The organism is Bacillus sp. FSL H8-0516 (genome assembly GCF_038635285.1).
Lineage (GTDB): Bacteria > Bacillota > Bacilli > Bacillales > Bacillaceae > Bacillus > Bacillus safensis.
Window position 1 is genome coordinate 2,815,476 of record NZ_CP152051.1, and the last position, 230,686, is coordinate 3,046,161.

The window sequence follows — 230,686 nt, forward strand, 5'->3', positions numbered from 1 at the left end:
AGATTTGATATCAGCTTTTGAACATGGATGGCTCTCTTATCACCGCTTTCGATCAGCTGGTTGATTTTAGAGCCTCTAATTTTCACAATCGCAAATTCAGTGACAACAAAAAATGCTGTCGCAGCAATGAGTAATATGACTAAAAATACGTTTAAAATATACAAAAAAACCCTTACCTAACACTGGTAAGGGCTCACCTCCTCTGGCATCAATTAATCATTACGGCCATTTAGGAAGATCATTACAAAACGGAGCAATTCAAACAGGGAGACAAGGGCCGCTGCTACGTACGTCAGAGCTGCAGCATTTAACACCTTGTTCACGCCTCTTTCTTCACTGCTTCTAATGATTCCTTCTGAAACAATGATATCTTTTGCACGAGAACTTGCATTAAACTCGACAGGCAATGTCACAAGCTGAAAGAATACAGCTGCTGAGAACAAAATGATCCCAAGCCCGATTAAGTTAAGGCTGCTGAGCAAAATTCCACCAAGGAAAAGAAGCGGAGCAACACCAGATGCAAAGTTCACGACAGGAAAGATCTTATGTCTCAAAACAAGCGCACCATAGGATTCCTGATGCTGCAAGGCATGTCCAACCTCGTGTGATGCGACTGAAATGGCCGAAATGGAATGGCCGTAGTACACAGGTTCAGATAAACGAACCACACGCTGCGTCGGATCGTAATGATCAGTCAAAGTTCCTCTTACCGGTTCAACAGGCACGTCGTATAACCCGTTGCGATCTAAAATATATCGAGCGGTTTCAGCACCTGTTTTCATACTGGATGCTTCCACCTTTGAATACTTTTCAAAATTATTCTTCACTTTAAATTGTGCCCAAAATGATAATCCCAATGCGGCAAATGTTAAAAAATAAAAAAACAGCATGCTCATCAGCTTCCTTTTATTTTATATATTTATTTACAATTTTAATGACTTTTATGTACCATGTACAGCAAAAAGCACTAGGTCTTTTTCAGGGGGATAACCGCACCAATGAAAAAGAAGAACACACCTAAGCAAGCTGTATAAAAGGTTCCCGTACCATAAAGGTCTTGAAAAAAGTGCAGCCATGAAAAATCATTCATAAAATGATTCACAGCATTTAAATCAAACACGAGTAAGATGACAGCTGATGATAAAAAGTGCACACCAATAAAAAGAAGTACGGTCTTTTGAACAAACGACATTCGAATTCCCTCCTTCTTCTCCCTATTTTAAGATATGGGTTCTATTTCAATACATGACAAAGATGAAAAAATGTGTTCCCAATCGGGCATACTGACATTAGCAGTCTCCTGAAAGGAAGAGTCCGATGAAATCAAACCGTATCTTTATTGCTTGGCTAAGGTGGCCGCTTTATCTTCGAATTGCCATCATCATCTGTTTCTTGCTTCTCTTTTTTGGACAATTAATCGTTTTACTTGAACCGAAGCAGTATCATACGATCTTTGATGGAATCTGGTGGGCGCTCATTACAGTCTCTACGGTTGGTTACGGAGATTTTGTGCCGCAAACCATGCCAGGACAGGTGGCTGGTATGGCGCTCATCTTTATCGGAGCCAGCTTTGTCACCGCTTATTTTGCCACACTTGCCGCCGCTGTGTTCAGTAAGCAGCACCATTATGTTGAGGGCAAGGTAGCCTTTAAGGGAAAAGGACATCTCATTATCGTCGGCTGGAATGAGAAGACGAACAAACTTCTTCAGTCATTTCAAACGATTGATCCAGCTATGCCGATTGTGCTGATTGATGACTCCTTGAAAGAGGGGCCTCTTTTAGAGAATGTTCATTTTATTAAAGGACACGGAACCGAAGACGTCACACTGCGCAAAGCCAACATTACCAGTGCAGATGCACTCATGATTACCGCAGATCAGCATGAAAATGAAGTGACAGCCGATATGCAGAGTGTTTTAACCTTGCTTGCAGCAAAAGGATTAAATCCTTCGCTATATTGTTTAATTGAAATCTTAACAGATCGTTACGTGAAAAATGCCGAGCGTGCTGGTGCCAATCAAGTCATTCATACCTCTGATGCTGTCAATCATTTAATGGTTGAACATTTTCTGATAAAGGAACAACTCACAGCATTAACAAAAAAACGACAAATGACCTTGCATAAAAACGTTACCATCATACCTGTACCGGCTTCATTGGCTGGAGAAACCTTTTTAACAGCGCTGCATCATTTTTTAGAGCATCATGTGATCATCGTCGGCGTACAAAAAAAAGAAGGACCCATGATGAATCCTCCCTTTGGCTATGAGCTTCATCCAGAGGATGAACTGATCAGCCTTTAAAGCAGTGCGTCTTCTAATTCCTTGACGAGCGAAAAGCCAATCTCAGCATAAGCCTTTGATACATCCCCATCTTTCTCTTTTGGTTCTTGGAATTGGTTAAAGGATGCGCCCACATTTCCAACCATCGCATGATCATCTAACTTGTCTTGATATACATGCTTTAAGAGAAATGGATGTCCCATTTTCACCACAACACCAGGCTGATCGAGCTGGCCTTTCTCGGCTGTAAAAGGAACTCTGAGAAAGGTATAGCCATCACGGTTATCAATTTTATAATCAAAATACCCGTGATCATAATCCCAGTTCCCATTAATGACATAACCGAGCGGCTTCATCGTTTCTTCTAAATGGTAAAGTGAAAAGCTTTCACCAGGCAGCCTAGATGGTACATGAATCATACGAACCCCTCCTTTTTTTATTAGGGTTCGTTAAAGAGAGGAATTCATACATTTGCCTCTCGTGATTTGTACATTGTTTGTAAACGCGGCATCAAATAAGCTTTGATTGGTTGATTGATTCGTCTCGTTATCACTGCCGGAACCTGCTGTTTCCTTCGTAGCACTTTTAGAACAAATGCGTCCGACATTGCCAAAGTTCACGATTGCCTGGCCAGAAATATCATGAATATAAATATGATTCGTCCTCATTTTTCACCCTCCTCCATTCATTATTCTATGTACAGAACATAGGAAAGCTTGCACAGGAACATGAAGAAAATAAAAAAGGCACACCCTTATGAAAAGGTGTGCTTTTTCATTCTTATGATTGTTTCAGGCGGCTTTCAAGCTCTGCTTTTTTCTCTTCGAAGCCTGGTTTTCCTAGTAAAGCAAACATATTTACTTTATAAGCTTCTACTCCAGGCTGATCGAATGGGTTGACGCCTAGTAAATATCCAGACATCGCACATGCTTTCTCAAAGAAGTAAACAAGGTATCCGAATGTATAAGCATCCATCTCAGGAATTGTCACGATGAGATTCGGTACTTTTCCATCTGTATGGGCAAGCATCGTTCCTTCAAATGCTTTTTTATTGACGAAATCAACCGTTTTTCCTGCTAGGTAGTTCAAGCCATCAAGGTCTTGTTCTTCTGCTTCAATCACAAGCTCATGTCGAGGCTTGTCTACATTCACGATTGTTTCAAACAAGTCTCTTCTTCCTTCTTGAACATATTGACCAAGTGAATGAAGATCTGTTGAGAAGTTAGCAGATGAAGGATAGATTCCTTTTTCATCTTTCCCTTCACTTTCACCAAATAATTGCTTCCACCATTCTGCGAAATATTGCAGGCCTGGCTCATAGTTAATCAGCATTTCAATCGTTCTGCCTTTATTGTAAAGGACATTGCGGACGACAGCATATTGATAAGCCGCATTTTCAGAAAGCTCAGATGAAGCGAAGTCTTCGCTTGCTTTTGCCGCACCTTCCATCATCTGATCAATGTCTGCACCGCTCACAGCGATTGGCAAAAGACCGACTGCTGTTAATACAGAATAGCGTCCACCAACATCATCAGGGATGATAAATGATTCGTAGCCTTCTTCAGTTGCTAATGTTTTTAATGCACCGCGTGCCTTGTCAGTTGTCGCATAAATACGTTTTTTCGCTTCTTCAGCACCGTATTTTTCAATGAGGAGCTTTTTAAAGATGCGGAACGCAATGGCTGGCTCTGTTGTTGTACCAGATTTTGAAATCACATTAATGGAGAAATCTGCATCTTCCAATAGATCCATCACATCTGTTAAATAAGAAGAACTGATGTTGTTTCCAATAAAAATGATTTGCGGTGTCTTGCGCTTGCCTTTTGGCAAAGTGTTATAGAAAGAATGGTTCAAAAATTCAATCGCCGCACGTGCACCTAGATATGACCCGCCGATTCCCACGACGAGCAGGACGTCAGAGTCAGACTTAATTTTGTCTGCACTTTTTTTAATGCGGGCAAACTCTTCGCGGTCATATTGCTTCGGCAAGTCCACCCAGCCTAAATAGTCACTGCCTGCACCCGTTTGTTCATGAATATTATGATGGGCTACCTTCACAAAATCTTTTAAATATGTAAGCTCATGTTCTTGAAAGAAAGGTAACGCTTTCGAGTAGTCAAATTGAATATGTGTCATCGCTTGTAAGCCCTCCATTACGTTAGTTCTGTCCCTTTCACTTTAGCGGAACTAGCTATTGAAATCAAGTGATCGTCACTGGCATAGCAAAAAGCCGCTTCTCTGGATGAAAAGCGGCAATCTGGATTATAAAGAAGCTTTCAAAATCGCTAGAATATCATCACGGTTAAGTTTCATAAAGTTTCCAAAACCACCGTATTCCATTTCTTTTGCTGCAATGTCGGCAATTTTGTCCAGCTGATCCTCACCAATGTCATAATCAGCTAAACGGCTTGGTGCACCAAGGCTAGTCCAGAAAGCTGACAGTTTGTCGATTCCTTCTAATGCGATGTCACGATCTGATTTTCCTTCTGTTTCGATGTCAAACATGTTCAGCATAAGGTTTTTAAAGCGTTCCACATTATGATCGAGCGTGTGGCGCATCCAGTTTGGGAAGAGAATAGCAAGCCCACCTGCATGCGGAATGTCATAGACAGCCGATACAGCATGCTCAATCGTATGGGACGCCCAGTCGCCAAAGTAACCCATTTGCAGCGTGCCATTTAAAGCAATCGTTCCTGCATAGAGAATCGTTTCACGATGCTCATAGTTTTGTAAGTCTTCCAGTAGTTTTGGTGCTGTCTCGATGACCGTTTGAAGAACAGCAAAACACATCCGGTCCTGTAAAGGCGTGTTTTTCACATTATGGAAGTATTGCTCAAAAACGTGGCTCATCATATCGACCATACCATACACCGTCTGGTTTTCTGGCACAGAATACGTATGCTCAGGGTCTAGAATTGAAAAAGCAGGGTGAGTGACAGAGCTGCCCCACACATATTTTTCATTCGTTTCCCAGTTTGTGATGACTGAATCCGGGTTCATTTCTGAACCAGTTGCTGCAAGTGTCAGCACTGTGCCAAACGGCAGCGCTTTTTGAGCGGTTGTTTTCTTTGAAATAATATCCCACACATCACCGTCATACTCTGCTCCGGCTGCTATCGCTTTTGTACAGTCGATCACACTGCCGCCGCCAACGGCTAATAAGAAATCAATGTTCTCCTTTTGGCAGATATCAATTCCCTTTTTCACTGTTGTGAGGCGCGGGTTTGGTTCAACGCCAGACAGCTCAAATACTTCAGCATCTGCTTCTTTTAACGCACTGATGACTTTGTCATAAAGACCATTTTTCTTAATGCTGCCGCCACCATATACAAGTAACACTCGTTTTCCATAACGAGCGAGTTCGCTTTTGAGTCCTTCTAACTGTCCTTTTCCAAACATCAATTTTGTTGGATTATAGTAAATAAAATTCTCCATCTGTTGAAACATCTCCTTACAACGAATATATCCAAAAACATGAAAGACTACTGTAACATATGTACACGATGAACTCAAAAAAAGATAACTGCCCGCAAGCAGCTATCCCTTTGTTGTTCAATTATAAAGAAGCGTTCAAAATGGCTAAAACATCTTCTTTGTTCAGCTTTTTAAATTGACCAAATTCACCGCGTGCCATTGCACGGTCTGCAATTAAATCAATTTTCTCATCGTTGATGTCATAATCCGCCAAACGGCTTGGTGCACCAAGACTTGTCCAGAAAGCTGACAGCTTGTCGATTCCTTCTAAGCCAACTTCTTCGTCTGTTTTGCCCGCAGGATCTACATCGAATACACGCACCGCTAATTGTTTAAAACGGCCTGGGTTTTCTTGAATCACATGTTTCATCCAGTTCGGGAACAAGATCGCAAGACCGCCTGCATGAGGAATATCATAGACAGCAGATACTGCATGCTCAATGTTATGAGATGCCCAGTCACCACGTGCCCCCATTGAAAGCATGCCATTAAGTGCAATTGTGCCAGTGAATAAAATCGTTTCACGCAGCTCGTAGTTCTCTAGATCGTTGATCAACTTCGGTGCCGTTTCAATGACAGTGCGAAGAAGTCCTTCACACATACGATCTTGATAAGGTGTATTTTCTGTGTGATGGAAATATTGTTCGAACACATGTGACATCATGTCAACCATGCCATAAATCGTATGGTTTTTAGGCACAGTGAATGTGTTAACTGGATCAAGAATAGAGAATTTCGGGAAAACTGCTGGACTTCCCCAGCCATACTTCTCATTTGTTTCCCAGTTTGTGATAACTGATCCTGAGTTCATTTCAGAGCCTGTTGCCGCAAGTGTTAACACTGTACCGAACGGAATAGCTTCCATTGGGACGTGTTTGCGTGTCACGATATCCCAAGCATCTCCATCGTACTTCGCACCAGCTGCGATTGCTTTTGTGGCATCAATGACACTGCCGCCGCCAACTGCCAAAATAAAATCAATGTTGTTCTCTTTGCAAAGCTCTACCCCTTTTCTTACTGTTGTTAAGCGCGGGTTAGGCTCTACACCAGCAAGTTCAGTGATTGCAGCTCCTGATTCTTTTAGGATGCTGACAACTTGGTCATAAAGGCCGTTTCGTTTAATACTGCCTCCACCATATACAAGTAATACGTTTTTTCCGTAGTGTTTGAGTTCATCTGAAAGGGCTGATACTTCTCCCTTTCCAAAAATTAATTTCGTTGGGTTCCAATAAGTAAATCGATCCATGTGATCTCCTCCTCGCGCTACATTATGCGCCTCATTCATTCCAAAAGTAAAGTAATTTGCTTTCATCCATTTTCTTACGCATAGTTTGGCTAAAAATCTGCAAAATATAAATGTATTGATGCTGTAGCGAAAGGAGGAATCACGATGAGTGCTATTCAGCGTATTGCCCTCGTGCTCACGATTATCGGTGCTATTAACTGGGGACTAATCGGCTTTTTTCAATTTGACTTAGTAGCAGCGATCTTTGGCGGACAAGGTTCTGCATTATCACGTATTATTTATGGTCTTGTTGGAATTGCAGGTCTTGTCAACCTTGGTCTGTTGTTCAAACCAAGCGAAGAAGCTGTTCGCCGTGACGAGCCGAACCCAGAAGTTCGTTAAATAAAAGGACATAAAAAAGGCTGCCTACATGAGGCAGCCTCAGCGTGTAGACAAACCCTCGCATTCTTTGTCAGGTCTGCGCGCTGGTGCTCACGAATTCTAAATTCGCTCCAGTGCCCGCCATTCCTAGACTTCAAAGGTTTTCTATCACGCTGAAAAAAAAGACAAAGGGCTAAAATCAAGATCATTTTAGCCCTTTGTCTACAATCTAAGGCACCGTTTGAAGCGGTGCTTTTTTATTATTTCTTGATAAGGTCTTTACGGTTTGATTGCTCAATCCACTCTTCAAGTTTATCTTTAAGCGTATTGAAACCTTGTGGTGCAGCAGCTTCTTCTTTCACTTGCTGTGGTCTTTGTTTCTTTGGTTTGCTTTCTTTTCTTTCAGGTGCTTCTTGTGTCGCACGGATAGAAAGGCTGATTTTACCTGCATTTTCATCAACAGAAAGAACTTTTACTTGTACTTCGTCACCAATTGAAAGGTGCTCGTTGATGTCTTTTACAAAGCCATGTGTTACTTCAGAAATATGCACAAGTCCTTGAGTTTCTTCATCTAATGCAACAAACGCACCATACGCTTGTAATCCTGTTACTTTACCAGTGTAAACACTGCCTACTTCAAACTTTGTCGCCATGATAACAACTCCTAAATAAATGTTTTAATATTCGTTTATACGCAATTAAAAACTATATCACAGAACGGGCAGTTACGCAAAATATTTTTTAAATGGGTTTAGATGAGAACAAAAGGGGGAATACCTGAAAACAAGAATGCTTTCTAGTATTCCCCCCTAATTTGTGAGGCATGAGTCCATTTGGATTGATGCCTTTTTTTATTTTAATATGGCTGATGCTTCTTCCTTCACTTGTCGAGCCTGCAAAAAGCGCTGAATTCTTGAAAGTGATTCCTGAAGATGATCAAGTGACGAAGCATATGAACAGCGGATATGACCCTCACCGCTCGGTCCGAATACATTCCCAGGAACAACAGCGACTTTTTCACTTAGGAGCAGCTCCTCAGCAAATTGTTCTGATGTCATGCCTGTGCTTTTAATCGATGGGAACGCGTAAAACGCTCCGTTTGGCTGATGGCATGTGAGTCCTAGTTCATTCAGGGACCCGACAAACAAATTACGGCGTCTTCTGTAGCTTTTCTTCATTTTCTCTACATCTTCAAGCCCATTTTTTAATGCTTCTTCTGCCGCATATTGTGCCATCGCCGGTGCGCACATCATAGAATATTGATGTATTTTCAGCATGGCATCCCGCAGTACAGGTGGTGCGGCCACATATCCTAAACGCCAGCCCGTCATGGCAAACCCTTTGGAAAAGCCTGAAATCAAGATCGTTCTTTCCTTCATATCTTGAATAGCTGCGACGCTTGTAAAAGCTTCATCGTACGTCAGCTCTGCATAAATCTCATCCGTAATAATGAGCAGGTCATGCTCTTTCGCAAATTGAGCAATATCTTCAAGCTCTTCCTTTGAATAAACAGACCCAGTCGGATTTGATGGCGAGCAAAGCAAAATGGCTTTTGTCTTCGGCGTCAGCTTTGTGCGAAGATCAGCAGAATCTGCTTTGAAATCTTTTTCAGCGGTTGTACTTAAATAGACAGGCACTCCGCCTGCTAGTGTCGTAAGGGCCCCGTATGCTACGAAACAAGGCTCTGGAATGATCACTTCATCCCCGCTGTTTAAAATCGCACGAAAGGCCAAATCAAGTGCCTGGCTTCCGCCAACTGTAATAATGAGTTCTTCTTCTGGACTGTAATCAATGTGAAACCGCTTATATAAATAGTGGCTCAGTTCTTTTCGCAAAGAAATTAAGCCTGCATTCGCCGTATAAGAGGTCAGCCCTTGTTCTAATGACATAATACTTGCTTCTCTGACATTCCAAGCTGTCACGAAATCCGGCTCGCCGACACCAAGGGAGATAACCCCTTCCATTGTGGCAGCCAAATCAAAGAATTTCCGAATACCTGACGGCTGAATGCTTTGTACCGTTTCAGATAAATAAGACTTTTTCATTTAAGGAGACACCACGATTCTTTTGTCATCGTCTCCTGTTTCAAACACTTTCCCATCATGTTTATATCTTTTCAAAATAAAGTGGGTAGTTGTTGAAACAACGGAATCAAGTGTCGATAATTTTTCAGATACGAAGCGGGCAATATCAGACATTGATCTTCCGCGGATCACAACGGAAAGATCGTAAACACCTGACATGAGATAGACAGACTCCACTTCCTGAAACCGATAAATCCGTTCAGCAATTTCATCAAATCCGACGCCTCTTTTTGGTGTCACTTTTACATCAATCATTGCTGTAACGCCTTCATGACCATCCACTTTTCGCCAGTCAATCATGGTTGAATAATCAATAATAACTTTTTGATCTTCAAGTTTTTGAATGATGGCTTCGGCTTCTTCTGTTGTCACGCCTGCCATTTTTGCAATTGTATTTAAATCGGCGCGGCTGTTTTCATCTAAAATCTCTAATATTTCAGTTTCTTTTTCTGTTAGTTTCATTTGATTTCACACCTCAGATTATAAAAGCTAGTTTTAAAAAATCTTCTGAACATTATAGCACGTTTTTCCCATTATGCTAAGCAGGGAAAAGATTCTAATGATAGCTTAAAATCCACTTTTTAGGGTACAATACAGTCACCTAACAGAGAGAGTATCAAGTATCGGAGTGAAGAATGTGGACATTGTTCAGCCAGCTTATATGAAAAGTGCATTCGGTTTAGATATCTATTACGAGCACTATCCAAATGAAGGCAAGAAGACATTGATCTTAATTCACGGTCTCTTCTCTTCTACCTTCAGCTATCGAAAGCTCATCCCGCTTCTGAAACAGGACTTCAATTTAATTGCGATTGATCTGCCGCCATTTGGACAGTCCGAGAAGTCGAATACGTTTATTTACAGCTATCGCAACATGGGGAAAATTATTATAGAGCTAGCTGGTTATTTACAGATTCAGCATGCAATTCTAGTGGGCCATTCAATGGGCGGACAAATCGCCTTATACGCTGCTACTGAACGGCCGGATCTATTTGAAAAGGCGGTTCTATTGTGCAGCTCAGGCTATTTGAATAAGTCAAAAAGATCACTTGTTTACAGCACATATATTCCTTATTTTTATCTGTATCTAAAAAGAAAGCTTTTAAAGCAGGGCATTATGAAAAATTTAACGGCTGTTGTGCATGATCATTCCATCATTGATCAAGAGATGGTCGACGGATATTTAAAGCCATTTTCAGATGATCAAATCTTTCGGGGGATATTTCGTTTGATTCGGCACCGGGAAGGAGATTTAACCTCGGACGTTTTAAAGAAAATGGAAACACCCGTGCTGCTCATTTGGGGCGAGGAAGATCGAATCGTTCCCATTCAAATAGGCGAAAGACTGCACAAAGATCTGCCAAATTCGACCTTACATGCATTAAAAAAAACCGGGCACCTCATTCCTGAGGAAAATCCGGTCTTTGTGTCTGATCAAATCGGACATTTCAGCCTGTCTTAGCGTGAACAGGAGCTGCTGTCTCGTATGACAAAAAGCTGATTTGCTATATGCTGACAGCTCTCTATCGGAAGAAGCTGTTCAAATGAGTGATGGTAGATGGCTTGAATCTCTTTTGCTAAAGATAACGGGTCTTCTGCGTCGTATAATGCACTGATGACGTCAGCAGGCTCCGTTTCATAAAAATCCTCTCCATAATGAAAAGGGTCCCATGCCTTAATGAATTGAATCATCTCTTCTACAGCTTGACTATCTTTCATCGGTATCACCGCTTATAATAAATTTTGTGATGTTTATTTTAGCACAACCAAGAATGGTTGAAAAACAGCTAGAGGTGGGTTTCATGAATTTCGACGAACAGATCATACGTAAAGGTTCAAAATCAGTGAAATGGGATCAGGCAGAGTCTTTGTTCCTGACAACAGATGCCCTTCCGATGTGGGTGGCCGATATGGATTTTAAAGCACCGCAGGTCGTCCTTGATGCATTGAAAGAGCGATTAGATCACGGTGTGTTTGGCTATGCATTTCAGGATCAGGATACGCAGCAGGCAGTCGCTGGCTGGCTCAAAAGAAGACATGGATGGACAATCCAGACAGATGCCGTCACCTTCACACCAGGAATCGTAACGGCACTTAGTTTTGCTGTTCAAGCCTTTACAGCACCGCACGACGAAGTAGTTATACAGTCACCAGTGTATACACCTTTTTATCAAATGATTGAGCGAAATGGACGTACAGTCTCAACCAATCCTTTAAAAATAGAAAACAACCGCTATATGATGGATTTTGATGATTTAGAGAAAAAACTGAGCAGACCACAAGCAAAGCTCATGTTCCTTTGCCATCCGCATAATCCGTCCGGAAGAGCATGGTCAAAAGAAGAATTAAAGCGAGTCGGAGACCTATGTGTAAAACATGGAGTCACAGTCGTTTCAGATGAGATTCACTCGGATTTGATGCTTTACGGAAAGCAGCATGTGCCCTTCGCCAGCCTTTCTGACGACATTGCACATATCACGGTAACGTGTATTGCGCCGAGTAAAACCTTTAATCTAGCGGGGCTCCAGGCCTCTGCTATTATCATTTCAGATGAAGAAAAAAGAACCCTTTTCAACAATGAAGTGCAAAGAAACGGACTGTCCAAACTGAATGCCTTTGCGATTCCAGCGATGGAAGCTGCATACCGACACGGGGATGAGTGGCTTGATGCCCTTGTTCTTTATCTCGAAGGCAATATGAAGACGGCGATGGACTATATCGACGAAAATCTTCCAAATATGCGTTATATGAAACCAGATGCTTCTTATTTATTGTGGCTGGACATTCGGGATTATCAATTCAGTCAAGCGGAATTGAAACGGAATCTGCTGAAAAAAGGGAAAGTGATCCTAGAGCTTGGCCACGTGTACGGACACGAAGGAGACGGCTTTATTCGGATGAATCTCGGCTGTCCTGCTGCAACAGTCAGAGATGGACTGCAACGTCTCCACCAAGCGTTCACGCTATCAGCTGAATAAGACCTATACGATAGAAAGAACATCCTAACGGGTGTTCTCAGCGTGTAGACAAACCCTCGCATTCTTTGTCAGTCCTGCGTGCTGGTGCTCACGAATGTCAAATTCGCTCTGCAAAAGTAACTGTCCTTCCTAGATTTCAAAGGTTTTCTAACACGCTGAAAAAAAGAAGACAAAGGGCTAAAATCAAGATCATTTTAGCCCTTTGTCAACAATCTGAGAACATCCTAACGGGTGTTCTTTTTAAAGAAAAAAACCCTCCTTTTATCATATCTACTTTGTACATGAAATGATATAATGAGAGGAATTACAATTATTTACGAGGAGAGCATTTAAATGGAAATGTTCAAGGATTTTCTGCTCCATGTATCTTTTATTCTATTTCCAATCTTTTTATATCATGCGCTATGGTTAAGCCGGACCCCTGCTCATTTCCCAAAAACGAATAAACTGCTCATCACAGTATTCGCATCCATCTCTTCAGCACTATGTATTATGTATCCAGTTGGTTCGATTTTAGATTTGCAGACTGGGCTTCAATCCATTCCCCTTGTGCTTGCTATTTTATACGGAGGATACATGGCGGGGATCGTTGCCATCTTGATAAGCATCATTGTCAAATTCGTGATGTACGGCTCTTTCTTATGGATTGGACTCATCGTTGTCCCAATTTACTTTTTTATCCCATTCCTGTTCTACCGAAAATGGCATCAATATTCGAAGCCAAATAAGCTGTTTTACGGAGTGCTTATCGGTTTATCCAAAGGATTCTTTATTTACATTGGACTGCTTGCGGTCAGCTTAATGGCATACAGCCCAGCTTTTATTATGCAGCAAAAGCTCCTTGAGTTATTTTTCTCAACTCTTTACTACATATTCTTTCTTGTGCTCAGTATCTATTCCATTGAATTCGTTAAGGAAAATGCGGAAATGAGATCGCAGCTTGTCCAGTCAGAAAAACTGACCATTGTAAGTGAACTTGCTGCAAGCGTTGCCCATGAAGTACGCAATCCGCTGACAGTTGTGAGAGGCTTTATTCAATTGCTCTTTTCGAGTGATCATACAAAAGAGCCACCTGCCAATAAAGATTATAAAAATCTCGTTCTGTCCGAGTTAGACCGGGCGCAGGACATTATCACGAGTTATCTTGACATTGCAAAACAAAACTATTATCAAATTGAATCTCTTAATCTCTCTAAATTACTTGAGGAATGTGCATCACTGATGACATCCTATGCGAATTTTAAATCGGTCACGATTCATCAATCCATTGAACCTGACTTATACATTCAAGGTGACGTAACGAAGATCAAGCAAGTCATGATTAATTTAATCAAAAATGCAATTGAAGCAGCTCCTGAACATGAAGGGAAAATTGAACTTTTTGCTTCAAAAGAAAATCATAAAATCTGCCTTTATTTCGTTGATAACGGTGTAGGTATGACAGAAAGTCAGATGAAAAAACTCGGCGAACCCTATTACACACTTAAAAATAAAGGGACTGGACTTGGGCTGACAGTGACTTTTTCAATTATTGAAAATCACCATGGAACGATTCGTTTCAAAAGCTCGCTGCAGTCTGGAACAACCGTCACCGTGAAATTTCCTGAAGATACAAGAAGAAAATGATTAATCCATTTTTTTTGTTCTTTTTTCATCTATCCGCTCCTGCTTCTTAGACGCACGAACGATGAGACGAAAACAAATAAACGCAGCAATAAAGAAAATCACCGTGGTGATAGCCGCTGGGATGTACTCCCTTTTATCTTCAGGAAAATATAGTAGAAAAAGTACGATGAATGACATCTCGCCATTCCCCCTTTTGCTCGTTTACTTCACTATATTGGCTAAAAGAAATGAAATACCTTCCTATGAGAAGGAAATGGAGGAATTTCACATGACAGACATTCAAATTGGACAAGTTGTGAAAGGTTTTTATAAAACAGGTGTATACGTTGGGGAAGTGACAGCAGTGAAACCATCGACCTATCTCGTTCAAGTAAAAGCCGTTCTGACACATCCCACTCAAGGCGACCTGCATCATCCGAAAGAAGCAGACGTGCCTTTTTTCCAAGAAAGGCGGGCTTTGGCCTATAAAGAACAGACAAATATCCCTCATCATATGGTGAAGCCTTATGATGGCGATATCCCTGATTATGAAGAGACACTGAAAGAAGCTGTAGATAAATTGAAACAAGCACTCCGTGCGGATGATTCCAAATGGGCTGAAAAATCAAGAGCATGCCTATCTTCTCTTGAGAAAGATTATTTTCCAGAAGACGTCCGCCGCTAATCAGCCGAATCAAAAAAATGTGAGAAATCGATCAGCTCACCAATTTTGGTTGTTTGCGGATTTTCCACATAGGCTCTATCTTTTTCAAAAAGGGTGAACAGCTGATAAGTCGTCATGGCATCATCGAGTGCTTTATGATGCTTACCAGCTCCTTCACTGCCGTATTCCTTTGCTGCTTTTCGAAGCCCTGTCAGTGTGCGGTCACCAAAAAAGGTTTTATATTCAAAGGCCAGGTCCCTCAGCTTCCCCTTAAAAGGAAAGGCAATGTGATTGAGCATACAATTTTGCTTCAATACCTTCATGTCCATGTTGCCCCACGTAATAATTTCACAATTCTCTCCCCCATCAAGTGACACGAGCTTCTCGATAAATTCCTCAAATGAAATTCCGCTCTCTACATCCTCCTGCGTAATTCCGAGGAAAGATTTACAGCGCTTCGTCAGCTTCGGGAACTTTTTCGGTTTGACGTAGCTAGAGAATGTGTCTATGATCGTTTCATCTGCTGCTTTCACTACCCCAGCTTCAATAATTTCAGGAAAAAAATTTTGCGGATGATATTTTCCATCAGGCATCGTAAATTCAAAATCGACCACAAGCACCGTCTTCTGTTCCACCAGTTTTCACCTCACTTTTTCGTCAGCTTTTCATTCTCATACCATTATATTAAGACGGACCTTGAAATCACTTCATTTTTGTGAAAATAATGCAGATTCACTATGCCCAACCTATTCATCTGATGAAAGATCGTTTATTTTCCTTTATAATTATTAAGGAACACGAAATAAATAAAGAAGGTGATCTCTATCACAAACAGGAAGAAAAACTTGTACATCATGTGGTTTGTGAACTTTTTTGTATCTGCGAGCATTACAATGATCGTCCCTTTTTTATCACTTTACATAGAATCTCTTGATAGCAGCTATTCAAATGAATTTGTTCAAAGATGGAGCGGCTATGTCTTTGGGGTCACGTTTTTAACGGCCTTCCTGATCTCTCCGATTTGGGGGCGGATTGGCGACCGGCATGGCTATAAAAAGATTTTATTAATTAACGGAATTGGCATCGCCACAAGTATTCTACTAATGGGGCTTGTGCACACTGTGTATCAGCTATTCGCACTAAGGCTCTTCATGGGGCTTGTCACAGGCTTTATCTCGACTTCAATGGCACTGATTTCTGCACAGACCGAAAAGGCAACTGCCGGTAAAACCCTTGGAACGATGCAGATGAGTAATGTTGCCGGAGGATTGTTTGGTCCATTAATGGGTGGATTCATGGCAGACAGCGTCGGATTTATTTATACGTTTTTCCTGACAGCGGCTGTCATTTATGTGTCAGCTATTGTGATTATCTTCGGAGTGAAAGAACAGCCGATCCGGTCAAAAGAAGCAAAGCGTGTTTCTTACTCACGGAAGGATGTACTCTTTCACATTTTCAAACAGCCTTTGCTTGTCGTCACGATGCTTTTAACATTTATTACACAAGTAGGGAACTTTAGCATTCAGCCGCTTTTGGCTTTATACATTCATGATTTACATGGTCCTGTCAATCTCGCTTTTTATGCGGGGCTTGCTTTTTCTGCAACTGGACTTGGCAATTTGCTGTTTACGCGAAAATGGGGAGATCTCGGAGATCGAATTGGTCATGACAAGGTGCTGCTTGCCCTTCTCATCCTCTCCTCTATTTTATTCATCCCGCAAGCGATGGCGGATTCGTACGTCATGTTAGTCATTTTCCGTTTCCTATACGGGATGGCACTTGGCGGAATTATTCCGTGTACGACGGCGTATATCCGGATTAAAGCACCTGCTTCTATGCAAGGAGAAGTGCTCGGATACAATGTCAGCTTCCGCTTTCTTGGGAATGTCGTCGGTCCGGTAATCGGCGGCATTGTGGCGAGTCATTACGGGATTCCAGCTGTCTTTTATGTCACTGCCGGCATTTTTCTGTTTGGCGCGTTATTTTTATGGGCGGTCCGCTCACATGCGAAAACAAAGGAAAGGAGTGTCTGATCATCTTCAGATACTCTTTTTTCTTGCGGAAAAGCCTGATTCACTAGACTTCACGCCCTTTCTTTTCTAAAAATAACCTTCTCGTATCCGCAAAAGAATGGTACGATATGGCTAGAAAATTGAAGAAAGTGAGTGACCTCATGTTTCGTGCAATCATTGGTTGGTTATTACTTGCTGCCCTCATCCCATTATTTGCTCTGACTTTTTATCTATCAAAGGAAGAAGCTGCAAGTGTAAAGCCTGTTAACGAAGTGCTTGATCAAAAAATCAAGCTGGAAAAGATAGATTTTTCCCAAAACAGTTATATGTATGACCGGGATGGTTCTCTTATCTCCGAGATCGTCTCAAACGATGAGAACCGAGTGTTCGTGAAATACGATAACATTCCTGAACCTGTGAAGGAGCTGTTCCTTCGTTCAGAGGACCGCAACTTCTATGACCATAAGGGAATTGACTTTATGGGAGTTGTTCGTGCCCTTGCTGCAAATGTCAAAAACCATGGCATCAGCCAAGGAGCGAGTACGATCACACAGCAGCTGTCCCGCAACTTATATTTAAGCCATGAACGTTCGTTCAGCCGAAAGTTTACGGAGCTGCTCTATTCCTATGAACTTGAGCGAAAATTCTCGAAGGATGAAATTCTCGAAAGCTATTTAAATACGATTTATTTCAGTAATGGTGTTTACGGTGTCGGTTCTGCGGCTAATTACTATTTTGATAAGCCACTTAGTTCTTTAACACTTGCCCAAATGGCATTTATCTCTGCTATTCCAAACAACCCAACACTGTATGACCCATTAAAACAGTTCAAGCACACAAAGAAACGCCAAGAACGACTGCTTGGTATTTTGAAGAAAGATGGCGTCATCACCAAAAAACAATACAAAAAAGCCGTCAAAGAAAAAATCAGCCTTTCTTTAAGTGAAAAGAAAAACCTATACCCTGACTATGTGACATATGCCAATGAAGAGTTTACCGATCTTGTGTCTGATCAGGAGGGCTTTACAAAACGATTGAAGAAAGCCAAAACAGCTGAAGCGAAAAAGGCGATTCAAAAGGAATTATCTGAAAAGGTCAGTGCCCTGCTCCAGGATGGTGTGAAAATTTATACGGCGCTTGATCCTTCCTTACAGCAAAGAGCCGTCTATCAGCTCAATGCTCAATTGCCTTATCAAGGTGTGGAAGGCGGATCAGCCGTCATTAATCATGAAACGCATCAAATTGTTGCACTTGCTGGCGGGAAAAACTATAAGAAATTTGATTTTAACTACGCTTATCAAGCGCAAAGACAGCCTGGTTCTGCGATTAAGCCGCTTTTAGACTATGCGCCTTATATTGATCAAACCGGTGCAACGGCTTCAAGCACCATCAGTGCCGGCAAGTTTTGCAGCAGTGGATACTGTCCGCAGAACTATAATCATAAAACGTATGGAACAGTCACACTTGAAACAGCCTTTAAAAATTCTTACAATACCCCTGCGATCCGAATGCTGGATACAGTAGGTGTCAAAAAAGGCTTCAGCTATTTAGAGAAGTTCTCATTCCAGCATATCGTAGCGGATGATTACCGCCTTCCTTCTGCACTTGGCGGATTTACGAAAGGCTTCTCACCGCTAGAAATAACAGATGCATATACCGTCTTTGGCAACCAAGGAGCCTACACACAAAGTCATTCGATCACAAAAGTGACAGACTTAAACGGTAAGACCCTTTACAAGTGGAAAGAGTCGCCAAAGCAAGTATATTCTCAGCGAACAAATGAAACGATGCGTAAGCTGCTTACCTCTGTTGTGAAGAGTGGGACAGGGAAAAAAGCGAATTTCAACGCCCCTTACATCGGTGGTAAAACAGGGACATCCAATGACTACAAAGATATTTGGTTTGTGGGACTGACAGATCAGTACACAATGGGTGTCTGGGTTGGAAGAGATAGAGGAACGGTGGAATCGATTTATCATTCAAGCCCGCACTTACGTATTTGGAAAAATACGATGCAATACGCCAGATAAACAGGAGGTTTGATTGCGATGCATTCAACACATCCACCCCATTTAATCTTATTTGACGGTGTCTGCAACGTGTGCAGCGGCGCTGTTCAGTTTGTGATTAAGCGCGATCCGAATGAACGGATGATGTTCGCTTCCTTACAATCAGATACAGGGCAGCGTATTTTAAAGGAAAACGGTTTGCCTTTAGATGAGTTCAATTCATTTATTTATATTGAAAAAGGGACCCTTTATACGAAGTCGACAGGCATCTTAAAAGCCGCGCGGCATTTAAAAGGGATATACAGATGGAGCTTTTTACTCCTTGCCATACCTCGCCCAATCCGTGATTGGTTTTATCAGTTGATAGCAAAAAATCGCTACAAATGGTTTGGTCAAAAAACATCTTGTATGATGCCTACACCCGATATTCAAAAACGGTTTCTTTCATAAAAAAAGCATCCTCCATCATTGGAGGATGCTCAGATTGTTGAAAAAGAGCTAAAATGATCTTTATTTTAGCTCTTTTTCTTCTTTTCAGCGTGACCTGAAAACCTTTGCAGTCTAGGAAGGACGAGCACCGAAGCGGAGCAAATTTAACATTCGTGAGCATCGGCGCGCAGAACTGACAACGAATGCAAGGGTTTGTCTAAACGCTGAAAGCATCCTCCATTATTGGAGGATGCTTTCTTTGTCTGCTTATGAAGGCAGACTTGCCATCACACTGTTATAAAGCTTAATAAATAAATACAAAATACCGATCAAAAACGTCGCCCAAAACAGCAGAATAAACATCATAAATCCAATCAAATTCAGCATAGAAAGCGATTGATAAATGCGAACCACAACCCAGATAAAATAGACAAGACTTGCTAATGCAAAAAGTCCGACTAGCAGAATGAGCTGCTGCGTCAACAGAAAAGCTAGCAAGCTGGCAAATAAATAAACAACGGATGCAATCCGAATTTTCTTTAAGTTCTCCCCTTCAGGATCCTTAGCGAAAAAGAGTAACGCCAGCTCTAATACCGTATCTGCAATCAGTTTTAAGGCAGATAAGATCATAAAATAAACAAGTGCAAAAGCAGCAAAGAGAGCAAGACGAATGCCCTGTTCTGAGAAAAATTCCAGCATTCCTTTTAAAATGCCTGCTTGAGTCAAGAAATCAGTCGTGATACCTACTGTGAAAATCGAAAAAGCAGAGCTGAATAGTAAAATTGAAATCAGCGGAAAATATCCAGTCAAATATGTATTTTTCATAAATAGATCCTTTCTCATAAGCTCACATTTATTATGGCTCACTTAAAACGGATTGACAAGATGCTTTCAAAGTAAACTGACAGCAAAATCAAATTTATGATTTTGCACGTACATTCCTTCACAAACTTACATTTTCCCGTTAAAGTATTACTGTTACGAAAAAATCGTGCGTTAGGGGTATACTCGTGAAAAAAACTTTAAGACTGCAAACACGGCTGACGATCTTTGTGTGCATCGTTGTCCTGATCTCCCTTTGTATCACATTCTTTACGATATGGTCGGAAACAGCCAAGAACATCCATCAGCAGGAACGTGACATTGCTCTCTCTACTGCCAAAATGGTCGCAGAGGCACCGATTACAGCAAAATCATTAGAAGATCATTCATATTCCGCATTACGAAAATATACAACAAGTGTTCAGCAAATCACCAAAACCGAATTCGTTGTCGTCATGGATATGAACGGTATCCGCAAAACACACCCGAATCCGCAGAAAATTGGTAAGCGGTTTGCCGGCGGTGATGAAAAAGCAGCATTACAGGGAAAAGAACATATTAGTACGGCTTCTGGAACACTCGGCAGATCCATGCGTGCTTTTGTTCCTGTTTATGATCAAAATGGTAAGCAGCTCGGGGCTGTAGCCGTAGGAATTACGTTAAAGGAAATTGACTTGATTATTCATCAAAGCTTACTTCCACTCTACTTCGTCACATCACTCAGCCTTCTATCTGGCATCATCGGAGCACTCATTGTGGCAAGAAAAGTGAAGAAGATTATGTTTGGACTTGAGCCGGATGAGATCGCCACATTGTTAAAAGAACGAAGTGCCATGCTAGAATCAACAAAAGAAGGAATTTTGGCCGTCGATCAGCACGGTAAAATCAAACTGGCTAATGCAGAGGCCAAACGGCTCTTTCATAATATGGGCATTATGGTTGATCCTAGAGAACAAGATGTGCAAACTCTCCTCCCTTCAAGCGGCTTAAAACAGGTCATTGAAACACGCAAGCCGCTGCTTGATCGTGACGTGAGAATGAATGGACTGGAGCTCGTCTTTAATGAAGTGCCAATTACGGTAAAAGGTGAAATTGTCGGAGCCATCGCCACCTTCCGTGACAAAACAGAAGTGAAACATCTGGCTGAGCAGCTTAGCGGGGTCAAAATGTATGCGAATGCGCTCCGTGCCCAGTCCCATGAATTTATGAACAAGCTGCATGTCATTTTAGGTTTGGTCCAGCTCAAAAACTACGATGATCTTGGCACCTACATCAAAGATATTGCAATTTATCAGCAAACGGAAACAAATGAAATCATCAACCATGTGAAAAACTCTGTTTTAGCAGGATTTTTACTAGGAAAACAAAGCTATATCAGGGAACAAGGCGCTGCCTTAGAGGTTATTTGCAGCACACAAGTGCCAAATACGGAGGACCCGGCAGTGACGCATGATCTCATTACCGTGATTGGCAACTTGTTAAATAACGCACTCGATGCTGTTTCACATACTGACACGAAAAACATCTCGATCTCCTTCAGATACGTCCATGAGCAGCTTCACATTGAAATCACGGACACAGGTGTTGGTCTAACGAAAGAAGAACAAGACATCATGTTTGATCAAGGCTTTTCAACTAAAGGAGAAGACCGAGGATTCGGACTCTACTTCGTTGACCAAAGCATCAAGAAATTGAACGGACATATGATTGTCACGAGTGAAAAAGGAGAAGGAACGACCTTTAGTCTCCGCATTCCGTATAAACAAAAGGAGGATTCACATGATTAATGTGTTAATAGTAGAAGATGATCCAATGGTTGGGGAGCTGAACAAACGCTACCTGACCCAAATCGACGGCTTTGAGTTAAAGGGGATTGCCACCTCGTTTCAGCAGGCACTTGAAATGTTAAAAACAGAAGTCATTCACCTCGTACTGCTCGATATTTATATGCCTGGACAAAATGGACTGGCACTACTAACAGAAATTCGCCAGCAGAATCATGCCGTTGATGTCATTGTCATTTCGGCTGCAAATGAAGTCGATGTTGTACAGCAAACGATGCGAAACGGAGCAGTTGATTATTTAATTAAGCCGTTTGAGTTCGAACGATTCCAATCAGCACTTGCAGAGTATAAACGGAAACACGCCCTGTATCAATCCATGAACAGCATTTCGCAAAATGATTTAGATGCGAAGCTTTTTCATAAAAAAGCAGAGGCGGAAAAAGTCCTCTTGCCAAAAGGACTGACCAAAAGCACACTTAAACTCATCTGGACAAGCATTCAATCATTTGGCCAGCAGGCTTTCACAACCGAAGACCTAGCCAATCATACAGAAATCTCTCAAGTCTCCATTAGAAAATACTTGAAATTCCTTGAGGATATCGAAGTGGTGGATGTTGAAATGGCATATGGGACAATAGGACGTCCTGTTTTCCAATATAAACTGAACACGAGCAATATGAATTTGATTCAGCAATATCTTTAAAATACTACATCTGACCTTTCACAAAGGCCAGATGTTTTTTTATGGCATACGATGTAACAAACCCCTTGATATCAGTGGTTCTGCTGTAGCGGAGCACATCACAAAAGCGGCATTATATCATATTTCAGCAGATAAAAAGACATCAAATAAAGCCATTTAACATTTTTTTAAAAATAAAACAAATTTCTATTTATTTATTCGATCGGAAATGATAAATTATGATTGATTAGTTCAACGAGATATAAGTCTGATGTCTTACATCTTCTCTCCTGCCCTCCATAAGCTTCATGAGAAAGCAGGATAAAATACCCTCTTCAGGAGGGTGAGAAGAGATAGATCGGTCTTTTTTCGCGAGACTTTTCTGAAACTTTTAAATTTTATAGGGGGTTATGTTTTGAAGAAGCGCAAAATTGGACTAGCATTGTCCTTAGTCGTAGCAGCAGGAACCATCCTTGGAGCATGCGGCAACTCTGGCTCAAACAGCGGTGAAAGCAAAAAAGATAAAGATCAATTCACTGTTGCAATGGTAACTGATGTCGGTGGTGTCGATGACAAATCGTTTAACCAATCAGCTTGGGAAGGTTTACAAGCATTTGGGAAAGACAACAATCTAAAAAAAGGTAAAAACGGCTTTGATTACTTACAATCTAAATCAGATGCTGACTATACAACAAACTTAAATACACTTGCTCGTGAGAAATTCGACCTGATTTACGGAATTGGTTTCTTAATGGAAGATGCAATTTCTGAAATTGCGGATCAACGTAAGAAAAACCACTTTGCGATCGTTGATGCAGTCGTGAAAAAAGACAACGTAGCCAGCATTGTATTTAACGAAAACGAAGGATCATTCCTTGTGGGTGTTGCGGCTGCTCTTTCTACAAAATCAAACAAAATTGGATTCGTCGGCGGCGTTGATTCTGAATTAGTCAGAAAATTCGAAGTTGGCTTCCGCGCAGGTGTTGAAGCAGCTAACCCGAAAGCAAAAGTTGAAGTGAAATATGCCGGTGCATTCGATAAGGCTGACATCGGGAAAGCAACAGCTGAAAGCATGTACAAATCTGGCGTCGACATCATCTATCATGCTGCTGGCGGCACTGGAACTGGTGTCTTCACAGAAGCGAAAAACCTGAAAAAAGCGGATCCTAACCGTAAAGTTTGGGTTATCGGTGTAGATAAAGACCAGTATGACGAAGGAAAAGTACCTGGAACAAAACAAAGTGTCACCCTTACTTCTATGGTTAAGAAAGTAGACACAGCGGTACAAGACTTAACAACGAAAGCAAAAGATGGTAAGTTCCCTGGCGGCGAAGTGATCACATACGGTCTGAAAGAAGGCGCTCTTGACATTTCTCCATCTAAGGAAAACCTTGATAAAGATGTATTAAAGAAAGTTGAAGAATGGAAACAAAAAATCATCAAGGGTGAAGTGAAAATCCCTGCAACACGTGATGAACTAAAAGATTTTAAAGCTTAATTTGAGCAGCGGGATAAGCGCGCCTTATCCCCTTGCCTCTCCTTTACCTCCTCTTTATTCGTAAAAGGTGGTAAAAGAAAAGCTGCAGCCTCGTTTTGCAGCTTTTCTTTTGCTAGTTTTTATCTTCATCAGCACCCTAAAAAAGGAGCGGTTAAACCTGTGGATTATGTCATTGAAATGTTGAATATACGCAAAGAATTCCCTGGCATTGTAGCAAACGACAACATTACGCTGCAGCTAAAAAAGGGCGAAATTCATGCGCTGCTTGGTGAAAACGGCGCTGGAAAATCAACGCTCATGAACGTGCTTTTCGGACTGTACCAGCCTGAAAAAGGTGAAATCAAGGTACACGGAAAACCTGTGACCATCTCTAGTCCAAATGATGCTAGTGATTTAGGCATCGGAATGGTGCATCAGCACTTTATGCTTGTCGATACCTTCACTGTCGCTGAAAACATCATTTTAGGTAAAGAGCCCAAGAAGTTTGGAAAGATTGACAAAGAACAAGCCATACAGCAAGTACAAGAGCTTTCTGACCGCTATGGTTTGAAAATAGATCCTGCCGCAAAAGTATCTGACATCTCTGTCGGCATGCAGCAGCGTGCAGAAATCTTAAAAACACTTTACCGCGGCGCTGACATTTTGATCTTCGACGAACCAACGGCCGTTTTAACACCTCAAGAAATCAAAGAACTCATACAAATTATGAAAAACTTAATCAATGAAGGCAAATCCATTATTTTAATCACCCATAAGCTGAAAGAAATTATGGATGCCTGTCATCGCGTGACCATTATCCGAAAAGGCCAAGGCATTCGTACACTTGATGTGGAAAGCACAAATAAAGACGAACTTGCAAGCCTCATGGTTGGCCGTGAAGTGTCATTTAAAACAGACAAAAAAGCTGCTTCTCCTGCTGAGGAGGTTCTTCAAATTCAAGACCTCACAGTAAAAGACGCCAGAGGAATTGAAGCGGTCCAACAGTTGAACCTCTCAGTGAAGGCTGGCGAAATTGTCGGAATTGCTGGGGTAGATGGCAATGGCCAGTCTGAATTAATTGAAGCCATTACCGGTCTAAAAAAATCAGAATCTGGCACAATCATGCTAAACGGGAAAGCCATTCAAAATCTCCCGCCTCGCAAAGTGACCGAATCTGGGATTGGACATATTCCTCAGGATCGTCATAAACATGGACTTGTACTCGATTTTTCAATTGGAGAAAACATTTCCTTACAATCGTATTATCAGCGTCCTTATTCAAAATTCGGCTTATTGAATATGAAAAATATTTATCAAAAAGCAAAACGAATCATTGCGGAATATGACGTCAGAACACCGAGTGAATATACAGAAGCGCGCGCGCTGTCAGGCGGTAACCAGCAAAAAGCCATTATCGGCCGTGAAGTTGACCGCAATCCTGATTTATTAATTGCCGCTCAGCCGACACGAGGACTTGATGTTGGTGCGATTGAATTTGTTCATAAACGTCTAATCGAGCAAAGAGACGCAGGCAAAGCTGTTTTGCTCATCTCCTTTGAGCTTGATGAAATTATCAATGTCAGTGATAAGATCGCTGTTATTTTCGAAGGCAGCATTGTCGCCATTGTTGATCCAAAAGAAACAACAGAGCAAGAGCTTGGTCTATTAATGGCTGGAAGTACGCAACAGGAAGTGGGGAAAGAAGCAAATGTCTAATCGCTTAACAAATCTGCTGATTCCGCTTATAGCCATTGTACTTGGTCTTTTGGTTGGGGCCATTATTATGCTGGCAAGCGGTTATAGTGTCATCGAAGGCTATAGCGCCCTTTGGAATGGCGTTTTCGGTGAAACCTATTATATGGGAGAAACCATCAGGCAAGTGACACCTTATATATTATCAGGTCTTGCTGTTGCCTTTGCATTTCGGACAGGCCTGTTTAATATCGGTGTAGAAGGTCAAATGCTTGTTGGCTGGGTAGCTGCTGTATGGATTGGAACAACTGTCCATGCACCTATGTATATTCATCTGCCGCTTGCACTCATCACCGCTGCTGCTGCAGGTGCTTTATGGGGCTTTATTCCTGGTTTTTTAAAAGCTCGTTTTTATGTGCATGAGGTCATCGTTACTATCATGATGAACTACATTGCCCTTCATGTCACAAACTATTTAATCTCAAATGTCTTAACAGATAATAAAGATAAAACAGATAAAATCGATGCCACTGCCTCGCTCCGCTCTGGATTTTTTGAGCAGATCACTGATTTTTCCCGAATGCATAACGGTATTTTTGTTGCCATTATTGCTGCGGTCGTGATGTGGATCATTATTCAAAAAACGTCTAAAGGGTTTGAATTACGAGCAGTTGGAATGAACCAGCAGGCATCACAGTATGCTGGCATGAACGTTCGCCGCAATATCATTTATGCGATGCTTATTTCAGGTGCTTTTGCAGGTCTTGCAGGCGCTATGGAAGGTCTTGGTACATTTGAATATGCCTCTATTAAAGGCTCATTTACAGGCGTAGGTTTTGATGGAATTGCCGTCGCTTTATTAGGTGGAAATACGGCTGTTGGTGTTGTCCTTGCTGCATTATTGCTTGGTGGATTGAAGGTCGGTGCATTAAATATGCCGCTTGAATCAGGCGTACCGACTGAGGTTGTTGATATTGTCATTGCGATCATCATTCTTTTCGTCGCCTCAAGCTATATTATCCGTCTTGTGATTCAACAAATGAAGAAAAAGGGGGGAAAATAAGTGGGATTTCTGCAAATACTTGAAATCATCGTCCCAGCTACACTTGTTTATGCTGCACCACTTATTTTAACCGCTCTTGGAGGCGTCTTTTCAGAAAGATCAGGTGTTGTCAATATCGGTCTTGAAGGGTTGATGGTCGTCGGAGCATTTTCCAGTATTATCTTTAACTTATTTTTTGCTGATACGTTTGGAGCCTTGACCCCGTGGCTTGGGCTTCTCGTCGGAATGGCCGTTGGCGGATTGTTCTCACTGATTCATGCAGTGGCGACCATTACCTTCCGAGCTGATCAAACGGTCAGTGGTGTGGCGATTAACATGCTGGCACTTGGCGCTACATTGTTTGTCGTCAAACTGATTTATGGGAAAGCACAAACTGATAAAATTACAGAGCCTTTCTATAAAGGAGATATCCCCCTTTTAAGTGACATTCCGATCATTGGTGATATTTTCTTTAAAGATGTTTATTATACGTCTATACTCGCCTTAGCTCTTGCGGTTGTTGCTTGGTTTGTTTTATTTAAAATGCCGTTTGGTCTTCGTCTTCGTGCAGTCGGAGAGCATCCAATGGCAGCTGATACAATGGGTATCAAAGTGTATCGGATGCGTTACATCGCTGTTTTCATTAGTGGACTGTTTGGCGGTCTTGGCGGAGCTGTTTATGCCTCAACGATCGCGCTAGATTTCTCACATGCCACCATTACTGGACAAGGCTTCATCGCACTAGCTGCGCTTGTATTTGGTAAATGGCATCCATTTGGCGCAATGGGCGCTGCTTTATTCTTTGGATTTGCTCAAAGTTTAAGCATCATTGGCTCTCTCCTGCCGCTGTTCCAAGATATACCGAATGTGTATATGCTCATAGCACCATATGTGCTCACCATTTTAGCACTTACTGGCTTCATCGGACGTGCCGATGCACCGAAAGCACTTGGTACGCCTTATCTAAAAGGAAAACGATAAATACGATGTATGATCAATCCCCTGAAGGACAAACTACCTTCAGGGGATTTTTGTATGATAAAAAACTCAAAAACTCCTGTTTATTTTACTTTTATTACACTTATTTTAGTTTAATAAATAGATGAGTGTCACAGAATCTTCTACAATTGAGACAAATAGCATTTGGGGGTGTTTATGTGGCTAATGCACAACAATTGAAATCGATTACAGACGATTCTGACAATAATAAAAGCGTTTTCCGTAAGATCATGTCTTGGAAAATTGGTGTTATTGATCTACCTGTGTATTTAGTACTTGCAGCGATTATTTTAACTGCCGCTTATTTTAATAAAATTCCAGCAAATATGCTTGGTGGTTTCGCTGTTATTATGATTTTGGGGATTTTCCTTGGAGATGTAGGACAACGTATTCCAATCTTAAAAGATATTGGTGGACCGGCGATTCTTTCTTTATTCGTACCATCGTTCCTGGTCTTTTTTAATGTTCTGAATCCGAACTCATTGGAAGCGGTTACGTCTCTTATGAAAACGTCGAACTTCCTTTACTTCTATATCTCTGCTCTTGTAGTAGGTAGTATTCTTGGGATGCAGCGAACTATTTTAGTACAAGGCCTTATTCGTATGTTTGTTCCTCTCGTTGCAGGTACAATTGCAGCTGTGAGTGCTGGTATCCTTGTTGGCCTTTTAGTTGGTTACACACCGCATCATTCATTCTTCTTTATTATTGTACCGATTATTGCCGGTGGTGTTGGAGAAGGGATTTTGCCATTATCTATCGCTTATTCACAAATTCTTGATGTATCAGCAGAGTCATTAATTTCTCAATTAATTCCTGCGGCTGTCATTGGGAACGTCATTGCCATTATCTGTGCTGGCGCATTGAAGAAGCTTGGTGAAAAACGTCCTGAACTAAACGGAAATGGCCGTCTTGTGAAATCTAAAGAAGCAAACGAAATTTTCGAGCAGCCAGATTTGGATGCAAAAGTTGATTTCGGGTTAATGGGTGCTGGTGTACTTGTTGCTTGTACAACCTTCATCTTTGGTGGTTTGTTAGAAAGCTTTGTTCATATTCCAGGTCCAATCTTAATGATTGTTCTTGCCGCTTTAATCAAATACTTAAACGTGATGCCTCAACATCTTCAAAACGGCTCACAACAGTTCTACAAGTTTGTATCAAAAAGCTTTACATGGCCGCTGATGGTTGGTCTTGGTATTCTATACATTCCACTTGATGATGTAGCAACTGTCATCTCGATTCCATTCGTATGCGTATGTATCGCTGTTGTACTCGCAATGGTTGGTTCTGGTTACTTCGTTGGAAAACTAATGAACATGTATCCAGTAGAATCTGCTATTGTCACTGGCTGTCACAGCGGACTTGGCGGTACTGGTGACGTTGCAATTCTTTCAGCTTCTGGAAGAATGGGTCTTATGCCTTTCGCACAAGTATCTACACGACTTGGCGGAGCAGCAACTGTTATCTGTGCAACGATCTTACTCAGAGTGTTTAGTTAAACTACCACACATAAAAAGCATGGGCTCTCACATGGGCCCATGCTTTTTTTATATTTCTTTTCTCCTATAGGATCTTATTCATCAGCTAATACAATTCGTAAATATTCCCTGGGCTGAAAAGGATACAGCTTGGTTTCTTGATAGCTCATGTGAAGAAGATGCTCAGAAAACAGCGGCCATTCACTCCCGGCCTGCCACCTTTTTTGATCATTTCGGTCAATCAAGAATGCTCCTCCTAAAATCGTGCAGAATAGGCTTAAGCTGATGGCGATCTTTCGTTTCATTTGATCAGCTCCTTTAAGAAAAGCATGTACGAAAAACAAAACAATATACAATGAGTATCATTTTTGATAAAATTATTTTTGTGGTCAAAAGAACCTAAAACAAATACAGTTTGCTTGAAATCGTTTCAAACCAATGCACTATGGCTGTATTTACGCTATAATTTTAATTACCAGTTCTTTAGAACGTGAATTTATATTGATCAAAGGAGGTTCATTTTCTTGCAGCTTATTCACTTCGCCATCCTATCACCTTTTTTACTCGCTTTTGTTGTACCTTTCCTTTACAAATATGTGAGGCGTATACATACAGGATGGTTTGTTCTCATCTTGCCGATTCTTTTATTTACCTATTTCATCCAAATGTTACACATCACTTCGAATGGACGAACGCTTTTCTCACAGGCTGAATGGATTCCATCTTTAGGGATGAATTTCACTGTGTATGTCGATGGTCTCAGCCTGTTATTTGCTTTATTAATTACAGGTATCGGCTCACTAGTGGTGCTGTACAGTATTTTCTACTTATCAAAGGAAAAAGAACAGCTTGGCTCTTTCTACACGTATTTGCTCATGTTTATGACCGCGATGCTGGGTGTCGTTCTTTCTGACAACATGGTGGTTTTATACTTGTTTTGGGAGTTAACAAGTATCTCTTCCTTCCTCTTAATTGGGTATTGGTATAAGCGGGAGCGCTCTAGATATGGAGCAACGAAATCACTGCTTATTACTGTTTTTGGCGGATTAGCTATGCTTGGTGGCTTCATCCTCATTTACCTGATTACTGATTCATTCAGTATTCGTGAAGCAGTCAATCAGCTTCAGCTCATTATGGCATCACCTTACTTTATCCCTGCCATGATCCTAATCTTACTAGGTGCCTTTACGAAATCAGCGCAGTTCCCATTCTATATCTGGCTGCCTGATGCAATGGAAGCACCGACCCCTGTGAGCAGTTATCTGCATTCTGCTACGATGGTGAAAGCCGGTATTTATCTTGTTGCGCGCTTCAGTCCAATCTTTGCTATATCAGAGGTATGGTTCTGGACCATTTCCATCGTTGGGCTTGTCACATTATTCTGGGGATCATTCCACGCCGTCCGGCAAAACGATTTGAAAGCCATTCTGGCCTATTCGACAGTGAGCCAGCTCGGCATGATTATGCTCATGCTTGGCGTCGGTGCAGCTGCAATTCATGAAAACAATCCTGCCTTTTTTGGTGCAGCCGTTCTTGCAGCTATTTTTCACCTCATTAACCATGCTACGTTTAAAGGCAGTCTCTTTATGGCAGCTGGTATTATCGATCATGAAACAGGGACTCGTGACATTCGGAAATTAGGCGGATTAATGACGATCATGCCGATTACCTTCACAATTACGTTAATCGGTACATTTTCAATGGCCGGATTACCGCCATTTAACGGTTTCTTAAGTAAAGAGCTATTTTTCACAAGTATGATACGGATTTCTGATATCAGCTTTACAGACGTTTCAACATGGGGTGCCATCTTCCCAGCACTCGCTTGGCTCGCTAGTGTCTTTACGTTCATTTATAGTATGATGCTCCTCTTTAAAACGTTTAGAGGCCGTCTGAATATAGACCAATTGGAGAAAAAACCGCATGAAGCACCGATCGGCATGCTCATTCCGCCCATCATTCTAGCTGCACTTGTGGTCACCTTCTTCTTTTTCCCTAATATTCTTGCCTATTCTGTCATTGAACCTGCGATTGCGGCGATCATTCCTGAAGCGATTGAAACAGGAAGCCGTTTTTCTGTGAAAATTGAAGCATGGCATGGCTTCCAGCCAGAGCTCTATATGACAATAGGTGTTGTTGTACTCGGCACAATCGGCTACTTGACGCTTTCAAAATGGCGTCCAATGTACAACATCTTTAAGGAAAAGTGGTCATTTAACGCTTTATACGACCGCTCTCTTATCGGTTTAGAAAAAGGTTCATACCGCCTGACAAACAGTTATATGACTGGTTTTCTTCGTGACTATCTTGTCTATGTGTTTGGGTTCATGATTATCGTCATTGGCGGCGTGATGTTTTATCAGCAGGCCTTTTCATTTCAAACTGATCAGGCTGCCTCAATTGGCACGTATGAGGTGATTCTTTCACTTGTGATGGTGGCGGCGACGATTGCCACAGTATTCGCAAGTTCACGATTAACAGCTATTATTGCACTAGGTGTCATGGGCTACACGCTGTCATTATTCTTCGTGATTTTCAGAGCACCTGACCTTGCGCTAACGCAGCTGATTATTGAAACGATTTCTGTCGCACTGTTTTTGCTTTGCTTCTATCATTTGCCAAAGCTGAGCTTAAAGCAAAAAACAAGAAGATTCAAAATGACCAATTTCATCATTTCATTAGGCGTTGGGGTTGTTGTCACTTGTCTAGCTTTCGCTTCCACAAGTCAGCAGTCACTTGACACCATCTCAACTTACTTTATTGAAAACAGCTACAAACTTGCTGGCGGTGACAATATTGTCAATGTCATTCTTGTAGATTTCAGGGGCTTTGATACCCTTTTTGAAATTACCGTGCTCGCCATTGCGGCACTTGGTATTTATGGGTTATTAAAAACCCAAGCAAAACGGAAGAGAGGTGTGCGGCGATGAGAAAGATTGATACGAATGATATGCTTTTGCAAGTCACAACAAAAATCACAGCATTCATCATCTTGCTTTTCTCCCTTCACCTATTTCTTGCGGGGCATAACAATCCTGGCGGCGGATTCATTGGCGGGCTGATGAGTGCTGCGGCTGTCGTTCTTCTGCTTTTAGCCTATGATCTGAAGACAGTAAGACGCATTTTGCCATTTGATTTTATTTATGTAACTGGAGCCGGTTTGCTTGTTGCAATCCTAACCGGTATGGGATCCTTTCTATTCGGTGCACCTTTTCTATCCCATGCATTTGATTATTTCCAATTACCGTTTTTAGGGAAAACAGAACTGGCGACAGCCGTCCTGTTTGATATCGGTGTATATTTGGTTGTTGTCGGTGTCACCATGACCATTATTCAAATGATTGGAGAGAAGGAATAATGGAATTTCTAATGTCTATTATCGTCGGAATTATTTTTATGGCGGCGACCTATTTGATGCTGTCAAAGAGCCTTCTGCGGGTCATCGTCGGTACTGCTGTTTTGAGCCACGGCGTCCACTTGCTTCTTTTAACAATGGGCGGTTTAAAAAAAGGAGCGCCTCCAGTGCTAAAAGAGGGGCTCACATCCTATGTGGATCCATTGCCACAAGCATTAATTTTAACAGCCATTGTCATTGCTTTTGGTGTGACATCCTTATTACTTGTCATGGCCTTCCGTGCCTTCCAAGAGCTGCGAACAGATGACATGGATCAAATGAGAGGAAATGATCAGCATGAATAATCTCGTGATCCTGCCTATATTAATTCCATTACTAGCTGCTACACTATTGATCTTTATGAATAAAAACATCATGCTGTCAAGAGTCTTTAGTGTCTTGGCATCTCTTTCAGCCATTATATGTAATGCATATTTGGTTCAAACGATTTTCACAAATGGGATACAAACCCTTTATTTGGGCGGCTGGAAAGCGCCATTTGGGATTGCCCTTGTGGCCGATCAATTTGCTGCACTCCTTGTGCTGACCGCTTCCGTTGTCGGGCTTGTGACAGTCCTCTTCTCCTTTCAAACGATTGGGGAAGAAAGAGAGCGGCTCTTCTATTATTCTGGCGTACAGTTTTTGTTAGCTGGCGTGAGCGGAGCCTTTTTAACGGGAGATATTTTCAACCTGTTTGTATTCTTTGAGTTACTGCTGATGGCATCTTATATGCTTATTGTATTAGGCGGATCAAAGCCTCAGCTTCGTGAATCACTCAAATATATTGTGTTTAATATCATCTCGTCGGCCTTATTTATTGTCGGAGTCGCCTGTTTATATGCAGTGACGGGTACGCTCAATATGGCTGATTTAAGTGTGAAAATAGCTGAATCAGGACAAACAGGGCTAATCACTGTTATTTCCATCCTGTTCCTCATTGTATTCGGCTTAAAAGCTGGGATTTTCCCGCTTTATTTCTGGCTGCCAGGATCGTATCACGCGCCTCCAGCAGCGATTTCAGCTCTATTTGGGGCTTTGCTCACTAAGGTTGGCTTATATGCGATCGCAAGAGTCTTTACATTAATTTTTATACACGATACAGGCTTCACCCATACACTCATGGCGTGGCTTGCCGCACTGACGGTGATATTCGGTGTGATAGGCTCGATCGCCTATTCTGATGTGCAAAAGATCGTGATTTATAACATTGTCACAGCTGTTGGGGTCATTTTGTTTGGATTTGCAGCCAACACACCTGCATCACTCCAAGGTGCCATTTATTATCTCATTCACGACATGGTGATCAAAGGGGCTTTATTTATGCTGGCAGGTGCCCTCTTTGTGTATGCTGGTACAAATCAACTGAAAAAAATGGGCGGACTGATTCAATCCCAGCCTCTATTAGGATGGATGTTTTTCATATCGGCTTTATCGCTTGCAGGAATTCCGCCGCTGAGTGGCTTTGTTGGAAAACTAAAAATTGTGGAAGGTGGATTTTCTGCTGGATACATGACGTTTTCTATCCTGGTCTTACTGTCCAGTCTCCTTGTCCTCTACTCTATTATGAAGATTTTCATGTCCGCATTTTGGGGCGAGGAACAGGATATGCGAAGAAGAAAGCCGTCAATTAAAGGAATGGTGTATCCTGGCGTACTGCTTGTTGTCTTATCGCTTGCCATTGGGTTAGGGACAGAGTTCATTGCCCCTTATATCAATCAAGCAGCAGAAATGCTCTCTACACCAGAAAAATATATTCAAGCTGTGCTGAAGGAGTAGATGAACATGGCCTTTCAAATATTACTAAACGCACTCCTCGCCTTTACATGGATGTTTATGAATGATACATACAGAGCCGCAGACTTTGTATCAGGTTTTGCATTAGGGATGATCGCCATTTTTATGCTGCGTCGATTTTTCCCGCAGCGTTTTTACGGCTATGCCCTTTATGCAATTTTCAAGCTGATCATCATTTTCATTCGCGAGCTGCTTCTTGCCAATTTAAGTGTATTAAAGACTGTATTATCTCCAAAGCTCAAGATTAAGCCCGGTATTTTCGCCTTTCGTACGGACTTGAAAACAGATTGGGAAATCACCATACTGTCAAATATGATTACATTGACACCAGGTACATTAGTAATTGATATTTCCGATGATCGGTCCATTTTATACATTCATGCGATGGATATTGAAGATGCTGAAAAAGCCATTCACGATATCCGGGTTTCATTTGAAAAAGCGATTCAGGAGGTGAGCGGTAAGTAATGGAACTCATTTTGCAAATGTCACTTGGCATTCTTGCACTGTCTACCTTGCTTTTTGTGGTACGAGTGATCAAAGGCCCCTCTATTCCTGATCGTGTGAGTGCGCTTGATGCGATAGGAATCAATTTAATTGGGATGACAGCCATCGTTTCAATTTTACTGAAAACGACTGCATTCTTTGAAATTATTTTACTGCTCGGCATCCTTGCCTTTATCGGTACTGTCGCTTTTTCCAAATTCCTTGAGAAAGGGGAAGTGATTGAAAATGATCGTCATCGCTAAAGCCATCGTGATTTTCTTTATCCTGCTAGGCGCTATCCTTTGTTTGATTTCAGCCATTGGTGTCCTTCGCCTGCCGGATGTTTACACACGTATGCATGCTGCATCAAAAGCATCGACCCTTGGCGTTGTTCTGATTTTAGTAGGTGTGTTTTTTCACGAATGGTTTCTTGCAGGCGTTATTTCTGCAAAAATCCTTCTCGGCATCGTATTTATCTTCCTGACAGCACCAGTCGGCGCACACTTAATCGGAAGAGCCGCCTACAATACTGGTGTTAAGCTCGACAAACGCAGTGTCCAAGATGATTATGGCGGTTTCCGTAACTTTGTGATTAAGCGAAAAGAAGATTCTTATTTATAAGCAGCGAAAAAAATGGCCTGACATGTTAGGCCATTCTTTTTTTACCTCTCAACAGCATACAAAAAAAGCTTCCGCTGCACCGGGAGCTTTTTTATATGCGATCAATGACAGCAAGTGTGCATCTTGACGTACAGATGTGCCGGTCTCGATCATCTTTTATATCGATTTGAAATACCATTGTACGCCGTCCTACATGTACAGGAACAGCTGTCGCTGTCACAACTCCATCGCGTACAGATTTTAAATGATTGGCATTGATTTCAATACCTGAGCAAACTTGCTGCGTTAAGTCTAAATGAGCCGCAGCCCCCATGCTCGCCACTGTTTCTGCTAGAGCAGCAGATGCTCCTCCGTGCAGCAGTCCAAATGGCTGTTTTGTTCTGTGATCGACTGGCATTGTTGCAACGCATCGTGATTTATTGCACTCTACAATTTCAATGCCTAGTGCCTCAAGCAGTGTATTTGATCCGCTCACATCCATTAAGGCCCTCTCCCTTCACACGTTTACAGCACACTTTCAGACTTGGCAATTAACACCGCTTCTGTACGAGATCCAACATTCAGCTTATTAAAGATGGATGTCAAACTGTACTCAATTGACCGTTTGCTCAAATGAAGCACATCGGCAATCTCCTGGTTCGTGTATCCTTTTTCCACTTCTCTAAGGATCAAACACTCCCGTTCGGTTAAGAGATCGTGATCAGTCTGCTGCGCCTGTTCTGGCTTTTCTTGCTGCTGTGAAATTAATTTCTTTAAATAGGACAGCTGAATGACAACTTCCCCTTGCAATGTCCGGTGTATGTATTCAATAATTTTGTCTTTCGTCTCTGTTTTGCTAATTGCACCGTGTAATCCAGCCCGAATAGCCTCTTCAAAATAATCATCTACTTCATACCCTGTATAAATGATAATTTTCACTTGATGGTTGGTTTCTAAAATTTGTTTCGCAATGTCCATTCCATTGATATCCCCGAGATTTAAATCCATTAAAATCACATCATAGATGGAAAAGTCATGCGTCTTTAAAAAGGCGGCTTCTGCATCAGGACTTAAACAATCGACTGATAGCTGCTGGTCTGATTCTAATATGCTTTTTGTCCCTTCCATGACAGCCGGATGATCATCAATGACCAATATCTTCTTCATGTCTTCCTCCCTTTAAATCACTCACTTCCATTTTATATAAAAGACTTGGCTGATGCCAAGTCTTAATCCTTAATAAATCGTTACAATTCCATTTCAATTTTCACCTTAAGCCCTTTTTCCGGGGCTGTGTGAATTTGAAGCTTTCCATTTAACGCTTTGACTCGTTCTCTAATTCCCGATAGCCCCATGCTCATTGTGTGCTGATCAAGATGACTGGCATCAAAACCGACTCCATCATCCTCATAGTGAAGAACAACCTGATCTTTAATACAAATCAGCATCACTAACACTTGAGTGGCTTTTGAGTGCTTCAGGGCGTTGGATAACAGCTCCTGAACAATTCGGTAAATATTCAGCTGTGAATCAATATCAATGTCCAATTCTTTATCAAAGCGTGTCGTATTCAGCCTAATATGAAACGGCGCTTCCTCCTGAATTTGAGAAGTCAGCTTCGATATCGCCTTTACTAAACCTAAATCATACAGCAGCTGCGGGCGAAGCTCATGACACGTTTCTCTCGTCGTTTGAATCACTTTGGACATTTGATCATTCCATGAGATAAGCGAATTTTCAATAGATGTCGGGCATTGGTTGTTTTGGAAATTCGTTAAAAACATCTCCGACTGCCTTTTTAGTGATATCAAGTCCTGCAGCACGGAATCATGAAGATCTCTCGCTAAATCTGAACGCTGCTTTTCTTCCATAGCAAACATGATTTTCTTCAGCCAGGCAGGATTGGCCTCACGCTGTTTCAAATCATCAAGATGCTCCATCAATTCTTCGATTTTGACGACATTTTCTAAACTGACACTTGTATAAAAGGCTAATGTTTTTAGCCAAGAAATCTCATCACGCGTTAATTTCGGTGTCTGTATATTGGATAAGCAGCAAATGATAAACGAGTGACCGCCCCGTTCGCCAATTTTCATCATAAACCCTTTATCAAGCTCAATAATTTTCCCGACTTCACCTAAAATATCTTGAAATTGATCCACGTATTCTTTCCATAGCTGACTATCATTTGTCGATTCATCAATTTCAATAATTTGTCCGTCAGCTTTCACCTCAAGCACAAAGGCTTTATTCACAACAAGCACTTCTAAAATGGTGTATTTCAAATGATACAGCACTTGATGAAGTGAGGACGCCTCACGAATGAGCTGCGTGAATTTAAACACACTGTCCTGGTAATTATGCTTCTCTGAAAAACGCTTCAGACGAAAACGGAAATCTAGAATTTCTTTGAAATAGAAAACAGCCAACATGAGTGTATAGGTGATTAATGCGAGCTTCAATGTGTACTTCAAATCTTCTGGTTTTTGCAGAATGTAAAACGTGACAACAACAAAAACGGTCGGTGTAATGGCAAGAAACCCATAGTATTTCAGTCTGCTTATCAAAAAATCCATATTGTAAAGCTTGTTCGTCATAAATTGATACACGAGTGAAAAAGGAATGAGCAAGACAAAAGAAGTTAAGAAAAAGGGATCTACCACATAAATACGAAACAAAACATATGGAATTGCAAATAAAAAGATAAATGGACAAAATGCTATGATATTTATCATGACAAAAAACTTTAAAACAGACCCCTGCTCTGTCTCTTTATATTTCCGCATTCCATTGATAATCACTTTGAATGACATGATAATAGAAGCGAAAAAGAATAAAAGATTTAAACTTGGCATGTATCTGGCTATCGCCGAATCAATCGGAACAAATAACTCTATTACTAGATTAATTATAGGAAGACTATATAAAAAGCGAATTGTTTTTTGAGTCGTTATATGCAGGTCAAACTCTTTGAAATATTGATAAATGAAATGAATATAAAAGACAAATACACTTGATAAACAAAATACGATCACATAATGGCTAAATCTCTCACCAATACCTGAAGTACCTGCACTAAGATATCCGATACAAATTGTTAATAAAAATACAACTAAAAGAAATGCTGATTTTCGTTGGGCCTCTTTGTTAATTCGAATGATAAAGAAGATACAAAATAAACAAATTGAATACAGGATGAGAGGAATTATATAGACAAATAAACTTTCTTGACCAATCAATGTCTTATTTTTTAGGGTGATCATTTGGTTGCCTCTTTGAATATCAATTCTTTGCACATTCCTAAGCTCACCATTGATCAAATGATCTTTGTTGTTAGCAGGTTCCCCATTGATTTTAAGTATAATATCTCCTTCTTCTAATCCTGATGTGTAGGCTAAAGAAAGATACTCAACTTTGACAACTTCTGCTTGACCGTTCTTGTTCTCCGCTACACGTGCTCCATTAAAAATATCAAATACATAAATATATGAAACATAGATCACAAATAAAAAAGACAGAAAAACTAAAAAAGCAGATAGTTTCGTATAAGTTATCTTCATGTAAAAAACATCCTTAACTGGAGAACTTTTAAAACATTTTTAAATGAATAGTATCATTTATAGTACCATATATAATCTGCAGACATTTGCCCTTTTTTAATCCCCTGAATGATTGCTTGCATGGTTTGCTCATCTGTGTGAATTAAACTTGCATTCCCTAAGTCCAATTCATTCACAACACCAGGATTTTTCACTAAATATGCAATAACATTTTGAATGTTCAATCATTGCCCTCCTTTGTCATAAATGCACATAATTGTTCCTTCTTCTTCCCCGGTAAATCAAGTTGTTCAATTCCTTGCTTCATTTTTAACAGCATAATCTCTCTCATCGATACCATGTACTGAGTCAAACCAGCTTCAAGTAACTTCTGCTTCAGTTGAAACGGCTTTTGCTCTGACTCATCCAGCCGCTTAGAAAAAAAGGAAAGAAGCTCTTGACTGGCATCGTTAAAACGTCTTTGTAAATAACTGAATGCCAGCGTTTGTTTTTTTTGAAAATCTCCGTTTGATTTTGAAAATAACGCAAAAAAATCGTTACTGATCTGTTCAGCAACACCATAATATATCGAATAAGATTCCACAGTGGCGTTTATTTTTCCTGTCGCTAAATAAACACCCAATACGCTAGAAATAGCTGTTAAAGATCCTGATTTTTTCTTTAAAACCTCTACACACTCTTCTTCTGTTCCATGCAAATGACGCAAATCCTCGTGCTGCCCTTCCATTGACATTTTAATGAAATGGAACAGTTTCTCTAATAGTTGAGAATTATTTTCACATATTGATGTGATGAATTGGATACTCACCGTATACAAATACGTAGAAGCATTGATGGCCACTCCTTGATCGACGTTCATCCAAGGATACGAATCATTGTCTTGATCTTCAATATCATCTAATATATCGGCAGATAAAATGAGAAGTTCAATCCCTGCTGCCAGTTTTGTAATCGCTTGCTTGTCTTGTCCGCCAAATGCCTCATAATGCTGGTAAGCCAATTGACCAAGAGGAAATTCTTTTTTTCTATCTGTAAATTCAAGAAGCAGCTTTTGTAAATCATTCTGCCTGACTGCATGTTGAATAAAATCAGACATATTCTGCTTGATTTTTGTATTCTCTAGATAGTTTAGCATACTCGATCTTGTACCTCACCCTTTCGTCTTTTATTTTACTAAAAAGACATGAGCAAATGTCCACTGACATCACTATTTAACAATTATATAATAATATATCCTTTTTTTGTATGTATTTGGATAAAAAAAAGACTTGATGATTATCAAGTCTTTAAGAAATTTTCACATATTCATATTTGTCGTATTGATCAATGCTTTTGTTAATGTTATGAAGAGAAGCCGTTGTTTCTCTGATTTCGTTTTCAAGTTTCCATAATAATTGTTTAAGTTCTTCGATTTCATACTTTTCCATCGATTCCACTCTCCTTTTTTGGAAGATCAATGTATTTGTGTATGGTGATTGGGTCATAAGTATTTGATCTGTTACTAACAGTGTAAATGTAATTGAGTATTTTTTCACCGAAAAGTATGCACAAAACGTGTGCGTGATACCGCAAAATTCAATAGGTCTTTTTTCATCATTTTCTGACTTTTCAAATCATACTTTTATCTCAATTTCAAAGGAATTGCGTCATTTTTGCGACAGGAATAGGCATCATTCGTCACACTTCTCTCCCGATAGAACGTACGATCCCCTCTGTATCTTCGGTTTTGCGTGTCATAGGTCAGACGACAGACGCTATTGTGGACACCGCAATTTTTTGGCGACATTCACCGAAATTGACCGCAAAAGTACCTATTTTTATGCTGGAATTACAAAGATAGAAAGATCATTTTGATTCTTTATTCTGATTTTCTACATACATTTAGAACAGATATCCGTCCAATTTCACGTCAATGAGAGAAGAGGTGACCATGTGTTTTACTATGTTCCTTATCCTGCTTTGCAGGTTCCCGCAATGAACCACGCATACCCGCCGCGCACGCCAATGACTTTTCCTCCAGTAGATGCCCACTCATTTCAACGAGCCGCAAAGGAATCGGCCCGTCTCGTTGCTGATGCTTCACTCATCACGCAGCAAATTTCAAGCTCCCTTCCGTTTGCGCAGCGCATCATGGAGGCTGCTGAGCGCTCTGATTCCACAAGTGTGAGCCGAATGCTGAAGCAAATTGGTGTGAAAAGCGGCATTGATATCCGCTTTAGTCCAGAAGGCATTCGAATCTACTTGTCTCTTGCCTCCAGCAGACTTTTTCTTCTTTTAAAGTGGGCATGACAAAGAAAAAGCCGCTCTCACACGAGCGGCTTTTCTTAAGATTCAAACATTTTATGGCACCATTCAATGGCTTCTATATAACACCCATAGGCTTCCTGTTTCGGGAGATTTCCATCTAACATTTCATCATCCCATTCATTTCGTTCAATACGTTTGGCCACACCTAGCACAAAAGAATAATCATTTTCATAGCCAAGCAGTGCCTCGCCAACTTCATCAGAAAGCGGCAGTTCCTTTACAAGTTCTGTGATATCTGCCCTGACAAGCGTATCAATGAGAGAAAACATACCTGTCAGCATATAAGAGGCGGGGTGCTCTCGTTCAGTACGAGAAGCAATCAGTTCACACGTTTTGGCACGAATGAATGACATTTTGATGATTTCTTTTTGGCTTGAGTTAGCTTGAACATTCAGTTCTTTAAATGAAAGGATAAAGATCCAGCGCCGAATTTCATTAAACCCAAGCAGGATAATCGCCTGCCGGATACTTTTAATTTGATAAAGACGTCTCATGCCGCCTGAATTCAGCATTTTTAATAATTGATATGATAGCGAAAGGTCACTTTCAATAAAATGGGTCACGGTCTGGATATTCGGCTGGTCCTTGCTTAACTCATTTAAAAGCTGATGGTACGCATGGAAGCTGGTCGATAATGCTCGTCCCGATATCACATGCGGCTCACTAAAGAAATACCCTTGAAACAAGTGGAAGCCCGCTTCTAGTGCCTCTTCATATTCTCTTCTCGTTTCTACCTTTTCTGCTAGGAATCGAAGGCGATACTTTTTATACGAATGCAGAATATCTCTTCGTTCTTGCGTTGTGGTTTTCAGAAAGTCAATTTTTAAAATATCTATGCAATAGAGGAGTTCCTCAAGCAGCTTGTCACTATAATGTGTTCCGTTTAGGAAGAAATCATCGAGTGCAATCGTATATCCCCATTTTTTTAACTGCTTACATCTCATAATAAGTGCCGGGGTAATCGGTACATTTTCTAATATCTCGATCACAAGCTGATGCGGATCAAAATAGGTGAGCAGATCAGATGAAAGTAAGCTTTCGGTGAAATTAATATAGCATCGTTTTCCTTCTGTCAGTGTTTCGATGCCGATATTTAGAAAACTATTGATAATGAGGTCCGTTGTCGCTTGATCACCGTCTTCAGCGCTATATGTATTGGTTTCACTATCTCTATAAAGCAGCTCATATGATACGACTTGTTCTTTTCTGTTAAAAATAGGCTGTCTCGCAACAAACACCCTCAACTGCTCCAATCCTCCTTTATGCCATGACAAACAAGATGTGCTTTCAGTATACCAAATGATTGCGCTTTTAGTTCAATTTCAATCGGTCAAAATAAAAAAAAGAGACCACCTGGCTTGATGGTCTCCCTTTCTTCAAATCATTCGCTTTCATAAAGCTCTTTTTTGATTTTATTTTTCACATCATGGATAAACTGCATTTTATTATCCCAGCATTTTTGACTCAAATCAACTGGATATTCTTCTGGTTTGCTGATTCGTTTGTATTCCTCCCAGAAGAGTCCAAGACTGTCCTGCACGTAGGCTTGAATCGTTTGAATATCTGGATTGTCATAGACAAGTTTTCCTTGCTCAAAAATCGGGACGTGAAGATCTTTCGCCACAAAGTTTGTCACGAATTTACTAATAAATGTATGCACAGGATGGAACATTTTTAGTTTATCCTCACTATGAACATCTTCCTCTTCAAGCGCAATGTAGTCACCCTCAGAATGATGATTCAATTGATTGATAATGCGGTACACACGTTTACGGCCTGGTGTTGTCACTTTCTCTGGATTGGATGAAATTTTGATGGTATCATTCATTTTGCCGTTTTCTTCAATGGACACCAGTTTATACACTGCACCGAGGGCTGGCTGATCGAATGCTGTGATCAGTTTTGTTCCAACACCCCACACATCAATTTTGGCGCCCTGTGCCTTTAAGTTCATAATGGTGTGTTCATCAAGATCGCTTGATGCAATGACTTTGGCATCATGGAATCCTGCTTCATCCAGCATTGTTCTAGCCTTTTTAGACAAGTATGCAAGATCTCCGCTATCAAGTCTGACACCAATGAAGTTGATTTTGTCTCCAAATTCTTTCGCTACCTTAATCGCATTCGGAATACCTGATCTGACAGTATCATACGTATCGACTAAAAAGACACAGTCTGTATGTGTTTCAGCATATTTTTTAAATGCTGTATATTCATCGCGGTATGCTTGTACAAGTGCGTGGGCATGTGTTCCTGATACTGGAATGTTGAAGCGTTTCCCAGCACGAACATTACTTGTCGCCTGAAAGCCACCGATGAGTGCTGCTCTTGCTCCCCACATCGCCGCATCCATTTCATGCGCACGTCTTGTTCCAAATTCTAATGCTGTCTCATCTTCAATAATTCCTTTAATCCGAGCCGCTTTTGTTGCAATCAGCGTCTGGAAATTCACGATATTGAGCAATGCCGTTTCAATTAACTGAGCTTCAACAAGCGTTGCCTCGATGCGCATAATCGGTTCATTCGCAAAGACAATTTCCCCTTCTCGCATTGAATGAAGTGTACCTGTAAAGGACAACCCGCTTAAATAGTCAATGAAATCGCTTTTATAACCGAGTTCATCTTTTAAATAAGCCAGATCGCTTTCGGTGAAGGAAAAGTCCGATAAATATTCAATCGCTTTCTCTAAGCCAGCAAATACAGCGAAGCCATTGTCAAATGGAAGCTTTCTAAAGAAGAGTTCAAAGACTGCCTTCTTCTCATGAATGCCGTCTCTCCAATACGTTTCTGCCATGTTAATTTGATAAAGATCTGTATGTAGTGATAAACTGTCGTCATTAAACCGATGCTCCAACTTCCATTCTCCTTCCCTTACTTAACCACTTTCGCACCAAGCGACTGCTCAAAGTGAGAAAGTGCCCACTCGTGCCCCGCTTCATTAAAACTCGCCACAGCATTTTGGTGAATCACAAGTTCGAAGCCTTTATTGTACGCATCAACAGCTGTATGAAGTACACAAATATCGGTACATACGCCGGCTAAGTGAAGTTCCGTGATGCCGCGCTCGCGCAGTTTCATTTCTAATTGAGTGCCTGCAAAAGCAGAGTATCTTGTTTTTTCCATATAGTAGACATGTTTTAAATGTTTTGACGTGTGAAATAGTGAACTTAGTTGTCCATAAAGTTCAATACCCTCTGTTCCGCGAATATTATGGGGCGGAAATAACTTTGTCTCTGGATGATAAGGGTCCTCTTCTTCATGATGATCGACAGCAAAGACGACAAAGTGGCCTTCATCAATAAATGAAGAAGTGATCTCTGTGATCTTAGACTCAATCGCCTGTCCAGGCTTTCCGCATGTCAGTTTTCCATCGTCTGCAACAAAATCAACTGTATAATCAATACAAATCAACGCTTTGCCCATCCGCATCTCTCCCATATGCTCTTTTGAATCATTATAGCTTATTCATTTCACTAGGGAAACCTATTCAACAGATTCATGAGAAAAAGCTTTTTGAAACAGCTCATCCTCTATATAGATATGCTCCTGATTGACCGCATCAGGCATCTCGATGACAAGACCAAAAGGAGAGTGTGCTTCGTGATGATTCACCACTTTAAAGGAACATCCAGCGGCATTTGCCATTTTCACATATTGAGAATAAGAAGCATAAGACAGTTCACCATTTAAAAGTAGGGTGGCCTGTCGATTGGCCTTCAATACTTGTTCCACCTCTTGATACGGTTTATTTCTTGATACCTGTCCCTTTGTCAGGGCGAGAAGCGCTCGTTCCCTTAATGAACCAAGAAACATCCTTCGTTCATCAGGTTTTGTTTCAGCATGTCCAAATATCCCTTGCTGCAAATAAAAGTCTACGGATTCTTCTTTCATCGCTGTTTTCACTCCTGGTTTCTAAATTTACATTTCTGTGACCCAGTGCACAATTTTGAGTGCGAGGTCACGGGCTTCGTCTGTTTCTACTCTTTCCATTAAGGATTGTTCAAGCGTATGGATGAGCTGCTCCTTTTCGTCCTCATACGCAATGGAAATACTCCATTCAATGTCAGGTACGGCTACAAGCGTTTTATATTCTTTTTTATTTTCATGTAAATATACATTGTAGGTCTTTAGTTGTCCGCTTGTGATGTGTGCTTTTCTAATTTTCATTTGACTCAGTTCACACCTCTTTTTTCTTCTTACATCCATATCTATTGTACCATAAAAAAAGACAGCTTCTGAAAAGGAATTCCCTTTCAAAGCTGGCTATGCATTAAAGCTCTTTTGCTGGCTGATCAGGTTTATATCCCACATAAACGTAACGTTTGGACTGCTAAAAAATTGGACAAAGTCCCCTGCATTATAGGTACCTGATCCACCGGCGGAGTGATCGACACTTTTTGGCGAAATGGCAAAAACATCACCGAAATGTGCAGAACCATTTCCAATCACACGGTCAATATGAATAGGCCCAACAATCGCTGGCATCTTTCCACCACCTTTTCTCCCCACATCATATGCCCAGCTTAAAAATACGTGTATGAAAAATAAAAAAGACAGCTGATCTGTGAGTATCAGCTGCCTTCCTATGCATTAAATGATTGAGGCTGGCCAAACAATGTAAAGTCCCAAAGCATCGTGGCATTCGGATTACTTGTAAGCGACATATAATCACCTGAATTAAAGGCTCCCGCACCGCCAGTAGAGTGGTCTACAGCCAAAGGGGCAATGGCCAGGACATCACCGAAAGTAGCTGCACCGTTTCCTCCTAACGACTCGATATGAATAGGTCCAACGATTGCAGGCATCAGAATCTCCCCCTATCTGCTTATCTCAATCATCTTATGCAAGTAGGGAAAAGGTGTGCATCTGTCCTAGACGTTTAAATGCTGTTCTTTGCGAGATCGCTGACGCAGCTGCACCAATCTGACAATATTCAAGGTGATGGCTTTGAGCAGTGCATAGACAGGGACCGCAAAGATCATGCCAAGGATTCCGCCAAAGCTTCCTGCCCCAATTAATAGCAGGATGATGGTCAAAGGATGTGTGTTGAGGCGTTTTCCAATGATCAATGGAGAAATGACATTTCCGTCAATTTGCTGAACGACAAGAATGACAATGACTGTCACCACCGCTTTTCCAGGCGAATCAAGAAACGCAATAAGCACAGCTGGTGCCGCGCCAAGATATGGCCCAAGGTACGGAATCACATTTGTGACCGCAATGATAATGCCGAGAATGAGCGCATATTTCACACCGATTAATAAGTATCCGATAAAACAAGCCACTCCAACAAATAAACAGACAACAATCTGTCCTTGTATGTAAGCCGCAAGTGTATCGTTTAATTCTTTAAAGATTTTCAATCCTTCCTTACGGTAAGGCATTGGCAAAAATTGAACGAGCTTGTCCGGAAACTTATGTCCGTCTTTCAACATATAAAACAAAATGAATGGAACTGTGATCACAGCTAAAGCAATATTAGCAATCACGCCAAACACAGCAGACATGCTTGAAGCAATATTTTCCGGCAAACCTTTTAATGTCGAAACAATTGTCTGTTCAAACTTCGAGACGGAGACATAATCTTGGTTCATCATCCAAGTGAATGTTTTAGAATGTGAGAAATCGTTGATAAATTTCTGCATATCCGTCACATAACCAGGGAAGCTTTTGACAAGTCCACCGACCTGTGTGACAATAACCGGTCCCGCAGCATTCACAATGAACGTGATGAGTCCGATGAACAAAAGATAAATGATCAGGATAGCAAGTGTCCTAGGAATTTTCTTGGACAAAAATCGAACAATTGGATTAAAGATGAAAAAGAGAATCCCAGCCAGCAAGATGGGAACAAACAAGGTGGATGCAAATAAAATAATCGGCTGAAATAAAAACGAAACCTTTGTTGATACATAAACAATGAGTAAAACAAGTAATATTTGGAATGTCCAAAAATGAACTTTAGATTTTAACAAAGATGCTCCTCCTGTTACGTATTGATCTTATTAAAAAACTACTATTCAACCCACCTTCTGTCAACTGCTTCTTGTTTTAGAACCTCATTTTTTGTAAAAAAAAGAACAATTGGTATATCATGCACTTTTTCCAGATATACATTCTATAAGCGTGAAAAAAGCAGACACCTTTGCGTCTGCTTGTTACACTCTTTCACTGTGATCAGGCATCACCGATACAATTTGCTGGATCCGCACATAAAAAACTGATTTTGCCCCCGCCTCAATCACAATATGATCCGGCATGACTTCCTTCAATTTTCCGCGCACTGTATCTTTCACTGTTTGAACAATTAATCTCATACCGATCACTTTCTGCAATGTTTGATAAACATATGGATCAACTAATGAAACAAGCTGCGGACTTCCTTGTTGTGCCATCCTACCTGCCCCTTTACTTGTGTATTTACCCACAGCGTATGCAATGACCCATGTTAATGTCACTCAGGGCAAACCCACAACCTAAATACCATATTTTAACATTTTATGTAATTTTACATCTTTTGGAAGTATAATAGATTGGTGCTGCCAACAATTTAAAACATTTGAAGAGGTGAATGATCTTGAAAAAACTCATCTGTCTCGCTGCTGTCATGCTCTTTTTTTCCTTTGCAAGTTATGCGTATGCAGGATCAATTGGGGATGAGCCTGGGACACCAGGGAAGTGGTTTAAAGGAGAAAAGCCGGTTCAAAAAGACGAGTCAAAACCGCCGCTTGTTTTTGTTCACGGCATTAACAGCTCCTCCTCCACATGGTTCGACCGAAACGACATGGCAAAGCAAGCTGTTCTGAACGGATACGAAAGCGCATTCATAGATTTGTATCCAGATCAGGATACGAAAAAGAATGGCAAACTATTAGCAGAAAAGTTAAAAGAAATCTATGATGTGTTCGGTCGAAAACTCATTGTGATTGGTCATAGTAAAGGCGGGGTGGATACACAGTCCGCACTCGTGTATCACAATGCCCATCCATATGTAGAGAAGGTCATCACACTCGGCTCCCCTCATTACGGGACGCCGCTGGCAGATTTAGCGTATAGCAAGGGCGGAAGCTGGCTCGCGGAAATTCTTGGACAAAAAAGCGACGCGCTCTATTCTTTGCAAACGGGGATCATGGCGGCTTTTCGAAGTGAAACCGACAAGCTGGAGAAGTTTCCTCATAAATACATCACGTATTCGGGATCGGAATGGGGAACATTTGGCGGGGTGCTGTACTTAGGAGGCATGTATTTAAAGAGCTTTGGCGCAAACGATGGCGCCGTCACGGTAAGCAGCACAAGACTATCATATGCAAACAATATTTTAACAGGGAAATGGGATCACAACTCAATTAAAAACGGCTCAAGCATGTTCCCTGTGTTTCAGCATCAGCTGCTGGCAAATGCCGCAAGCGCTGAAAAAGAAAATATAGAGAGCCCGAACTCTACTGAGCTGAATACAGATGTTTATGTGAAAGGCGGTGAAAGTGAAAAGGAGAAAACAGAAGCGTTCTATGTAGAGGAAGGAACGAATGGCTTATCGATTCAGTGGTTAAATGAAAGTCATGAGGCGCGGCCGGAAATCATCGCCCCAAATGGAGACGTCTTAACAAATCTGAAGACATCGAAAGCATCTTTCCCATATGAAGGCGCATTTTCGCACCATGTACAAATCAATAAACCCGTTCCTGGAAAATGGACGATTCGATCAAATTCAGGAAAAAAGGCTCCTTATTTGCTGCTCGTATCCTTTGATTCACCATTAAATGACGAAATCAAAGCAGAGGCAGCGAAATCAGGGGATGATGCATCGACCCATTCAAGCGGTCTGATTAAACGATTAAGCAAGAAAGTAGAAACCTTTTACTTTAAGGATGCCCAAAAAGATCATCCTCTTAAAACAACTGCTTCATCAGCTGTTCAATTGAAAAAAGAAGGTGCTTATTCTGTCACGGTTCATTACACCGGACTCACTGCATCAGGTACATCTGCATTTAACCGTACCGTTATTCGCACATTGTATGTCGATCAGGATGGAAATATTCATGGAGACATTCCATACTAAACAGAACGTTTCATTGGCTGAAGTGCCTGCTCCACTTTCTGATCCAATTCCGTGATTTTTTTCATTGCAAGTGATTCGTCTATTTGTCTGTAATGGTGATGTCCGCCAGGCTCTTCATCCATTTCGTCTGCTTTCTTAACAATTTGCTGAAGTGTGTCCTTATGAAGGTCGCCCTCTGGCAAATATGAATCTGTATGAAGCAGAATCGCAAGCGCAATATCTTTGGCTGCCTTTGGTTCCTCACCGAGGCGTATGAGCAGTTTGTGAGCCCGCTCTGCGCCTTTAATGGCATGAATATCATTCCGTCTATATGTCTCGTAATCCCATTCTCCGCCAGCTGTATACCATTCATAGTGGCCGATGTCATGCAAGAGGGCTGCTTTCACAGCGAGATCTGGATTAATCCCAGCCTGCATCGCCAGTTTGAATGCGTGATAAGCACAAGCAATCGCATGGGCTTTTCCTGAACGATTTAAATATTTTTGAGCGACTGGATGGGTGTAAACATCCATTAATGTAACCTTTCTCATGGAAACCCCTCCTTATCTATATTTTTAGCATCCTAACATATTCTGAAAAGAAACTCAAATGTTCTGTTATATTTTCTATGAATCTCAAGAATAGCTTATGTCAAATGAGCTGTTTTTGCTTGTACAATACGAAAAAAGCAGTCGCTATGACTGCTTTTTTTCCTCTTTTCAGCGTGTTATGAAAACCCTTGAAGTCTAGGAAGGCCGAGTACTGGTGCGGAGCGAATTTGAGATTCGTGAGCACCGGCACGCAGGCCTGACACCGAATGCGAGGGTTTGTCTTCACGCTGCAGCCGTCGTTATGACTGCTTTTTCCCATACTCACGTGCATCGTAGACACATCCGCCAGCTGGATCACCAGCTAAAAGATCGAGCAAAATACCTGAGACTTCATCTGGACTCTTCAGTGTGCCTGTTTCATATAATTGCTGAAAACGGTCTATTTGTTCAAAGTCTTGTTTTGATGATTTCCGAATTTCCCCCTGCATATCTGTATCGATCGTGCCGGGTGAAAAGGAAAACGTGTTGATCGGATGCGCCTCGTCCTGTTGTTCCTCATGAAAAGTCCTCATAAACATATCGAGTCCTGCCTTTGAACTGCAATACGCACTCCAGCCTTTGTATGGGTTTTTCGCCGCTCCAGAAGAGAGATGAACGATCGTTTTCTTTCCGTTAAATGATTGAGTCTGCTTGGCAAACACATGGCTCAGCAAAACAGGAATGACAAGATTCAGCTTGTAATGCTGATGAAGTGTATCCTGTCCGCCTTGTCCAACGCGCTTGATCGGTGTGACCATTCCTGCATTGTTGACAAGTAAGATGTCATCAGCATCTGCCAGAGTTTGCGGCGTAAGACTATGTTGAAGCCATTTGGCCGCTGCTTCTTCATCGGTCAGATCAACCTGGGTATGTGTAAGCTTCGGATGGGATATTGGCGATGCACTTCTTGCTGCCGTGTACACATGATCCCCGCGTGCAAGCAGCCTGTTCACAAGTGCTAAGCCAAAACCTTTTGATCCGCCTGTAACGATTGAAATTCGAATGACAATCTCCTCCCTTGATATCACTATTTTACGTAGTGAAACGGTATGACATCAAGCAATCTGCATAAAGAAAAGCCTGCCTCTATTAAAAAAGACAGACTATTTCTTTTCAGCCTTCACATTCACCTTTGGAATCAGGATGATCATCACAACGAGACCAAGGGCTATCAAGAAACCAAAGATCATCGGAAGCAGTGCCGATGTCTGCTTCTCATGTTCATCCTCAGAAGGTGCTGATACAGCCGAATCACTAAAAGAGATATTCATCTCTTTCATCATACGAGCTGGTGTTTTGGGTGGGTTCTCCTTTAGATCACTAAATAGTTGCGGAGAAAGAGATCCCCCCCGGGCTTTAGGCGGTTTAGCAAAATGAATGTCTGTTTTGATTTTTGATGTCGTTTTGCTTTGTTCGTATTTCGTTTGATCCCTCAATATACTCGAGTTAATATTGAGTTCCTTTTCCTGATATTCATTCGGCTTGACATTCGTATCCGTATCTTCACCAGCAGCGAAAGCAGCAGGGATGAGGAGAAAAAGGGAAACGGCAACGAGTGCCGTCCCTTTCACGAATAGATTAAGCTTCATGAGTCACATCACGTTCCTCTGTTTTATCTTTCCATAGCTTTTTCACAAGCGGTACGACCATGAAAAGAACAGTTAAAATCACTAACCCTGTGACGCCCATTCCAAAGGTGTCTCCATTTCCATATTGAATCGACAGGTACACGTCTGTCACTGGATTGGTAAAGTGGAAATTCGGCATCACCAAATCAATTAACGGTGCGACAAAGAAGAAAATCAGCGCTGTTGCTGCCATCCACCCGGCAATAGAACCGAATAGGAAGGCCGTGCGAATAAAAGCAGAGCACGCCACTAATAACAAAATGGTGAAGATCGACCATTGAATGGCTTGATCATCTGCTAGTTTGTAAATGTTCAGTCCAAACAAGCTGATCATGAGTCCGACTAATAGATTCAAGATGCCAAACAGTGCACCTTTGACCAGCATCGGAGCTGACGCATAATACGAGCTGAAAAAACCAATTAACAAACTGCTGATCATCACAATGACCAAAATGACGACCGGCGGTACAGTCTGCGTTTTTTCTTCCGGCACATCGCCGCTGATTTTCAGCGGATTGGCTAAATGGTTATACACATAGTTGCTGTTGCCTTGATCACTTAATGTATTTCCTAAAATACCCTTTAAATCTTGCTGAACAAGCTTTGTAGAGTCGACATTCTTGCTCCAGTTTTCATTCAGCGTATCTGCTTTTTCTTGAACTGTTGTGACACTCTCTTCAATGTTATTCGTATAATCCGCCACCCCTTTTTGGCGGTCGGTTAACGAACTCATATTTTCAGAAAGACGAAGCACTTCCTGTCCAATTGAATCCTGTGCACTGACAACTATTGAACTGCCTGCAAGATCTGCCGTATACACCGCATCTCCTTGATCAGCCATTTGCTCAGCTACATTGTCGGCACTTTCAGAGATTGTCTGTAACTCCTGTTCCATGCTTGCCTGCTGAGTCGTAATGTACTCCGCATAACCATCTGAAAACTTCTGCATCTCATCAATAAAAGTAGACACATCATCATTTGATGTCAGCATCTGGTTTTTGAGCTTATCCCAGTTTTCTGTTTCTTCTTTTTTGATGGAGAGGATAGACTGGATATTCTCTTCTTTTGCGTCATATAGAGAAGAGTTATTAGATGGTTGATAGACATTTGCGATCATCAGCTCTAGCTGAGAGAGTTGATTTGAATAGTCCATTAATTTTTTAGTTCTTGTTGATTTTGTTTCGAACTTTTTCTCAAAAAGATGATCGCTAAAGGCATTACTAATCGGTGAGTTCCTGCGCTTCAGCTCTTTTACTTTGCTTACAATGGATGATTCTTGATTTTTGATTTCATTCGGAATGACGTTATATCGATCTTGTAACCGTAGGATAGTCTTTTCAAGCTTTTCTACTTTTTTCGTAAGGGTCTCAAGCTCTTTACTCATCTGACTCACTTTGTCTTTTAATTCGTCGTTATGAGCGTCCGCTTTTTCTTGTATTTTCTTTTTCACTTCATCTAAGCGAGTTGAGAGTGCTTTTAGGTCATCCTGCGATGAATTCTTGCTGCTAGTATCTGGCTGAGCTGGATTTTCACCGCTTTCACCTTCTTGCCCATCTTCAGTCGAAGGCGGTGGTGTCTCCTGTTCTCCTAATTGATCCGCAAGGTCGTTCATTTCTATTGAAATTTGTGAGAGCTCATTTGTTTCTTCATCTAGGTTAATCCCAATCTCTTCTGGGTTTTCATTATCTTGATCTGATGGCCCGTCTTCATCAGAGTCAGCTGGCGGTTCCGGCTCGTCCATTAACTCTTGCCTTTTTGCCAATAGCTTTGTCTGCAAGTCTGATATTTTATTTCGATAATCTTCTAAGTAACGATCTTCATAGTTTTTAATCAGTTCCTTCTGAGACGCTATCACAAGTTCCGTTAACCCCGTGGATTGCTTAGGAATAACGTCTTCTCTCGACTTTTGAACAGATTGGATGGCGCTGTCCGTTGTTTTCAGCTGACTTTGTACCCCGTTGATGTCTGTTTTGAGTCCGCCCATTTGATCACTAAAGCTGCGGGCATTTTGGTTTTGAATGTCAGCGAGTTGTTTGAGCCCTTGCTGGATTTGCTTTTGGCTTGCTGATTGTGCTTTGATCAAGAGATCCTTTTGTTTGTCTTGATACTGCTGGTATTGATCGACTGCTTTCACAAAGTCCTTTAATTGGTTCTTTGCTTCTTCTGTTGTACTCAAGCCGTCTTTATATTGTTTCTGTGAATCGGCCATCGCATTTTTTAATTCTTCTATTTGTTTCTTCTGCTGCTGGACGGCATCTGATAGTTTGTTTGAGTTCGGTTTATAGAAGTTGTACATCGTGTTTTGGAATTCAACTTCTTTGCCGACAATATGCTCAAATTCTTCTCTCACATTGCCAATTTCCTGTGATACAAAACTCCAGTATAGCGTCGACATCTGTTCATTCATTTTCTTTTGCGCATTTTCCAGCTCTCTCTGCACTTTCTCTTTATTGACTGCATTGAGCTGATCTTGAATCGAAAATTGGATGGACGCCTTTTCAGGATGGTCTTTATCATAGCTCAGCACATTTTTAGAGAAATCAGACGGAATATAAAGGACAGCGTCATATCTTCTGTTTTTCAGTCCATTTTCCGCCGCACTGCGATTCACTACAGTCCATGTATAATCAGGACGTTCTGACAATGCTGCCACAACATCCTGTCCGAAACGAGCCGTGTTTTCACTTTCGCTCGCTCCCATATCCTCATTGACCACTGCAATATTTCGCGTGGCATTCTTCTTCTGTTTTGCCGGGTCATCTCCAATCAGGTGGAAAAATAAAACCGGCAGCACAAGAATCAATATCATGGTGGATACGATTTTGATGGAGCTTTTTTGCTGCTCTGTCATTGAACACTCTTCCTTTCTACCGCACATAAAGGAACCTGGATTTTCTTCTCTTTTCCGTTTTCAACCAAATACCCGAAGCCTGGCTGAATCTCTGGTTCTTGTCTTGCATACGGAAGCGGTATGATGTTTTGCTCTGATTTTTTCATGAGTAACATAGCATGACGAACTTGTTTGATTTCGTTTGTGAGTGCATCATAGCCCTTACTGAACTCGGTATGATTTCCTGATGCAATCAGGCTGAAGCCTAAGTGTGCATATGACTTCATGAAATCAGCCAATTGATCTTGAAGACGCGGATCGATCGTCTGCTGAAAACGCGTAATGCCATCAATCACAAGCACAATTTGAGGAAATGACAACTGATCGGTCTCCCCTTGGCGCACAGCTTCGACATACATTTCTTCCCGCACCTTAAATATGCGGTCCATTTCTTCTGCCCATTCGGTGATATCATCTTTTGTTTCAAGGTAATCAATGTTCTCTTCTTTTGCATAATGGGATAGACCCCGATCAATTGAATCAAAGACAGCCAGCTTTTCAGGCTTTGCCACTAAAAGCTGATCAAGCATCAGTTTTGTCACATTTGTTTTCCCGCGCTGCGTTTGACCGATAATGAGGCAATGTTTATTCTTTTTCAAGTCAAAATAAACAGGTGCCACAGATTCCTCATCTAATCCGACTGGAATGTCATAAGGCGGTTTTTGTTCATCTAAACGACTCTCAAGCTCCCAAACTGTCAGCTTATCAGGAAGCATTGGCACAGGCTTTGGTTTTTCGGATGCTTCAAAGCGGTCATGAAGAAGCTGTATCTCTTGTTTCAAATGCTCAAACAATTCGAGATCGTTCTCTCCTTCAACTGGCAGAAACATTTGCGCAAAATAAAGCTCTTCTTTGTTAATAATGACTCGTCCTGGGATCGGCTCTAAGCTGAATTTCGGTCTGCCAATAATCGAGTACGCCTCTCCTTGATCCATTAAGTAATGGACAATCTTTGTTTTCAGATTGTTCATCAGCGATTGACGCACTGCATTTACCCGGGTTGCTGTAATCAAGAAGTATATACCTAATGATTGTCCGTCACGGCTCAGCTGAATAAATTCAGATTCGAGATCATGCATTTCGTCTTTGACAATGTCAAAGTTGTCAATCACGATAAAAATGAACGGAAGCTTTTTCTCATTTAAGGCGTTGTACATTTTGATATGACTCATTTCTTGCTGTCTGAATAAGCGCTTGCGATATTCAACCTCTTCCCGCAGACGCTTCATTGATTTTTGAATCTTTCTCATCTGATCCATTAAGAAATAATCCGCCGTATGCGGCAGTTTGGCTAACGGAAGCAATGTTCCGTTTCCGAAATCATAAATATATGCGTGCCATTCTTCAGGTGAATACCTCTCCGCAAAGCTCATCAGCAGTGTTGTGGCAGCAAGGGATTTGCCGTAGCCGGAGGAACCGAAGATGCCAATGTTCCCATCTTCCATCATTTGATAAGAAAGTGGATGCTGGCTTTGCTGATCTGGTTCATCGACAAGCGCAAAATGGAAGACATGCTCTTCACTCGACGCATAACGTGTTTTTGGAATACGTTCCTCAAGCGGTGGAAGCCATGGACTTGGCAGCTTCTCAATTCCAAGCTCTTGCTGCATACGTTCAATTTCATCCACAACAGCGGAAATCTCCGTCACTGTCTCTTTTTTCACTGCTGGCTCTGTGCTTACCCCTGATAACGGAATAAGACCAGTATCTGTCACAATGGCAATGTCATCTTCTGAGCCGTAGCCATCTTCCATATATGGTGCACCGCTCCAAGCCGATTGGAACAATTCATAAATTTCATTGTTGCCCACTTGTAAATAACCGCGGCCTGTGACGGTAATGGACGCTGCATCACTATTTTTCAAAATTTCCTTACTGTCTGACGCATCTTGTACTTTTAGTGCGACCTTAAAACGGGAGTTACTCCAAATCTGATCATCAATGACCCCGCCTGGCTTTTGGGTAGCCAAAATGAGATGGACCCCGAGGCTTCGGCCAATACGTGCAGCGCTGACAAGCTCCCTAATAAAGTCTGGCTCTTCACTTTTTAATTCAGCAAACTCATCAGAGATTAAGAACAAGTGAGGCATTGCCTGCTCAGCCTTTTTCTCCTTGTAAAGCTTCGTATAATCATTGATGTGATTCACATGATACTGATCAAACAGCCGCTGTCTTTTCTTCAATTCACTTTTAATTGAGGCAAGCGCTCTTTCACTAAAGTTCTTGCTGCCTTCAATATTGGTGATCGTTCCAAGTAAATGAGGAATATTTCGAAACGGCTGCGCCATTCCGCCCCCTTTATAGTCAATCAATAGGAAAGCAACTTCATGCGGGTGAAAATGTACAGCGAGCGATAAAATATACGTCTGTAAAAATTCACTTTTCCCTGATCCCGTTGTTCCCGCCAACAGTCCGTGCGGGCCATGTGCTTTTTCATGCAGGTTCAGATCGACAATGTCGTTTTTCCCTTTATAACCAATTGGAACTGATAATGATTTGGCCGTTTCTGAAGTCAGCCATTTTTCACGAATGCCAATGTCATCTACCTGTTTGGCATGGAAAAGATCAAGGAATGAGACCGTCTCAGGAATCGAATTGGTCATACCGACTTGATGATCTAATGTTCTCAGTGTTCTGGCAAACAGTTCATTGTCCCCGCGCTGATGTGTATCAAGCTGAAACGGAATTCGTACTGCCTTCTTGTGCTGAATGAGAATATCTCCTTCTTCTTCGTTAATATAACGGACAAGCGTCGAAATATTTTCAACCAAGCTTTCCTTTGTTTCTGCTGCAAAAATGATGGAGATACCAAGATCTGTCCGGCTGCCTTCTAGGTATTCTAAAATCACATGCTCGGCAATAAGCTCATGATTTGTCACGATGAACACAAAATGAGGCGTAAAGATTTTCTTCTCTTTTTCTTCTTCTAAATCACGCTCGCGTAAAATTTCATAAATAGAGGACAACAGCTGATCGCGTGTTTGTTCGTTGTAAATAAACCCTTTGCCATATGTATGAGGCAGCTGGAAGTGCGGAAGCCATTTCATCCATTCCCAATTCTCATACTCCTGCTCATGAAAGATAAAGACAAATCTCAAATCGTGATAGCTGTGCGAGAAAGCAAGCTGTCCAACTAGCTGATGAAGCTCATTTTTCACAATCGCAGGCTTCCCTATTAATCCTGTTGGACCATCCGCAAGACCGAATGTAATCGGGACATTCTTCACTTCACGATATACTTTTTGCATGTGCTGCGTTTGTTCCATTAAGTCATCAACATCTCGATTGGCCATATCGCCGCCGCTCATCGATAATTCATAGCTTGATGGGACTGCGCCTGTTCCAAGACGCAGGTGCAAGAAGTCGTCACTCACAAGCGTCTTTTCCCAAATGCGTCCGCTGATTTCTGATGTTAAATACTTCATTTGTTCAAATGACGGATAATGATACGTCAAAATATATTGCTGGCGGTCATACAGCTCCTGCAGCTCTTTTCGTTTATTTTCTAAATAAAGAGAATAGACACGCTGCCGCTTCTCTTCTCGTCTTTTGCGCTGTGATTTTTCCTTAAAATATTGAACGGACGATGTAATTAACGTCATGATAAACATCGCCATCGACACGATAATAAAGATTCCACGCGGCTGGATAAGGGCAACAATCCCCATCACAAGGAGCATCACAAGCGGCGGAAGAACAACAAGCCAAAGCCCTCTGCTGTTATTTTCACTCTCCTGCGAAGGAAAGCTAAAGGATACCCGGTCATCTGGTAAATCATAAATCAAACGTGGTGTACGTCTGTATGAAGGGTATTTTTGTTTTGTTTCTGTACTTGGCGGTCTTGTTTTTTCCAAACGTGTATGAAAGGGTTCGTAAGCTGTCACCTGTAATAAATCATCATCTTTAAATGTCACCGTCAGAAAGTTCCAGAACAGCTCATCTCCTGCATAAATCTTCTCGGGACCGTGGATTTTCTTTCCGTTCACGTAAATCGTCTCGTCCTGAGGCATGACATACCATGTTCCTTCGATTTTCTCTAAAGTGAACTGGCTGGCATCTTGAAACATGGAATGAGCTTGTTCTTTCCACACATCAATCTCATCTTTCTCTTCACGTGAAAAAGACAGCTCCACTCTATTTCCTAGGTAATAAATATGTTGATCATGATGTGCATCCATTAAAATAAGTGTGAGTGAACCAAGCTGATATGGTTCATGTGGAAGTAATTTGCCTTTCTTCTCATCTCCCTGATAAATAGTAAAACCATCATTCGGTTCATCAGGAGATAAACGAATGACCCCTTCATCAAACGAAAGTGAAGGGATTGTCACTGTATGCTCTATTTCAGGTCCAATCAGAGCTTCTCGATTGAACTGCTCATCTAAACGGACAGTTTGATAATCCTCCTCATAAAAAACCCAAAGAAGACTCAAACGCTCCACCTCCTCATGGGACAGCACCAACTGTCAGTTGTATCGAAAGAATTATTTTTTCTCATCTTTTTTCGTCTGAGAGGTTTTCTTTTTCGCTTCAGATTCTTTCTCTTTTTTCTCTTGATCGGCTTTTGACTGCTCTTTTTGTTCAGCTGTTTCATCTGTTTGGCTTGCGTCTGAGGAGTCACTTGTGCTTGTCTCGGTTGTTTCTTTTTCTTCATATTTCGCCATTTCCTTAATGATCGGATCTAGCTGTTTTTGTTTTTCTTCAGCAGAAAGGCTATCATCGTTTTGAATTTCATTGCGATAGGCGACGAGTGCCGTAAATATGTACCTGTCGTCTCCAAGCACCCGTGCAATATCAAGTGCTTCCTTGCTATTGCCTTGTCCAATATGAATCCAGAATAGGAAGTATTGCGGATCTGTCTGTAATGTGTACGTTTCTGTGATTTCTTTTTTATGCTGATCAAGCAACAAACTGCCTTGGTTCGTTTGTACATACGAAATGGCCAGTTCATATTGAAGAGAGACTGGCATTTGATTGGCTGGATACTTCTCTAACGTATCCACCACTTGACTGTACTGCTTGTTGAGATAATATTTGTTTGCCTCGACGTATGCTTCTTGTTTTGGCATGGCAAAAAAGAAGGTGTAAATGGTGTACACCAATGCAGGGATTAACAGGACAAGTAGACCTAGTCCAATGTATCGCTCGATCTTCCATTTCTTTTTAGGAATGGTTAAGAGCGTTTTTTCTTTCGCATCGATTGCTTTGATCTTTTGCTCAATCAAAGTTGACAATTCTTCCAGCGACTTCGTTTCACTAATTTCTTTTGCCAGCTCAGATAATTTCAACGTTTCATTGTAAGCCACATATTCTTGAAATTGATATTCATGGTCAACCACTCGAAGAACGACAGCCTTGACCTCTTTTAACAGGCGATGCTCATCGGTTTCATATGGCGGGATGCTTTCTTTGACTCCATAATGCAAAAATGCAGGAGCTAAGCCTTGATGAAAAACAATGTTTTCAGGAGAAACAATAGGATGCAGCCGCTTCACGTCGTGTGTAAGAACTGCATCGACAAGCTGGTATGAAAAAATCCATTTGCTTTTTTCATCCTTTGCATGGATGAAACGAAATTCCTGATAGGCAGGAGGCGGTTGTATAGAAATGATGACCTCATCTTCAGTTAATTGAATCTCTTTCTGAAATGAAGGATTGATGTCTTTGATCGGTGCCGCTTCTAAACCGTCTAAGAGTTTAATCGTCTCTTTTTGAAAAATAAAGGTATAGGTGCCTCCCTCTTTTTTCATGACTGCTTCTAATTGTTCTTCTAAATAGGAACTCTTTTTATCTGCCATTTACAAAAGTCCTTTCATAGTATTTCCAGCCTGTCTCCTGTGGTAATTCCACAGTCTGACAGCTTATATTCGCCTGAAAACACAGCTTTCTTATTGACTACCCGCACCCATCCGCCTTCTCGCTTTGGAAGTGAGATTTGTTTTGCCTGCCAGGCGATATGGATGACTTGTTTAATATGTAAATAATTTGATAGTCTCAAATCAAACACACTGCCATCATAATTTTTTAAGTCGATGGTAATATCGATATACACAAATTTCCACCTCACAAAATAGAAAGAGCGCCGGCATCCATTGACAGACTCGGCGCTGTTTCTGCTTTTCACACTTAGAAAGGAAATCCCTTTGATTAGCCGCGGATTTGGCTTGCGATGTCTTGGTCAGTGCTTTCAAGTGTATTTGCCGTTTGATCAAGCTGATTGCTGACATCTGTTAATAGATCAGACATTTTGATAAATGAAGGCTTAAGCTGTTCGTATTGATCAGCAAATGCTTCACTAGAAGCACCTTCCCACATTCCTTTTAAATCAGAGATCATTCTATTTAGACGATCAACTTGGTTTAACACTTCTTGACTTTCAACACCATATTGCTTAGCGGTCGCTCTTAGTTCTTCTGGGGTTACGCGAATAATTCCTGACATATTCCTCATTACCTCCCGTGCATAGCCGCCATATAATGGGCTAATCCACTTATTTTTTGACGTTATTATTATAAAAACAGAAATGATACACAGTCAAACAAATCTGTTTTTATTTTACAAAATGAGTCTATAGAATTACTGTTTTTTCGCTTTTTATCTAGTATTTAACAGTTTTTTGGTCATATATTCATAATAAGTATCCACCTGCTTCGGTGGATCTTTCCGCCTATTGATTTTTTACTACGTTATTATTGTACTATTTCTTTTTCAACATGCTTCAACATCCATTTGCTTGCTTCTCACACTTTTTGTTTTTTTAAGTTTATGGCAGTTTTTTGTTGATTTACGTACCTCATTCTCTTCATAATGTAAGTACGTGAAATATTCGAAAAAGCAGGGGTTTTTTATGACAAAAAAGACAGATCCGTTTAAGTATAGTCTTGATCGTTTAGAGGATGTGGCAGACCAAATTAGTGATGTGCTCAATTGCCCTATTACTATAGAAGATACTCATCATCGATTATTGGCATATAGCACACACAATGATTTTACTGATCCCGCCAGAACTTCAACCATTATCTCCCGCCGGGTACCGGAAAAAGTCATTAATCGGCTTTGGAAGGACGGCATCATTCCTACACTCCTTAAAACAGACGAACCGCTTCGTGTCCCTCAAATTGCAGAGGTGGGTTTATCTAGCAGGGTCGCCATTTCGATCTGGAAGGACAAAGAAGTGCTCGGATTTATTTGGGCGATTGAATCCGCACAGCCTTTTTCAGAAGAAGAAATGGACCTTCTCAAAATGGCAGCGCATGCCGTGAAAAACAAATTACTCAATTTACAAATTCGAAAAACGAAAACAGAAGAACGTAATCAGGAGCTTTTCTGGAAGATGCTCACAGGTCATATTCATGAAAAGGATGAGATGCTTGACCTATTTTTAAGGCTTGGCATCAGATGTCCAGACACATATGCCATCATCATCTTCCGTCTTCGTGACGAACTCACAGAGGAAACAGAAAAAAAGCTGTCCTATCTGCTTGAAACAACACAGCAAGTACAGGTACTGTTAACGACTGTTGATTTTCACGAATTCATTATTCTTGTCTCACCAAAAACAGAACATCCGCTTCAAGATATTAAGCAATTCACAAGCGGCATGCTGCAGCAGCTTGCGGACCGGTATCATATTCAGCATGTTCAGGCAGCAATTGGAGGAATTTACGATAACATCTCTCAAATTCAGCCTTCCTATAAAGAAGCACTGGCTGTATTAAAGACGAAAGAACGCTTTCCAGTTGAAACAGAACGTTTAAACAGCTTTTCTGAACTAGGCATTTATCAATATCTTGATGTGCTTGCTGAGAAGCGAAAGGGCTCTTCTTACTCCAGTTACTCTTTATCAAAGCTGGAGGATTACGACCTGAGGCATCATTCCAACCTTGTCGAAACCCTTGAGCGGTTTATTGACTGTGACAGCAATGCCAATATTGCCGCAAAGCAATTAAACATCCACATCAATACCTTAAATTATCGATTAAAACGGATTACAGACATCGCAGAAATTGATTTAAAAAACATGAATGAGAAAATGACCATCTACCTTGATATGAAACTAAAAAACGTCCATTTGTGAAATTTCACAAAGAGGCGTTTTTTTATTTTTTATTTCAACCGAAGAATTTTCTAAACTTTCCGGATACACTAGACATACAATATCAATAGATAAGCATAGGAGGAATAAACATGATCATCGGCATTCCGAAAGAAATTAAGAACAATGAAAACCGAGTGGCTTTAACACCAGGAGCAGCTTCTCAATTGCTTTCAGCTGGACATCAGATTTTAATTGAAACAAACGCTGGTTTTGGAAGCGGATTCACTGATGACGATTATGTATCTGTTGGTGCAGAGATTCTTGATCAGGCGAAAGATGTATGGGCATCTTCTGATATGATCATGAAAGTAAAAGAACCATTACCTGAGGAATATCCTTATTTCAGAGAAGGACTCATCTTATTTACGTACCTGCATCTAGCCGCAGAGCCCTCCTTGGCTGAAGCATTAAAACAAAAAGGCGTTACAGCCATTGCTTACGAAACAGTAACGGACGGAAAAACACTCCCTCTTCTCACACCAATGTCTGAAGTAGCAGGCAGAATGGCCGCTCAAATTGGGGCTCAATTTTTAGAAAAGCCAAAAGGCGGAAAGGGTATTTTACTTGCAGGTGTACCAGGGGTATCAAGAGGAAAGGTCACCATTATTGGGGGCGGTGTTGTTGGAACAAACGCAGCGAAAATGGCGATCGGACTTGGCGCAGATGTCACCCTGATTGATGTAAACGCAGAACGCCTGCGTCAGCTGGACGACCAATTTGGCCATCAAATGAAAACGTTAATGTCCAATCCTGTCAACATTGCAGATTCAGTCAGTGAGGCAGACCTTCTTATTTGTGCTGTGCTGATTCCTGGTGCCAAAGCACCAACGCTTGTGACAGAAGAAATGGTGAAACAAATGAAGCCTGGTTCTGTCATTGTGGATGTAGCGATTGATCAAGGCGGCATTGTCGAAACCATTGATCATATCACAACCCATGATCAGCCTACTTATGAAAAACACGGCATTTTACATTATGCTGTCGCCAACATGCCAGGTGCCGTTCCGCGGACATCAACTGTTGCGTTAACGAACGTCACTGTTCCATATGCGCTGCAAATTGCGAATAAAGGTGCTGCAAAAGCTATTAGAGAAAACAATGCCATCGCAGAAGGTGTCAATGTGATGAACGGACATATCACGTACGAAGCGGTCGCTCGTGATCTCGGCTATGATTACGTACCTGTCAGCAAAGCCAGCGATGCCTCTTTTATGACCGAAGCTTAATCAGCTACCCGCCCTATTGATGGGCGGGTTTTATTGTTAACCTAAAATAAAAACAAGTTGACAAAAATCCTTCTTCCCCTTAATCTATTTGTACAGATAAGACAGGGGGAAACATCATGCAAAAGAAGACAAGAACTGCTGACTTTGTGCTAGTGGGAATGTTTGCTGCACTCATGGCTATCGGAGCCAATATCACATCCATTGTGCCATTTTTACAGGTCAGCGGAATTCCACTTACGATGCAGCCGTTTTTTTGTGTGCTTGCTGGTCTCTTACTCGGCAGACGGCTTGGCGCATTAGCTATGATTGTCTATGCCTTGGTTGGAATTGCTGGTGCACCTGTATTCGCCCAGTTCTCTGCGGGCTTTGGGGTCATTTTAGGGAAAAGCGGCGGCTTTGTACTATCGTACATCCCTGCTGCCTGGCTTGCTGGATTCATTCTAGAGAAAAGAAAAAATCCTGGCTTTGGTCGCTTTTTGCTTGCAGCCATTGCTGGTACGACCGTGATGTATGTGATCGGAACCACCTATACATACCTCGCATTAAATGTATGGCTCAATGCACCGATTTCCTATCAAACCACATGGTTCTTTATGATCTGGTTTATGGTAAAAGACTACGCATTGACTATATTACTTGCGATGCTGGCACCTAAAATTTATCGCTCTGTTTCCAAAGCCACATCCTTTCGAAAACAAGAAGCTGTATCATAGAAAAAAGAGCCTGTCTTCATTCAGGCTCTTTTTTCATCATTACTCAGCGTATTGATCTATGATTTCTTCTAGCATTCCTTCAAGCACTTCTACATCTTCAAGATCTGATGGACTGAAGCGGTAGCGTACAAGCTGTTCTCCATCATTATACATCTCCTCAAGCCAGCCTCTCAGGCCTCTTGCTCTACGGTCGACTTCGAAAACAATGTCTAATCCGCCTTCATCTATCAGAAAAATCAGCTCTAACTCATCAAGCATATAGCGATAGTAGTCTGATGTCGGAATGAACTCGAATTCTTGGACGAATGGCAGGCGCCGCTGAAAGTAAGGTGCTTGCTCACAGTCTGCTTCGTTCAGGTGAAAACCTAGATTTCTAGTGGCTTCCAGCACATTTTTCACCCAAGGATGTGCTTCAACGAAAATACGGTCATAGTCAGATTTATCGATTCCACCTTGGATATCAAGGTCTGTCATTACTGCAATTTCTACTTTTCCGATCGTCATCGGGGTATCGATAGGAAGAATAAATGAAAACGGAAATTCATGCTTTTCTCCAGGCTGGATGGTAAAAGAATCCGTCACCCTTAAAGTATAGATGTTCGCATATTTTCTATGCTCTTCATCATCTTTCACAATCACATACTGTGTTTCAATCTTGACATTGATATAGCGGATGTCCTGAGCGACTTTCCCGCCCTTTACATGAACAGTTCCCGTTACTTCTTGTCCTGGATAATAAGCGTTTTTCTCTAAAATGGTATCTACTTTTGCCGCACCAATTCCTGCACTTGCCGCTAGCTTTTTAAAAAATGACATGTCCCATCTTCCCCTTTTCATTTTTATCAGCATATATACGTAAGATAGAGGAAGAAAGATTCATTTAATTCATACTTTTGTCCTAATTATTTTTTCATCTACGAACAACAAAAAAGCTTATAGAAAAAACATCATGGTTTTCTCTACAAGCTTTTCATTTTACAGAATAATCGCCGCCAGCCAGCCGAACAGAACAAGCGGAATATTATAATAGATAAAAGTCGGGACACAAGTTCCCCAAATGTGGTGATGCTGTCCATCCATATTCAATCCAGATGTTGGTCCAAGCGTACTGTCACTTGCAGGTGAACCTGCATCTCCAACAGCCGCAGCAGAGCCAATAATGGCAATAGTAGCCATTGGACTAAATCCTAAGTGTAAGCAAAGTGGAACAAAAATGGTTGTAATAATCGGAATCGTAGCAAATGATGATCCGATCCCCATTGTCACAACCAGGCCAACGAGCAGCATTAAAATTGCTGCAAGGCTGTGGCTGTTGCCAATATATTGGGAAGATGCTTTGACAAGAGATTCAATGTCTCCTGTTTTTGTTAAAACATTGGCAAATCCAGCGGCAACAAGCATGACAAAACCGATAAAGGCCATCATATTCATTCCAGATGTAATCAGTTCATCTGCTTCATCGCGTTTCATCATTCCAGTCACAAACAAGATAAGCAGTCCTGAGAGTGCACCGAAGATCATTCCTTCCACACCAAGGCTTTGCGATAAATAAAGCTGGACAATCAACGAAACGAGAATAGCAAGACCGGCAAAGAATAAGCTTTTTTTCGTATAAGCCGATTTTTCTACATCTGTAATTTCACGATCCTCATATACTCTCGGCTTTCGATACACAAAAATGGAAACGATCAAGCCAAGAACCATTCCTGCTACAGGAATCAGCATCGCATACGGAATATCTGCAAGGTCTACGGTCAGACCCGCTTCCTTCATATTGTCACGAAGCATTCCGTGGAAAATCTGTCCAAAACCGACTGGAAGTAATATATATGGTGCAGTGAGTCCGAAGGTCATGACACACGCTAGCAGTCTGCGGTCAATCTGAAGCTCGTTAAACACCTTTAATAACGGCGGAATTAAGACTGGGATAAAGGCAATATGAACAGGAACGACGTTCTGTGAAAAACAAGACACGATCAAAATGACAAGAACGATGAGCACTTTTGATAGTGTTTTCCGTCTTGAATCGCCTTCTTTTCCTAGAAGCTTCACTGCTCCTTCAACCATGGCATCTGGAAGACCTGTTTTCGTCAGTGCCGCAGCAAATGCTCCTAGTAACGCATAACTAATCGCCACTGTTGCATTTCCTCCGAGTCCGTCCGTAAAGGCGTCCACTGTTCCTCCCAAGCCTAATCCACCTGCAAGTCCGCCAGCTAAAGCACCTATTGCCAGCGCAATCACGACATTGACCCGCAGCAAGCTTAATATCAACATTAAAACAACCGCTAAAACAACTGCATTCATGGTGAAACCCCCGAAATCCTTTAGTTTACTAATGTAGTAGATAATTAAAGTACCAACGTATGTTACCATAGAAAAAAAACTTCGTCAAATGGCGTATGTCCTACATAAAAAAGCTCTGCCATCCGGCAGAGCCCTATCCTTTATTTTGTTCCTTCAAATCGTTCCACAAATGTTGCGAGTGATCTCACCATCACCCCTGTTGCCCCTGTTGGTCCAAAGCATGAAGGTTTTTCTGTTGTTGCAGTTCCTGCAATATCTAAGTGAACCCAAGGCGTCTCCTCTGCGAATTCGCCAATGAAAGCACCTGCCATGATCGCATGACCATCACGGCCTGGTGAGTTATTGAGATCCGCCATTTTGCTGTTTCGTACTCGTTTCTTATCTTTTTCCGTGATTGGCAGCTGCCAGATCATTTCACCGCATTCTTCTGATGCTTCTTTAAACTGAGCGTACAGCTCATCGTTATTGGTCATCGCGCCTGTTGTCTCATTTCCAAGCGCCACAATGACACCGCCTGTTAATGTGGCCACATCTACAAGGACAGAGGCACCATGCTGCTTCGCATATGTCACCCCATCTGCTAAAACAAGACGGCCTTCTGCATCCGTATTGAGCACTTCGATTGTTTTACCGCTTAGTGACACAATCACGTCGTCTGGCTTCATAGCGTCTGCCGAGATCATATTATCGGTTGAGGCGATGACCGCAATGACATTTTGCTCTGGGCGAAGTTCGCCGATGATTTCCATTGCGCCTAGAACAGAGGCTGAGCCGCCCATATCTGTTTTCATGCCAACCATACTCGCTCTTGGCTTTAAAGAATAGCCGCCGGTATCATACGTGATGCCTTTACCGACAAGGCCGATGACGTCTGTCCATTCTTCCTTGCCTTGATATTTTAATACGATGAGTTTTGGCGGTTCTGTTGAGCCTCTATTGACGGCTAAAATACCGCCCATTCCGAGCTCTTCCATTTGTTCTTTATCTAAAATTTCAATCTCAAATTCATATTTATATGCAAGCTCTGCCGCATACGAAGCCAGATCAGAGGATGTGAGCATGTTTGGTGGCATATTCACAAGGGTACGGGCCGAATTAACTGACTGTCCGTACACTTCGCCGACTTTCAAACTCGCCTGAATTTCAGCTTGATCATGCTCTGTCGTTGCATAAACAAACTCGATAAAACGATCCGGTTCATTTGTTTTATGTTTAAAATCCTGTAATTCATATGTAGCTAAAAGGCAGCTTTCAGAAAGGGCATGGGCTGCATCTTGAGCAGGCAGATCCTTTCCAATAAACGTATCCAGCAAGACAGAAACCGCTTGCTTTTTATCTTGATGAAGCTTTTTGAATAAATGGGCAAACACTTCTTTTGCCTCTTCAAACGTGTAATCTGATTCCTTCCCAAGCCCGACAAAATAAATGCGTTTGATGCCTGTTTCAGGGGATGGGAAAAATTTCGAAAGCTGATTTCGTTTGGATGAAATGTCGCCTTCTTTTAATAATTCAGTGATTCTTCCTTCAAGTAATTCATCCATTTCTTTTGCTTTTCCTGATAATTGGCTCTTTTGAAAAAGTCCGATCGCCAGTGTATCTTTATGCTGCAATTCATTTGTCGAGAAAAACATATTTATCACACGCTCCTTAATGAACTCCATTTTTCACATTGGAACTTCTATTATATCAAAATTTGCGTGCCTATACGATCATTGCCAGTCTGTCTTTACTTGATGAACATTTATATTTTCACACGCGGAAGGGCATCATGAAAAAGCGGCGAAAACCTGAGCAGCTTGTCCTTGTTCTCCTCGTTCCACATCTACTTTCTTTAATGTTATAATGAACATGGACTTGGCAGCATTTTTTACTGCTATCATTTTTCATCATACTAGGATTTTTAGTCCATCATTTCGCACGATATTTTTTCTTAAAGAGAGGATGTTTCTTGTTCATGAGCGTACTGACGAATTTTCCGCTGCTTGCCAGCCTTGCAGCCATCTTTTTTGCTCAATTTGTAAAAGTACCGATTCAATTTATCATTTCTAGACGACTAGATTGGTCGCTCATTACAAGCACAGGCGGAATGCCAAGTTCACACTCCGCAGCAGTAACAGCACTCTCAACAGCAGTGGCTTTAGAGCACGGGCTAGATACATCTATCTTTGCCATTTCCGCCATCTTTGCCATTATTACGATGTTTGATGCGACAGGCGTTCGCAGACAGGCAGGAGAACAGGCGACTGTTCTCAACAAGCTCGTAACAGATTTTAACCGATTTGTTTCCGAAGCAAAGAATTTCCCGAATGCGGAAGAAAAAGAAAAGCAAAAGAAATTAAAAGAGCTTCTTGGTCATAAGCCGATTGAAGTCTTCTTCGGCGGTTTAACAGGGATCTTGCTGACACTCATCTTAGATTATTACTTCATGTAGAAGCGAAAAAGCTTTGGACCTTAAACGGCCCAAAGCTTTTTTATTCTTTATTGGCTTGAAACTGCTGACGGAATACTTGCATCGATTCTGCTTCATTAAGCTGATTTAAGTCTTTTTCCGTTAACGTCCCTTCACCCTTTTTGATGATATACACATCGAGCACTTTTTTACCCCATTCTCTATACACATCATCAACGGTTTCATAGTATAAATCAAGCTTATGGCCTTTAATGGCTTTCCCGGTATCTGCAACCACACCGTAGCCATAGTTTGGGATAAACAGCACCGTTCCAATCGGAAAAACAGATGGGTCGGCTGCCACTGTTGAGTATAAATCACGTTTCACTTTGACGCCTGAATATGTAATGCCATATGCATGATGTTCCTTCGTTTTGCCTGTTGATTCCACACCTGCTGTATAGCCGGTTGCCACAACTTTCTGCTTCGGGTAATCGTTCCAATTAAAGGCTTCTTCGAGAGAAACAGCCCGCGAATCTTCACTTTTGAGTGCGATCGTTTCCCTTTTTTGCTGCTGAAAAAAAGAAGATACTTGCTTGCCCGCATCGGTTTTTTTCACCCAAACAGCTAAATCACTTGGTTCGACTCCAGATATGCCCGTAAAGCTTGTCAAAAGTGCAAGCATGAATAGGGCGGTCATGAACAATCGTTTCATCCATGTTTTCATCTCTATTTGTCACTCCTCTACCCATCTATTTGTTTCCAAACAAAATGGAAACTATGCAAAGGAGAAACAAAAAAACCCACTTGCGTGTCCACAAGTGAGTTAAAACATTTGATACCCTCTTTTTCGAAGTGCATTAATGACAAAACCTGATGTGATTGCACCGATCAGGCCGCTTAATAAGATGATGATATCTGCCGCAGCGAGTGAGACGATCCGGTCTCCTATTCCTGAAAAAGCAGTGCCAGGCTCTCTTACATAAGCGATCATCTTTTGATTGTTAATAATGAAAAGGCATACAATTGGATATAAAATAGCCATAATCCATGACATTCTCAGCAGCATATTGAGCAAAAAGCCAATGCCGAAGAATAACACGAAAAATAAAATAACTGAAATGATAACGACTGGTAAACTGATCACTTCATCTCCACCCCCAAATATCCCATCATTAGTTTAACTTGGAAATAGAGATGAAGTCAATCAATGGAAAAAGCAGATCGATTAACGCTTCTTTCCTGTCCCTTTACATTCCTCACACGTTTCAGATCCGCCGAGCAATAGCTGAAAATACCCTTTTCCTGAACAATATTGACAGATTGATGTTTTTTCCTTTGTTTGTGCATTCATATTGCTCACTCCTTAATCTAAATTTTCTGATAATTAATCATAACATATTTTGCCGTCAATGACCAAGTGAGAAAATATACCACAACTTATAAAAAAACGTGTATCACGAGGGACTGACCCCCGTTTTTGAGACAGGGATCAAAACACCTTTATACAGCCAATTGCCGATAGTTGATCGGTGATTGGTTGTTTAGTTTCGTTTGAATACGAATGTTGTTATAATAATAAATGTATTCTTTGACAGTGCGTTCTACAATGTTGGTTGTAGTTCGATCAATGCTGTTAAGATAGAACGTTTCAGACTTTAGCGAGGAATGAAACGATTCGATGGAGGCATTATCAGCGGGCGTCCCTTTACGGGACATGCTCATGGTAATGCCTTTTATATGAACAGCTTTCTGATACTCGTAAGATGTATACACAGAACCTTGGTCGCTATGTAACACACAGTTTTCAGGCAGTGCTGGGAGCTGATCAAGTGTGTTTAAAATAAAGTCTGTGTCCTGCTTATCACCAATCGTAAACGCAATCACTTCTCCATTATATAAATCCAATATACTGGAAAGGTACAATTGTTTCTGTCCATAAGGCAAATACGTGATGTCCGTTACTAGTTTTTCAAGAGGGCGATCAGACTGAAAGTTCCGATCCAGTATATTACCGGCCACGGCATAGGGCTGCCCATTCTTCTTACGCTTTTTCATTTTAACCCGGCACTGCCACTGGTTTTTCTGCATGATACGTTGAACAGTTTTATGGTTAATACGCATTCTCACTTTTAGTAAGGCTGTGATTTTTCGGTATCCATATCGATACTTGTGTTCTCGGCACAACGTGCCGATTTGCTTCTCTAGTTGTCTTTTAGAATGATTCTGAGTCAGATTCTTTTTCCATCTATAGTACGAAGCGCGTGAGACGCCTAAATGGATACAGATGTCCTGTACTGTCATCGTTTTGCACAATTCTTCTACCAGTTTGATTGACGTTTCCTTATCAACTTCCTTTCCAATTCGTTGTACTTTTTTAAAACTTCATTCTGTTGACTCAGATAGCGATTTTCTGCCTGCAGTCTCTCTAATTCGGAAGAGTACTCGGGACCCTTTCTATGGGTATATTGTTTTCCAACAGGCTGTTCAAACCGGTGTGTATCCCCAGCCTTATGCCACCTCACCCATGTCTGAACCTGCGTTTTATTTGTGATATTCAATTCCCGCAAGATCTCTTTCATTGATACGCCTGCCAATCTCATTTCTACAGCCTTCTGTTTGACTTCAACCGGATAACTCACTCTTGTCCCCATAGAAAAAACACCTCCATGTTTTATTTCGGATCACAACGATCCGTTTTCAAACTTGAAGGTGTTTTTTATTTGTCTCATCTTATGGGGTCAGTCCCCGAGGATACACGTTTTTGTCTATGATGGTTTAGAAGAACTTGAATTTTCCTTTTTTCAGAACAAGTCCTGGTCCGCCAACCATGAATAAAGAACGGTTGTCGATGATTTTCTTCATTGCAGAAGCTTTTGTTCCTTGAAGTTTTTTACCAAACGCAACACCTACTGCGTCGTGTTCACCAAGAGAAGCAACTGTTCCTTTGATGTCTGGCTTAAAGCTTTCAAGAGAACCGCCTTTTACTAGTGCTGCAAGGTTTTTCGCTACTGTTTCACCTTGCTGCATAGCGATTTGTGCAGTTGGTGGGTATGGACGGTTGATTTCTTCATTGATAATCAATGAACAGTCACCAATGATGAAGACATCATCATTTTCTGGTACACGAAGATCTGGAGAAACTTTTACGCGGCCGCGCATGTTTTCAAAACCAGCTTCTTCAACGATTGGGTTACCGCGTACACCTGCAGCCCAAACAACAGTTGCAGCTTTGATTTCTTCTGTATCATCGTCTTTTCCCACAATGATCCCCTCAGGCGTACATTCTTTGATCGCTGTACCGATTTTGAACTCGACACCTTTACCTTGAAGGTAGTTCATCGCATAGTCGATCAATTCTGGATCGAATCCAGGAAGAGCTGTTGGCGCAGCTTCTACACAGATGATACGCACGTCTTTTTGATCAATGTCATACTCTTTGCAAAGCTCAGGCACACGGTTTCCAAGCTCACCAAGGAACTCAATACCTGTGAATCCTGCGCCGCCGACAACGATTGTCAAACGCTCTGGACGTTTTTCAGCATCCGTATTATACGTCGCAAATTGAAGCTCAATGTGCTCACGAAGCTGACGAGCAGAGTTGATGTTAGAGATTGAGAATGCGTATTCTTTCAGTCCTGCAATACCAAATGTTTCAGGAACAGCACCAAGTGCAACAACAAGGTAGTCATAAGAAAGTTCGCCATCTGATGTCACAACTTTCTTCGCTTCCTTATCAATGCTTTCAACTGTTGCTTGTACAAAGTTGACACGGGAACTGTTAATCACATCTTTGATTTGATAACGACAGCGGTCATGATGAAGAGTACCTGCACTTGCTTCATGAAGCCATGTTGTTTCGTAATGATAATTATGCTTGTTCACAAGAGTAATGTCCGCATCATTTGTGCCAAGCTGTTTTGTTAATCTTGTTACAGTCATTAATCCGCCATAACCTGCACCTAATACAACGATTTTCGGTTTATTCACTGGAATCACATCCACCTTTTTTAAATTTGCTGTAAAACGGATAAAGAATTACATATCGTTATTCTCAACCGCTTTGCGGCATTTTATGAAATTTAAACAAAAAAATAAGTATGTGAAAATCTGAACTTTCACCTACATAAAACGAAAGCATTTGACCGTATCCGACAAAAATTCATAAAAAATTAATATTTAGTTCCCTTAACAATAATAGCGAGTTCTGTTCCAATTTTCAAGGCTTTAAACTGAAAATCCTTATGATAAACGGTCTTTCTCACTTTTTCCTCCTTTTCAAAGCTTCGGCATCAAAAAACGACAAGTTTTTCAAAACAAGTCAAATGACGATATGTGGTATGATATGATATAGTGATAACAATTTTCATTTGGGAGGATTAAAGGAATGCAAGAAGATTCTAAGGTATATGACATTACCGTTATCGGGGGCGGCCCAGTTGGATTGTTTACTGCGTTTTACGGAGGCATGAGACAGGCAAGTGTGAAAATCATTGAAAGCCTTCCTCAGCTCGGCGGTCAACTATCCGCTCTTTACCCTGAAAAATATATTTATGATGTGGCTGGATTTCCAAAAATCCGCGCACAAGAATTAGTTGATAACTTAAAGGAACAAATGGATAAATTTGATCAAACCATTTGCTTAGAGCAGGCAGTTGAAACGGTTGAAAAGCAGGCAGATGGGATCTTTAAACTTGTGACAAATCAAGAGATTCATTATTCTAAAACAATTATCATCACAGCTGGTAACGGTGCATTCCAACCGAGAAAGCTTGAACTTGATTCAGCAGAATCATTTGAAGGAAGCAACCTGCATTACTTCATTAATGACTTGAACCAATTTGCCGGCAGACGTGTGGCCGTTCTTGGGGGCGGAGACTCTGCGGTGGACTGGGCACTTATGCTTGAACCAATCGCAAAAGAAGTATCCATTATTCACCGCCGCGATAAATTCCGCGCACATGAGCACAGTGTAGAAAACCTGCACAACTCGAAAGTCAATGTACTAACACCATATGTACCAACTGAGCTCATTGGTGAAGACCGCATTGAACAAATCGTGCTCGAAGAAGTCAAAGGCGACAAAAAACAAGTGCTTGATGTGGACGACGTGATCGTCAACTTCGGTTTTGTTTCCTCCCTTGGACCAATCAAACAATGGGGCCTTGAAATCGAAAAGAACTCCATCGTGGTGAAATCTACAATGGAAACAAACATTGAAGGCTTCTATGCGGCAGGAGACATCTGTACGTATGAAGGAAAAGTCAAATTGATTGCAAGCGGATTTGGTGAAGCACCAACTGCTGTCAACAATGCGAAAGCTTACATGGACCCGAAAGCCCGTGTACAGCCTCTCCATTCCACAAGCTTATTTGAAAACAAATAAGAACGGATCAAAAAAGGAGTTCCCACTCGCGGAACTCCTTTTTCGTTTATTTAAAAACCCCAATATAGGCATTTGCCATTCCAAGCACCATTGCAGCAAGCAGCACCACAACAATCCCTGCCACAACCAAAATCACCCGATCCTTCACACGTTCCTTTTTCGGAAGCGGCTTCTCAATCCCGCAAGATGGACACGTTTTGGAACGATACGGAATCAGTTCATGACAGTTCCTGCAATTGATTTGTTCACTCAAACCTCAGCAACCTCTTTTCTGACTACAGTTTATGTTTGGATTTCATGATACTCTTTTCGAGTGGAAATAGCCAGTTGTTCGGGCCAGCTGTAACAAAATTGAGCGATTTGCGAAAAAAACATAACTCCTTGAATTCGCTGCTTCAAACAAGATCAACAATGATATAAATTTTTAAAAAGATGATTGACCCTAACGCAACGTCATATTTTATAGTGGATATCAAGAGAGGTGAATTGAAATGAAAGTGAAAGAAGTAGCTGAATTATTTGGTATTAGCATTCGTACACTTCATCATTACGACAAGATTGGTTTATTGACTCCAAGTGAAGTCACAGATAATCGTTATCGGCTCTATTCAGAAGAAAACCTTGAAACATTGCAGCAAATATTATTTTTCAGGGAACTTGGATTTCCATTGAAGGAAATCCAAAAGATGATGCACAATCCTTCATTTAATAAGAAAGAAGCATTTATGCTACAAAGAAAAATGTTAGTAGAGAAACGAAATAATCTCGATAAAATGATCGGAAATATTGATAAGACGCTACAGCATTTAACGGGAGAAACTCAATACACCTATAAAGAAAGGTTTGAGAATATGAATATGAATTTTAGCCAATATGAAGAAGAAGCTCGTCACCGTTGGGGAAATCAAGCTGTTGATGAAGTCAGCTCAAAACTAAATCATTTGTCTAAAGATGAACAAATTGAATTATCTGATAGCTGGGATAGCATATTGAATAAACTAGCCTCTCTTCGCAGCCATTCCCCTAAATCCAAAGAGGTGCAAATCGTCATCAAACAATGGTACGACTTTTTAAACGAAAACTTTCGTTATTACTCTCTTGATGCTTTTTACGGTTTAGGCCAACTCTATATTCAAGATGAACGTTTCACAAAGAATATAGATCGTTATGGTGAGGGATTGGCATCATTTATGAGCGAAGCGATGAAAGTCTTTACTACTCTTCATAAAAGAGGGAACAGCTTTGAAAATGATGATTGAGAATACAATCGATTAATTCGAAACGTTATTCTCAACGAAACACAACAAAGAACATTTTTTCCGACACCATGATGAACCTTTTTGAAAAGATGTGGAAGATGAACAGAGGAAATACTAAGAAACTGCGAGCTTTTTTCTAATTAAATATCTTTATAAAGAGGACGTGCTGAGTGATTTTTAAGTCATGTCCTTTTTTGCATCTTTAAAAACAACACAAAAAACCTCCTCAAGAAAATGATTAATATGAGGAGGTCTTCATTATACAAATGGTTTTACAGAATGAATCGTTTTAACCCTTAACACTCTTCCGGCGTACCGGTATTCGTCGCTGTTCTGAAAGAAGAACCACACCCGCATGATGCAATGGCGTTCGGATTATCGATGGTGAAACCGCCGCCCATGAGTGATTGTTTGAAATCAATGATGGTTCCGTTCATGATATCAAGGCTTTCGGAATCGACAAGGACATTGATGCCGTGCTGCTTGAACTGCGTGTCTTTCTCTGAGACTTCATGGTCAAAGCCCATGCCGTATGAGAGACCGCTGCAACCGCCGCCTTTTACGCCCACTCGAAGGAACGCATTTTCTTCTTCATGTTCTTTCATCATATCTTTAATCTGCAGTGCAGCAGCTTCTGTAATGGTTACTGGTGTACTCATGATCATCCCTCCTTTTGACTGGATGTTTCTTTTCAATTATAAACGTGATGATGCCTTTTCTCAAATAAATGGTTTAGAGATAAAATGTGCCGTCACAAATCGTTTCAGCAGGTCCTGTCATGAGCACGTGGTCATTGTCTTTCCAACGAATGATGAGGTCTCCGCCTGCTAAATGAACGGTCATGTCTGTTTCTTTTTTTGCCTGACCATTCACAATTGTGGATACAGCCGCAGCACAGGCCCCAGTTCCGCAAGCCTGGGTAATTCCTGAACCTCTTTCCCATACGCGAAAATGCAGTTCTGTTTCACTGACAACTTCTACAAATTCTACATTGACGCCTTCTGGGAACATGTCGTGTTTTTCGATGATTGGTCCAAGTGTATGAAGCGGCGCTTTTTCAATATCCTCTAAATAAAAAACGATGTGCGGGTTTCCCATCGAAACGGCCGTTCCATTTAATTTCGCAGTGCCAAAATCAAGCAGCTCATTAACCGTTGTGCTAGCCGGTTCACCAAGCATCGGCATTGCTTCTTTTTCAAAACGTGGTTTTCCCATATCTACTGTGACTAGCTGAACGTGACCATCCTGAGCGTGAACGGTCGCTTCAACGAGTCCTGACAATGTCTCAATCTGGAACGTTGTGTCCGTCACAATTTGATGCTCATACACATACTTTGCAACACAGCGCAGCCCATTACCGCAGTTTTTGCCCTCTGATCCATCATTGTTGAAAATGCGCATCTTCACAGGTGCAACATCTGATGGGCAAATCAGGATCATCCCGTCAGAACCGATTCCTGTATAAACAGAAGAAACGCGGATCGCTATCTCTGATAGCTGCTCTTCTGGAAGCTGTTCCTTCATCTGATTGACGTAAATATAATTATTTCCTAATCCGTGCATTTTCGTGAATTGAAATGATGTCATGAGCTTCCTCCAAAAATGTTGTTTCTTTATAGTATAAAAGGAGTCGATTCAGGAGACAATCTTATCATCCCCCGTTTTTCATACATAGAAGCTCTTTGCTGCCATGGCAAAGGGCTTTTATTATGCATATGCCTCTTTTTCTCTCGTGTGATATTTCATATTGATGATATTTTATTAGCATAACATATTGGATGCGCTTTCTATTGATTCTCCTTAAAAATGGAAGATGAAAATGTGAAAAAAATGCACCTCATGACCCATGTGGTGCATTTAAAACATGTCGTTTTCCTCTATAAAAGCATAAATACGCTCGACTAGCTGCTCTGCATTTTCTCCTGAAACAAATTCTCCATTCACAAGTGCAAATGGGGAGTCCATACATTTGCCGCAATAGCTTAAACAGCCGTATTCCATTACGTCTAGGTTTGGGTCTTTTTCAAGCTTCTCTTTTGCTTCTTGAGACCCTTGTGCAAGATTACTTACACAAAATTCGATCAGTGGAAACACTGTGCTTCACCTCACATTGCCTTACCATCCTACCGAAATTCCTTGCATTAGTCAAAATATGAGCTTCATCTGTATCGTTACGCCTATTCCTCATAAAATGTTTTACTATTTAGGACTAACTGATGAATATGTAGGTTATTTTGAAACAATTATTGTGGTTTCACAGTAAATTCGATATAATTTTATTTGGTATTTTAACTTAAAGTTTTTTAGTATAAGTGTTTTTCAATGTCTACGGGGAAAAGGAGAATCGTCATGAAAAATTTAGTCTTGATCGGCGGAGGTTACGGGAATATGCGGGTTCTCCACCGCTTATTGCCAAATCAATTACCTGATGATGTCACTATCACATTAATTGATCGAAATCCTTACCACTGTTTAAAAACAGAATATTATGCACTTGCTGCTGGAACGATCTCTGATCATCACATTCGAGTATCTTTTCCAGAGCATCCGAAGCTGGATATTCAATACGGGGAAGTAGAAAAAATTGATATTGAAAACAAACAGATTTTATTCAGCGACCGTGAACCGATTCCGTATGATGATACGGTGATTGGACTCGGCTGTGAGGACAAGTATCATAATGTCCCTGGTGCGAAAGAACATACATACAGCATTCAAACCATTGATCAGTCAAGACATGCGTATAACAAATTAAACAATTTGAGCGCAGGTGCAACGGTTGGCATCGTCGGTGCTGGACTTAGCGGGGTAGAGCTGGCCAGTGAATTAAGAGAAAGCCGTGCTGATTTAAACATTATTCTTTTTGACCGCGGAGAGCTGATTCTATCAAGCTTCCCAAAAAGATTAAGTTTGTATGTGCAAAAGTGGTTTGAAGAAAATGACGTAAAGATCATTAACTGTGCCAATATTACAAAGGTTGAAGAAGGTCTTGTTTATAACCATGATGACGCGATTGAAGCTGATGTCATCGTGTGGACAGCAGGAATACAGCCAAGTAAAGTGGTACGACAGATGGATGTTGAAAAAGACGCACAAGGCCGTGTCGTATTAACTCCTCATCACAATCTCCCAGGGGATGAGCATGTATATGTCGTAGGTGACTGCGCAAGTCTGCCGCATGCCCCAAGTGCACAGCTTGCTGAGGCGCAGGCAGAACAAATTGTCCAATCTCTGCAAAAACGCTGGAAAAATGAGCCGCTTCCTGAGGCTTATCCACAGTTTAAGCTAAAAGGTGTTTTAGGTTCTTTAGGGAAAAAAGCCGGATTTGGCTTAGTGGCAGATCGTCCGCTTGTTGGCAGGGTGCCAAGACTTCTGAAATCTGGACTGCTTTGGATGTACAAGCATCACAACGGCTAAAATTATGTGAATTTTTTCTCAAAGCTCCTTCGTGACGAGGGAGCTTTTTTCTATGAAACGGCATGTGCCGATGAGTTGGTCCATTTGATCGGAGCAAGGGCAAGAATGCAGTCTTTACGAAAGGTTCTCATCGTTTTCTTCGATAAACAATACGCTTGGATAAACTGATCCGTCTCACGGTAGACAGTGATTTTTCTCTTCGTGCACTCTCCGTTTTTCTTCATATAAATCATCTCAATAGGTATTTGCTGTTGAAGAGATTGTTTCAGTAAATAATTCATGATGCTCACGCTCCTTTCATTTCATTATAAACGAACAAACGTTCCTTTTCAATACAAAAAAGAACGTTTGTTCGTTTTATTTCTCAAAAAAAAGAACAGCTTATTCACTGCTCTCCTTGTACCCGTATTTCTCCATTTCTTGATAAATGTCTTTTAATTTTGGATTGCCTTCCCCAACGATTTGATCCTCTACTAAGACAAGCGGATAAAAGAATTCATCATCAAGAATTCGTTCAGACAATTCCTTTTGTTGTTCGTTTTCTGGCGGGTGCTCAATATCAATATATGTGATGCGAAATGGCTGATTCGGATATTTTCGTTTTAATGCTGCATCTAACCATTCAAACGTATCTTTTGAAGAAGGCAGATTCACGCAGCTAGCGCACAAGACATCTCTTCCATATACATAAAGATCGACGGTTTTGTTCATTTGACAAGCCCCCTATTCTTTCTTCATTTTAGCTGAATTTTCTGGATGAAAAAAGTCAAAATCACTTTTTGTTTCAAGATGAGATTGTGCTATAATGAGAAGGAAACTTTGAAACCAATCAATAGATTTTTATCGTCTAGATGAATATAATGGTGATATGTTGTGAAAGGAGCGATTATATCTAATGACTGAAGTCGAAATGAAAGACCAAGTACAGGAAGTACTGGACAAACTTCGTCCATTTCTATTACGTGATGGTGGAGACTGTGAGCTTGTAGACATTGAAGATGGCATTGTGAAATTACGTCTTCTTGGTGCATGCGGCAGCTGCCCAAGTTCAACCATTACATTGAAAGCCGGTATTGAGCGCGCATTATTAGAAGAAGTGCCTGGCGTTGTAGAAGTTGAACAGGTTTTCTAATTCATATATGACATGAAAACGACCCAATTAGGGTCGTTTTTTTCATGATTGACAGAGGCTTTAGCCCTTTGTCTTCTTTTCAGCGTGATATGAAAACCCTTGAAGTCTAGGAAGGACGAGTACTGGCGCGGAGCGAATTTTCTATTCGTGAGCACCAGCACGCTGAACTGACACCGAATGCGAGGGTTTGTCAGCACGCTGAAGGGTCGTTTTTTATTAGGCTAGCTTTTCTCTAAACCATTCCTTTATAAAAGTCAGTCTTTGAATACGCTGCCCCGGGTGGCCGCTTCTGGATAAATCATGAGATGCCTTCGGGAATTTGACCAATCTTGTGTCTTTCCCAAGCTCCTTCAAGGCCACAAAAAGCTGCTCTGCTTGATCAACTGGGCAGCGATAATCTTCATCACTGTGCAAGATGAGGAGCGGCGTGTTCACCTGCTTCACATATTTTAGTGGCGAACGATCCCATAGCTTATCGACAGAATCATAAATATCCCCATCAATCTGCCACCTTGTAAAGAAATAACCGATATCACTGATGCCATAAAAGCTAATCCAGTTTGAAATGGAACGCTGTGTGACAGCTGCACGGAAGCGGTCGGTTTGACCAACAATCCAGTTGGTCATAAAACCGCCATAGCTGCCGCCTGTCACGCCAAGCCTTGTTTCATCAAGGAAATCATAGGCTTTGAGCACATGATCAACAGCCTGCATGACATCGTCATAATCAACGTCACCATAGTTTCCTCTCACACGGTCAGTAAACATCTGTCCATACCCATGACTGCCATGCGGGTTGATATACACGATGGCGTAGCCTTCAGAAGCGAGCATTTGAAATTCATGAAAATACGTATAACCATACATGGCATGCGGTCCGCCATGAACCTCTAGAATGAGCGGATATTTCTTTCCCTCTTCCATCTTGGAAGGCTTCATAAACCAGCCATGCACCTCGTCTCCATCTTTTGACTGAAAAGAAAATGGTTCAGGTTCCGATACGATATGCTCCTTTAGAAAATCATGATGCTCGAATGTGATTTGCTTTAGTTCTGTCTCCCCTAATGTCATCTCATACAGCTCACTTGGTGAGACAGGTGAAAGCCGGCTGAGCAGCAATTTGGATTCATTTGGATGAAGGCTGAAATTGGTGATATGTTCCGCCTCTAGTCGAACAGGATAGGCTAAACCTTCAATAGAGAAATAATAAATTCCTGTACTGCCTTGATCAGAAACAAGCGCATAAAACCCTTGGCTGTCCTTTGTCCACTGCGGAAGCTGATAGACCTCTCCCATCACGCTATCTCCTGCCATACAGTTCCCAACATACATATCCAGCATTTCTGACAGTTGAACCGTCTTTTCTTCCTTCAGATCATACAGCCATAGTGATGGGAAGGTAGCATTTTGAAATTCGCGCTCATGTCCAATATACAAAAGACTCTCTCCATTTGGAGAAAAAGATACGGTGGAATAAGCGCCGTTTGCTTGTGTGATCTTTTTTGTCTGACCATCTTCTAATGACAGAAGACACACGTCACTTATGTAAGGTATCTGTGGATTTAATTGAATAAAGGCAAGCCATTTGCCGCAAGGAGAAATCGTATGATTCATATGATGAACCTGCTCGCTCGTGACAGGCTCTATCTCTCCTGAATCGATATCTACCTTCACGATCTGCGTGACACGCCCATCTAAAAAGCCTCTTCCATCTGCTTTATAGGTCAAATCATCATATACCGCTGGAGCAAAGTCATCTTGCTCTTCCTTTTTTTCATCATGAACAGATTCTGATTGTTTCAATGACACAGCCGCATAAAGAAAAGCACCATCTGGAGAAAAAACAGGATGAGATACTCCGTAAGGAATCGTCGTTAAGGTTCGCACGCCGCCTCCTTCGCTCTTCATGAGCGCCAGCTGAGGGACTTCCTTTGGCTTTTGTAAAATAAAAGCAAGCTGCCTGCCGTCTTTTGACCAAACTGGCTGATGATGCTTTCCATCCTCAAATGTCCATTGTGCCAGCTCCTCTGTCTCTTCATCTCGAACCCATAAGTGGATGTTGTAATCGTCTTTTTTCTCATTCACAGTGACTTTTGTAAAGACTGCCTTTTGTCCATCTGGTGAATAAACCGGATGGGAAACAGAAACAATCTTTGTTAAATCTTCTGCCGTCATCAATTTCTTCATGAACGTATCTCCCCCTTTTATGCTTAAAAAATAGTTCGATCCTCTAAATAATAATCCCTGCTTCTTCCCATAAAAACAAGCATAAAAAAAGAACGTGCAGATTCACAGCACGTTCTTTACTTGATTAACAGGATGATGCTGCACGACAACCCCTTCTACTGGCACCGTCAGCAGATCAACTTCGCAATGCGGGAAATTTTGGGCTAGCTGCTCTTTCAGCGCTTCTCCCTTCCCTTTTTCCACTAAGGTGAGGATCGTCGGTCCAGCACCGCTCAAAGCCGTTCCATACGCTCCTTTAAGCGAAGCGACATGCTCTACCTTCGACAGCTCTGGCACGAGCATTGTGCGGTAAGGCTGATGAAATAAATCCTTATTCATCATTTCTCCAACAAGCGGCCAGTTCTGCGTCATTAAGGCGGCTACAAGGACGTTGCTCACAGCACTCGCACTGACAGCATGTTTATAGGAGAAATCCTCTGGCAGGACATCACGGGCATCCTTTGTGAGCACTTCATAAAAAGGAATCACCACGACGACATCTACATCCACATGCTGCACTTTAACGGCATGTGTTTTGTCTTCTTCATGGAGACCAATCAGTAAACCACCAAATAAAGAGGCTCCCGCATTATCTGGATGACCTTCTACCTCACTTGCATAAAAGAGCTTCTGATCATCTGTCATGTTTAATTCAAGAAGCTGATTGGCAAGTTCAATGGCGGCCACGATGGCAGCAGCACTGCTGCCAAGCCCCCGTGCCAATGGAATATCACTCCACACTTTGACATGAACAGGCGGGAGTGTTTTTCCAAAGTCATCTGCGACCTTTTTGGCTGTTTGATAAATCAGGTTGTCGGTGCCTGATGGAATCCCAGACACGACATCTGTTTCTGCTTCAAACAGCCAGCTATCATGGTCATAGACCGATAGCTTTAAATAGCGGCTGAGCGCCATTCCAACTGAATCAAAGCCTGGTCCTAAATTGGCAGTGCTTCCCGGTACTGTGATTGAAAAAAGCATGGAGGCTTCACTCATACGCGTGCGGCCTTTTCTAAGTGTTCAAGAATTTGATCTTCATCTGCATCGAGTGTGACCGGCTTGATTTTTGAAATATCGATAGCCGTATTTGGATCTTTCAGTCCGTTGCCTGTTAGTACCGCAACAACTTTACTGCCTGGCTTGATTTCTCCAGATTTCACCTGCTTTAACACGCCCGCAATCGACGCACATGAGCCTGGTTCTGCAAACACGCCTTCTTCACGTGCAATCAATTGATACGCATGAAGAATTTCCTCATCTGTTACTTCATCAATCTTTCCATTTGATTCCTCTGCGGCTGCCACAGCTTGTTTCCAGCTCGCTGGATTTCCGATACGGATAGCCGTTGCCACTGTTTCTGGCTGCTCAATCACTTCATTTCGAACGATTGCCGCTGCACCTTCTGCTTCAAAACCACGCATGACAGGCAGTCCAGTTCCTTTTTTCTCGTGATATTCCTTGAAGCCTTTCCAGTAGGCCGTGATGTTCCCTGCATTACCAACAGGAATCGCCAGTACGTCCGGGGCAGAGCCTAGCTGCTCACAGATTTCAAATGCTGCTGTCTTTTGTCCTTCAATTCGATAAGGATTGACCGAGTTAACAAGGGCAATCGGTGCTTTTTCACAGATGCTGCGGACAATTTTCAGTGCATCATCAAAGTTGCCATCAATGGCAATGATCTCTGCTCCGTACATGACGGCCTGTGCAAGCTTACCGAAGGCAATTTTCCCGTCTGGAATGATGACAATACATTTCATATCCGCACGGGCTGCATAAGCCGCTGCTGCTGCAGAGGTATTCCCTGTTGAAGCGCACATGATTGTATCATTGCCTTCTTCTTTTGCTTTTGCAACAGCCATGACCATTCCTCGATCCTTGAAAGAGCCTGTTGGATTGACGCCTTCTGTTTTCACATGAAGCTCGATTCCCAGCTTTTCTGAAAGCTTGGCGAGATGGATCAGCGGTGTATTCCCTTCATTTAATGTTAGTTTAGGTGTAGATTCGTTTACTGGTAAGAATTCTTGAAATTCTTCAATGAGTCCATTCCATTTCATCAGCTTAAACCGTTCCCTTCTACTCGGTACGTGCTCTTCACTTGAACCACCACGTCGAGGTCGTTTAATTTTTGCAGGATATTTGAAAAATCTTCTTCTGAGGTCTGATGTGTAATAATCACAATTTCAGCCAGCTCATCATGTCCTTTCACAGGAAGCTGAAGGATCTTTTCAAAGCTGATGCCTCTTTCAGAAAAAATAGATGTAATGCGGGAGAATGCCCCGACTTGATCTCTAACATGAATTCTTAAGAATTGCTGAGCAAATATTTCTGATGACGATTTGATCTTCTTCTCAAACTGCGGTGCGATAAATCCGCTTCCGTTCACGCCAAGGCGCATGTTTTTCATCACTGCCACTAAGTCTGATACAACAGCTGTTGCTGTCGGCAGACTTCCTGCTCCAGGTCCGTAAAACATCGTTTCTCCTACAGCACTTCCGTAGACATACACCGCATTGAATTCATTGTTGACGGATGATAATGGATGATGATCAGGAAGTAAAGTTGGCTGGACGCTGACCTCTACTTTCTCTCCGTCCCTCTGAGCAATGCCGATCAGCTTCATTGTATAGCCAAACCGCTTACTGAAATTAATATCCTCATCAGAGATATCAGAAATACCTTTCACCTTTACATCCTCTAAATCCACATTCATAGAAAAGCCGAGTCTTGCAAGAATCGCCATTTTCCTTGCTGCATCCAGTCCTTCTACATCAGCTGTTGGGTCTGCTTCTGCAAAGCCTAGATCCTGTGCTTCTTTTAAGACATCCTCATATGCGCTTTTATCGACATTCATTTTCGTTAAAATAAAATTCGTTGTACCGTTCACAATCCCCATCATCTTGGTGATTCGGTCAGAGGCGAGCCCTTCCTCCAGTGTGCGCAGAATCGGAATTCCTCCGGCGACACTTGCTTCATAATAAAGATCACAGCTATTTTCTTTCGCTACATGTAAAAGCTCCGTACCGTAAAGCGCCATTAAATCTTTATTGGCTGTAATGACATGCTTCTTCTCATTTAACGCATCTATTAAATATTGTTTTGTCTCTTCAATGCCGCCCATCACTTCAATGATGACGTCGACCTCTGGATCTCTAATCACATCGTATACTTCAGTTGTGAAGACCTCTCTTGCGACATCCACATCTCTTTTTTTATCGGGATTGCTCACAAGCACTTTTTGTATTAATACCGGACAGCCGATTTGGTGCATTAATTTATCCTGATGGTCTTGGATAATTTTTACGACACCGCTTCCCACTGTTCCTAATCCTAATAGCCCAACTCGAATTGCCTTCACCTGAAATTCCACCTTTCTCCGTAAATGTCCTCTCTAAAAAGACATTTGTTAACCTTACACAGACATTCAATGTACACACATTATAAAGGGGTATCCTCATTTTGACAAGGTAATAAAATAAGAGATTGTCAGAATGAAACCGCTTAACAGCTATTTACATCAAGATTCTATATTTTCAAAATATTTTTGTTAGAAAAGCTCCCGAACACCGGGAAGCCTTATATTATAAACGAACCGGCGTTTTGGCTGGCTCGTCTTGTAAGACAAGCGCAATATTTTCAGCACATAAACGCATCATCGTTTTTCTCGTTTCGACACTAGCACTTCCAATATGAGGGAGGACTGTGACGTTAGGTAATGTCGTTAACGGATGAGACGGGCTGACAGGTTCCTGTCTAAATACATCCAGACCAGCGCCGGCAATTTTTCCTGTTGTGACAGCCTCGTATAAAGCATCCTCATTTACAGTCTGTCCTCTTGATACGTTAATGAAATAAGCAGAGTTCTTCATCAGATCAAATGCTTGTTCATTAAACATGTCTTTTGTTTCCGGGGTTAACGGCGTCAGACAGACGATGAAATCAGACTGCTTGAGCAGTTCCTCAAAAGCCGCATAGGTCACGCCAAGCTGCGCTTCTGCCTCGGGTTTTCTTGAACGATTATGATAAAGGACATTCATATTAAAGCCTTTGGCCCGCTTGGCTAGTGCTGTTCCAATGCTGCCCATTCCGACAATCCCGAGTGTTTTGTGATGAACATCAGCACCGGCAAGAAGAAGTGGCCCCCAGCCTGTCCAGTTTCCATCCTTAATCCAATCACTCGCCTCGACAATGCGTCTAGCTGACGCCATCAGAAGAGCAAAGGCTAAATCCGCCGTCGATTCTGTCAAGACGTCTGGTGTATGACATACGGTGATTCCATGCTTTTTGGCTGCTTCAAGATCAATATTGTCATAGCCAACAGCAAGGTTTGCAACCACCTTGATATTCGGAGCCTTTGATAAAAGCGGCTCATCTATTTGATCTGACAGCATGGTGAGAAGCGCATCCGCTTTAGCAGCTTGTGTTTCTAACTCTTCTCTTGGACACGGCTCATCCTCGCTTGGCCACATCTCAACATGAGCGACTTCTTTTAATGGTGTAAGTGATGCTTCATCCAGTTTTCTTGTGATATAGACGTAAGGTTTCGTCAAGAAGAACACTCCTTTTATCGATTTCTTTAAGCATAACGAAAAACGCCTCAAGAGAAAAGAGACGTTTCGTCTGTTCACTGAAACTTCAAATCAGCTGCAGGCTGAATCCAGCCAACAGCCGGAATGGGGCTCCCGCCGCTTCGCATGGCACTCATTTCTTGAAAAACCTTCAGAAAGTATTCATAACGATTGGCATCATTTAAGACGTAATCTAACCGCTCTTCATAATATGACTTTTCATTTTCTCCCGACATATAGTAGCCTTCTACAATTTCAAAGTAATGAAGCGGGAACAGCAGGCGGCTGTATAACAAACGCTTTGAAAAGGAGGAAAGAGGTGTCACCTGTTCATATTGCTGTAGAAAGGAAAAGCCCTCTTCAATTAAATCCTCCTTATGCTGTACAAAGGTCTCTCTTAAGTATTCGGCAATATCACGGGTTGGATGATCAAAGACCCAATCCACAGGTAAACGAAGCGGCTGCTCATGCGGCCATGTCATACGTGAAAAGCGCTGATGACAGACAGTGCCTGAGTCACCTTCTTTCGGTTCATCATCAAGTTCAGTATCAACTAAATATTGAATGGCATTCTCCGTTAATCCAAGATAATACGGAAACGATTCAATGAATTTTTGTTCAAACCGTTGCAGCGGTTTTTGATGCATTTGCTGCATCCAAAAGCCTTCGAGCTGATCTAATCGTTTTGCCCATAATTCCTTCCAGGCACCGACACGTTTTGTTTCGGATACTTCATATGGAAAGCCTCTTCCCCTGACATGGAAGGCTGCCAGCTCTGACGCTTGCTGAAACGAGCGGCTTGAAATCGGAGGCGCTGCTTTTAATAAAGCATACTGCTCCTTCCCATGAGTAAAGGTGGGATTCTCTTCATTTGTTAATTCAAACACAGCAACGTATGGGTCTCCAGCATTTAGTAAATACTGACTGATATGATACAACTCCGAAAGTTCTTCTTCTCGCAAATGAGACACAGGAACAATGAGGAAGAGAGCCTCCGCCGTTTGAAAGCTCTGATAACTGCCATATGGCGTAAATTGACGAACATCAATACCAAATGTGTGATAGATGGTTTCTTTCATGTTTTCACCTGCGTTCCTATGATCAATCTCTTATCATATCGTAGTCGCAGGTTGAGGGATTTATGAATACTATTTACTATCCGAAGCTTTTTACACGTCGTGGACAAATTACGAGGATTGGGTGAGGAATACATGCCGCATCATCATGAGATGAACGAAGTAGAAAAAACAGCAAGACGCCGTTTACAAGAACGAGGCGTAACCATTCAAGATATAGCAGACCTTGTCTACTTTTTACAGGAAAAATATCATCCTGGCTTAGACATGACAGAGTGCATCCACAATGTGGAGCGTGTCATCGCAAAACGTGAAGTCCAAAATGCGATATTAACGGGCATCGAATTAGACGTACTCGCCGAGCAAAAGAAGCTGACTGAGCCGCTTCAATCAATACTTGAAACGGACGAGAGCCTGTATGGCGTTGATGAAATTTTATCCTTTGCTATCGTCAATATTTATGGTTCAATCGGCTTTACGAATTACGGATATATCGATAAAGAAAAACCAGGAATTCTCGGGAAACTCAACGATAAATCCACGGGCGAATGCCACACCTTTTTAGATGACATTGTCGGCGCTATTGCTGCCGCCGCATCAAGCAGGCTGGCACATAGTGCAAGAAATGCGGAATAAAGAAAAAGAGGACGCGCGCGTAACGCTTGTCCTCTTTTTCTATGATAATCGCTCAATCCACTCGGATAAGGATTCAATGACATAGGTTGGCTGCTTTTCATACTGCTGAAGCAGCTCTTTTGTTGTCACACCTGTGTGGACGAGTAATGTGTCCATTCCTGCATTCATTCCTGCCATAATATCCGTATCATAGTTATCCCCCACCATGAGCGTCTCAGACACATCTGTCCCAAGTACACGCATCGCTTGTTCCATAATAATGGATTCTGGCTTTCCGATAAATGTCGGCTGAACCGTTGTCGTCACGGTTAGTACTGATGTTAACGAGCCGTTCCCTGGCAAAAGCCCTCTTTCTGTTGGAATGGCAATATCTCCATTTGTTGAGACAAATTGTGCGCCTTGACGAATGGCAATCGCACCTACTGCTAATTTTTCATATGTAATGCCGCGATCAATTCCAACAACAACGAAATCAGCGTCTTCCTGACCAAATGTCAGCCCTTTTTCTTCAATGGCCTGCTTGATTCCTTCTTCACCAATCACGTAAACTGACGCATCTTTCTTTTGCTCAGCAATATAATTAGCCGTCGCCATACTTGTTGTAAAAACTTGTTCTTCTGTTGCTGGGATATCAAATGAAACGAGTTTTTCCGCTACCTGCTTTGGCGTGCGTGATGAGTTATTCGTGACAAACAAGTAAGGAATGCTCAACTCATTTAACTTTTGAACAAATTGACCTGCTTCCTCGATCTTTTCTGTTCCTTTATACATTGTCCCGTCTAAATCAATTAAATAGCCTTTGTATTTCATGATGCTCACAACTCCAATGGTTTATTTAAACGCTGATACTGGGCCAAGCTCCTGCTCCAAGTAGGTACGGATGCGGCTTGGAAAGACCTCTAGTGCCTGCTCTACTTCGCTGATCACCTGCAATAAGTCATGATGATTTACTTCCTGATATTGCTGCACAAGTGTTTTGCGGGATGAGACAAGCTTTTTCAGCTGACTTCCTTCTCCTTCTGGTACAACCTTTTCATCAACAAGTATATCCATGATGTCATCATAGCTTCCTGGGTCACGCATAATAAAGCCATCAATCATGTCATTTCCGGTATCAAGAATACATTCGACGAGCAAATGAACAATTCGTTCCAGCGCTTTTTTCTCTAGAGGACTTGTCCATGTTTGATGACTCTGCAACAACTCATATTGCTCCTCGAAAAAACGTAATGTCTCTTCAATCTTTTTTCTGTCTACGAAATACATCATGACGCTCCCCTTTGCGTTATTTTCTGATTCGTTTTAAGACAAAATAGGCACAGCCAAAATTACAGTATTCATAAATGTATTCATCGAGTGTGCTGATTTTAGTATCAAATGTGGCCTTTTGGTTTTGGTCATCAAAGAACCCTTTCAGCCTGAGCTGATTATAGCCCCAGTCCCCCACAATATAATCATACTTATTTAAAATATCTGAGTACCTTGCTTTAAACGCTTCTTCATTAAAGCCGTCTTTGATATCTCTTACAAGATCAAAGGTAGCATTCTGAACGACGATCATCTTCTCACCTCTTTTTAAACGATCCATCTTTAATGATAATTCATTGGAAGAACTCCATCAATTGCTAAAGCATGTTTTTTCCGATTTAGCCGAAGCTAAAGGAAAAAGGAGGTCACATTTATGAAGAAAAAACTGACAGCCGCGATTCTCCTCAGCATGCTTTTAGGCGGGTGCGGCTTTCAATCAGGTATGAACCGGCAAGTGGATGAAGATTCTTCAAGTAAAACCATCCGTCTGTCGGATCGACATGAAGGAAATAATTCCAATATGCCAGAAGCAGATACAAACAAAGCAGGATATGTTCGTTATCAGCACCAGCAAGTAACGGATCAGAAAGAAAGAACGCCTGCTTTAAATCGTGAGCATCTTGCCCACGTGATTACAAGTCTAACGGTGCAGCTGCCAAACATCAAAGATGCAGCCACACTTGTGACAGATGAGGATGCACTCATCGTGTATCGAACAGGAAACAAAAACCGTGATGAATCTGCCGATCAAGTAAAGAAAACGGCGGTTTCTGTTCTCCCTCGTTATTATCATGTATACGTCTCTGATAATCCAGAGCACTTTCAATCCATTGCCAATTTTTCACGTCTTCAAACCAATTCACGTGATTTTGACCAAATTTTAACCAAAACGATTCAGCAAATGAAGTATTCCCCTCAAGGCGGGAACATATCGAATCAAGAAGATGCAAATGGGATGACGAATTCCGACCGTACGATGAGAAGAAACGCCCCTTACGGCCAAAATTAATACGAGAAAAAACGCCAGAGAGCTCTGGCGTTTTCTTTGTTACGCTTGCGCCTGACGCTTTTTAGACGCTTCGTTTACTTGTTCATCTGCATGGTAGGAAGAGCGCACAAGCGGTCCAGCTTCACAGTGGCTAAAGCCTTTTGACATCGCAATTTCCTTCAGCTCTGCAAACTCATCCGGATGGTAGTATTTTTGAACTTTCAAATGCTTTTTCGAAGGCTGTAAGTACTGACCAATCGCCATAATATCCACGTTATTGGCAAGAAGATCATCCATGACTTCAATGATTTCTTCCTTCGTTTCACCAAGTCCAATCATAATGCTTGATTTTGTTGGAATATCGGGCTGCATTTCTTTTGCACGACGCAAGAATTCTAATGAACGATCATATGTAGCACGCGCACGAACTCTTGGCGTTAATCTGCGAACTGTTTCAATGTTGTGATTTAAAATGTCAGGACGAGTATCCATTAACGTCTTCAAGTTATCATAATTACCGCCCATGTCTGAAGGGAGAACTTCAATGGTCGTGAATGGGCTTTTTCTTCTAATCGCACGAACGGTTTCAGCGAACACACCTGCGCCGCCATCCTTTTGATCATCCCTTGCAACCGCTGTTATAACAGCGTGCTTTAAGTTCATTAAGGCTACTGAATCTGCCACGCGTTCTGGCTCTTGCAGGTCAAGCTCAGTTGGAAGTCCAGTTTTCACCGCACAGAAACGGCATGCGCGCGTACAAACAGATCCAAGGATCATAAATGTAGCGGTTCTTCTCACTGCCCAGCATTCGTGAATATTCGGACATTTTGCTTCCTCACAAACAGTATGCAGGTTGTTTTCCCGCATCATTTTCTTCAAACCGGTATAGTTTTCATTCGTATTCAGCTTAATTTTAAGCCAGTCCGGTTTTCTTACGTGCTCTTCCTTCTTTGCCAATTCCATCATCTCCATATGAATTCGTTAAAGGTGCATCTACAAAAATCTTCCTGCTATATACGATGGATGCAGCTAAGAAGCTGCAAAAAATTGAATCTTCGGCCTAAAGCCTTTTCTTTAGACACTTTAACATAGTACAGATTGAACAACAAGGGAATGAGCTGCAAAAATACCCAAAAGCCTCCTAAAAAAACAGAAGAAAATTACTAACATTTTCTTCTTATGAAATAGAGTGTTCTAACCACACTAAACGGTAGAAGACGATGCTCGATGAAAGGAGATGGACGTTTGTGAAAGTGGTTTTAGCCATCATGATTGCTCTTTCAATGCTCCCTTTACCTGTTCATGCAAAAGGGACGGGCAAACAGCCAGATGAATTGAAGCAAAGAATGGCCCTATATGAAAAAGTCTCCATCACAACACAGGTTCCATGGTATGTACTTGCTGCAGTTGATCAGTATGAACACAATATTCGAAAAAGCAGAAGAGATTTACCGAAACAAAAAGGCGTCATTGGCATCTACATTCCCCGGGAAATGTGGATTGGACCAGAAAACCCGAATAAACAGGATACCTCTCCTTTAAGCATTAAAGTGTTTGACGGAATTGGTCTTGATGGGAATGGGGATGGCAAAGCAAGCAGCGATGACGATGAGGATGTATTATTCACTTTTGCACAATACTTGCTTCACTACGGCAGCAGCATTGATCAATTAAAAATTGGCTTATGGGACTATTATGGACGTGATCAAACCGTTGGAATCATTTCATCTTTTATGAAGCTATATAAGCACTACGGCCATCTTGATCTTGGAAAGCATGCTTTTCCTCTTCCGGTTGGAGCTGACTACAGCTACCGGAGTACATGGGGAGATGCGAGAGGATTTGGAGGAAGGAGAATTCATGAGGGAACCGATTTATTTGCCCATTATGGTCTTCCCGTTCGTGCGACATCGTATGGCGTGATTGAAATGAAAGGCTGGAACCGTTTTGGCGGCTGGCGGATAGGCATTCGAGATATTCATAATCATTATCATTACTTTGCTCACTTAAATGGCTTTGCGAAAGGACTCAAGACAGGTCAAATTGTTGAACCCGGCCAGGTGATTGGATCTGTCGGAAGCTCCGGTTACGGTCCTCCAGGCACTGCTGGAAAGTTTCCGCCGCATCTTCACTATGGCATGTACAAAGACAACGGCAGAACGGAATGGTCATTTGATCCATATCCTCATTTGAGGGCGTGGGAAAGAGCTGAACGGAAACGAAAGTAAATAACAGCCCAATCATTGTTGGGCTGTTATTCCTTTTTCTCCTTTTTCTCTGGGAGAACAATTGATGGAGCACCTGAGTTTGTTCCACTGCCATTATAATAATCTGGTACGTCTCCTTGAACGGCTTGTATGGAGACAGGAACAGAGTTTTTCACTACGATTGTTTCAGAAGCAAATGGGATAATGACTCTTACCTTGACCTCGATCAGAACACTAATATCAATCAAGGCATTGTTGATGCCATAAGGCTTAATATTTTTTTCAACGTCCGTATGCGGATCACCAATCACACTAAAACGTACAGGCACTTTTGGTCCTAGGTTGGCGATGAGTGCATTTCCGGACGCTTGCCCAAGCGGAATGTTATATATAATGCCGTCATGTCCATCTGTTTGATCCTTTAATGCTTCTTTTGCCTCTTTTTGAAAGTTTCCCTTTTCAATGTCCTCTAAATTTTTTTGAAGATGACGCGAGAGGTCAGCCATTGCTTTCGATGTTGCTTGCGCATTAAAATCAATGGTCGTCACTTTTCCGTTCTCACTTGTATTCATGACCACCATATCCTTCATATTCTCCTGATCATCTGCAAAGTCTTGAACTGAATATTGTATGAGGTGATTGGCGATGCGCTCTGTTTCTAGTTCAGCAATGTGAATAAGGGTAGGTTTAATGGATCGGTTGATAAAAAATAAACTAATTACGGTTGAGAGCACAAAGAATAAAATGGCAAGCAGCATAACGTATCGAAATGGCAAAGGGCCCTTCTTGTAGGGGCGATAACGGCGGTTCATTCTCAATAAAAAATCCCCCCTTCTCCATTACATGTGTATGCAGACAGGCGAGGGGATAGGAATCATCTCTCTATTTTATTTCACCATTTTTAATAATGCATCTCTTCCAATTGTTCCAGCAGAGATACCCAGTGCTTTTGCGGCGTATGTCACAGATTCTAAAGGAGCATCGAGCAATTGCTCAATGGTTCTTACACCAACTGCTCTTCCTGCAATAATTCCTCTATCTGCAAGCTTTTCATTCAAGAGCCCGACATCAAGTGCACCGCACATGATATACCCGTGTTCATTTGTTACTGCCATGAAATTTGTCTTCGGCAGCTTGACAGTGACCGCTGTAAAGGAATGGCCATCAATTGTAATAGGTGTTAAATTCACCAAATCCCTTCACTCCTCTCATCACAATCTATGTGGAAAGAGGGCGCGTGTTGTTAGGCTGAAGCGGATTTCATGTTGCTTCCTTCAAGCGCCATGTCAGAACATCACGTAAAAATTCAGGCATAAAATATTCAATGTGTTCGTGATCACGGATATGAGGAAAAAGAGAGCCTAATGTATACATATCGACTGTGCCAACAGTATAGGAGGCGTCTTTTTTGATCAATTGACCATGTACAAAGACATCCTTCACCCGTTTGGCCTCGCCTTCTTCTAATGTATAGCTGAGGCCGCTATATAGCATTTTCCCCATCAGCTCACCTCTAAAGCCGAAGCCTTTGATGCGCAGCTGTTCCATTTTTTCTTCACAGCCCCGCTGAACCGTTGCGATAAGCTGTTGACCGGTAAGCGTCACTCGAATGGGATTAATGGGATGCGGACATATCCGGTGAATTTCTTCTCTTGTGACGATCCCTGCCTCTAATGAATCAAGCACCATACCTGCATTCATCATGCCAATATCTGCTCCGCACCAATCTTTAATGGCATCTGTTAAGAGCTGCGGAAGCGGAGAATCATCGAACCACTTCGTTTCTAGCTTCGACTCAATCGTTGTCACTTTTTCCTGCATGAGTGCTTTCGCTCTTCTTTCTGCCTGCTGCAAGGTGGTGATGGCTTCATCTGATTCACTGATGAGCTGATCCACTGACTGTACTGTCGCTTTTTTCTCTATTAGCTCTTTGCGCGCTGTATCGATCGTCAGCTCAACGCAGCCAATATAATGCCCGTACTTTTCAGCGCATGCAAGCAGCACACCATTGTCCATTTCACCTTGTTCTAACAGATGATGCGTGTGTGAACCTAGGATGATGTCGATTTCAGGGAAATCACGGGCGACCTCTCGATCATGGATGATTCCGAGATGAGATAAAAGCACAATGACATCTGCCTGTCCCTTCACTTCCTGCAGCATGTCCCGTATGCTGTCAAACGGATCAGTAATGTTCCAGCCAAGCTTTTCATATACAGGTGTATACGCAATGGTCACGCCTAAGAGACAGAGCTTCAGTCCGTTTTCCATTGTGATCATATGATAGGGCTTTGCCCATGATGGCCTTTTGCCTTTCTCAAATAAATTAGACAGGACCACTGGAAATTGTGCATTCTCATACAAGTGATCCAGCTGATCATGGGGCAGCGTAATGCCTTCATTATTCCCGATCGTGACTCCATCATAGCCAAGCTGATTGAGGAGCTTGACGTTTACCTTTCCATAATCCGCTTCGGATACGAGGTTCACTCGATCCATATGGTCGCCAATATCAAACAAGAGCATCTGATCGTGAACTTGACGCTTTTCTTCAATATAAGCTGCAATTTTTGGCCAGTTCTCAAAGTGGCTGTGCAAGTCGTTTGTATGATATAACCATAGCTTCTGCAGCATGTTGATCTCTCCCTCAAGTTGTCACTGACCGTCTCATTCAGGTTGAAAGCTTCAGTCAGCTCACGGTTAACTAAATAAATCTAACTGCTTCGGAGACAGGTTTGAATAGGTGATATCCAGCAAATCAATCATCTGCTGGCCATTTGCCGCTGCATCTCCGCCGGAGTTATTATTAAACACGACATAGACATCTTTCGATTGCTGATGCAGGATGTCGAGATTCTTTTTCCACTCTTTTAATTCAGCTTCATTATATAAATATAAGTATCTCACTTCACGCCAATTCTCATGGTCTGCCGGGTGAAGCCAGCCCTGTTTATTCCTCCCGTGAAATCGGACCAATGTTTTATCACGGTGTGTAGCTTGTATGACCGGCGGAATGGAGCCTTCTCCGACTTGCGGTTCATCACAGACGGAATGAATCCATCCTTCCTTTTCCATAAAGGACAAAGTCTGCTCATAAAATTCATCTGAAAACCATGTACGGTTTCGGAATTCGAGGGCACATGGAATATCGCCCATCTTCTCCTTACACCATCTTAAATAGTGGACGTGCTCTTTTTTGCAATCAAACCAAGGTGGAAATTGAAAGAGCACCATGGCTAGTTTCCCTTCACGAATAAGGGGAGTCAGCGAAAGAATAAATGCATCAAACATGTCTTCCTTCGAAGCAAACGGAATCTCGCCCCTTTGATGTCCAGTCATTCCTTGGTAGGCTTTCACAACAAATTGAAAGTCATCTGGGGTATCCTTTATCCACTTTTCATGATTACGCTCAGGCTGAACCGCATAAAAGCTGGCATCCAGTTCCACAATCGGAAACGTTGACGCGTAGTGAAACAGCTTTTGCGCGCTGCCGATTCTCGGCGGATAAAGACTGTCATGATCTCCCCAGCCAGTTAATCCGATATAAATCATGTTTCTCACCTCTTGCCACTCTCATGTATAGACGGCTTCCTCATTCGAAGCCTTTGTTTCTTGTGATACCCATATTTTCTGAAAGAAATTCTTCTGTCTACAACATATCATATTTGCTCGTAATTCTGAATGAAGATGACTGGCGGCACGTGATTTTGTCCTGGCGCTCTGTTTGTTTGTTATATTAATTGACAACTTTCTATCTAAAATGATTTTAGCTGATAACATAAAATGCATATCAGAGATGTAGACAGTGATTGTCCATTTTTTTATTCATCTTCACCAATAAAGGAGATTGAGTGGATATGAACATAGACGATAACCAGTTTGAAATTTTACAAAAAATGGCCAAAAAGATTCACAAGCCCATCTATTTGTTTAACCAGCATGGACGTATTCTCTATACCTCGCACCCCATGATCACAAGCTCAGAATGGATGCACATTCTCCCCTTTTTTCAAAGCAGGACAACTCATTCTTTTTCAATGATACATGCAAAACAAACCTTTTCCATCTTTCCAATTGATCTAAACGAACAAACATGTGATTATCTGGTCATCCTTGCTTTCATTCCCCCGCAGAATAAAACATTGCTTGGGATCATTGCAAAAGCAGTAAACGAAATGTCGATTGCACGTATGAGACAATATGCCGCCCTGCAAACGGCCAAGCGTGCTAGAAATGAGGGCTTTCGCAAATGGATAGAGAGGGCATCTTCTTCCCAGCAAGATCCCTTACATTTCGCTCAGGCATTTGGATTAAACGCCGAATGCCGCTATCTATGTATGATCTGTCAGCTTGACGAGCGAAGTGATACCACATGTTTTATGAAGCAGCAAATGGTTTTAGATCAAGTGGTTGATCTGCTCGAAAGTGCACTTCCAAGCTGCCCATTTCCTGCCTTTCTGTTTTTAAAGGGTGATATGGGTGTTGTATTGATGGAGGAGACTGGCAGTTGGCCAGAGGTTAGCGACAGGCTCAGCTCTTTTTTAAAACAGTTGCAGATGCTTGTTAAACTGCAAGTGAATCATACTATTTCTTTTGGGGTGAGCTTGATGGGTTGCCACATCTCCCATCTGTCTGAAGGCTACAATGAAGCATTAGAGGCTCTTCAAACCGGACATCTCTCATCGCGGACTGAATATATTCAATTTTATCAAGCCAAAGATGTGCCAGATTTACTAAGGCTCATTCCAAGAAAGGATATGATCACGTTTCACCAGCTGCACCTTCACCCGTTATCTGAACCATCACAAGTCGATCAAAACCTTCTTCACACCTTATCTGTTTATTTAGAAACCCATTGCCACATTTCAGAAACAGCCAAACGATTGTCCATTCATCGCAACACGGTCATTTATCGCCTCGAGAAGTGTGAAGAATTGCTTCGAATCAGCTTAAAAGATTCTGACGCAACATTGCGGCTGCGCTTAGCCTTCCGTATTCAAATGTTTCTCTCATCCCATCCTGATTGAATTTTTTCTTCTGAAACCTCATATAGTTTGGAGGAGAAAAATGAGACTTGAGGAGGGATGACAAATGGATGATGAGCTCCGTCACATCCCGCAGCCCATTCGAAAGGATGGCGCGGGTGCCACCGACTTAGGCCCGCGCGATGTCCTTCGAGATATAGAGAACCCAGATATGCTCGTTCCCCCTAAAACCGATGCCGGGACCATCCCAAATTTAAAATTTTCATTTTCTGATACACACATGCATTTGAATCACGGCGGCTGGTCGAGGGAAATTACAAAGCGGGAGCTGCCTGTTTCAACAACGATTGCAGGTGTCAACATGCGGCTCACACGCGGAGGTGTTCGTGAGCTTCATTGGCATAAGCAGGCGGAATGGGCGTATATGATTTTAGGCAAAGCCCGCATCACATCTGTAGATGCAGAAGGGCGAAATATGATTGCTGATCTAGAAGAAGGCGATTTGTGGTATTTCCCGCCTGGTATCCCGCACTCCATTCAAGGACTTGAGGATGGTTGTGAGTTCCTTCTTGTATTTGATGATGGCGATTTTTCTGAATTTGATACATTCACGATCACAGACTGGTTTGCCCATACACCGAAAGAGATTCTCTCCGCCAATTTTGGTGTTCCTAAGAAATTGTTTGACCATATTCCGAATAAGCAGCGCTATATGTTTCAAGGCTCTCCGCCGTCATCCTTAGAAAGCCAAATGGTATCTGATCCATACGGGAGCATTAAGCCGCCATTTACGCACCAGCTCCTTCGTCAAAACCCGATAACGACCTCTGGCGGAACCGTCCGAATTGTCGATTCACGGAATTTCCCGATTTCAAAAACGATTGCGGCTGCACTTGTTGAAGTAAAACCTGGCGGCATGAGAGAAATGCACTGGCACCCTAATAATGATGAGTGGCAATACTATTTAACAGGTACAGCTAAAATGACGGTCTTTGGAGCAGGAGGTACTGCCCGCACCTTTAATTACAGAGCAGGTGATGTTGGATATGTTCCTTTTGGTATGGGACATTACATCCAAAATATCGGCCAAACGAGCCTTTGGTTTTTAGAAATTTTTAAAAGTGACCGGTTTGCAGATATTTCGTTGAATCAGTGGATGGCCTTAACCCCGCCTCAATTAGTGAAAGAGCATTTACACGTAGATGAAGCGATGATTCGTGCGCTTCATAAAGAAAAATCACCTGTCGTGAAATATGAGAGATGATGCCCATCATAAAAAACCGATCAATTCGTCCTGATCGGTTTTTTATCAGCAAAATTTAAGAAGCTGCCGAAGCATGCTGCACTTTTTTCCCCCACACGATGGATGCAGCGAAGCTTACGCAAAGCACCAGTGTTCCAAACATAAAAGGATACTCAATATTCACATCAAATAATATACCCGCAAGACTCGGTCCGACGATATTGGCAAGGCTCATAAAGGATGTATTGAGACCGCCTGCTACCCCTTGCTGATTGCCTGCCATCTTGGACAGCAATGTATTGAGGGCTGGTCGGACAAATGACGTAGCCGATAAAAATAAAATCGAACCCGTAAAAATCAACCAAAAGGACGGCGCAAAACGGCAGGCGATTAGCATGAAAGCCGCACCTAACAGCGCATAACGCACGACTCTCATCTCTCCAAATCGTTTCACACAGGCATTCACTAACACTCCTTGAACAAGCACCCCGGCAAGACCCGCAACCGTAATCACAAACGCAATATCCTTCGGGGAAAATCCGTGTTTTTGGTCTACATATAAGCCGAAAATCGATTCAAAATGAATGATTCCGAAATTGAGGACAAAGGCCAATATAAACAAAAAGCCGTACGATGTCCTTAGAGCCTCGATCATTTGTACAAAAGGATTGAAATGAATATCCTTGTTAAGCCGCGCCTCTTCCTGTTTTTCCTTTGTTAAAGTTTCAGGTAAGAAGAGAATGGATAACAAAGTAGAAAGAGCAGCAAAGGAACCGGCAATCAGAAATGGAAATGCGATCCCGTACTCAACCAAATAGCCGCCTACGCCCGGCCCAATGACAAAACCTAGTGTCATCGCTGCACTGAATAGACCCATTCCTTTCCCTCGGTCCTTTTCACTTGTGATATCAGCGATGTATGCAAACATGGCCGGCATAAGCAAAGCACCGGCAGCACCGCCTAAAAATCGAGACACGAACAGCATCCAAAGCTGATCAGCAAAAGCAAAAATAAACTGAGCAATCGTAAAACCCGCAATCCCGGCAATGATCAATTTTCTTCGTCCAAATCGATCGGTCAGTGCCCCGGCAACCGGCGATAACGCAAATTGTGTAAAACCTGTTGCAGCGACAAGAAAACCGAGTGTTTTTCCTGTTGCACCAAAGGCTTCGATGTAACTCGGCATAACAGGTACAATGAGGCCAAAGCCAAGCATGGCAATAAAAATATTGAGCATCAAAATGTATAATCTGCCCATCTTCTTCATATAAAAACCTCTTTCTGAAAAATAATGAAAATGATGTCAAAAAATGATGAGAACTTCTCCAGTATAGCGATAACCTCATCTATAAGTCTAGTTTTTCAAAAATTAGCGTTCTTTTCCAAATAAAAAAATACCCGCCAATGGCGAGTATGCAGTATCACGTTATTCAGCTTGTTCATAGATAGAAAGAGCCGCTTGAAGCCCTGCCCCGCAATAGATAGACGCACCGTGTTTGATGAGGATCGCTTCAAGACCTGCTAACACAAACAGTACATTTTCCTTTCGGCAGCTGTAGCCCATTGTCCCAATTCTCCATATACGGCCGGCAAGCGGTCCAAAGGAGCTTGCAATCTCAATCCCAAAATGATGGAGCAGGTCGGCACGGACCGCTTCTCCGTCAATACCACTTGGAATGACAATACAAGTCACAACCGGCATTTTACAATCTGGATCACCAAACAATTCAAGCCCCATTGCTTCAAGACCTTTCATCAAGGCTTTCTCATGATATGCGTGCCTTTGAAAACGTTCAGACAGCCCTTCTTCCAGCACAAGACGAACCCCTTCTCGCAGTGCATAGAGCATTGTTGTCGCTTCTGTATGATGATTTAATCGTCTTGGGCTCCAATAATCCTGAAGCTGGCTTAAATCAAAATAATTGCTTTTGATTGGAGAAATATCGATTTGTTTTTGTAATTCATCCTGTGTCGCAATTCCTTTTTCTACTTTCTTTCTCGATTCAATGACAGCTGCGACTCGGTCATTATACGTAATAGGTGACATACCTGATGGAACAGATAAACATTTCTGCGTGCCGCCAATCGCCGCATCAATTTTCCATTCATCCACTTTTACCTCGACACCGCCAATGGTCGCCACAGCGTCTACAATGAACAGCGCATCAAGAACCCGGCATGCTTCACCGATTTGCTTGAGCGGCTGCAATCGGCCAGTCGATGTTTCACCATGAACCATTGCAACGATTTTAGGCTTGACCTGCTTTATTTCTTGGATGATGTCGTCAGGATCAAAAACCGTTCCCCATTCACATTCCATTGTATGTACCTCAGCACCGTAGCGCTGCCCTATTTCAATGAGCAGGTGACCGAAGCGGCCAAAGACAGGCACAAGCATTGAATCTCCCGGTTCAATTACACTGGCGAGTACAGCTTCAAGCCCTGAACGAGACGTACCGTCGATTGGATAAGCCCATTTGTTTTCTGTTTGAAAAAGTGACCGCAATAAGGTCATTGTTTCATTCATAATGTGTGTAAATGCTGGATCAAATTGACCGAGAATTGGCGTGCTCATCACACGGAGCACTCTCGGATCTACTTCAACGGGCCCCGGTGTCATAATCGTTCTTGAAGGTGTTTGCAATTCTTTCACGTTATCCATCCTCTCCCTTGCTGTCATCCTATATGCCCACTTATACAGTAATGTGTATAAAATAGCAATCTCTTTTCCTACGAACTTATTACATAAAATTTACGAGAAATCCATTTATTTCTTCATGGCAATATGATAGAAATAAAGAGAATACATTCCCTATCAAGGAGGAAATCGAATGAAAAGAACTTTATTTGGAACTGTGGCCGCCGGAATTATGATATTCGGCACATTCGCCGCCCCGCTGCCTCCAGCTGCAAATGCTCAAGGTTTCAATCTGAGTGAACCTAGTCAAACGATCACCTTTTCCCCGTTACAGCTTCAAAACGAAACATCTGCACAACAAACGCAAACTGCCGCCACAAGTCAAATCGATTCCTATTACCAATCTGCTTCTGGCAAATCAGGACCCGCTCTTAAGAAAGCTTTACACGATATCATTGATGATCATACGCAGCTATCCTACAGCCAGGTGTGGGATGCCTTAAAGAAAACAGATGAAGACCCCAATAACCCTAACAATGTGCTGCTGCTTTATAGTGGTGTCTCCCGCTCAAAACAAGCGAATGGCGGAAATGTGGGCCAGTGGAACCGGGAGCATGTCTGGGCCAAGTCTCACGGCAATTTCGGGACAAGCCAAGGACCTGGGACAGATCTCCACCACCTTCGTGCGGCAGATGTGCAAACGAACAGCACACGTGGAAATTTAGATTTTGACACGGGTGGTAATGAATACAAAGGAGCGCCGGGCAACTTCTACGACAGCGACTCATTCGAACCGCACAGCCGGGTCAAAGGAGATGTTGCGAGAATGCTCTTTTATATGGCGGTTCGCTACGAGGGTGATGACCGATTTCTAGATTTAGAATTGAATGACAAAGTAAATAATGGAAGCTCTCCTCTTCACGGCAAAATGTCTGTACTTCTCAAATGGCACAAGCAAGATCCAGTTGATCAAATCGAACGGAACCGCAACGAGATCATATATCAAACGTATCAGCACAACCGCAACCCTTTTATTGATCATCCTGAATGGGCAAGTGAGATTTGGGAATAAAAAAAGGGCACTGCTACGAGCAAGCAGTGCCTTTCTTTTTTTCAAGCGGACAAACAAGACAATAATCGAGACTCTCCGATTTTTTCTCTAGCTTATAATACATACAGCAGGTCTTCCGGTTGGATGTTTCAAGTAAACTGTCGTCTAGGTTTAGGCTGTGCTGAAATGGATTTTGCTGAGCTCCAAAAACATCTCCAGCCGCCTGCTTCAGATACAGATAATCCTCCCGCACGCGCTGCTTCACCGCAGGCTCTTCCGCTTCCCGCATCATGCTTCGATAAAGAGAGTTGATTCGAACCGCTACATTTTCCCATAAAATACGATAAGAGAGTTTTGATGTGCGGTTCAGCACGTCTAAAAGAGGCGTGACACACTCCGTAAACAGCGCACGCACGACCTTCTCTCTCCACTCATGCCTGTCTCCTTCTAGTGGAACAAACGAACACGCCGCCTCATCCATTTCAATTTTTCGATCCTCTCTAAATGCACATGCTGCTGGTGGAAACTGATAGACACCGTCATACAGCGTCATCAAGTATAAATAGGAACTGACGGCTAAGTAGGCGTACCGCTTTGAAAACATAGAAGCTGCTACCGCCAGATTCGGTGCATGCATCGCTTCCTTTTCAGCTTCTAATAAACGTATGACGGCTGCTTCTGAAAAAAGCGCAGCAAGTGTGCGATCAGATGTCATAGGTCCATTTGTGATGTGTACCCCAAAATCAAGTAATTCTCTCTCAACCCACTCTGGCCTCATATCAAAACCCCCATCTTCTGTTTATCGATTGCGCTGTTGATATAACAAATAAATAAAGAACGGTGCACCAATAGCTGCCGTAAATACACCTGCTGGAACATCTAACGGTAGAAATGCGGTTCTAGCCACAAGATCAGCCAGCATCACGAGAATACTTCCAACTAGCGCAGATGCTGGAACAAGCGCTATGAATGAACGTCCAATAATCATCCGTGCAACGTGCGGCGCCATGAGTCCAACAAATTCAATGCCGCCTGCAAATGCGACTGCAACACCAGCCAATGTCACACTCATCAGGAGAAAGAATAATCGTTTCGCCTGCACTTTTACCCCGAGACCTGTTGCAAGATCATCGCCAAGTTCTTTTACATTCATCGTTCTTGCTAACACCATGACAATCGGTAAAATGATCATCACCCAAGGAAGCATCGCAGTGACGTCCTTCATCGTAGAACCATATAAGCTCCCCGTCAGCCAGATGTAAGACTTGGTCGTTGTCATCGTATCACTAAGAACAAGCGTAAACGTCACACAAGCCTTCATAATGGCAGAAATCCCAATTCCCATTAGGACAAGTGTGATCGGCTTGACCCCTTTTTTCCATGAAAGCAAATAGATCAGACACGATACCGCAAAAGCACCTGCAATCGCCCATAAGGATTGATAAGCAATAGGCACAGTGCCCATCCAAAAGACGATGAACATAATCGCACCAAACGAAGCACCACTTGTAATTCCAATGATATCAGGTGATGCCAGCGGGTTGCGGATCAACCCTTGCAAAATAAGCCCTGATACCGCAAGTGCGGATCCAACTAAGACAGCCAGCAGCGTTCGTGGAATCCTCAGTGTATTTAACACAAAGGAATTCCCCTCTCCCTGACCGATTAAATGAAGCAGCACATCGACCGGCTGAATGAACCGGCTTCCCATACTGAGACTGAGAATAAATAAGCCAAAGGCAATGGCCGTCAATAAAAGTAAAATCAAAAACGTCCGCTTTGAAAATTGAAATGAAATGCGCCCGCCTTTAGAACGCACTGTATATGTTTTAGCCACCTGTCTTCAACCCCTTGCGCACGAGATAAACAAATAGAGGCGCTCCTGCTACCGCAGTCATGACACCAATCGGCACTTCCTGCGGCATGATCAGAAAACGAGCCGCCAGATCCGCGGCAAGTAAAAGCGACGCCCCCACAACGGCACAATACGGCAGTACCCAGCGGTGGTCAGGCCCGACGAGCTTTTTCACAATATGCGGCACAAGAAAACCAACAAAACCAATTGAACCAGCAACAGCGACGGAACCACCTGCTAAAAAGACAACGAGTACACCCATCGTGATTTTCAGCAGCAGTGTACGCTGGCCAAGTCCTTTGGCAATATCATCTCCCGACAAAAGAACATTAATAGAACGTCCAAGAAGCAGCGCCACTACAGTCGCACCTAAAATATAAGGCAAAACAGGGATTAACATATCAATGCTTCTTCCAGACACTGACCCAGCCATCCAGAACAAAATGCTTTGAATCGACTGTTCATTCACGATTAAAAGACCTTGTGTAAAAGACGCAAACAGTGCAGATATCGCCGCACCTGCAAGGACTATTTTGACCGGCGTCAATCCATCTCTTCCAATAGAACCCAATAGAAAAACGAGCATCCCTGCAATCGCTGCGCCTAGAAAGGCTGTCCACATATAGCTTGTTAACGACTCTGTTGAAAAGAAAACAATCGAAATCACGATAAAAAATAGTCCACCTGCATTAATTCCTAATAAATCAGGCGCCGCAAGCGGATTTCTCGTCAATGCCTGCATGAGTGCACCTGAAATCGCCAGGCTTGAGCCAACGACTGTTGCAATTAAAGCTCTTGATAATCTGGATGTCATGACAATGACACTGTTTGGATCCGATTCATCAAATTGAAGAAAAGCATGGATGGTGGCTTTGAGGGAAATTGAGGTTTGCCCAAGGGAAATACTGAGCATAAAAAAGACCAACATCAACACAATGAATCCAGCAAAAAGCAGTGCCTTGCTTGAATCCTTTTTTATTAAACTTCTCATCTGATTCCCGCTTTCAATCTGTTATGGAAAAAAGGAGAAAATGGTATATTCACATTTTCTCCTCTGTTACGACTTATTTATCAATTCCTAAACGATCGTAAATATCATCAAGCATCATGTTTGCAGCGATAATACCGCCGCCCATGTTCCAAGTGATTTCATCTACTTTATGCACCTGTTTCGCTTTCACTGCGTCAAGCTGCTTCCATAAAGGATGACTCGTCCACTCTTTATATGCTTTTTCAACCGCTTTATCCTTTTCATCCATAAAGTAATAGATCACATCTGCATCCATTTGCGGAATGCTCTCTTTGTCTGTCAGTGTAATGATGTCTTGCTTTTTATCTTTGACATTCTTAGGTCCTTCAAAGCCTAGCTCTGTTAAAATGGATCCTGCGAAACCAGTTTGATAGATTCTAGCATGATCTGCACGGAAGTTCACCACAGATACACTCATTGGCCAGTTTTTGATGTCTTTTTTCGCTTTTTCTTTGAAATCAGCGACGCGGTCATCCCACTTTGTCAGCAATTCTTTTGATTTGTCTTCCTGGTTTAACGCTTCACCCATCAACTTCACTGTATCTTTAAATGTGAACACAGTTTCAGTTGCAACAGTTGGAGCGATTTCTTTCAGCTGATCAAAAATTTGCTCGTGACGGATTTTCGATGCAATGATCAAATCAGGCTTGAGCTTTTCAATTTCCTCTAAGTTTGGCTGTGTTTCCTGCCCAACAATTTTAACATCCTTTAAGTCATTTCTTAAATATTTATACGTAGGTGCTTCAAGCCATGATTCAACAACACCTACTGGTTTAATGCCCATAGCGACTGCTGCATCCGTTGCTCCTTGGTACAGTGTCACCACACGTTTAGGCGATCCTTGAATTTCAGTTGAACCGATAGCGCTTTCAACGGTTCTTGTTTTCTCTTTACTATCTGACTTGCCGTTACTGCTATTGCTGCCGCAAGCTGCAAGTAAAACGATGGAGAGCACAACTAATAGCGACCAAAAAGATTTCTTGAACATGTACCTCACCTATCCATTCTATATGTAGTCATATCGTTTGATAACGATTCTCATTATCACAATTTGATTTTATCATAGAAAAAGATGGTGTCAATGTAAAATATAAAAATAACAGATGATAATCTCCTAATCACAAAATAACATATTGTGGAAAATATAATTCTTTCGTCTCTTTTTTGACGCTATCTATTTTCCTATAATGAAGTTGTAACAATACAATTTTTGGAAGGGGAATGATCATAATGAATTGGAAAAAAACAATGACTGGTGTCGCTCTTTCTTTTGGGTTACTTCTTTCTTCTTATGTTCCAGCAGCAAATGCTACTTCATCTTCACCAGCAAAAAGTTCAGATGGAGTTGCTCGTACAAGCAATTTCGAGACGCCCTGTCCCGCAGATATCTTACGGAAATTTCGCAACTCAGACAAGCCTTTCTTATGTATGTACTCCGACACAGCTATTTTTGCAAACTCTTTCACAGCATACGGAATGAAATGGTATTTTAAAGGAAGCTCTGGACTCTATGCTTATTATGAGGGTGCTATATAATCGATAAAGTAAAAAACACCGATAAGTGAATGTTGTGATCTTTAGCAGCATTTCATTTATCGGTGTTTCTTTTAGATAGGAATTATTATGTGACTGATATCCCGCAAAAATCTGGCTTGTCTGCTATCTCTTTGAATTAGCAGACAAAGGTGTGTAGGAGAAGGAATTCATGATTTGCTCACTCCATATATCGGACTGATCAAATACAGATAGACCATGCAATTATTTAACGAAAAAGACGAACCTCCATCGTTCGCCCTCTTTCCTTACTTCACTTCCTCATGCTCTTGAGCAGCATTTCGTTTGTTCGCGATAAAGAGTGCACAGGTCATAGCAAGTATGGTCAGCGCCCACCAGAACGTCGATACAGCCTCCTTATGATCGATAATAATCAAACGGATGACGGCCGTGATGCCAATATATATAAAATAGCGAAGCGGAAAATGAAAGTTTGATTTAAAGTACTTAATAATTAAGGCAATAAACTCAAAGTACATAAAGAAGATCAGCAGCTCTCCAAGCATTTCATAATAACTGTCTTCTTTGCTGAGCAAATTCTTGTAGACGAATTGGACAATATACCAAGTTTCACTAATTAAGAGGACGCTTAAAGCAATGGCCAGAAAGAATAGACAAATATTCAGAAGGCCTTGCAAGAGATCCGGAACCTTTTGGAAGTTGTTGAATCGTTTCATTAGATTGTCTCTCCATTCCATGTTATTCATTTGTCAGCTATATTTTAATATGCCAGAAACGCAGCACGATGTAGTAAACGCCGTTCTTTTCCATCCTTTCAAACTGCCCGTGCATGCGGGACATCATTCGTTTTATGCTTCGTTCACCAAGTCCAGTGCTTTCCTGTGTGTCATTTGTCTCGTTTATCGCATTGCTGATATGGATCTCAAAGATTTCTTGGTCGGATAGAAACGTGAGATTGATATCTTTTTTCGGGTCAGCGTATTTCAGTATGTTCGACATCAGATTATCAAACACTCGGCCAAGCTCCTCGACATTCACATTGATATAGCTGTCTGGCAGCTCTCCTAAAAGATGAACCTTAAATGTCTCTTGCTGCAAAATCGCCACCTGATCTGATAAGAGATCGTAAATGACCTCTTTGACTGCAACTGTCTCAAGCTCAGGTTCATGTTCTTTATCAAGTAGAAAATAGGCGAACAGATTATCAGATAGATTTTTCAATTGCAGTGCTTTTTCATAAGCACTTGCTATATATTGATCCTTACGGGTATCCGCTCCAGCCTCCTCTTTTTTCGCAAACTCCAAATTCATCATCAGCGACGTCAGCGGTGTTCTCATATCGTGTGACATTTCAGTAACCAAGCTGCGGCTCTCATCTTGCAGCTCATCAATGGCTTGAAGCTTGTCCAAAAAAGCTTTACGAAGGTCCTCAATACTTTTGGCAATCATCGCTAATTCGTCATGCCCTTTCACCGTCATCTCATAGTCCAGCTCTCCGCCTTCAAGAATATGTATCTCTTGGTGAATCGTTTGCAGGTAGCGCAGACTTTTGCGAATACCGAGAAGAACAATAAGGAGAAAAATAAGCGTAGCTCCGAGCAGCTCGAGTGTAAACGCAAGATCGTGGTAGCGAGATGAATAGAACCCGTCCACCATGACCCGACCTTCACCGTCGCTAAACTGAACAGGAAACGAATGATGCTCGGCGTACTGGGTCATCTTTTCTTTTCCGTACGCCGATTCATCGGCAGCAGAATAAATAGAGTCATATTGCAGCACTTGATCCTTGAAGATGGTCAAATTAATGTAATTCTCTTTTTTCACCCACTCGCCAAACGCTTTTCGATCCGTTGAAGACAGCTCATTCTCAGACACATAGCGGCTGAATTTTTGAATGTACTTGGCTGACTCCTGATCGTAATACTCGTCCGAACTCAAATATCCATCGATCAAATCATTGGTGATCTTTTGCAGCGTCAAAAAGACAATACCACTCACAATTGCAGCCGCCAAAATCAGCAGTGCAAGCTTTTTGGCCAGTGTATATTTACGATGTGGATGTGCCAAATCGATATCCTCTTCCCCATTCAGTTTTGATATATACAGGACGCGCAGGATCATCCTCAATTTTGGCACGCAGCTTTCGAATATGCACCATCACCGTATTGTTGGAACAATAGAAATAAGGCTGTCCCCACACGCTTTCATAAATATTTTGGGCTGAAAAGATTTTGTTTCGCCTGCTCATAAGCAATTTTAACATCCGATATTCTAGATCAGACAGCTTAATTTGCTGGTTTTCTTTCCATACTTCATTAAATTCTTCACTTACCTTCAGTTTGCCCCCAACAAGAAAGGTCTCTTCCTGTTCCTTCTTTTCCTGATAGACAGTATACCTGCGTAATTGTGCAATCACTCTAGCATGAAGCTCCTCTTGTGAAAAAGGTTTTGTCATATAATCATCCCCGCCGGCAAGTAAGCCATCGGTTTTATCGAATGTACTTGATTTGGCTGTTAGAAATAGAATCGGGACATTAGAAGAGGCTCTTATCTGCTGGCACGTTTCGATGCCTGAGAGCCCCGGCATCATCACATCCAAAATCACCAAATCGAGCGAATCGTCCACAAACTTCAATGCTTTTTCGCCATTCATCGCTCTTAGCACCTCATATCCTGCACGTGAAAGGGATTCCTGCAGAAGGTCACCAATATCCTGATCATCTTCTACGACTAATATTCGATGGGTCATGTCTCTCACCTCATGTAATGTGTTGCTCTTTCTTTTATGTCTTTACTATATATCATCTAGCTATGTGAAAAGATACAGCATAAACCTTAACAGTTTATGAATTTGACCATCTGCCATCAATTTGTCACATTTATTTTCAAAAAATTGGATCTTCATAAATTGTTAAGAATTGGGCCGTATATTGATTCATTGTAAGGATCGATGAATTGATCCGAATCACATTATCATAACAAGAAAAGGAGCATGGATATGAATGCAAACAAAGTAGCACAAGGACAACCGATGAGTCTGCGGGAAAGGGTTCATTTCTTGGACATTGTACGAGGGTTCGCCTTAATGGGGATTATTCTAGTCAATTACTTTTTGATCGTGGATTCGGCCAAGGGATTTGACATGCAGTCAAATGATGTCTTTCACAATGTGGTCAATTGGTTTGCCTCGGGGAAATTCATTACACTGTTTTCCTTTCTATTCGGGGTTGGTTTTATGATTTTTATGGATCGAGCTGCTCAGAAGGTGGACAGTCCGAACAAGCTGTTTGCCCGCAGATTAACCATTCTCTTAGGATTTGGCCTTCTGCATTTAACTTTTGTTTGGATTGGTGATATTTTGGCCTATTATGCAGTCGCAGGCTTTTTATTGCTTTTCTTTTACAAACGCACAGCCAAAACCATCCTATACTGGCTCATCACACTCTTTGTAATTCAATTGCTCACACCTATTTTCACGATGCTGTTCAATACCGTCAGTTCAGGATCATCAGGCAAGCCGGACTTTGCTGATTTCGAGCTGACCAGCCACAACAGTCTGACTTATTTAGCATCAATTAGTGATCGGTGGACAGACATGGTCACAATGGCTTCAAGTTCTTTTTCCACCGTCTATTCTATGTTTTTCATGTTTTTACTCGGTGTGTATTTTGTGAAAATGGAGTTTTTCAAAAACATGGAGGCGAAAAAAGCGATTTGGAATCGCATTTGGATCATTTTTGCCATCGCTTTTCTCATCACCCAAGGCAGTACGATCATAGCAGCGGTCAATCCTTTTGAAAATACACTCTGGATGAACATAGCCTCTGCCCTTGAACAAAACGGCGGATTAACAGGCAGTATGTTTTATATGAGTACACTTGCGATGCTGTTTCTTCACGTCCCTCAGCTGCGAGGTGCTTTGATGGTCTTTACCAAAGTCGGACGCATGTCACTGACCTGCTATTTGCTTCACTCCATCATTGGCACAATGCTATTTCTGAAATACGGAGCCGGACTTGCCGATCATCTTCAGCCTGCTGGTACGTTCATGATTGGGCTAGGGGTTTATGTCTTCCTAGTGCTCTTCAGTACACTATGGTTAAAGCGGTTTAAATATGGCCCGATGGAGTTTATCTGGCGTCAGCTGACATATGGAAAGGTCGGCGATAAATCGAAAACAAACACAATGGATGTGGCGAAGTAACTGATAATAGTAGTTAAAAAGAGTTGGAAAAGGCGAACTTTAGTGGTTCGCCTTTTATATAGTATATTAGTTTTTTTGATTCAATACTTGTCAATCACTTCTCGTAATTGATTCAAATAACTTTCTTTCAATTCATCTGGGTATTCAATTTTCACATGTTTCCCAAATGACATCAAATAATGAGTCATATACGATAATTCTTCTTGGTTGTATCCACCGACAATATAAGGGATCTGATCAATGATCTCCAATCTCATATTTGGGTAATGATGCTTTAAAAACTTTTCTTTTCCTTGTTCCGTTAATCGACATTTAAATGAGATATCATGATAAGTTTTTTCATATTCGAGCTGCAGTTCTTTTAATTCTTCCTTTGTAAATGTGTCTCTGATTTCTTCTTCAATCACCATGTCCTTCATAAAGTCACATCTATAGATGCCCCACTTTTTATTTTGAACATCATATGCTTGAGAAAACCAAATGCCATTTCGATAAAACAACTCAAGAAATTGCAGCCTGATCCATTTATTTTCATATTGAGTGTACGTCATCTTCACGATTTGATCTTTCATCATTGCCTGTAAAATCAATTCCAAATGATTTTGTTCACTAACTGGTGCGACATTATAGTAATGAATCACATCCAAAGTCTCCGTAATCATTTGCTTTTTCTCATCAGACATTGTGGCAAACAACTTTTGCCGAATTTGTGAGTAAGATTTTTTAAATGGTGTTGCTGACACCAGGTCTAGAGCTTTAAGAGCGAAAAAAATAGCTTGGACTTCTTCTATATTGAAATAAATAGGAACCAATGGAGATTGATTCACCAGTCGATATCCTCCGTGTCTGCCAGGTTCAACGTAAAAAGCTAAGCCCATGGACTCTAGTTCTTCTATATCTCTTAAAGCCGTCCTTTTAGAAATGCCAAATTCGGATTGTAAGTCCTTTAACTGAAAAGAGTGTTTATCGCTTAAAAAAATAAGTTCTTGGTTTAATCGTTCTGATTTTTTCATTTGTTTTCCCTCTTAAAAAGGTGACTTCTTTTGTCACCTTTATCATTTATACTTAGCTTATCAAAAGAAAAGGAGCATGTACATGCAAACATTAATCATTAACGCGCACCCAGATTTCACTCATCGAGAAAGTTATTCAAACAAACTGCAAACACTATTTTTAAAACAATTTAAAGAAAGGTTTCCTCATGAGGAACCAACCATTTTACATTTACATGAAACTGAAATTCCTCGTATCGAAAAAGAACAGCTGCTAGGAATTTGGGATAAGCAAGCATCCAAACAAGCATTAACGGCTGCCGAGGAAAAAATCGCCGCTGCTTCATCTGCTTTATTGGCTCAATTCAAAGCACATCATCGAATTGTGATCGTGTCACCTGTTCATAATTTCAATGTGACTTCACGAATGAAAGATTATATAGATAATATCTTTATTGCGAGAGAAACGTTCAAATATACAGAAAGTGGTTCTGTTGGTCTGATGACTGACGATTATCGTGTACTTTTACTTCAAGCAAGCGGCTCAATTTTCACAAATAACGATCGATATACACCTCTGGAATTTTCACATCATTACCTAAAAGAAATATTTCAAAACTTGATGGGGTTTCATCAATTTCATATTGTCCGAGCACAAGGAACAGCGATTTTAGAACAAGATGCGATCTTACAATCTGCATCTGATGATATGACGAAAACCTTAGAGGAGTTTTATGCACCTAATTAATTTCTATTTAATCAAAAAGACCCAAAACGAAAAATCGTGCTTTTTTTAATAAAAATCACCTTTTTCGTTTTAGGGTGCTATAAAATCTTTCAGTTGGTGTGCATCGGCGGGATCACAAGCACTGCGATTTCATTTCAATTACGACATACTTTATTTATCCCACATTCTCAACTGCTAGTAAGACTATTTTTTATAACCAAAGCTGCCGTTTCACTCGGATGGCTAAGAGGATAATGATGGCCGTATGGAACAACATCAACCTTACCAAGATGCAACGGAGCAGAATAGCCTTTGTCATACTCCCCCCAAATCATGTGAAGATTATGCTTTGTTGCTTCATTGAAATCACCGTGATCGTTTTTCAATAGTAACTGGTTAAGCTGAACCGTCGTATTTAAAATTCTAGGAGACGTAAAGCTGTTTCTGATTTTTTCAATATAATGTTCAGGGATGCTCTCCACCCTTTCAAACAAACCATTACTTAATAAATAACGCTCTATCATTTTAGGAGTTGCTAATTTTAAAGACCATTTGTTCATCCATTGTGGAACATTTAGCGATTTAGTATTTTTTTTAGCAACAGGCGGCTGAAGTAAAGTAATTGAATACTTCTTCTCTATGTACCCTTGTCCCAATGCTTTCAATAGAATAAACGCACCGAATGAATGGCCAATGAGATGTGCACCATGAGTCGCTTTCTCCAATACCTTTTTCACTACATTCAAATAGATATCTAGAAGATGTTTCTTTCGTTTAAATGGAGAACGCCCCAAACCTGGAAGATCCAAGATCCATACAGGTTGACCCGTTTTTTCATGAAGCTCTTGTGCTAAAGGGAATAAATCCTCTCCATCACTCAATAAACCATGTAATAAAATAAACGGTTTCCCTTCTCCTTGTAATTGGTAAAGGGTGTTGTTATCGCATAATGTTCGCTCAAATACATGATAATGCTCACCATGTTGATTCATCATGCGATAATCCAGATCAGCTACTACGGCAGGGAAAAAGTGCATGACACTCGTCTTCTTAAACCAATCTTCTCCCATCATTTTTTTCACTGAAGCATTTGAAAATGTTCGTTTAGTCATAAAATTGAGTCCATCAGAAGGAATGTTTGTTATTTTGCTTACTCCACTTTTCATCATTGCTTTCATAAATGGCATTGGGACAGAGATTTTTGGTGCCCTCATATTCATACTTTCCGACATCACACTTAATAATTCAGCAATGTTCTGATCATGCTCTTTGTCTTCAACTAGTGTATATGTTTGAATAGCCGGCTGCTCCATCCTGAAAACCTGCACAATAAACTTCGCAAACTCATCGTTTGAAATCAGTGGCAGCCTATATCCTTTACCTCCAGGAATCACTGGCATAAGCCCTCTTCGCATACTTGTTACAAGCAATCCTAATCCTGCTATCTGTTCTGTACTCCCTGTTTTACTACTGCCGACCACAGTTGGCGGATTAATGACAGACAGCGGATAACCTACAGGTGATGCCTGTTGACGGATATAAAGATCTGCTAAAAATTTTGTTCTCTCATATGGATTTTTGATTTTCAAATAATTGTTTCCTTCTTTAAACACATCAATTGCAATCTTGCTATTTTCATCATCAAAGGGACTCATATAACCGACAACATGAATAAAATGCTGCAAGCCCTTCAATTGATGAATATTTTTAGCTAATTCACCAATATATTTGGCGCCATTTAAAAAGACAGAAGCTGCCTCGTTACTTGTCGCTTGAATATCCATGGGGCCTCCTGCATGAATCATCACATCCGTTTTCATTACCCTCTCCTTATCCTCAGCACTTAGACCTAACTCTATTTTCGTCAAATCACCTTCAATAAAGTGCATCACTGATTCTTTTAAAATACCTCTTTCTTGAAAAATGCGTGTCGCTTTACTTTTCGACCTCACTAAAAGAAGAATGTTCACATCCTCTTTCACTAGTTCTTCAACTAATTGCTTTCCAATAAAGCCTGTTCCACCTGTTAAAAATACTGTTTTCATATAAAATCTCCTTTTTAGTAGTACTATTCAGTACTAATTTGATGTAAAAAAAATGCTTCTTTATCGAAGCAAGTTAAATAAATGATCTGCTGTTTTTGTGATGACAGTGGCATCCTTCAATGTTTCTGAAATAAATAACGCTCCTTCAAGATTTGTAATAAAAAGTGATGCCACCTCATCAATCTGAATCGTATCCCTGAATTCCCCGTTCTCTACACCTTGTTTCAGTAATAGAGAAACTTTCTTTTGTAATCCTGTAAAAAATAAACCTATTTTTTCTTTTATTTGCGTGGCCTGTGCAGGACTTTGAATATAAAGAGTAATAAATGGACAGCCTCCCTTATACTCTCTCGACTGAACGCCTTGTGATAATTGCTTTAAAAACATTTGGATACGATCTTCAACTGAAAATTGGGTCTGAGACATTACCTCGTCTATTGCAGCTTGATACATATCAATCCAATAATCAACGACCCCTTCTAATAATTCCTCCTTATTAGAAAAGTGATAATACACATTAGACTTTGATACTTTGCTTACACGTACCAATTCATCCATACTTGTATAAGCAAACCCTTTTTCCAAAAATAATGTTGCAGCTACTTCAAGTACACGTTTTTGATTCATTAATTTTACCTTTGTCATAATTAGAACTATACAGTACTAATTTGAATGTTGCAAGTATTTATGTTCCTGGTTTCTCGAACTAAAGCCATTTGTTAAGGATTCACACTGTATACTACTCCCTATCCATAAAAAAACACAACGCCATGAAGGCTTAATTAACAAGTGGTATCACTCGAAATTAAATGCCTTCAAAAAGCGTTGTGTATCAATATTTTTTATTAACCAATAGAACCTTCCATTTCGAACTTAATCAAACGGTTCATTTCAACTGCGTATTCCATTGGCAGTTCTTTTGTGAATGGCTCGATGAAGCCCATGACGATCATTTCTGTTGCTTCTTCTTCAGAAATTCCGCGGCTCATCAAGTAGAATAGCTGTTCTTCTGATACTTTTGATACTTTTGCTTCGTGCTCTAATGAAATGTTGTCGTTTAAGATTTCATTGTAAGGGATTGTATCAGATGTTGATTTGTTATCCATGATGAGTGTATCACACTCGATGTTTGAGCGTGCACCCTCTGCTTTGCGTCCGAAGTGAACGATTCCGCGGTATGTTACTTTACCGCCTTGTTTCGAAATCGATTTCGATACGATCGTTGAAGATGTGTTTGGTGCAAGGTGAATCATTTTCGCACCTGCATCTTGGTGCTGACCTTTACCTGCTAGGGCAATACTTAATGTCATACCACGAGCGCCTTCACCTTTTAGGATGACCGCTGGGTATTTCATTGTCAGCTTAGAACCGATGTTTCCATCAATCCATTCCATTGTTGCATTCTCTTCACATACTGTACGTTTTGTCACAAGGTTGAAGACGTTGTTTGCCCAGTTTTGAATCGTTGTATAACGGCAGTAGCCGCCTTTTTTGACGATGATTTCAACAACCGCACTGTGAAGAGAGTTTGTTGTGTAAACTGGAGCTGTACAGCCTTCTACGTAATGCACATGTGCGCCTTCGTCAACGATGATCAGTGTACGTTCGAACTGACCCATGTTTTCAGAGTTGATACGGAAGTATGCTTGCAGTGGAGTATCTACTTTTACGCCTTTTGGTACGTAGATAAATGAACCACCAGACCATACAGCCGAGTTAAGCGCAGCAAATTTGTTGTCAGTCGGAGGAATGACTTTTGCCCAGTGCTCACGGAAGATGTCTTCGTTCTCTTTTAATGCGCTGTCTGTATCTTTAAACACAATTCCTAGATCTTCAAGGTCTTGCTTCATGTTGTGATACACAACTTCAGATTCATACTGAGCAGATACACCAGCTAAATATTTTTGCTCTGCTTCTGGGATACCAAGTTTATCAAAGGTTTGTTTGATTTCTTCTGGTACTTCATCCCAAGAACGCTCAGAGCGCTCAGATGGCTTTACGTAGTACGTAATTTCATCAAAGTTTAATGCATTTAAATCTCCGCCCCATTGTGGCATCGGCATGTTGTAAAAGTGCTCAAGAGATTTCAAACGGAAGTCGAGCATCCACTGAGGCTCTTCTTTCATACGAGAAATTTCTTCAACGATCTCTTTTGTCAGTCCGCGCTCTGAACGGAAAATGGAAACGTCTTTATCAGAAAAGCCGTATTTATATTCACCAACATCTGGCATTTTTTTAGCCATCCATTTTCACTCCAATCTTATGATTTGCCGTTATCTTCGGCAGATGCGCCTTTTTCAAGCGCCTTCCAGGATAATGTTGCACATTTGATGCGGGCTGGGAATTTTGCAACTCCCTGCAGCGCTTCAATGTCACCAAGATCAATGGAATCGTCGTATTCTTTTCCTTGCATCATATCGGAGAAAATCCGAGACATTTTCAAAGCTGTTTCAATATCTTTCCCTTTAATTGCCTGCGTCATCATGGAGGCAGATGCCATCGAAATCGAGCATCCTTCTCCTTCAAATTTCGCATCCGTGACTTTTTCGTCTTCGATTTTCATCGTAAGACGAATACGGTCACCACACGTTGGGTTGTTCATATCGACGACAATGCTGTCGTTTAGTACACCTTTGTTTCTCGGATTTTTATAATGATCCATAATCACTTGTCTGTACAGTGTATCTAAGTTTACATTAAAAGACATTCGTAAAATACTCCTTTGTCTTACGGAGCGCTGCAATGAGTAGATCAATCTCTTCTTCTGTATTATACAGATAGAAGCTTGCTCTTGCAGTCGCTGATACACCAAGCCATTTCATGAGCGGCTGTGCACAGTGGTGTCCAGCACGAATGGCGACACCTTCCGTATCCAGAACAGTTGACGCATCATGCGGATGGACGTCGTCTAAGTTAAACGTCACAAGCCCAGCTCGGTGCTGTGGTCCATAAACAGTCGCACCGTCAAGCTCTTTAAAGCGCTCAAGCGCGTAAGTCGCAAGCTGATGCTCGTAACGGCTGACTTCCTCCATACCAATGTCATTTAAGAAGTCAATTGCTTTTCCTAGTCCAACTGCTCCAGCAATAATCGGTGTTCCCGCTTCAAATTTCCACGGCAGCTCTTTCCATGTAGAATCATATAGATCCACAAAGTCGATCATTTCACCGCCAAACTCAGCAGGCTCCATATTATTCAAAAGGTCCTTCTTCCCGTAAAGCACACCGATGCCAGTCGGTCCACACATTTTATGCCCAGAGAATGCGAAAAAGTCACAATCTAGATCCTGAACATCAATTTGCATGTGTGGGGTGCTTTGCGCACCGTCGACGACAATGATTGCCCCATGATCGTGGGCAATTTTGGCGATCTCTTTAATCGGGTTGATGGTTCCTAATACGTTTGAGACATGTGTGACTGCGACAATTTTCGTTTGATGTGTGATCGTTTGCTTCACATCTTCAAGCGATAGCGTGCCGTCTTCCTGTAACGGAATGTATTTCAATGTGGCGCCAGTTGCTTTTGCTGCTTGCTGCCAAGGGATGATATTCGCATGATGCTCCATATGCGTAATGACAATCTCATCGCCTTCTTTGAGGTTTGCTCTAGCATAGCTGATCGCCACTGTGTTTAGTGCAGTTGTTGTACCTCTAGTAAAAATAATCTCCTGGACAGATGAAGCACGGATGAATGCACGAACTTTCTCTCTCGCACCCTCGTATGCGTCCGTTGCTTTTGTGCCAAGGGTATGAACACCCCGGTGGACGTTCGAGTTGTAAGACCGGTAATACTCATTCATTGCATCAATGACCACTCTTGGTTTTTGAGAAGTCGCTGCACTGTCCAAATACACCAAATCATGTCCGTTCACTTGCTGATGAAGGATTGGAAATTGCTCACGAACGTCTTTGATATTCATTATTTTACTTTCCTTTCAATCACAGAAATCAGCTGCTTTTTAACTCCTTCAATCGGCAGTTCTTTCACAACTGGATTTAAGAAGCCATAAATCACAAGTCTTTCTGCATCTTCTTTGGAAATCCCGCGGCTCATGAGGTAGTACAATTGAATTGGATCAACACGTCCAACAGAAGCGGCGTGCCCTGCTGTCACATCATCTTCATCAATTAAAAGAATTGGGTTTGCGTCACCGCGTGCTTTCTCACTCAGCATGAGGACACGTGATTCCTGTTCTGCATTTGACTTTGTTGCGCCATGCTCGATTTTACCAATTCCGTTAAAGATAGAAGATGCTTGATCCTTCATCACACCATGCTTCAAGATATACCCTTCAGAGTTTTTACCGAAGTGGATGATGCTTGTTGTGAAGTTTTCTGTTTGGTTTCCTCGGCCGACAACAACTGATTTCGTATCACCGAATGTACCGTCGCCCATCAGTTTTGTGATGTTTTCAGATACGACGTCTCCATCATTCATCAGGCCAAGCGCCCATTCGATTTTACTGTCACGACCATTTGCCATACCGCGTCTGTTTACATATACTGTGACTCCTTCTGCAAGGTTATCTACAGCACCGTATGTGACGCGGGCGTTAGCGCCTGTGAACACTTCAGAAACGATATTGAAGATCGCTTCTTCCGGTTTTGCTGTACTGATGTAGTTTTCTACATATGTCACAGCACTATGATCGTCTGCTACGACGATGACATGGTTGAACAAAGTCGTTTCGTCATTTTCATGAAGATAAACAGCTTGAATTGGTGCTTCAAGCTCTACGTTTTTCGGTACATAGAGGAAAGCTCCGCCATTCACTAAAGCAGCATGTAAAGCTGTAAGTTTATGCTCATCCACTTTCACTGCATCTGTCATGAAGTATTGTTTCACTAAATCTCCATGCTCACGGATCGCTGTATGAAGATCAGTAAAGATCACACCTTTGTCTTTCGCTTCAGCTGAAAGAGACAAATAGGCCGGCGTTTGATCACGCTGAATGTAGACTGTCTTATCTGTGTCCTCTAAATCAATAAGAGATTTCACTTCTTCTGGAAGCTCTTCTAATGATCCAAATGGCGCACTTTCGACTGTATGCTGTTTGAAATTCGTTAAATTCCATTTTGAAATATTCGTTTTGTCAGGCTTTGGCATTGGGAGGTCTTCTGCTTTTTCAAGAGCCTGTAAGCGAAGGGAGCTCATCCATGCCGGTTCCTGATGCTTCTCGGAGAAGCTTTTGACATAATCTTGATCTACTGATAATTTCGTTTCTAATGTCATCAATAATCCTCCTAACGCTTACGCTTCTTGACCAACAGTTTCGTCTTCAATTCCTAACTCTTTTTTAATCCAATCATAGCCTTCTGCTTCTAGACGCTGCGCGAGTTCTGGTCCGCCAGATTTCACGATACGGCCTTGCATCATGACATGAACGTGATCTGGTGTGATGTAGTTCAGTAGACGCTGATAGTGAGTGATCATTAAGCAGCCGAAGCTTTCGCCGCGCATTTTGTTAATTCCTTTAGAAACAACTTTCAAGGCATCGATATCAAGACCAGAATCGATTTCGTCAAGGATGGCGATCTTTGGTTCAATCATCATTAATTGAAGAATTTCGTTGCGTTTTTTCTCCCCGCCTGAGAAACCTTCGTTTAAGTAGCGCTGTGCCATATCTGGGTCCATTTCAAGGAACTCCATGTTTTCGTCCATTTTGCGGATGAATTTCATAAGAGAGATTTCATCGCCTTCTTCTCTGCGTGCGTTAATTGCAGAACGAAGGAAGTCAGCATTTGTAACACCGCTGATTTCAGATGGGTATTGCATCGCAAGGAAAAGACCAGCTTGAGCGCGCTCATCTACTTCCATTTCAAGGACATCTTCGCCATCAAGCAAGATGCTGCCTTTTGTTACTTCATATTTAGGGTGACCCATAATGGCAGCAGATAAAGTAGATTTACCTGTTCCGTTTGGTCCCATTACTGCGTGGAATTCTCCACCTTTTATCTCGAGGTTTACACCCTTTAAGATTTCTTTCCCTTCAATCTCAACGTGCAAGTCCTTAATTGTTAATGTCGAAGCAGTCATATATCGATACCTCCAAAATAATCATTATTCTCAATTTATTCTCATTCTAATTTTATAACAAATTAAAACTGAATACAACACATTCACGATAAGCGTGAGAGGATGCTCTCAAAATTCTAACAAAAAAAGCAGGTAGATAAAAGGATTTATGTCGAAAAGACTGTTTTCATAAAGAAAGGGCGGGAAACTGTTCTCCCCGCCCCTCAGCTATTATTAGCCTCGTATATTCATTTTTGCGAGCTGTCTTTTCTCATCTCGATAGGACTGCTCTCGTTTATATTCCACTTTCATCCTTAAGTCATGGTCTCTTTCGTACTCTGCATAGCTCATGCCATGAGCTTGATGCATGGCCTTTTCCATCTCGGCGGTATAATCCAATCCTAGTGTACTATGGTCCGAAGAAATAATAAACCATTCCCTTCCTTGAGTGTAGCTTTATTGTAGCAAACGTATGCGGCTTCACTCAAAAGGGATATGACACCTTATGCTGGCATATTTTCTCACACAAACGGATGAGAAGCGCTCAACTCCCTGAGATGGAAAAATACCGTGTTTTGCTTCCCTTAATGCGTCTGTCCTCCAAATTCATCAATACATTGCTGAACGACAGTGATTCCTTGGCTTAGTGCTGCTCCGCCGCCAAAAGCTGCCGCCACGCTGACAACCTCCAGCAAATTCTCTTCTGTCGCCCCTTGATCGAGCGCTCCTTTTGTATGATAAATCATGCAGTATTCATCCTGCGCATGAATACTGATACCGAGGGCAATCATTTGTTTTTCCTTTTGCGTTAATGAATCGCTTTGGAAGCACTGCTCCGTAAATTCATTGAATTTCTTTCCAAACACCGGCATTTTCTTCTGGAATTCACCCATTGCGGTTTTATAATCAGTCAGTGATTGCTGCATGGATCCGCTCATATGCTGTTCATTCATCTTATTTCCATCCCTTCAGGTCATTTGTACGTTTTTATTATGAGCGAGATTTGAAAAAATACACAAAAAACCTCGCTTTGAGGAAAGCGAGGTTGAAATGTTGTTATTCAGATACAGGCAATACTGCACCGTCATATTTTTTGTCGATGAATTCTTTGATTTTATCAGAGTGAAGAACTTCCATTAATGCCTTGATCTTATCTGATTTTTCGTCACCTTTGCGAACCGCAACGATGTTTGCATATGGGTTGTTCTTTGTTTGCTCAAGTTCGATTGAATCTTTTTTCGGATTCAATTTATTTTGGATCGCATAGTTGACGTTGATAAATACAGCATCGCCTTCACTGTTTTCATAAGCTTTCGCAGTTAATTCAGGCGCGATTTTTTTGAATTTTAGGTTCTTTGGGTTTTCTTTAATGTTCTTTACTGTTGCGTTGATTGTATCAACCTTTGGATCAAGCTTGATGACACCAGCATTTTGCAGCAGGGCAAGCATACGGCCTTGTTCAGCTACGTTGTTTGTCATGATGATTGTGCCGCCGTTTGGAATATCTTTTACGGATTTGTATTTCTTAGAGTAGATACCGAAAGGCTCAAGGTGAACCGCACCAGCACTCACTAGGTTATAATCTTTGTTTGATTTATTTTCTTCGTTTAAGTAAGGGATATGTTGGAAAAAGTTCGCATCCACTTCTTTTTCAGCTAACGCTTTGTTGTACATTTTATAATCGCTAAGCACTTTCACTTTTAAATCGTAGCCTTTTTCTTTTAGAAGTGGTTTTGCTTCTTCAAGAATTTCGGCATGCGGCGTTTTTGAAGCGGCAACCGTAATGGTTTTGCTTTCACTTGCGTTATTAGATGAACCGCACGCAGCTAAAATACCTGCAAATGCTAGAAATAGTGCACTTAAAATCAATTTCTTCATGAATAAATCCTCCCTTAACGTTTATCAATTTTATTTGTAATCAAATCACCGATTATTTGAATAATAAAGACGATGATGAGAATAAACACAGTAGCTACAAGTGTGACATCTGTATTACCAGATTGGTATCCTTCCACATAGGCGAGGTCACCAAGTCCGCCTGCTCCAATTGCACCTGCAATCGCAGTAGAGCCAATCAGAGCAATTGCTGTTACGGTAATACCTGAAATAAGGGCTGGCAATGATTCTGGCAGCAATACTTTGAAAATGATTGTTGACGTTTTTGCTCCCATTGATCGTGCTGCTTCAATGACCCCTTTGTCTACCTCACGCAGTGCAATTTCGACAAGACGTGCATAGAATGGAGCTGATCCTATGACAAGGGCAGGGAGTGCTGCATTTGGGCCAAGAATCGTATGCATTAAGAATTTCGTGAACCCTAGTAATAGAATAATTAAAATGATAAAAGGAATCGATCTGAAAATGTTGACGACAGCGCCGATGACAGCATTGATCGGTTTATTTTCCCAAAGACCGCCTTTTCCTGTAAGGAAGAGCAGGAGTCCTAGGATAATCCCGATTGCAAAGGCAAATGCCAATGAAATCAGTGTCATATACACCGTTTCACCTGTTGCACTCCAGATGACGTCTAAATCAACGTTCGGAAACCATTTCTCAAACATGTGTCATCACCTCGATTTCAACCTGTTTGCTTTGGATATAGGCGATGGCTTTTTCTACCTCAGTCTCTTCTCCATTAATGTGGATAAAGAGTGTTCCAAACGCGCCTTCCTGCGTTTGAGAAATCTTCCCTTGAAGAATGTTCACATCGACATTGAAGGATCGAATGATTTCAGTGATCAGCGGCTGCTCGGCAGAGTCTCCAATAAAGGACAACCGTACGACCTGACCTTCTTTTACTCGTTCTAAGACGTGCTCGATTGTTTCTTTCGCTTCCTCTGGTTCTGCAAGCTGTTTCACAAATCGTTTCGTCATTTCTTCCTTCGGTTGTCTGAAGACGCGTAATACTTCGCCTTCTTCGACAATGCGTCCATTTTCCATGACTGCGACGCGATGACAAATTTTGCGAATGACGTGCATTTCGTGTGTAATGAGCACAATCGTGAGCCCTAACCGTTTATTGATATCCGCCAAAAGCTCAAGGATCGAATCAGTCGTTTGCGGATCTAGCGCAGATGTCGCTTCGTCACATAGAAGAACCTTTGGATCATTCGCTAATGCTCTCGCAATGCCGACACGCTGTTTTTGCCCGCCGCTTAGCTGAGACGGATATGCATTTTCTTTTCCTTCTAAACCGACCAATTTAATCAGTTCATTCGCACGCTCTCTTCGTTTCGATGTCGGTACACCTGCGATCTCAAGCGGGAACATAATGTTTTGTCTCACCGTTCTTGACCAAAGCAAGTTAAAGTGCTGGAAGATCATGCTGATTTCTTGTCTTGCTTTCCGAAGTTTCGCATTCGATACTTCATTGATCCGGTTGCCGGCCACTTCAACAATTCCTTCTGTTGGCAGCTCCAGACCGTTTAATAGGCGAATAAGCGAGCTTTTCCCTGCACCGCTATACCCGATAATTCCGAATATTTCACCTTTATCAATATCCAAGTTGACGTCTTTCACGGCATCAACATTTCCGCTTTTTGAATGGTACGTTTTTGATACATTCTGTAAATGGATCACAGTCTGATCACCTGCTTTCTTGCTGAATCTATAGGTTTCCATCACATACGTTATTTATTCTTCTTTCTGTCATGACTCTAGCCTGGCGCCAGGTCAGTAAAAAAGACCTAACTGCAACGCAAGCAGAAAGGCCTTTTATGTCAATTACGCCTTTCTCTCATCTTTCAAAGCGCTGCGGCTTTGAGTGAATTGGCACCAATTTCAGCTATGCTGACGGTTGCCGGGTTTCATAGGGCACGTCCCTCCACCTCTCTTAATAAGAGAAAATATGTTGTTTTATGTGATGTTCATGTTTTTACTAACGTAGGATATCATGCTACCCGAGATATGTCAACGCTGTAAATCGCTAATTTCCAAGTAAACAACTACGTTATCATTTTTCGAAAAAAACCGTTCGTCAGCCAAAGCACCGCCTCTAGTCTAAGGAGCGCACGGAATGACCCTTTCACTTTGACTTGTCCTCTGCTGATTAACTGCTGTAAGGACATATCTCCATCTAATAATTGAAGAATTTCTTTCCTCTCACCATAAAAGATGAGATCCGATAACTCAATTGCAGGTAGTTTCTTCACTTCACCACGTTCATCCACAATCAATGTACAAGAGTCAGTTTCCGCCTCAAATGTAATCTTCAAGGATGATGATGAGAGCAGCGGCTTTAATAATAAACGCTGCCCTGTGTTACCATGGGCTTTCACATTTTCCACATGTATAACCTCCCTGTCATTTGGTTATACATAACATTTCTCTACAAACATCGGCTTGTCCTTTATAAATAACTCGACAAATTTTCAAATGAATTTCTTGAAATATGACAAAAAACCGCTTTATTTAGCGGTTTCAATCATTTCATGAAGATATGGAACTGAGTGAAAGGCATAGCCTTTTTGCACCAATTCACCTTTTTTAAACATGAGAAAGCAAGGAACACTCTCGATTTCAAATGCTTTCGCAAAGCCTGGTGAATAGTTTAAATTGTTTTCGTAAAATGGTACATCCGGCTGCATGGCGTCTACGACTGCCAGCATTTTCTTTGCCAGCTGGCATGTTCCGCAAAACGGTGTATATAAGTATAAAAGAAATAAATCGTCCTCTATCTCCTTGAATTCGTGTTCTTCAATCTCTTTCATATACGTCCACCCTCATAAATATTTCGAATGAACATCAATGTTTGCAGCTAATAGGATAGATGCAATGTGGGCTGACGGTGAAGCGGCCACTTCGCGGTACGTTCTGTCGACAAAAAGATGAAGTGCTTCAGGGAATTCTTTTCGAAATTGCTTCCGCAGTTTGTCGCCTGCATCGTCACTGTCAGCTAATATGTAAACGTCTTTCCCCAATAAATCGTCCACAAGCTGATCCAGCTTCGATGTACTGATCGTGCCATTGGTGCAAATGATGGTAACAGGTTCACTTATGACTTCTTTTAGCTTTTGTTTGTCTGTTTTACCTTCTACAATGATGACCTTTTCTATCTCGACATTCATCACGATCACCCGGCCCTTTTGACGTTGATTCACTTCTTCCTTAGATTACAATCTTTCATTCAGGTTGTAAAGATTGAGCGCCTCGTCATCAAAAAGACTGCAGCTTCTGTTCACTGCAGTCTCATCTGTGATTAGCACCAGCCATTTTCATCGTCACAGTCAACATATTTTTCTGTCCCATCGGTCAATGTATCCGTTAAACGATAAAAACGGTTTTGATCATAGGAATATCCCGATTTCAGCTCATATTGGTTTTCACTAATCATCGTGCCAATCTCTTCATTTTGATGATAAAGTACCATGCCGCTTTCTTTGAATCGTCCAGTGACATGCTCTGTTATATCCACGTGTTCTTTTTGAAAAGACAAATTGGACACCCCCCATAAAGGTAGAGTGTCCAATTTCTCATGAATTAGTCTTCTTTTGTCATTTCTTCATATTGCTCAGCCGTCATTAAGTTCTCAATTTCAGAAGCATCAGCTGGTTCTACCACGATCATCCATGCTTTTTCGTATGGAGAGTCGTTGACGAATTCTGGGCTGTCATCCAGCTCATCGTTCACTTCAACGATTGTGCCATTGATCGGTGCATAAAGTTCAGAAACGGTTTTCACTGATTCTACACTTCCGAAAGGCTCGTCCGCTGTGATTTTGTCTCCTACTTCAGGAAGCTCAACGAACACGATATCGCCCAGCTCAGATTGAGCAAAATGCGTAATACCGATACGCACCTTATCTCCTTCTACTTTGACCCATTCATGTTCTTCTGAATAACGTAAATCTTTTGGTGTGCTCATTCAATACCCCTCCAGTCTTTTCTTACAATCTATATTGAAGATACCACAATCTGAATGAAAGTTACATCATTTCCAGACGCTTTTAAATGTATCTTCGTTAAATCCTACCGTGACTCGTTTTCCGTCTGTTGTAATCGGGCGCTTAATCAGCATTCCGTTAGACGCGAGTAATTCTAGCTGCTCGTCCTCTGACATTGCAGGAAGTTGATCTTTCAGCTGCAGCTCCCGGTATTTTTGTCCGCTTGTATTAAAGAATTTCTTCAGCTCTAAACCGCTTTTTTCGTAAAGGGCTTTTAATGTTTCTTTATCAGGCGTCTCTTCGACGATATGTATGCTGTTGATGTCTTTATTGTGTGCTTCCAGCCACTTTTTTGCTTTTCGGCATGTACCGCAAGATGGGTATTCGTAAAAATCTAAAGCCACCATTTTCACCTCCTGCAAATTGTGACAACATTTTATCACAAAATATTTTAAAAACCTAAATGTATGCTTACAAAAAGGGCTAAAATGATCTTGATTTTAGCCCTTTGTCTTCTTTTCAGCTTGATAGAAAACCTTTGCAGCCCTAGGAAGGGCGAGTACCGGAGCGGAGCGAATTTGACATTCGTGAGCACCGGAGCGCAGAACTGACACCGAATGCGAGGGTTTGTCTACACGCTGAAAGGTGCGGAGTGATATCCGCACCTTTTAAGCCGTCCTTATACGATATATTTCTCTGCTTCAAAGATTCGTTTTGCCACTTCGCGCTTTTTGGCGATGACATTGATCGGCGTAAATCTTGTCAGCTTGCGAAGGGCTGACAGGCTCATGCGGAGTGAATCTCCTTCCTCCATCGCAATCAAAGATTCTTTTGCATGGGCTTCAATCTTTAAGAAAGCCTCCTGCGTGAAAATTTGTGTGTAAGCAAGCTTTTGTTCATTCTTTTCTGCCCCTGTTGCAGCGATTGCCTTTTCTGTACGCAGAATCGCTGATTCAGCAGCAAAAATTTCATTGACGATATCGGCTATGTTCACAAGAATTTCTTGCTCTTTGTCTAAGGCTTTCCCGTATTTCATAGCTGCCATACCAGCCACCATTAAGGCGATCTTTTTCGCATGGGCGAGCAAATATTTTTCTTGATCGAGCGGCTGATCGCCTGGCTCTTCCGGCATCATCATCATTAGCTCTTCCTGTAAGGTTTGCGCTTTTTGAAGCAGCGGAAGCTCTCCTTTCATCGCTTTCTTCAAGAATGTACCTGGTACAAGCAAACGGTTGATTTCGTTTGTCCCTTCAAAAATCCGGTTAATTCGCGAGTCGCGATAGGCTCTTTCGACCTCGTATTCTTGCATGAATCCATATCCGCCGTGAATCTGCACGCCTTCATCCACAATATAATCTAACGTTTCAGAGCCAAGCACTTTACAGAGAGAACATTCAATCGCATATTCCGCAATGGATTGGGCAATTTGTTTGCCGTCTTTTTGCTCTTCATCACTTAAGAGCCCCATCCGCTGTTCAAATAATCCAACCGTACGGTAAACAGCACTTTCCATCGCATAGAGCTTTGCTGACATATTGGCTGCTTTTTCACCAATTAAGCTGAATCGAGAAATTGGTGTTTTGAACTGCTTACGCTGGTTCGCATATTCTGCCGACAATTGAATGACGCGCTTTGATGCACCGATTGTGCCGACTGCCAGCTTATAGCGCCCAATATTCAAAATGTTAAACGCAATCACATGACCTCTGCCAGCTTCACCGAGCAAATTCTCCTTCGGTACTTGGGCATCTTCAAGAATCAATGTTCTTGTCGATGATCCTTTAATACCCATCTTTTTCTCTTCAGGCCCCGTTTTGACACCTGGAAAATCCTTTTCGACGATAAAAGCAGAGAAGTGTTCACCATCAATCTTCGCATACACAACAAAGACATCGGCAAATGCGGAGTTTGTGATCCACTGCTTTTCTCCATTGAGGACATAATGGGTACCTGCTTCATTCAGAACTGCCGTTGTTTTTGCTCCAAGAGCGTCAGAACCTGATCCAGGCTCAGTAAGTGCGTACGCCGCAATGGTTTCACCAGAGGCGAGTCCAGGCAGGTACGCTTCCTTTTGCGCTTGATTCCCGAAGAGCACGATCGGCAGAGAACCAATACCGACATGAGCACCATAGGAAAGTGAGAAGCTTCCTGCTCTAGCGAATTTTTCAGTAATGATAGCGGAACTGATTTTATCTAATCCAAGCCCGCCGAATTCCTCAGGCACATCAGCTCCAAGCAGCCCAAGCTCACCAGCCTTTTTGAGAAGCCTGACCGAATGCTCGAACTCATGGTTTTCAATTTGATCAATATGCGGAACCACATCTTGTAAAATATAATCCTCTGTTGTTTTTCCAATCATTTGATGTTCATCAGAGAAATCCTCCGGTGTAAAAATATGCTCATAATTCGTCTCATCAATTAAAAAGCTTCCACCCTTTTTTACATCTTCCAATGCTTTCATTCTGATTTCCCCCTTTAGATCAATTCAAAAATGCCTGCTGCTCCCATGCCCCCGCCGATACACATTGTGACAATGCCAAATTGTTCGTTTCGCCGTTTCATTTCATGAATCAGTGACAGCGTTAGTTTCGTTCCTGTACAGCCGAGCGGATGTCCGAGCGCAATTGCCCCGCCATTGACATTCACCTTTTCCTCATCAATTCCTAAATGACGAATGACTTGAATTGCCTGAGAAGCAAACGCTTCGTTTAATTCAAACAGGCCAATATCCTTCAGCTCAAGTCCAGCGATTTTCAGCGCACGCGGAATGGCTTCAACCGGACCGATCCCCATCACTTCAGGCGGTACACCGCCAACCGCAAATGCTCTGAATTTAGCGAGCGGCTGAAGAGAAAGTGAGGATGCTTTCTCGCGGTCCATCATCATCACACACGCAGCCCCGTCACTTGTTTGAGACGAATTCCCTGCGGTCACCGTGCCTTTTGTTGAGAAGGCTGGACGCAATGTGGAAAGAATCTCCTCCGTTGTGCCTGCTCTCACACCTTCATCCTGTGAGAACGTGAATTGATGCTCTTCTAATTGATATTGCTCACCTACCCGTCGCTCTGTTACATCAACAGGCACAATTTCATCTGAAAATTTTCCTTCTTGAAGTGCCTTTGCTGCCTTTTGATGACTCCTCACCGCAAAAGCGTCCTGATCTTGACGTGTGACCTGATACTTTTGCGCCACTTGCTCTGCCGTGTGCCCCATGCTCATGTAGTATTCAGGTGCTTGCTCTGCCAAGAGAGCATTTGGACGAATGGAATGCCCCATCATCGGCACCTGTGACATCGATTCGACTCCTCCGGCTAAAATCGTGTCTGCCTGCCCGAGCATAATACGTTCACCCGCATAAGCGATAGATTGAAGTCCAGACGAGCAGTAACGGTTTATGGTGATGGCAGGTACCGTATAAGGCAGTCCCGCTAATGCTCCAATATTCCGGGCCACATTTAACCCCTGTTCTGCTTCCGGCGTTGCACAGCCAATGATCAAATCATCTATTTGACCGTCGTATTCACCGGCACGCTTTAACGTTTCTTTTACACATAATGCGCCCATATCATCAGGCCGGACATGTTTTAACGATCCTTTTTTCGCCTTCCCTACTGGTGTTCTTGCGCCAGCGACAATGACTGCTTCTCTCATTTTGACTCCCCCTTAGTTACGTAAAGGTTTTCCTTTGACGAGCATGTGCTGCATACGTGCCTGTGATTTCACTTCTCCTACAAGACTTAAAAAGGCTTCTCTTTCAAGCTCTAATAAGTATTGCTCCTCTACCTCTGTTCCAAATGGCAGTTTCCCGCCGGAAATGACATGAGCTAATTTTTTTACAATGGTCATGTCATGCTCTGAAATGTATCCTGACAGTCTCATATTTTCAGCAGCCAAAATCATCGCTGCATAGCCTGTTTCTCCCATGACCGGCACCTTTTGCTTGAGCGGCGCATGATAACCGGCTTCATCAAGAGAGAGCACCAGTTGTTTTGCATCATAGATCAGGTGATCCCCGTTCATACTGATCCGGTCACTCACGCGGAGCATGTTCATATCCCGCGCATCCTCAGCTGAAGTTGATACTTTTGCCATTGCAATTGTTTCAAATGTTTTCAGCGTGGCATCCTGTATAGCCGTCTGCGACGGCTTCGCTGATCCTTGCAGGTGACGAAGATATAACTCTTTGTTTCCGCCGCCTCCTGGAATCAGTCCAACTCCCGCTTCCACAAGTCCCATGTATGTTTCGCTGGACGCCTGAATAGCTGCTGCCGGCAGACAAACTTCTGTTCCGCCTCCTAATGTCATCCCAAATGGGGCGGCCACGACTGGGCGATTGCTATATTTCACCTTCATCATTGCCTGCTGGAAGCGTCTGATCACAAAGTCAATTTCAAAGAAATTGTCGTCCTGTGCCTCCATTAAAATCAGGGCAAGGTTTGCGCCAACACAGAAGTTCTTCCCTTGGTTTCCGATGACAAGCCCTTTATAATTCTTTTCCGTCTCATCAACAGCGCGATTAATCATATCAATGACATCTAGTCCAATGGCATTGCTTTTAGAGTGAAATTCGAGCAAGGCGACATCATCACCAATATCGATCAGGCTCGCACCAGAATTTTTGAAGATGACGTCGTGTTTCTTTTTCAATCTAGCTAAAGAAATATGTTTGTCGTTTCCTTTTTCCTGTTCATAAGCCCCGTTATGATAAAACGCACGCTCTCCATCAGCATTCTCTTGATAGAATGTCTCATGTCCTTTTGACAGCATGTCTTGCACCCATGCTGGAATACTGTGGCCTTCTGCTTCCATGCGTTCAGCGGCTTTTTTGACACCTATTGCATCCCACAGCTCAAATGGGCCGTGCTGCCAGCCGAATCCCCATTTCATGGCGTTATCGATAGACTGAATATCATCCGCAATTTCACCTTTTAGATGAGCTGAATAAAGAAGTACGGGAGCTGTCATATTCCAAAGTAGTTGCCCTGCACGGCCATCCTGATAAATAAGCGCTTTCAACTTTGCTTTTGCACCCTTTTGCTGTTTCGCCATTTCAATGCCTGGATCTTTTAGCTTTGTGCGTTCACCATATGTGAGCGTCACTGGGTCAAGCTCTAAAATGACCTTCCCATTTTTTTGATAAAAACCTTGGCCTGCCTTGCTGCCAATCCATCCTTTTTCGAGCATTCTTTCAATAAACTCAGGCAGCTGGAAAATCTCTTTTTCCTTTCCTTCTACCTGCTCATATACGTTTCGTGCCACATGTGAAAACGTGTCGAGTCCCACTACATCCAGTGTACGGAAGGTCGCACTTTTCGGTCTTCCAATGAGAGGTCCTGTGACAGAATCCACTTCTCCGATAGTGTATTTGTTTTCAAGCATTTCACGCACTGTGACAAGAAGTCCATAAGTGCCAATGCGGTTTGCAATAAAGTTCGGTGTGTCCTTTGCTTCAACCACACCTTTGCCGAGTACATCCTCGCCAAATGTTTTCATAAATGACAGTACTTCTGGATCGGTTTCTTGAATAGGAATGATTTCTAAGAGCTTTAAATAACGAGCTGGGTTAAAAAAATGTGTGCCTAAAAAATGGCGTTTAAAATCATCTGATCGGCCTTCTGCCATTTTTTCAACTGAAATACCGGATGTATTGCTTGATACGATGCTTCCTTCTTTGCGGTGTTCGTCGATGAGAGAGAATACGTGCTTTTTGATGCTGAGCTTTTCAGTGACGACTTCAATGATCCAGTCAGCATCGTGTAATAAGGAAAGGTGGTCTGTGAGATTTCCCGGTGTGATGTATGATAGGTTTTTTGCTGAAGTAAGAGGTGCTGGCTTTTGCTTTAACAATTTTTTCATCGCTTCTTGACTTAATCGATTCCGAACACTAGGGTGATCAAGCGTCCGCTTTTTCGCCGTTTCTTCCTTTGTCAGTTCATTTGGCACAATATCTAGCAGTGTAACTGGTATCCCAATATTGGCTAAATGTGCAGCAATGCCTGAGCCCATGACACCTGAACCAATGACAGCCGCCTTGCGAATATGTTTGCCCATAAATATCCCCCTAAACATTTTGAATGAACAGTCATTCATTTTTTGTCCAAAAAAAAGCAATGCCTCTTTCTTTATCTTAAAAGATTTTCCGAAACAGTTCAATAGCAGATTTCAAAAATTTACACATTCTCGTGTGCCTTATTTTGCGGCGTATGAATTAAAGATGAGAGGGAATTGTAAGAATGGAGGTGATGTCCACATGTCTCGTTTGAAGAAAAACCCATCGAAAGCAGGCGTTAGTGCTGCAAGTGTAAAAGGAAACGCAGGTCCATCACAGGAAGCAGACCTAGGCGGGAAAAAAACCAGTCAAAATCAGCAATATAAAAAGAAACAGTAAGGAAACAAATTCGTAAGGAGGAACACAAGTTGAACAATCAGCAAATGAATATGCCCCCAGAAGTCATTTCAGTGAAGGATTCCTTGTACTTAGAGGATATGCTCAACTGGAATTTGATCGCCATGAAAAAGGCTCATTTTATGGCCGAGCATTGCCAGGACCAAACATTGAAACAAGAATTAAATCAAGTTGGGCAAATGCATCATCAGCATTACACACAAATTCTTCAGCATTTAGGCAGCTCAGGGCAAGGCCAGTCTACTGGCTTTATGCAATAGGAGGAAAAAACATGGAACAGCAAAACCAACAAAAAATCGGGAATCCACAAACTCCGGTTCCCACAACAACCAACATGAACGATCGTGATTTTGTCACAGACCTCTTGTCGACTGAAAAATATATGACAAGTGGATACAACACAGCGCTCAATGAATTCAGTCATGAATCTCTTTATCAGGATATTCAGCGAATTGCACTGGAAACACAGAAAACACAAAGACATTTATATGATGTCATGTTCCGATATGGCTGGTATTCTGTTGAAGCCGCTGATCAGCAAAAGCTCCAGCAGGCACACCAGAAATTCCAGCAAACACTGACAGATCAATCTCCGTACGGTTCATCACAAATGTCATAAGAAAAAAACTGCCAGTTGGAGCTGGCAGTCAATTGTTGATAAAGGGCTAAAATGATTTTTATTTTAGCCCTTTATCTTCTTTTCAGCGTGATAGAAAACCTTTGCAGTCTAGGAAGGACGAGCACTGGCGCGGAGCGAATTGAACATTCGTGAGCACCAGCGCACAGGACTGACAAAGAATGCGAGGCTTTGTCTACACGCTGCTGGCAGTTTTTTAACGGTCTTTATTGGCGCGATGAGCTTCGTTCAACTGTTTGATTCGTTGAATCGTGTGTTTGATTTCTTCTTTTGCTTCTGGATACGTTTCATTGAAATGCTTTGCTAGCGGCGGCATGCTTTTTGCGATATGGGAGTAGATCACCCATTGTTTCACATCTTGTTTCAGCTCGTCTGTTGATTCACCGAGCAGCAGCTCTGTATATTTATCAAGCAAGCCTTCCAGCTTTTCATCTAATTCATTTCCCATTGATATTCCGCTCCTTTTTCAGAAAAAAGCCTGACTCTGTGAGACACAGATGTCAGGCTTTTGACATACGATTATCTTGCAGCAAGAAACGTTTCAGCTTGCGCTTGCTGCACAATACAGCGTCCTCTACCGTGCGGAATACATAATGGTGTTCCAAATAAAGGATCTGTTGTCACTTGGCAATTCATATCAAAGACATTTTTCACAAGATCACAATTAATCACTGTTTCTGGTCTGCCTTCTGCATAGATTGACTTGTCTTTAATCGCGACAAGATGATGAGCATATCTGCATGCAAGATTGAGGTCATGAAGAACCATCACAATCGTGCGCTGCTCTTTCTCATTTAAATCAAACAGAAGATCCAAAATTTCGATTTGATGCGTCATGTCTAAATATGTCGTCGGCTCATCTAACAAAATAATATCGGTCTCTTGGGCCAGCGTCATCGCAATCCATGCACGCTGCCTTTGTCCACCTGATAATGAATCAACGGTCCGATCAGCAAGATCTTCCATCTTTGTTGACTTCAATGCGCGGTTCACAGCTTCTTCATCTTGCTTCGACCACTGCTTCAGCCAATTTTGATAAGGATATCTTCCTTGCTTCACTAACTGATGCACGGTTAATCCTTCTGGCGCTTCTGGTCCTTGTGGAAGAATGGCGAGCTGTTTCGCTACTTCTTTTGTTGGTAATTTTGCAATGGAATGACCTTCAAGCAGGACAGAACCACCCATTGGCTTCATGAGTCGGGCCAAAGAGCGAAGTAGCGTGGATTTACCACATCCATTACTGCCAATAAATACTGTGATTTCACCCTTAGGGATTGATACATTTAGTTCATCGATGATCATTGTTTCTCCGTAGCCTAAGCTTAAACCTTCAGTAGAAATGGCACTCATTCCGCTCAAACGCTCCTTTTCTCATCCAAATTTTTATATGAAATATCGTCTATGTACAGACGTAAAAGATCACTTATCTCAATTTAGTGTATCAGATTTAAGTGATCTTGAAAATCATTTTCAATTAAAAAATGAGAAAGTCTCGTTTATTTCTTCCTTTGGAATGTACGTTTGGTCCCATCCTCGAGCTTTAAATCGATCTGAATCCGCTGATAATCATCATCTAAATTAAAAGCAGTTAATAGTTCATTTACATACGCTTCATTGATCTTTGCACTAGGAATCGATATATCATTCAGCTTCATCTTCATCTCGCGCAAGGCTTCTTCTCCTTCATAGCGGGCTCCATTCATATGATCACGAATGATTGCTTCCTCTTTGCCTCTTGCCTGACGGTAGGTCGCTTCGTATAATTCGTTTTTCTGTCCATATTGGACAAGCAGATGCACATGCTGAAATGGCAGTTCCTTCATTTGAACAGCTGACAGACTTTCTGCTTCTGCTTCATGTGTTTGTTGTAACGGTTCAACTGATTGACAGCCGGACAGCATAAAGAGCAGCACTCCTATTCGTCCCGCCTTCTTCCAACACATCATGTGTTTCCTCCTATTTCACAGCATCGCTTTTTATTCTTCTCCAGGCTTCTTTTTGTTATTCAATAAAACAGCCCACTATGATAAATTGAAACAAAAAGGAGGACCGGATGATGAAAAGAACAGCCATTGTAACTGGTGCCAATAGCGGCTTTGGCAAGCTCATCACGATGTGTCTCGCAAAGCGGGGCTATACAGTGATTGCCGGCGTCAGACAAGAAAAAAGTGCCAAAAAGCTCGCTGAAGAAATCGAGGAAGCCTCTTTATCTGGCATGATACATATTGAAGCGTTAGATGTGACCGATACGCAATCGATTCAAGCATTTCAGAAGAAGCTTCATGCTTATGCACCCATTACACTGCTTGTGAACAATGCGGGAACAGCCTTTGCTGGTTTTGCGGAGGAGGTTCCTGTCGATACATACCGCCAGCAATTTGAAGTGAATGTCTTCGGTGTGATGGAAATGACCCAAGCCGTGCTGCCGTTTATGACGAGTGGCGCAAAGATTTTCAATATGAGCAGTATCAGCGGATTAATGGGAATGCCTGCACTTTCTCCATATGTATCGTCTAAGTTTGCGTTGGAAGGCTATACAGAAAGCTTGCGGATTGAACTGGCTTCGTTCGGTATACAGGCGGCCTTGATCGAGCCAGGCTCTTTCCAGACGAATATTTGGAACACCTCCATGAACGAGCAAATGATTCAACCCGCAGAAGAATCGAAATACACAAAACTCTATCAAAAGATGATGGCCCATATTGATGCCCAGAAATCCAACTATGGAGATCCTCGTGAAGTGGCAGAGCTTGTTGTACGTTTAGCAGAAAAGAGGCGGCTGAAACGGCTGAGATATCTTGTTGGAAAAGGTGTACGACTTTCATTCACAGCAAAGCAGCTTCTGCCGTGGAACATGTGGGAACAGATCATACTACGTACACTTTCAAAAAAATAAGCACAAAAAAACAGGCGGACATGTTGACATCCACCTGTTTTTTTCATTTATTCGCTATCTGACTGTCCAAGGGTAATATCTAGATTTTTATTCTTTCCTTCACGGATGACAGTCATTGTGGTTTTATCGCCGACTTTTGTTTCTTTGTAAAGAATTTCTTTCAGCTGAGAGCTGTTCACTACGTCTTTTCCTTTGAACTTAATGATGACATCTCCAGATTTCAAGCCTGCTTTTTGAGCAGGTGAACCTTTTGAAACATCCTTTACGTAAATGCCTTTGCCGATTTGTTTATCAAATAAGCCGAGCGTATTTTCCTGATACGTCTCAGGCACTTGCTCAAGGTCAATCATTTGTACGCCAAGGTATGGACGTTCGACTTTTCCATTTTTCAACAGCTCATCTACAATCGGTTTGACATCGTTACTTGGGATCGCAAATCCGAGTGATTCCACACCGCTTTCGCTGATTTTCAAGCTGTTAATGCCAATGACTTGACCATCTGTATTGATCAGTGGCCCCCCGCTGTTTCCTGGGTTAATGGCTGCATCTGTTTGCAGTACATTCATCTCCACCGTACCAGATGACGTATTTGCTTCTACGGTACGATCAAGACCACTAATGATTCCTTCTGTCACAGTACCTGAGAACTGTGCACCGAGCGGATTCCCAATGGCAATGACTTTATCTCCAGCACGAAGCTTAGAAGAATCACCAAAGCTTGCCACTTTATCAATGCCGTCTGCGTTCATTTCAACAACGGCTAAGTCGGTCATGACATCACTGCCGACAAGCTTTGCGTCTTTTGTTTTTCCATCATAAAGGGTGACCTTGATTTTATTGGCCCCTTCGACAACGTGGTTATTTGTAATAATGTACGCTTTTTTGCCATCTTTTTTGAAGATGACACCAGAGCCTGTTCCAGCTTCAGCTTCTGTTTGATCACCGCTCAAGCCAAACGAGTTTTGTGTAGATTGATAGTTTGAGACCCCAACAATAGTGGGCTCTAAATCTTCTACCATATCAGCCACATTTGTGGCATTTGTGATTTGTTTTGTCGAGAAATTATCTGAGGCTGCCGGCTCGCTTGATGCGGTCTGCGTTTGCGTGTTGGCAGCTGTATCCTGTGACTGCGGCAAAAGCGGTGTAATGCCAAGTACAAGACCACCGCCAATAATTCCTCCAAGAATTGGGCTGAGCCATGCCGCCTTCCGCTTTTTCTCTTTTTTCGACGCACGGTCATCCACCATTTGAGGAGAATGCTTTGTCACACTCTCCTGCGAGGCAGATGCTTCATTTTCATGCTGGTGAAAAACAAGATCCTTCTCTTTTTCTGGTGCGTCTATTTGTTTCTCATTCTCTTGATGGGTATCTTTTTGATGATTCATTTCATTGTCTTGATTTTCTGGATGATTCATCTTATTCTCTTCATCTTCTCTTCGGAAATCCATCGCTTGCACTCCTTTACATCATGTTTCATTCATATGTCTAGATAGGACTCAGGTCCTCTTAATGGAAAGATCATTGAAAAATACTTTATGGCAATATGTCAAATTATATAATACTTATTCATAGAAAAAAAGCAAGGTGCGCACATTGATGAAAAGCACCTATTCATCCGCCTTTTGTCTATGCCCTTTTTTCCCTTGACCTTATCATAATCAAACATTATGGGATAATGATGAGAAGAATATGTGAAATTGTGAAAAAAGCGTGTGATTGTTGACATGCCGCCTTCGTATCCCGTTATAATGACGTTGAGAGGATGTGGAAGACTTTGTCGTACACCATTTATTTAGTTGAAGATGAACAAAATTTAAATGAACTGTTAACCAAATATTTAGAGAGTGAAGATTGGAATGTCTCCTCTTTTTTAACCGGAGAAGCGGCACGCGAAGCCATAAACAAGCCGCCGCATCTATGGATTTTAGATATCATGCTGCCTGATACAGACGGCTACACCCTTATTAAAGAAATCAAAGCCGCATCACCTGACGTACCGGTCATTTTCATTTCAGCACGTGATGCAGATATCGACCGTGTCCTCGGCTTAGAGCTGGGAAGCAGTGATTATATTGCGAAGCCGTTTCTTCCTCGTGAGCTGATCATTCGGGTTCAAAAGCTGCTGGAGCTTGTGTATAAAAACAGCGATACCCCGCAGCAGCAAAGCGTCACTTCAGTTTCTTCTTATGTCATTCATGAGGATGTAAGAGAGGTCTATGAAGAGGGGCAGCTCATTAACTTAACGTCTAAGGAATTTGACTTGCTGCTTTTATTTACACATCACCAAGGACATGCTTTTTCTCGTGAAGATATCCTCGTCAAGATTTGGGGACACGATTACTTCGGGACAGATCGTGTGGTGGATGACCTTGTCAGACGGCTGCGCAAAAAAATGCCCGACTTAAAGGTCGAGACCATCTATGGATTTGGCTATAGGATGCTGAAAGGATGAAGAACAAACCGCTCGCTTTTCAAATTTGGGCTGTGATCTCTGGCATTTTGCTCACCATTTCCATTGTCCTGATTATTCTATTTTCCAATACATTACGTGACTTCTTCACAAATGAAATTTATAAAAATATCGAAAATGAACAGCAAGTGCTGACAGAATATCCATTGAACCGAGACGGCTCGCCAAAGTCGACACCGGAAAACCGCTCCGTGCAGCACATTTTGATCCCGTCAGATGAATTAGATCAAATGGCGCAGTTTTTTCCGCATGCTTTTATTGAGAAAATCCAATCGTTTGTGAAAAAACAAAAAAGCGCAACGAAACGGTATTCTGAAGAGGTGAACGGCCAGCATATCTTTTTTGTCATCAAAAAAGTATCATCAGGCAATACACAATATATTCTTCTGTCCTATGCACCAGATTCTTATCGAGATGACCTGTCCTTTACGCTGTTTAAACAGCTGATCTTTATCTTAGGCACTGTTATTTTACTAAGCTGGATTCCATCGATTTGGCTTGCCCGCTATCTATCCCGACCAATCGTTGCGTTTGAAAAGCACGTCAAACGGATTGCCCAAGAGGACTGGGACGATCCTGTCATCGTTGACCGGCAAGATGAAATTGGCAAACTTGGTCATACCATTGAAGAAATGAGACAAAAACTCATTCAAAAAGATGAAACAGAACGGACACTTTTGCAGAATATTTCACATGACTTAAAAACACCTGTCATGGTCATCCGCGGCTATACGCAGTCCATTAAAGATGGTATTTTTCCTAAGGGAGATCTTGAACAAACGGTGGAAGTCATTGAAGGTGAAGCGGAAAAGCTTGAGAAGAAAATCAAGGATCTGCTGTACTTAACAAAGCTTGATTATTTATCAAAACAACATCCCGCACATTCTTCCTTCCTACTCAGTAATACGATGCTGGAAGTGGTCGACCGAATACGCTGGTCGAAAAATGAATTGCAGTGGAACGTGGACTTAGATGATGAGGCTGCTCTTGAAGGCGATCCAGAACAATGGAGCAAATTATTTGAGAATGTACTAGAAAATCAACTTCGCTACGCAAAAAGTAAGATTGATATTCAGATGAAACAAGAAGAGGATCAAATCCGCATTGTCATTCGTAATGACGGTCCTCCAATTGAAGAACATATGCTGTCCAACCTATACGAACCTTTTAGTAAGGGAAAAAAGGGCGAATTCGGTATTGGATTAAGCATTGTCAAAAGAATCCTTTCAATGCATCAAGCGTCCATATCTATTGAAAATGATGATCTAGGTGTACGTTATACAATCATGGTTCCAAAGAAGAGACTGTAGGTTTTTGACCGCAGTCTTTTTTAAATGAATGAATACCCATTGAAATCACGGTATGTGGCTTTGATCTTTTTGCCAGCTTGATACATCCATTTCTTTTCAATGGTTGTCTCTTTCGGCATTTTGACTTTTTCTACTTGAATCCCTTTTGTTCGCAAGCGTCTAATCATATCATCGATTTCTCTCATGGAACATCATCCTTTCACATATTTTGACCAGTTGGTCACCTTACTTTATAATATAAAGAATTACACTGTAAAAAACAAGTTACAATCTGATTAATTTTTGAAAACTTTCGTCGTTTATGACCAATAAGTCACATCTCTTTGCGCACGTTTCCTAAGACATTTGTCTCTCGGTAAGAAAGGATGACATTCATATTGAAAAAGAAAGAAAAAATGATCATTGAGGCTGGCATGAAATTATTTGCCAGCAAAGGCTACAACACAACGTCTGTTCAGGAAATTGCGGATGAATGCCACATGTCAAAGGGTGCTTTTTATCTTTATTTTAAATCAAAGGAAGCATTGCTCATTTCGATCCTTCATTACTATTACGATAAGGTATTTACCCGGATTCATGAGGTTCAAACAGAGGGCGGCACACCAAAAGAAGCCTACCGCAAACAGCTCACTGTCTATTACGATAATATTTTGCAGCAAAAGGATTTTATTAAAATGCAGCTGAGCGATCGAGCGCTTCCTATGACTCAAGAAACGCAGCAGCTCGCAAAACAAATTAGGCTTGCGACGATTCAGCTTCATATCGACAATATTAAACAAGTGTATGGAGACGCTGCCATTCCTTATATGGCTGATTTATGTTTGACGATTGAGGGCATGAGCCACGTTTATTTCGAGCTTGCGATTTTATATGATTTTCAGCTGGAAGCAGAAGAGCTTGCCACAACCATGATTCACCGTATCGATGATTTGATGGGCGGTATGATGAAGCGAAAAGATCTTCCTCTCATTTCTGTAGATCAAGCGAGCGATTGGTTTGGTCCGATTTATGAACGGTCATTCGATCCGCTCACAGAATCTCTTTTACAGGAATTAAGAGAGATGGCTGAAGCACACTATGAAGTGAAAGACGAGCCTGAATTATTTGAAGCACTTGGCATTCTGGAAAATGAATTAAACAAACAAAAACCAAGACAAGTCATCGTGAAAGGCATGCTGTACCAATTGAAATTATACGCACCGCTTCAAACCAACTCCGAATCTCTTTTGCGTATTTTGAAAGAGGATCATTTGTAAACACATATTTTCAATGAAAAAAACCAGGGGCAGCCGCCCCTGGTTTCTTATTTTGCTTTCGGTTTCACCATTTCCTCTGGTTTCACAAATTGCTCGAACTGCTCTTCTGTTAAAAGCTCTAATTGAAGTGCTGCTTCTTTTAGTGTTAATCCTTCTTTGTGCGCAAGCTTCGCAATTTTCGCTGCATTTTCATATCCGATGTGCGGGTTTAGTGCCGTCACAAGCATCAATGAATTGTTCAAGTTTTTCTCAATCGTTTCAAGGTTTGGTTCGATTCCAACTGCACACTTGTCATGGAATGAGTTCATGCCGTCAGCAAGTAGTTCAACTGATTGCAGGAAGTTATAAATGATGACTGGCTTAAATACATTCAGCTCAAAGTTTCCTTGGCTTGCTGCAAAACCGATTGTGGCATCATTCCCCATGATTTGTGCTGCAATCATGGTTAAAGCTTCACTTTGGGTTGGGTTGACTTTTCCTGGCATAATGGAGCTTCCCGGCTCATTTTCAGGAATGATCAATTCACCAATTCCGCAGCGAGGACCACTTGCAAGCCATCTCACATCATTGGCAATTTTCATTAAGTCAGCTGCAAGTGCTTTTAAGGCTCCGTGTGCATACGTAATTTCATCATGACTTGTCAGCGCATGGAATTTGTTTGGTGAAGAATTGAATGTTTGACCTGTCAGCTGGCTAATTTCCTCAGCAACATATTGACCGAACTCAGGATGTGCGTTAATGCCTGTACCAACAGCCGTTCCGCCAATGGCCAATTCTCTCATTTTTTCAGTTGATTCTAGAATCATTTCTTTTGAACGGTCCAGCATGTATACCCAGCCGCTAATCTCTTGGCCAACTGTCAGCGGTGTTGCATCCTGCAAGTGCGTACGGCCGATTTTCACAATCTCTTGATACGCTTTTGCTTTCTCATCAAGAGTTGTTCTTAACTGGTCAATAGCAGGCAGCAATTTTTTGTACACAGCTAAAACAGCTGCCACGTGCATAGCCGTTGGGAATGTATCATTTGAGCTTTGGCTGCGGTTAACGTCATCATTCGGGTGAATGCTGAACTCGCTATTTTTATCTTTCAAATAAGCAGTTGCTCTGTTTGCAACGACTTCGTTCATGTTCATGTTACTTTGTGTTCCACTGCCTGTCTGCCAAACAACAAGCGGGAAATGCTCGTCATACTTTCCGCTGATGATGTCATCACATACAGCAGCAATAGCTTCTGCTTTTTCGCTTTCAAGGTTGCCAAGACGCTCGTTCGCAATCGCTGTGCTACGTTTCAAAATTGCAAACGCATTCACAACTTCCTTTGGCATTTTCTCAGAACCGATTTTGAAATTTTCTTTGCTTCGTTGTGTTTGTGCACCCCAGAACTTGTCCTTCGGCACTTTGATTTCGCCCATTGTATCTTTTTCGATTCTAAATTCTGTCATTATGTATCCCTCCATAGCTTCTCATCACTCAACTCTATTCTATACAAAAAACGAAAATCCTTTAAGCGTTTTCAATTAAAATTTTATCTTTATTTTAATTTTAGTTCAATATAAACGCGAACATCCTTCGAATATTTGTATTTTGGGTTCGTTTTTCCGTAATTCTTTGATGTATATGTCACCTCATAATGCTTGTCAAACGACTGTAGAATACGGTCGATCTCCTCTTTTGTTCCTGCTAAACGAATCTGTGCCATCTTGTTTCCTCCAAAACCCTCATTCTTTCTTTTACCACAAAATAATGTAACACAGAATATTGTTTTTTCAAGCAGGTAATGCTAAGAAAAAGATTTGAGGCGGGTGATCCGAATGAATCAGACTCCATTAAAAGAGCACTTATACGATAATCTCTCCGTCATTCTTCCGCAATTAAAGGAAATGGACGATTTGGTCCATGAGAAAAAAACGCTGCCTCACGGACAGGTGGTTTACTATTTATACATAAAAGAAATGAACGAAAAGATGGAGATTCAAACCTTTTTAAAGCTGCTTCTCCAAGATCATACGTCTCTCACAAAAGAGAAGTTAGAATCCAATTTATCGATGATGACCACACGTTCGGTGAAAACCTCTGAGGAATTGGTCGATGCGATTTTTGATGGGCATTGTGTTGTTCTGATTAACGGATTTCAGCATGCGTATATTTTAGAAACGCACGGAACAAAGAAACGCAGTATAGGGGATGCTACCTCTGAAACAGTTGTGAGAGGACCGAAAATTGGCTTTATTGAAGATTTAGATACGAACTTAGCTCTTGTAAGACAGCGCTTGAAAAACCCCGATCTAAAAACCGTCGACATGAAGATTGGTCAAAAAAAGTACACCCAAGTGACCATCATGTACATTGACGGTATGGCTCAATCGTCTGTTTTAAAAGAAGTGAAAAAACGACTCAAGCAAGTCACCATTGATGATATACAAGACTCCGGTGTTCTTGAGGAACTGATTGAAGACAATGTGTACTCGCCTTTCCCGCAAATACAAAACACAGAACGGCCGGATAAAGTGGCCTCTGCTTTAAATAATGGACGTGTCGCCATTTTTGTTGATCATTCTCCTTTTGTGTTAATTGTACCTGCTTCTCTCGCGACGATTATGCAATCACCTGATGATTATTATGAAAGATGGATCGCTGCCTCTCTCATTCGGATGCTGCGGTTTACCTCTATCTTTCTGACATTATTTTTATCAGCCATTTATATTGCACTTGTGTCCTTCCATCAAGGGCTTTTACCAACAACTCTTGCTATTTCAATCTCAAGCACTAGAGAAAATGTCCCCTTTCCGCCTATTGTGGAGGCACTGATCATGGAGATAACGATTGAGCTGCTGCGGGAAGCCGGTTTAAGGCTGCCAAATCCGCTCGGGCAAACGATTGGACTTGTAGGCGGAGTTGTCATCGGGCAGGCGGCCGTTCAGGCTCATATTGTGAGCTCGATCATGGTGATTATCGTCAGTGTGATTGCCCTCGCATCATTCACTGTCCCGCAATATGGGATGGGCATGTCGTTCCGCGTGCTCCGGTTTGTGTCCATGTTTACAGCAGCTACCTTTGGTTTATATGGGATTGTGCTGTTCATGCTCGTTCTCCTTACTCATTTAACACGGCAAAAAAGTTTTGGGACGCCTTATTTCTCACCAGATTTTGTGTTCAGCTATAAAAACGAAGACAATTCCATCATTCGATTGCCTTTAAAAAATCAAAAGAAAGGAGAACGATATGGTCAATCATAAAGAGTCGATCACCAGCTATCAGGCAAGTGCCATCATTGCCAATACAACATTAGGTGCAAGTATGATGATTCTGCCAAGAGCAATGGCTCAGGCTGCAGCTACACCTGACGGCTGGATTGCGCTCTTACTCATGAGTGGCATTTACATTGTATTTATTTTTGCGAATGTCCTTATGATGAAAAAAGTCCCCTTCTCCTCTTACTATGATTATACGAACGAGGGGCTTGGCAAGTGGATCGGTGCCCTTGCTAACCTGCTCATTATTATTTATTTTCTCGGCGTTGCCAGCTATGAAGTGCGGGCTATGTCGGAAATGGTGAAGTTTTTTTTGCTTCAAAACACTCCAGTAGCGGTGACAATGATCAGCTTTATTTTGGTCGGTCTTTATCTTGTCGTCGGCGGGATTGGTGATTTTGCCAGACTGTGCCCTTTTTTCCTCATTGTCACCCTAATTATCTTATTTATTGCTTACGGACTCAGTGTTCAAGAGTTTAAGTTAGATAACCTCCGGCCTGTTTTAGGCGAGGGCTTCTCCCCTGTCTTCAAATCCTTTAATGCATCAGCCATTTCGTTTGTCGGTATTGAAATGATGCTGTTTATGCCTGTCTATATGAACACGCAAAAACACACCTTTGCTTATGGCGCAATCGGCTTTTTGATTCCTGCGATCATTTATATATTCACCTATATTCTTGTCGTTGGTGCGTTCACGGTGAAAGAAACTGCGACGTTGACTTGGCCGACGATTGCTTTATTTCAATCGTTCGATATACAGGGGATCTTTATTGAGCGGATTGAATCTTTTTTGCTTATCGTTTGGCTTGTTCAGCTTTATACGAGCTTTGTAGGATATACGTTTTTTGCTGCAATGGGGGTATCCAAACTAACAAAATTACCCAAAAAAGTCGTACTCACGTTGATGGGAATTGTCATCTACTTTGCCGCCGTTTTCCCAAAGGATGTTGATACAGTGCGTGATTATTTAACCTATGTGAACAATTTATTTTTCCTTTTATTCGGCATTCTCCCGTTTCTCTTATTTATCATCGTATTTTTGAAAAGGAGGCGGAAAGCGGCATGAAAAAGAAAGTGGTTTTTGCATTAATGACCCTTGTTCTATTAAGTGGATGCTGGGATAGTACCAATATTGAGGAACTCAACATGGCGATTGGTTATGGCTTAGATAAAGGAGATGACGGTCATAAGCTTAAAATATCAATGCAAGTCCTTGTTCCTCAAAAAATTGAACAAGAATCCAGCGTAAAAGACCCAACAAAGATTATAGAAACGAGTGGTGATTCCGTACATCAAATATTCCGAACAACGACGCTCAAAAGTCACCGGATTTTCGCCCAGCAGCTGAGGGTGTATTTATTTTCTGAGGAACTTATCAATGAGAATAATTTCGACCTCGTCATTAATCAATTTATTCGCGACAATGAAACGCGGAGAGGAAGCCTCGTCTTTATGACCTCAGAAAAGCCTGGGGACTTGCTGAAAATCAATGACGATGGGCAGCCAGCTTCTTCTACATTATATGATATTTCTGGGAATACAAAATCGACCATACGTATGTTCAAGCCCGTTTCATTAGGAGATATTTCTTCTGCTATGCAAAACAACGTATCTTTTGCTGTTCCGAAAGTCGGTGTGGATCAAGGGAAATTAATACTCGATGGAGCCTCTATTATTAAGAACAGACGATTTCTCACCAGCATCTCTCCGTTAGCCGTGCAGTCATACAATCTGTTGACTGGGGACGGAAAAGGCGGAGTCATTGAATTTGAATATGATCACAGCATCTATTCGTTTGAGATTTTTAAACTGAAACATAACATTGAAACGAATAAAACAGCGAGCGGAAAATATCAATTTAATGTGTCAGTGGCGCTTGAAGGAAGGTTGTCTGAGGATTGGAATGAGCGTGAAAACTCATTTAATGAAAAGTATCTTCAAGAGATTGAGGGTGCAGTGGAGCGTCAATTAGAGAAAAACGTAAAAGATTTCATTGGGGAATTACAACATGAGATCAAAGCAGATATTTGCGGGTTTTCTCAAAAAGCGAGTATTGCGTATCCGAAGGACTTTCGAAAAGAAGCGAAGCATTGGGATGAAATTTTTAGTGAATCGGACATTCGTTACAAGGCAAATGTGAAAATCCGTGACTTCGGGACTAAGGGCGCAACACAATCTTTATAGAGTGTGTTAAAATGGTAAGAAAAAAAGGGTGTCAATCATGAAACGAGCTTTACTTTCGGCCGGCATTCTATTTTTGATTCTAGGGATACTTCTGTTAATCGTTGTATTCACGCAATCAAAAGAAGATTTCTTCATTGAAGCCGACAGCTTTTCAAGCACATTTTTGATCGTGGTTTATTATGGACAAACCCCTGCGCTCCTTCTGTTGGGAGGCGGTTTATTCGTCGGACTTTCACAGATCATTGATTTGCAGGAAAAAAAAGCGGCAGCAGCAAAGGAGAGCGTAAAGCTTTTATCCGAAATGAAGAAAACCCTGGAAGAAAAATCGGCCAAGGAGCAGGAGGCTTTTCCAGTTCCTGAGCTCCATCAACTATCCGAACGTCCGATCACAGGACAGAAGGACTAATTTTACGCATGTTCTAGCAGCTTTCACTTGAAAGCTGTTTTTTTATTGAATCAGCTTATGACGGTGCGCATACACAGCCGCTTGCGTTCGATCTTCCACATCAAGTTTGGAAAGAATGTTGGTAATATGGGTCTTCACCGTCTTAATTGTAATAAATAATTCCTCGGCAATGACCTTATTCGATTTCCCATCCGCAATCAGCTTCAAGATCTCCATTTCTCTTGCTGTTAATGAATCGTGAAGGATGGACCCATTTGATGAATGACGGAGTTTATTCATGACCTTTCCAGCCACTTTTGATTCAAGTCTTGGTTCACCGATACTTGCTGATCTGATGGCATCAGCAATTTCTCCTGCCTTGGATGTTTTTAATAAATAGCTTAGAGCACCCGCCTCAATCACCGGATAGACTTTATCATCGTCAATAAAGCTCGTCAGAACGATAATCTTGGCATCTTCAATTTCCTGACAAATTCTTTTCGTTGCTTCGATGCCATCCATCCCTTCCATGACAAGATCCATTAAAATCACATCTGGCTTTAACTCAACGGCTAGCTCTACACCTTTTTGTCCATCTGACGCTTCACCAATGACTTCAATATCAGCCTGCGCCTCTAAAAAGGCCGCAAGACCCATTCTCACCATTTCGTGATCGTCGATTAAAAGCACTCGAATCATCGAACGTTCTCTCCTTTTCCTTCATCAAAAATGGGGACCTTCACATCAATTTGTGTGCCTTTTCCCTCAAATGACATAATCTCTGCGACACCGCCTACTTCACTTGTTCTCTCTCGAATCGATTCAAGTCCGTAGGAGGCTGTCTTCACATGATCTGTTTGAAAGCCGATACCATTATCAATAATCTTTAGCTGCACTTGCCGGTTTCTTATGAGCAGGCGCACAGTTACCTTTGTCGCCTTTGCATGCCTAAATACATTAGACAGGGCTTCTTGCACAATTCGGAAGAGGTGGTCCTCTACTCCTTTAGATAACGGAACATCATCTTCGATTTCCCAATCAATATCAATCGGCTGCTTTGCTTGGAATTCATTTAGCAGCTCAATTAAGCCTTTTTTCAGGTCTTTTCCTTCTAGCGTGATCGGTCTTAGGTGAAGCAGAAGAGCACGCATCTCATTTTGTGCATCGCCAGCCATTCGTTCGACAAGCTGCATTTGCTTTAATATCTTTTCGTCCTTTTCCTTCATGCCTTCAAGAATAGCTGAAGTCATCATTGAAATCGCAAATAACTGCTGACTGACCGCATCATGGAGCTCTCGTGCAAGCCGCTGCCGCTCTTCTGAGACGACCGATTTCTTCATTTGAACCTGCCATTCAGCCCGTTCATTTGAAAGCTTTTGCAAAGAGGCTACTTGCCCTTCGACCCGCTTCGCCATTTCATTTAATTGATCGGCGGCTAAGCCAATTTCATCGTCGCCAAGAGACGGCAGTCTATATGCAAAGTTTCCATTTTCAAATTTCAAAATCGACTCAACAAGCTGATCGAGGCGTTTCTTATGCTGATAGCCAAATACACTCCCGGCAGAAATCCCAATCGCAAGACTAACGATGAGTAAAATACAAAAAAACGGTATGCCAAACCAGCGGGTAGAAAGCAGGATCATTGGATCAAGCTGATAATAAAAAAACATCGGCAGGGTCGTCATCGTCACAACACCGAGCGAGATACCGACGCCAAGACGAACAGATTGCCACTGGAGACCTAAATGCAATTTCCTCATAAGTATCTCACATCCACATCTCCGATCAGCAGAGAGATGGAGATTTTCACTTTTCGTTTGCTCTCATCGTAATCGTTGGTCATCACGTACACTTTACTGCCGAACCCGCTTCTTTTTTCATCTATGATTTTCATATCACCAATCGCGGCGGAAGCACTCACACATACTTCAATATCCTGCGGTACGTAAATATCCACATCTCCAATCAGCCCGCTAATCACGATCGTACTCTCTTCTTCTGCGATGATCGCCTTTGATAAATCGATTTTAACATCGCCAATAAAACCTGAAATCGTCAAATCACTTAATTGAAACGGCTTTTTCATCAGCCTGACTTCACCAATAAAAAAGTCATGCTCTTTGCGCGGCTTTGTCTGGCTTTTTGTTTTCTTCTGATCGCTCTTTTTTTCAAGATTGACTTTCAGTGAAGGCTTCCCGTCGTCTGATGTTTCCTTTTTATCGACATCAAAAACAGGTTTATTTTTCAATAAGCGGTAGCCGGCATAAATCAAAAAGGCCGCAAATAGGTAACCTGTTAAACTAAATGTAATATTGAGCAGAAATTTTAAGAAGAGAAAGCCGGCAAAAATATAGGAAACTGAACCGAGCCAACGTTTGGATCGTGAGTGCAGCCAATAACCCGCCAGCGCAAAAAACACAGGCCAAAACAAATCTGCTCCGATCCCAATAATTTTGAGAAATAAATTAATACCAAATATCACAACAATGATGCCTAAAATTTGATTCCTTGTAAAACGCAGTTGACTCGCCTCCTTCCTTTCTTTCATTCATTACCGCAGCTTGAGGTTACCACTTGTCATTTCAATATCGACTACATGTGTCCCTTTTCCCCGCGTACCTGTAAAGCCTCGACCTTCACTATCCACTTGATCAAAGTCATACGAGTGATCGACGCTTCCACTTGTTTTTTTCACCTGAACGTTGAAATCTCCGTCATCTGGCAAATTAAATTTCGCACTCCCTGATGTCATATGAAAGGAGACAGGTGACTCAATTGTATCAAAACTTGCTGTCAATCGGCCGCTTGTCATGCCCAATTGCAGCTCGCCTTTGACATCATTAATATCGGCACGCCCTGAAGTTGCCCCAATATCACTATCCTTCGCATCAATGTGCGACACTGCCAGTCTGCCAGAGGTTGCTTTGATTTCTACATTTTTTGCTGAGAAATTCTCAGCTGTGAGGTTTCCGCTCGTTGATTTAAGTATCACATCTTGAAGGGACAGCTTTCCTTCTCCGTCAATCTCACTGACGCCGCTTCCACCCGTAATCTTCACATTTTTATGATAATCTGTTGGAATTTTAACTAAAAGCTCTCCTTTTTCAAATTGAGTAAAAAACAAGAAGCTTTTATTTTCAGCACGAATTTTGAACGTACCGCCTGTTTGCTCCGCATACATTTTCCCTTTTCCATTGACAGCAGTCACCGAGATATCGGAACGATTTTCAGGTTTTACCTTCACGCGAAACCCAGAAAGAGAAATATCTAATTGATCAATCTCCTCTTTTTTCGCTGAAGCTGTTGTCACTGGTTTTTCACGGGAAAAACTTAAATGAAAGAGATTTTCATTTTTGAAAAGCATGCCAATCATTAAAAAGATACCTACAAGTATACAAATTAGACCGATTAATCGCTTCATTTATACCATCCCTTTATCTTCTGACCTTTTCATTATAAGGAAAAGCGAAACAGAAAGAAATCAAATATCGGAAGAAAAAGCCTGCTTTTCTTCCGATTTGACCTCTATACGTTTGCTTGCTGCTGTTCAGGCTTTTTCTCAAGCTTCAGCTTCTGCCATTCTTTTTCAACCTCATCGGCGTAGTCTAAATGAGCGTATGCCCCTTGATCTGCAAATTGTGCATAGCTGCCTGCTTTTGTTTCCATTTCTTCAATACGGTTCTCCATTCGAAGAAACTCTTTATATGCACTTTCACTGTCTACTTTATTGATGGAATCATTCATATGCTGCTTTGCCTGTGCGGCATTGGCTCTTGCAATCAGTGCCTGCTTCTTGTCTTTTATATCACGCAGCTTCGTTTCTAAGTGCTGCAATTGCTCTTTCAGCTCTTTCAATTGTTTCACAGATTGCTGGTAGGCTTCCTGGTATTCGTTGTGCTTTTCTTCAAAATACTTCATTTCTGTGAGCGCTTTTCGTGCAAGCTCCTCTTCTCCCGCATGATATGCCAGCTCGGCCTGTTTCTTTCGCTTTTCAGCAAATGCTTCCGTCTCTTCTGCTTTTCGCAGGAAGCCTTGCTGAATCGTTTGCTGTTTGATGATGGCATGTTTCGCTTTCGCAACATCATCCTCCATATCACGAACGTATTGATTCAGCATGACACGCGGATTCTCCAATTTATCTAAACCTTCATTGACAGTTGCAACAAACATATCTCTTACTCTTCTTAATACCATTTGATATTCCTCCCTTTATTTTTTCTTTAAAAAGTCTTCCCATTCTTGATCAAAAGACGTATGAATCGGTTCTTCCGTATTAGGTGCCGTGTTTGGCTCCATATAGGCTCTGCTTGATGATTTTTCGGTAGATTCACCATTGATCATCGACCAGCCAAAATAAAGAAGTACCCCTGCAAATGCGATGCCGAGTATAAACGGCAGAAATTGCACGACGATCAGTACACCAATGACTGCTAGAATGACACCTAAGGTTGTACTGCTTTTTTCGTATTTTTTAACACCTACATAGATGAGCCCTGCACCAATCAAAACCGGGATCAGCCCACCTAATGAACCACCAAAGAAGATGGATAAACCGACAAACAATAAAATTGAACCGATAATGGTTTTACTTGTTATTTTCATCTTCATGCCTCCTTTCTTGCTCCTTGCTTTAACTATAATCAAAAAAGAAAGCCGGCAAAACGTGTCACAGATTGATCTTTGATTGCGACTAGAGTCGTAACAATGCTCAGACTAAGAAGCAGAACCTAATAAAAAAGCACTCTTCTATGAAGAGTGCTTTCCTTATTTAGAACGAAACACATCGGCACTTCGTTCATATTCAACATCAGCTTCACCAAGCCGATAATTCACAATTCGAGCGGCTGCAAATAAATAATCGGATAGACGGTTTACGTATGAGAGAGCAACGGCTGGAATCTCCTCCTGTTTTGCAAGCGTCACAATATGCCTCTCGGCTCTTCTGACGACTGTCCGCGCTACATGTAAGAGAGCAGCGCCTTCCTGACCACCCGGTAAAATAAACTTAGTAAGCGGCTCAGCCTCTTCTACATAGACATCCATTCTTTCCTCAAGGACTGTCACAGAGGCTTCTGTTAATTTGCCTTCTTTACGTGGTTTGACTGCTGCCAAATCACCCCCGCAGTCAAACAGCTCATGCTGTATAACGATCAGCTCTGACAAAAGGTCCGGAAACAATTCGCCATGCTGCCGTAATTTTGCATGCGCGAGTCCAATAAAGCTATTCGCCTCATCTAACGTACCATACGCCTCTACTCTCACATCATCTTTATCGGCTCTTCCTCCGATCAAGCCTGTTTGGCCCTGATCCCCGGTTTTCGTATAAAGTTTCAACGGTTTGCCCCCTTTTCTACTGCTTTGTCCTTTTAGTATAACCTGAAGTTAAAAAGATGTATTTGTTTTATTATGAAACACTTTTACTGAAAATCACTCCAAACCCCTTATATATGTTGAATGATGAAACACCACGTTTTATAATGAATGAAAGCGCTTTTTAATTATGAGAGATGGGGTGGGATGTACGTGAGTTTACAAAATAAAGTAGCAATCATTACAGGTGCAAGCAGAGGAATTGGCCGCGCCATTGCAGAGGCACTTGCCTGCGAAGGAGTGCGCGTCGTTCTCAATGGAACGAACGACATGCTGCTGCAAGAGGTTTGCTCCTCACTGAATAAAAAAGAGAAACGAGCCGTTTATGTTGCTGGTGATGCTAGTTTACCAGAGACAGCCTCTTCACTCGTGGAGCAAGCGAAAACACATTTTGGACAGATTGATCTGCTGGTCAACAATGCTGGGATCAATTTACGAAAATCAACAGTCGAGACATCCCTTGATGAGTGGAAACGATTAATTGATATTAATTTGACCGGCACGTTCCTCATGTGCCAAGCGGTCATTCCTGACATGATCAAACAACAAGGCGGAAAGATTATTAATATGAGTTCTACAACTGGCAAAACCCCTCATCACAATGCATCACCTGCATACGGTGCATCAAAGGCAGGCATCAATTATTTAACCATGCATCTTGCCAAAGAATTAGCAGAACACCACATTCATGTGAATGCTGTCTGCCCTGGTCCAATTGAAACAGACATGAGCAAACAGTGGAGCGATGAATACCGGCGTTCGGTTTTAGATAGAATTCCTTTGAAAACGATTGGAACACCAGAACAAGTCGCAAATGTTGTGACATTTTTAGCTTCTGACCAGTCGGATTTTATCACAGGAGAAACCATCAATATGAATGGCGGAACGTATATGAACTAGAAAAAAAGAGCCTCTCTTAGAGGCTCTTTTTCTTTTCATATTGATTTTCTCTCGTACCAGAAAGCATGATGGCCTGTCTAATAGCTTCTTCCATGCTCGCAGAATCAGCTTTTCCTGTTCCTGCGATATCAAATGCTGTCCCATGATCGACACTTGTACGGATAATCGGCAGTCCAACTGTAATGTTTACACCCGACTCTAAGCCAAGCACCTTAATCGGTCCGTGCCCTTGATCATGATACATCGCCACAACGATATCAAAGTCACCTCTTACTGCCCTAAAGAACAAGGTATCAGCAGGCAGCGGCCCAAATACTTGAATCCCTTCTTCCTGCGCTAGTTCAACCGCTGGGATGATCTTCTCCTCTTCTTCTCCGTTCCCAAACAACCCATTCTCCCCAGCGTGCGGGTTAATCCCGCATACAGCGATTTTAGGAGCAGAGATCCCAGAACGGACGAGTGTATCATGTGCCAGCTTAATCGTCGTGTATACACGCTCAGGATTAATCTTTAAAATGGCATCCATTAATCCAATATGTGTGGTGACATGAACTACCTTTAAGTTAGGGGCCGCCAGCATCATCGCATAATCTTCTGTACCTGTCAGGTCAGCTAAAATTTCTGTATGTCCTGGATACATATGACCTGCCTTATGAAGTGCTTCTTTGTTTAGCGGCGCTGTGCAAATGCCGTCAATTCTACGGTCATTTGCAAGACTAATGGCTTTTTCAAGATATCGGAAAGCAGCATTTCCTGCTTCTTTTGATATGTCCCCAATTGGAATCTCGTTCGTTAAGAGCTTAAGGTCTAAGCACGGAACTGCTCCGGCTTTCACCTGCTCCGCTTCCTCTGGTTCTTTGATACTTACAATCTCCACATCTGTATTCACAAAGTCTTTTGCCCTATTTAATATACTGGTATCTCCGATCACAAATAGAACGGCTTCTTCATGTAAACGCGTTTGCTGAAAAGCTTTTAAAATAATTTCAGGACCAACACCAGCCGCATCTCCCATCGTTACAGCAATGATTGGTTTTGACATTCGACTTCCCCCTCTATCTTTTTCAGCACTTCTACCGCGTGGAGTACTGAATTTTTTTGACCGTAAGCTCCTGCTTTCGTAACCGCATATAAATTCGTATCAACGAGCTGACCGAGCGGGATGCCAGGTTCAATTTCTTTCAGCAGCCGAATACCTCCTGCTCCAAGCTCTTGGCAAATCGCCCGCGCTGTATCTCCACCAGTTAGGAAAAGTCGTCTCATTCCTGATAATGTGACAATGTCTTTTGTGATCATTCCAAGAAAGACGGACAAAGCACTTCCAACCTCTTGTCTTGACAGCCCTTTCTTTTCTCCGTAAACCAGCATCTTTTCAACCATCTCTGGCCGTGCATCTGTGTAAAGGAGAATATCTTCGTTCTGACGCTTACGCAGTTGATCGAGAACTGATTTTCGTTCCCATGCTTCACGGCCGTTTAATACATTCAGCGGGTTCACTTTTATCTCAAAACAATCGTGAGTTTCTCTTAAATAAGCAAACTGCTCATTTGTTTTTTGAGAGGCACTTCCAGATACGATGAGGACAGGTCTCTGTTTTTTAAGGCGAGAAGTATTTCTATGTTTAGCGACATATGCCGATAATGCACCAGCTAGTCCCGCTGAACCGACCCATAGTATTCTTTTATCCATCTTCATAAACACTTCCACAATCCGCCCTAAATCATCACTTGTTTCTGCATCACACACAAACCATTGGTGACCATGCTTCAATAAGGATGATACCTCATCACTCGTTACTTTTAGCTCTTCGCCGATTGTTTGTTGAGAAAGGTTTTTTGGTCTGACGTTCGTCTGCTCCTCAATTAAATCTGATATGCTGGATGTCAAAACTGGTGTTTTCGGATCCTTTGCTGCCTCTGACAGATGAACAGGCACTCCTTCCACATAATGTATGCCATTATTGGTTGCTCTTTGTGCATCTGGGTAGGCAGGTGCGATAACCGCCGCATCAAATAGGCCAATATCCATTAGTGCTTGCAGTTCAATTCCTATATTGCCTCTTAATGTTGAATCTATTTTTTTAAAGAAAAGGTGCGATTCATCTTGGAGAAATGGCTGCACCATTTGGCTGACCTCATGGTAGGCGTTCTCTGAAGACATACTTCGTGAATCGGTATCCACAATCAGCACATCCTCTTTATACCTGTCAATGCTTTCAAATGACGGCTGAAACAGGACAGAGGCTGTGAAGCCCGCTTTGACAAATTGAACACCTGTATCGTTGGCACCTGTCAAATCATCCGCCACAATGATTACCTTTTGCTCTAGTTTCGCTCCTTTTTTTAATAGATCGTTTGTCATTTAGACACCTCGGCCTCATTACATATTATTCCTTTAGCTTTCTCCATAGCGTCGTACGATTGATATTCAACCGCTTTGCCGCCTTTGATTGATTCATATTTTCTTCTTCCAGCACCGTTTTGATAATCCGTCTTTCAATTTCATCAAGCGTTCCATTCAAATAGCTGGACAGCTGTTTTTCTTCATTTTCAAAAGCAAGCTGATCAATTGCTGCCTTTGCCTTATTCAACGTGATATATCCACTTTTTGTCGTCAGCACAAGCTCCTCAATGATCCGCTTGAACTGCCTGACATTTTCTCTGAATTTCTGGTGTTGAAAGGCTTCAATCACATCTGCTGACAGCCCAACCACCTGCGTCCCGTAAAGGGAATTTAGTTCCGCAATAAATAACCTGCTCATGTCCTCAATATCTTCTGGCCGTTCAGATAACGGAGGGACATGAATTGTGAGCTCCTGTAAGCCTGTATATAATTCCTCACAAAACGCTCCAGATTGCATCAATTTGAACAAATCCACTTGAGACGCAGCCATCCAGCGAATATTCTGATGATGATGCATCTGCCCTGCAATGAGCTGCTGTATATCCATTGGAACGCTCTCAATATCCTTTAGAAACATCGTCCCTTTTTGATGCAGAGGGATTGATTTTAAATCTTCCGGTTCTATCAAACGTCTGCAATGTACCGTCGTAAAGCTCTCATCTTTCCTCTCGCTCATTTGATGGATGGCAAATGCAAGGCTTGATTTACCAGTTCCTTGTTCACCATACAGGCAAATCGAGCGCTCCGTTTGGCTAAACGCTTTTGCCCTTTTGATCACATCTTTCATTTTCGGGCTCTGTTCTGTAAAAAGAGCAAATGGATGTTCTGAATGAATAGGCGACGCAAGCGTCCAAATACGATGACCTTCTTGATTCATCACAGCCGAAGGCCTTTCAATCGTGACAAGCAACTCGCCTTTCGATAGCATGCTTCCTTTGACATGCCACACTTGTTGCTGATGAGATATTTGAGAATAACCATTTTGTTTCCCTTCTCGAATCGCCTTTAGTGCCGGTTCAAGTGCTGGACACCATGTAATCACATCGGCATGAGAAGTAGATGGAGCAAATAATCCTTTTTCTGTCCATTGTTTCATTTGTTGATTCATAAAATGAAGTTTGTTGTGTGGATCGACGATCAGCATGCCTTTTGGCTCTTGATCAATCATTTCACGAAAAAGACGCTGTTCAGCTGTCGCCTCTTTATATAAACGATACATTTGTTTTGCTTGATGAAATGCTTCTTTGACCGATTCACGACCTGATGTAATGAGCATACTCTGCATTCCCAGCTCTTTAGCCGCTTTATCTGTAATGACATCTCCAAGCACAACCTGTGTCCCTTGATCTTGTAATTGTTTTAAGAGATCCCATACCTCTTCCTCTTGCTGCACTGTGTAAATATCAATTTTAATTCCGTATAATTCCCCAATGGTGCGGACACCTTGAGTGATATTTTCAAAACCCACGACCGCTTTTTTACCTTGATAATCTTTTATCAGCGTTAAGGCACGAAGCAAGTCGTACCCTGACACGGGGATATCCACTACTGGGATGTTCACATGTTTTTGAATGAGCGCAGCTGTTCCGCCCCGGCTCATAATGATATCCATCCCTTGAGCTTCTGCTTGTTCTGCGAGAGCAACCCCAGACCGAAGATCTCCGACTACAAGCTGGAATGTGATATTTTTTTCTTCTTTGGCAAGGTCGATTAACACATCTCCCAACCCTTTATACGGCGCAACACCTAACACTTTGATATTCATGAAAAGGACCCCCATTTTTTATCTCTTCATCATGAGACATACCTTGAGGGAGTCCAGCCGATAGAAAATGGGGACAACCCTCCAAACATCAATTATAAATGAAGCAAATGAGGGTTACAATTCACCAGAAGCAGGGCCCTCTTGCAGTTAAGAAGTGCGATTGACCCATTCTTCTGTCACACACACATATTTGATCGCCTGCCGATAATACGTAAACGCAATATGCAGCTTCCCGTTTTTTCCTTCCGTGATGGATGGATAAGAATACTCTCGATTTAGTTTATCCTTTGAATTGTTTGTCATCGCATATCCATCACCCACTTCAAGGTTACGTCTGATAGGCCATGTATGACCATTATCCTCAGAGAGCGCCAAAGTCATTGGTGCACGCGGTGTTCCCCAAAACGCTGGACGTGCTTCTGTATCAACCGCCGTGCGCGTATCGCCTTCATCCTCAATTTCATCGTATAAAGAAGCTCTTCTTTCTGTTTGCTCATCCGCATTGATATGATTATAGACTAGGGCAAGATGCCCATTTTGGAGCACTGTAAATTGAATGGATGAATTATTATTGGGCAGCTCCGTCGCCTTTGGCTCAGACCATGTCCGTCCATGATCGACGGAACGGCTGATATAAATCGAATCAGCAAACCGGCTTCTAAAGAGGGCTATGAGGGACCCGTCTGCACACTTTCCAATATTCATATGAACACAGCCCGTGCTGTTTGGTACAATGACCTCCTCCCATGTCTTTCCTTGGTCGGATGAAATTTTCACAGCACTGACATCCCGGTTCCCTGTCCATTTGACGCCTGGAATGGTCTTACAATAGAAGACGGGCAGCAGCCAATCTTGATTATCCAGTACAACAATCGGCTGCCGTATAAACGTACCCGGCTGTTCAAACAAAGTATCAATCTCACCCCATGTCTCACCTCTATCCTCTGATAGCCGGTATCGCACGATGGCGGTATCTTGATTCCCAGATAGCTGCGCGGTATACAGCAGCCATAGCCTGCCATTTTCCTCTTGAAACAGAACTGGATTTTGTTCAGAGCGTGCAGGATCTTTAGATAACTTCACTGGCTTTGTCCACTTGTTACTTCCCCGTTTGAGTCTCGACATATAGATTGAGATATCAGGTATTCCCTCCTGCGTTCCGCCAAACCAAACACATAATACATCTCCATTATCCAGCTCAAGTAGATTGGCCGCATGATTTTGCACACAGTCTGTTGGCAGAAAGGCTTCTTTTCTCTCTGTATCTTGTTCATTTTGTCGCAAAATTCCATCTATTTTCATCACAGTCTCTTCATTTGTCATGACAATTCTCCTTTCAATGATTGATCCTTTTTAGCAGGCGGACTGATAAGTCGATCGATTACCAACACAAGGAAAGGAATGATAATGGCAATATACATATTATCGATACCGAACGGATTATCGAGTAAATACCAAACCGTCGTGGTAACACCTGAAGCAGCAAGGCCAATGGTCGCCCCTCTATTTGAATTAAAGTATGGCAAGTAAAAGCCCATTGCTGCTACAACGGCAATCGATGTTCGAAGCGCCCTTGTAAAAAAGGAAAGGGACAGCAGCTCTGGCGCAAGTGCCACTCCGACAAGAGGCACAATTCCAACGAGTACAGCCACATACCTCGTGATTTTCATTCTCTGCTCTGGTGTTGGATTCATTTTCGGTACATAAAAATCATCCATAATTAAGGTTGTCGTCGCAAGCGCGACCGTCGACACACCGACAAAGATGGATGCCACAAGCGATGTTGCCACAATGGCACTCAAAATTGGATTCATATGCTGTAAAAAGACAGGGAAGGCATAAATAGGATCAATGTCTGGATACAAATAATGTGCAGCTACACCGATCACACCAATCGCAACGGCGAGCGGCAAACAAAGCAGAGCTGCATAAAGTGTCGATTTCTTTGCCTCACGCTCACTTTTCGACGAGGTGATTGCTTGAATAATAAACTGCGTAGCAAAGATGGCGCCCATGTTTCCTATAAACCAAGCTCCAATTGTCCCCCAACCAATTGTCCCGTCCCATGTAAAGAAATGATCAGGCATCGTTTGTTTCATCGGTTCAAAGCCTTTTGTTAAATAAAGGGCTACCCCTAGTGTAATTAAAATTCCCGCATACTTCACGATCGAATGAAGGATCGTGACCCATGCTACCCCTTTCATTCCTCCGAATGTAAAATAAAATGTACTCACAACGGCCGTAATGATCGCACAGGTCATTAAAGGAAGCCCTAAAATGGATGCAATAGCAGCTGACCCACTTAAATAGTTTCCTAGATTCACAAGCAGTAATGCAGCAATCATAATAACAGAAACAACTAGCTTCGTTGATTTTCCAAACTTCTGATCGATAATACCTGAAATGGTGTACTGCCCTGTTCGATAAAACTTGCCTACTAAGAAAAATGAAAAAATAAAAAAGGCGATAGCGACGGTCACAATAGACCATGAAGCAGAAAGCCCATGCGTAAAGGCAGATTCTGCAGTTCCAACAGTGGATTTCGTTCCAATGAATTCACTCATGAGCAAGATACCGACTACAATGGCTGGAAGTGACTTAGCAGCATTGTTAAATTCTGAATTGGATTTACTGCGGAAACGCATCGTCAGCCAAGTCGTAAATAGTATATAGAGAATAATGACGATCAAAATAAATGTGATGACAGAACTGCTTAAGACATTCATTTAAAATCCCCCTTTGTGTGCAAGCCGTGTGAAGCAACTTCTCATGTCCCATCCCAATGAAGCATTAAGCGTCAAGCAGTTTCATGTATACCTGTTCAATTTCGGAAACAGACATTGGCTTTGGATTGTTGTCCATTAATCTCTTCACCTCTGAAGCTGCTTGAGCAAGTGCCGGTACATCCTCCTTCGACACGCCAAAAGCTTTGAGCTGCTGTGGAATGTGTAAATCCGCTGTCCATTCTTCAATTTGATGAATCACACGATCTGCAAGCTCCTGCTTTGTGTGAGCTCCCGCTAGTCCTATTACTCTTGCCACATGTTCAAGCCGATCATTGATATGATCTGCATTAAAAGCAGTGACATGCGGAAGCAGCATGGAATTAGCAACACCATGAGAAATCTTGTATTTCCCCCCTAATGGATAAGCCATGGCGTGAACAGCCGCAGTTCCGGCACTTGTAAGCGCCATTCCCCCATACATAGCACCAACAAGCATATTTTCTCTTGCCTTCATATGATCCCCGTGATGATACGCTTCCTGAATACTTCCTGAAATCAGCCGCATCGATTCCAAGGCAAACATGTCACTGAATGGATTGGCTTTATTTGAAATATAAGATTCAAGCGCATGCGTAAAAGCATCCATACCCGTAGCTGCGGTAATAGATTTCGGCAAGTTGAGAGTAAGTGCAGGATCTAAGATGACAAGGTCTGGCAAAAGATGCGGACTAACCATTCCAATTTTCAGTTCCTTTTCTGGAAAAGTCACAATTGCATTTGGTGTCACCTCAGATCCCGTACCAGAAGTTGTCGGAATTAGAATCGTCGGCACTCCCCTTTTTTCCACAAGGTTTGTGCCAACGAGAGCAGAAATCGGCTGATCGTTTGTCTTAAGAACAGCTAGAATTTTTGCAGCATCAAGGACACTCCCGCCACCAATGCCAATAATGGCGTCATGCTCTCCTTTTAAAAAGGTGTGGAATACGCCCTCGATATTTTCTTCTGTTGGTTCAGGTTTGATTTCTGTACTTATCTCACTTGCTATCCCCTTTTTCGCAAGTTCTCTTTTGATGTGATCTGCATAACCAAGTGATACGATAGATGGCTGCGTTAATATAAAAATGGATGTGAGTCCGCTAAGTCCTAAACTATCTAATTTCTCCCCAAGAAGGTCTAAAGAACCTGCGCCAGATACAATGTGTAATGCCGTCTGAAAGTGATAATGCGTGATCGTCATCTCTTCACTACTCCTTTGCCGCTTTTCCTTGTTTGCGATAGTCTTCAACCATTTGTGCCACAGCTTCCAATGCCTCACCTGACAGCTCTTTTACAGGGCTTCTGGGCGGGCCAACCGGAATTCCATAAAGCTCTGCTGCCTTTTTCAAAGGTGCTGGTAATGTCCCTAAACCGAATGTTGCTCTTAATGGCTGCAGCTGCTTCTGGAAGTGCTCACTTTCGTCAAGCTTCCCTTTTTGAAAAGATTCATAGAGTCCAACGACAGTTTCAGGCAGTACATTTGCAGTTGCTGCGACCGCCCCTGCTCCGCCGAGTTTCAATGTCTCCAAAATGAGTGAGTCTGTACCTGCAAGAACAACAAAATCTTCATCTTTTGTGACATCCAAATATGCCTTGATATTTTCAATGTTTCCACTGCTATCTTTAATACCTAGCACATTCGGCAGTGCACTGAGCCGCGCAACCGTCTCTGGTGCTAGAGATACGCCTGTTCTCGATGGAATGTTATAAAGCAGAATCGGGATATTCACATTCTCAGATATGTGGCGAAAGTGCTCATACAGCTCTTCTTGGGTTGGTGCAACAAAGTAAGGTGTAATGATAGACAGAACATCTACCCCTCGATCTGCCAGTTTGTTTGACAGTCTGATGGTTGCCTCCGTACTATTCTCACCTGCTCCAATGAATACCGGCACTCGTCTGCCAACAGCCTTCACGACAGTTTCAGCAATTTGAAGCTTTTCTTCCTCTGAAAACAAGTGAAACTCTCCATTTGTGCCTAAAGCAAAGATGCCGTGTACACCTGACTCGATCAAATGATTCACTAATTGCGTTGCCACTTCGGGATGAAAATGTTCTTCCTCAGTAAGCGGTGTCAAAATAGCTGGTATAATCCCTTGAATGTTCAAATGATCCTCCCTTTCTTATATGTTGCATTTTTAAACATATTATAAATTAAGCGCTTTCACATTATTTATTATAAAATTATTTTGATTTATTTAGCAACACTTTTTTGATTTTTCACTATAATCTGTCCATTTCTTATACAGCTGTTGATGTTTTCAACAAAAAAGTGAACCATTTTGGTTCACTTTTGAATGACATTCAACGTTTGAAGAAGCCCTTGTACCTTTTGTCCTAATCTTTCGTGTAAATGGTCAGCATCTTCCGTTTCTTGCGTATTGGGTGCAGCGATGCACAGATGATGGATCGGATAACTTGTTTCTTGCTTGATGATGTGCATAAGCTGCCCCATGAGCTGAACAGCTGCGCCATCTGCTAAAGATCGTTTTAGGATAAGCCAAATGGTCAACGCTTCCTGCTGAAGTATGCCGTAAAGGATCATATCGTCTTCGTCGTCTTCTGAGGCAAATTGTGCTAATCTGTTAGCTTGCTCGAAAAACAGCATATCTTCAGCTGACTCTAGCTGCTCATGAAGCGTCTTCGTCCCCGTTCCAATAGACCTTTTCCAAAAGAACCCGCCGTTTTTCTTATGTGAGGAAAGGATGCGAAGAGGCTGATTAATGGAAAACGTCATTCCTTCTGAGCCATATGTCCTCCAGCCATCCGCTATGTTTACAATTGATGCTTTAGAAGAGGCTGCAGGCTCAACCATCAGCTGAGGGTTTGCCCTAAATGGATGCTGGAGCGGTGTCACATTTGTTTCATACACACGGTTGATTCGTTCAGTGGTCAAGACGTCATGCGGCATTCCTAACATGTCAGTCTTTCCTTCATGAAGCAGCAGCAGCCGATCACAATACAAACTGGCGATGTTCACATCATGAAATACACCAATGACCGTTAATCTAGAGGAAGTCGTTTCTTCTTTAATTAAATCAAGCAAATCTTTTTGATAGGCTAAATCAAGAAAGCTGGTTGGTTCATCCAACAATAAATATTCAGGCTGCTGCGCCAATGCCTGTGCCAAATACACACGTTGCTGTTCCCCTCCGCTTAACTCATGGATGGATTGATTCTTAAACTGTGCAACACCCGTTTGTTCCATGACTTTGCTGACGACCTGCACATCTTCTTGCGTGACAGATTGCAGCCACCCTTTTTGATATGGATAACGACCAAATTGGACGGTTTCTTCCACCGTAAATGAAAAAGCTTGGTCCGTTTTCTGCGGCAGAACTGCCATTTTTTGCGCAAGTGCCTTGGGCTGATAGGATTGAACAAGGTGACCGTCGAGGCGTACTTCACCGCTCTTAGGTGATAAAATTCCTGCCATCATTTTAAGCAGGGTCGTCTTACCGCTCCCGTTTGGGCCGAGTATACCGAGAAATTCTCCTTGCTTTACTTCAAGACTAATGCCACGAATGACCTCTTTCTCTCCATATCCACCTCTGATTTCTTTCACTTGAATCATATGTGCGTCCCCCCTCTATATTTACGAATGAGGATGATGCCAAATACAGGTGCACCAATTAACGCAGTAATGATGCCAATCGGTAATTCAGTCGGCTCGATGATGGTACGGGATAACACATCTGCTAATACAAGAAAGGAAGCACCGTTCAGCATAGACAAAGGCAGCAGATGTCGATGGTCCGTGATAGTTAAGAGGCGGATAAAATGCGGAATCACAAGTCCTACAAAACCGATCGTCCCTGATACCGCAACTGCACTTCCGGTCAGGATCGAGCCCGCCAGCAGCACAATATATTTGCTCCTTTTCACATGTACACCTAATAACTTTGCCTTCTCCTCGCCATACGTCATCACATTCAAATCTCGCCCCATCAACATTAACGCAAAGGTCCCAATAAGAAAGAAAGGAAGAAAAAGCACAATATAACGCCAGCCCCTCATGGACACACTGCCAAGCAGCCAATGAATGATCTCTTTTAGATCATCACCTGTTAAAGCAATCATCAATGAAATGAGCGCACCCAAAAAAGAGCTGAAAATTACTCCTGTCAAAATTAAAGAAGAAATGCTCATCCCCCGATGAACAAGACGCGCAAAAAAGAGAACGAGACAGAGGGTCACAAGCGCTGTTGTCATACTCAATAATGGCAGTGTGAAACTGCCAAAAAGCGGGAGCTGCAAGCTGAAAAACAGGGTCGCTACGGCTCCAACTGATGCCCCTTGAGATACCCCCAGCGTATAAGGGTCAGCAAGAGGATTTTTTAATAAACCTTGAAAAGCTGCACCAGATAACGCAAGTGCTGCTCCGACTAATGCCGCTAATATGACCCTTGGCAGCCGAATGTTCATCATAATATTGCGATCGATGGAATCAATGGTTCCAAACTGCACGCCGAATAGTTCATGAACAAATATACGAAGAATAGAAGGAATGGGAATCCCTAAGCTTCCAAAGGAGATTCCCATTCCAATGCTCATCACAAGAAGTAAAACACTTAGTGTATATGCGATGGTCAATTTATTTGAACGTATCAGGATAGACGTTTTTCGCAAGAGCCTCGACTCCTTCAACCAATCGCGGTCCCGGTCTTGATGCGAGATCCGTATTCAATTGAAAGACTTGTTTTTCTTTCACTGCTTTCATTGCATTCCAGCCGTCTCTTTTTTTCAAATCAGCTAAGCTGGAACCATCAATTGTCACGATGACATCAGGATTTCGCTTGATAATCGATTCTTCCGTCATTTGCACCCAGCCAGTTTGATCGCCTGCAGCATTTTTGGCATGGATAACAGAAAGCATTTCATCCATAAATGTATTTTTACCAGTTGTATAGATTTCAGGTGCACCTGACACTTCGACAAAGACTGTTTTTTGCTTATCTTTCGAAATCCCCTCTGCTTGTTTCTTGATGTCATTCAGCTTTGTTTTCATTTTGTCTACAAGCTTTGTTGATGCTTCTTTCACGCCAGCTGCTTCACCGATCATATTGATTGATTTGTACACATCCTTAAAGGACGTTGCATCATTTACAGTCAGCACTTGGATCCCTGCATCTTCAAGCTGTTTAAATCCATGTTTTGATCCCATCTGAGATGCATGTGCTAAGACAAGATCTGGCTTTAAGGAAATGACCTTCTCGACATTGAATTCAAGTCCGCCAATCTTCTCTACCTTTTCGACTTCCTTTGGATAATTGTCAAAGTCTGATCGTCCAACCATTTTATCTCCAAGACCGAGTGCATAAGCAACTTCCGTATTACTTGGAATTAACGAAACAATTCGTTTAGGCTGTTCTTTGATTTCAACTGTTTTGCCAGCTGCATCTTTTATTGATACTGGAAATGCCGCAGTGGCCGTTTCTTTATTTTGTGACTCTTTTGCTTTGTGATCTGTCTCAGCGCCTGCACATCCTGCTAAAACACCCATCACAAGCAATAACGATAGCCAAATAGCTGTTAACTTTTTCATGAGTGAACCCCCTGTTTATGTACTGCTTAACGAAATCTCTTTCGTCAATTCTTTTCTAATTTCGGGAATATTATACTACAGTGCAGATAGGTTGTATATGTGATTTCTAAAAGCATCTTTTCTGTTCCTAAAACAAAAAAACAGCCTCTAAAAAGACTGTTTTTCACTCTTCAATGAATTGATTTGTTCTCCATTGATGACGACTTTCTGAAAAGCAGGAGAAACGGCATGCTCTAAAGATAAGGGATACGCCACATCATCTATGACACAATCTTTCATTTTAAAATGTGTCACAGGAGAATGTGCGTATGCGGCTATTTTCACACCATATCGCCCGCCGCTGCTTTTGAGTCCTTCCACTTCAATATGACGTACAACAGGACGATGCGGACCAACATCTCCTTCCTCATACATCATGTCGATACAGACCACTTCATGCTTTAGACTTTTCACTGTATTGTTTTTAAAATAAATATGTTCAATGGTACCGCCTCTGACAGAGTTGGTTTTAATACGCAGTGCTCGGTCAAGGTTCGGACTGTCCATGACATTATTTTCTGCATAAACATACTTTACCCCGCCAGAGATCTCGCTCCCGATCGTCACACCGCCGTGTCCATCCCGCATCTCATTTCTACGAATGACAATGTTTTCAGATGGAATCCCTATTCTCCGTCCATCCTCGTTTCTGCCCGATTTGATGGCAATACAATCATCTCCGTTATCAAAATAACAATCTTCAATGAGCACATTCCGGCAAGATTCCGGATTGACACCATCTGTGTTTGGTCCATGCCCAATGATTTTAACGCCGCGGACGATGACGTTATTACTTAACACAGGATGAATTTGCCACATCGGTGAATCCTTCACTGTCACTCCTTCGATTAGCACATGCTGACATTGGTATGGCTGAATAAAGCTTGACCTTAAATAATGACCTTCTCCAAATACCCTTTCTTCTACCGGTATTCTCTTTTCCGCCATTTCAAACAAAAGCTGGCGATCCCGATCCTGAGAGGGCTGGCCATTTGTCCCATACTTCCAAGGCCACCAATGATGCTCATCCCCTCTGCCATCAAGCGTTCCTGCTCCCGTAATAGCGATATTTTCTGCATGGTGTGCATAAATGAGAGGTGAATAATTATAAAGTTCAACCCCTTCATATCTTGTCAGTACAAGAGGCAAGTAATCCTTTGGGTCTTGGCTGAATGTCACATAGGCTTTCTCATGCAGATGAAGTTCTACATTGCTTTTCAATTCTAAAGCACCTGTCATAAATCTCCCTGCTGGGATCAGCACCCGCCCCCCTTTCAACCGGTGCGCATCATCAATGGCAGACTGAATAGCATTTGTTGAAAGCTCTTGCCCTTCCGCATCTGCTCCATAATGCACCACATTCAATTCACGATCTGGGAACTGCGGTGCTTTTATCTGCTTTAGCACTTGATCAATTCCGTTTACTTTTTTATCTTTCTTCCCTTGCTTTGCTAAACGAGCAATTCCAACTCCAGTTAGTACCGTTCCTGCTGTGATATACATCAAATCCCGTTTTTTAGACACGTACTCATCCCCCAGTCGACTTAAAGTGTGACACCTGTTTTGAAAATAGCCAGCTCTCTAAAATTGTTTTTTTCATGATTTAACAGCTTCCCGCTCGCCACATCAATGACAGTTGAAATGAATTTTTCTAATACAATATCTTCTGGTACATCTTCAAGCAGTTCTCCAGCATTAAAGTCAATCCAGTGCTTTTTTGTTTCATATAAGGCTGTGTTTGTTGAGATCTTCATTGTTGGCACAAACGTACCAAATGGTGTCCCCCGGCCTGTTGTAAACAAGACCATTTGACAACCAGAAGCAGCCAGTGCAGATGAAGCAACCAAATCATTACCAGGTGCACTTAATAGGTTCAATCCCTTTTGTTTCAGCAGCTCTCCATATTTCAATACATCTTTAATATCAGAAGTACCTGCTTTTTGTGTACAGCCAAGAGATTTATCCTCTAATGTCGAAATTCCACCTGCTTTATTTCCCGGGGAAGGATTTTCATATACCGGCTGTCGATGATCCATGAAGTATTGTTTAAAGTCATTGATCATTTGCACAATATTGTCGAAAGTCTTTTCTGATTCCGCTCTCTCCATTAAAATTGTTTCTGCTCCAAACATTTCGGGCACTTCTGTTAACACTGTCGTGCCGCCTTGAGCAACAATAAAATCGGACAGTCTGCCTAAAAGCGGATTTGCGGTAATACCAGAGAATCCATCTGATCCTCCGCACTTCAAGCCAATTTTCAGCTCAGATAACGGAATGTCTTCACGATGATCTTCTTTCGCCGCATCATAAATTTCCTTGAGTAAAGCGACTCCCGTTTCTATCTCATCTCCTACTTCTTGGCTTCTTAAAAATTTCACTCTCGTACGGTCATATTCACCTAAAGTGGACTGAAAATCCTCAATGTCATTGTTTTCACAGCCAAGTCCAAGAACGAGTACTCCTCCAGCGTTAGGGTGCTTCACCGCATTTTGTAAAATGATTTTGGTATTTTCATGATCGTCCCCAAGCTGTGAGCATCCATAATTGTGCTTTAATACGAGGGCTGTTTCAAAAGGATGGATGTTTCCACCCATTTCAGCGGTGAATATTTGGATCATTTGATCGGCGATACCATTTACGCATCCAACGGTAGGAACAATCCAAAGCTCATTGCGGATTCCGCTTCCGCCATTTTTTCGTTTATATCCTTTAAATGTAAGATTCGTTTTTTCATAGGGGTTTTCTGATAATGAAGGCTGGTATTCGTATTCTAGCTTGCCAGATAGATTGGTTTTGATATTATGCGTATGCACCCATTCTCCAGCAGAAATGGCAGTCACTGCATGACCAATGGGATAGCCATATTTGATAATATTCTCTCTTTGCTTGATTTCAGCCAATGCAAACTTATGACCTTTGGCGACGGCCTCTTTTAAGATAATCGTATGTCCTTGATGCTGCAGCTCCTCCCCTTGCTCAAGTCCTTTTAAAGCAATACCGACATTATCTGAAGGGTGGATGACAATAAAGTCTTTCATGCTTTCTCCCCCTGACTTTCATATTGATGAAGCATCATTCGATGAACAGCTGCTCTCATCCCATGCGTCTGTATGAGGCTAAGCTGATCAGCTACAGCTTGACTCAATCCATTTATATCTGTTAAATCTCTGCCCCATAATGACTCGCATGAAAGAATTTTCGCTGCAACTCCTTCATTAGAATGGTTTTCCTCTTCCCATGCTTCCTTCATGAGCGTTAGCACAGTTTCATCATCATTGACCCTTCCTGCATGTGCTCTGTAGAAATAAATGAGACTGCTAAGTGAAAACACAAGTTTCATTGGCAGCTGTTTCTTTCGCTCAACATAATCAAGCAATGACGGAAGATTACGGGTTCGGAATTTGGATACCCCATTCAGTGCAATATCCAGCAATTGATGCTTTACAAATGGATTGCAAAAACGATCCCAAACGGATTGTGTATAAAGAAGAAGCTCATCTTCAGGGAGTTCAAGCCCTGGAAGTACTTCCTCCTCCAGCATACGCCGGACGAACGGACCAACATGCTCATCATCCACAGCTTCTTTTACAGTTTCTAAACCGCATGAGTAAGCAATCGGCACCATCGCTGTATGTGCACCATTTAAGATTCGTACCTTGCTCATACGATAAGGCGCAATATCCTCTACAAAAAGTACATTTAATCCTGCTTCTTGAAAGGGGAGCTCCTTTTGTACAAAGGGAGGCGCTTCAATGACAAAAAGATGATAATATTCTGCCGTGACAAGCAATTCGTCGATATACCCTTCCTCCTTTTGTACAATTTCAGCCGCTTCCTTAGAGAATCCAGGGACAATCCGGTCCACAAGTGTATTACAAAACGTGTTGGCTTCCTTAATCCATGTAATAAACGCAGGTGGCAGTTCCCACTCATCTGCCATACTGATCACATATTCCTTCAATCGATCACCATTTTGTTCAACCAATTCACAAGGCAGAATGATCAGTCCTTTCTGCTCATCTCCAGCAAATGTTTTAAACCGGTGATACAAGAACGCTGTCAGCTTTCCTGGAAAACTGGCTTGCGGCCGATCCTCCAAACGATCCTCTTTTCTGAACACAAGTCCTGCCTCTGTCGTGTTTGAGAAGACAAAGCGAAGATTCGGTTTTTCCGCTACGTGTAAAAACTCCTCGTAATCCGTATACGTACTAATTCCTCTGCTAATCGATTGGATGATCATACGTTCATTCATTTCTTGCTGGTCATGATATCCCTGAATACATAATGTGTACAAGCCATCTTGTTCATTTAAGGCTGCTACCGATCCTTTTCGTGGAGGAACAACAACCGCTCTTCCTTTAAAATCTGTGCAGTCGTTTAGCTTCTGGATGTGCCAATTGATAAATCCTCGCATAAAATTTCCTTCGCCAATCTGCAAAATCGTTTCCGGATACTCAGCCGCCGGGTATATGGCTTTTGATAATCGTTTCAAATGGATTCCCCTCTCCAAGAAATATGCACACGTGAACATTTTTCTAAGAAGGTGCTGATTACTGCACCTTTTTAACTGAATCTCTGATCATCAGCTCTGTGTGGACATACACTTTTTCCATATGATCCTCTTCTTGCTCTTCACCGTTTATTACTGAAAGGATAGCTTCTGCTCCAAGTGCACACATTTTTTCAATCGGTTTTTTCACCGTTGTCAATGCAGGTGTAGTATAGGACGAAAAAGCAATATCATCAAAACCAATAATAGAAATATCACCTGGACACGTTTTGCCTTTTGCAAATAATGCATTCATTGCACCAATCGCCATGTCATCGTTTGAGCAAAAGAGCGCTGTTGGCGGTTCATCAAGGGCCAGCAGCGACTCCATTGATTCATAGCCGCTTTTCATATGATAATCGCCTTTCATCATATATTCTTTCTTCATAGGTATTTGGTGATCAATTAACGCTTGCAGGAAACCAGCTTTTCTTTCTTGAGTTGATTTAAAGCCTTCTTTCCCTTCAATGATGGCGATTTGTTCATGACCTTGCTGAATGAAATGGTGTGCAGCCTGGTAAGCTCCTTGACTATCATCTGCTAATATATTCATGACTTCATGACTTTCTACACGGCGATTCAGCACAATGATGGGAATGCCCTGTTTCTTTACATGATGGATAAACGCTTCATCGTGCTCGCTTTGGCTCATAAGCAAAATGCCATCGTAGCGTTGTTTATGAATGGTTGTGTAATCGTGAAAGTCGTCAATTCCTCTTACAAAAAGATTATAATGCTCTGTCATGACGCTATTGACACCTTTTAACGCATCCACAAAGAAGCTTGAAGATGTCCCTTCTGTTAAACTCGTAAAAAACAGACCGATTGTAAATGATTTTTGTGAAACAAGGCCTCTCGCATGGACATTCGGTGAATAATTCAGCTGTTTTGCAATCGACAAAATCTTTTGTTTTGTCTTCTCCTTAATAAAAGGACTGTTATTCAAAGCCCTTGATACCGTGGTATGAGAGACGTTTGCCAATTTTGCTATGTCTTTAATTGTGACTGTCATGCTATTCCGCCTTTTATGATTTTTTACCATCTTATCATAAAACCGCTTTCATTTTCTTCATGTCATTTTGTTTGGATGCTTGAGCTGCTTTGCCCGGTCAAATTGAAAATACTGTCTGGCATTTTCATAGCTGATTCCTTTCACGATTCCCCCTAACAGTTCAAGATCATAAGGGGCTTCTCCTTTTTCTACCCAATCTCCGATGATATCGCAAAGCAGTCTTCGAAAATATTCATGCCTTGTATATGACAAAAAGCTTCGTGAATCTGTCAGCATCCCAATGAAACGGCTGATCAGTCCAATACTGGATAGAGCCATCATCTGCTCTGTCATCCCTTGTTTCGTATCATTAAACCACCAAGCTGTGCCGTGCTGGATCTTCCCAGGTGTCGTCCCATCTTGAAAGCTTCCAGCCAATGTGGAAATCACAACATTGTCCCGAGGATTCAAGGAATAGAGAATGGTTTTTGGCAGTGCCTGTTCTTGTTCTAAACGATCCAATATTCGGCAAAGTGGCTTGGCAATGTCTTCATCATTCATCGCATCATACCCTGTATCTGGTCCAAGCCGCTCAAACATTTTCGTATTGTTGTTCCTAAGCGCATTGATATGCAGCTGCATTGCCCAGCCCCGCTCATAGTAAGCCTGACCTAGCTGAATGAATGTTTGTGTTTTAAATTTGATCTTCTCTTTTTCTGTCAATGAATGCCCAGACATTCTTTTATGAAAGATGGCTTCCACTTCTTCTTCCGTCGTTTCTTCAAACGTCATTTCGTTAATAGCATGATCTGAGATCAAGCAGCCTTGTTCATGGAAAAAATCAATTCTTGCGAGGAGAGCTGTCAAAAAATCTTGATAGGATTGTATTGAAGTAGATGAAGCCTCTGCCAGTTCGTGAACATACACTGTAAATAGGTGATTCGTTATATCGAGTGCCTTGTCAGGCCGAAATCCGGGCAGTACTTGCACAATGAATCCTTCTTCCCGCAGTTTTTGATGATAGCAAAGCGAATCGACTGGATCATCTGTTGTCACGACTGTTTCAACGTTCGATTTCACAATAAAGTCTCTTGCACCAAAACCCTCATCTTGCAGCTTTTCATTTACTTTTTGCCAGATGATGTGTGCGGTTTTTTCGTTTAAAAGTTCTTCAACTCCAAAATATCGTCTCAGCTCTAAATGAGTCCAGTGATAGAGCGGGTTTCCAATGGTCATGGGAACGGTCTTCGCCCACGCCAGAAATTTCTCATAGTCTGAGGCATCCCCTGTGACGTGCGATTCGGGTATGCCATTTGCTCTCATGGCACGCCATTTGTAATGATCTCCGTAAAGCCATGCTTCGGTGATATTATGAAAGGTTTTATTCTCATATATTTCTTTGGGGCTTAAATGACAATGGTAATCTATAATTGGAAGGTCCTTTGCAAACTCATGGTATAGCTTTTCCGCCGTTTGACTGTTGAGTAAAAAATGCTCATCTAAAAAGGCTTTCATCAAACTCCCCCATCTCTCTTGTAGATAAAAATAATTTGTTCACGTTAACAATTTTATTGTAACCGTTTACAAAATTGATTTCAATCCTAAAACAGGAAAAAACGATCTCCTTTAGAAAAGAAAATCGTTTTTTGGCTATTTTACAGGTGATGATTTTTTTAGGATAATCGCAATAGTTGTTCCAATGCCTAGTTCACTTTCAACTTGAATATCACCGTCATGCAGCAAGACGAGCTCTTTTGCTATCGCAAGCCCGAGACCTGTTCCGTTCGTTGGATCGTTTGTATTTGTCCCTCTGTAATAGCGGTTAAATAGGTGATCCACCGTTTCCTGTGCCATTCCGCGGCCATTGTCTTTCATTTCGATTCGAACTTCTTCATTTGTTTCAGATAAAACAGCTGTAATATGTGTGCCTTTTTCGTTATGCTTCACTGCATTCGCCAGCAGGTTCTCAATCACTCGTCTGAACCATGCTTTATCGATCTCAAATATGACACCATCTGTTTGATCTTCAAAGGAGGATGGATAATCCTCAGAAGAAGAGCTTCTTGAAAACTCGTCCATAATGGAAGCTAAAAATTCTCTGAGTTCAACCGGTTTCCGATTAATAGGCAGGGCACCATTCTTCAATCGGTACGTGAGGTTTAAATCCTCAATCAGTGTTGACATGTATTCTGATTTCTCACGAATCACCTGTCCCATTTCCATGACTTCTTCCTTGGACCATTGATATTGATCGGATTCAAGCATGAGTCCATAGCCATAAATCGTACTTAGAGGCGTTTTCAAATCATGAGACAATCCTGCAATCCATTCTTCCCTTGTGGTTTGAATTTTTCTTCGGTTTGCTTCATTCTCTTTTAATGTAAGCGTGAGCTGCTCCATTGTTTTTAGGATATCCTCAAATAATCGGTATTCCCGCTTAATACGGCCTTTTTTATTTTTGCTGACTGGAATTCCCTTTCTATTTGTTGGTTCCTGCAATTTATTTTTTGATAAGAAAATCAGCCAGCGAATAATGTGATAAATTGGCAGCCCATAACGATACGAATACCATAATGTCATGACAATAATAATAGTGAGTGCAAGACCTGCAATTAAGATGGTTGTATATTGATTTAAAGCGTCTCTCTCTTTATCGTAAAGCTCGTCCGGGCTGTATACTTTATTTGGTACCGAAACAATAATATACAGGTTTTTATTCACTTTCATATAAGACAGATCACTTCTAAACTCCCAAGGCTTCGATTGATACTTGAGCAGTTCAACATCTGTTACGTTATGTTTCAAATCGGTGTTGGCTCGAATGCCTTTTAAATATTTTCCTTCGTCATTGAACAAATGAACTGATCCATTCATTCTCTTCAAGAATTCTTTCGTTTCAACCGAATATTGAGATAATGCAGCCAAATTTTTCTCGTGCTGTTTCAGATAATTGGCTACCTTCGTGCTGTTCGTTTTGAACCCATATAACACAGTAAAACTTTCTTGATCAATCTCAATTGGCCAGAAGTACATCTTGTAATCTTTAAATTGTCTTTTTTCAAAGATCTTGATCATTTCATCCTTTTGATAAGATGTTGGAATTGATTTAGGGCGGTGATAGCTATAAACGGTATTCTTCTTTGAATCAATCACTTGCAGCCAGCCGTCTCTTTTTTCCACTGCTTGCTTGAGCTGATCGTCGGCTTCCATTTTTCCATCCTCGTTAAAATAAAGCCAGCTCATGAGTGTATCTCCATCAGCTTTTGTTAAACCAGTTTCGGTCATGTTCTCATAGTATTTATTTAAATATAAGTTCTCAGAGAACGTATTGCCGATCGTCAGAATGGCAATCACAATAAACATTTGTCCGACAAAGTGAAAGAAAAGTTTTGCTCGTAAATTCATAAATTATTGAAGGACCTTTGCAGGGTGCGGTATAAATTTATATCCCATACCACGGATCGTCACAATATATTCTGGCTGACTCGGATCTAATTCAATCTTTTCTCTCAGCTTTCGAATATGAACCATGACAGTGTTGTTATCACCATATGATGGGACGCCCCATACTTTCTCATAGATTTGATCTTTTGAGAGTACCACATTCGGATGGTCACAAAAGTACTTCAGCAAAGAAAGAAGCTGAGCAGAACATGCCGTCACCTCTCCTCTTACTTTCAATTCGGCTGCATGAGGATGATAGGAGAAATGGGCATAATGATATTGGCTTTGAGTGTCTTCTTGTTCCTCCTGTAAGGAGATATATGTTCGATTTAGGTGAGCCTTAATTCTAGCCACTAGCTCCAGCGGGTTAAATGGCTTCGTGATGTAATCATCTGCCCCTTGTGCAAAGCCCGTCAGTTTATCGACATCAGACGTTCTTGCAGTTAAATAGAAAATAGGCACTTTCGTTAACTTTCTGATTTCAGGCAGAACGTCAAAGCCAGACTTACCGGGCATCATTACATCTAGAAGTAAGAGGTGGATGTCCTCGTTTTTGACAATATCTAATGCTTCATCTGCATGGTAGGCTTTATAAATATGCTTGAATCCTTCTTTTTTTAATACGCGTTCAACCATTTTCACAATTGCTTCTTCGTCATCTGCAATCAATATTTTTGCTGTTTCCACGCATCTCTTTCCTTTCTAGCATGATCTCTAACCGTATATTACCATTGTCTAAAGTAAAAAAGTACCTCTTTTCTGCATAAAAGCGAAAAAATATCAACTGGAGAAAATGGCAGGAATAGAAAGTTTCAAACATGCAAAAAAACCCGGTAGCTGCACCGGGTTTCTATACATCTATTATCCATTCACAGCTTCTAGCTTTCGTTCATGATTCATTAAGTCATATGTTAAACAGATCGGCTTATTCGTTCTAGGATCAAGCACAATTTCTGCATCAATATGGAATACCCGACTGAGTACATCTTTGGTCATGACCTCATGAGGCGTACCATCTTTTATGACTTTCCCTTGATTGAGGGCAATCATGTAATGTGAAAAACGCGCCGCATGATTCAAATCATGGATGACCATCAACACAGTTCGGCCCTGCTCTCTATTTAAGCGTTCTAACAGCTGAAGAATTTCGAGCTGATGTGCAAGATCCAAATACGTCGTAGGTTCATCTAATAAGAGCAACTCTGTTTCTTGGGCAAGTGCCATCGCAATCCATACACGCTGACGCTGTCCGCCGGAAAGTGCTTCAATTGGCCGATCATGAAAAGCAATCATTCCCGTTTCCTCAAGTGCCCACCTAATGATTCGTTTATCTTCATTTGATAAGCGGCCAAACCCATTTTGATGCGGGAAACGTCCATATGACACGAGCTCATACACTGTCAATCCACTTGGTGCTTCGGGCGTTTGCGGTAAGATCGCCATTTGTTTTGAAATTTCTTTTGTCGGCGTCTCATGGATAGCCTTGCCATTTAAGTAAACAGCTCCTCGATTGGATTTCATAATACGAGACATCGTTTTTAAAATGGTTGATTTCCCGCAGCCATTCGGTCCAATCAGTGTTGTCACCTTGCCTTTTGGGATACTGACATTCAAATCTTCTACAATCAAACGGTCTTGATAACCGATACAAAGCTTTTCTGTTTCGAGTGATTTCATATGTTGTCTCTCCTTCCTCATTAGTTCGATTTCATCAATAAGTAAATGAAGTAAGGTGCGCCTAAAGCAGAAACGACAAGGCCAACTGGCACTTCTGATGGTGCAAGGATGACGCGGCCAATTGTATCTGCCAGTAATAATAACAGCGCGCCAATCAGCGCGGAGGCCGGTATCATTCCTTGATGCTTTGGCCCAACAAGCTTTCTAGCTAAGTGCGGTGCGGCTAATCCTAGGAAAGAGATACTTCCTGCAACAGCAACACTCGCACCTGCTAATGCAACGGCAATCAGCATGAGAAGGCTTCTTTCTTTATGAACAGAAATGCCCAATCCATAGGACAGCTGATCACCTAAATTCATAATGTTTAAGTAGCGTGATCTGACAAGCGCTAATATTAGGAAAATCAGCATCCATGGCAGAACAGATAAGACGTACGTCCAGCTCGAGCCATAAATGCTTCCAGATAACCACACGATGGCTTGGTTAAAATCATTTGGGCTCATTTTCAACTGGATGACCACAATTGCTGCTGAAAACGCAGCATTCACACCAATACCAGTTAAAATCAATCGAACAGGTGTGATGCCTTTTTTCCACGCTAACACATAGATGAGAAATGCAGCAAAGCCTGCACCTACGAACGCGAAAAGCGGCAGTACAAAAATCGTAAAATCACCTAAATTTGTCATCGTGCCTTGAAATGCAAAGATAAATAGCACAACGGCAAAACCAGCACCGGCATTGACACCGAGAATACCCGGGTCAGCTAAACCATTTTGAGAAACACCTTGCCAAATCGCTCCTGATACAGCGATAGAAGCGCCGACAAGTAAAGCGATGACCATTCTTGGAAGCCTGAACTCGAATAATACGAGTTCATCCATTTCACTTCCGAATCCAAAAAGTGTTTTCAATGTATCCATCGGAGAGATTCGAATTTCTCCGGTATTTAAACTAATGAGAAACACAGCTACGATCGCGAAAAAGATCATGAGCATCGTTCGTTGATATTTCTTTTTCTTTGCTTGCTGCACCATTTCCATTTAAATCCCGCTCCTTTCACGTCTAGCTAAGTATAAGAAGAAAGGAACGCCTATAATCGCTGTAATGGCACCGACTGGCGTTTCAAACGGAGCGTTGACCAGTCTTGCAGCAATGTCTGCATAAATTAACAAAGTGGCCCCTAAAATAGCGGAGCATGGGATAATCCAGCGGTAGTCCACTCCAACCAAGAATCGAATGACATGAGGGATCACAAGCCCAATAAAACCAATAGAGCCTGCTACCGACACGGCAGCACCCGTTAAAAGAATAACAACCAATATACCAAGCACCTTGACCGTTTTTGTATATTGTCCAAGTCCTTTCGCCAGTTCTTCACCTAAGCTCAAAACCGTGATCGAACGGGCAAGGATCATTGCAATGATTAGTCCTGCAATGGCAACTGGAATGATGATATGAATGTTACTCCAATTCACACCTGCCACTCCGCCAGCATACCAAAAGCTCATATCTTGAGCGACGTCAAAACGGATGGCAATGGCTGAGGAGATGGAGCTCAAAAGTGCTCCAACCGCTGTACCAGCTAGTGCGAGCTTTACAGGAGTCAGCCCCCCTTTTGACATAGTACCGACACCAAATACAATAGAGGCACCGAGTGCGGCTCCAACAAATGACCAAAGAATTAATGTAAAAGAAGATTGGCCAGGGAAAAATGCTAATGCAATGGCAATCGCAAATGCGGAGCCATTTGTCACGCCCATAATCTCAGGTGACGCAAGCGCGTTTCTTGTCATTCCTTGCATAATGGCACCTGATACGGCTAAAAAGGCACCGACGAGGGCAGCTCCAGCTGTACGCGGCAGCCTCAATTCCCGAATGATTTGATGTGAAGTTTGATGTGGATCAAAATGAAAAACGGCTTCCCATACAGTCTGTAGATGAATGTTTGCCGCTCCTAATGATACTGATAAAAAAAGACCAAATGCTAAAGCGATCATTCCTATGATGATAACAGCTGCTGTTCCAAAAGGCTTCGTGACAATATCGATCGTATCATCGCTGGCTGGCAGCTGTTTATTCGATTGTGAGCCCAAAACCAGTCTCTTCCTTTCCGTTCATGTCTATTCTGTATTAGTGATAATGATTATCAATCTCGAAGTCTAGTATATCACTTTCTTTTCTTTTTGAAATCACTGTTCTGATAAATTTCTTTATTTTCGGCAAAAAACTGTGAGAATTTCATCATTTTTCTTTTGATTCTAAATTAGCCGATGCATTTTTGTTCCTACCATGTTACGATAAAATTGAAAATGAGAATCATTATCAAAGGAAAGTGAATAGGAGAGAACTTTTGTGAAAAAACGAACTGGATTTCTTTTGATTTCTTTATCCATCCTTATGATCTTTACAGCCGCTTGCGGCAGCACTTCAAATAAACAATCTGCAGCAAAAAAGAATGACATGATCACCTATCAGGATGCCAAAGGTGAAGTGAAGCTACCGAAAAATCCGAAACGAATAGTGCTTCTTGCAGAAAGCTATTACGGGGACCTCGTCACGCTCGGCAAGACGCCGGTTGCTACAACATCACCCATCTTTAAAAACCCTTTTTATAAAGGGAAAACAGATGGAGTGGAAAATCTCGGAAGGACCCCATCAGTCGAAAAGGTAGCCGCTTTGAAGCCAGATATGATTATTGCATGGGGAGAAGACGAGAAGTTTGATCAATACAAAAAAATCGCCCCAACTGTAGCGGTTAAATACAACCAATATTCCTTCAAAGACCAGCTAAAAGAATTCGGTAAAATGACAGATACACCAAAAAAAGCAACAGAATGGATCACGAAATGGGATACCAAAATTGCTGAGGTGAAACCAAAGGTAACAAAAGCGGTCGGCAGCAAAACGGTTTCGATCGTATCGCCATTTGATAAAGGTATTTATATTTTTGGAAACACCTTCGGCCGCGGGGGCGAAATCATTTATGACGAGCTGAAATTAAAAGCACCGAAGGACGTCAAAAAAGAAGCGATCGACAGCGGTGTCGGCTATGCAAACATTTCTCTTGAGAAGCTGCCAGAATTCGCAGGCGACTATATTTTCACAGGTCCATGGAGCGGCTCAAAAAGTAATGGTGACCAAGTGTATCAAAGCAGCATTTGGACATCACTTCCTGCCGTCAAAAATAAACGTGTATTTGAAATAGATCCCGTCGGTTACTTCTTTAATGACCCAGTGTCACTAGAAGGTCAGCTAGAGTTCATTGTAGACCGATTGACATCTGCATCATAAAAAAACGTTTCTCCAGAGATGGAGAAACGTCCAAATTATTGACAAAGGGATAAAATGAGCTTTATTTTAGCCCTTTGTCTTCTTTTCAGCGTGATAGAAAACCTTTGCAGCCCTAGGAAGGACGAGCACCGGAGCGGAGCGAATTGAACATTCGTGAGCACCGAAGCGCAGACCTGACAACGAATGCGAGGGTTTGTCTACACGCTGAACGTTTCTCCAGAAATGGAGAAACGTCTTCCTTATCCTAATCCTATACCGTTTCTTTGGCAAATCCTTTTGACATAAGTGGATAAAGCAAAATACCCACTAAGAATAGACCGATTCCAAGACCAAAAGTTTTCAAGTCGGCTGTTCCTGAAATAATGACCCAAGCTGAATATCCCATCGCAACAAGTGCAATGATACCGTCTCTTGTTCGATTTCCTTTTTGAAGCTCATATGTGTCACCTAGCATGATGACCTTAAAGCTGTAGATGGAAGACACAATATACGGAATAAGATACGCAAGTGTCGCTGATGTGGTTAAAAAGGTAAAAGCTTCATTAATCGTACGTGACATCACAGAGAAGATAAACAGCTGTGACATAATATTTGTAACAGTCAAAGCGAAAGCAGGGCTTCCTTTTTTGTTTGTTTTTGCAAATACTGCTGGAAAATCACCAGCCTTTGCTGCTTGATACGGTACTTCTGAACCAAGTAAAATCCAGCCAAGCATCGAACCAAACAAACAAATAATCGCCAGCAGCGCCATGACAATTCCGCCAGCTGGCCCAATAATAAGCTGAAGCACATCCACGAATGGTTTGTCAGAGCCTTGCAATTGATCATGCGGCAGAACGCCCATTGTAATCAATGTGATAATCATGTAGATCGAAAGTGCGATTAAAAGACCTGTAATCGTCGCACGTTTCACATCACGCTGTGAGGATGCTCTTCCTGATAAAATGACAGCTGATTCAATCCCAATAAATGCCCATAGTGTGGAAATAGCCGCATGATGAATTTGGCCACCAAGTCCGAGCACTCCTTCTCCGCCTGTTTCAACTGGGAAGTAATAATGTTCAAATAATGCCGTTTGAAATGCAAATAATCCCGCTACAATAAAAAGGACGAATCCAAGCACCTTCGAAAAGGTCGTAATAAAATTCAATTTACTTGCAGCACTTAAGCTAGTGATTAAAATAGTATGTGTTCCCCATAGAAGAAGGGTACATACGATAAACGTCATGAGCTGGCCAAGTGTGACCGCTTCTTTTCCAAAGGTAAAAACTTCAGTCTTCACGGTGAGAATAGGGAAAAAAGTCGTCAAATAACCAGCAAGGCTTGTAATAATTGCGACATTACTAATCCAGCTTGCCACCCAATATCCCCAAACCATTGTAAAACCGGCCGCTTTCCCTTTTTTCGGATCTTTAAAAAGCGCCCTAGCATAACTCTGTGGTCCAGCCGTCAGCTGCGGCTTATGAATGGACAAATGCCCAAATACAAGCGCAATCATCAGCACACCGCCGCCTGTGACAAGCCATGCCATCGTCACACCTAAAGGACTGGCGTGCTGGGCAAGTGTACTTGGCAGCATAAAGATGCCTGAACCTACCATATTTCCGACGACAAAAGCCGTCAATAACCAAAAACCCCATTTTTTTGTCTGTTCCATTTCCGTACCTCCGTTTTATTCACTTTGGACCAGACCCGGCAGTATCTTCATTGATATATTTGTGAAGCAATGACTTGCATTCTTTATGTTCATCATGGATTACTTATTCACAGCATACCCTTATTTTTGTTACGCAGAACATAAAAAAAAGCCTGAACAAAAGTCCATGCTTTTCAAAACATACACCTTGATCTCCGGATAGCCCTCCACGCTTCAAAGACGTGGCAGTCCTGCATTTATTCAATGCAGACCCAGCATAAAGAAAGTTGGAGCTCTCTTTACACTTCGGCGCTGATGCCTTTTTTCTCATGATCTACGATTCCATCTCTCCTATGAGTGACTCATCATCCGCGCAACCTCTACCTCACTGAGACATAGCGTGAGGATTTCTATTCATTTTTACTACACGAAGGTTATCAAACATTCTCACATCTGTCAAAGGGAAAAACATAGAAAAAAGGCAGAGAACGGTTTCTCTGCCCTTTACCTGCTTATTGTTGATTGTTTTTCTTCTTTTGTACAGCTTCCTGAAGCGGATCGCCTGCTAGCTCTTTACTTGCTTCCTCTAACAGCTGATCTACCTGCTGATGGTTTTTCTCACTTTTCGCCTTTTTATCCTTTTGGAAAAATGACATCGCTGTTTCCTCCCTTTTCATAAAATGCGGTTGCCTGTTTAATTTGCGCTACAGCGCTCAGCATTATACAAGGGAAGAGGCTCAATCATCATGAAAGGTCTGTCTCATTTTTTGCAAGTACGACAGAAAGGTTTTTAAATCATCCTTTGTGAAGTCTGACATCATATGCTGAATCACTTTTCCGAAAAGACGTGTATGCTTTTCATAAATCGCCATCCCTTTTTCCGTGACTTCTAAACGAACAAGTGATGAATCGTCCTTGTCCCGTTCTCTTTGAATATAACCCTGCTCACATAATTTATTGAGTGCAATAGAGGCTGCACCAGGGTTTAAAGAGAGTCTTTGCTTCAGCTCTTCGGCATGTGATACTTTGCCTTGTATCAAAATAGAAAGAGCATAGATCTGCGGGGGCGTGATGTCTTTCTCTAACTCAAGTAACTTGCGGTTTAATTTACGGCTGACTTCATAATGTACAAGAACAATTTCTTTTAAAATGTCTGCATTACCCATCCGAATCGCATCCTTATCGTTAGTATCAACATGACTTCTCCCTTATTATAGAATGTTTTTCCATTCAGCCAACCATTTTGGCCTCTTTTTCTTTAGAAATAAGCCTTGCTGAATGAATTCACCCTTGATATAGTGAGTACTTGAACTAAAGATAGAACAGGAGTACGCATCATGACAGGAAAAACACACATCATGGGCGGAGTTGCCGCCTCTACAGCCGTTGCCTACTATTATGGATTAGACCCAGTGACGATGGCTGCTGCTGGATCAGTTGGTGCCCTGATCCCTGATCTTTGCCATACAAAAAGTAAAATCGGCAGAAAATTCCCGCTGCTCTCGGCACTGATCAGCAGTGTATTCGGTCATCGCACGTTTACACACAGTTTATTATTTTTGCTGATCATTTATTTTCTAGCGACAACATACATTCCAAATGACAGCCTAAGTATCGGTTTACTAGTCGGGATGGCAAGTCATCTGATCCTGGATGCAGGAACAGTGAACGGGATTAAATTTTTATTTCCCGCTTCCATTAAAGTGCGTCTTCCCTTCTATGTCAAAACAGGCAGCACAGGAGAACAAGTCGTACTAGCTGCTCTTACCGTCGTTACCTGCTATTACATCGCCGTCATCTGCGGCATATCCATCCCATTCTAATGAATCAAAAAGAGTTTTTCCGAAAAACACAGGATATGAATTGATCATTCCTCATTTTTTTAGTAGGTTTAAGATAAGTGTTTTTGCCTTGCAGCTGAATACAGAATGGTGAGGAGCTACATAAATGAAAGCGTTCTTCAAAAATCACTGGTTTTTAGTGTATTCCATCCTCTTCATGTGGATGAAAACATACATCATATATCAATTCGGATTTCACATAAGAACGGCCAATCTGTTTCATGAATGGCTGCTTTTGATCAATCCACTTAGCTTTTTGCTCCCTTTGTTTGGGATTGCTCTTTTTTTAAATGAAAAGAAGCAAAAGATTTTTTTATTGACCGCAAATTTTATTTTGACGGCGATTCTCATAGCGAATACGATCTTTTATGGATTTTATATTGATTTCATTACGATCCCTGTATTATTCCAAGCGAAAAACATGGGGGATATGGGCAGCAGTATGACAGAATTGTTCCACCCGCTGTTTTTGCTGATGCTCATTGATTTCGTGGTACTGGCATGGCTGTTAAAGCGTAAACCTTTAGCACCAAAAGCCTCCTTCAAGACGATCAAAACATATTATGCCGTGTGCTGCAGCTTTCTATTGTTTCATGTCAGTTCAGCCATGATGGATCACCCTCGTTTTCTGACAAGCTCTTATGATCGAGAAGTGATTGTACGAAACCTTGGGCTGTTCCAGTTCCACCTGTATGACGGCGCTGCCCAAACAGCGCGAATTGGACAAAAAGCCTTTGCAGATGAAGATACACTTTCAACCGTAGCAAACTACACAAAGGCTGATTACAGTGCACCAAACGAAGAGTACTTTGGACTTGCTAAAGGCAAGAACGTTGTGTTCATTTCACTCGAATCAACCCAGCAATTTGTCGTTGATCAAAAGGTGAATGGACAATACATCACCCCCTTTTTAAATCAACTCGCTAAAAAGAGTTTTTATTTTGATGAATTTTATCAGCAGACTGAGCAAGGAAAGACGTCGGATTCAGAGTTTATTGTCGCAAATTCCCTCTACCCATCTAGCAGCGGCGCTGTCTTTTTCACAGCGAGTGACAACGAATATGACACGTTATATAAGCAGTTGAAAAAAGAGAACTATCAATCCGTCCAATTTCATGCGAATAATAAAACGTTTTGGAATCGTGATGTGATGTATGAATCGTTTGGAATTGACCACTTTTATGATGTCGATTCGTATCAAGTCAATGAACAGAATTCAACTGGCTGGGGCTTAAAGGATATCGACTTCTTTGACCAATCCATTGATTATTTAAAAAAGTTGAAGGCACCTTATTACAGCACGTTCATTACCTTGACCAATCACTTTCCATTTGAAATCGATCCAAACGATCAATTGATTGATGAATATGATTCGTCCAGCGCCATTTTAAACCGCTATGTGACGACCGTCCGCTATCAGGATGAAGCCATTAAGACATTTTTTGAACGTATGAAAGAAGAAGGACTGTATGACAATACAATGTTTGTTCTCATGGGGGATCACTATGGCATCTCCGAGGCACATCATCAGGCAATGGCAGAGCTGCTCAATAAAGATGAAATCACACCGTTTGATGCTGTGAAATTGCAGCGGGTTCCCTTTTTGATTTACATTCCGGGAGTCACAGACCAAGCACCGCAGACAATTTCTGAAACAGCTGGGCAAATCGACGTGAAGCCGACACTCCTGCACTTACTCGGTATTGAAACGAAGGATGCCATTCAATTTGGCAATGACTTATTTTCAAACGAACGGACGCCTTTTGCTGTTTTGAGAAACGGAAACTTTATTACAAATGATTATCTCTATACAAAGAACACCTGCTATGATCAAAAAACAAAAGAGCCTGTTGAACAGGATGAGGTGTGTCAGCCTTATATCGAAAAAGCCAATAAAGAGCTTTCCTTATCAGACAAAGTGATCAATGGGAATTTGCTCCGTTTTTATCAGCATTAAAAGTCGCCTTCTGGCGGCTTTTCTTTTCTCTTTTTACTGAAAGCCTATGAATGGTCAAATAAGTTTGCTTATAATAAAGGATACAGATGATATTGAATAATAAGAGGTGTGAACATGAAGTATGCGTTCTTCGCCTTCATCGCCATCTGTTTGCTCCTGAGCGGGTGTCAAACAGAGATGAAGTCATCGGATACAACCAAAAAAACTGAGCTTGTCATTTCAGCTGCGGCAAGTCTTCAGGATGCACTAAAGGAAATTGAATCCACTTATAATGATGAGCATCCGAATGTGACATTAACAAATAATTTCGGGTCATCCGGCGCATTGAAGCAGCAAATTGCGCAAGGGGCAAAGGCCGATCTCTTTTTCTCAGCAGCTGAAGCGCCCTTTGATGAGCTTGTGAAATCTGGAGACATCGATCAACATTTTATCAAGGATGCTATCCAAAATGAGCTTGTACTCATTGTGCCAAAAGATCAATCTTCCTCTATTAAAAGCTTTCAAGACGTCCAGCATATAAAAGGAAAGGTTGCTCTTGGCACACCTGAATCCGTTCCTGCTGGTACATACGGCAAAGAGATTTTCACAAAGCTGAACATCTGGGATCAAGTGAAAAAGAACGCTGTGTACGGCAAGGATGTGCGGCAGGTTTTAAGCTACGTAGAAACAGGAAATGTGGAAGCAGGTGTTGTGTATAAGACAGATGCCCTCGTTTCCAAAAAAGTAAAGATTGCAGCTGAAGCCAATCAGGACATGCATTCCCCGATCATTTACCCAGTAGGGATCGTAAAAGGGACAGAACATTTAGAGGAAGCCAAGTCCTTTTTTCAATTTCTACAATCAAAAGCAGCCAAATCCATTTTTAAAAAGTACGGCTTTCAAGTGACATAATGCCCATGCTCACTGAAGAATTCCTTTCTCCCATCTGGCTGTCCGTGCAAGTTGCCGTTGTGAGCGGGCTGCTGGCAACAGTTTTTGGTACAATGATTGGCTATTGGATGGCGCGAACTTCATTTAAGGGGAAAATGATCGTAGAAACGCTTTTGATGATGCCGCTTGTCCTTCCGCCAACAGTTGTAGGGTTTTTATTGCTCGTCATATTCGGAAGGCATAGCTTGATCGGAGGCGTGATTGAATGGATCTTCCACCAACCTGTCATTTTTACATGGTGGGCGGCGGTAATTGCATCAACGGTTGTGGCATTCCCGCTTATGTATCAATCAGCAAAAGCCGGATTTTCAACCATTGAGTCAGATATTGAAGGGGCTGCAAAAGTAGATGGTGCTCATTCATTCCAAGTCTTTGCCTATATAACAGTACCACTTGCCCTGCCTTCCCTCTTGTCAGGCAGCATCCTCAGCTTTGCCAGAGCCCTTGGAGAATTCGGGGCGACCTTAATGTTTGCCGGCAACATCCCAGGAAAAACGCAAACACTCCCAACCGCTATCTATGTGGCAATTGATTCTGGACGAATGGAGCTTGCTTGGGCTTGGACGATTTGTATTGTGATCCTATCTTTTATCATGCTCTTGGCTGTGCGCCGAAGCAGTACGTAAAAAATCCTCTTTCTCATATAAGAAAGAGGATTTTATTATTTATTCAAACCCAACCGTCATCGTCTCTGGATTTGAGCCGACGCGTTCGTTATTGTTTAATGCATCGATTTTTTCCATGTCTTCTTTGGAAAGCTCGAAGTCAAAGATGTCTGCATTTTGTTTAATGCGTTCTTCATTGATTGATTTTGGAATTGTCACGACACCGCTTTGCAGATCCCAGCGCAAGATGATTTGAGCAACAGATTTGTTGTAGCGTGCAGCAATGTCTTTCAATACGTCATGATCTAATAGCTTCCCTTGCATCAGCGGAGACCATGCCTCAATTTGAATGCCTTTTTCCTTTGCATATTGACGCAGTTCAACAAGTGTCAGTTTCGGATGAAATTCAACTTGGTTCACAGCTGGAACAACCTCAGCATCTTTTAACAGCTCTTCTAAATGCTGAATGTAGAAATTGCTGACTCCAATGGCTCTGACTTTCCCATCTTTATAAAGCTTCTCAAGTGCGCGCCATGTGTCTTTAAATGTATCTGCATTTGGTCCAGGCCAATGAATCAAATAGAGGTCTAAGTAATCAAGACCTAATCGGTTTAAGCTTGCGTCAAACGCTTCAAGCGCTTTTTCATAGCCTTGATCTGTGTTCCATACTTTAGATGTGATAAATAAGTCTTCTCGTTTCACGCCAGATTCTTTAATCGCTTTTCCTACGCCTGTCTCATTTTTATAAACAGCTGCCGTATCAATGCTGCGATATCCGTTTCGTATGGCTGCTTTTACGGCATCTACCACTTGATTGCCGTCCTCCACTTTGAATACACCTAAACCAAACCAAGGCATTTCGACTCCGTTATTCAATGTTACGGTATCATTCAAGCTTTTGACCATTTTAACAACCACCTTTTTTATAAATTCCATCTCTTTCATTATCTCATGTTGTGTTTCAAAACTCTATTATCAGGCGTTTCTCTTCGCTTCGACGGCTAAGAGCAGTGCACCTGTCATGCCAGCCTTGTCCTCAAGCCCGGGGGAGACAATGTATGTATCAAGCGGCGGCATATCCACATAATCATTGACATAAGCAGCCAGCTTCTCTCGAATGAGTGGGAATAGCTGCTTTTGCTTCATGACGCCTCCGCCCATGATGATGCGCTCTGGGCTTAAAATGAGTGAGTACTGCATAAGCGCCTGCGCTAAATAATCCGCTTCAAGTGCCCAAACCGCTTCTTCCTGCGTAAGCTCTTTGGCGGGTTTTCCCCACCTTTTCTCAATCGCTGGTCCAGCTGCCAGCCCTTCTAAGCAATTTCCATGTGCCAGACAGACACCTGCAAACGGATCTGATTCATCCTGTCTGATAAGGATATGTCCCATCTCAGGATGTGAATGGCCGTGTAGAAGCTCATTTTTCACAACAGCTCCCGCACCAATGCCTGTACCGACCGTGATATACAAACAGCTGCTTAGCCCTTTGGCTGCCCCTTTTGTTAATTCACCTAGTGCTGCGGCATTGACATCTGTTGTAAAGGATACTGGGACACCTAATTGCTTCTCAAGCTCAGGAATGAACGGATAATGCTTCCACTCCACTTTCGGCGTGTTCATAATATAACCGTATGAAGGATCATCCTTTTGAACACAAATGGGTCCAAAGGAGCCAACCCCTAATGCTGCAATGTCATGCTGCTTAAAAAATGGAATAAGCTGCTGTATTGTTTTCTCTGGGTGCTCTGTTGGAATCGTCATTTCCTCTAAGATGTCTCCACGCTCATTGCCGATTGCACAACAAAATTTTGTACCTCCAGCTTCAATTGCTCCATAATAGGCCATCATTGATCTCCCCTCTGTTCGTTCTCTTTCTTCATCATAAAACACGAGGGAGAAGATGACAACATCACGTATTGGTTAGCAAAACAGCCTCCATGTCATTGATATACTCCCTTAAATGATGGGCAATATCACGATTGATCTCACCATCTTCATATAAGGTTTGAATTTCATTTCGAATCGACTGTACAGCTTGGAAGTTAAGCTCTTTTTTCTTCCGGTCAAATGAACGGTCTTTTTGCTGGAAGAAGCTTGGACCGTGTTCACAGCGGTAAATCACTTGGTTGTAAAAACCAATCACTTGGTGGCACGTTTGCTGGTTTTCATCTGTCATATGCTGTTTGATCGAGTCTACCGCAGCCTCAGCCGTTTTCTTACGGATTTGTTTGTACGCGTCCTCTTTTTCTAAAATACCGCTTGAAATGTGCTGATTCGGCCGCCATAATTGCAGCCATTGAAGCAAGCGGAGAAACTTCACCTTTGAAAAACGGATTTTGAAGGAGTTTGAATACAGCATTTCCAGCTCATGAAATCTCTCTTGCAGCTCATAGGCTTCTTCCTTGTCAATTTTCTCTTCATCGATTAATTGTTGAAGTTTCATCTGTTCTGCTTTGATGCCGTGCAGTCTGATTTTTCGCTCTTGTTTTCTCATCCCGAATTGGTATGGTTCACGCTGGATATTTCTCAGCTTCATTCGGTAATCATTGATGAGTGCAAGGGATACTTCCCTGTTGTCCTCATTCATCCCTTCTTTTAACGTTTTAATCGCGCTTCTCAGCAGCTTCCGTTTCGCATGCTGAATCTTTGTATCCAAGTCCACGTCGACTTGTTTGTCTTTTTTCTCAGATAAAAGAGGCAGTAACACACTGGCTAAAATGAGTGTACATAAGATGACGCCTGCTGCGAGGAAGATAATCAAATGCCGCTCTGGAAATGGTGATCCGTCCGCGAGCGTAAATGGGATAGAGAAGGCACCGGCTAATGTCACAGCTCCGCGGACACCAGAGAATGTCATGAGCATCGAGGCGCGAAACTTCGGCTTTTTCACATTTTGCTTTTTTGTTGCACTCCATTTTCCTGCCCAGAACAGCCATACCCATAAGAACCGCAGCACCATGAGACATAGCGTAATAATTAAGATGTAACCAATCACCTGCATGTTGTTAAAGGATTCATCTTGGAAAATAACTGTAGATACATCTGGAATCTGCAATCCAAGTATGACAAAAACAAGTCCGTTTAAAATAAATAAAATAATATTCCATGTGTTTGATGAAGCGATTTGCAGTTTGGCTAAATTCGCTTCCATTCGGTCTTGCTCAATGGCATGTGTCACACCGCCTGCCACAACGGCTAAAATTCCGGATACACCGATTTCTTCCGCTGCTAAATAAATCACAAATGGTGTAAGGATTTGCAGGATGATATGCATTGTGACATCGTCCATTCCTAAACGGCGGAGAAAATAGCGAAAACGAATGATAAAAAAGGATAGAATAAATCCAGTCAATAACCCGCCTGCTGCAATCAGTACAAAACTAAAGGATGCCTGAGCAATTGAAAATGCTCCCGTCACCGTTGCAGCAATGGCAAATTTAAAGGCGACAAGTCCTGATGCATCGTTCATCAGCCCTTCGCCTTCAAGCAGTCTCATGATGCCCTTTGGCATATTCACACGGCTGGATAAAGCACTTACTGCCACCACATCTGTCGGTGATAAAATTGCTGCAAGCGCAAAAGCGGCTGGAAGCGGTATGCTTGGAATCATCCAATGAATGGTATATCCCGCTACAATGACGGTCGCAAACACTAGACCAAGCGCTAAAAGAAGAATTGGTGCTCTTAATTTCCATAGCTCATCCCTTGGGGTACGCTTCCCGTCATTAAATAACAGCGGCGCAATAAATAGAACGAAGAAGAGTTCAGGATTTAAAGAAATATGTAAACCTGAAGGAAAAGCTGCCACCAATATTCCTAAGCCCACTTGAATTAACGGAACGGGAATAAAGGGGACAAAACGATTGATAATATTAGATACTGCAATGAGTGCCAGTAGTACGAGCACTGCCAAAAAAATCTCCACTAGTACATGTCCCTCCTATGTATATTTTTCGTCAAGTTTTGCTTACATGCAAAGATGTGTTCATTTCATCCATCCGTCCGCTCAGAAGTGCTTCTTTAGTATTCCGCAAAAAGTGAAACCAACACATAACAATCCATCTAGGCAAAAAAAGGCTGAATCTAGATATTCAGCCAGCTGACAAAATTTTCATCATATGTATTGTTCAAATGATGAACAAAAGACCCTGCTTTTATTTTACACGAAAACTCCATCATCTGCTGATATTCAGCTCTTATTAAACACAAAAAAAAGAGCGGAATCGCCCTTTTTTCGTTTTACCCTTTATTTAAAAAATAAGACCTGGCGGGAAGACGCCATTTGAATAAGTAGGAACAAACTCTGCATACGACGAGGATGACAAACAGCAGATATAAAGCAAGCTCTCCTTGTGCTAAGCCGAGTCCGACGAATAAGCCGCCAAGGGCTGCCCATACGGCGTAAATCTCTGCTTTTAGCACAAGCGGCTTTCGCCCTGCTAATAAATCACGCACAATTCCGCCGCCGCTTCCAGTCAAAATGGCTGCCACAATAACTGCACTGAGCGGGAGTTCTCTTTGCACAGCAAATAATGCGCCTTGAATCGCAAACGCTGCTAAACCGATCGCATCCGAGAAATTCCCCCATGTGCTCCAGTGCTTGAGCAAAAGCTTTGGAAAAAGAAACACAATCGTAATGGATACAAGGGCAATCGTAAACATTTTGCCCTGTGACCATAAAGCAGACACCGGCAGACCAATTAATAGATTCCGAATCGCTCCACCGCCAAATGCTGTCACAATCCCTAAAATGTACACACCAAGAATATCGTACTCTTCCTCCATTGCCACAATCGCACCACTAATAGCGAATGCGACAATGCCAATGATACTTAAGACTTCCCATGCCATTTTCCGCTTATCTCCTTACCTTTATCTGATCATCTAACACTACTCCCTTAATGTATATCTGACACAGGTGAAAAGCAATACAAATTTTCTTTAAATTTTATCTTTTTGCAAAAATAAAAAATAGCCCGCTTATAAGCAGGCTATCTCTTTCAATCTTCTTTTGCATTTAACAGCAGCATACTAATGATGATGAGAATAAATGCAATAAGAGCTAGTAGTGGAATGGTGATAAAACCAAACCAGTTCAAATAATCAACGGAACAAGGAATACCGCTCAGGCAAGGGCGAATCGATGCAAAGCCAGGTATCTTTTGTTCCATATAATGATAGATAGAAAAACAAGCGCCAATCACAGCCAAAGGCAGAACGTAATATTTCACTTTCACATCGCCTCTGAATGTCGCAATTCCAAGTAAAAGCACGAGCGGGTACATGAAAATGCGCTGAAACCAGCACATATCGCATGGGATAAACTTCTTTACTTCACTTAAATACAGGCTGCTCATCGTCGCAACGATAGAAACGATCCAAGCACTGTATAAGTAAACAAGCTTATTCTTCATGATTTTTTCCCTTTGAGCTCTTGATCAATTAATTCTTTGATTTCATCATAGTCATAAAAGTTTTCGACTTGTTTATTGTTAATGAAAAGAGTTGGTGTTGCATTCACTTTATATTGGTTCACAAGCTGATCGTCTGTGTTCAGCTGCGGCTGATATGTTTTCTTTGATAGGTTATCTTTAAGCTTGTCCGTATCTATTTTTGTTGTCTTTTTCGCTAGCTCCGTCAGCTTAGCAGGCGTGACCCATTCTGCTTCACTATCTGGCTGTGCTTGATAGACAGCTTCATGAAATGCCCAAAAGTTTTTCGGATCTTCTTTCCACACTTCTTCAGAAGCTAGTGCTGCCAGCACTGCGCCATCTCCATGAACAGGAAGTGGCAAGTTAATAAACGAAAATGATACATCGCCTTTATCTATGTAGTCCGCTTTCAGCTTTGGGAAAATGTCTGTTTCAAATGATTTACATGATGGACATTTATAATCCCCAAACTCGACGATTTGTACGGCTGCGTTTTTATCTCCCATGACAGGCTGTCCTTTAATAGAAGGCTTACTGTCAACCGTTTGTGCTTCTTTGCTGTTGTTATTTCCAATGACGACGAATAATCCGATGAGAAGAGCTGCGATAATGGTTAAAATGACAGCAAATTTAATGGATGATGATTGATTATTTTTTTTACTCACATAAGCACCTACCTTATCTTTTTCATTCCTTGAAAAGAAAAAGGATAATAGCTTAGAATAATGCCATTATCCAACTTCTTCTATTTTAACAAGAGGGGATTCATTATGAAAGATGGTATTCATGAATTTTTCCTAACAATTTTATTTCATTACCCTCATGGCATTTAAAACAGCGAGTACAGTCACACCGACATCCGAGAAGACGGCTTCCCACATGGTCGCAATACCAAATGCTCCGAGTAATAGGAAAACCCCTTTAACTCCAAGAGCAAATGCAATATTCTGCCATACAATTCTTCTTGTTCGTTTAGCGACAGCGATGGCTTCTGCTACTTTTGACGGCTGGTCTGTCATAATGACGATATCAGCCGCTTCTACCGCTGCATCTGAACCAAGTCCGCCCATCGCAATTCCTATGTCTGCTCTTGCTAATACCGGTGTATCATTAATGCCGTCCCCAACAAATAATAATTTTTCTTGAGGCGCTTTTTTCTGATCAATTTCTTCTAATTTCGTTACTTTATCCTGCGGTAATAATTCGGCATGTACTTCATCAATGCCAATTTGCTGGGCGACCGCTGTTCCGACTTGCTTGGCATCACCAGTCAGCATGACTGTTTGAATGCCAGATGCTTTTAGAGCTGAGACGGCTTCAATTGCATCATCCTTTAATTCATCTGCAATCAAGATCGATCCGGCAAACTCACGGTTAATGGCCATGTACACAACCGTTCCGCTTCGTTTTTCTTTTTCATATGAAATGCCTTCTCGTTCCATCAAGCGATGATTACCCGCTAACACTTGGGATCCACTGATGGTTGCTTTAATTCCATGTCCCGCAATATCTTCGTATGCTTCGATCTTGCTTTCATCAAGCGGCGAACCATATGCCGCTTTAATTGATTCAGCAATCGGATGTGAGGAGTGGGCTTCTGCTAAAGCTGCAAAAGAAAGCAGCTCTTCTTCTGACCACTTGTCGCTCGTTGTCACGATATTGGTTACCGTAAAGTTCCCTTTTGTGAGTGTGCCCGTCTTATCAAATACAGCATAGCTCACAGAGTTTAGTGCTTCTAGATAGTTACTGCCTTTTACAAGGATGCCTCGTTTAGAAGCCGCCCCAATTCCCCCGAAGAAGCCTAATGGGATGGACACGACAAGCGCACAAGGACAAGAAATCACTAGGAAAACGAGTGCCCGGTAAACCCAGTCAGACAATTGAGCTGATGGAATGAGAAGCGGCGGCACAAAGGCAAGCAGCAATGCCAATACAACGACAGCCGGTGTATAGTATTTTGCAAACTTTGTGATAAAGTTTTCTGTCTGTGCTTTTCGGCTGCTCGCATTTTCAACCAAATCTAAAATTTTCGTCACTGCCGATTCGCTTAGCCCTTTTTGCACTTCAATTTCAAGAATACCGTTTTGATTCACAAATCCTGCAAGAACTTCTTTCCCTGCTTCTACATCCCGCGGCACAGACTCACCTGTTAATGCAGAGGTATCCACGAGTGAAAAGCCTTCAATGACGAGACCATCAAGTGGAATTTTTTCGCCCGGTTTTACGACGATACGGTCACCGACTTTTACTTCTTCCGGCTTCACTTTTTTCGTTTCATTTCCTACTTTGAGATTCGCATATTCAGGGCGAATATTCATTAGTTCACTAATGGATCGTCTTGAACGATTCACTGCTGCTCCTTGGAACAGCTCTCCAATTTGGTAAAACAGCATCACTGCCAGTGCCTCTGGATATTGTTGAATGACAAAAGCGCCAGCTGTTGCAATGGTCATTAAGAAGTTTTCATCAAATACTTGGCCGCGCACGATATTTTTCAACGCTTTAAAAACCACATCGCCCCCGACTAGTAAATACGCTGCGAAAAACATGATAAATTTCAGTAAGCCATCTTCTGGTATAAAATAAGCTGCTGTTCCAATGACTGCACCGCCAATTAATTTGAGCACAATCGCTTTTAAATTTTTTGTCCCATGATCATGATCGTGGTGATGTCCTTCTTCTTTTGGTGATACACTCACATGAGGTTCGATGGACTGAACCGTTTTTTCAATACGTTTTGACATCGTTTCTTGCTTATCTGCATGTGTGACAGTCAATGTCCCTGTCGCAAAATTAACGGAACAAGCTTCAACGCCATCCATTTTGCTGACACCTGTTTCAATTTTACGTGCACAGTTTCCACAATCAAGACCGCTTAATACGTATTCATCCTTCATTTTTTTCATGTTCTCACCTTTTTTCTATATGATAAGTAACGTTCCCTGGATCGATGAAACCTATTAAAAACCAAAAACTTTATATATGAGCATATATTCATATATTGGATTACCTTTATTATATGAGGAGTTCTTGTCTTCTGTCAATCATTTCTGAAGAAATCATTGGTTTTTTGTGTCCAATTCTGTCACACGGATTTTCAATAAACCAAGCTCATGTCCCCCGCCCCCCGCATAACATAAAAACGATCGTTTGCAGTTTTTCTCTTTACAAAAGAAGGACAGACGCTTAGAATAAAATAAAAGTTTCCCTAAGGAAACAAATTAGCATTAGAGAATCATTTCATCCTTTAGTCAAAATTATTTAATGTATGCATATATCTTTAGGAAGTGCAATGATGATTGAAAGGGGCCGCAAGAGATGTCAAATGCTTTAACAATCGACCGTCTTCATGTCTCATATCACGGACAGGATGCATTAGAGAATGTCTCTCTTTCCATACAGGAAGGGACAATGACAGGAATCATCGGTCCAAATGGTGCTGGTAAATCGACGTTACTCAAGGCATGTTTGGATCTCATTGAAAAAGACCAAGGGGATATTCGTTTTTTTGAACAGCCCTTTAAACACGTCAGAAAACAGATTGCCTATGTACCGCAGAGAAATGATTTAGATTGGACGTTTCCAATTCATGTACTGGATACCGTACTACTTGGAACATATCCGAAGCTCGGACTAATCAAACGTCCAAAAAAAGAAGACCGGGCATATGCGTATCACTGTTTAGAAAAAGTCGGGATGCAGGACTTTGCCAAAAGACAAATCGGTGAGTTATCCGGCGGACAGCAGCAGCGTGTCTTCCTTGCAAGGGCACTTGCTCAAAACGCACAGCTCTTCTGTTTGGATGAACCATTTGTCGGGATTGATATGGCAAGTGAAGAAACGATGGTTCGCATTTTGAAGGAATTACGAGATGAAGGGAAAACCATTTTGGTTGTCCATCATGATTTGAGTAAGGCAGATGATTATTTCAGCCATCTTGTTCTGTTAAATAAAAAGCTCATCAAAGCAGGGCCTGTACACGACATCCTTCGCCCAGAGATCATGCTGGAAGCATATGAAACACAGCTGCCATTCTTAAAATCAGCAGGAGGAGACGTGTAATGGAATTTTTAACCGGACTCTTTGAATATGCTTTTTTACAAAAAGCGCTATTTACATCCGTCATGGTAGGCATCATTTGCGGCGTTATCGGCTGCTTTATCATTTTACGCGGCATGGCTCTGATGGGAGACGCTATTTCTCACGCCGTACTGCCAGGGGTCGCCATCTCTTATATGCTTGGAATTAACTTTTTCTTCGGGGCCGTTTTAACTGGGGTGTTAACAGCGATTGGGATCGGTTATGTGAGTCAAAACAGCCGCATAAAAAATGATTCTGCCATCGGCATTGTCTTTACAGCCTTTTTCTCAATCGGAATTATTTTGATCACATTTTTGAAAAGTTCAAGTGATCTATATCATATTCTATTTGGAAATGTTCTAGCTGTTCGATCATCTGATATGTGGATTACACTGGGAATCGGTATTTTTATTTTGCTAGCCGTCATTGTTTTCTACAAAGAACTGCTCATTAGTTCATTTGATCCGGTGATTTCTTCGGTTTACGGTTTGCCGAATCGTATGATTCATTATTTTCTCATGACCTTATTGACCCTTGTGACCGTTGCATCACTGCAAACCGTCGGGATTATTCTTGTCGTTGCCATGCTGATCACGCCGGCAGCCACCGCTTATCTCTTAACGGACCGGCTATGGATCATGATTTATTTATCTGCTTTTTTCGGTGCTGTTTCTGCTGTCGTAGGTCTTGGGCTTAGTTTTACGTATAACTTGTCATCTGGCGCTTCCATCGTGCTGGTCGCGACCATTTTATTCGGCAGTGCCTTTATCTTTTCACCAAAGCAAGGCATTCTATGGAGATCATTAAAATCTAAACGAAAACGAACGCACTTAAAAAAGGAAGCGTCTATGTAAAAGGAGGACATATATGAAGAAGGTATTTGCTATCCGTTTGACCGCAGTATTCATTGCCCTTATGATCATCGCAGGCTGTTCGACCAAGCAAAGTAATTCCGGTAAAGATGACGGCACATTAAAAGTTGTCACGACCTACTCCATTCTTTATGACATTGTGAAGGAAGTAGGCGGGCAGCATGTCTCTATTCACAGCATTGTTCCCATTGGTACAGATCCACACGAATTTGACCCACTGCCAAAGGATGTTCAGTATACGACGGATGCAGACCTTGTTCTATATAATGGCTTGAACCTTGAAACAGGGAACGGCTGGTTTCAAAAGCTGCTTGAATCGAGCGGCAAGGACGGGGATGATGCACCTGTAGCCGAGCTGAGTAAAGGCGTGAAAGTGAAGCATTTGTCCTCAAAAGGCCTTGAAAGCCAGCAGGACCCTCACGCATGGCTGAATGTTGAGAATGGGATCCTTTATGCCCAAAATGCCCGAGATGCGCTTATTCAGGCGGACCCTGAACATAAAGAGGATTACGAAAAAAATGCAGAAGCCTATATCAAAAAGCTTCAAGCTCTTCACGATGAAGCAAAAGACAAGTTTGATCAGCTGCCAAAAGATAAAAAACTCCTTGTCACAAGTGAAGGGGCATTCAAATATTTTGCAGAGGCGTATGGATTGAAAGCCGGCTATATTTGGGAAATCAACACAGAAAGTGAAGGAACACCAGGACAAATGAAGCGCATTATTCATTTTGTCAAAGATCATCAAGTTCCTGCGCTCTTTCTTGAAACAAGTGTTGATAAACGCAGCCTTGAAAGCCTCTCTGAGGAAACCGGGGTTCCGATCAAAGGAAAAGTCTTCACTGACTCTATTGGAAAAGAAGGGGAAGATGGAGACAGCTACTATAAGATGATGAAATGGAATATCGACACCATTTACAAAGGGCTGTCATCATAAGAAAAGACAGGCGGAGTGAATCCGCCTGTCTTTTTTGTCAGCCTGTTATATTTTCTGGATGTTTTTTCGGCCAAATGACGTAGCTGATGCTAATGATGAAATCAATCGTTAAGATCATCCCCCATGTATTGACAAGCTGCATCAGCGCTTCCGTCCGCTCTGGTGCTTGGATGAGATAGGTTAATCCATATAACAGCCCCGCTCCAATAACATAAGAAATGAAATGCCGCGCCCAGCCGACCATTTCATACACAGACCGCTCTTTCCCGTACTTTGGTTTTCCCTTTGGCTTAGGGCCTCCTGCAAATCGATAGGCAAACCTAGCATCTGCCCATTTCACCATTTGATGTCCGAAGGCAAGGCTCACACCAATATAAACAGCCGCAAGCCCGTGGATGACACTCGCCACAGCCCCTTGCCTTAAATCTATATAAGTAGCCGCAAGAAGGATGAGATCTAAAACTGGCGTACAGACAAGAAAAAAAGCACCCCACTTTTTCTGTTTAAACACATAACGAAGCGTTAAGCCCATTAGAATAAACAGCCAAAAACCAATTTCACATGCCACAATCAATAACCCGACCAATTTCTCCACATCCTTTTTAATACGATTGTATTAAATAAAAAATAACACATCTGTGTTAAAAAAACAACAGCTATGCTAAAATCAATGTATGCCAAAAATCGTCGATCACCATAAACAAAAACAAAAGGTCGCTCAAGCTGCAATGAGAGTGATTAAACAAGAGGGATTGGAAAACGCTTCTGTACGAAAAATAGCAGTCGAAGCTGGAATTTCAGCCGGCTCTATGCGTCATTATTTTTCCACACAGCAAGAGTTATTTCTCTTCTCTATGAATTTAATTCAGGAAAGAGTCAAGGAGCGGATTACAGGGCTTGCATTAAACGGTTCAACGGCGGAAAATGTTCTCACTTTATTGGAGCAGCTTCTTCCACTTGATGAAGAGCGAAAATTTGAAATGGAGGTGTGGCAGGCTTTTACAGTCAAGGCGCTGACTGAACCAGATCTACAGCCGCTCAATGCAAAGATGTATGACGAGCTTTTCCAAACGGTCCAATATTGTTTAATGAAATTGAAAGAGGATGGGCTGCTGCTAACTGATATCGATCTTTTATTAGAAACTGAGCGGCTTTATGCGGTCATCAATGGGCTTGCATTGAATGGAATCGTGCAGCCCGAACGTATACCGCCTCAGCTCATACGCTCCGTGCTACAAATGCACCTGCAATCCATCACAAAAAAAGACATGTCTCCTTAATTGGAGAGCATGTCTTTTTTTAATCTTCCATAAAAATACGTTTCGCTTCGTAGTAAAGCACCTGCACAAATTTCTTCACATTGATACGGGTGTGTTCTTCTCTTCCGCTCATCTCTTTCGTCAATTCACTCATTTTCTTTCGGACGATGGTGAAATCGAAAAATTTAGATGCGTAATTTTCAAACGTTGGATGAGAAAAATCGGTTAGCCCAAGTGATGCGATGTGCTTTAATGATTGGTTGATCGCACGTCTTACCCGCTGTTCGGCTGCCTTTGCTTCTCTTGCGATGTCTGCCGATGTGTAGGGCTCACTTAGCTTATCCTCTGTAATCCCAGTGAAAATGATCTTTAAGGAAGGAAAGGAATCATGATGATCAGCATGCAGCGCTAAATACTGGTCTGTAAACAGAATCATATCTAATAAATCTTTAGACCCCTTCTCCCCAACAATACCAAGCTCCGCCAGCAAAAACTGCCCCGCCTCTGCAAGACTTTTCCCCCGCTGCTTCGTTTTCGTCTGACCGCGCTGCTGAAATTGCATGACCGATTTGAGTGAGTGCTGAATATTTTCAATTGAATGCTCTAAATGAAGACGTTCAATCATGAGATGGAGGACACTTAAGACCTCTACACGATTGATCGGCTTTGTCACATAATATTCGACGCCAAGCGTATACGCCTGTCCGATTAATTCCTTTGTTTCAACCTGTGACAGCATTAAGTATTTCCCATGAAACTCATCCTTGATCGCTCGAATCGTTTCAAGCCCGTCCCTTTCCGGCATCAATAGATCAATACATAAGATATCAATGTGCAAATCATTTAAGTAGCTGGCTGTTAACTCTGCGCCATCCTCTGCTTCCCCGGCCACAATGCCAAGCTCTTCATCTTCAATGAGCTGAGCCAGTGAAGAACGAACGGCTTCATCATCATCAACAATAAAAAATCTCATCTCCCAATCCCCTCTTTTCTACTGACTTGATCTACTGGTATCATTAATGTGAAAATCGTTTGTTCATTTGGGATACTCTTCATCTCAACACTTCCGCCAAGCTTCTCCGCTGTATCCTTTACATAGGCAAGCCCGATACCGCTCGATGGATTCCCAGCCTGATCGTATTTTAAAGTGAAGCCCGGTTTAAAAATCACATGATGATTACGTTCTTTTATGCCAGGCCCGTTGTCGCTGATTTGAAAAATCACGTGGTTTTCTTTCTGTGAAATAGAAAGTGACACCTCTCCTTCTACAGGAATGGCTTCAACAGCGTTGGATACGATGTTATTTAACAAAGATAGAATGGTATACACGTGATAGGCGGGATGCTTTCCATCTTCATCATAATGAAAGACGATGTTTTTTTTAAGAGATTCTGCATAATTTTCATGAATGCGAATAACAAGCCCAGCGATATGAGAAGGACTCTCATAAGCCTGGAAGTTTTCCTCATGAATCAGCTTTGATAAGGCAGAAAAAATCCGCTGGTTATCCTTTTTGATTTCATGCACCTCTCCTGCAATCTGCAAGGCGGTTTTACCGAGCTTTTTCAAATCCAATGATTCCGCATCCTTTGCGTGGTGAAGGGATTGATACAATTGATAGGATGTGGCCGTAATATGCTCAGCATGTGCGAGTGTTTTATGAAAATATGTAGATTCTGTGTAAAGGTTAGACAGAAGCATCAGCAGATGTTCCTTTTCCTTTTTCATCTGACGCTCTCTCGCCTGCTCTTCATATAAGCGAATCATTGTATAACAAGCCAACACGAAAAAGCTTCTGAAAATCGCCAAAACAAATAATTGGAACAGCGTCCTCACCGTTAAAATTTCATCCATCGTACCTCGAAGTGCGATGATTTCAACAACGCTTGCGCACAGCTCCATGACGATGCCTGTTGCTCCAATAAGCCATGGCTGATCGCGGAAACGTCTGACCTTCAATAAATAAAAGAGTGTGCCGTAGACAACATAATAAAGCAGGGAAGGAAATCTTAATGAAACTGCCTCTTCAAGCGGAAGATGCCCTGTCACAGCTGTATCAAGCAGCACGCGAAACACAAAAACAGATATCCCAGCGATGATGCCGCTTGCCCATGCCGGAAATCTTTTCATTTGAAGCAGGATAAAGAAAAAGACAACGGTTCCAAAGCTGACCCGAAAGCTGTCCTCAAACGGATAAAATTTAAACTCTCCGCCAATCGGCGTCAGTACAATGAGCAGCACAATTAAATAAGGCTCTGTATTCAGCCATTTTTTCAGTAGATTCAAACGCAGTCACATCCCTAATAATTGACGATAGTATACTATGTGAGCTAAAGAAAAACAAACCTCCATGAAAAAGCGCACACCGGAACTTTGCCGGTGTGCGCTTCTCATGATGCCGCTTAATCTTCTAAACGATCCTTTTCTAAAAGTGATGCACCAGCAATACCTGGTTTTGTCATTTCAAAAGGATTTAAGATGACATCAAGCTCTTCCTCTGTTAACACATCATTTTGCAGACAAAGCTCACGTACAGATGCGCCTGTAAGGATGGCTTCTCTTGCAATTCGTGCAGCCGCTTCATAACCAATGTGCGGGTTCACCGCCGTCATGACACCGGCACTCTTTTCAACATATTCTTTTAATCTAGCTTCATCTGCTTTTAGGTCACGCAAGCAGTTGTCCACGAAGGACTCGAATACATTTTTCATCATGCTGAGAGATTGAAGCAGGTTGAACACTAACACTGGTTCCATAACGTTTAGTTCAAGCTGGCCAGCCTCTGATGCAAGACAGATTGTGTGATCGTTCCCAATGACTTGGAATGCCACTTGGTTCATGACCTCAGGCATAACTGGGTTGACTTTCCCTGGCATGATGGATGAACCTGGCTGTCTCGGCGGCAGGTGCAGCTCACCAAAGCCTGCTCTTGGACCTGAAGCCATCAGACGAATATCGTTCGCCATTTTGGACATGTTCATCATACATACTTTAAGTGCAGCCGATACTTCTGTATAAGCATCCGTATTTTGCGTTGCATCGACTAAGTCTTCAGCGCCAACTAACGGTAATCCGCTAATGTCAGATAGGTAGCCAACCACTTGGCGAATATATTTAGGATCTGCATTCAATCCAGTTCCGACTGCTGTTGCACCCATATTGACTTCATATAAATGCTGTCTAGACTGTTTGATACGTTTAATATCACGAGCAAGAACTTTTGCATAAGCACTAAACTCTTGTCCAAGTCTGATTGGAACAGCGTCCTGAAGATGCGTGCGTCCCATTTTGATGACATGATCGAATTCCTGCGCTTTTTCGGTCATGACTTGATGCATGTTTTCCATCGTATAAAGTAGTTTTTCAATCATATTCAATGTTGAAATATGAATCGCTGTTGGGAAAACGTCGTTTGTTGACTGCGACATGTTCACATGCGTGTTTGGACTTAGCTCAGTATAAGCGCCTTTTTCCTTTCCTAGTAGTTCAAGCGCTCTGTTTGCAATGACTTCATTGGCATTCATATTCATTGAAGTGCCAGCCCCGCCTTGAATTGGATCGACAATAAATTGATTGTTCCATTTTCCTTCGATGACCTCATCTGCGGCTTGAACAATTTTTTCTCCAAGACCAGAATATAGTCGCTGTGTATCCATATTTGCAAGTGCGGCTGCCTTTTTGACAATCCCTAATGCTTTGATGAGTTCCTCATGAATACGGTAGCCTGTAATTGGAAAGTTCTCCACTGCACGTAATGTTTGAATTCCATAATATGCTTGAGTGTCTACTTCCTTTTCACCTAGAAAGTCACGTTCGATTCGAACTTGCTTGTCCTGTAGCTTCGTCATTTGAAAAGATCTCCTTTTTTACGCTGCTTTTGTTTGTTGTTTTAATTCCTCAATATACTTCTTCGATTTCTCTTGATCAAATACTTTTTCCCACTTAGACATGACAATGGCTGCAAGTGAGTTACCAAATACGTTCACTGTTGTACGAACCATGTCAAGAAGTCGGTCGATCCCAACGATGAAGGCAAGTCCTTCAAGCGGCAGTCCCATAGCACCAAGAGTTGTGATGACAACAACGATCGATGCACCTGGTACACCAGCCATTCCTTTAGATGTCAGCATTAAAATTAATAGTAACGTAATTTGCTCATAGATGGAAAGTGGCATGCTGTACATTTGTGCAACAAATATCGCAGCAATGGATTGATAGATGGCACTTCCATCTAAGTTAAAGGTGTAGCCTGTTGGAATAACGAACGACGTGATCGCTTTCGGGCAGCCGAACTTCTCCATTTTGTCCATTAATCTAGGCAGTACAGCTTCTGAACTTGCTGTTGAGAATGCAAGAATGATTTCTTCTTTTAATACTTTAAATAGTGTAAAGACGCTTGTTCCAGCCATTTTCGCAATAATGCCAAGTACAACAATGACGAAGAATGCCATTGTACCGTAAACGACAAGTACCAGTTTGCCTAGCGGGAGAAGCGCTCCGACCCCGAATTTGATCACCGTCACACTGATGAGCGCGAATACACCAAATGGTGCAAACTTCATCACTTTATTGGTCACCCAGAACATGGCTTCGAGTATACCTTCAAAGAATCCTAATACTGGTTTTCCTTTGTCTCCAACTGCGGCAATTCCTAATCCGAATAAGACTGTAAAGAAGATGGTTGGTAATAGATCACCTTCTGCAATGGATTGGAAAACGTTTGTCGGTACAAGATGCACCAACGTTTCAGAGAAAGTCGCTTTTTCAGAAGAAGCCTTAGATGTCTCTTCATATTTAGAGATATCACCTTTCTCCATGTTGCTCATATCAATTCCTGTACCAGGATGGAACAAGTTTGCTGCAAGCAGTCCAACTGCTAATGCAATCGTTGTCACAATCTCGAAGTAAAGAATGGTTTTTCCGCCAAGTCTTCCGATTGTTTTCATATCTCCAACACCTGCAACTGCTACAATCAATGCAGCAATAACAATTGGAAGAACGATCATTTTAATTAAATGGATGAATATATCGCCAATCGGCGTTAACACATTAATAACGGTTTCATTTTGATAAAACAGCGCTCCCACGACAACACCCAGAACAAGTGCAATGAGTATTTGAGAAGCTAACCCTAACTTTTTCATACGTGAACCCCCTTTTTTTGATAACGCTTTCTTTGTTGCTTAATCGCATCTTAACGACGAACCTACAAAAAACGACAAAAAGGAACAAAAAGAAGTGAATTTTTTATGAAAAATCTTTAAAAAGGTGGGTTTTTCCACAATATTGTAAAAAAAAGACTTCGCTTTTGGCGAAGTCTTAATGATTTTGCATCTGTTCACTTGGTGAATTTTGATTTTGATAAGATTCATCATAAATCGTATATCCAATGAGCACAAGAGCAACGTAGAACAATGCACTAACGGTCCAAATCCATTTGACATTCAGCTTCATTCTGCCACTCCCTCTCTAACTGGCTTCAATCGCTGCAACCTGAGCGCATTCAGCACAACGGACACGGAACTAAAGGCCATTGCTGCTCCTGCAAGCCATGGCGCAAGGAAACCAAATGCAGCAATCGGTATCCCGATACAGTTATAGGCAAGCGCCCAAAATAGGTTTTGTTTAATGTTTCTCATTGTTTTTTTACTAAATTCCAGCGCATCTGCAATGGCATGGAGATCTCCCGTCATGAGCGTAATATCTGCTGCTTCCATGGCAACGTCTGTCCCTGTTCCCACAGCCATCCCAATATTCGCTGTTGCAAGAGCTGGGGCATCATTGATACCGTCTCCGACCATGGCGACTTTCTTTCCCTGTTCCTGAAGCGCTGCAATGTGAGCCGCTTTTTCTTCAGGCAGCACTTCAGCAATGACATGATCAATGCCCGCCTGTTTCGCAATCGCCTCTGCTGTTAGTTTATTATCACCTGTCATCATCACAACGTGAATCCCCTGCTCTTTTAGACGAGCGATGGCTTGTGGAGAGGATGATTTGATTGTATCTGCGACCGCGACAATGCCGGCGACTTCGCCGTCAATCGCAACAAGCATAGCCGTTTTCCCTTGCTCCTCCAGCGTTGTGACAGATGCTTCAATTTGCTCATATTGGATATGATGTTTCTGTAATAGCTTACGCGTTCCAATCAAAAGCTTGTGTCCTGCTGCCTTTGCTTCAATTCCATGACCTGGATCTGCTTGGAACGCTTCAACCTCGACCGCTTCAAGACCTCGTTCCTTCATACCGTCTGTGATCGCCCGGGCAAGCGGGTGTTCCGACTGCTGTTCTGCCGATCCTGCTAGCTGCAGCAGCATATCTTCTGTCCAGTTGGCATATGCCAGTACATCTGTCAGACTAGGCTCTCCTTTTGTCACAGTCCCTGTTTTATCTAACACGACCGTGTCGAGTGATTGAGTCACTTCTAAATGCTCTCCGCCTTTAAACAGAATGCCTGATTCAGCCGCACGGCCGCTGCCAGCCATAATAGAGGTTGGTGTCGCAAGGCCGAGCGCACACGGACATGCGATGACAATGACAGCTATAAAAGTTTCAAGTGCTGACGCCATATTTCCTGGGTCAACAAAGAAAAACCATATGAGGAATGTGAGCACAGCAATTCCTACAACAATGGGAACAAATATCCCTGATATTTGATCTGCCATTCTTTGAATCGGTGCTTTTGAGCCCTGTGCTTGCTCTACGACTCGGATAATCTGTGAAAGAGCCGTCTCTTTCCCGACTTTAGTCGCTTTTATTTTGATAAATCCATTTTTATTCATCGTTGCCCCGATGACCATATCTCCTGCTGTTTTATCAACCGGCAGACTTTCTCCTGTAATCATGGACTCATCTATTGCGGTTGTCCCCTCTATGATTTCTCCATCTACCGGCACTTTTTCCCCGGGTTTGACAAACACAAGATCATTCACTTTCACGTCAGAAATAGGCACAGTCATCTGTTTGCCATCTCGCTCGATAACCGCTTCTTTCGCCTGTAAGCCCATCAGCTTTTGAATCGCTTCTGATGATCTTCCTTTTGCTCTTGCTTCCATTAATTTTCCGAGCACGATCAACGTAATGAGGACAGCACTTGTTTCATAATAGAGGGCTGCCTCACGTGTGCCTCTAATCGCTAACTGAATGCTTTCATATAAACTATAGAAAAACGCGGCAGATGTCCCAAGTGCGACAAGAACATCCATATTGGCACTTTTATTTCTTAAAGCCTTATACGCACCTACATAAAAGGGCCAGCCGACAATGAACTGCACCGGCGCTGCTAACGCCAGCTGTACCCATGGATTCATAAACGCTTCTGGCAGCCAAATAAAGGACGTAAAAGAAAAATGGCTGACCATTGCCCAAAGAAGCGGCAGTGATAAAATCATCGAGAATAAAAAGCGTGCCGTTTGCTTTTCTATTGCAGCTTGCCGGTGATCTTTTTTTCCTTCCTCCGCTTGATCTGCATCTGGTTCTATTAAAGAATACCCAATAGACTGCACCGCATCTTTTATGTCATTTGCAGACGTTTGGCCCGGATGATATGTGACCTGAAGTGTCTCAAGGGCAAAGTTTACAGACCCGTGATCGACACCGTCCATTCGGTTAATTTTTTTCTCGATTCGGTTTGCACAAGCTGCACAGGTCATTCCCTCTATATCAAATTCTGCTTGCTCCATCACCACATCATAGCCAAGAGATTGAACTTTTCGCTTCAAATCATCTGGTGTTAGCTGCTCTGTTTCATAAATGATATGAGAAGTTTCAAGCGCCAAATTCACACTGGCATCCTCCACACCTTCCAGCCTGTTCAATCCCTTTTCGATGCGGCCTGCACAGGCAGCACAGGTCATCCCCGTAATTTGAAAATCAATTTCCTTTTTCATTGATCTCACCTCTCCACATACTCCATGGGGGTATAATATTTTGAAAAAAATACGTGCTGTCATGCAGCACGTCTACTTATTTATACAACATCATATCCCTGTTCTTCTATCACATCAGAGATACGGTGTAACGTGACTTGATCTGGGTGAAATGAAACCTCCACCTGTCCTTTGTCTAAATGGACTTTCACAGATTCAACACCTGCTAATTCTCCTACATTTCCTTCGACTGCTTTCACGCAATGTCCGCAAGACATGCCCTGCACTTGAAGTGTTGCTTGTTCCACTTCTCATCGCCTCCATCAATCATTTTCTACAATTTACTATACCCTAGTAGGGTATCAATGTAAACATAAATGCTACGATTTTGTCAGTTTCGTAAAGACCGTCATTAACTCTTCAATGGCTTCATCCCCATTGCCGCTCTTGATAGCATCTGCAACACAATGGTGTGTATGCTTTTCCATCAAATGAAGACTGACTTTTTTCAAAGCCGCATTGACTGCGGAAATTTGATTCACAACATCTATACAGTAACGATCGTTTTCAATCATTTGCTGAATCCCGCGCACTTGTCCTTCCACTCGTTTTAAGCGATTGATCAATTGGTCCTTTTCCTTTTCGGCTCTAGGCGAAGCCATATGTCTTTCTTCATGTTCTGTCATGTGATCACCTTTTTTCCATTATGACTTGTCTGTACCTAAATTAAAGCATATCTCCACCGGAAAAGGCAAAGATATGCTGAGCACCGCATATAAAGCTGTGTTTGTCCTAATTTGTTAATTGTTCGATATCCTGCAAAAGATTGACGGATTGCTGAAGCTGTTTCATCAATCCCTGCTGATCCTCCAATATGGAGGCAACATCGATATCGCCTGCTTTCAATTGCTGTAAATACGTTTGGATTTCCTCTGACAGCACTTTATTTTTTTCAATGATTTGCGCATGCAGATCTTCTGCCATTTTTGGCGCTGTGACATCATTAAAATCTTGAATGTCTGCCTTCAATGATTCAAGCTGCTGCGTTAATTCTGCTTTTTTGGGGGCATTTTGCACAGCTTCTTCAGCGAGTTTTGGAAAGTCCTCTGTAAATTGCTGAATGTCTGTCACATAGTCATTTGCCTCAGTGACATATGTCGTTGTATCGTTGACCTGATCAAGCAAGCCGGAGCACCCGCTTAATACAAGCGTTCCGGAAAATAGGCAAGCCATCACATATTTTTTCAAGATCGATCATCCTTTCATCTGTAGGATTAAAAGCATCATTTGTTCCGCTTCTCTATCACACAGATGCAAAAAGACCTTAAAAATAGCCAGACCTTTGCCTCATGTGTGATAAGCAAAGGTCTGGCTAACATTGTTCATGCCGGAATGGCCGAGAAACAACGAATGTTTCTGTAATGACGACCAAACCGTAAAAGCTACTCCCCTTTAGGAAACCGTTCAAATGTTATGTTTATCATATCGAATGTCAGGACAACAGTCAATGCGGAAGATCCTGCTCTTGATACAGCACATGGCCCTTACCAGTGGATGCATAAATCCGGTTCCGTCCTTGGCGTTTTGACATATACAAGGCCTGATCCGCTTCAAATAGAAGTGTTTCTAATACACAAGGATCATTGGCTGTATGAGCAATTCCAAAGCTCGCTGTCACTCGCACTTTTTCCTCATCATTCTGAAAGAAGCTCACTTCAAACGAATGTCTTATTTGTTCCGCGATATGACAGGCCTCTTTAAATGACTGATGCGGCAGACAAATGGCAAACTCTTCTCCCCCATATCGTCCAAATAAATCATCCATTTGTAAATGCTGCTGACAAATAGAAACAACATGACGCAGCGCTTCATCCCCGATATGATGTCCGTGTGTGTCATTGATTTGTTTAAAAAAATCAATATCAAACAGCATAACAGCCGTATCCTGCGCATCCTCTTCCAAGATCATCTGCGTTCGTTCGATGAAAGAAGAACGATTGTAAATATTCGTCAAACCATCGATATACGCACGACGCTCCAGCTCTTCCTGCAGCAAACGCTGCTCTGTTACATCACTGATCACGATTTGCCTGCCCTCGATTTCTCCTCTTCTATTAAATAGAGACGAAGCGGTCAAATGATAATAGCAGGACTGGTCTTTTTCCTTTTTCCACATTAAATCATATTGCGAATGATCCTGCGGAGAGCGCAGCCATTGAATGAACGCTGAATCTTTGATGATTGCTGAGAAAATATCGTCGATTTTATGGCCAATTCCCTTTTTATTCGCAAGTGCTGGAATGATCGATGCAGCAGCGGGATTGTAGTCAATGAGTGTCCGATATCGATCTAAAATCAGAACCCCTTCAGACATATGCTCAAACACACGCTCCATTGCAATGGGAGACAGCTTAAAGAGCTGGAACGACATAATTGCCCATAAATAGAGTGCGTTGGTGATAAACATCACCACAGGAACCGGATCAATATGTAGGGGTGTAACGCCTAATAAATAAATAAAAGAAGTCAAAATTGGTAATGACATTCCCACTAACAGTATCAGAATCTGCTTTAAATATTCTTTTTTTGTGACACGCAAAAACCAAAGCAGCATAAAGATAGCAAGCATCGAACAGCCAAACGTATAAACGCCATGAATGATATACCAATAGCCAATCGTAAAATCAGCCAATAAAAACCCATCTACTGGATTCATCGTGATGCTTCGATAAAAGAGTGAATGTAAAGAGTTGGTGAACACCATAATGGTTGTGAGAGTTGGAATCAATAAGATGAGAAGCACGCGGCGCTTTGTGAAATATTGATGGAACCCCGTAAATTGCAGCACAATCAGCAGACTGAGCGGTGCGATAAACGGAAGACCTATGTATTGAAAACAAACCCAGAACTTGATTTCTCCAGGAGTACGAGCCAATAATTCAAACGTATGCCCAAAGATATAAATCGCAGTTGCTCCAGACATGTACATAAACAATTGACAGCCAATATATCGATGGCGGTTTGCATGAGCAATGATTGATAATATCACGGACAGAATGCCAGAAACACTCATGATCACAATAAAATGTAAAACAATCGAATCCATGTAAACGCCCCAATTTCAGTTATTTAGAACTAGTCTAATCTTACTATATATGAGGACGTCTCAAATGGGAAGATGTGATTTTGAATTGGTTGGAGGTTTTTTGTAAAATTTCAGGCGTCATCGGTTCGTGATTCCTTATATTTTCACTACTTTTTGCTTAATTTGAGGGAGAAGTATGTTGCATCTGGAGAAATATATGTACAATGTGGGGATGAATGGAGAGGAGACTCGAAAGGAATATGACTTTTTGGATGATTATGACGGGGCTGTTTATGCTGATTCTTTTAGAAAAACCGTTTAAAAAGAGAAGTTCTGGATTGTTATTTTTGATCAGTTACTTGCTGCTGATTGCGGTTTATGTGATTCAGACAACGTTTGTAAAACTTATGCCGGATGGATTTTTGATGATGATTGCGGTGGTTGTCGTTATTCCTTTGTTTGTTCGGTTGGTGTCTTCTTTGAGAAACCGTACATAAGTTTCTTAAATTAGATAAAAAAAGCCCCTTTATAGAAAGGGCCTTTTTAAATATTTAAAATTATGGAGACGGTGGGAGTCGAACCCACGTCCAGAGACATCGATTACTTAAGCGTCTACGAGCGTAGTCAACATATTTTGTGTTCACTCATCCTCATGCCTGCTGACGGGCGCTTGGAGAGCTAGTCTGATGGATCTCTTCTTACGTCCTCAGACGGAAACGTAAGCGTAGCCTACTTCATTGGGCTCCTCACAGACACATAGGCGATGTCAGGAAGAGCTCGCTGCGCTTATTAGGCAGCTAGTGCTAAGTTTTGGTTAAAACTTTTAGTTTTGCCAGTTACATTTAAGTGCGTGTTAACGAGATCGCCTCTCGGCTCGCAGCCTAAGCTCGAACCATCCCTGTCGAATCCGTAACGTCCCCTTGTAAAAGGGATATACGGGATGGAAGTTCAGCTTCACTGCTTCCGTATATAACTATTATAACAATCTCACTGCTCGAAACAACTGGTGGTTTCTGTCAAAACAGCGATGATTGTTTACTGCATAACATATTGTAGCATAATGCTTCCGCTCTCAGCAAGCCATCAGCATCAGGCTAGAATTGCTTTTGACGATCGCGGAAGGCACGTTCGATTTCACGTTTTGCATCTTTTTTCTTCAGATCTTCACGCTTATCGTATTTCTTCTTCCCTTTTCCGATTCCGATCAGCACTTTGGCAAAGCCATTTTTCAAATAGAGTTTCAGAGGCACAAGTGAATAGCCTTCTTCCTTCGTCGCACCAATCAATTTGCTGATTTGCTTGCGATGAAGAAGCAGCTTTCTCGTTCTCAGCGGATCATGGTTATAACGGTTCCCCTGCTCGTATGGGCTCACATGCATGTTGTGAAGGAACACTTCTCCTCGCTCAATTTTGGCAAAGGAATCTTTTAAATTCACTTTTCCAGCACGAATCGATTTGATTTCAGTTCCTTGTAATACTAGGCCGGCTTCGTATGTTTCTTCTATAAAGTAATCATGATTTGCTTTTTTGTTTTGGGAAACAACCTTTCCCTCTCCCTTTGGCATTGGCGTACACCCTCCTTTTGACACAAACACGGTCCAAATCGTACGGATTATTTTATCAAACAATCCAGCTTTCGACAATGCTGACGCCATGTGGTCAAAAAGCAAATAGAGCGGGATGCCCTATTTGCTTTTTGGCACGTTACTTTTTCTTTTTGCGTTTTTGTTTCGGTGCGTTTTCAAATACGCGTTTTTTCTTTTTCTTCTTTTTACGGCTTGTGAACCAGTCACTTCCGCTTTTATCCTCTTTGCCTTTTTCCCCAGAGGCTTTTTGACCTCCACGGCCTTTTTTCGCTGGTGGATCTGTTCGTTTTTTGAACTTGAAATCTTTTGGTGATTTACGGCGAGTGCCCTTCATACCGACGATTTCAAAATCAATTGAGTGCTCATCTTTATTGACATTCACGACTTTGACAGTGATTTCGTCACCGATACGGTAGACATTCCCTGTACGTTCACCGATCATGGCAAAGTGCTGTTCATCAAAGCGATAGTAGTCGTCAGTCATGTAGCTGACATGGACAAGACCTTCTATCGTATTCGGCAGTTCAACGAATAGTCCGAAGTTCGTCACGGAACTAATCATACCATCGAACTCTTCACCGATTTTATCTAGCATAAACTCTGCCTTTTTCAGGTCATCTGTTTCACGCTCTGCATCGACTGAGCGGCGCTCCATTGTAGATGCATGATCTGCGATTTCAGGCAGCAGCTGGCCCCACTTTTCTAAGGTCGCTTCATCTGTCTTTTTCTGAATCAAATAGGTTCTAATCAATCTATGCACGATTAAATCCGGGTAACGGCGGATCGGTGATGTGAAGTGTGTATAGAATTCCGTTGATAATCCAAAATGGCCAATGCTTTCTGGATCATACTTCGCCTGTTTCATAGAGCGAAGCATCACAGTTTGAATGACGACTTCTTCTGGTTGATCCCTGACAGCATCGAGGACACTTTGAAGTGCGCGCGGGTGAATGTTCGTTGACGTCCCTTTCACAATGTAACCAAACGTCGTCACGAACTCTAAAAAGCGCTGAAGTTTCTCAGGATTTGGTTCTTCGTGAATTCGGTAAATGAACGGAACATTCATCCAGTGGAAATGCTCTGCAACCGTTTCGTTTGCAACAAGCATGAATTCTTCAATTAATTTCTCTGCAACGGAACGCTCACGAATGACAACGTCTTTCGCAGCGCCTTCATCATCTACAAGTACTTTTGCTTCCTTGAAGTCAAAGTCTACAGCTCCGCGCTCCATTCGTTTGTCACGAAGAATCTCTGCAAGCTTCTCCATCTCTTGGAACATCGGCACGAGCGGCTCATATTTCTTTAGAAGCTCTTCATCTTGGTCGACTAAAATCTTATTCACATCGGAATAGGTCATTCTCTCTGTCGTTTTGATCACACTTTGGAAAATCTCATGTTTGACGACTTTCCCGTTACGATCAATAACCATTTCACAAGACAGGGTGAGACGATCGACCTTTGGATTTAATGAACAAATACCGTTTGACAAACGATGCGGAATCATCGGAATGACGCGGTCGACGAGATAGACACTCGTTCCACGTTCATAAGCTTCCTGATCAATCGGAGAATTCTCTGTGACATAATGAGAAACGTCTGCAATGTGCACGCCAAGCTTATATTTGCCATCATCCAGCTTTTGCACAGTTACGGCATCATCTAAGTCCTTTGCATCTGCACCGTCAATCGTCACAATCGTTTCATTGCGCAAGTCGCGTCTGCCTTCAAGGTCTTTTTCATCAATCGTTTCCGGTGTGTCTGCTGCCTGCTGAAGTGCTTCTTCTGGGAACTCACCTGGCAGACCGTGTTTATGAATGATCGACAAAATATCAATGCCAGGGTCATTTTTATGACCGAGGATTTCAGTCACTTCACCCTCTGCACTCATTCTTCCTTCAGGGTAGCTTGTCAGCGTCACAACGACTTTATGACCTTCGACCGCACCGTTTTTAGCGGATTTCGGAATGAAGATATCGTTTGTGATTTTTTTATCATCAGGAATGACAAAGCCAAAGCTTTTCGTTTCTGTATAGGTACCGACAACCGTCTGAGTATTACGCTCCAGAATGCGGATGACCGTTCCTTCTTTTTTCGTGCCGTTTGATTTGTGGCTGACACGAACCATGACGGTATCGCCATTCATCGCTGTGCCTAACTCATTTGGCGGAATGAAAATATCATCCTGTCCAAACTCTTCAGGCGTTACAAATGCAAATCCTTTTGCATGAGCAGACAGCTTTCCTTTTACCAAATTCATTTTTTCTGGTACACCGTAACGGTCGCTGCGCGTGCGAACGATGAGTCCTTGATCCTCCAGCGTCACAAGTGCTTTGACGAGCTCTTTATAATCATCAGGATTGGTAATCTCCATCATGACTTCCAGCTCTTGAACAGTTAACGGTTTATATGCTTCTTCTTTCATAAAAGCGAGTAATTCATCCATAAATTCTTCTTTTTGCACACTCTAACCCCCTATATATTTAAATTGACCAATCAAGTGATTCTAAGAATGCATAGACATCCTGATGAACCTTCTCCCGCTCTTTATCAAGCGTGATGACATGGCCTGATTCTTCATACCATTTCAAATGCTTATCATCTGTCTCTACTTCGTTATAAATGATATTCGCACTGTCTGTATTAATCATATGATCGTGACGTGCCTGCACAACAAAAGTAGGTGAATAGATCATGTCGACATTGTTTCTGACATCTGCAATCAGTTCTTGCAGGCTCCTCAGTGTATCCATTGGTGTTTTCTTGAACGCTTCCATTTCTTGTTCAATTTGGTCCTCTGACTTACCCTCAAATTTCTTATAGTTACGGGCATAATCTAGTACACCCTGGTACATGACTTCTTCACTTTTTATGTACATAGGTGCACACATAGGTACAATTCCCTTTACAGGTACAGTGTAACCTAATTTCAATGAAAAAACTCCTCCGAGGGATAGTCCGCAAACTGCAATCTCCTCATAGCCCTCATCTTTTAAGAATTGATAGCCTTCTTCTACATCTTTCCACCAGTCAGCCGGGCCTGTATGGACAAGCTCTTCTGGCGGCACACCGTGTCCTTTATATTGAGGTGCATGGCATGTATATCCTCTTTCGTTCAAATAACGGCCAAGCATTCGAACATCGGCTGTATTCCCAGTAAAACCGTGAAGAAGAAGCACCGCCTTTTCTCCACCTTTAAACGTAAATGGTTTTGGTGTAACAACTTTCATGATGTGACTTCCTTTCCTTCTGATATGGTTTATATTTTCCACTTGTATGTATGAAACAAACACAAAAGAGTGCTGATAATAAAAAAAGGTCTGAAAAAAGATCAGACCTTCTGTTACTCGCGCTTTACACGCCTAAATATGCCAATGCAAGTGTTAAGATGAAGAAAAGCACTGACAAAATAACCGTTAATCGGTGAAGAATCAAGTCAAGGCCTCTCGCTTTTTGCTTACCGAAAAGCTGCTCGGCTCCACCTGAAATAGCGCCTGACAGTCCAGCACTTTTACTTGATTGTAGTAATACAACGATGATAAGTGCGATACTGACAATTACGAGTAAAGTGATAACAAATGCGTGCATGAAAACACCTCCAGACAAACTGGTACACATAACTTTATTTTACATGAAAACAAGGTGCATGTCACGAAACATCAAAATAAAGATTTCCTATATATTGTCGACTTGATTCGTTATTTTGATACAATTTCGTTCCAAAGTGCTGATTGCAGCATTTTTATATGAAATTTTTCGGTTAAAAACACATTTTAATGAGTTGCTTCTTCCTTCAATAGCTGTTTTAATTCTACTAACAAACGTTCAGCTCCTTCAGGACTCAGCATCACGTTCCCATTTCCATAGCTTTTGTTGTACTTCGTCACTTGTCCCGTTAACAGGCAGCTCTTATCTGCATCATATTTTTTCAGCATAATGGTTTGATCTTCAATGAAAATTTCTAACAGCTGCTCTTCTTTAATATTGAGTACCTTGCGCATTTCTGAGGGCAGAACAATTCTGCCGAGAGAATCAATGTGTCTGACCATCCCAGTCCTTTTCAATGACATTTCCTCCTTGATGATGATATCATTTATTGACTTTTGTCAATATCTTCATAGTAAAATAGATCTTCAAATTTTTTATCAAAGTAATGAATCATTTTGCCAATGACAAGCTGTCCTGGTTTTCGGTGACCATTTAATACCCTGCTAAGTGTGGCAGGAGAGATGCCAATTTCATCAGCGAGCTGATTTAACGACATATCGTTCTCGATCATATACTGCATGACAAAAGCCCGCCTGATCTGAATCTTTTCGACCATCATTACAACCTCCTATGGAATCATTATGTACAACATGTAAGGCTCTCACATCAAGCAGATTCATTAACTTATGTCAACACTTTTGCCCCTCTGCTATTTCCTTTGGTCAATGATCATACTAAAATAAGTCATATACTGAAATGTGAGGTTCGATGTCATGAATCACTTTGGTGAACAATTACGCATTTTAAGAGAAAATAGAAAAATGTCGGTCAATCAGCTTGCCATGTATTCAGGTGTAAGCGCTGCTGGAATTTCTCGTATTGAAAATGGAAAGCGCGGTGTGCCAAAGCCTTTAACCATAAAAAAATTAGCACACGCCTTGAAGGTGCCTTATGAGGATTTAATGCTGCTTGCCGGTCATATTGAACAGGAACAAGTTCATGAAATGAAACCGAAATATGAGTCCATGTTAAAAATCTATCAAACGGCGCTTCAAAAGGATGTAGAACATCTCCCCATTTTTGACGGAAACAAATGGGAAAGGCTCTCCGCACAAGACATCAGCCAGCTGAATGAATACTTTCTCACGCTCATCGACCAAAAAAAGGCGAACAAATAGCGGGGCATAAACCTAATGTACATCCACCATTAACTAATGTCAATATTTTCATGGCGTGCTTATTGCCAATAGTCAACAAATCAAGTAAAATAGACATATCGAATCTATAACCATGTGAGGTTTTGCGTTGATGAACTTTGGTGCATATTTAAGAGCATTACGTGAGGAAAAGAAGCTGTCGGTGAACCAATTAGCGATGTATTCTGAGGTCAGCGCTGCCGGTATATCTCGTATTGAAAACGGGAAACGCGGCATTCCGAAACCTCCTACGATTAAAAAGCTAGCTGGTGCGTTAAAGGTACCTTATGAAGACATGATGCAGGCTGCGGGCTATATTGAGGAGGCCTCTTCTGTCCATCAGCACGAGGAAGATGATCTTTCTTTATCCAAAATAAAGGAAGCCGCAGTGCAATATGAACTTGATGATCTCGAAATATTTGATGGTGACATATGGTCAACCCTTTCGAAAAAAGAAATAGAGGATCTCAACCGCTATTTGTTATTTATGTTAAACAGCCGTTCGTCCTCATAAATGTTTAAGCTTTTTGCGCCGATTTATGACAGATTTACGGTATAATGGGTTCAGATTGGAGTGAAGAAAGATGAATCAATCTGATATGTGCCCGCGGTTTGAAAAAGCAGTTGAGTTATTGAGTAAACGCTGGGTGGCACTGATTGTTTTTCAGCTTCTCTCAGGTCAGCAGCGCTTTAGTGAAATTGAGGCGGCTCTGACAAATTTAAGTGGAAGAGTTTTATCTGAGAGATTAAAAGAGCTGGAGGCAGCAGGTATTGTAAAACGGGAGGTTTTTGCTGAAACACCCGTGCGCATTGAGTATTCTTTAACAGATATGGGGCGTTCACTTGCACCCGTTTTTGAGGAAATTGCGAAGTGGTCCTCTGAATGGATCACGCTTGAATCATAAAATACCAGCATGCGAACCGCCTGATCATCATAAAACAACCTCCCTTACAGATGTAAGGGAGGTTTTGTCTTTTCAACCGCTTAAGCAGATGTGATGTTTTTTTCAGCTAACGCTTTTCTTTCCTTTTTCTTGTTTGTCGGGCTTAAATAGCGTTCGAGCCAGCCCATGACAAGGTCAGCCATAATAGCCATGAGTGCAGTTGGAATCGCACCTGCTAAAATGATAGCTGTTCCGTTTGTGGCGTTTGATCCTCTGATGATGATATCACCAAGTCCTCCCGCGCCCACAAATGTTCCAATCGCTGTAATACCGATGGCAATGACCAGTGCGGTTCTTAAACCAGCCATAATGACTGATAAAGCAAGCGGTAATTCAACCATTCTCAGCACTTGCCATTTCGTCATGCCCATCGCTTTACCTGATTCTAAATAAGCATGTTCAATGCTGACAATGCCTGTATACGTGTTTCTGATGATCGGCAGAAGCGAATACAGAAAGAGTGATAGGATGACTGTATTTGCGCCAAGTCCTAATACAAGCATCAATACGGAAAGCATCGCTAATGCCGGTATCGTTTGAATGACGTTGGTAACGGCGAAGATCCAATTGCTCAGCTTGCGGTAATGCGCGACAAAGATGCCTACTGGAATCCCGACAATTGCCGCAAACAACACCCCATACGCCGACATGAGAAAATGCCGATAAAATTCTTCTAACACATATGACCCGTTCTGCTGATAATACGTCCATAATTGCTGCAGTGTGTCCATCAGCCGTGACACCTCCCCACCTTACTCAAAGTAATTGTGTTTTTTTAGGAAATTCTTCGCAACGGTTGCTGGTTCTTGAAGCTCCCCGTCGACTTGATAGTTCAGCTCTTGCATTTGTTCTGTATCGATTTTTCCGATCAGCCTGTTGATCACCTTATCAAGCCCTGGATTTTCTTTTAAGACTTTCTCCGGGACTACTGGTGATGCATCATACGGCGGGAAGAACCGTTTATCATCTTTTAAGATTTTAAGGTTATAGGCCTTGATTCGTCCATCTGTTGAATAGGCAAGCACAATATCCATTTTTTCATTCTTTAGAGCATCATAGACTAAACCAATCTGCATCGGATACGTGCTGCCAAATTTGATTCCGTATGTTTTCACGAACCCGTCATAGCCATCACCTTTCTTTTTGAGCCAAATATTATCGACACCAAATCGGTAATTGTTCGCATTCTTTTTCAAATCAGAGACCGTTTCTAACTTGTTTTCCTTCGCCATCTTCTGCGTTACAGCAAAGGCATACGTATTATCAAATCCATAAGAATCAAACCATTTGTAATCATAGCGTTTTTTAAATTCTTTTTGGACGATCTCCATCGCACGCTCCGGGTCTTTTTCCGCATCCATTCCAAGCGTACTTGTTAAATCCGTGCCTGAATATCTTGTCGCAGAAATGTCGACATCTCCGTTTTCCATTGCTTTCTGCTGCACAGTGTTGGAGCCTAGGTTTTTCACAATGGTTGTCTTTTTATCTGTGTAATGTTCGATCATATCGCCAACCATATAGGCCATAATTTCTGATTCGGTAAAGTTTTGTGCTCCAATTCGCAGCGTGCCCCCTGATGAGCCGGCTAGTCCAGGAAGTGAACAGCCGCTTATCAATAGCATGCATCCGGCAAGCAGTGCACTGATCCATTTTGTTTTTCGATTCTTCACATAAGCCAACTCCTTATGAAACTTCCTTCAATCCTTTTAAGCCTTCTGGTGTTACTTTTTTCTCCAGCTTCATTAATGATAGGTCGATGATGACTGCTAAAATTGTGACTGGTATCGCACCCGCAATAATAAATTCCGGCTGATACAGCTGAAGTCCAATTAAAATGTAGTCACCTAGACCGCCTCCACCGATAAAGGCTGCAAGTGTTGTCCAGCCAATCAAATATATCGTTGACGTTCTGACACCTGCCATAATGACCGGTACAGCAAGCGGGAGTTCAACAAGACGAATTTGTTCCCATGTTGTCATCCCGATTCCTTTACCGGATTCAAGCAAGTTTTTGTTCACACCTTGAACCCCGGCATACGTATTTCTTAAAATAGGTAAAACCGAATAGAAAAAGAGAGCAACGATTGCAGGTATTTTCCCAACCCCCAAAATAGGAATAAAAAAGGCAAGAATCGCTAAACTAGGGAGTGTTTGAAAGATATTCACGATACCGATGATAAAACCTGCGCCTCGCTTCATTCGTGTGAGTACCACACCTAAAGGAACGGCAACGATAATACCAAGCACAACAGCAATTAAGGAAATATATAAATGCTCCCACATTTTTGTGAGGAGTTCCCCACCATTTTTCTCTAGAAAGTCGATGATTTGATCCATGTGTACACCTCCCTTACTTCATTTCAGTGACAGCCGCCGGCGTATCGTCTCCCCAAATGGAGTCGTACACAACATCTACAAGACTTGCACGTGTCACAATGCCTTTTAAGTGCCCTTCTGCATCCACAACCGGTACATATTTAATGCCGCGTATTAAGATTTTCCGGACAGTGTCTCTTAGAAGTGCGCCTTCTTGTACGGTATAGAACTCTGTATTTAAAATATCACCAACGAAAGCTGCTTTTCTGCGGTTCGCATCGATTGTTTCAATATCGATATAGCCTTTTAGCACATGATGTTCATCTACTACAAGCAAGGAATCGACCCGCTTTTCTCTCATGATGTAGATGGCATCTGTTAATGTTTTTTCAACTGTAACGGTGACTGGTGACGTGTTCATCATTTGTTCTACACGTTCCATATTCGGATTTGATTGAAGCAGACGTTCTTTGCCGATGAATTCTTCTACGAATTCATTGGCTGGGTTCCGCAGAATATCGTCAGGCGTACCTACTTGGACAATCTCTCCATCTTTTAAAATCACAATTCGATCAGCTAGTTTAATAGCTTCGTCCATGTCATGTGTGACGAATACGATGGTTTTATTTAACGTTTTTTGCAGTTTCTTAAATTCTTCCTGCAATGAATCTCGTGTGATTGGATCAAGTGCGCCAAACGGTTCATCCATGAGGATCAGAGGGGGTTCCGCTGCTAGTGCGCGAAGAACACCGATGCGCTGCTGCTGTCCTCCGCTGAGTTCATGAGGGTAGCGCTCTAAATATTCCGGTCCCATGTCGACAAGCTTCAGCAGTTCACGTGCCCGTTCTTTTCGTTTTTCTTCCGGCCATTTTAACAGCTTCGGAACAAGTGAAATGTTTTGTGCGATGGTCATATGGGGGAACAGTCCAATTTGCTGAATCACATAGCCAATTTCTCTTCTTAATTGAACTGGGTCTTTTTTCATAATGTTTTCTCCCTCGATGAAGATTTTTCCTGAGGAAGGTTCGATGAGTCGGTTGATCATCTTCATGGTTGTTGTCTTACCACAGCCACTCGGTCCAATAAAACAAATAAATTCTCCTTTTGCTATTTCTAAATCAATATTTTTGACAGCTTTTTTTCCGCCTTTATACGTCTTAGATACATTCTCTAGTTTCAGCAAATGAGACACCTCCATTAGTCGGATCAATATTTTCAGAAAATTTACACCTTATTTATTATAGTGCAAACTTTATAAAATAAAAAGTTTATGATGTGTTTGTATTGCATAACATTTATTTAAAATTTTCAGTTAACGGCCTGCTAGATAGAGATCTCTCCTTTTTCCTCCAAATTACGAGCAAATACTCAATATTTATTGTTTTCATCAACAAACAGGTATATGATATATTGTGTTACAAATTGTCAGTCGTGAAGGGATGAATCGGGGAGTGGACAAGCAAGCGTTAGGTGCCATTCAAAAAGCACAGGATCATTATATTGAAAAAGCTGCCGAGAACATGAATGCCTTTGGTCTTTCTTCTACAGTGGGTAGAGTGCTTGGTATCATTCACATGAACCGTAAACCAATGACGCTTGGAGAGCTATCAGAGGCGACAGGCATGAGCAAAACGAGAATGAGTCAAGTCGTTCGAGAAATGCTTGATTTGAATATTGCGGAAAAGGTTTATGAAAAAGGAATACGTAAAGATCTATATGACGTTGAGCAAGATCAATACCAAACGTTTATTTCCTTGTTTGCAGCCAATTGGTCCCGAGTTGTCAGCAAAAATCGCAAGGCACATAAGAAAACGTGCAAGGAATTGCTGGAGCTGCTTGAACAGGACGACCTGCCAGAAGAGACAGAGAATAAAATCAATCTGCTTCTTTCAGAAATCAAGGAAAGTCTTGATTACTATGATTGGATTAGCCGCTTAATTGAATTCTTTGAAAGTGAAGAAGTGTTTAAGCATGTGCCGAAACCTTAAAAAAAGCTGTTTTATTTTACATCATTGTAGAAAAAAACAGCTTTTTTATATACACTTATTGCATAAACATTGGAAACATCCCTTTTAAGCCTGCGCCGATCATCTCAACTGCCACTACAGCAAGAATTAATCCCATTAACCGCGTCACGACATTCATCTCTGTTTTCCCCATTTTCCGCATAATGAAACTTGAATAATGAAAGGCATAAAAGGTCATTGCCAGAACGATGACAATGCCGATTAAAATCGCAAACATGTGAAGCATCCCTTGACTTCCCGGGGTTAAACTCATCACTGTAGCGATTGTACCGGGACCAGCGATGATCGGAATCGCCAGCGGCGTAACGGAGACATCCGCCTTTTCTTTGCTTTCTGCCTTTTCCTCAGAATGAGGATTTTGGACATGTGACTCCTTTGCATTCAGTAAATTGTAAGCGATACCAAAAATAAAAATACCTCCGGCGATACGGAGTGCATGAATATCGATCCCAAACAATTTGAAAATGAGCCTCCCTGCCAATAGAAAGGCAACCAGAATAATGAAAGAGACCACAATGGCTTTTTTGGCTGTCTGGGAGCGTTCTTTCTCTGTATATCCCTCTGTTAAAGTGATGAAAAGAGGCACGTTTCCAATAGGGTTTGATACAGCAAATAATGAGACCACGACATGAATCATAAAGGAAATCAACAGACACCCTCCTTTTTTCATAGTGTCTGCCAATCTGATGTGAATATTCCCTTGTGATGTTAAAACCTGTATATATTTAACCGATGATAATAAAGGTTTTAAAGAAAGGGGAATGACACATGAAGAAGACGATCACCATCATCCTTCTATCTGTTGCGGTTTTAGGAGCAGCCGGCTGGATGGTTTGGCAGCAGCAGACCATCAAAGCAGCTGAGGAAAAATTCAGCAAGAAAGCAAAACGAACGACGAGCAGCTTTCGAAGTTAACATCAGTTCAAGCGGATATGAAGCATGAAAACGAAGATCAAAAAAAGAAACTGTCTACCATCACCAAAAAGCTCAAAAACGAAAAGAAAGCCTATCAAAAAGAAGTCAAGCAGCGTAAAGCGCTTGAGGCAAAAATTGACCAGCTTCAAAAAGAGCTGACAGCAGCGAAAGCCACTGCTCAAGCGAATAAACAGAGCGCACAGACTGCAAGGCAACCAACTGTAAAAAAAGATCCAAATGTCACTCACAATCCGCCCTCACAATGGGTACAGGATCAATATGATTGGGGTGTGAAACAAGGATATATTAAAGAATAGAAAGGATGAAAAAACATGATACACATTCGGCCATTGCCAGGTGATCAATCCGTCCCTATGGATCTTTTACTCTTAGCTGATCCTTCAAAGGAAAAGGTTCTTACTTATGTGCAATCCGGCTCTTGTTATGCCGCGTATCATGATCAGGACGTAATTGGTGTCTATGTGCTTTTATCTCTGTCTCAGCAGACAGTTGAAATCATCAATGTCGCCGTGAAGGAATCATGGCAAGGGAAAGGAATTGGGAAGCAGCTGATCCGCCATGCCATTGCTGAAGCGAAAGCCGCAGGCTTTCACACGGTTGAAATCGGCACAGGCAACTCGAGCATTCAGCAGCTCGCACTTTATCAGAAATGCGGCTTCCGCATGATATCTATTGACCACGATTTCTTTCTTAAGCATTATGATGAACCGATTTTTGAAAATGGCATTCAGTGTATGGATATGGTACGGCTGTCACTCACTTTGCAAGCAGACTGATGTTTTGTTCCGTCCGTCTGCTTTTTTATGTTCTGCGTTTTTTTACCACATGCTTCACATATTGAATGAAGAAATAAAGCACGGCGCCAGCTAAAAAGCAGACCACACATCCAAAGAGCGTCGCCTCTGAGCTGAATTGATACTCTTCAATTTTCATGATATAAAATGGCATACCAAACAATGTTGGGCTTGATTCAACATGATTGACCTCTAGCAGCAGTAAAAAAACAGGGGTCATAAACACAGCAAATACATACAGCATCACAAGTGTTATACCGCTGGAAAACGAATGAAATACTTTGATCATCTCTTTCTCTCCTTCATCTCTTTTAAACTGGCTGTGATATTTTTTCCGTCAGGGCAAGCTGGATGCAGCATCACCGTATTCAGTAAAGAAAAAAACAGCAGCTGATGACTTACAGGATGCTTCCATATCATAAAAAGCACAAGCAAACAAAGCACCGGAAAGAGCGGGCCTGCAAGTGCCACCATCATATTGAAGCTCGGCCGGACAAATTTCTCATGGACGACCGCCACATGCTTCCAATCAATCGTGATCACAAAATCAAAGAGCGGCCTTTTTTCGATTTTGTTACACAACATGATCATCAGCATATGACCGAGTTCATGTATCAGCACAACCGCTAGGAAACTACACACAAGTTCTATCATCGCAAGACAGGCCTCTTTAACATGACCGTATATATACAGCTATAAAATGCAAGTGAACCTAGCAGATAAGCAGTAGCGAGAAGATACACATCTGCTGAAAGCCACTTCAATAAAAGCATATCGATGAAGCTGAATACAGCAATCATCATCACGATGACAAACAGTTTATTAAACTCACTGATCTTCACGATAAACCCTGTACAGGCCGCCATGGCAGTGATCAACAAAATGGACAAACTTGCGAGGCCATGACCTTCACTTTCAATACCTATCACCATAGATGCAAACCCAATAAACACAAAATATATCAACAAATTAATAGCGTAATAAAATAAAATTCTCGACAATAAATAAGCACCCTTTGATGTATTTAACATAAAGATGGCCCTTTGATTCATATGATATTCTCTGCCAATCATCAGTGGAAGCATGATCAATATTTCCTTTAATGCATACTGCACAATAAAGGCATACATCCAGCCGGTTTCTACAGGTGTAAAAACAATAGGCAGCCCCGCAGTCAAACAAACGAGAAATAAAAACAAAATGCCCTGTTCTTTAAAAACAGCTGACCGGCTGAAATAGACCAATTCCTGCCGCAGGTGCGTCAGAAAGGAAGATTGCGTTCTGATTTTCTTGTAAGAAAACGACTTTACCTCTGTTTTCAGCTGCAAAAACATCTGATGGACATAAGAAGCCGCTAACCCCTTCAGCCATAGCCAGCCAGCGCTTAGAAGGATCACGAGAAATATGAGATAGACTGATGGCCATACTCGGATCATTTCCATTGCTTTTTTCAAAAGGAGAAACACCAATAGATTCAGCACCGCAAAGCCGAGCGTTTGCAGCAGCAAATGCTCTTTTGTTTTTGAGACGAAACGGCTCACAGCAATCCGCATCACCATCCAAGAAGCAAGCGCAAACAGCGCCAGTACACAGCAAGTCATGCATACAGCCGTTATCCAATACAAAGATGGCGTAACACCGCTGATCAAAAGGCCTAAGACAATCGGTAAAAAAAGCAGTCCTACCATGAGAAAACAAAAGAGCATCGGAAAGAAATACACACAAAGGACAAATGGCACACTTTGTATCGCACTATTCAAAAAGTAGAATTGATATTCCTGGCGCTTTAGTTTATTGCGGGATAAAACAATACCTGCGCCTAAAAGTAAAAGCGTCATTTTCATCAATTGAAGATAAATAGCAGCCGGCTCACTTTCTCCCGCCTGCATGAAAAAGCGCAGACTGATAACGACGTATATCGCGTACATGAGCAAGAAAAAAACCGCGGCTGCGAGAAGCTGTATAGGGTACTTTTTTGCGAGCTGCTTTCCTTTCGTTGTCAGCATTCCCCATTCTATTTTATGAAGAACGTGTCGTGTCCAGATCATTGAGTAACCTCTCCACCTGCATATAGTAATCTCGATTCATTTCTTTATAAATCTCTTCAAGTGCCTGATGAGGAAATGTCTGAGTCGTTTCTTGGCGGGACATATCCAGCTTGACGTCCCCATTTCTTAAGATCATGAGATGGTCATAAAGCGTATCACCAAAGCTCAAATGATGGGTTGAAATGAGAATGCCAGCGCCTTGATCTCTCAGCTTCATGAGCACCTTTTTTAAGATGATCATCATATCTGGATCAAGTCCGTTCGTTGGCTCATCAAACACATAATAATCACATGGCCTGAGGAGCTGTGAAATGATCTGCGTTTTCTTTTGATTGCCATGAGACAGCTGAGCGATAGGCTGATCCATATAAGAACCCAGCTCAAACAGATCGATGAACGTCTCTTCCCGTGTGACATCTTGCTCATTTGGCAGCTGAAGTAATTGAAAGTATTCCCTCGGTGATAAATAATCGAACAACGAATGCTCGTCAGGAATATAGGAAACATGTTTTTTCAATAAGGAGATATGTTCTGAGGATTGAAGGTTCAGCTGTTTACCATGTAAAGTGACGCATCCTTTAAATGGCGTCAGCCCAAACATGGATTGGATTATCGTCGTCTTTCCCGCACCATTATGCCCCAAAAGCAGCAGCATCTGCCCTTTCTCGACATTCATTTGAATATTGCGGAGAGAGAAGGTGCGGCTATATGTTTTTTCTTTTAATCGTAATGTCAGCATCATATCCCTCCGTTTGTTTCAGATAGAACAGATGCCCTTGCATCTGTTCTCATCCCTGTTAAAAACCGCACTGGATTTTAACGTACATGCCTAATAATTTGAACTCACCTAAAAATTTGGAGCCTCGTCCAAAGGTCTTGCATGCCCAAATCAATGCTCCAAGTGAAATAATGCCCAGTATAGCGGCAAGGACATAAATCCAAAATGCATTTTTCTGTACATTCTTAGAAGTTAGAATTCGTTGCTTCCTTTCATCATATGCCGCCAATAGGTGAAGAACATACATATATACACCTACTGGAAAACGAAGGCTAAAAGGATTCAGCATCTCATCACCCCCTAATATATGTAAAATGATACCACCCCCTTACAGAAAGCATAAGTTCATTTCAGATCATATTTTTAGTCGATTTTTCATGATTTAGTGCTTATAAATGGAGGGGATTTTGCCTTCTTCTCTAACTGAAGAAGGATTTTTTACAGAAATAGGATAAGTCAAATGAATTAGCCAGCGGATTTCGCTTAACACAAAAAAAACGCTGCGCCCCGCTCTCATGAAAGAGCGGAACGCAGCGCATAGCTGACATTATTTATTCAAGTTATAGAATGTTGCAATGCCGTGATATTGTGCTGTTTCAGCCAATTGATCTTCGATGCGAAGTAATTGGTTGTATTTCGCCACACGGTCCGTACGAGACGGAGCACCTGTTTTGATTTGTCCAGCGTTTGTTGCAACAGCGATGTCTGCAATCGTGCTGTCTTCAGTTTCACCAGAACGGTGAGAGATAACAGCTGTGTATCCTGCGCGTTTCGCCATTTCGATTGCATCAAATGTTTCAGTTAATGTACCGATTTGGTTTACTTTGATCAGGATTGAGTTACCAACGCCGTTTTTGATTCCTTCAGATAGCTTCTTCGTATTTGTAACGAACAAGTCGTCTCCTACTAGCTGAACCTTGCTGCCAAGGCGCTCAGTTAATAGTTTGTGACCTTCCCAGTCGTTTTCATCAAGGCCGTCTTCAATAGAGATGATTGGGTATTTCGATACCATATCTTCATACCAGTCAACCATTTCAGCAGATGTTTTCACAACACCTTCGCCTGATAAATGATATTTACCGTCTTCTTTGTTGTAGAACTCAGAAGATGCAGCATCCATAGCAAGCTTCACTTCTTCACCTGGTTTGAAGCCAGCTTTTTCGATCGCTTCAACGATTGTTTGAAGTGCTTCTTCGTTAGAACCAAGGTTTGGAGCGAATCCACCTTCATCACCTACAGCTGTGTTTAAGCCTTTTGCGCTTAATACAGATTTCAGGCTATGGAAGATTTGAGCGCCCATGCGAAGTGCTTCACGGAAGTTTGGAGCACCTACAGGCATAATCATGAATTCTTGAATGTCTACGTTGTTATCCGCATGCTCTCCGCCGTTGACGATGTTCATCATTGGTACTGGAAGCGTTTTGGAGTTGAATCCACCAAGGTATTGATAAAGTGGAATTTGTAAGAAATCAGCAGCCGCACGTGCTACAGCGATAGATACGCCAAGGATTGCGTTTGCGCCTAATTTCCCTTTGTTTTCTGTTCCGTCAAGTTCGATTAACATTTTGTCAATCGCTACTTGTTCTGTTACATCAAAGCCTAAAAGCTCTGGTGCAATGATTTCGTTTACGTTGTTTACAGCTGTCAGAACACCTTTTCCAAGGTAACGGTCTTTGTCTCCGTCACGTAGTTCTACTGCTTCATATTCACCAGTAGAAGCACCACTTGGAACAAGCGCACGGCCAAAGCCGCCAGATTCTGTGTAAACTTCTACTTCAACTGTTGGGTTACCGCGAGAGTCTAATACTTCGCGTGCATATACGTCAACAATGTATGGCATCGTTATTTCTCTCCTTTTGAATCAATTTTTTTATTTCTGAATTAATGATGTTCCTGTCATCTCTTTTGGTTTTTCAAGACCAAGTAAGTCTAAAAGCGTTGGAGATAGATCAGCTAAAATGCCGCCTTCTCTAAGCGTCGCACCTTTTTTCGTCACGATGACTGGTACAGGATTCGTTGTATGTGCAGTATGCGGCTTTCCTTCTTCGGTAATCAGCACGTCTGCGTTACCGTGGTCTGCCGTAATGATGGCATGTCCGCCTTTTGCCAGGATTGCGTCGACTACAGCTCCTAAGCACTCATCTACTGCTTCAATGGCTTTGATTGTTGGCTCGAGCATACCTGAATGACCAACCATATCCGGGTTAGCAAAGTTCAGAATGATCGCATCATGCTTGTCAGCATTGATGTCTGCAACAAGTGCATCCTTTACCTCATAAGCACTCATTTCCGGCTTGAGGTCATAGGTGGCTACATCTGGTGAATTGATTAAGATGCGGTCTTCACCAGGAAATTCTTCTTCACGTCCACCGCTCATAAAGAACGTGACATGAGGATATTTCTCTGTTTCAGCAATCCGCAGCTGTTTCAATCCGTTTTGAGAAAGCACTTCTCCTACTGTGTTATCCAAATTCACTGGTTTGAAGGCAACATAGCCATCAACCGTTTCACTGAAGTGTGTGAAGCAGACGAAGTGTAAATTCTTCGGATGAGCTTCTCCGCGGTCAAACGAGCGGAAATCTGCATTTGTGAAAGTGTTCGAGATTTGGATGGCACGGTCTGGACGGAAGTTATAGAAAATCACAGAGTCGCCGTCGTTTACTTTGGCAACCGGCTCACCATTTTCTCTCGTAATGACAGATGGAATAACGAATTCATCGTAGATTCCATTTTCATAGGAGTCATCAACGACATCATAGATGTTTTGATAACTTGGCCCTTCACCATATGCCATCGCGCGGTACGCTTTCTCC

The 230,686-nt window shown here is 41.9% G+C and carries 241 protein-coding genes, 1 other RNA gene, 1 pseudogene and 2 riboswitches (2 of these 245 only partly in view); of the genes and pseudogenes, 71 read left to right on the forward strand and 172 right to left on the reverse strand.

The window, feature by feature from the left end:
* The 3 genes from MHB67_RS14370 to MHB67_RS14380 form a co-directional block, all read right to left on the reverse strand.
* On the reverse strand, positions 1-164 hold the 5' end (the start) of the coding sequence (locus MHB67_RS14370; RefSeq protein WP_024423287.1) for a hemolysin family protein. It extends 1,129 nt beyond the left edge of the window; 164 of the gene's 1,293 nt are visible here — the first part of the coding sequence; its start codon is at positions 162-164; the stop codon falls past the left edge of the window.
* Between the two features lie 48 nt (positions 165-212).
* Entirely contained in the window at positions 213-887 is a 675-nt protein-coding gene (locus tag MHB67_RS14375) for a zinc metallopeptidase (protein ID WP_024423288.1), read from the reverse strand.
* 80 nt (positions 888-967) lie between these two features.
* Positions 968-1,192: a hypothetical protein gene (locus MHB67_RS14380; protein WP_024423289.1), complete on the reverse strand. Its 225-nt coding sequence runs from the start codon at positions 1,190-1,192 to the stop codon at positions 968-970.
* A 125-nt stretch (positions 1,193-1,317) separates the two neighbouring features.
* On the opposite strand from MHB67_RS14380, the gene MHB67_RS14385 reads away from it, so the two are divergent.
* The gene (locus MHB67_RS14385; protein ID WP_024423290.1) at positions 1,318-2,304 is read left to right on the forward strand and encodes a potassium channel family protein; all 987 of its coding nucleotides are present in this window, start codon (positions 1,318-1,320) and stop codon (positions 2,302-2,304) included.
* On the opposite strand, the gene MHB67_RS14390 is transcribed toward MHB67_RS14385, so the two are convergent.
* From MHB67_RS14390 to MHB67_RS14410, 5 genes are all read right to left on the reverse strand, one after another.
* Entirely contained in the window at positions 2,301-2,702 is a 402-nt protein-coding gene (locus MHB67_RS14390) for a YugN-like family protein (RefSeq protein WP_024423291.1), read from the reverse strand. The genes MHB67_RS14385 and MHB67_RS14390 overlap by 4 nt on opposite strands.
* A gap of 30 nt (positions 2,703-2,732) precedes the next feature.
* Entirely contained in the window at positions 2,733-2,951 is a 219-nt protein-coding gene (locus tag MHB67_RS14395) for a spore germination protein (protein ID WP_024423292.1), read from the reverse strand.
* 112 nt (positions 2,952-3,063) lie between these two features.
* Complete coding sequence (locus MHB67_RS14400; protein WP_024423293.1) at positions 3,064-4,419, reverse strand: glucose-6-phosphate isomerase; 1,356 nt, start codon at positions 4,417-4,419, stop codon at positions 3,064-3,066.
* Positions 4,420-4,545: 126 nt separating this feature from the next.
* A complete protein-coding gene (locus MHB67_RS14405) occupies positions 4,546-5,718 on the reverse strand; it encodes an iron-containing alcohol dehydrogenase (protein WP_024423294.1) in 1,173 nt (390 codons plus the stop codon).
* A gap of 121 nt (positions 5,719-5,839) precedes the next feature.
* Complete coding sequence (locus MHB67_RS14410) at positions 5,840-7,003, reverse strand: iron-containing alcohol dehydrogenase (protein WP_024423295.1); 1,164 nt, start codon at positions 7,001-7,003, stop codon at positions 5,840-5,842.
* A gap of 144 nt (positions 7,004-7,147) precedes the next feature.
* On the opposite strand from MHB67_RS14410, the gene MHB67_RS14415 reads away from it, so the two are divergent.
* The gene (locus MHB67_RS14415; protein ID WP_003212952.1) at positions 7,148-7,384 is read left to right on the forward strand and encodes a DUF378 domain-containing protein; all 237 of its coding nucleotides are present in this window, start codon (positions 7,148-7,150) and stop codon (positions 7,382-7,384) included.
* 239 nt (positions 7,385-7,623) lie between these two features.
* Here the strand turns inward: MHB67_RS14415 and yugI are convergent, their stop codons facing one another.
* The 3 genes from yugI to MHB67_RS14430 form a co-directional block, all read right to left on the reverse strand.
* On the reverse strand, positions 7,624-8,016 hold the full coding sequence (gene yugI, locus MHB67_RS14420) for a S1 domain-containing post-transcriptional regulator GSP13 (RefSeq protein ID WP_008345795.1): 393 nt from the start codon (positions 8,014-8,016) through the stop codon (positions 7,624-7,626).
* Between the two features lie 198 nt (positions 8,017-8,214).
* Complete coding sequence (locus MHB67_RS14425; protein WP_024423296.1) at positions 8,215-9,408, reverse strand: aminotransferase; 1,194 nt, start codon at positions 9,406-9,408, stop codon at positions 8,215-8,217.
* Positions 9,409-9,909 carry an Lrp/AsnC family transcriptional regulator gene (locus tag MHB67_RS14430; RefSeq protein WP_003213765.1) on the reverse strand — a complete coding sequence of 167 codons (501 nt, stop codon included), beginning with the start codon at positions 9,907-9,909 and terminating at the stop codon, positions 9,409-9,411.
* A gap of 175 nt (positions 9,910-10,084) precedes the next feature.
* Between MHB67_RS14430 and MHB67_RS14435 the strand changes: the two genes are divergently transcribed.
* Entirely contained in the window at positions 10,085-10,909 is an 825-nt protein-coding gene (locus tag MHB67_RS14435; RefSeq protein ID WP_044332465.1) for an alpha/beta hydrolase, read from the forward strand.
* On the opposite strand, the gene MHB67_RS14440 is transcribed toward MHB67_RS14435, so the two are convergent.
* Positions 10,906-11,166, reverse strand: coding sequence for a YugE family protein (locus tag MHB67_RS14440; protein WP_024423298.1), 261 nt, complete (start codon positions 11,164-11,166; stop codon positions 10,906-10,908). The two genes, MHB67_RS14435 and MHB67_RS14440, sit on opposite strands and share 4 nt — an antisense overlap.
* 83 nt (positions 11,167-11,249) lie before the next feature.
* On the opposite strand from MHB67_RS14440, the gene MHB67_RS14445 reads away from it, so the two are divergent.
* Together MHB67_RS14445 and MHB67_RS14450 are read left to right on the forward strand one after the other, a co-directional pair.
* Positions 11,250-12,425 carry a MalY/PatB family protein gene (locus MHB67_RS14445; protein WP_122632096.1) on the forward strand — a complete coding sequence of 392 codons (1,176 nt, stop codon included), beginning with the start codon at positions 11,250-11,252 and terminating at the stop codon, positions 12,423-12,425.
* A 333-nt stretch (positions 12,426-12,758) separates the two neighbouring features.
* On the forward strand, positions 12,759-14,051 hold the full coding sequence (locus MHB67_RS14450) for a HAMP domain-containing sensor histidine kinase (protein ID WP_075621907.1): 1,293 nt from the start codon (positions 12,759-12,761) through the stop codon (positions 14,049-14,051).
* On the opposite strand, the gene MHB67_RS14455 is transcribed toward MHB67_RS14450, so the two are convergent.
* A complete protein-coding gene (locus MHB67_RS14455) occupies positions 14,052-14,228 on the reverse strand; it encodes a hypothetical protein (protein ID WP_162860193.1) in 177 nt (58 codons plus the stop codon).
* A 91-nt stretch (positions 14,229-14,319) separates the two neighbouring features.
* Between MHB67_RS14455 and MHB67_RS14460 the strand changes: the two genes are divergently transcribed.
* Positions 14,320-14,715: a kinase-associated lipoprotein B gene (locus tag MHB67_RS14460; protein WP_342492594.1), complete on the forward strand. Its 396-nt coding sequence runs from the start codon at positions 14,320-14,322 to the stop codon at positions 14,713-14,715.
* Here the strand turns inward: MHB67_RS14460 and kapD are convergent.
* Complete coding sequence (gene kapD, locus MHB67_RS14465) at positions 14,712-15,329, reverse strand: 3'-5' exonuclease KapD (protein ID WP_044332456.1); 618 nt, start codon at positions 15,327-15,329, stop codon at positions 14,712-14,714. The genes MHB67_RS14460 and kapD overlap by 4 nt on opposite strands.
* Positions 15,330-15,548: 219 nt before the next feature.
* Here kapD and MHB67_RS14470 point away from each other — a divergent pair, with 219 nt between their 5' ends.
* The 3 genes from MHB67_RS14470 (at position 15,549) to MHB67_RS14480 (ending at position 19,165) form a co-directional block, all read left to right on the forward strand.
* The gene (locus tag MHB67_RS14470) at positions 15,549-16,727 is read left to right on the forward strand and encodes an MFS transporter (RefSeq protein WP_220396324.1); all 1,179 of its coding nucleotides are present in this window, start codon (positions 15,549-15,551) and stop codon (positions 16,725-16,727) included.
* Positions 16,728-16,834: 107 nt separating this feature from the next.
* Positions 16,835-18,736 carry a transglycosylase domain-containing protein gene (locus MHB67_RS14475; protein ID WP_051170126.1) on the forward strand — a complete coding sequence of 634 codons (1,902 nt, stop codon included), beginning with the start codon at positions 16,835-16,837 and terminating at the stop codon, positions 18,734-18,736.
* 18 nt (positions 18,737-18,754) lie between these two features.
* The gene (locus tag MHB67_RS14480) at positions 18,755-19,165 is read left to right on the forward strand and encodes a thiol-disulfide oxidoreductase DCC family protein (RefSeq protein ID WP_024423304.1); all 411 of its coding nucleotides are present in this window, start codon (positions 18,755-18,757) and stop codon (positions 19,163-19,165) included.
* 246 nt (positions 19,166-19,411) lie between these two features.
* On the opposite strand, the gene MHB67_RS14485 is transcribed toward MHB67_RS14480, so the two are convergent.
* Positions 19,412-19,969 carry a YufK family protein gene (locus MHB67_RS14485; protein ID WP_024423305.1) on the reverse strand — a complete coding sequence of 186 codons (558 nt, stop codon included), beginning with the start codon at positions 19,967-19,969 and terminating at the stop codon, positions 19,412-19,414.
* A gap of 185 nt (positions 19,970-20,154) precedes the next feature.
* Between MHB67_RS14485 and malK the strand changes: the two genes are divergently transcribed.
* The 7 genes from malK to MHB67_RS14520 all read left to right on the forward strand — a co-directional run bounded on the left by malK (position 20,155) and on the right by MHB67_RS14520 (position 29,138).
* Positions 20,155-21,753 carry a malate sensor histidine kinase MalK gene (malK, locus tag MHB67_RS14490; protein ID WP_342492595.1) on the forward strand — a complete coding sequence of 533 codons (1,599 nt, stop codon included), beginning with the start codon at positions 20,155-20,157 and terminating at the stop codon, positions 21,751-21,753.
* Positions 21,746-22,453, forward strand: a complete 708-nt coding sequence (locus tag MHB67_RS14495; RefSeq protein ID WP_024425934.1) for a response regulator — start codon at positions 21,746-21,748, stop codon at positions 22,451-22,453. The genes malK and MHB67_RS14495 overlap by 8 nt, the downstream gene beginning before the upstream one ends.
* Before the next feature lie 394 nt (positions 22,454-22,847).
* A complete protein-coding gene (locus MHB67_RS14500; protein WP_024423308.1) occupies positions 22,848-23,930 on the forward strand; it encodes a BMP family protein in 1,083 nt (360 codons plus the stop codon).
* Between the two features lie 159 nt (positions 23,931-24,089).
* Positions 24,090-25,625: an ABC transporter ATP-binding protein gene (locus MHB67_RS14505; RefSeq protein WP_133744633.1), complete on the forward strand. Its 1,536-nt coding sequence runs from the start codon at positions 24,090-24,092 to the stop codon at positions 25,623-25,625.
* Positions 25,618-26,664, forward strand: a complete 1,047-nt coding sequence (locus MHB67_RS14510; RefSeq protein ID WP_025094189.1) for an ABC transporter permease — start codon at positions 25,618-25,620, stop codon at positions 26,662-26,664. Before MHB67_RS14505 ends, MHB67_RS14510 begins: the two co-directional genes overlap by 8 nt.
* Positions 26,665-27,624 carry an ABC transporter permease gene (locus MHB67_RS14515; protein WP_024423311.1) on the forward strand — a complete coding sequence of 320 codons (960 nt, stop codon included), beginning with the start codon at positions 26,665-26,667 and terminating at the stop codon, positions 27,622-27,624.
* Positions 27,625-27,800: 176 nt separating this feature from the next.
* On the forward strand, positions 27,801-29,138 hold the full coding sequence (locus tag MHB67_RS14520; RefSeq protein ID WP_206534354.1) for a 2-hydroxycarboxylate transporter family protein: 1,338 nt from the start codon (positions 27,801-27,803) through the stop codon (positions 29,136-29,138).
* Positions 29,139-29,212: 74 nt separating this feature from the next.
* Here MHB67_RS14520 and MHB67_RS14525 read toward each other — a convergent pair whose 3' ends face one another.
* Complete coding sequence (locus tag MHB67_RS14525; RefSeq protein WP_024423313.1) at positions 29,213-29,422, reverse strand: hypothetical protein; 210 nt, start codon at positions 29,420-29,422, stop codon at positions 29,213-29,215.
* Positions 29,423-29,641: 219 nt separating this feature from the next.
* On the opposite strand from MHB67_RS14525, the gene MHB67_RS14530 reads away from it, so the two are divergent.
* Genes MHB67_RS14530 through mnhG form a run of 7 tightly spaced genes read left to right on the forward strand, consistent with a single transcriptional unit; the run spans position 29,642 to position 35,412 of the window.
* Positions 29,642-32,047: a Na+/H+ antiporter subunit A gene (locus MHB67_RS14530; RefSeq protein ID WP_103131552.1), complete on the forward strand. Its 2,406-nt coding sequence runs from the start codon at positions 29,642-29,644 to the stop codon at positions 32,045-32,047.
* Positions 32,044-32,475 (forward strand): Na(+)/H(+) antiporter subunit B, encoded by a 432-nt coding sequence (locus MHB67_RS14535; protein ID WP_024423315.1) that lies wholly within the window; start codon positions 32,044-32,046, stop codon positions 32,473-32,475. The genes MHB67_RS14530 and MHB67_RS14535 overlap by 4 nt, the downstream gene beginning before the upstream one ends.
* Entirely contained in the window at positions 32,475-32,816 is a 342-nt protein-coding gene (locus MHB67_RS14540) for a Na(+)/H(+) antiporter subunit C (RefSeq protein WP_024423316.1), read from the forward strand. The genes MHB67_RS14535 and MHB67_RS14540 overlap by 1 nt, the downstream gene beginning before the upstream one ends.
* Complete coding sequence (locus MHB67_RS14545) at positions 32,809-34,287, forward strand: Na+/H+ antiporter subunit D (RefSeq protein WP_024423317.1); 1,479 nt, start codon at positions 32,809-32,811, stop codon at positions 34,285-34,287. Before MHB67_RS14540 ends, MHB67_RS14545 begins: the two co-directional genes overlap by 8 nt.
* A gap of 6 nt (positions 34,288-34,293) precedes the next feature.
* The gene (locus MHB67_RS14550; protein WP_024423318.1) at positions 34,294-34,773 is read left to right on the forward strand and encodes a Na+/H+ antiporter subunit E; all 480 of its coding nucleotides are present in this window, start codon (positions 34,294-34,296) and stop codon (positions 34,771-34,773) included.
* The gene (locus MHB67_RS14555; RefSeq protein WP_024423319.1) at positions 34,773-35,054 is read left to right on the forward strand and encodes a Na(+)/H(+) antiporter subunit F1; all 282 of its coding nucleotides are present in this window, start codon (positions 34,773-34,775) and stop codon (positions 35,052-35,054) included. Before MHB67_RS14550 ends, MHB67_RS14555 begins: the two co-directional genes overlap by 1 nt.
* Positions 35,038-35,412, forward strand: coding sequence for a monovalent cation/H(+) antiporter subunit G (gene mnhG, locus MHB67_RS14560; protein WP_024423320.1), 375 nt, complete (start codon positions 35,038-35,040; stop codon positions 35,410-35,412). Before MHB67_RS14555 ends, mnhG begins: the two co-directional genes overlap by 17 nt.
* 91 nt (positions 35,413-35,503) lie before the next feature.
* On the opposite strand, the gene MHB67_RS14565 is transcribed toward mnhG, so the two are convergent.
* The 6 genes from MHB67_RS14565 to degQ form a co-directional block, all read right to left on the reverse strand.
* Positions 35,504-35,893 (reverse strand): hotdog fold thioesterase, encoded by a 390-nt coding sequence (locus MHB67_RS14565; RefSeq protein WP_024423321.1) that lies wholly within the window; start codon positions 35,891-35,893, stop codon positions 35,504-35,506.
* Between the two features lie 23 nt (positions 35,894-35,916).
* Positions 35,917-36,558 (reverse strand): response regulator transcription factor, encoded by a 642-nt coding sequence (locus MHB67_RS14570; protein ID WP_024423322.1) that lies wholly within the window; start codon positions 36,556-36,558, stop codon positions 35,917-35,919.
* 80 nt (positions 36,559-36,638) lie between these two features.
* Positions 36,639-38,951: an ATP-binding protein gene (locus MHB67_RS14575; RefSeq protein WP_257802484.1), complete on the reverse strand. Its 2,313-nt coding sequence runs from the start codon at positions 38,949-38,951 to the stop codon at positions 36,639-36,641.
* A gap of 53 nt (positions 38,952-39,004) precedes the next feature.
* Positions 39,005-39,175, reverse strand: coding sequence for a competence pheromone ComX (gene comX, locus MHB67_RS14580; protein ID WP_073207246.1), 171 nt, complete (start codon positions 39,173-39,175; stop codon positions 39,005-39,007).
* A complete protein-coding gene (locus tag MHB67_RS14585; protein WP_024423324.1) occupies positions 39,172-40,086 on the reverse strand; it encodes a polyprenyl synthetase family protein in 915 nt (304 codons plus the stop codon). Before MHB67_RS14585 ends, comX begins: the two co-directional genes overlap by 4 nt.
* A gap of 151 nt (positions 40,087-40,237) precedes the next feature.
* A complete protein-coding gene (gene degQ / locus MHB67_RS14590) occupies positions 40,238-40,378 on the reverse strand; it encodes a degradation enzyme regulation protein DegQ (protein ID WP_003213123.1) in 141 nt (46 codons plus the stop codon).
* Positions 40,379-40,883: 505 nt separating this feature from the next.
* Between degQ and MHB67_RS14595 the strand changes: the two genes are divergently transcribed.
* The gene (locus tag MHB67_RS14595) at positions 40,884-41,240 is read left to right on the forward strand and encodes an inner spore coat protein (RefSeq protein WP_151039930.1); all 357 of its coding nucleotides are present in this window, start codon (positions 40,884-40,886) and stop codon (positions 41,238-41,240) included.
* 35 nt (positions 41,241-41,275) lie between these two features.
* Here MHB67_RS14595 and MHB67_RS14600 read toward each other — a convergent pair whose 3' ends face one another.
* From MHB67_RS14600 to MHB67_RS14640, 9 genes are all read right to left on the reverse strand, one after another.
* Positions 41,276-42,502, reverse strand: coding sequence for an HDOD domain-containing protein (locus MHB67_RS14600; protein ID WP_024423326.1), 1,227 nt, complete (start codon positions 42,500-42,502; stop codon positions 41,276-41,278).
* Positions 42,503-42,639: 137 nt separating this feature from the next.
* The gene (locus MHB67_RS14605) at positions 42,640-44,112 is read right to left on the reverse strand and encodes a nicotinate phosphoribosyltransferase (RefSeq protein ID WP_024423327.1); all 1,473 of its coding nucleotides are present in this window, start codon (positions 44,110-44,112) and stop codon (positions 42,640-42,642) included.
* A 17-nt stretch (positions 44,113-44,129) separates the two neighbouring features.
* The gene (locus MHB67_RS14610; RefSeq protein WP_024425949.1) at positions 44,130-44,681 is read right to left on the reverse strand and encodes an isochorismatase family cysteine hydrolase; all 552 of its coding nucleotides are present in this window, start codon (positions 44,679-44,681) and stop codon (positions 44,130-44,132) included.
* Between the two features lie 60 nt (positions 44,682-44,741).
* A complete protein-coding gene (locus tag MHB67_RS14615; RefSeq protein ID WP_151863250.1) occupies positions 44,742-45,149 on the reverse strand; it encodes a YueI family protein in 408 nt (135 codons plus the stop codon).
* 27 nt (positions 45,150-45,176) lie between these two features.
* The gene (locus tag MHB67_RS14620; protein ID WP_342492596.1) at positions 45,177-45,425 is read right to left on the reverse strand and encodes a YueH family protein; all 249 of its coding nucleotides are present in this window, start codon (positions 45,423-45,425) and stop codon (positions 45,177-45,179) included.
* Between the two features lie 96 nt (positions 45,426-45,521).
* Positions 45,522-45,743 carry a spore germination protein gene (locus MHB67_RS14625; protein WP_024423331.1) on the reverse strand — a complete coding sequence of 74 codons (222 nt, stop codon included), beginning with the start codon at positions 45,741-45,743 and terminating at the stop codon, positions 45,522-45,524.
* A gap of 98 nt (positions 45,744-45,841) precedes the next feature.
* Positions 45,842-46,063: a spore germination protein gene (locus MHB67_RS14630; protein ID WP_024423332.1), complete on the reverse strand. Its 222-nt coding sequence runs from the start codon at positions 46,061-46,063 to the stop codon at positions 45,842-45,844.
* A 66-nt stretch (positions 46,064-46,129) separates the two neighbouring features.
* A complete protein-coding gene (locus MHB67_RS14635) occupies positions 46,130-47,233 on the reverse strand; it encodes an AI-2E family transporter (RefSeq protein WP_024423333.1) in 1,104 nt (367 codons plus the stop codon).
* A 183-nt stretch (positions 47,234-47,416) separates the two neighbouring features.
* Positions 47,417-47,653, reverse strand: a complete 237-nt coding sequence (locus MHB67_RS14640) for a YuzF family protein (protein ID WP_024423334.1) — start codon at positions 47,651-47,653, stop codon at positions 47,417-47,419.
* Positions 47,654-47,829: 176 nt separating this feature from the next.
* On the opposite strand from MHB67_RS14640, the gene MHB67_RS14645 reads away from it, so the two are divergent.
* On the forward strand, positions 47,830-49,317 hold the full coding sequence (locus MHB67_RS14645) for an alpha/beta hydrolase (protein WP_342492597.1): 1,488 nt from the start codon (positions 47,830-47,832) through the stop codon (positions 49,315-49,317).
* Here MHB67_RS14645 and MHB67_RS14650 read toward each other — a convergent pair.
* The 8 genes from MHB67_RS14650 to MHB67_RS14685 form a co-directional block, all read right to left on the reverse strand.
* Positions 49,314-49,847, reverse strand: a complete 534-nt coding sequence (locus MHB67_RS14650; RefSeq protein ID WP_044335785.1) for an HD domain-containing protein — start codon at positions 49,845-49,847, stop codon at positions 49,314-49,316. The two genes, MHB67_RS14645 and MHB67_RS14650, sit on opposite strands and share 4 nt — an antisense overlap.
* A gap of 299 nt (positions 49,848-50,146) precedes the next feature.
* Positions 50,147-50,890 carry a (S)-benzoin forming benzil reductase gene (locus tag MHB67_RS14655; RefSeq protein ID WP_326161187.1) on the reverse strand — a complete coding sequence of 248 codons (744 nt, stop codon included), beginning with the start codon at positions 50,888-50,890 and terminating at the stop codon, positions 50,147-50,149.
* Between the two features lie 99 nt (positions 50,891-50,989).
* A complete protein-coding gene (essA, locus tag MHB67_RS14660) occupies positions 50,990-51,475 on the reverse strand; it encodes a type VII secretion protein EssA (protein ID WP_326161041.1) in 486 nt (161 codons plus the stop codon).
* Positions 51,465-54,365: a type VII secretion protein EsaA gene (gene esaA, locus MHB67_RS14665; protein WP_342492598.1), complete on the reverse strand. Its 2,901-nt coding sequence runs from the start codon at positions 54,363-54,365 to the stop codon at positions 51,465-51,467. The genes essA and esaA overlap by 11 nt, the downstream gene beginning before the upstream one ends.
* Positions 54,362-58,837 (reverse strand): type VII secretion protein EssC, encoded by a 4,476-nt coding sequence (gene essC, locus MHB67_RS14670; RefSeq protein WP_342492599.1) that lies wholly within the window; start codon positions 58,835-58,837, stop codon positions 54,362-54,364. The genes esaA and essC overlap by 4 nt, the downstream gene beginning before the upstream one ends.
* A gap of 51 nt (positions 58,838-58,888) precedes the next feature.
* A complete protein-coding gene (gene essB / locus MHB67_RS14675; protein ID WP_185853809.1) occupies positions 58,889-60,202 on the reverse strand; it encodes a type VII secretion protein EssB in 1,314 nt (437 codons plus the stop codon).
* Between the two features lie 14 nt (positions 60,203-60,216).
* Positions 60,217-60,456, reverse strand: a complete 240-nt coding sequence (locus MHB67_RS14680; RefSeq protein WP_003213579.1) for an EsaB/YukD family protein — start codon at positions 60,454-60,456, stop codon at positions 60,217-60,219.
* Between the two features lie 95 nt (positions 60,457-60,551).
* A complete protein-coding gene (locus MHB67_RS14685) occupies positions 60,552-60,845 on the reverse strand; it encodes a WXG100 family type VII secretion target (protein ID WP_003213769.1) in 294 nt (97 codons plus the stop codon).
* Between the two features lie 406 nt (positions 60,846-61,251).
* Between MHB67_RS14685 and MHB67_RS14690 the strand changes: the two genes are divergently transcribed.
* The 3 genes from MHB67_RS14690 to MHB67_RS14700 all read left to right on the forward strand — a co-directional run bounded on the left by MHB67_RS14690 (position 61,252) and on the right by MHB67_RS14700 (position 64,441).
* Positions 61,252-62,481, forward strand: a complete 1,230-nt coding sequence (locus tag MHB67_RS14690; RefSeq protein ID WP_024423341.1) for a PucR family transcriptional regulator — start codon at positions 61,252-61,254, stop codon at positions 62,479-62,481.
* Positions 62,482-62,591: 110 nt separating this feature from the next.
* Positions 62,592-63,728 carry an alanine dehydrogenase gene (gene ald / locus MHB67_RS14695; protein ID WP_044335655.1) on the forward strand — a complete coding sequence of 379 codons (1,137 nt, stop codon included), beginning with the start codon at positions 62,592-62,594 and terminating at the stop codon, positions 63,726-63,728.
* 116 nt (positions 63,729-63,844) lie between these two features.
* Complete coding sequence (locus MHB67_RS14700) at positions 63,845-64,441, forward strand: biotin transporter BioY (protein WP_044335653.1); 597 nt, start codon at positions 63,845-63,847, stop codon at positions 64,439-64,441.
* Between the two features lie 39 nt (positions 64,442-64,480).
* Here MHB67_RS14700 and MHB67_RS14705 read toward each other — a convergent pair whose 3' ends face one another.
* The 3 genes from MHB67_RS14705 to MHB67_RS14715 form a co-directional block, all read right to left on the reverse strand.
* Positions 64,481-65,257, reverse strand: coding sequence for a sporulation protein (locus MHB67_RS14705; RefSeq protein ID WP_103131562.1), 777 nt, complete (start codon positions 65,255-65,257; stop codon positions 64,481-64,483).
* Between the two features lie 159 nt (positions 65,258-65,416).
* Positions 65,417-66,745: a Na+/H+ antiporter family protein gene (locus MHB67_RS14710; RefSeq protein WP_103131563.1), complete on the reverse strand. Its 1,329-nt coding sequence runs from the start codon at positions 66,743-66,745 to the stop codon at positions 65,417-65,419.
* A 140-nt stretch (positions 66,746-66,885) separates the two neighbouring features.
* Positions 66,886-68,376, reverse strand: coding sequence for a leucyl aminopeptidase (locus tag MHB67_RS14715; RefSeq protein WP_024423346.1), 1,491 nt, complete (start codon positions 68,374-68,376; stop codon positions 66,886-66,888).
* A 323-nt stretch (positions 68,377-68,699) separates the two neighbouring features.
* Between MHB67_RS14715 and MHB67_RS14720 the strand changes: the two genes are divergently transcribed.
* Complete coding sequence (locus MHB67_RS14720) at positions 68,700-69,176, forward strand: divergent PAP2 family protein (RefSeq protein WP_024423347.1); 477 nt, start codon at positions 68,700-68,702, stop codon at positions 69,174-69,176.
* A gap of 40 nt (positions 69,177-69,216) precedes the next feature.
* On the opposite strand, the gene MHB67_RS14725 is transcribed toward MHB67_RS14720, so the two are convergent.
* From MHB67_RS14725 to MHB67_RS14745, 5 genes are all read right to left on the reverse strand, one after another.
* A complete protein-coding gene (locus tag MHB67_RS14725) occupies positions 69,217-69,861 on the reverse strand; it encodes a 3D domain-containing protein (protein WP_024423348.1) in 645 nt (214 codons plus the stop codon).
* A gap of 99 nt (positions 69,862-69,960) precedes the next feature.
* Entirely contained in the window at positions 69,961-70,281 is a 321-nt protein-coding gene (locus MHB67_RS14730; protein WP_024423349.1) for a YuiB family protein, read from the reverse strand.
* Between the two features lie 81 nt (positions 70,282-70,362).
* A complete protein-coding gene (locus tag MHB67_RS14735; protein WP_157834354.1) occupies positions 70,363-70,488 on the reverse strand; it encodes a YuiA family protein in 126 nt (41 codons plus the stop codon).
* 149 nt (positions 70,489-70,637) lie between these two features.
* Positions 70,638-71,788, reverse strand: a protein-coding gene (locus MHB67_RS14740; protein WP_270125770.1) for an IS3 family transposase whose coding sequence is annotated in 2 segments (ribosomal slippage) — positions 70,638-71,515 and positions 71,515-71,788 — 1,152 coding nt in all. Because the reading frame shifts where the segments join, the coding sequence is not laid out codon by codon here.
* A 124-nt stretch (positions 71,789-71,912) separates the two neighbouring features.
* Positions 71,913-73,130, reverse strand: coding sequence for an NAD(P)/FAD-dependent oxidoreductase (locus tag MHB67_RS14745; protein WP_024423350.1), 1,218 nt, complete (start codon positions 73,128-73,130; stop codon positions 71,913-71,915).
* A gap of 391 nt (positions 73,131-73,521) precedes the next feature.
* Here MHB67_RS14745 and yumC point away from each other — a divergent pair, with 391 nt between their 5' ends.
* Positions 73,522-74,520 carry a ferredoxin--NADP reductase 2 gene (gene yumC, locus MHB67_RS14750; RefSeq protein ID WP_024425964.1) on the forward strand — a complete coding sequence of 333 codons (999 nt, stop codon included), beginning with the start codon at positions 73,522-73,524 and terminating at the stop codon, positions 74,518-74,520.
* A gap of 46 nt (positions 74,521-74,566) precedes the next feature.
* Here the strand turns inward: yumC and MHB67_RS14755 are convergent, their stop codons facing one another.
* A complete protein-coding gene (locus MHB67_RS14755; RefSeq protein ID WP_024423352.1) occupies positions 74,567-74,773 on the reverse strand; it encodes a hypothetical protein in 207 nt (68 codons plus the stop codon).
* A 238-nt stretch (positions 74,774-75,011) separates the two neighbouring features.
* On the opposite strand from MHB67_RS14755, the gene MHB67_RS14760 reads away from it, so the two are divergent.
* Positions 75,012-75,779 carry a MerR family transcriptional regulator gene (locus MHB67_RS14760; protein ID WP_342492600.1) on the forward strand — a complete coding sequence of 256 codons (768 nt, stop codon included), beginning with the start codon at positions 75,012-75,014 and terminating at the stop codon, positions 75,777-75,779.
* Positions 75,780-76,075: 296 nt separating this feature from the next.
* On the opposite strand, the gene MHB67_RS14765 is transcribed toward MHB67_RS14760, so the two are convergent.
* The 3 genes from MHB67_RS14765 to MHB67_RS14775 all read right to left on the reverse strand — a co-directional run bounded on the left by MHB67_RS14765 (position 76,076) and on the right by MHB67_RS14775 (position 77,873).
* On the reverse strand, positions 76,076-76,438 hold the full coding sequence (locus MHB67_RS14765) for an iron-sulfur cluster assembly accessory protein (RefSeq protein ID WP_024425967.1): 363 nt from the start codon (positions 76,436-76,438) through the stop codon (positions 76,076-76,078).
* A gap of 73 nt (positions 76,439-76,511) precedes the next feature.
* Positions 76,512-77,366, reverse strand: a complete 855-nt coding sequence (gene dapF / locus MHB67_RS14770) for a diaminopimelate epimerase (RefSeq protein ID WP_024423355.1) — start codon at positions 77,364-77,366, stop codon at positions 76,512-76,514.
* 270 nt (positions 77,367-77,636) lie between these two features.
* Positions 77,637-77,873 (reverse strand): YuzB family protein, encoded by a 237-nt coding sequence (locus MHB67_RS14775; protein ID WP_008346813.1) that lies wholly within the window; start codon positions 77,871-77,873, stop codon positions 77,637-77,639.
* A 255-nt stretch (positions 77,874-78,128) separates the two neighbouring features.
* Between MHB67_RS14775 and MHB67_RS14780 the strand changes: the two genes are divergently transcribed.
* Positions 78,129-79,196 (forward strand): NAD(P)/FAD-dependent oxidoreductase, encoded by a 1,068-nt coding sequence (locus tag MHB67_RS14780; RefSeq protein WP_044331177.1) that lies wholly within the window; start codon positions 78,129-78,131, stop codon positions 79,194-79,196.
* 50 nt (positions 79,197-79,246) lie between these two features.
* Here MHB67_RS14780 and MHB67_RS14785 read toward each other — a convergent pair whose 3' ends face one another.
* On the reverse strand, positions 79,247-79,477 hold the full coding sequence (locus MHB67_RS14785) for a hypothetical protein (protein WP_044331179.1): 231 nt from the start codon (positions 79,475-79,477) through the stop codon (positions 79,247-79,249).
* A 100-nt stretch (positions 79,478-79,577) separates the two neighbouring features.
* Positions 79,578-79,907 carry a YuzD family protein gene (locus MHB67_RS14790; RefSeq protein WP_034282615.1) on the reverse strand — a complete coding sequence of 110 codons (330 nt, stop codon included), beginning with the start codon at positions 79,905-79,907 and terminating at the stop codon, positions 79,578-79,580.
* A gap of 121 nt (positions 79,908-80,028) precedes the next feature.
* On the opposite strand from MHB67_RS14790, the pseudogene MHB67_RS14795 reads away from it, so the two are divergent.
* Positions 80,029-80,328: pseudogene (locus MHB67_RS14795) on the forward strand (NifU family protein).
* 216 nt (positions 80,329-80,544) lie between these two features.
* Here MHB67_RS14795 and MHB67_RS14800 read toward each other — a convergent pair.
* The 6 genes from MHB67_RS14800 to yutH form a co-directional block, all read right to left on the reverse strand.
* Complete coding sequence (locus MHB67_RS14800; protein WP_044331186.1) at positions 80,545-82,515, reverse strand: S9 family peptidase; 1,971 nt, start codon at positions 82,513-82,515, stop codon at positions 80,545-80,547.
* A gap of 102 nt (positions 82,516-82,617) precedes the next feature.
* Positions 82,618-83,550: a homoserine kinase gene (thrB, locus tag MHB67_RS14805; RefSeq protein WP_024423360.1), complete on the reverse strand. Its 933-nt coding sequence runs from the start codon at positions 83,548-83,550 to the stop codon at positions 82,618-82,620.
* Positions 83,547-84,608, reverse strand: coding sequence for a threonine synthase (thrC, locus tag MHB67_RS14810; protein WP_044331189.1), 1,062 nt, complete (start codon positions 84,606-84,608; stop codon positions 83,547-83,549). The genes thrB and thrC overlap by 4 nt, the downstream gene beginning before the upstream one ends.
* On the reverse strand, positions 84,608-85,909 hold the full coding sequence (locus MHB67_RS14815; protein ID WP_024423362.1) for a homoserine dehydrogenase: 1,302 nt from the start codon (positions 85,907-85,909) through the stop codon (positions 84,608-84,610). Before MHB67_RS14815 ends, thrC begins: the two co-directional genes overlap by 1 nt.
* Positions 85,910-86,132: 223 nt before the next feature.
* Entirely contained in the window at positions 86,133-87,101 is a 969-nt protein-coding gene (locus tag MHB67_RS14820) for a D-glycerate dehydrogenase (RefSeq protein WP_248351125.1), read from the reverse strand.
* 74 nt (positions 87,102-87,175) lie between these two features.
* Positions 87,176-88,198 carry a spore coat putative kinase YutH gene (yutH, locus tag MHB67_RS14825; protein ID WP_103131574.1) on the reverse strand — a complete coding sequence of 341 codons (1,023 nt, stop codon included), beginning with the start codon at positions 88,196-88,198 and terminating at the stop codon, positions 87,176-87,178.
* Between the two features lie 132 nt (positions 88,199-88,330).
* On the opposite strand from yutH, the gene MHB67_RS14830 reads away from it, so the two are divergent.
* Positions 88,331-88,831, forward strand: coding sequence for a phosphatidylglycerophosphatase A (locus tag MHB67_RS14830; RefSeq protein WP_024423365.1), 501 nt, complete (start codon positions 88,331-88,333; stop codon positions 88,829-88,831).
* A gap of 39 nt (positions 88,832-88,870) precedes the next feature.
* Here MHB67_RS14830 and MHB67_RS14835 read toward each other — a convergent pair whose 3' ends face one another.
* From MHB67_RS14835 to MHB67_RS14845, 3 genes are read right to left on the reverse strand one after another with little or no spacing between them, the layout of a single operon-like run.
* On the reverse strand, positions 88,871-89,644 hold the full coding sequence (locus tag MHB67_RS14835) for a TIGR01457 family HAD-type hydrolase (protein WP_095410049.1): 774 nt from the start codon (positions 89,642-89,644) through the stop codon (positions 88,871-88,873).
* An 18-nt stretch (positions 89,645-89,662) separates the two neighbouring features.
* Complete coding sequence (locus MHB67_RS14840) at positions 89,663-90,097, reverse strand: DUF86 domain-containing protein (RefSeq protein ID WP_073207287.1); 435 nt, start codon at positions 90,095-90,097, stop codon at positions 89,663-89,665.
* Between the two features lie 19 nt (positions 90,098-90,116).
* Positions 90,117-90,392, reverse strand: coding sequence for a YutD family protein (locus MHB67_RS14845; protein WP_024423368.1), 276 nt, complete (start codon positions 90,390-90,392; stop codon positions 90,117-90,119).
* Between the two features lie 120 nt (positions 90,393-90,512).
* Here MHB67_RS14845 and MHB67_RS14850 point away from each other — a divergent pair, with 120 nt between their 5' ends.
* Positions 90,513-91,148, forward strand: coding sequence for a YhcN/YlaJ family sporulation lipoprotein (locus tag MHB67_RS14850; protein ID WP_103131575.1), 636 nt, complete (start codon positions 90,513-90,515; stop codon positions 91,146-91,148).
* A 39-nt stretch (positions 91,149-91,187) separates the two neighbouring features.
* Here the strand turns inward: MHB67_RS14850 and lipA are convergent, their stop codons facing one another.
* Positions 91,188-92,084, reverse strand: coding sequence for a lipoyl synthase (gene lipA, locus MHB67_RS14855; RefSeq protein WP_008360456.1), 897 nt, complete (start codon positions 92,082-92,084; stop codon positions 91,188-91,190).
* 326 nt (positions 92,085-92,410) lie between these two features.
* Between lipA and MHB67_RS14860 the strand changes: the two genes are divergently transcribed.
* Positions 92,411-93,355 (forward strand): M23 family metallopeptidase, encoded by a 945-nt coding sequence (locus MHB67_RS14860; RefSeq protein WP_229137106.1) that lies wholly within the window; start codon positions 92,411-92,413, stop codon positions 93,353-93,355.
* Positions 93,356-93,381: 26 nt separating this feature from the next.
* On the opposite strand, the gene yunB is transcribed toward MHB67_RS14860, so the two are convergent.
* The 4 genes from yunB to MHB67_RS14880 all read right to left on the reverse strand — a co-directional run bounded on the left by yunB (position 93,382) and on the right by MHB67_RS14880 (position 96,886).
* Positions 93,382-94,152, reverse strand: coding sequence for a sporulation protein YunB (yunB, locus tag MHB67_RS14865; protein ID WP_080701219.1), 771 nt, complete (start codon positions 94,150-94,152; stop codon positions 93,382-93,384).
* 69 nt (positions 94,153-94,221) lie between these two features.
* Entirely contained in the window at positions 94,222-94,527 is a 306-nt protein-coding gene (locus tag MHB67_RS14870) for a DUF1805 domain-containing protein (protein WP_103131576.1), read from the reverse strand.
* A 67-nt stretch (positions 94,528-94,594) separates the two neighbouring features.
* On the reverse strand, positions 94,595-95,968 hold the full coding sequence (locus tag MHB67_RS14875) for a bifunctional UDP-sugar hydrolase/5'-nucleotidase (RefSeq protein WP_197202671.1): 1,374 nt from the start codon (positions 95,966-95,968) through the stop codon (positions 94,595-94,597).
* Between the two features lie 66 nt (positions 95,969-96,034).
* Positions 96,035-96,886: a DUF72 domain-containing protein gene (locus tag MHB67_RS14880; RefSeq protein ID WP_044331225.1), complete on the reverse strand. Its 852-nt coding sequence runs from the start codon at positions 96,884-96,886 to the stop codon at positions 96,035-96,037.
* A 305-nt stretch (positions 96,887-97,191) separates the two neighbouring features.
* Here MHB67_RS14880 and MHB67_RS14885 point away from each other — a divergent pair, with 305 nt between their 5' ends.
* Together MHB67_RS14885 and MHB67_RS14890 are read left to right on the forward strand one after the other, a co-directional pair.
* Entirely contained in the window at positions 97,192-98,361 is a 1,170-nt protein-coding gene (locus tag MHB67_RS14885) for a helix-turn-helix domain-containing protein (RefSeq protein ID WP_342492601.1), read from the forward strand.
* 64 nt (positions 98,362-98,425) lie between these two features.
* A complete protein-coding gene (locus MHB67_RS14890; protein WP_087976181.1) occupies positions 98,426-99,583 on the forward strand; it encodes an oxalate decarboxylase family bicupin in 1,158 nt (385 codons plus the stop codon).
* A gap of 55 nt (positions 99,584-99,638) precedes the next feature.
* Here the strand turns inward: MHB67_RS14890 and MHB67_RS14895 are convergent, their stop codons facing one another.
* Entirely contained in the window at positions 99,639-100,829 is a 1,191-nt protein-coding gene (locus MHB67_RS14895) for an MFS transporter (RefSeq protein WP_206534338.1), read from the reverse strand.
* Between the two features lie 159 nt (positions 100,830-100,988).
* Complete coding sequence (locus tag MHB67_RS14900) at positions 100,989-102,224, reverse strand: alanine--glyoxylate aminotransferase family protein (protein WP_257802469.1); 1,236 nt, start codon at positions 102,222-102,224, stop codon at positions 100,989-100,991.
* Positions 102,225-102,393: 169 nt separating this feature from the next.
* Between MHB67_RS14900 and MHB67_RS14905 the strand changes: the two genes are divergently transcribed.
* Positions 102,394-103,272 carry an endonuclease gene (locus MHB67_RS14905; RefSeq protein ID WP_342492602.1) on the forward strand — a complete coding sequence of 293 codons (879 nt, stop codon included), beginning with the start codon at positions 102,394-102,396 and terminating at the stop codon, positions 103,270-103,272.
* A gap of 13 nt (positions 103,273-103,285) precedes the next feature.
* Here the strand turns inward: MHB67_RS14905 and MHB67_RS14910 are convergent, their stop codons facing one another.
* The 4 genes from MHB67_RS14910 to MHB67_RS14925 all read right to left on the reverse strand — a co-directional run bounded on the left by MHB67_RS14910 (position 103,286) and on the right by MHB67_RS14925 (position 107,124).
* Complete coding sequence (locus tag MHB67_RS14910) at positions 103,286-104,029, reverse strand: IucA/IucC family C-terminal-domain containing protein (RefSeq protein WP_103131580.1); 744 nt, start codon at positions 104,027-104,029, stop codon at positions 103,286-103,288.
* Between the two features lie 21 nt (positions 104,030-104,050).
* The gene (locus MHB67_RS14915; RefSeq protein WP_103131581.1) at positions 104,051-105,088 is read right to left on the reverse strand and encodes an iron ABC transporter permease; all 1,038 of its coding nucleotides are present in this window, start codon (positions 105,086-105,088) and stop codon (positions 104,051-104,053) included.
* Positions 105,081-106,097, reverse strand: a complete 1,017-nt coding sequence (locus tag MHB67_RS14920) for an iron ABC transporter permease (RefSeq protein ID WP_024423381.1) — start codon at positions 106,095-106,097, stop codon at positions 105,081-105,083. The genes MHB67_RS14915 and MHB67_RS14920 overlap by 8 nt, the downstream gene beginning before the upstream one ends.
* A 73-nt stretch (positions 106,098-106,170) precedes the next feature.
* A complete protein-coding gene (locus MHB67_RS14925; RefSeq protein ID WP_103131582.1) occupies positions 106,171-107,124 on the reverse strand; it encodes an iron-siderophore ABC transporter substrate-binding protein in 954 nt (317 codons plus the stop codon).
* A 242-nt stretch (positions 107,125-107,366) separates the two neighbouring features.
* Between MHB67_RS14925 and MHB67_RS14930 the strand changes: the two genes are divergently transcribed.
* A complete protein-coding gene (locus MHB67_RS14930) occupies positions 107,367-107,672 on the forward strand; it encodes an LCI fold-containing protein (RefSeq protein WP_234107355.1) in 306 nt (101 codons plus the stop codon).
* Between the two features lie 266 nt (positions 107,673-107,938).
* Here MHB67_RS14930 and psiE read toward each other — a convergent pair whose 3' ends face one another.
* From psiE to MHB67_RS14945, 3 genes are read right to left on the reverse strand one after another with little or no spacing between them, the layout of a single operon-like run.
* A complete protein-coding gene (psiE, locus tag MHB67_RS14935) occupies positions 107,939-108,367 on the reverse strand; it encodes a phosphate-starvation-inducible protein PsiE (RefSeq protein ID WP_103131584.1) in 429 nt (142 codons plus the stop codon).
* A gap of 37 nt (positions 108,368-108,404) precedes the next feature.
* Positions 108,405-109,718 carry a HAMP domain-containing sensor histidine kinase gene (locus MHB67_RS14940; RefSeq protein WP_103131585.1) on the reverse strand — a complete coding sequence of 438 codons (1,314 nt, stop codon included), beginning with the start codon at positions 109,716-109,718 and terminating at the stop codon, positions 108,405-108,407.
* Positions 109,699-110,400, reverse strand: coding sequence for a response regulator transcription factor (locus tag MHB67_RS14945; RefSeq protein ID WP_103131586.1), 702 nt, complete (start codon positions 110,398-110,400; stop codon positions 109,699-109,701). Before MHB67_RS14945 ends, MHB67_RS14940 begins: the two co-directional genes overlap by 20 nt.
* A gap of 249 nt (positions 110,401-110,649) precedes the next feature.
* Between MHB67_RS14945 and MHB67_RS14950 the strand changes: the two genes are divergently transcribed.
* On the forward strand, positions 110,650-111,855 hold the full coding sequence (locus MHB67_RS14950; RefSeq protein ID WP_103131587.1) for a DUF418 domain-containing protein: 1,206 nt from the start codon (positions 110,650-110,652) through the stop codon (positions 111,853-111,855).
* Positions 111,856-111,935: 80 nt separating this feature from the next.
* Here MHB67_RS14950 and MHB67_RS14955 read toward each other — a convergent pair whose 3' ends face one another.
* Positions 111,936-112,868 carry a WYL domain-containing protein gene (locus MHB67_RS14955; protein ID WP_342492603.1) on the reverse strand — a complete coding sequence of 311 codons (933 nt, stop codon included), beginning with the start codon at positions 112,866-112,868 and terminating at the stop codon, positions 111,936-111,938.
* Between the two features lie 82 nt (positions 112,869-112,950).
* On the opposite strand from MHB67_RS14955, the gene MHB67_RS14960 reads away from it, so the two are divergent.
* Positions 112,951-113,595 (forward strand): NAD(P)H-dependent oxidoreductase, encoded by a 645-nt coding sequence (locus MHB67_RS14960; protein ID WP_342492604.1) that lies wholly within the window; start codon positions 112,951-112,953, stop codon positions 113,593-113,595.
* 167 nt (positions 113,596-113,762) lie between these two features.
* On the opposite strand, the gene MHB67_RS14965 is transcribed toward MHB67_RS14960, so the two are convergent.
* The 21 genes from MHB67_RS14965 to MHB67_RS15065 all read right to left on the reverse strand — a co-directional run bounded on the left by MHB67_RS14965 (position 113,763) and on the right by MHB67_RS15065 (position 133,564).
* On the reverse strand, positions 113,763-115,619 hold the full coding sequence (locus tag MHB67_RS14965) for an alpha/beta fold hydrolase (RefSeq protein ID WP_342492605.1): 1,857 nt from the start codon (positions 115,617-115,619) through the stop codon (positions 113,763-113,765).
* A 60-nt stretch (positions 115,620-115,679) separates the two neighbouring features.
* Positions 115,680-116,246: a TetR/AcrR family transcriptional regulator gene (locus tag MHB67_RS14970; RefSeq protein WP_342492606.1), complete on the reverse strand. Its 567-nt coding sequence runs from the start codon at positions 116,244-116,246 to the stop codon at positions 115,680-115,682.
* Positions 116,247-116,464: 218 nt separating this feature from the next.
* On the reverse strand, positions 116,465-117,862 hold the full coding sequence (gene sufB / locus MHB67_RS14975) for a Fe-S cluster assembly protein SufB (RefSeq protein ID WP_007500362.1): 1,398 nt from the start codon (positions 117,860-117,862) through the stop codon (positions 116,465-116,467).
* Between the two features lie 17 nt (positions 117,863-117,879).
* A complete protein-coding gene (gene sufU / locus MHB67_RS14980; RefSeq protein WP_039181277.1) occupies positions 117,880-118,326 on the reverse strand; it encodes a Fe-S cluster assembly sulfur transfer protein SufU in 447 nt (148 codons plus the stop codon).
* Positions 118,316-119,536 carry a cysteine desulfurase gene (locus tag MHB67_RS14985; RefSeq protein ID WP_025094139.1) on the reverse strand — a complete coding sequence of 407 codons (1,221 nt, stop codon included), beginning with the start codon at positions 119,534-119,536 and terminating at the stop codon, positions 118,316-118,318. The genes sufU and MHB67_RS14985 overlap by 11 nt, the downstream gene beginning before the upstream one ends.
* Positions 119,536-120,849, reverse strand: a complete 1,314-nt coding sequence (gene sufD / locus MHB67_RS14990) for a Fe-S cluster assembly protein SufD (protein ID WP_024423399.1) — start codon at positions 120,847-120,849, stop codon at positions 119,536-119,538. The genes MHB67_RS14985 and sufD overlap by 1 nt, the downstream gene beginning before the upstream one ends.
* A gap of 18 nt (positions 120,850-120,867) precedes the next feature.
* Positions 120,868-121,653 carry a Fe-S cluster assembly ATPase SufC gene (gene sufC / locus MHB67_RS14995; protein ID WP_007500355.1) on the reverse strand — a complete coding sequence of 262 codons (786 nt, stop codon included), beginning with the start codon at positions 121,651-121,653 and terminating at the stop codon, positions 120,868-120,870.
* Positions 121,654-121,866: 213 nt separating this feature from the next.
* Complete coding sequence (locus MHB67_RS15000) at positions 121,867-122,001, reverse strand: hypothetical protein (protein ID WP_254965641.1); 135 nt, start codon at positions 121,999-122,001, stop codon at positions 121,867-121,869.
* A gap of 215 nt (positions 122,002-122,216) precedes the next feature.
* Entirely contained in the window at positions 122,217-122,585 is a 369-nt protein-coding gene (locus tag MHB67_RS15005; protein WP_003212803.1) for a carboxymuconolactone decarboxylase family protein, read from the reverse strand.
* Positions 122,586-122,688: 103 nt separating this feature from the next.
* Positions 122,689-123,510, reverse strand: coding sequence for a methionine ABC transporter substrate-binding lipoprotein MetQ (gene metQ / locus MHB67_RS15010; RefSeq protein WP_024423400.1), 822 nt, complete (start codon positions 123,508-123,510; stop codon positions 122,689-122,691).
* A gap of 14 nt (positions 123,511-123,524) precedes the next feature.
* Positions 123,525-124,193: a methionine ABC transporter permease gene (locus tag MHB67_RS15015; RefSeq protein WP_024423401.1), complete on the reverse strand. Its 669-nt coding sequence runs from the start codon at positions 124,191-124,193 to the stop codon at positions 123,525-123,527.
* A complete protein-coding gene (locus tag MHB67_RS15020) occupies positions 124,186-125,211 on the reverse strand; it encodes a methionine ABC transporter ATP-binding protein (protein ID WP_024423402.1) in 1,026 nt (341 codons plus the stop codon). Before MHB67_RS15020 ends, MHB67_RS15015 begins: the two co-directional genes overlap by 8 nt.
* A 154-nt stretch (positions 125,212-125,365) precedes the next feature.
* A riboswitch (SAM riboswitch) is annotated at positions 125,366-125,474 on the reverse strand.
* A 102-nt stretch (positions 125,475-125,576) separates the two neighbouring features.
* Positions 125,577-125,918, reverse strand: a complete 342-nt coding sequence (locus MHB67_RS15025) for an SCP2 sterol-binding domain-containing protein (RefSeq protein WP_024423403.1) — start codon at positions 125,916-125,918, stop codon at positions 125,577-125,579.
* 120 nt (positions 125,919-126,038) lie between these two features.
* Complete coding sequence (locus tag MHB67_RS15030; RefSeq protein WP_041088351.1) at positions 126,039-126,341, reverse strand: thioredoxin family protein; 303 nt, start codon at positions 126,339-126,341, stop codon at positions 126,039-126,041.
* Positions 126,342-126,353: 12 nt separating this feature from the next.
* Positions 126,354-126,698, reverse strand: a complete 345-nt coding sequence (locus MHB67_RS15035; protein ID WP_034281437.1) for a toprim domain-containing protein — start codon at positions 126,696-126,698, stop codon at positions 126,354-126,356.
* Positions 126,699-126,829: 131 nt separating this feature from the next.
* Complete coding sequence (locus MHB67_RS15040; RefSeq protein ID WP_024423405.1) at positions 126,830-127,066, reverse strand: YusG family protein; 237 nt, start codon at positions 127,064-127,066, stop codon at positions 126,830-126,832.
* Positions 127,067-127,110: 44 nt separating this feature from the next.
* Positions 127,111-127,494, reverse strand: coding sequence for a glycine cleavage system protein GcvH (gene gcvH / locus MHB67_RS15045; protein WP_008347039.1), 384 nt, complete (start codon positions 127,492-127,494; stop codon positions 127,111-127,113).
* Positions 127,495-127,560: 66 nt separating this feature from the next.
* Positions 127,561-127,917, reverse strand: coding sequence for an arsenate reductase family protein (locus MHB67_RS15050; protein ID WP_024423406.1), 357 nt, complete (start codon positions 127,915-127,917; stop codon positions 127,561-127,563).
* Between the two features lie 275 nt (positions 127,918-128,192).
* The gene (locus tag MHB67_RS15055; RefSeq protein ID WP_025094137.1) at positions 128,193-129,974 is read right to left on the reverse strand and encodes an acyl-CoA dehydrogenase family protein; all 1,782 of its coding nucleotides are present in this window, start codon (positions 129,972-129,974) and stop codon (positions 128,193-128,195) included.
* Positions 129,975-129,988: 14 nt separating this feature from the next.
* Positions 129,989-131,164 (reverse strand): acetyl-CoA C-acetyltransferase, encoded by a 1,176-nt coding sequence (locus tag MHB67_RS15060; protein ID WP_024426007.1) that lies wholly within the window; start codon positions 131,162-131,164, stop codon positions 129,989-129,991.
* Positions 131,165-131,176: 12 nt separating this feature from the next.
* Positions 131,177-133,564, reverse strand: a complete 2,388-nt coding sequence (locus tag MHB67_RS15065) for a 3-hydroxyacyl-CoA dehydrogenase/enoyl-CoA hydratase family protein (protein ID WP_103131592.1) — start codon at positions 133,562-133,564, stop codon at positions 131,177-131,179.
* Between the two features lie 199 nt (positions 133,565-133,763).
* On the opposite strand from MHB67_RS15065, the gene MHB67_RS15070 reads away from it, so the two are divergent.
* From MHB67_RS15070 to MHB67_RS15080, 3 genes are read left to right on the forward strand one after another with little or no spacing between them, the layout of a single operon-like run.
* The gene (locus tag MHB67_RS15070) at positions 133,764-133,901 is read left to right on the forward strand and encodes a YuzL family protein (protein ID WP_103131593.1); all 138 of its coding nucleotides are present in this window, start codon (positions 133,764-133,766) and stop codon (positions 133,899-133,901) included.
* Positions 133,902-133,945: 44 nt separating this feature from the next.
* Positions 133,946-134,179 carry a hypothetical protein gene (locus MHB67_RS15075; protein ID WP_224426662.1) on the forward strand — a complete coding sequence of 78 codons (234 nt, stop codon included), beginning with the start codon at positions 133,946-133,948 and terminating at the stop codon, positions 134,177-134,179.
* A gap of 11 nt (positions 134,180-134,190) precedes the next feature.
* The gene (locus MHB67_RS15080; RefSeq protein WP_024423410.1) at positions 134,191-134,538 is read left to right on the forward strand and encodes a spore coat protein; all 348 of its coding nucleotides are present in this window, start codon (positions 134,191-134,193) and stop codon (positions 134,536-134,538) included.
* Positions 134,539-134,752: 214 nt separating this feature from the next.
* Here the strand turns inward: MHB67_RS15080 and MHB67_RS15085 are convergent, their stop codons facing one another.
* The 3 genes from MHB67_RS15085 to MHB67_RS15095 all read right to left on the reverse strand — a co-directional run bounded on the left by MHB67_RS15085 (position 134,753) and on the right by MHB67_RS15095 (position 136,499).
* Positions 134,753-135,004: a YusU family protein gene (locus tag MHB67_RS15085; RefSeq protein WP_024423411.1), complete on the reverse strand. Its 252-nt coding sequence runs from the start codon at positions 135,002-135,004 to the stop codon at positions 134,753-134,755.
* A gap of 71 nt (positions 135,005-135,075) precedes the next feature.
* On the reverse strand, positions 135,076-135,906 hold the full coding sequence (locus MHB67_RS15090) for an ABC transporter ATP-binding protein (RefSeq protein ID WP_008347057.1): 831 nt from the start codon (positions 135,904-135,906) through the stop codon (positions 135,076-135,078).
* Positions 135,907-136,052: 146 nt separating this feature from the next.
* On the reverse strand, positions 136,053-136,499 hold the full coding sequence (locus tag MHB67_RS15095; protein WP_326161188.1) for a YusW family protein: 447 nt from the start codon (positions 136,497-136,499) through the stop codon (positions 136,053-136,055).
* A gap of 113 nt (positions 136,500-136,612) precedes the next feature.
* Between MHB67_RS15095 and MHB67_RS15100 the strand changes: the two genes are divergently transcribed.
* The gene (locus MHB67_RS15100) at positions 136,613-137,452 is read left to right on the forward strand and encodes an oxidoreductase (RefSeq protein ID WP_342492932.1); all 840 of its coding nucleotides are present in this window, start codon (positions 136,613-136,615) and stop codon (positions 137,450-137,452) included.
* Positions 137,453-137,499: 47 nt separating this feature from the next.
* On the opposite strand, the gene MHB67_RS15105 is transcribed toward MHB67_RS15100, so the two are convergent.
* Positions 137,500-138,900, reverse strand: a complete 1,401-nt coding sequence (locus MHB67_RS15105; RefSeq protein WP_024426010.1) for a trypsin-like peptidase domain-containing protein — start codon at positions 138,898-138,900, stop codon at positions 137,500-137,502.
* A gap of 326 nt (positions 138,901-139,226) precedes the next feature.
* Here MHB67_RS15105 and MHB67_RS15110 point away from each other — a divergent pair, with 326 nt between their 5' ends.
* Positions 139,227-139,904, forward strand: coding sequence for a response regulator transcription factor (locus MHB67_RS15110; RefSeq protein WP_024423415.1), 678 nt, complete (start codon positions 139,227-139,229; stop codon positions 139,902-139,904).
* Positions 139,901-141,232, forward strand: coding sequence for a HAMP domain-containing sensor histidine kinase (locus MHB67_RS15115; RefSeq protein ID WP_024423416.1), 1,332 nt, complete (start codon positions 139,901-139,903; stop codon positions 141,230-141,232). The genes MHB67_RS15110 and MHB67_RS15115 overlap by 4 nt, the downstream gene beginning before the upstream one ends.
* Positions 141,233-141,252: 20 nt before the next feature.
* On the opposite strand, the gene spxO is transcribed toward MHB67_RS15115, so the two are convergent.
* On the reverse strand, positions 141,253-141,417 hold the full coding sequence (spxO, locus tag MHB67_RS15120) for an anti-adapter protein SpxO (RefSeq protein WP_003212782.1): 165 nt from the start codon (positions 141,415-141,417) through the stop codon (positions 141,253-141,255).
* 192 nt (positions 141,418-141,609) lie between these two features.
* On the opposite strand from spxO, the gene MHB67_RS15125 reads away from it, so the two are divergent.
* Positions 141,610-142,488 (forward strand): TetR/AcrR family transcriptional regulator, encoded by an 879-nt coding sequence (locus MHB67_RS15125; RefSeq protein WP_073207361.1) that lies wholly within the window; start codon positions 141,610-141,612, stop codon positions 142,486-142,488.
* Positions 142,489-142,535: 47 nt separating this feature from the next.
* Here the strand turns inward: MHB67_RS15125 and fumC are convergent, their stop codons facing one another.
* Together fumC and MHB67_RS15135 are read right to left on the reverse strand one after the other, a co-directional pair.
* Positions 142,536-143,930, reverse strand: a complete 1,395-nt coding sequence (gene fumC / locus MHB67_RS15130) for a class II fumarate hydratase (RefSeq protein WP_044331286.1) — start codon at positions 143,928-143,930, stop codon at positions 142,536-142,538.
* 89 nt (positions 143,931-144,019) lie between these two features.
* Positions 144,020-144,187 carry a YvzF family protein gene (locus tag MHB67_RS15135; RefSeq protein ID WP_122632046.1) on the reverse strand — a complete coding sequence of 56 codons (168 nt, stop codon included), beginning with the start codon at positions 144,185-144,187 and terminating at the stop codon, positions 144,020-144,022.
* 112 nt (positions 144,188-144,299) lie between these two features.
* On the opposite strand from MHB67_RS15135, the gene MHB67_RS15140 reads away from it, so the two are divergent.
* The 4 genes from MHB67_RS15140 to MHB67_RS15155 are packed head-to-tail and all read left to right on the forward strand — an operon-like array spanning position 144,300 to position 148,329.
* Positions 144,300-145,724, forward strand: a complete 1,425-nt coding sequence (locus MHB67_RS15140; protein ID WP_024423419.1) for a spore germination protein — start codon at positions 144,300-144,302, stop codon at positions 145,722-145,724.
* Positions 145,711-146,805, forward strand: a complete 1,095-nt coding sequence (locus tag MHB67_RS15145) for an endospore germination permease (RefSeq protein ID WP_044331290.1) — start codon at positions 145,711-145,713, stop codon at positions 146,803-146,805. The genes MHB67_RS15140 and MHB67_RS15145 overlap by 14 nt, the downstream gene beginning before the upstream one ends.
* Complete coding sequence (locus MHB67_RS15150) at positions 146,802-147,923, forward strand: Ger(x)C family spore germination protein (RefSeq protein WP_133744589.1); 1,122 nt, start codon at positions 146,802-146,804, stop codon at positions 147,921-147,923. Before MHB67_RS15145 ends, MHB67_RS15150 begins: the two co-directional genes overlap by 4 nt.
* Before the next feature lie 37 nt (positions 147,924-147,960).
* A complete protein-coding gene (locus MHB67_RS15155) occupies positions 147,961-148,329 on the forward strand; it encodes a hypothetical protein (RefSeq protein WP_041107739.1) in 369 nt (122 codons plus the stop codon).
* Between the two features lie 42 nt (positions 148,330-148,371).
* Here the strand turns inward: MHB67_RS15155 and MHB67_RS15160 are convergent, their stop codons facing one another.
* The 7 genes from MHB67_RS15160 to MHB67_RS15190 form a co-directional block, all read right to left on the reverse strand.
* On the reverse strand, positions 148,372-149,007 hold the full coding sequence (locus MHB67_RS15160) for a response regulator transcription factor (protein ID WP_024423423.1): 636 nt from the start codon (positions 149,005-149,007) through the stop codon (positions 148,372-148,374).
* Positions 149,004-150,068, reverse strand: coding sequence for a two-component system sensor histidine kinase LiaS (gene liaS, locus MHB67_RS15165; protein ID WP_024426016.1), 1,065 nt, complete (start codon positions 150,066-150,068; stop codon positions 149,004-149,006). Before liaS ends, MHB67_RS15160 begins: the two co-directional genes overlap by 4 nt.
* Positions 150,065-150,856, reverse strand: coding sequence for a cell wall-active antibiotics response protein LiaF (gene liaF, locus MHB67_RS15170; RefSeq protein ID WP_185853824.1), 792 nt, complete (start codon positions 150,854-150,856; stop codon positions 150,065-150,067). The genes liaS and liaF overlap by 4 nt, the downstream gene beginning before the upstream one ends.
* A 3-nt stretch (positions 150,857-150,859) precedes the next feature.
* Positions 150,860-151,729, reverse strand: a complete 870-nt coding sequence (locus MHB67_RS15175) for a DUF4097 domain-containing protein (RefSeq protein WP_024423426.1) — start codon at positions 151,727-151,729, stop codon at positions 150,860-150,862.
* A 104-nt stretch (positions 151,730-151,833) separates the two neighbouring features.
* Entirely contained in the window at positions 151,834-152,502 is a 669-nt protein-coding gene (locus MHB67_RS15180) for a PspA/IM30 family protein (protein ID WP_024423427.1), read from the reverse strand.
* 15 nt (positions 152,503-152,517) lie between these two features.
* Positions 152,518-152,910 (reverse strand): membrane protein, encoded by a 393-nt coding sequence (locus tag MHB67_RS15185; protein ID WP_024423428.1) that lies wholly within the window; start codon positions 152,908-152,910, stop codon positions 152,518-152,520.
* Positions 152,911-153,072: 162 nt separating this feature from the next.
* Entirely contained in the window at positions 153,073-153,642 is a 570-nt protein-coding gene (locus tag MHB67_RS15190; RefSeq protein ID WP_024426020.1) for a cob(I)yrinic acid a,c-diamide adenosyltransferase, read from the reverse strand.
* Positions 153,643-153,831: 189 nt separating this feature from the next.
* Between MHB67_RS15190 and MHB67_RS15195 the strand changes: the two genes are divergently transcribed.
* Positions 153,832-154,578 carry a 3-oxoacyl-ACP reductase family protein gene (locus MHB67_RS15195; protein ID WP_024423430.1) on the forward strand — a complete coding sequence of 249 codons (747 nt, stop codon included), beginning with the start codon at positions 153,832-153,834 and terminating at the stop codon, positions 154,576-154,578.
* 16 nt (positions 154,579-154,594) lie between these two features.
* On the opposite strand, the gene pdxA is transcribed toward MHB67_RS15195, so the two are convergent.
* The 20 genes from pdxA to MHB67_RS15295 all read right to left on the reverse strand — a co-directional run bounded on the left by pdxA (position 154,595) and on the right by MHB67_RS15295 (position 179,849).
* Positions 154,595-155,620, reverse strand: coding sequence for a 4-hydroxythreonine-4-phosphate dehydrogenase PdxA (gene pdxA / locus MHB67_RS15200; RefSeq protein WP_025094125.1), 1,026 nt, complete (start codon positions 155,618-155,620; stop codon positions 154,595-154,597).
* Entirely contained in the window at positions 155,596-156,939 is a 1,344-nt protein-coding gene (locus tag MHB67_RS15205) for a four-carbon acid sugar kinase family protein (protein ID WP_342492607.1), read from the reverse strand. The genes pdxA and MHB67_RS15205 overlap by 25 nt, the downstream gene beginning before the upstream one ends.
* Before the next feature lie 25 nt (positions 156,940-156,964).
* Complete coding sequence (locus tag MHB67_RS15210) at positions 156,965-158,746, reverse strand: PrpR N-terminal domain-containing protein (protein ID WP_342492608.1); 1,782 nt, start codon at positions 158,744-158,746, stop codon at positions 156,965-156,967.
* A 147-nt stretch (positions 158,747-158,893) separates the two neighbouring features.
* Positions 158,894-160,069, reverse strand: a complete 1,176-nt coding sequence (locus tag MHB67_RS15215; protein ID WP_342492609.1) for an exo-alpha-sialidase — start codon at positions 160,067-160,069, stop codon at positions 158,894-158,896.
* Positions 160,066-161,472, reverse strand: a complete 1,407-nt coding sequence (locus tag MHB67_RS15220; protein ID WP_024426026.1) for a sodium:solute symporter family protein — start codon at positions 161,470-161,472, stop codon at positions 160,066-160,068. Before MHB67_RS15220 ends, MHB67_RS15215 begins: the two co-directional genes overlap by 4 nt.
* Positions 161,473-161,536: 64 nt before the next feature.
* Entirely contained in the window at positions 161,537-162,709 is a 1,173-nt protein-coding gene (locus MHB67_RS15225) for an iron-containing alcohol dehydrogenase (protein ID WP_342492610.1), read from the reverse strand.
* Between the two features lie 7 nt (positions 162,710-162,716).
* On the reverse strand, positions 162,717-163,616 hold the full coding sequence (dapA, locus tag MHB67_RS15230; protein WP_044331316.1) for a 4-hydroxy-tetrahydrodipicolinate synthase: 900 nt from the start codon (positions 163,614-163,616) through the stop codon (positions 162,717-162,719).
* Between the two features lie 179 nt (positions 163,617-163,795).
* Entirely contained in the window at positions 163,796-165,082 is a 1,287-nt protein-coding gene (locus tag MHB67_RS15235) for a heme ABC transporter ATP-binding protein (RefSeq protein WP_342492611.1), read from the reverse strand.
* Positions 165,079-166,137, reverse strand: a complete 1,059-nt coding sequence (locus tag MHB67_RS15240) for an iron ABC transporter permease (RefSeq protein ID WP_044331320.1) — start codon at positions 166,135-166,137, stop codon at positions 165,079-165,081. The genes MHB67_RS15235 and MHB67_RS15240 overlap by 4 nt, the downstream gene beginning before the upstream one ends.
* Complete coding sequence (locus tag MHB67_RS15245) at positions 166,103-167,053, reverse strand: ABC transporter substrate-binding protein (RefSeq protein WP_342492612.1); 951 nt, start codon at positions 167,051-167,053, stop codon at positions 166,103-166,105. Before MHB67_RS15245 ends, MHB67_RS15240 begins: the two co-directional genes overlap by 35 nt.
* Before the next feature lie 147 nt (positions 167,054-167,200).
* Positions 167,201-168,616: a glycoside hydrolase family 28 protein gene (locus tag MHB67_RS15250; RefSeq protein ID WP_122631907.1), complete on the reverse strand. Its 1,416-nt coding sequence runs from the start codon at positions 168,614-168,616 to the stop codon at positions 167,201-167,203.
* Positions 168,617-168,636: 20 nt separating this feature from the next.
* Positions 168,637-170,130, reverse strand: a complete 1,494-nt coding sequence (locus MHB67_RS15255; protein ID WP_122631908.1) for an altronate dehydratase family protein — start codon at positions 170,128-170,130, stop codon at positions 168,637-168,639.
* Positions 170,127-171,584: a tagaturonate reductase gene (locus tag MHB67_RS15260; RefSeq protein WP_342492613.1), complete on the reverse strand. Its 1,458-nt coding sequence runs from the start codon at positions 171,582-171,584 to the stop codon at positions 170,127-170,129. The genes MHB67_RS15255 and MHB67_RS15260 overlap by 4 nt, the downstream gene beginning before the upstream one ends.
* A gap of 58 nt (positions 171,585-171,642) precedes the next feature.
* Positions 171,643-172,653 carry a LacI family DNA-binding transcriptional regulator gene (locus MHB67_RS15265; RefSeq protein WP_073207414.1) on the reverse strand — a complete coding sequence of 337 codons (1,011 nt, stop codon included), beginning with the start codon at positions 172,651-172,653 and terminating at the stop codon, positions 171,643-171,645.
* 57 nt (positions 172,654-172,710) lie between these two features.
* Positions 172,711-174,147, reverse strand: coding sequence for a glucuronate isomerase (uxaC, locus tag MHB67_RS15270; protein ID WP_122631910.1), 1,437 nt, complete (start codon positions 174,145-174,147; stop codon positions 172,711-172,713).
* A 135-nt stretch (positions 174,148-174,282) separates the two neighbouring features.
* Positions 174,283-176,037, reverse strand: a complete 1,755-nt coding sequence (locus MHB67_RS15275; protein ID WP_151862896.1) for a HAMP domain-containing sensor histidine kinase — start codon at positions 176,035-176,037, stop codon at positions 174,283-174,285.
* Positions 176,038-176,040: 3 nt separating this feature from the next.
* Positions 176,041-176,763, reverse strand: coding sequence for a response regulator transcription factor (locus MHB67_RS15280; RefSeq protein ID WP_024423448.1), 723 nt, complete (start codon positions 176,761-176,763; stop codon positions 176,041-176,043).
* A gap of 174 nt (positions 176,764-176,937) precedes the next feature.
* On the reverse strand, positions 176,938-177,753 hold the full coding sequence (locus MHB67_RS15285) for an ABC transporter ATP-binding protein (RefSeq protein ID WP_024423449.1): 816 nt from the start codon (positions 177,751-177,753) through the stop codon (positions 176,938-176,940).
* A 20-nt stretch (positions 177,754-177,773) separates the two neighbouring features.
* Positions 177,774-178,796: an iron ABC transporter permease gene (locus MHB67_RS15290; RefSeq protein ID WP_048237425.1), complete on the reverse strand. Its 1,023-nt coding sequence runs from the start codon at positions 178,794-178,796 to the stop codon at positions 177,774-177,776.
* Positions 178,797-179,849 (reverse strand): iron ABC transporter permease, encoded by a 1,053-nt coding sequence (locus tag MHB67_RS15295; RefSeq protein ID WP_342492614.1) that lies wholly within the window; start codon positions 179,847-179,849, stop codon positions 178,797-178,799. It abuts the gene before it with no gap.
* A gap of 259 nt (positions 179,850-180,108) precedes the next feature.
* Here MHB67_RS15295 and MHB67_RS15300 point away from each other — a divergent pair, with 259 nt between their 5' ends.
* On the forward strand, positions 180,109-181,047 hold the full coding sequence (locus MHB67_RS15300) for an iron-hydroxamate ABC transporter substrate-binding protein (RefSeq protein ID WP_151862895.1): 939 nt from the start codon (positions 180,109-180,111) through the stop codon (positions 181,045-181,047).
* Between the two features lie 250 nt (positions 181,048-181,297).
* On the opposite strand, the gene MHB67_RS15305 is transcribed toward MHB67_RS15300, so the two are convergent.
* The 3 genes from MHB67_RS15305 to MHB67_RS15315 all read right to left on the reverse strand — a co-directional run bounded on the left by MHB67_RS15305 (position 181,298) and on the right by MHB67_RS15315 (position 183,849).
* Entirely contained in the window at positions 181,298-182,704 is a 1,407-nt protein-coding gene (locus MHB67_RS15305) for an amino acid permease (protein WP_151862894.1), read from the reverse strand.
* 191 nt (positions 182,705-182,895) lie between these two features.
* A riboswitch (Lysine riboswitch) is annotated at positions 182,896-183,074 on the reverse strand.
* A gap of 121 nt (positions 183,075-183,195) precedes the next feature.
* The gene (gene sspJ / locus MHB67_RS15310) at positions 183,196-183,339 is read right to left on the reverse strand and encodes a small acid-soluble spore protein SspJ (RefSeq protein ID WP_024423454.1); all 144 of its coding nucleotides are present in this window, start codon (positions 183,337-183,339) and stop codon (positions 183,196-183,198) included.
* A gap of 81 nt (positions 183,340-183,420) precedes the next feature.
* Positions 183,421-183,849 (reverse strand): MarR family transcriptional regulator, encoded by a 429-nt coding sequence (locus MHB67_RS15315; RefSeq protein ID WP_024423455.1) that lies wholly within the window; start codon positions 183,847-183,849, stop codon positions 183,421-183,423.
* Between the two features lie 171 nt (positions 183,850-184,020).
* Between MHB67_RS15315 and MHB67_RS15320 the strand changes: the two genes are divergently transcribed.
* From MHB67_RS15320 to modB, 4 genes are all read left to right on the forward strand, one after another.
* Positions 184,021-184,506, forward strand: coding sequence for a metal-dependent hydrolase (locus MHB67_RS15320; RefSeq protein ID WP_024423456.1), 486 nt, complete (start codon positions 184,021-184,023; stop codon positions 184,504-184,506).
* A 124-nt stretch (positions 184,507-184,630) separates the two neighbouring features.
* Positions 184,631-186,481 carry an LTA synthase family protein gene (locus MHB67_RS15325; RefSeq protein ID WP_073207432.1) on the forward strand — a complete coding sequence of 617 codons (1,851 nt, stop codon included), beginning with the start codon at positions 184,631-184,633 and terminating at the stop codon, positions 186,479-186,481.
* A gap of 114 nt (positions 186,482-186,595) precedes the next feature.
* Positions 186,596-187,372, forward strand: a complete 777-nt coding sequence (modA, locus tag MHB67_RS15330; protein ID WP_103131614.1) for a molybdate ABC transporter substrate-binding protein — start codon at positions 186,596-186,598, stop codon at positions 187,370-187,372.
* Positions 187,372-188,037 (forward strand): molybdate ABC transporter permease subunit, encoded by a 666-nt coding sequence (gene modB, locus MHB67_RS15335; RefSeq protein ID WP_025094109.1) that lies wholly within the window; start codon positions 187,372-187,374, stop codon positions 188,035-188,037. Before modA ends, modB begins: the two co-directional genes overlap by 1 nt.
* Before the next feature lie 39 nt (positions 188,038-188,076).
* Here modB and MHB67_RS15340 read toward each other — a convergent pair whose 3' ends face one another.
* From MHB67_RS15340 to MHB67_RS15370, 7 genes are all read right to left on the reverse strand, one after another.
* Entirely contained in the window at positions 188,077-188,922 is an 846-nt protein-coding gene (locus tag MHB67_RS15340) for an aldo/keto reductase (RefSeq protein ID WP_151039898.1), read from the reverse strand.
* A gap of 69 nt (positions 188,923-188,991) precedes the next feature.
* Entirely contained in the window at positions 188,992-189,861 is an 870-nt protein-coding gene (locus MHB67_RS15345; RefSeq protein ID WP_342492615.1) for an ROK family protein, read from the reverse strand.
* 64 nt (positions 189,862-189,925) lie between these two features.
* A complete protein-coding gene (locus MHB67_RS15350) occupies positions 189,926-191,941 on the reverse strand; it encodes a Na+/H+ antiporter (protein WP_103131617.1) in 2,016 nt (671 codons plus the stop codon).
* Between the two features lie 314 nt (positions 191,942-192,255).
* The gene (locus tag MHB67_RS15355) at positions 192,256-192,867 is read right to left on the reverse strand and encodes a trimeric intracellular cation channel family protein (protein ID WP_024423463.1); all 612 of its coding nucleotides are present in this window, start codon (positions 192,865-192,867) and stop codon (positions 192,256-192,258) included.
* Positions 192,868-193,016: 149 nt separating this feature from the next.
* Positions 193,017-193,430, reverse strand: coding sequence for a disulfide oxidoreductase (locus tag MHB67_RS15360; protein ID WP_024423464.1), 414 nt, complete (start codon positions 193,428-193,430; stop codon positions 193,017-193,019).
* A complete protein-coding gene (locus MHB67_RS15365; protein WP_044331353.1) occupies positions 193,427-194,113 on the reverse strand; it encodes a DsbA family protein in 687 nt (228 codons plus the stop codon). Before MHB67_RS15365 ends, MHB67_RS15360 begins: the two co-directional genes overlap by 4 nt.
* Before the next feature lie 141 nt (positions 194,114-194,254).
* On the reverse strand, positions 194,255-196,354 hold the full coding sequence (locus MHB67_RS15370; protein WP_308280970.1) for a heavy metal translocating P-type ATPase: 2,100 nt from the start codon (positions 196,352-196,354) through the stop codon (positions 194,255-194,257).
* A 412-nt stretch (positions 196,355-196,766) separates the two neighbouring features.
* Between MHB67_RS15370 and MHB67_RS15375 the strand changes: the two genes are divergently transcribed.
* Genes MHB67_RS15375 through MHB67_RS15385 form a run of 3 tightly spaced genes read left to right on the forward strand, consistent with a single transcriptional unit; the run spans position 196,767 to position 199,334 of the window.
* On the forward strand, positions 196,767-197,510 hold the full coding sequence (locus MHB67_RS15375) for a metal ABC transporter ATP-binding protein (RefSeq protein ID WP_024426045.1): 744 nt from the start codon (positions 196,767-196,769) through the stop codon (positions 197,508-197,510).
* Complete coding sequence (locus MHB67_RS15380) at positions 197,510-198,382, forward strand: metal ABC transporter permease (protein WP_024423468.1); 873 nt, start codon at positions 197,510-197,512, stop codon at positions 198,380-198,382. The genes MHB67_RS15375 and MHB67_RS15380 overlap by 1 nt, the downstream gene beginning before the upstream one ends.
* A 13-nt stretch (positions 198,383-198,395) precedes the next feature.
* Positions 198,396-199,334: a metal ABC transporter substrate-binding protein gene (locus MHB67_RS15385; protein ID WP_024423469.1), complete on the forward strand. Its 939-nt coding sequence runs from the start codon at positions 198,396-198,398 to the stop codon at positions 199,332-199,334.
* 37 nt (positions 199,335-199,371) lie between these two features.
* Here MHB67_RS15385 and MHB67_RS15390 read toward each other — a convergent pair whose 3' ends face one another.
* Positions 199,372-199,920 (reverse strand): hypothetical protein, encoded by a 549-nt coding sequence (locus MHB67_RS15390; protein ID WP_041108485.1) that lies wholly within the window; start codon positions 199,918-199,920, stop codon positions 199,372-199,374.
* A gap of 88 nt (positions 199,921-200,008) precedes the next feature.
* Here MHB67_RS15390 and MHB67_RS15395 point away from each other — a divergent pair, with 88 nt between their 5' ends.
* Positions 200,009-200,614 carry a TetR/AcrR family transcriptional regulator gene (locus MHB67_RS15395; RefSeq protein WP_212048089.1) on the forward strand — a complete coding sequence of 202 codons (606 nt, stop codon included), beginning with the start codon at positions 200,009-200,011 and terminating at the stop codon, positions 200,612-200,614.
* A gap of 19 nt (positions 200,615-200,633) precedes the next feature.
* Here the strand turns inward: MHB67_RS15395 and MHB67_RS15400 are convergent, their stop codons facing one another.
* The 10 genes from MHB67_RS15400 to MHB67_RS15445 all read right to left on the reverse strand — a co-directional run bounded on the left by MHB67_RS15400 (position 200,634) and on the right by MHB67_RS15445 (position 211,564).
* On the reverse strand, positions 200,634-201,566 hold the full coding sequence (locus MHB67_RS15400) for a response regulator (protein ID WP_034280916.1): 933 nt from the start codon (positions 201,564-201,566) through the stop codon (positions 200,634-200,636).
* Positions 201,563-202,879, reverse strand: coding sequence for a sensor histidine kinase (locus MHB67_RS15405; protein WP_342492616.1), 1,317 nt, complete (start codon positions 202,877-202,879; stop codon positions 201,563-201,565). The genes MHB67_RS15400 and MHB67_RS15405 overlap by 4 nt, the downstream gene beginning before the upstream one ends.
* Positions 202,880-202,995: 116 nt before the next feature.
* Positions 202,996-204,441, reverse strand: coding sequence for an aspartate ammonia-lyase (aspA, locus tag MHB67_RS15410; protein WP_257802446.1), 1,446 nt, complete (start codon positions 204,439-204,441; stop codon positions 202,996-202,998).
* An 18-nt stretch (positions 204,442-204,459) separates the two neighbouring features.
* The gene (locus MHB67_RS15415) at positions 204,460-205,737 is read right to left on the reverse strand and encodes a cation:dicarboxylase symporter family transporter (RefSeq protein WP_257802444.1); all 1,278 of its coding nucleotides are present in this window, start codon (positions 205,735-205,737) and stop codon (positions 204,460-204,462) included.
* A gap of 175 nt (positions 205,738-205,912) precedes the next feature.
* Positions 205,913-206,047 (reverse strand): hypothetical protein, encoded by a 135-nt coding sequence (locus tag MHB67_RS15420; protein WP_257802443.1) that lies wholly within the window; start codon positions 206,045-206,047, stop codon positions 205,913-205,915.
* A complete protein-coding gene (locus MHB67_RS15425) occupies positions 206,044-208,479 on the reverse strand; it encodes a heavy metal translocating P-type ATPase (RefSeq protein WP_342492617.1) in 2,436 nt (811 codons plus the stop codon). Before MHB67_RS15425 ends, MHB67_RS15420 begins: the two co-directional genes overlap by 4 nt.
* 80 nt (positions 208,480-208,559) lie before the next feature.
* Positions 208,560-208,766, reverse strand: coding sequence for a copper chaperone CopZ (gene copZ / locus MHB67_RS15430; RefSeq protein WP_024423475.1), 207 nt, complete (start codon positions 208,764-208,766; stop codon positions 208,560-208,562).
* A gap of 72 nt (positions 208,767-208,838) precedes the next feature.
* Positions 208,839-209,144 (reverse strand): metal-sensing transcriptional repressor, encoded by a 306-nt coding sequence (locus MHB67_RS15435; protein WP_012011272.1) that lies wholly within the window; start codon positions 209,142-209,144, stop codon positions 208,839-208,841.
* A 106-nt stretch (positions 209,145-209,250) separates the two neighbouring features.
* A complete protein-coding gene (locus MHB67_RS15440; protein ID WP_213405031.1) occupies positions 209,251-209,706 on the reverse strand; it encodes a DUF6376 family protein in 456 nt (151 codons plus the stop codon).
* 256 nt (positions 209,707-209,962) lie between these two features.
* A complete protein-coding gene (locus tag MHB67_RS15445) occupies positions 209,963-211,564 on the reverse strand; it encodes a histidine kinase N-terminal 7TM domain-containing protein (RefSeq protein WP_342492618.1) in 1,602 nt (533 codons plus the stop codon).
* Between the two features lie 239 nt (positions 211,565-211,803).
* Between MHB67_RS15445 and MHB67_RS15450 the strand changes: the two genes are divergently transcribed.
* Positions 211,804-212,040: a hypothetical protein gene (locus MHB67_RS15450; RefSeq protein ID WP_342492619.1), complete on the forward strand. Its 237-nt coding sequence runs from the start codon at positions 211,804-211,806 to the stop codon at positions 212,038-212,040.
* 60 nt (positions 212,041-212,100) lie between these two features.
* Here the strand turns inward: MHB67_RS15450 and ssrA are convergent.
* From ssrA to MHB67_RS15485, 7 genes are all read right to left on the reverse strand, one after another.
* Positions 212,101-212,463, reverse strand: a transfer-messenger RNA (tmRNA) gene (ssrA, locus tag MHB67_RS15455).
* Positions 212,464-212,637: 174 nt separating this feature from the next.
* Complete coding sequence (gene smpB / locus MHB67_RS15460) at positions 212,638-213,108, reverse strand: SsrA-binding protein SmpB (RefSeq protein WP_012011279.1); 471 nt, start codon at positions 213,106-213,108, stop codon at positions 212,638-212,640.
* Positions 213,109-213,247: 139 nt separating this feature from the next.
* Positions 213,248-215,590, reverse strand: a complete 2,343-nt coding sequence (gene rnr, locus MHB67_RS15465) for a ribonuclease R (protein WP_122631924.1) — start codon at positions 215,588-215,590, stop codon at positions 213,248-213,250.
* Positions 215,591-215,609: 19 nt separating this feature from the next.
* On the reverse strand, positions 215,610-216,356 hold the full coding sequence (locus MHB67_RS15470; protein WP_024423480.1) for a carboxylesterase: 747 nt from the start codon (positions 216,354-216,356) through the stop codon (positions 215,610-215,612).
* 124 nt (positions 216,357-216,480) lie between these two features.
* Positions 216,481-216,714, reverse strand: a complete 234-nt coding sequence (gene secG / locus MHB67_RS15475) for a preprotein translocase subunit SecG (protein WP_003212746.1) — start codon at positions 216,712-216,714, stop codon at positions 216,481-216,483.
* 185 nt (positions 216,715-216,899) lie between these two features.
* Positions 216,900-217,190: an AbrB/MazE/SpoVT family DNA-binding domain-containing protein gene (locus tag MHB67_RS15480; protein WP_024423481.1), complete on the reverse strand. Its 291-nt coding sequence runs from the start codon at positions 217,188-217,190 to the stop codon at positions 216,900-216,902.
* Between the two features lie 29 nt (positions 217,191-217,219).
* Positions 217,220-217,453 (reverse strand): helix-turn-helix transcriptional regulator, encoded by a 234-nt coding sequence (locus tag MHB67_RS15485; protein ID WP_024426059.1) that lies wholly within the window; start codon positions 217,451-217,453, stop codon positions 217,220-217,222.
* A gap of 154 nt (positions 217,454-217,607) precedes the next feature.
* Here MHB67_RS15485 and MHB67_RS15490 point away from each other — a divergent pair, with 154 nt between their 5' ends.
* The 3 genes from MHB67_RS15490 to MHB67_RS15500 all read left to right on the forward strand — a co-directional run bounded on the left by MHB67_RS15490 (position 217,608) and on the right by MHB67_RS15500 (position 218,935).
* Complete coding sequence (locus tag MHB67_RS15490) at positions 217,608-218,012, forward strand: helix-turn-helix transcriptional regulator (RefSeq protein ID WP_024423483.1); 405 nt, start codon at positions 217,608-217,610, stop codon at positions 218,010-218,012.
* A gap of 130 nt (positions 218,013-218,142) precedes the next feature.
* Positions 218,143-218,544 (forward strand): transcriptional regulator, encoded by a 402-nt coding sequence (locus tag MHB67_RS15495; RefSeq protein ID WP_024423484.1) that lies wholly within the window; start codon positions 218,143-218,145, stop codon positions 218,542-218,544.
* 70 nt (positions 218,545-218,614) lie between these two features.
* Positions 218,615-218,935: a helix-turn-helix domain-containing protein gene (locus tag MHB67_RS15500; protein WP_024423485.1), complete on the forward strand. Its 321-nt coding sequence runs from the start codon at positions 218,615-218,617 to the stop codon at positions 218,933-218,935.
* Positions 218,936-219,015: 80 nt separating this feature from the next.
* Here MHB67_RS15500 and MHB67_RS15505 read toward each other — a convergent pair whose 3' ends face one another.
* Genes MHB67_RS15505 through MHB67_RS15520 form a run of 4 tightly spaced genes read right to left on the reverse strand, consistent with a single transcriptional unit; the run spans position 219,016 to position 222,473 of the window.
* Positions 219,016-219,705, reverse strand: a complete 690-nt coding sequence (locus MHB67_RS15505; protein WP_024423486.1) for an ABC transporter permease — start codon at positions 219,703-219,705, stop codon at positions 219,016-219,018.
* Positions 219,706-219,726: 21 nt separating this feature from the next.
* Positions 219,727-220,644: an osmoprotectant ABC transporter substrate-binding protein gene (locus tag MHB67_RS15510; RefSeq protein WP_326847940.1), complete on the reverse strand. Its 918-nt coding sequence runs from the start codon at positions 220,642-220,644 to the stop codon at positions 219,727-219,729.
* 13 nt (positions 220,645-220,657) lie between these two features.
* Positions 220,658-221,311: an ABC transporter permease gene (locus MHB67_RS15515; RefSeq protein WP_025094045.1), complete on the reverse strand. Its 654-nt coding sequence runs from the start codon at positions 221,309-221,311 to the stop codon at positions 220,658-220,660.
* A 13-nt stretch (positions 221,312-221,324) separates the two neighbouring features.
* The gene (locus tag MHB67_RS15520) at positions 221,325-222,473 is read right to left on the reverse strand and encodes a betaine/proline/choline family ABC transporter ATP-binding protein (protein WP_025094044.1); all 1,149 of its coding nucleotides are present in this window, start codon (positions 222,471-222,473) and stop codon (positions 221,325-221,327) included.
* A 268-nt stretch (positions 222,474-222,741) separates the two neighbouring features.
* Between MHB67_RS15520 and MHB67_RS15525 the strand changes: the two genes are divergently transcribed.
* Positions 222,742-223,278 (forward strand): GbsR/MarR family transcriptional regulator, encoded by a 537-nt coding sequence (locus MHB67_RS15525; RefSeq protein ID WP_024423490.1) that lies wholly within the window; start codon positions 222,742-222,744, stop codon positions 223,276-223,278.
* 55 nt (positions 223,279-223,333) lie between these two features.
* Here the strand turns inward: MHB67_RS15525 and MHB67_RS15530 are convergent, their stop codons facing one another.
* Positions 223,334-223,966, reverse strand: a complete 633-nt coding sequence (locus MHB67_RS15530) for an NAAT family transporter (protein ID WP_041107823.1) — start codon at positions 223,964-223,966, stop codon at positions 223,334-223,336.
* Between the two features lie 119 nt (positions 223,967-224,085).
* Here MHB67_RS15530 and MHB67_RS15535 point away from each other — a divergent pair, with 119 nt between their 5' ends.
* From MHB67_RS15535 to MHB67_RS15545, 3 genes are read left to right on the forward strand one after another with little or no spacing between them, the layout of a single operon-like run.
* Positions 224,086-224,232: a hypothetical protein gene (locus MHB67_RS15535; RefSeq protein ID WP_342492620.1), complete on the forward strand. Its 147-nt coding sequence runs from the start codon at positions 224,086-224,088 to the stop codon at positions 224,230-224,232.
* 17 nt (positions 224,233-224,249) lie between these two features.
* Entirely contained in the window at positions 224,250-224,549 is a 300-nt protein-coding gene (locus MHB67_RS15540; protein ID WP_342492621.1) for a hypothetical protein, read from the forward strand.
* 15 nt (positions 224,550-224,564) lie between these two features.
* Positions 224,565-225,029, forward strand: coding sequence for a GNAT family N-acetyltransferase (locus tag MHB67_RS15545; RefSeq protein ID WP_342492622.1), 465 nt, complete (start codon positions 224,565-224,567; stop codon positions 225,027-225,029).
* Between the two features lie 25 nt (positions 225,030-225,054).
* Here MHB67_RS15545 and MHB67_RS15550 read toward each other — a convergent pair whose 3' ends face one another.
* From MHB67_RS15550 to gpmI, 7 genes are all read right to left on the reverse strand, one after another.
* Positions 225,055-225,336: a hypothetical protein gene (locus MHB67_RS15550; RefSeq protein WP_342492623.1), complete on the reverse strand. Its 282-nt coding sequence runs from the start codon at positions 225,334-225,336 to the stop codon at positions 225,055-225,057.
* A complete protein-coding gene (locus MHB67_RS15555) occupies positions 225,333-225,701 on the reverse strand; it encodes a hypothetical protein (protein ID WP_342492624.1) in 369 nt (122 codons plus the stop codon). The genes MHB67_RS15550 and MHB67_RS15555 overlap by 4 nt, the downstream gene beginning before the upstream one ends.
* Positions 225,698-227,095, reverse strand: coding sequence for a hypothetical protein (locus tag MHB67_RS15560; RefSeq protein WP_024423496.1), 1,398 nt, complete (start codon positions 227,093-227,095; stop codon positions 225,698-225,700). Before MHB67_RS15560 ends, MHB67_RS15555 begins: the two co-directional genes overlap by 4 nt.
* Positions 227,067-227,834, reverse strand: a complete 768-nt coding sequence (locus MHB67_RS15565) for an ABC transporter ATP-binding protein (protein WP_024423497.1) — start codon at positions 227,832-227,834, stop codon at positions 227,067-227,069. The genes MHB67_RS15560 and MHB67_RS15565 overlap by 29 nt, the downstream gene beginning before the upstream one ends.
* A 58-nt stretch (positions 227,835-227,892) precedes the next feature.
* Positions 227,893-228,162, reverse strand: coding sequence for a hypothetical protein (locus MHB67_RS15570; protein WP_024423498.1), 270 nt, complete (start codon positions 228,160-228,162; stop codon positions 227,893-227,895).
* A gap of 258 nt (positions 228,163-228,420) precedes the next feature.
* Positions 228,421-229,713, reverse strand: coding sequence for a phosphopyruvate hydratase (gene eno / locus MHB67_RS15575; protein WP_003212752.1), 1,293 nt, complete (start codon positions 229,711-229,713; stop codon positions 228,421-228,423).
* A gap of 30 nt (positions 229,714-229,743) precedes the next feature.
* A protein-coding gene (gpmI, locus tag MHB67_RS15580) for a 2,3-bisphosphoglycerate-independent phosphoglycerate mutase (RefSeq protein ID WP_024423499.1) crosses the window boundary here: on the reverse strand, positions 229,744-230,686 show its 3' portion. It continues 593 nt past the right edge of the window; the window shows 943 of its 1,536 coding nt (coding positions 594-1,536); the start codon falls outside the window, past its right edge; the stop codon is at positions 229,744-229,746.

Coding starts and splice junctions, on each gene's coding strand:
- MHB67_RS14380 (WP_024423289.1), bottom strand. CDS start 1,192: ATGTCGTTTGTTCAAAAGACCGTACTTCTTTTTATTGGTGTGCACTTT.
- MHB67_RS14385 (WP_024423290.1), top strand. CDS start 1,318: ATGAAATCAAACCGTATCTTTATTGCTTGGCTAAGGTGGCCGCTTTAT.
- MHB67_RS14390 (WP_024423291.1), bottom strand. CDS start 2,702: ATGATTCATGTACCATCTAGGCTGCCTGGTGAAAGCTTTTCACTTTAC.
- MHB67_RS14395 (WP_024423292.1), bottom strand. CDS start 2,951: ATGAGGACGAATCATATTTATATTCATGATATTTCTGGCCAGGCAATC.
- MHB67_RS14400 (WP_024423293.1), bottom strand. CDS start 4,419: ATGACACATATTCAATTTGACTACTCGAAAGCGTTACCTTTCTTTCAA.
- MHB67_RS14405 (WP_024423294.1), bottom strand. CDS start 5,718: ATGGAGAATTTTATTTACTATAATCCAACAAAATTGATGTTTGGAAAA.
- MHB67_RS14410 (WP_024423295.1), bottom strand. CDS start 7,003: ATGGATCGATTTACTTATTGGAACCCAACGAAATTAATTTTTGGAAAG.
- MHB67_RS14415 (WP_003212952.1), top strand. CDS start 7,148: ATGAGTGCTATTCAGCGTATTGCCCTCGTGCTCACGATTATCGGTGCT.
- yugI (WP_008345795.1), bottom strand. CDS start 8,016: ATGGCGACAAAGTTTGAAGTAGGCAGTGTTTACACTGGTAAAGTAACA.
- MHB67_RS14425 (WP_024423296.1), bottom strand. CDS start 9,408: ATGAAAAAGTCTTATTTATCTGAAACGGTACAAAGCATTCAGCCGTCA.
- MHB67_RS14430 (WP_003213765.1), bottom strand. CDS start 9,909: ATGAAACTAACAGAAAAAGAAACTGAAATATTAGAGATTTTAGATGAA.
- MHB67_RS14440 (WP_024423298.1), bottom strand. CDS start 11,166: ATGAAAGATAGTCAAGCTGTAGAAGAGATGATTCAATTCATTAAGGCA.
- MHB67_RS14445 (WP_122632096.1), top strand. CDS start 11,250: ATGAATTTCGACGAACAGATCATACGTAAAGGTTCAAAATCAGTGAAA.
- MHB67_RS14450 (WP_075621907.1), top strand. CDS start 12,759: ATGGAAATGTTCAAGGATTTTCTGCTCCATGTATCTTTTATTCTATTT.
- MHB67_RS14455 (WP_162860193.1), bottom strand. CDS start 14,228: ATGTCATTCATCGTACTTTTTCTACTATATTTTCCTGAAGATAAAAGG.
- MHB67_RS14460 (WP_342492594.1), top strand. CDS start 14,320: ATGACAGACATTCAAATTGGACAAGTTGTGAAAGGTTTTTATAAAACA.
- MHB67_RS14470 (WP_220396324.1), top strand. CDS start 15,549: ATGTGGTTTGTGAACTTTTTTGTATCTGCGAGCATTACAATGATCGTC.
- MHB67_RS14475 (WP_051170126.1), top strand. CDS start 16,835: ATGGCTAGAAAATTGAAGAAAGTGAGTGACCTCATGTTTCGTGCAATC.
- MHB67_RS14480 (WP_024423304.1), top strand. CDS start 18,755: ATGCATTCAACACATCCACCCCATTTAATCTTATTTGACGGTGTCTGC.
- MHB67_RS14485 (WP_024423305.1), bottom strand. CDS start 19,969: ATGAAAAATACATATTTGACTGGATATTTTCCGCTGATTTCAATTTTA.
- MHB67_RS14495 (WP_024425934.1), top strand. CDS start 21,746: ATGATTAATGTGTTAATAGTAGAAGATGATCCAATGGTTGGGGAGCTG.
- MHB67_RS14510 (WP_025094189.1), top strand. CDS start 25,618: ATGTCTAATCGCTTAACAAATCTGCTGATTCCGCTTATAGCCATTGTA.
- MHB67_RS14525 (WP_024423313.1), bottom strand. CDS start 29,422: ATGAAACGAAAGATCGCCATCAGCTTAAGCCTATTCTGCACGATTTTA.
- MHB67_RS14535 (WP_024423315.1), top strand. CDS start 32,044: ATGAGAAAGATTGATACGAATGATATGCTTTTGCAAGTCACAACAAAA.
- MHB67_RS14540 (WP_024423316.1), top strand. CDS start 32,475: ATGGAATTTCTAATGTCTATTATCGTCGGAATTATTTTTATGGCGGCG.
- MHB67_RS14545 (WP_024423317.1), top strand. CDS start 32,809: ATGAATAATCTCGTGATCCTGCCTATATTAATTCCATTACTAGCTGCT.
- MHB67_RS14550 (WP_024423318.1), top strand. CDS start 34,294: ATGGCCTTTCAAATATTACTAAACGCACTCCTCGCCTTTACATGGATG.
- MHB67_RS14555 (WP_024423319.1), top strand. CDS start 34,773: ATGGAACTCATTTTGCAAATGTCACTTGGCATTCTTGCACTGTCTACC.
- mnhG (WP_024423320.1), top strand. CDS start 35,038: ATGATCGTCATCGCTAAAGCCATCGTGATTTTCTTTATCCTGCTAGGC.
- MHB67_RS14565 (WP_024423321.1), bottom strand. CDS start 35,893: ATGGATGTGAGCGGATCAAATACACTGCTTGAGGCACTAGGCATTGAA.
- MHB67_RS14570 (WP_024423322.1), bottom strand. CDS start 36,558: ATGAAGAAGATATTGGTCATTGATGATCATCCGGCTGTCATGGAAGGG.
- MHB67_RS14575 (WP_257802484.1), bottom strand. CDS start 38,951: ATGAAGATAACTTATACGAAACTATCTGCTTTTTTAGTTTTTCTGTCT.
- MHB67_RS14585 (WP_024423324.1), bottom strand. CDS start 40,086: ATGCTAAACTATCTAGAGAATACAAAAATCAAGCAGAATATGTCTGAT.
- degQ (WP_003213123.1), bottom strand. CDS start 40,378: ATGGAAAAGTATGAAATCGAAGAACTTAAACAATTATTATGGAAACTT.
- MHB67_RS14610 (WP_024425949.1), bottom strand. CDS start 44,681: ATGGGCAAAGCGTTGATTTGTATTGATTATACAGTTGATTTTGTTGCA.
- MHB67_RS14615 (WP_151863250.1), bottom strand. CDS start 45,149: ATGAAAGAAGAATCCGTAGACTTTTATTTGCAGCAAGGGATATTTGGA.
- MHB67_RS14620 (WP_342492596.1), bottom strand. CDS start 45,425: ATGAAAATTAGAAAAGCACACATCACAAGCGGACAACTAAAGACCTAC.
- MHB67_RS14625 (WP_024423331.1), bottom strand. CDS start 45,743: ATGCCAGCGATTGTTGGGCCTATTCATATTGACCGTGTGATTGGAAAT.
- MHB67_RS14630 (WP_024423332.1), bottom strand. CDS start 46,063: ATGCCTGCAATCGTTGGACCTATTCATATCGAGTCGTTAGGAGGAAAC.
- MHB67_RS14640 (WP_024423334.1), bottom strand. CDS start 47,653: ATGGCACAACAAGGAAGTCCGCAGCTTGTTTCATTAGTTGATCCATAT.
- MHB67_RS14645 (WP_342492597.1), top strand. CDS start 47,830: ATGATCTTGAAAAAACTCATCTGTCTCGCTGCTGTCATGCTCTTTTTT.
- MHB67_RS14650 (WP_044335785.1), bottom strand. CDS start 49,847: ATGAGAAAGGTTACATTAATGGATGTTTACACCCATCCAGTCGCTCAA.
- essA (WP_326161041.1), bottom strand. CDS start 51,475: ATGAAGCTTAATCTATTCGTGAAAGGGACGGCACTCGTTGCCGTTTCC.
- esaA (WP_342492598.1), bottom strand. CDS start 54,365: ATGACAGAGCAGCAAAAAAGCTCCATCAAAATCGTATCCACCATGATA.
- essB (WP_185853809.1), bottom strand. CDS start 60,202: ATGGCAGATAAAAAGAGTTCCTATTTAGAAGAACAATTAGAAGCAGTC.
- MHB67_RS14685 (WP_003213769.1), bottom strand. CDS start 60,845: ATGTCAGGAATTATTCGCGTAACCCCAGAAGAACTAAGAGCGACCGCT.
- MHB67_RS14690 (WP_024423341.1), top strand. CDS start 61,252: ATGACAAAAAAGACAGATCCGTTTAAGTATAGTCTTGATCGTTTAGAG.
- ald (WP_044335655.1), top strand. CDS start 62,592: ATGATCATCGGCATTCCGAAAGAAATTAAGAACAATGAAAACCGAGTG.
- MHB67_RS14700 (WP_044335653.1), top strand. CDS start 63,845: ATGCAAAAGAAGACAAGAACTGCTGACTTTGTGCTAGTGGGAATGTTT.
- MHB67_RS14705 (WP_103131562.1), bottom strand. CDS start 65,257: ATGTCATTTTTTAAAAAGCTAGCGGCAAGTGCAGGAATTGGTGCGGCA.
- MHB67_RS14710 (WP_103131563.1), bottom strand. CDS start 66,745: ATGAATGCAGTTGTTTTAGCGGTTGTTTTAATGTTGATATTAAGCTTG.
- MHB67_RS14715 (WP_024423346.1), bottom strand. CDS start 68,376: ATGTTTTTCTCGACAAATGAATTGCAGCATAAAGATACACTGGCGATC.
- MHB67_RS14720 (WP_024423347.1), top strand. CDS start 68,700: ATGAGCGTACTGACGAATTTTCCGCTGCTTGCCAGCCTTGCAGCCATC.
- MHB67_RS14725 (WP_024423348.1), bottom strand. CDS start 69,861: ATGAAAACATGGATGAAACGATTGTTCATGACCGCCCTATTCATGCTT.
- MHB67_RS14735 (WP_157834354.1), bottom strand. CDS start 70,488: ATGAATGCACAAACAAAGGAAAAAACATCAATCTGTCAATATTGTTCA.
- yumC (WP_024425964.1), top strand. CDS start 73,522: ATGCAAGAAGATTCTAAGGTATATGACATTACCGTTATCGGGGGCGGC.
- MHB67_RS14760 (WP_342492600.1), top strand. CDS start 75,012: ATGAAAGTGAAAGAAGTAGCTGAATTATTTGGTATTAGCATTCGTACA.
- MHB67_RS14765 (WP_024425967.1), bottom strand. CDS start 76,438: ATGAGTACACCAGTAACCATTACAGAAGCTGCTGCACTGCAGATTAAA.
- dapF (WP_024423355.1), bottom strand. CDS start 77,366: ATGACATCATTTCAATTCACGAAAATGCACGGATTAGGAAATAATTAT.
- MHB67_RS14780 (WP_044331177.1), top strand. CDS start 78,129: ATGAAAAATTTAGTCTTGATCGGCGGAGGTTACGGGAATATGCGGGTT.
- MHB67_RS14785 (WP_044331179.1), bottom strand. CDS start 79,477: ATGAATTATTTACTGAAACAATCTCTTCAACAGCAAATACCTATTGAG.
- MHB67_RS14790 (WP_034282615.1), bottom strand. CDS start 79,907: ATGAACAAAACCGTCGATCTTTATGTATATGGAAGAGATGTCTTGTGC.
- MHB67_RS14800 (WP_044331186.1), bottom strand. CDS start 82,515: ATGAAGAAATTGATGACGGCAGAAGATTTAACAAAGATTGTTTCTGTT.
- thrB (WP_024423360.1), bottom strand. CDS start 83,550: ATGAGTGAAGCCTCCATGCTTTTTTCAATCACAGTACCGGGAAGCACT.
- thrC (WP_044331189.1), bottom strand. CDS start 84,608: ATGAAATGGAATGGACTCATTGAAGAATTTCAAGAATTCTTACCAGTA.
- yutH (WP_103131574.1), bottom strand. CDS start 88,198: ATGAAAGAAACCATCTATCACACATTTGGTATTGATGTTCGTCAATTT.
- MHB67_RS14830 (WP_024423365.1), top strand. CDS start 88,331: ATGCCGCATCATCATGAGATGAACGAAGTAGAAAAAACAGCAAGACGC.
- MHB67_RS14840 (WP_073207287.1), bottom strand. CDS start 90,097: ATGTATTTCGTAGACAGAAAAAAGATTGAAGAGACATTACGTTTTTTC.
- MHB67_RS14845 (WP_024423368.1), bottom strand. CDS start 90,392: ATGATCGTCGTTCAGAATGCTACCTTTGATCTTGTAAGAGATATCAAA.
- MHB67_RS14850 (WP_103131575.1), top strand. CDS start 90,513: ATGAAGAAAAAACTGACAGCCGCGATTCTCCTCAGCATGCTTTTAGGC.
- MHB67_RS14860 (WP_229137106.1), top strand. CDS start 92,411: ATGCTCCCTTTACCTGTTCATGCAAAAGGGACGGGCAAACAGCCAGAT.
- MHB67_RS14875 (WP_197202671.1), bottom strand. CDS start 95,968: ATGCTGCAGAAGCTATGGTTATATCATACAAACGACTTGCACAGCCAC.
- MHB67_RS14880 (WP_044331225.1), bottom strand. CDS start 96,886: ATGATTTATATCGGATTAACTGGCTGGGGAGATCATGACAGTCTTTAT.
- MHB67_RS14885 (WP_342492601.1), top strand. CDS start 97,192: ATGAACATAGACGATAACCAGTTTGAAATTTTACAAAAAATGGCCAAA.
- MHB67_RS14890 (WP_087976181.1), top strand. CDS start 98,426: ATGGATGATGAGCTCCGTCACATCCCGCAGCCCATTCGAAAGGATGGC.
- MHB67_RS14895 (WP_206534338.1), bottom strand. CDS start 100,829: ATGAAGAAGATGGGCAGATTATACATTTTGATGCTCAATATTTTTATT.
- MHB67_RS14900 (WP_257802469.1), bottom strand. CDS start 102,224: ATGGATAACGTGAAAGAATTGCAAACACCTTCAAGAACGATTATGACA.
- MHB67_RS14905 (WP_342492602.1), top strand. CDS start 102,394: ATGAAAAGAACTTTATTTGGAACTGTGGCCGCCGGAATTATGATATTC.
- MHB67_RS14910 (WP_103131580.1), bottom strand. CDS start 104,029: ATGAGGCCAGAGTGGGTTGAGAGAGAATTACTTGATTTTGGGGTACAC.
- MHB67_RS14920 (WP_024423381.1), bottom strand. CDS start 106,097: ATGAGAAGTTTAATAAAAAAGGATTCAAGCAAGGCACTGCTTTTTGCT.
- MHB67_RS14925 (WP_103131582.1), bottom strand. CDS start 107,124: ATGTTCAAGAAATCTTTTTGGTCGCTATTAGTTGTGCTCTCCATCGTT.
- MHB67_RS14930 (WP_234107355.1), top strand. CDS start 107,367: ATGAATTGGAAAAAAACAATGACTGGTGTCGCTCTTTCTTTTGGGTTA.
- psiE (WP_103131584.1), bottom strand. CDS start 108,367: ATGAAACGATTCAACAACTTCCAAAAGGTTCCGGATCTCTTGCAAGGC.
- MHB67_RS14945 (WP_103131586.1), bottom strand. CDS start 110,400: ATGACCCATCGAATATTAGTCGTAGAAGATGATCAGGATATTGGTGAC.
- MHB67_RS14950 (WP_103131587.1), top strand. CDS start 110,650: ATGAATGCAAACAAAGTAGCACAAGGACAACCGATGAGTCTGCGGGAA.
- MHB67_RS14955 (WP_342492603.1), bottom strand. CDS start 112,868: ATGAAAAAATCAGAACGATTAAACCAAGAACTTATTTTTTTAAGCGAT.
- MHB67_RS14960 (WP_342492604.1), top strand. CDS start 112,951: ATGCAAACATTAATCATTAACGCGCACCCAGATTTCACTCATCGAGAA.
- MHB67_RS14965 (WP_342492605.1), bottom strand. CDS start 115,619: ATGAAAACAGTATTTTTAACAGGTGGAACAGGCTTTATTGGAAAGCAA.
- MHB67_RS14970 (WP_342492606.1), bottom strand. CDS start 116,246: ATGAATCAAAAACGTGTACTTGAAGTAGCTGCAACATTATTTTTGGAA.
- sufB (WP_007500362.1), bottom strand. CDS start 117,862: ATGGCTAAAAAAATGCCAGATGTTGGTGAATATAAATACGGCTTTTCT.
- sufU (WP_039181277.1), bottom strand. CDS start 118,326: ATGTCTTTTAATGTAAACTTAGATACACTGTACAGACAAGTGATTATG.
- MHB67_RS14985 (WP_025094139.1), bottom strand. CDS start 119,536: ATGAATATCAAAGACGTTCGTGAGCAATTTCCAATCCTTCATCAGCAA.
- sufD (WP_024423399.1), bottom strand. CDS start 120,849: ATGACATTAGAAACGAAATTATCAGTAGATCAAGATTATGTCAAAAGC.
- sufC (WP_007500355.1), bottom strand. CDS start 121,653: ATGACTGCTTCGACATTAACAATTAAGGACTTGCACGTTGAGATTGAA.
- MHB67_RS15000 (WP_254965641.1), bottom strand. CDS start 122,001: ATGCATCAAGCTCATGGCATGAGCTATGCAGAGTACGAAAGAGACCAT.
- MHB67_RS15005 (WP_003212803.1), bottom strand. CDS start 122,585: ATGAATGAACAGCATATGAGCGGATCCATGCAGCAATCACTGACTGAT.
- metQ (WP_024423400.1), bottom strand. CDS start 123,510: ATGAAGAAATTGATTTTAAGTGCACTATTTCTAGCATTTGCAGGTATT.
- MHB67_RS15015 (WP_024423401.1), bottom strand. CDS start 124,193: ATGTTTGAGAAATGGTTTCCGAACGTTGATTTAGACGTCATCTGGAGT.
- MHB67_RS15030 (WP_041088351.1), bottom strand. CDS start 126,341: ATGAAAGAGATTGAAGAACACGAATTCAAGGAGATAGAGGACGATTTA.
- MHB67_RS15035 (WP_034281437.1), bottom strand. CDS start 126,698: ATGAATGTCGAGATAGAAAAGGTCATCATTGTAGAAGGTAAAACAGAC.
- gcvH (WP_008347039.1), bottom strand. CDS start 127,494: ATGAGCACACCAAAAGATTTACGTTATTCAGAAGAACATGAATGGGTC.
- MHB67_RS15055 (WP_025094137.1), bottom strand. CDS start 129,974: ATGAAAGCATTGGAAGATGTAAAAAAGGGTGGAAGCTTTTTAATTGAT.
- MHB67_RS15060 (WP_024426007.1), bottom strand. CDS start 131,164: ATGAGAGAAGCAGTCATTGTCGCTGGCGCAAGAACACCAGTAGGGAAG.
- MHB67_RS15065 (WP_103131592.1), bottom strand. CDS start 133,564: ATGGGCAAACATATTCGCAAGGCGGCTGTCATTGGTTCAGGTGTCATG.
- MHB67_RS15070 (WP_103131593.1), top strand. CDS start 133,764: ATGTCTCGTTTGAAGAAAAACCCATCGAAAGCAGGCGTTAGTGCTGCA.
- MHB67_RS15075 (WP_224426662.1), top strand. CDS start 133,946: ATGAATATGCCCCCAGAAGTCATTTCAGTGAAGGATTCCTTGTACTTA.
- MHB67_RS15080 (WP_024423410.1), top strand. CDS start 134,191: ATGGAACAGCAAAACCAACAAAAAATCGGGAATCCACAAACTCCGGTT.
- MHB67_RS15085 (WP_024423411.1), bottom strand. CDS start 135,004: ATGGGAAATGAATTAGATGAAAAGCTGGAAGGCTTGCTTGATAAATAT.
- MHB67_RS15090 (WP_008347057.1), bottom strand. CDS start 135,906: ATGAGTGCCATTTCTACTGAAGGTTTAAGCTTAGGCTACGGAGAAACA.
- MHB67_RS15095 (WP_326161188.1), bottom strand. CDS start 136,499: ATGTGTTGGAAGAAGGCGGGACGAATAGGAGTGCTGCTCTTTATGCTG.
- MHB67_RS15100 (WP_342492932.1), top strand. CDS start 136,613: ATGAAAAGAACAGCCATTGTAACTGGTGCCAATAGCGGCTTTGGCAAG.
- MHB67_RS15105 (WP_024426010.1), bottom strand. CDS start 138,900: ATGGATTTCCGAAGAGAAGATGAAGAGAATAAGATGAATCATCCAGAA.
- MHB67_RS15115 (WP_024423416.1), top strand. CDS start 139,901: ATGAAGAACAAACCGCTCGCTTTTCAAATTTGGGCTGTGATCTCTGGC.
- spxO (WP_003212782.1), bottom strand. CDS start 141,417: ATGAGAGAAATCGATGATATGATTAGACGCTTGCGAACAAAAGGGATT.
- fumC (WP_044331286.1), bottom strand. CDS start 143,930: ATGACAGAATTTAGAATCGAAAAAGATACAATGGGCGAAATCAAAGTG.
- MHB67_RS15135 (WP_122632046.1), bottom strand. CDS start 144,187: ATGGCACAGATTCGTTTAGCAGGAACAAAAGAGGAGATCGACCGTATT.
- MHB67_RS15140 (WP_024423419.1), top strand. CDS start 144,300: ATGAATCAGACTCCATTAAAAGAGCACTTATACGATAATCTCTCCGTC.
- MHB67_RS15145 (WP_044331290.1), top strand. CDS start 145,711: ATGGTCAATCATAAAGAGTCGATCACCAGCTATCAGGCAAGTGCCATC.
- MHB67_RS15150 (WP_133744589.1), top strand. CDS start 146,802: ATGAAAAAGAAAGTGGTTTTTGCATTAATGACCCTTGTTCTATTAAGT.
- MHB67_RS15155 (WP_041107739.1), top strand. CDS start 147,961: ATGAAACGAGCTTTACTTTCGGCCGGCATTCTATTTTTGATTCTAGGG.
- MHB67_RS15160 (WP_024423423.1), bottom strand. CDS start 149,007: ATGATTCGAGTGCTTTTAATCGACGATCACGAAATGGTGAGAATGGGT.
- liaS (WP_024426016.1), bottom strand. CDS start 150,068: ATGAGGAAATTGCATTTAGGTCTCCAGTGGCAATCTGTTCGTCTTGGC.
- liaF (WP_185853824.1), bottom strand. CDS start 150,856: ATGAAAGAAAGGAAGGAGGCGAGTCAACTGCGTTTTACAAGGAATCAA.
- MHB67_RS15175 (WP_024423426.1), bottom strand. CDS start 151,729: ATGAAGCGATTAATCGGTCTAATTTGTATACTTGTAGGTATCTTTTTA.
- MHB67_RS15180 (WP_024423427.1), bottom strand. CDS start 152,502: ATGGTATTAAGAAGAGTAAGAGATATGTTTGTTGCAACTGTCAATGAA.
- MHB67_RS15185 (WP_024423428.1), bottom strand. CDS start 152,910: ATGAAAATAACAAGTAAAACCATTATCGGTTCAATTTTATTGTTTGTC.
- pdxA (WP_025094125.1), bottom strand. CDS start 155,620: ATGTCAAAACCAATCATTGCTGTAACGATGGGAGATGCGGCTGGTGTT.
- MHB67_RS15205 (WP_342492607.1), bottom strand. CDS start 156,939: ATGACAAACGATCTATTAAAAAAAGGAGCGAAACTAGAGCAAAAGGTA.
- MHB67_RS15210 (WP_342492608.1), bottom strand. CDS start 158,746: ATGAATATCAAAGTGTTAGGTGTTGCGCCGTATAAAGGGTTGGGAGAT.
- MHB67_RS15215 (WP_342492609.1), bottom strand. CDS start 160,069: ATGACAAATGAAGAGACTGTGATGAAAATAGATGGAATTTTGCGACAA.
- MHB67_RS15220 (WP_024426026.1), bottom strand. CDS start 161,472: ATGAATGTCTTAAGCAGTTCTGTCATCACATTTATTTTGATCGTCATT.
- MHB67_RS15225 (WP_342492610.1), bottom strand. CDS start 162,709: ATGACGATCACGCATTATCACTTTCAGACGGCATTACACATTGTATCT.
- MHB67_RS15235 (WP_342492611.1), bottom strand. CDS start 165,082: ATGATTCAAGTGAAAGAAATCAGAGGTGGATATGGAGAGAAAGAGGTC.
- MHB67_RS15245 (WP_342492612.1), bottom strand. CDS start 167,053: ATGAAAAAGTTAACAGCTATTTGGCTATCGTTATTGCTTGTGATGGGT.
- MHB67_RS15255 (WP_122631908.1), bottom strand. CDS start 170,130: ATGAAAGACTTTATTGTCATCCACCCTTCAGATAATGTCGGTATTGCT.
- MHB67_RS15265 (WP_073207414.1), bottom strand. CDS start 172,653: ATGACAGTCACAATTAAAGACATAGCAAAATTGGCAAACGTCTCTCAT.
- uxaC (WP_122631910.1), bottom strand. CDS start 174,147: ATGAAAGCCTTTTTAGATGAGCATTTTTTACTCAACAGTCAAACGGCG.
- MHB67_RS15275 (WP_151862896.1), bottom strand. CDS start 176,037: ATGAATTTACGAGCAAAACTTTTCTTTCACTTTGTCGGACAAATGTTT.
- MHB67_RS15285 (WP_024423449.1), bottom strand. CDS start 177,753: ATGAAATCACTCGAAACAGAAAAGCTTTGTATCGGTTATCAAGACCGT.
- MHB67_RS15290 (WP_048237425.1), bottom strand. CDS start 178,796: ATGGAAATGGTGCAGCAAGCAAAGAAAAAGAAATATCAACGAACGATG.
- MHB67_RS15305 (WP_151862894.1), bottom strand. CDS start 182,704: ATGGAACAGACAAAAAAATGGGGTTTTTGGTTATTGACGGCTTTTGTC.
- sspJ (WP_024423454.1), bottom strand. CDS start 183,339: ATGTCATTTTTCCAAAAGGATAAAAAGGCGAAAAGTGAGAAAAACCAT.
- MHB67_RS15315 (WP_024423455.1), bottom strand. CDS start 183,849: ATGGGTAATGCAGACATTTTAAAAGAAATTGTTCTTGTACATTATGAA.
- MHB67_RS15320 (WP_024423456.1), top strand. CDS start 184,021: ATGACAGGAAAAACACACATCATGGGCGGAGTTGCCGCCTCTACAGCC.
- MHB67_RS15325 (WP_073207432.1), top strand. CDS start 184,631: ATGAAAGCGTTCTTCAAAAATCACTGGTTTTTAGTGTATTCCATCCTC.
- modA (WP_103131614.1), top strand. CDS start 186,596: ATGAAGTATGCGTTCTTCGCCTTCATCGCCATCTGTTTGCTCCTGAGC.
- modB (WP_025094109.1), top strand. CDS start 187,372: ATGCCCATGCTCACTGAAGAATTCCTTTCTCCCATCTGGCTGTCCGTG.
- MHB67_RS15340 (WP_151039898.1), bottom strand. CDS start 188,922: ATGGTCAAAAGCTTGAATGATACCGTAACATTGAATAACGGAGTCGAA.
- MHB67_RS15345 (WP_342492615.1), bottom strand. CDS start 189,861: ATGGCCTATTATGGAGCAATTGAAGCTGGAGGTACAAAATTTTGTTGT.
- MHB67_RS15355 (WP_024423463.1), bottom strand. CDS start 192,867: ATGGCATGGGAAGTCTTAAGTATCATTGGCATTGTCGCATTCGCTATT.
- MHB67_RS15360 (WP_024423464.1), bottom strand. CDS start 193,430: ATGAAGAATAAGCTTGTTTACTTATACAGTGCTTGGATCGTTTCTATC.
- MHB67_RS15370 (WP_308280970.1), bottom strand. CDS start 196,354: ATGAAAAAAATGAAGGATGAATACGTATTAAGCGGTCTTGATTGTGGA.
- MHB67_RS15375 (WP_024426045.1), top strand. CDS start 196,767: ATGTCAAATGCTTTAACAATCGACCGTCTTCATGTCTCATATCACGGA.
- MHB67_RS15380 (WP_024423468.1), top strand. CDS start 197,510: ATGGAATTTTTAACCGGACTCTTTGAATATGCTTTTTTACAAAAAGCG.
- MHB67_RS15385 (WP_024423469.1), top strand. CDS start 198,396: ATGAAGAAGGTATTTGCTATCCGTTTGACCGCAGTATTCATTGCCCTT.
- MHB67_RS15395 (WP_212048089.1), top strand. CDS start 200,009: ATGCCAAAAATCGTCGATCACCATAAACAAAAACAAAAGGTCGCTCAA.
- MHB67_RS15400 (WP_034280916.1), bottom strand. CDS start 201,566: ATGAGATTTTTTATTGTTGATGATGATGAAGCCGTTCGTTCTTCACTG.
- aspA (WP_257802446.1), bottom strand. CDS start 204,441: ATGACGAAGCTACAGGACAAGCAAGTTCGAATCGAACGTGACTTTCTA.
- MHB67_RS15415 (WP_257802444.1), bottom strand. CDS start 205,737: ATGAAAAAGTTAGGGTTAGCTTCTCAAATACTCATTGCACTTGTTCTG.
- MHB67_RS15420 (WP_257802443.1), bottom strand. CDS start 206,047: ATGAAGCTGAATGTCAAATGGATTTGGACCGTTAGTGCATTGTTCTAC.
- MHB67_RS15425 (WP_342492617.1), bottom strand. CDS start 208,479: ATGAAAAAGGAAATTGATTTTCAAATTACGGGGATGACCTGTGCTGCC.
- MHB67_RS15435 (WP_012011272.1), bottom strand. CDS start 209,144: ATGACAGAACATGAAGAAAGACATATGGCTTCGCCTAGAGCCGAAAAG.
- MHB67_RS15445 (WP_342492618.1), bottom strand. CDS start 211,564: ATGGATTCGATTGTTTTACATTTTATTGTGATCATGAGTGTTTCTGGC.
- MHB67_RS15450 (WP_342492619.1), top strand. CDS start 211,804: ATGACTTTTTGGATGATTATGACGGGGCTGTTTATGCTGATTCTTTTA.
- smpB (WP_012011279.1), bottom strand. CDS start 213,108: ATGCCAAAGGGAGAGGGAAAGGTTGTTTCCCAAAACAAAAAAGCAAAT.
- MHB67_RS15470 (WP_024423480.1), bottom strand. CDS start 216,356: ATGAAAGTTGTTACACCAAAACCATTTACGTTTAAAGGTGGAGAAAAG.
- secG (WP_003212746.1), bottom strand. CDS start 216,714: ATGCACGCATTTGTTATCACTTTACTCGTAATTGTCAGTATCGCACTT.
- MHB67_RS15485 (WP_024426059.1), bottom strand. CDS start 217,453: ATGATGGTCGAAAAGATTCAGATCAGGCGGGCTTTTGTCATGCAGTAT.
- MHB67_RS15490 (WP_024423483.1), top strand. CDS start 217,608: ATGAATCACTTTGGTGAACAATTACGCATTTTAAGAGAAAATAGAAAA.
- MHB67_RS15495 (WP_024423484.1), top strand. CDS start 218,143: ATGAACTTTGGTGCATATTTAAGAGCATTACGTGAGGAAAAGAAGCTG.
- MHB67_RS15500 (WP_024423485.1), top strand. CDS start 218,615: ATGAATCAATCTGATATGTGCCCGCGGTTTGAAAAAGCAGTTGAGTTA.
- MHB67_RS15505 (WP_024423486.1), bottom strand. CDS start 219,705: ATGGACACACTGCAGCAATTATGGACGTATTATCAGCAGAACGGGTCA.
- MHB67_RS15515 (WP_025094045.1), bottom strand. CDS start 221,311: ATGGATCAAATCATCGACTTTCTAGAGAAAAATGGTGGGGAACTCCTC.
- MHB67_RS15535 (WP_342492620.1), top strand. CDS start 224,086: ATGAAGAAGACGATCACCATCATCCTTCTATCTGTTGCGGTTTTAGGA.
- MHB67_RS15540 (WP_342492621.1), top strand. CDS start 224,250: ATGAAGCATGAAAACGAAGATCAAAAAAAGAAACTGTCTACCATCACC.
- MHB67_RS15545 (WP_342492622.1), top strand. CDS start 224,565: ATGATACACATTCGGCCATTGCCAGGTGATCAATCCGTCCCTATGGAT.
- MHB67_RS15550 (WP_342492623.1), bottom strand. CDS start 225,336: ATGATCAAAGTATTTCATTCGTTTTCCAGCGGTATAACACTTGTGATG.
- MHB67_RS15555 (WP_342492624.1), bottom strand. CDS start 225,701: ATGATAGAACTTGTGTGTAGTTTCCTAGCGGTTGTGCTGATACATGAA.
- MHB67_RS15560 (WP_024423496.1), bottom strand. CDS start 227,095: ATGATCTGGACACGACACGTTCTTCATAAAATAGAATGGGGAATGCTG.
- MHB67_RS15565 (WP_024423497.1), bottom strand. CDS start 227,834: ATGCTGACATTACGATTAAAAGAAAAAACATATAGCCGCACCTTCTCT.
- MHB67_RS15570 (WP_024423498.1), bottom strand. CDS start 228,162: ATGCTGAATCCTTTTAGCCTTCGTTTTCCAGTAGGTGTATATATGTAT.
- eno (WP_003212752.1), bottom strand. CDS start 229,713: ATGCCATACATTGTTGACGTATATGCACGCGAAGTATTAGACTCTCGC.